At 70.6% G+C, this 228,836-nt stretch carries 196 protein-coding genes and 4 tRNA genes (2 of these 200 cut by a window edge); 72 read left to right on the top strand and 128 right to left on the bottom strand.

Annotation, left to right across the window (positions count from 1 at the left end; all coding sequences use genetic code 11):
- The 3 genes from treY to ACSQ18_RS01755 all read right to left on the bottom strand — a co-directional run.
- On the bottom strand, positions 1-808 hold the 5' portion of the coding sequence (gene treY / locus ACSQ18_RS01765) for a malto-oligosyltrehalose synthase (RefSeq protein WP_436035341.1). 1,709 nt of this gene lie to the left of the window's left edge; only the first 808 of its 2,517 coding nucleotides appear in the window; the start codon lies at positions 806-808; its stop codon lies off the left edge, out of view.
- A gap of 17 nt (positions 809-825) precedes the next feature.
- A complete protein-coding gene (gene glgX / locus ACSQ18_RS01760; RefSeq protein WP_436035340.1) occupies positions 826-3,036 on the bottom strand; it encodes a glycogen debranching protein GlgX in 2,211 nt (736 codons plus the stop codon).
- Positions 3,037-3,162: 126 nt separating this feature from the next.
- A complete protein-coding gene (locus ACSQ18_RS01755; protein ID WP_436035339.1) occupies positions 3,163-3,651 on the bottom strand; it encodes a glutaminase in 489 nt (162 codons plus the stop codon).
- A 498-nt stretch (positions 3,652-4,149) separates the two neighbouring features.
- Between ACSQ18_RS01755 and ACSQ18_RS01750 the strand changes: the two genes are divergently transcribed.
- Positions 4,150-5,133: a DUF998 domain-containing protein gene (locus ACSQ18_RS01750; RefSeq protein ID WP_436035338.1), complete on the top strand. Its 984-nt coding sequence runs from the start codon at positions 4,150-4,152 to the stop codon at positions 5,131-5,133.
- Here the strand turns inward: ACSQ18_RS01750 and ACSQ18_RS01745 are convergent.
- Together ACSQ18_RS01745 and ACSQ18_RS01740 are read right to left on the bottom strand one after the other, a co-directional pair.
- On the bottom strand, positions 5,103-6,653 hold the full coding sequence (locus ACSQ18_RS01745) for an APC family permease (RefSeq protein WP_436035337.1): 1,551 nt from the start codon (positions 6,651-6,653) through the stop codon (positions 5,103-5,105). The genes ACSQ18_RS01750 and ACSQ18_RS01745 overlap by 31 nt on opposite strands.
- 117 nt (positions 6,654-6,770) lie before the next feature.
- Positions 6,771-7,466 carry an SDR family oxidoreductase gene (locus ACSQ18_RS01740; RefSeq protein ID WP_436035336.1) on the bottom strand — a complete coding sequence of 232 codons (696 nt, stop codon included), beginning with the start codon at positions 7,464-7,466 and terminating at the stop codon, positions 6,771-6,773.
- Between the two features lie 131 nt (positions 7,467-7,597).
- Here ACSQ18_RS01740 and ACSQ18_RS01735 point away from each other — a divergent pair, with 131 nt between their 5' ends.
- Complete coding sequence (locus tag ACSQ18_RS01735; protein ID WP_436035335.1) at positions 7,598-8,983, top strand: aspartate aminotransferase family protein; 1,386 nt, start codon at positions 7,598-7,600, stop codon at positions 8,981-8,983.
- Between the two features lies 1 nt (position 8,984).
- Here the strand turns inward: ACSQ18_RS01735 and ACSQ18_RS01730 are convergent, their stop codons facing one another.
- The 3 genes from ACSQ18_RS01730 to ACSQ18_RS01720 all read right to left on the bottom strand — a co-directional run bounded on the left by ACSQ18_RS01730 (position 8,985) and on the right by ACSQ18_RS01720 (position 10,791).
- Positions 8,985-9,311 carry a hypothetical protein gene (locus tag ACSQ18_RS01730; protein ID WP_436035334.1) on the bottom strand — a complete coding sequence of 109 codons (327 nt, stop codon included), beginning with the start codon at positions 9,309-9,311 and terminating at the stop codon, positions 8,985-8,987.
- Between the two features lie 142 nt (positions 9,312-9,453).
- Positions 9,454-9,813, bottom strand: a complete 360-nt coding sequence (locus tag ACSQ18_RS01725; protein WP_436035333.1) for a hypothetical protein — start codon at positions 9,811-9,813, stop codon at positions 9,454-9,456.
- Between the two features lie 129 nt (positions 9,814-9,942).
- Positions 9,943-10,791: a transposase gene (locus tag ACSQ18_RS01720; protein ID WP_436035332.1), complete on the bottom strand. Its 849-nt coding sequence runs from the start codon at positions 10,789-10,791 to the stop codon at positions 9,943-9,945.
- A 155-nt stretch (positions 10,792-10,946) separates the two neighbouring features.
- Between ACSQ18_RS01720 and ACSQ18_RS01715 the strand changes: the two genes are divergently transcribed.
- Together ACSQ18_RS01715 and ACSQ18_RS01710 are read left to right on the top strand one after the other, a co-directional pair.
- The gene (locus ACSQ18_RS01715) at positions 10,947-12,434 is read left to right on the top strand and encodes a phytoene desaturase family protein (protein ID WP_436035331.1); all 1,488 of its coding nucleotides are present in this window, start codon (positions 10,947-10,949) and stop codon (positions 12,432-12,434) included.
- Between the two features lie 142 nt (positions 12,435-12,576).
- On the top strand, positions 12,577-12,840 hold the full coding sequence (locus ACSQ18_RS01710; RefSeq protein ID WP_436035330.1) for a hypothetical protein: 264 nt from the start codon (positions 12,577-12,579) through the stop codon (positions 12,838-12,840).
- A 144-nt stretch (positions 12,841-12,984) separates the two neighbouring features.
- On the opposite strand, the gene ACSQ18_RS01705 is transcribed toward ACSQ18_RS01710, so the two are convergent.
- The 18 genes from ACSQ18_RS01705 to ACSQ18_RS01620 all read right to left on the bottom strand — a co-directional run bounded on the left by ACSQ18_RS01705 (position 12,985) and on the right by ACSQ18_RS01620 (position 30,061).
- Entirely contained in the window at positions 12,985-14,016 is a 1,032-nt protein-coding gene (locus ACSQ18_RS01705) for a fatty acid desaturase family protein (protein ID WP_436035329.1), read from the bottom strand.
- A 290-nt stretch (positions 14,017-14,306) separates the two neighbouring features.
- On the bottom strand, positions 14,307-14,510 hold the full coding sequence (locus ACSQ18_RS01700) for a cold-shock protein (protein ID WP_301039184.1): 204 nt from the start codon (positions 14,508-14,510) through the stop codon (positions 14,307-14,309).
- Between the two features lie 432 nt (positions 14,511-14,942).
- The gene (locus ACSQ18_RS01695) at positions 14,943-15,527 is read right to left on the bottom strand and encodes a TetR/AcrR family transcriptional regulator (RefSeq protein WP_436035328.1); all 585 of its coding nucleotides are present in this window, start codon (positions 15,525-15,527) and stop codon (positions 14,943-14,945) included.
- A 20-nt stretch (positions 15,528-15,547) separates the two neighbouring features.
- Positions 15,548-16,693 (bottom strand): imidazolonepropionase, encoded by a 1,146-nt coding sequence (hutI, locus tag ACSQ18_RS01690; RefSeq protein WP_436035327.1) that lies wholly within the window; start codon positions 16,691-16,693, stop codon positions 15,548-15,550.
- The gene (locus ACSQ18_RS01685; protein WP_436035326.1) at positions 16,690-18,036 is read right to left on the bottom strand and encodes a formimidoylglutamate deiminase; all 1,347 of its coding nucleotides are present in this window, start codon (positions 18,034-18,036) and stop codon (positions 16,690-16,692) included. Before ACSQ18_RS01685 ends, hutI begins: the two co-directional genes overlap by 4 nt.
- Positions 18,033-19,226: an allantoate amidohydrolase gene (locus ACSQ18_RS01680; protein ID WP_436035325.1), complete on the bottom strand. Its 1,194-nt coding sequence runs from the start codon at positions 19,224-19,226 to the stop codon at positions 18,033-18,035. Before ACSQ18_RS01680 ends, ACSQ18_RS01685 begins: the two co-directional genes overlap by 4 nt.
- 69 nt (positions 19,227-19,295) lie before the next feature.
- Positions 19,296-20,498 (bottom strand): allantoate amidohydrolase, encoded by a 1,203-nt coding sequence (locus tag ACSQ18_RS01675; protein WP_436035324.1) that lies wholly within the window; start codon positions 20,496-20,498, stop codon positions 19,296-19,298.
- Positions 20,495-22,156: a urocanate hydratase gene (gene hutU, locus ACSQ18_RS01670; RefSeq protein WP_436035323.1), complete on the bottom strand. Its 1,662-nt coding sequence runs from the start codon at positions 22,154-22,156 to the stop codon at positions 20,495-20,497. The genes ACSQ18_RS01675 and hutU overlap by 4 nt, the downstream gene beginning before the upstream one ends.
- Entirely contained in the window at positions 22,153-23,751 is a 1,599-nt protein-coding gene (hutH, locus tag ACSQ18_RS01665) for a histidine ammonia-lyase (RefSeq protein ID WP_436035322.1), read from the bottom strand. The genes hutU and hutH overlap by 4 nt, the downstream gene beginning before the upstream one ends.
- 45 nt (positions 23,752-23,796) lie before the next feature.
- On the bottom strand, positions 23,797-24,222 hold the full coding sequence (locus ACSQ18_RS01660) for a hypothetical protein (RefSeq protein WP_144807014.1): 426 nt from the start codon (positions 24,220-24,222) through the stop codon (positions 23,797-23,799).
- Positions 24,223-24,254: 32 nt separating this feature from the next.
- Positions 24,255-24,731 (bottom strand): hypothetical protein, encoded by a 477-nt coding sequence (locus ACSQ18_RS01655; RefSeq protein ID WP_436035321.1) that lies wholly within the window; start codon positions 24,729-24,731, stop codon positions 24,255-24,257.
- A 117-nt stretch (positions 24,732-24,848) separates the two neighbouring features.
- Positions 24,849-25,292 (bottom strand): DUF3830 family protein, encoded by a 444-nt coding sequence (locus ACSQ18_RS01650; RefSeq protein WP_144807012.1) that lies wholly within the window; start codon positions 25,290-25,292, stop codon positions 24,849-24,851.
- 34 nt (positions 25,293-25,326) lie between these two features.
- Complete coding sequence (locus ACSQ18_RS01645) at positions 25,327-25,815, bottom strand: hypothetical protein (protein ID WP_144807011.1); 489 nt, start codon at positions 25,813-25,815, stop codon at positions 25,327-25,329.
- Between the two features lie 43 nt (positions 25,816-25,858).
- A complete protein-coding gene (locus tag ACSQ18_RS01640; protein ID WP_436035320.1) occupies positions 25,859-26,626 on the bottom strand; it encodes an SDR family NAD(P)-dependent oxidoreductase in 768 nt (255 codons plus the stop codon).
- The gene (locus ACSQ18_RS01635; protein WP_436035319.1) at positions 26,623-27,366 is read right to left on the bottom strand and encodes an SDR family NAD(P)-dependent oxidoreductase; all 744 of its coding nucleotides are present in this window, start codon (positions 27,364-27,366) and stop codon (positions 26,623-26,625) included. The genes ACSQ18_RS01640 and ACSQ18_RS01635 overlap by 4 nt, the downstream gene beginning before the upstream one ends.
- Positions 27,363-28,145, bottom strand: coding sequence for an amino acid ABC transporter ATP-binding protein (locus ACSQ18_RS01630; RefSeq protein WP_301039174.1), 783 nt, complete (start codon positions 28,143-28,145; stop codon positions 27,363-27,365). Before ACSQ18_RS01630 ends, ACSQ18_RS01635 begins: the two co-directional genes overlap by 4 nt.
- A gap of 5 nt (positions 28,146-28,150) precedes the next feature.
- Positions 28,151-29,077 (bottom strand): amino acid ABC transporter permease, encoded by a 927-nt coding sequence (locus tag ACSQ18_RS01625; RefSeq protein ID WP_436035318.1) that lies wholly within the window; start codon positions 29,075-29,077, stop codon positions 28,151-28,153.
- Between the two features lie 81 nt (positions 29,078-29,158).
- Positions 29,159-30,061, bottom strand: a complete 903-nt coding sequence (locus ACSQ18_RS01620) for an ABC transporter substrate-binding protein (RefSeq protein WP_160142584.1) — start codon at positions 30,059-30,061, stop codon at positions 29,159-29,161.
- Positions 30,062-30,351: 290 nt separating this feature from the next.
- Here ACSQ18_RS01620 and ACSQ18_RS01615 point away from each other — a divergent pair, with 290 nt between their 5' ends.
- Positions 30,352-31,119 (top strand): IclR family transcriptional regulator, encoded by a 768-nt coding sequence (locus ACSQ18_RS01615; RefSeq protein ID WP_436035317.1) that lies wholly within the window; start codon positions 30,352-30,354, stop codon positions 31,117-31,119.
- Positions 31,120-31,245: 126 nt separating this feature from the next.
- On the opposite strand, the gene dld is transcribed toward ACSQ18_RS01615, so the two are convergent.
- Genes dld through ACSQ18_RS01600 form a run of 3 tightly spaced genes read right to left on the bottom strand, consistent with a single transcriptional unit; the run spans position 31,246 to position 34,933 of the window.
- Positions 31,246-32,952 (bottom strand): D-lactate dehydrogenase, encoded by a 1,707-nt coding sequence (dld, locus tag ACSQ18_RS01610; protein WP_436035316.1) that lies wholly within the window; start codon positions 32,950-32,952, stop codon positions 31,246-31,248.
- The gene (locus ACSQ18_RS01605; RefSeq protein ID WP_436035315.1) at positions 32,949-34,100 is read right to left on the bottom strand and encodes a Gfo/Idh/MocA family protein; all 1,152 of its coding nucleotides are present in this window, start codon (positions 34,098-34,100) and stop codon (positions 32,949-32,951) included. Before ACSQ18_RS01605 ends, dld begins: the two co-directional genes overlap by 4 nt.
- Positions 34,097-34,933, bottom strand: coding sequence for a class I fructose-bisphosphate aldolase (locus ACSQ18_RS01600; protein ID WP_436035314.1), 837 nt, complete (start codon positions 34,931-34,933; stop codon positions 34,097-34,099). The genes ACSQ18_RS01605 and ACSQ18_RS01600 overlap by 4 nt, the downstream gene beginning before the upstream one ends.
- A gap of 131 nt (positions 34,934-35,064) precedes the next feature.
- Between ACSQ18_RS01600 and ACSQ18_RS01595 the strand changes: the two genes are divergently transcribed.
- Genes ACSQ18_RS01595 through ACSQ18_RS01585 form a run of 3 tightly spaced genes read left to right on the top strand, consistent with a single transcriptional unit; the run spans position 35,065 to position 38,134 of the window.
- Positions 35,065-36,057, top strand: a complete 993-nt coding sequence (locus tag ACSQ18_RS01595; RefSeq protein WP_436035313.1) for a carbohydrate kinase family protein — start codon at positions 35,065-35,067, stop codon at positions 36,055-36,057.
- Positions 36,058-36,098: 41 nt separating this feature from the next.
- Complete coding sequence (locus ACSQ18_RS01590; RefSeq protein WP_436035312.1) at positions 36,099-37,145, top strand: LacI family DNA-binding transcriptional regulator; 1,047 nt, start codon at positions 36,099-36,101, stop codon at positions 37,143-37,145.
- Positions 37,142-38,134 (top strand): class I mannose-6-phosphate isomerase, encoded by a 993-nt coding sequence (locus tag ACSQ18_RS01585; protein ID WP_436035311.1) that lies wholly within the window; start codon positions 37,142-37,144, stop codon positions 38,132-38,134. Before ACSQ18_RS01590 ends, ACSQ18_RS01585 begins: the two co-directional genes overlap by 4 nt.
- A gap of 31 nt (positions 38,135-38,165) precedes the next feature.
- Here the strand turns inward: ACSQ18_RS01585 and ACSQ18_RS01580 are convergent, their stop codons facing one another.
- The 6 genes from ACSQ18_RS01580 to ACSQ18_RS01555 form a co-directional block, all read right to left on the bottom strand.
- A complete protein-coding gene (locus ACSQ18_RS01580; RefSeq protein ID WP_436035310.1) occupies positions 38,166-39,779 on the bottom strand; it encodes a fucose isomerase in 1,614 nt (537 codons plus the stop codon).
- The gene (locus tag ACSQ18_RS01575) at positions 39,776-43,036 is read right to left on the bottom strand and encodes a glycoside hydrolase family 2 protein (RefSeq protein WP_436035309.1); all 3,261 of its coding nucleotides are present in this window, start codon (positions 43,034-43,036) and stop codon (positions 39,776-39,778) included. The genes ACSQ18_RS01580 and ACSQ18_RS01575 overlap by 4 nt, the downstream gene beginning before the upstream one ends.
- A 74-nt stretch (positions 43,037-43,110) precedes the next feature.
- Positions 43,111-44,013, bottom strand: a complete 903-nt coding sequence (locus tag ACSQ18_RS01570) for a carbohydrate ABC transporter permease (protein WP_436035308.1) — start codon at positions 44,011-44,013, stop codon at positions 43,111-43,113.
- Complete coding sequence (locus tag ACSQ18_RS01565; protein ID WP_436035307.1) at positions 44,013-44,942, bottom strand: carbohydrate ABC transporter permease; 930 nt, start codon at positions 44,940-44,942, stop codon at positions 44,013-44,015. The genes ACSQ18_RS01570 and ACSQ18_RS01565 overlap by 1 nt, the downstream gene beginning before the upstream one ends.
- Before the next feature lie 16 nt (positions 44,943-44,958).
- Positions 44,959-46,260: an ABC transporter substrate-binding protein gene (locus ACSQ18_RS01560; protein WP_436035306.1), complete on the bottom strand. Its 1,302-nt coding sequence runs from the start codon at positions 46,258-46,260 to the stop codon at positions 44,959-44,961.
- 67 nt (positions 46,261-46,327) lie between these two features.
- Positions 46,328-47,632 carry an alpha-L-fucosidase gene (locus ACSQ18_RS01555; protein ID WP_436035305.1) on the bottom strand — a complete coding sequence of 435 codons (1,305 nt, stop codon included), beginning with the start codon at positions 47,630-47,632 and terminating at the stop codon, positions 46,328-46,330.
- 187 nt (positions 47,633-47,819) lie between these two features.
- On the opposite strand from ACSQ18_RS01555, the gene ACSQ18_RS01550 reads away from it, so the two are divergent.
- From ACSQ18_RS01550 to ACSQ18_RS01540, 3 genes are read left to right on the top strand one after another with little or no spacing between them, the layout of a single operon-like run.
- Positions 47,820-48,692, top strand: a complete 873-nt coding sequence (locus tag ACSQ18_RS01550) for a sugar phosphate isomerase/epimerase family protein (RefSeq protein WP_436035304.1) — start codon at positions 47,820-47,822, stop codon at positions 48,690-48,692.
- A gap of 21 nt (positions 48,693-48,713) precedes the next feature.
- A complete protein-coding gene (locus ACSQ18_RS01545) occupies positions 48,714-49,583 on the top strand; it encodes a LysR family transcriptional regulator (protein WP_436035303.1) in 870 nt (289 codons plus the stop codon).
- 51 nt (positions 49,584-49,634) lie between these two features.
- Entirely contained in the window at positions 49,635-50,921 is a 1,287-nt protein-coding gene (locus ACSQ18_RS01540; protein WP_436035302.1) for a glycosyl hydrolase family 28-related protein, read from the top strand.
- 89 nt (positions 50,922-51,010) lie between these two features.
- Here ACSQ18_RS01540 and ACSQ18_RS01535 read toward each other — a convergent pair whose 3' ends face one another.
- Positions 51,011-51,646 carry a LuxR C-terminal-related transcriptional regulator gene (locus tag ACSQ18_RS01535; protein ID WP_436035301.1) on the bottom strand — a complete coding sequence of 212 codons (636 nt, stop codon included), beginning with the start codon at positions 51,644-51,646 and terminating at the stop codon, positions 51,011-51,013.
- A 187-nt stretch (positions 51,647-51,833) separates the two neighbouring features.
- Positions 51,834-53,264, bottom strand: a complete 1,431-nt coding sequence (locus ACSQ18_RS01530) for a hypothetical protein (protein ID WP_436035300.1) — start codon at positions 53,262-53,264, stop codon at positions 51,834-51,836.
- Positions 53,265-53,696: 432 nt separating this feature from the next.
- Here ACSQ18_RS01530 and ACSQ18_RS01525 point away from each other — a divergent pair, with 432 nt between their 5' ends.
- The 4 genes from ACSQ18_RS01525 to ACSQ18_RS01510 all read left to right on the top strand — a co-directional run bounded on the left by ACSQ18_RS01525 (position 53,697) and on the right by ACSQ18_RS01510 (position 56,867).
- Positions 53,697-54,134, top strand: coding sequence for a hypothetical protein (locus ACSQ18_RS01525; protein ID WP_436035299.1), 438 nt, complete (start codon positions 53,697-53,699; stop codon positions 54,132-54,134).
- Positions 54,131-54,406 carry an SHOCT domain-containing protein gene (locus ACSQ18_RS01520; protein ID WP_436035298.1) on the top strand — a complete coding sequence of 92 codons (276 nt, stop codon included), beginning with the start codon at positions 54,131-54,133 and terminating at the stop codon, positions 54,404-54,406. The genes ACSQ18_RS01525 and ACSQ18_RS01520 overlap by 4 nt, the downstream gene beginning before the upstream one ends.
- 158 nt (positions 54,407-54,564) lie before the next feature.
- Positions 54,565-55,836 carry a sensor histidine kinase gene (locus ACSQ18_RS01515; RefSeq protein WP_436035297.1) on the top strand — a complete coding sequence of 424 codons (1,272 nt, stop codon included), beginning with the start codon at positions 54,565-54,567 and terminating at the stop codon, positions 55,834-55,836.
- Positions 55,833-56,867: a hypothetical protein gene (locus tag ACSQ18_RS01510; RefSeq protein ID WP_436035296.1), complete on the top strand. Its 1,035-nt coding sequence runs from the start codon at positions 55,833-55,835 to the stop codon at positions 56,865-56,867. The genes ACSQ18_RS01515 and ACSQ18_RS01510 overlap by 4 nt, the downstream gene beginning before the upstream one ends.
- A gap of 13 nt (positions 56,868-56,880) precedes the next feature.
- Here ACSQ18_RS01510 and ACSQ18_RS01505 read toward each other — a convergent pair whose 3' ends face one another.
- The 7 genes from ACSQ18_RS01505 to ACSQ18_RS01475 form a co-directional block, all read right to left on the bottom strand.
- The gene (locus tag ACSQ18_RS01505; protein WP_436035295.1) at positions 56,881-57,843 is read right to left on the bottom strand and encodes a class C sortase; all 963 of its coding nucleotides are present in this window, start codon (positions 57,841-57,843) and stop codon (positions 56,881-56,883) included.
- A 101-nt stretch (positions 57,844-57,944) separates the two neighbouring features.
- The gene (locus ACSQ18_RS01500; protein ID WP_436035294.1) at positions 57,945-59,432 is read right to left on the bottom strand and encodes a SpaH/EbpB family LPXTG-anchored major pilin; all 1,488 of its coding nucleotides are present in this window, start codon (positions 59,430-59,432) and stop codon (positions 57,945-57,947) included.
- Between the two features lie 88 nt (positions 59,433-59,520).
- Entirely contained in the window at positions 59,521-62,154 is a 2,634-nt protein-coding gene (locus ACSQ18_RS01495; RefSeq protein ID WP_436035293.1) for an LPXTG cell wall anchor domain-containing protein, read from the bottom strand.
- Positions 62,155-62,359: 205 nt separating this feature from the next.
- Positions 62,360-62,725, bottom strand: coding sequence for a bleomycin resistance protein (locus ACSQ18_RS01490; protein ID WP_436035292.1), 366 nt, complete (start codon positions 62,723-62,725; stop codon positions 62,360-62,362).
- Positions 62,726-62,859: 134 nt separating this feature from the next.
- Positions 62,860-63,048, bottom strand: a complete 189-nt coding sequence (locus ACSQ18_RS01485; protein ID WP_436035291.1) for a PspC domain-containing protein — start codon at positions 63,046-63,048, stop codon at positions 62,860-62,862.
- A gap of 37 nt (positions 63,049-63,085) precedes the next feature.
- A complete protein-coding gene (locus ACSQ18_RS01480) occupies positions 63,086-63,346 on the bottom strand; it encodes a hypothetical protein (RefSeq protein ID WP_436035290.1) in 261 nt (86 codons plus the stop codon).
- A 213-nt stretch (positions 63,347-63,559) separates the two neighbouring features.
- Positions 63,560-63,650 (bottom strand) — tRNA-Ser (locus ACSQ18_RS01475).
- Positions 63,651-63,724: 74 nt separating this feature from the next.
- On the opposite strand from ACSQ18_RS01475, the gene ACSQ18_RS01470 reads away from it, so the two are divergent.
- The 4 genes from ACSQ18_RS01470 (at position 63,725) to radA (ending at position 68,225) form a co-directional block, all read left to right on the top strand.
- Positions 63,725-65,119 (top strand): MFS transporter, encoded by a 1,395-nt coding sequence (locus ACSQ18_RS01470; protein ID WP_436035289.1) that lies wholly within the window; start codon positions 63,725-63,727, stop codon positions 65,117-65,119.
- A gap of 53 nt (positions 65,120-65,172) precedes the next feature.
- The gene (locus tag ACSQ18_RS01465) at positions 65,173-65,793 is read left to right on the top strand and encodes a DUF4352 domain-containing protein (RefSeq protein ID WP_436035288.1); all 621 of its coding nucleotides are present in this window, start codon (positions 65,173-65,175) and stop codon (positions 65,791-65,793) included.
- Positions 65,794-65,851: 58 nt separating this feature from the next.
- Positions 65,852-66,805 carry an L-lactate dehydrogenase gene (locus ACSQ18_RS01460; protein WP_144806984.1) on the top strand — a complete coding sequence of 318 codons (954 nt, stop codon included), beginning with the start codon at positions 65,852-65,854 and terminating at the stop codon, positions 66,803-66,805.
- A gap of 61 nt (positions 66,806-66,866) precedes the next feature.
- Positions 66,867-68,225 carry a DNA repair protein RadA gene (radA, locus tag ACSQ18_RS01455; RefSeq protein WP_436035287.1) on the top strand — a complete coding sequence of 453 codons (1,359 nt, stop codon included), beginning with the start codon at positions 66,867-66,869 and terminating at the stop codon, positions 68,223-68,225.
- A 9-nt stretch (positions 68,226-68,234) separates the two neighbouring features.
- Here radA and ACSQ18_RS01450 read toward each other — a convergent pair whose 3' ends face one another.
- The 4 genes from ACSQ18_RS01450 to ACSQ18_RS01435 all read right to left on the bottom strand — a co-directional run bounded on the left by ACSQ18_RS01450 (position 68,235) and on the right by ACSQ18_RS01435 (position 70,670).
- Complete coding sequence (locus tag ACSQ18_RS01450; RefSeq protein WP_436035286.1) at positions 68,235-68,537, bottom strand: hypothetical protein; 303 nt, start codon at positions 68,535-68,537, stop codon at positions 68,235-68,237.
- A gap of 104 nt (positions 68,538-68,641) precedes the next feature.
- The gene (locus ACSQ18_RS01445; protein ID WP_436035285.1) at positions 68,642-69,049 is read right to left on the bottom strand and encodes a dehydrogenase; all 408 of its coding nucleotides are present in this window, start codon (positions 69,047-69,049) and stop codon (positions 68,642-68,644) included.
- A gap of 344 nt (positions 69,050-69,393) precedes the next feature.
- Positions 69,394-70,071 carry a hypothetical protein gene (locus ACSQ18_RS01440; RefSeq protein WP_436035284.1) on the bottom strand — a complete coding sequence of 226 codons (678 nt, stop codon included), beginning with the start codon at positions 70,069-70,071 and terminating at the stop codon, positions 69,394-69,396.
- Positions 70,072-70,130: 59 nt separating this feature from the next.
- The gene (locus ACSQ18_RS01435) at positions 70,131-70,670 is read right to left on the bottom strand and encodes an amino-acid N-acetyltransferase (protein WP_436035283.1); all 540 of its coding nucleotides are present in this window, start codon (positions 70,668-70,670) and stop codon (positions 70,131-70,133) included.
- A gap of 119 nt (positions 70,671-70,789) precedes the next feature.
- On the opposite strand from ACSQ18_RS01435, the gene ACSQ18_RS01430 reads away from it, so the two are divergent.
- Both ACSQ18_RS01430 and ACSQ18_RS01425 read left to right on the top strand, forming a co-directional pair.
- Positions 70,790-73,393 carry a circularly permuted type 2 ATP-grasp protein gene (locus ACSQ18_RS01430; RefSeq protein WP_436035282.1) on the top strand — a complete coding sequence of 868 codons (2,604 nt, stop codon included), beginning with the start codon at positions 70,790-70,792 and terminating at the stop codon, positions 73,391-73,393.
- Positions 73,390-74,274 (top strand): transglutaminase family protein, encoded by an 885-nt coding sequence (locus tag ACSQ18_RS01425; RefSeq protein WP_436035281.1) that lies wholly within the window; start codon positions 73,390-73,392, stop codon positions 74,272-74,274. Before ACSQ18_RS01430 ends, ACSQ18_RS01425 begins: the two co-directional genes overlap by 4 nt.
- Here the strand turns inward: ACSQ18_RS01425 and yicI are convergent.
- From yicI to ACSQ18_RS01395, 6 genes are all read right to left on the bottom strand, one after another.
- Positions 74,264-76,501: an alpha-xylosidase gene (yicI, locus tag ACSQ18_RS01420; protein WP_436035280.1), complete on the bottom strand. Its 2,238-nt coding sequence runs from the start codon at positions 76,499-76,501 to the stop codon at positions 74,264-74,266. The two genes, ACSQ18_RS01425 and yicI, sit on opposite strands and share 11 nt — an antisense overlap.
- A complete protein-coding gene (locus tag ACSQ18_RS01415) occupies positions 76,501-77,406 on the bottom strand; it encodes a carbohydrate ABC transporter permease (protein WP_436035279.1) in 906 nt (301 codons plus the stop codon). Before ACSQ18_RS01415 ends, yicI begins: the two co-directional genes overlap by 1 nt.
- Positions 77,406-78,368 (bottom strand): carbohydrate ABC transporter permease, encoded by a 963-nt coding sequence (locus ACSQ18_RS01410; protein ID WP_144806975.1) that lies wholly within the window; start codon positions 78,366-78,368, stop codon positions 77,406-77,408. The genes ACSQ18_RS01415 and ACSQ18_RS01410 overlap by 1 nt, the downstream gene beginning before the upstream one ends.
- 81 nt (positions 78,369-78,449) lie before the next feature.
- Positions 78,450-79,793, bottom strand: coding sequence for an ABC transporter substrate-binding protein (locus tag ACSQ18_RS01405; RefSeq protein ID WP_301039128.1), 1,344 nt, complete (start codon positions 79,791-79,793; stop codon positions 78,450-78,452).
- A gap of 127 nt (positions 79,794-79,920) precedes the next feature.
- Positions 79,921-80,934 (bottom strand): LacI family DNA-binding transcriptional regulator, encoded by a 1,014-nt coding sequence (locus tag ACSQ18_RS01400; RefSeq protein WP_436035278.1) that lies wholly within the window; start codon positions 80,932-80,934, stop codon positions 79,921-79,923.
- 186 nt (positions 80,935-81,120) lie between these two features.
- The gene (locus ACSQ18_RS01395; RefSeq protein WP_144809041.1) at positions 81,121-83,646 is read right to left on the bottom strand and encodes an ATP-dependent Clp protease ATP-binding subunit; all 2,526 of its coding nucleotides are present in this window, start codon (positions 83,644-83,646) and stop codon (positions 81,121-81,123) included.
- Between the two features lie 207 nt (positions 83,647-83,853).
- Between ACSQ18_RS01395 and ACSQ18_RS01390 the strand changes: the two genes are divergently transcribed.
- The gene (locus ACSQ18_RS01390; RefSeq protein WP_436035277.1) at positions 83,854-84,615 is read left to right on the top strand and encodes a hypothetical protein; all 762 of its coding nucleotides are present in this window, start codon (positions 83,854-83,856) and stop codon (positions 84,613-84,615) included.
- Positions 84,612-84,842, top strand: coding sequence for a helix-turn-helix domain-containing protein (locus tag ACSQ18_RS01385; RefSeq protein WP_144806971.1), 231 nt, complete (start codon positions 84,612-84,614; stop codon positions 84,840-84,842). The genes ACSQ18_RS01390 and ACSQ18_RS01385 overlap by 4 nt, the downstream gene beginning before the upstream one ends.
- Before the next feature lie 145 nt (positions 84,843-84,987).
- Here the strand turns inward: ACSQ18_RS01385 and ACSQ18_RS01380 are convergent, their stop codons facing one another.
- The 4 genes from ACSQ18_RS01380 to ACSQ18_RS01365 form a co-directional block, all read right to left on the bottom strand.
- Positions 84,988-85,929 carry an endonuclease domain-containing protein gene (locus ACSQ18_RS01380; protein ID WP_436035276.1) on the bottom strand — a complete coding sequence of 314 codons (942 nt, stop codon included), beginning with the start codon at positions 85,927-85,929 and terminating at the stop codon, positions 84,988-84,990.
- A gap of 295 nt (positions 85,930-86,224) precedes the next feature.
- Positions 86,225-86,926 (bottom strand): hypothetical protein, encoded by a 702-nt coding sequence (locus tag ACSQ18_RS01375; RefSeq protein WP_436035275.1) that lies wholly within the window; start codon positions 86,924-86,926, stop codon positions 86,225-86,227.
- Between the two features lie 67 nt (positions 86,927-86,993).
- Positions 86,994-88,463 carry a cardiolipin synthase gene (gene cls / locus ACSQ18_RS01370; protein ID WP_436035274.1) on the bottom strand — a complete coding sequence of 490 codons (1,470 nt, stop codon included), beginning with the start codon at positions 88,461-88,463 and terminating at the stop codon, positions 86,994-86,996.
- A gap of 48 nt (positions 88,464-88,511) precedes the next feature.
- Entirely contained in the window at positions 88,512-88,706 is a 195-nt protein-coding gene (locus tag ACSQ18_RS01365; protein WP_144806969.1) for a hypothetical protein, read from the bottom strand.
- A 108-nt stretch (positions 88,707-88,814) separates the two neighbouring features.
- On the opposite strand from ACSQ18_RS01365, the gene ACSQ18_RS01360 reads away from it, so the two are divergent.
- Entirely contained in the window at positions 88,815-89,930 is a 1,116-nt protein-coding gene (locus tag ACSQ18_RS01360; protein WP_436035273.1) for a DUF4192 family protein, read from the top strand.
- Between the two features lie 22 nt (positions 89,931-89,952).
- On the opposite strand, the gene lysS is transcribed toward ACSQ18_RS01360, so the two are convergent.
- From lysS to tilS, 13 genes are all read right to left on the bottom strand, one after another.
- Positions 89,953-91,473, bottom strand: a complete 1,521-nt coding sequence (gene lysS, locus ACSQ18_RS01355) for a lysine--tRNA ligase (RefSeq protein ID WP_436035272.1) — start codon at positions 91,471-91,473, stop codon at positions 89,953-89,955.
- A gap of 61 nt (positions 91,474-91,534) precedes the next feature.
- On the bottom strand, positions 91,535-92,215 hold the full coding sequence (locus tag ACSQ18_RS01350) for a DUF2520 domain-containing protein (protein WP_436035271.1): 681 nt from the start codon (positions 92,213-92,215) through the stop codon (positions 91,535-91,537).
- Complete coding sequence (locus ACSQ18_RS01345; RefSeq protein ID WP_436035270.1) at positions 92,212-93,876, bottom strand: PH domain-containing protein; 1,665 nt, start codon at positions 93,874-93,876, stop codon at positions 92,212-92,214. Before ACSQ18_RS01345 ends, ACSQ18_RS01350 begins: the two co-directional genes overlap by 4 nt.
- 2 nt (positions 93,877-93,878) lie before the next feature.
- Positions 93,879-94,505, bottom strand: a complete 627-nt coding sequence (locus ACSQ18_RS01340; RefSeq protein ID WP_436035269.1) for a PH domain-containing protein — start codon at positions 94,503-94,505, stop codon at positions 93,879-93,881.
- Positions 94,450-94,944, bottom strand: coding sequence for a DUF3180 family protein (locus ACSQ18_RS01335; RefSeq protein WP_436035268.1), 495 nt, complete (start codon positions 94,942-94,944; stop codon positions 94,450-94,452). The genes ACSQ18_RS01340 and ACSQ18_RS01335 overlap by 56 nt, the downstream gene beginning before the upstream one ends.
- Complete coding sequence (folK, locus tag ACSQ18_RS01330) at positions 94,941-95,492, bottom strand: 2-amino-4-hydroxy-6-hydroxymethyldihydropteridine diphosphokinase (protein ID WP_436035267.1); 552 nt, start codon at positions 95,490-95,492, stop codon at positions 94,941-94,943. The genes ACSQ18_RS01335 and folK overlap by 4 nt, the downstream gene beginning before the upstream one ends.
- A complete protein-coding gene (gene folB, locus ACSQ18_RS01325) occupies positions 95,489-95,860 on the bottom strand; it encodes a dihydroneopterin aldolase (protein ID WP_436035266.1) in 372 nt (123 codons plus the stop codon). The genes folK and folB overlap by 4 nt, the downstream gene beginning before the upstream one ends.
- A complete protein-coding gene (gene folP, locus ACSQ18_RS01320; protein ID WP_436035265.1) occupies positions 95,857-96,669 on the bottom strand; it encodes a dihydropteroate synthase in 813 nt (270 codons plus the stop codon). Before folP ends, folB begins: the two co-directional genes overlap by 4 nt.
- 10 nt (positions 96,670-96,679) lie before the next feature.
- Positions 96,680-97,270, bottom strand: a complete 591-nt coding sequence (gene folE / locus ACSQ18_RS01315) for a GTP cyclohydrolase I (RefSeq protein WP_144806960.1) — start codon at positions 97,268-97,270, stop codon at positions 96,680-96,682.
- Positions 97,271-97,279: 9 nt separating this feature from the next.
- Positions 97,280-99,289, bottom strand: a complete 2,010-nt coding sequence (gene ftsH, locus ACSQ18_RS01310; RefSeq protein ID WP_436035263.1) for an ATP-dependent zinc metalloprotease FtsH — start codon at positions 99,287-99,289, stop codon at positions 97,280-97,282.
- A 101-nt stretch (positions 99,290-99,390) separates the two neighbouring features.
- Positions 99,391-99,942 carry a hypoxanthine phosphoribosyltransferase gene (gene hpt, locus ACSQ18_RS01305; protein ID WP_436035262.1) on the bottom strand — a complete coding sequence of 184 codons (552 nt, stop codon included), beginning with the start codon at positions 99,940-99,942 and terminating at the stop codon, positions 99,391-99,393.
- 30 nt (positions 99,943-99,972) lie between these two features.
- A complete protein-coding gene (locus tag ACSQ18_RS01300; protein ID WP_436035261.1) occupies positions 99,973-101,244 on the bottom strand; it encodes a hypothetical protein in 1,272 nt (423 codons plus the stop codon).
- A 69-nt stretch (positions 101,245-101,313) separates the two neighbouring features.
- Positions 101,314-102,309 (bottom strand): tRNA lysidine(34) synthetase TilS, encoded by a 996-nt coding sequence (gene tilS, locus ACSQ18_RS01295; RefSeq protein ID WP_436035260.1) that lies wholly within the window; start codon positions 102,307-102,309, stop codon positions 101,314-101,316.
- A gap of 98 nt (positions 102,310-102,407) precedes the next feature.
- Here tilS and ppa point away from each other — a divergent pair, with 98 nt between their 5' ends.
- Positions 102,408-102,941: an inorganic diphosphatase gene (gene ppa, locus ACSQ18_RS01290; RefSeq protein WP_144806956.1), complete on the top strand. Its 534-nt coding sequence runs from the start codon at positions 102,408-102,410 to the stop codon at positions 102,939-102,941.
- 94 nt (positions 102,942-103,035) lie between these two features.
- Here ppa and ACSQ18_RS01285 read toward each other — a convergent pair whose 3' ends face one another.
- Complete coding sequence (locus ACSQ18_RS01285; protein ID WP_436035259.1) at positions 103,036-104,421, bottom strand: M23 family metallopeptidase; 1,386 nt, start codon at positions 104,419-104,421, stop codon at positions 103,036-103,038.
- Positions 104,422-104,639: 218 nt separating this feature from the next.
- Between ACSQ18_RS01285 and ACSQ18_RS01280 the strand changes: the two genes are divergently transcribed.
- The 3 genes from ACSQ18_RS01280 to ACSQ18_RS01270 all read left to right on the top strand — a co-directional run bounded on the left by ACSQ18_RS01280 (position 104,640) and on the right by ACSQ18_RS01270 (position 104,956).
- A tRNA-Glu gene (locus ACSQ18_RS01280) sits at positions 104,640-104,712 on the top strand.
- Positions 104,713-104,741: 29 nt separating this feature from the next.
- A tRNA-Asp gene (locus tag ACSQ18_RS01275) sits at positions 104,742-104,815 on the top strand.
- A 68-nt stretch (positions 104,816-104,883) separates the two neighbouring features.
- Positions 104,884-104,956 (top strand) — tRNA-Phe (locus ACSQ18_RS01270).
- 200 nt (positions 104,957-105,156) lie between these two features.
- On the opposite strand, the gene ACSQ18_RS01265 is transcribed toward ACSQ18_RS01270, so the two are convergent.
- Together ACSQ18_RS01265 and ACSQ18_RS01260 are read right to left on the bottom strand one after the other, a co-directional pair.
- Positions 105,157-105,939 carry a thioesterase family protein gene (locus ACSQ18_RS01265; protein ID WP_436035258.1) on the bottom strand — a complete coding sequence of 261 codons (783 nt, stop codon included), beginning with the start codon at positions 105,937-105,939 and terminating at the stop codon, positions 105,157-105,159.
- A gap of 17 nt (positions 105,940-105,956) precedes the next feature.
- The gene (locus ACSQ18_RS01260) at positions 105,957-106,577 is read right to left on the bottom strand and encodes a LysE family translocator (protein WP_436035257.1); all 621 of its coding nucleotides are present in this window, start codon (positions 106,575-106,577) and stop codon (positions 105,957-105,959) included.
- Positions 106,578-106,684: 107 nt separating this feature from the next.
- Here ACSQ18_RS01260 and ACSQ18_RS01255 point away from each other — a divergent pair, with 107 nt between their 5' ends.
- Positions 106,685-107,185 carry an Lrp/AsnC family transcriptional regulator gene (locus tag ACSQ18_RS01255; protein ID WP_436035256.1) on the top strand — a complete coding sequence of 167 codons (501 nt, stop codon included), beginning with the start codon at positions 106,685-106,687 and terminating at the stop codon, positions 107,183-107,185.
- Between the two features lie 261 nt (positions 107,186-107,446).
- On the opposite strand, the gene ACSQ18_RS01250 is transcribed toward ACSQ18_RS01255, so the two are convergent.
- The 5 genes from ACSQ18_RS01250 to ACSQ18_RS01230 all read right to left on the bottom strand — a co-directional run bounded on the left by ACSQ18_RS01250 (position 107,447) and on the right by ACSQ18_RS01230 (position 114,193).
- Positions 107,447-108,145 (bottom strand): potassium channel family protein, encoded by a 699-nt coding sequence (locus tag ACSQ18_RS01250; RefSeq protein WP_436035255.1) that lies wholly within the window; start codon positions 108,143-108,145, stop codon positions 107,447-107,449.
- Positions 108,138-109,475 (bottom strand): TrkH family potassium uptake protein, encoded by a 1,338-nt coding sequence (locus tag ACSQ18_RS01245; RefSeq protein WP_436035254.1) that lies wholly within the window; start codon positions 109,473-109,475, stop codon positions 108,138-108,140. The genes ACSQ18_RS01250 and ACSQ18_RS01245 overlap by 8 nt, the downstream gene beginning before the upstream one ends.
- Before the next feature lie 78 nt (positions 109,476-109,553).
- Entirely contained in the window at positions 109,554-110,327 is a 774-nt protein-coding gene (locus ACSQ18_RS01240; RefSeq protein WP_436035253.1) for a hypothetical protein, read from the bottom strand.
- Entirely contained in the window at positions 110,324-110,830 is a 507-nt protein-coding gene (locus tag ACSQ18_RS01235) for an RNA polymerase sigma factor (RefSeq protein ID WP_436035252.1), read from the bottom strand. Before ACSQ18_RS01235 ends, ACSQ18_RS01240 begins: the two co-directional genes overlap by 4 nt.
- Positions 110,831-111,256: 426 nt before the next feature.
- On the bottom strand, positions 111,257-114,193 hold the full coding sequence (locus ACSQ18_RS01230) for a glycosyl hydrolase 53 family protein (protein ID WP_436035251.1): 2,937 nt from the start codon (positions 114,191-114,193) through the stop codon (positions 111,257-111,259).
- 399 nt (positions 114,194-114,592) lie between these two features.
- Here ACSQ18_RS01230 and ACSQ18_RS01225 point away from each other — a divergent pair, with 399 nt between their 5' ends.
- Positions 114,593-118,348 carry a LamG-like jellyroll fold domain-containing protein gene (locus ACSQ18_RS01225; RefSeq protein WP_436035250.1) on the top strand — a complete coding sequence of 1,252 codons (3,756 nt, stop codon included), beginning with the start codon at positions 114,593-114,595 and terminating at the stop codon, positions 118,346-118,348.
- A gap of 156 nt (positions 118,349-118,504) precedes the next feature.
- On the opposite strand, the gene ACSQ18_RS01220 is transcribed toward ACSQ18_RS01225, so the two are convergent.
- Both ACSQ18_RS01220 and ACSQ18_RS01215 read right to left on the bottom strand, forming a co-directional pair.
- Entirely contained in the window at positions 118,505-119,632 is a 1,128-nt protein-coding gene (locus tag ACSQ18_RS01220; protein WP_436035249.1) for a Gfo/Idh/MocA family protein, read from the bottom strand.
- Entirely contained in the window at positions 119,629-120,453 is an 825-nt protein-coding gene (locus ACSQ18_RS01215; RefSeq protein WP_436035248.1) for a sugar phosphate isomerase/epimerase family protein, read from the bottom strand. The genes ACSQ18_RS01220 and ACSQ18_RS01215 overlap by 4 nt, the downstream gene beginning before the upstream one ends.
- Before the next feature lie 109 nt (positions 120,454-120,562).
- Between ACSQ18_RS01215 and ACSQ18_RS01210 the strand changes: the two genes are divergently transcribed.
- Together ACSQ18_RS01210 and ACSQ18_RS01205 are read left to right on the top strand one after the other, a co-directional pair.
- Positions 120,563-121,207, top strand: coding sequence for a TetR/AcrR family transcriptional regulator (locus ACSQ18_RS01210; RefSeq protein ID WP_436035247.1), 645 nt, complete (start codon positions 120,563-120,565; stop codon positions 121,205-121,207).
- Between the two features lie 56 nt (positions 121,208-121,263).
- Complete coding sequence (locus tag ACSQ18_RS01205) at positions 121,264-121,701, top strand: DUF1801 domain-containing protein (protein ID WP_436035246.1); 438 nt, start codon at positions 121,264-121,266, stop codon at positions 121,699-121,701.
- A gap of 44 nt (positions 121,702-121,745) precedes the next feature.
- Here ACSQ18_RS01205 and ACSQ18_RS01200 read toward each other — a convergent pair whose 3' ends face one another.
- Positions 121,746-122,819, bottom strand: coding sequence for a carboxylate-amine ligase (locus tag ACSQ18_RS01200; protein WP_436035245.1), 1,074 nt, complete (start codon positions 122,817-122,819; stop codon positions 121,746-121,748).
- A 25-nt stretch (positions 122,820-122,844) separates the two neighbouring features.
- Positions 122,845-123,135, bottom strand: coding sequence for a hypothetical protein (locus ACSQ18_RS01195; protein WP_436035244.1), 291 nt, complete (start codon positions 123,133-123,135; stop codon positions 122,845-122,847).
- Between the two features lie 243 nt (positions 123,136-123,378).
- On the opposite strand from ACSQ18_RS01195, the gene ACSQ18_RS01190 reads away from it, so the two are divergent.
- A complete protein-coding gene (locus ACSQ18_RS01190; protein ID WP_144806940.1) occupies positions 123,379-123,627 on the top strand; it encodes a hypothetical protein in 249 nt (82 codons plus the stop codon).
- Positions 123,628-123,632: 5 nt separating this feature from the next.
- On the opposite strand, the gene ACSQ18_RS01185 is transcribed toward ACSQ18_RS01190, so the two are convergent.
- Positions 123,633-123,932: a hypothetical protein gene (locus tag ACSQ18_RS01185; protein ID WP_436035243.1), complete on the bottom strand. Its 300-nt coding sequence runs from the start codon at positions 123,930-123,932 to the stop codon at positions 123,633-123,635.
- Between the two features lie 370 nt (positions 123,933-124,302).
- On the opposite strand from ACSQ18_RS01185, the gene ACSQ18_RS01180 reads away from it, so the two are divergent.
- Genes ACSQ18_RS01180 through ACSQ18_RS01170 form a run of 3 tightly spaced genes read left to right on the top strand, consistent with a single transcriptional unit; the run spans position 124,303 to position 128,037 of the window.
- The gene (locus tag ACSQ18_RS01180; RefSeq protein ID WP_436035242.1) at positions 124,303-125,832 is read left to right on the top strand and encodes a sugar transferase; all 1,530 of its coding nucleotides are present in this window, start codon (positions 124,303-124,305) and stop codon (positions 125,830-125,832) included.
- A gap of 4 nt (positions 125,833-125,836) precedes the next feature.
- Entirely contained in the window at positions 125,837-127,099 is a 1,263-nt protein-coding gene (locus ACSQ18_RS01175) for a glycosyltransferase family 4 protein (RefSeq protein ID WP_436035240.1), read from the top strand.
- Between the two features lie 35 nt (positions 127,100-127,134).
- Complete coding sequence (locus tag ACSQ18_RS01170; protein WP_436035239.1) at positions 127,135-128,037, top strand: PhzF family phenazine biosynthesis protein; 903 nt, start codon at positions 127,135-127,137, stop codon at positions 128,035-128,037.
- 165 nt (positions 128,038-128,202) lie between these two features.
- Here ACSQ18_RS01170 and ACSQ18_RS01165 read toward each other — a convergent pair whose 3' ends face one another.
- On the bottom strand, positions 128,203-133,812 hold the full coding sequence (locus ACSQ18_RS01165; protein WP_436035238.1) for a CBM96 family carbohydrate-binding protein: 5,610 nt from the start codon (positions 133,810-133,812) through the stop codon (positions 128,203-128,205).
- Positions 133,813-134,188: 376 nt separating this feature from the next.
- Here ACSQ18_RS01165 and ACSQ18_RS01160 point away from each other — a divergent pair, with 376 nt between their 5' ends.
- Entirely contained in the window at positions 134,189-136,408 is a 2,220-nt protein-coding gene (locus ACSQ18_RS01160) for an endo-1,3-alpha-glucanase family glycosylhydrolase (RefSeq protein WP_436035237.1), read from the top strand.
- Between the two features lie 13 nt (positions 136,409-136,421).
- On the opposite strand, the gene ACSQ18_RS01155 is transcribed toward ACSQ18_RS01160, so the two are convergent.
- Together ACSQ18_RS01155 and ACSQ18_RS01150 are read right to left on the bottom strand one after the other, a co-directional pair.
- Positions 136,422-136,976 (bottom strand): low molecular weight phosphatase family protein, encoded by a 555-nt coding sequence (locus tag ACSQ18_RS01155; RefSeq protein WP_436035235.1) that lies wholly within the window; start codon positions 136,974-136,976, stop codon positions 136,422-136,424.
- Between the two features lie 6 nt (positions 136,977-136,982).
- The gene (locus tag ACSQ18_RS01150; protein WP_436035233.1) at positions 136,983-138,323 is read right to left on the bottom strand and encodes a polysaccharide biosynthesis tyrosine autokinase; all 1,341 of its coding nucleotides are present in this window, start codon (positions 138,321-138,323) and stop codon (positions 136,983-136,985) included.
- Between the two features lie 111 nt (positions 138,324-138,434).
- On the opposite strand from ACSQ18_RS01150, the gene ACSQ18_RS01145 reads away from it, so the two are divergent.
- The 10 genes from ACSQ18_RS01145 to ACSQ18_RS01100 all read left to right on the top strand — a co-directional run bounded on the left by ACSQ18_RS01145 (position 138,435) and on the right by ACSQ18_RS01100 (position 147,499).
- A complete protein-coding gene (locus ACSQ18_RS01145) occupies positions 138,435-139,157 on the top strand; it encodes a hypothetical protein (RefSeq protein WP_436035232.1) in 723 nt (240 codons plus the stop codon).
- Between the two features lie 84 nt (positions 139,158-139,241).
- Positions 139,242-139,808 (top strand): acetyltransferase, encoded by a 567-nt coding sequence (locus ACSQ18_RS01140; RefSeq protein ID WP_144806931.1) that lies wholly within the window; start codon positions 139,242-139,244, stop codon positions 139,806-139,808.
- Positions 139,805-140,965, top strand: coding sequence for a glycosyltransferase (locus ACSQ18_RS01135; RefSeq protein WP_436035231.1), 1,161 nt, complete (start codon positions 139,805-139,807; stop codon positions 140,963-140,965). The genes ACSQ18_RS01140 and ACSQ18_RS01135 overlap by 4 nt, the downstream gene beginning before the upstream one ends.
- A gap of 30 nt (positions 140,966-140,995) precedes the next feature.
- Positions 140,996-141,739: a CDP-alcohol phosphatidyltransferase family protein gene (locus ACSQ18_RS01130; protein WP_436035230.1), complete on the top strand. Its 744-nt coding sequence runs from the start codon at positions 140,996-140,998 to the stop codon at positions 141,737-141,739.
- A gap of 13 nt (positions 141,740-141,752) precedes the next feature.
- Positions 141,753-143,006 carry a hypothetical protein gene (locus ACSQ18_RS01125; protein ID WP_436035229.1) on the top strand — a complete coding sequence of 418 codons (1,254 nt, stop codon included), beginning with the start codon at positions 141,753-141,755 and terminating at the stop codon, positions 143,004-143,006.
- Positions 143,003-144,421, top strand: a complete 1,419-nt coding sequence (locus ACSQ18_RS01120; RefSeq protein ID WP_436035228.1) for a hypothetical protein — start codon at positions 143,003-143,005, stop codon at positions 144,419-144,421. The genes ACSQ18_RS01125 and ACSQ18_RS01120 overlap by 4 nt, the downstream gene beginning before the upstream one ends.
- A gap of 93 nt (positions 144,422-144,514) precedes the next feature.
- On the top strand, positions 144,515-145,546 hold the full coding sequence (gene gmd / locus ACSQ18_RS01115; protein ID WP_144806926.1) for a GDP-mannose 4,6-dehydratase: 1,032 nt from the start codon (positions 144,515-144,517) through the stop codon (positions 145,544-145,546).
- Entirely contained in the window at positions 145,543-146,544 is a 1,002-nt protein-coding gene (locus ACSQ18_RS01110) for a GDP-L-fucose synthase family protein (RefSeq protein ID WP_436038374.1), read from the top strand. The genes gmd and ACSQ18_RS01110 overlap by 4 nt, the downstream gene beginning before the upstream one ends.
- A gap of 113 nt (positions 146,545-146,657) precedes the next feature.
- Positions 146,658-147,119 (top strand): adenylyltransferase/cytidyltransferase family protein, encoded by a 462-nt coding sequence (locus ACSQ18_RS01105; RefSeq protein ID WP_144806924.1) that lies wholly within the window; start codon positions 146,658-146,660, stop codon positions 147,117-147,119.
- Between the two features lie 26 nt (positions 147,120-147,145).
- Entirely contained in the window at positions 147,146-147,499 is a 354-nt protein-coding gene (locus ACSQ18_RS01100; protein WP_144806923.1) for a hypothetical protein, read from the top strand.
- On the opposite strand, the gene ACSQ18_RS01095 is transcribed toward ACSQ18_RS01100, so the two are convergent.
- The gene (locus ACSQ18_RS01095) at positions 147,500-148,639 is read right to left on the bottom strand and encodes a polyprenol monophosphomannose synthase (protein ID WP_436038373.1); all 1,140 of its coding nucleotides are present in this window, start codon (positions 148,637-148,639) and stop codon (positions 147,500-147,502) included. It lies immediately after the preceding gene.
- A gap of 143 nt (positions 148,640-148,782) precedes the next feature.
- On the opposite strand from ACSQ18_RS01095, the gene ACSQ18_RS01090 reads away from it, so the two are divergent.
- Complete coding sequence (locus ACSQ18_RS01090) at positions 148,783-149,043, top strand: glutaredoxin family protein (protein ID WP_144806922.1); 261 nt, start codon at positions 148,783-148,785, stop codon at positions 149,041-149,043.
- Between the two features lie 70 nt (positions 149,044-149,113).
- On the top strand, positions 149,114-150,400 hold the full coding sequence (locus tag ACSQ18_RS01085; RefSeq protein WP_436035227.1) for a kynureninase: 1,287 nt from the start codon (positions 149,114-149,116) through the stop codon (positions 150,398-150,400).
- 160 nt (positions 150,401-150,560) lie between these two features.
- Here the strand turns inward: ACSQ18_RS01085 and ACSQ18_RS01080 are convergent, their stop codons facing one another.
- Positions 150,561-150,980 carry a GNAT family N-acetyltransferase gene (locus tag ACSQ18_RS01080; protein ID WP_436035226.1) on the bottom strand — a complete coding sequence of 140 codons (420 nt, stop codon included), beginning with the start codon at positions 150,978-150,980 and terminating at the stop codon, positions 150,561-150,563.
- A gap of 181 nt (positions 150,981-151,161) precedes the next feature.
- Between ACSQ18_RS01080 and ACSQ18_RS01075 the strand changes: the two genes are divergently transcribed.
- Positions 151,162-152,622 (top strand): MFS transporter, encoded by a 1,461-nt coding sequence (locus tag ACSQ18_RS01075; RefSeq protein WP_436035225.1) that lies wholly within the window; start codon positions 151,162-151,164, stop codon positions 152,620-152,622.
- Between the two features lie 50 nt (positions 152,623-152,672).
- The gene (locus ACSQ18_RS01070; protein WP_436035224.1) at positions 152,673-154,412 is read left to right on the top strand and encodes an aldehyde dehydrogenase family protein; all 1,740 of its coding nucleotides are present in this window, start codon (positions 152,673-152,675) and stop codon (positions 154,410-154,412) included.
- 259 nt (positions 154,413-154,671) lie between these two features.
- On the opposite strand, the gene ACSQ18_RS01065 is transcribed toward ACSQ18_RS01070, so the two are convergent.
- The 3 genes from ACSQ18_RS01065 to ypfJ form a co-directional block, all read right to left on the bottom strand.
- Positions 154,672-156,240 carry a DEAD/DEAH box helicase gene (locus tag ACSQ18_RS01065; RefSeq protein WP_436035223.1) on the bottom strand — a complete coding sequence of 523 codons (1,569 nt, stop codon included), beginning with the start codon at positions 156,238-156,240 and terminating at the stop codon, positions 154,672-154,674.
- Between the two features lie 323 nt (positions 156,241-156,563).
- Positions 156,564-157,574 (bottom strand): prolyl aminopeptidase, encoded by a 1,011-nt coding sequence (pip, locus tag ACSQ18_RS01060; protein ID WP_436038372.1) that lies wholly within the window; start codon positions 157,572-157,574, stop codon positions 156,564-156,566.
- A gap of 8 nt (positions 157,575-157,582) precedes the next feature.
- A complete protein-coding gene (gene ypfJ / locus ACSQ18_RS01055) occupies positions 157,583-158,452 on the bottom strand; it encodes a KPN_02809 family neutral zinc metallopeptidase (protein ID WP_436035222.1) in 870 nt (289 codons plus the stop codon).
- Positions 158,453-158,501: 49 nt separating this feature from the next.
- On the opposite strand from ypfJ, the gene ACSQ18_RS01050 reads away from it, so the two are divergent.
- From ACSQ18_RS01050 to ACSQ18_RS01035, 4 genes are all read left to right on the top strand, one after another.
- Positions 158,502-159,542, top strand: coding sequence for a malate dehydrogenase (locus ACSQ18_RS01050; RefSeq protein WP_436035221.1), 1,041 nt, complete (start codon positions 158,502-158,504; stop codon positions 159,540-159,542).
- A gap of 23 nt (positions 159,543-159,565) precedes the next feature.
- Complete coding sequence (locus ACSQ18_RS01045; protein ID WP_436035220.1) at positions 159,566-161,338, top strand: cation:proton antiporter; 1,773 nt, start codon at positions 159,566-159,568, stop codon at positions 161,336-161,338.
- 68 nt (positions 161,339-161,406) lie between these two features.
- Positions 161,407-161,823 carry a recombinase family protein gene (locus tag ACSQ18_RS01040; protein WP_144806913.1) on the top strand — a complete coding sequence of 139 codons (417 nt, stop codon included), beginning with the start codon at positions 161,407-161,409 and terminating at the stop codon, positions 161,821-161,823.
- A gap of 1 nt (position 161,824) precedes the next feature.
- Entirely contained in the window at positions 161,825-163,165 is a 1,341-nt protein-coding gene (locus tag ACSQ18_RS01035) for a D-alanyl-D-alanine carboxypeptidase family protein (RefSeq protein ID WP_436035219.1), read from the top strand.
- Positions 163,166-163,678: 513 nt separating this feature from the next.
- Here ACSQ18_RS01035 and ACSQ18_RS01030 read toward each other — a convergent pair.
- The 9 genes from ACSQ18_RS01030 to ACSQ18_RS00990 all read right to left on the bottom strand — a co-directional run bounded on the left by ACSQ18_RS01030 (position 163,679) and on the right by ACSQ18_RS00990 (position 181,476).
- Positions 163,679-165,361 (bottom strand): serine/threonine-protein kinase, encoded by a 1,683-nt coding sequence (locus ACSQ18_RS01030; RefSeq protein ID WP_436035218.1) that lies wholly within the window; start codon positions 165,359-165,361, stop codon positions 163,679-163,681.
- Positions 165,358-166,785 carry an FHA domain-containing protein gene (locus ACSQ18_RS01025; protein WP_436035217.1) on the bottom strand — a complete coding sequence of 476 codons (1,428 nt, stop codon included), beginning with the start codon at positions 166,783-166,785 and terminating at the stop codon, positions 165,358-165,360. The genes ACSQ18_RS01030 and ACSQ18_RS01025 overlap by 4 nt, the downstream gene beginning before the upstream one ends.
- On the bottom strand, positions 166,778-167,620 hold the full coding sequence (locus tag ACSQ18_RS01020) for a PP2C family protein-serine/threonine phosphatase (RefSeq protein ID WP_436035216.1): 843 nt from the start codon (positions 167,618-167,620) through the stop codon (positions 166,778-166,780). The genes ACSQ18_RS01025 and ACSQ18_RS01020 overlap by 8 nt, the downstream gene beginning before the upstream one ends.
- Positions 167,621-167,622: 2 nt before the next feature.
- Entirely contained in the window at positions 167,623-168,057 is a 435-nt protein-coding gene (locus ACSQ18_RS01015; protein WP_436035215.1) for an FHA domain-containing protein, read from the bottom strand.
- A complete protein-coding gene (locus ACSQ18_RS01010; RefSeq protein ID WP_436035214.1) occupies positions 168,054-170,318 on the bottom strand; it encodes a transglutaminase-like domain-containing protein in 2,265 nt (754 codons plus the stop codon). Before ACSQ18_RS01010 ends, ACSQ18_RS01015 begins: the two co-directional genes overlap by 4 nt.
- Positions 170,315-171,700 (bottom strand): DUF58 domain-containing protein, encoded by a 1,386-nt coding sequence (locus ACSQ18_RS01005; RefSeq protein ID WP_436035213.1) that lies wholly within the window; start codon positions 171,698-171,700, stop codon positions 170,315-170,317. Before ACSQ18_RS01005 ends, ACSQ18_RS01010 begins: the two co-directional genes overlap by 4 nt.
- Positions 171,700-172,671: an AAA family ATPase gene (locus ACSQ18_RS01000; RefSeq protein WP_144806905.1), complete on the bottom strand. Its 972-nt coding sequence runs from the start codon at positions 172,669-172,671 to the stop codon at positions 171,700-171,702. Before ACSQ18_RS01000 ends, ACSQ18_RS01005 begins: the two co-directional genes overlap by 1 nt.
- Before the next feature lie 42 nt (positions 172,672-172,713).
- Positions 172,714-178,803: an Ig-like domain-containing protein gene (locus ACSQ18_RS00995; protein WP_436035212.1), complete on the bottom strand. Its 6,090-nt coding sequence runs from the start codon at positions 178,801-178,803 to the stop codon at positions 172,714-172,716.
- Positions 178,804-179,112: 309 nt separating this feature from the next.
- Complete coding sequence (locus tag ACSQ18_RS00990; RefSeq protein WP_436035211.1) at positions 179,113-181,476, bottom strand: ATP-binding cassette domain-containing protein; 2,364 nt, start codon at positions 181,474-181,476, stop codon at positions 179,113-179,115.
- 230 nt (positions 181,477-181,706) lie between these two features.
- Between ACSQ18_RS00990 and ACSQ18_RS00985 the strand changes: the two genes are divergently transcribed.
- From ACSQ18_RS00985 to ACSQ18_RS00970, 4 genes are read left to right on the top strand one after another with little or no spacing between them, the layout of a single operon-like run.
- Positions 181,707-182,204 carry a hypothetical protein gene (locus tag ACSQ18_RS00985; RefSeq protein ID WP_436035210.1) on the top strand — a complete coding sequence of 166 codons (498 nt, stop codon included), beginning with the start codon at positions 181,707-181,709 and terminating at the stop codon, positions 182,202-182,204.
- A complete protein-coding gene (locus tag ACSQ18_RS00980) occupies positions 182,201-183,319 on the top strand; it encodes a hypothetical protein (protein WP_436035209.1) in 1,119 nt (372 codons plus the stop codon). The genes ACSQ18_RS00985 and ACSQ18_RS00980 overlap by 4 nt, the downstream gene beginning before the upstream one ends.
- Positions 183,316-184,461, top strand: a complete 1,146-nt coding sequence (locus ACSQ18_RS00975; protein WP_436035208.1) for a hypothetical protein — start codon at positions 183,316-183,318, stop codon at positions 184,459-184,461. Before ACSQ18_RS00980 ends, ACSQ18_RS00975 begins: the two co-directional genes overlap by 4 nt.
- Positions 184,458-185,141: an ABC transporter ATP-binding protein gene (locus ACSQ18_RS00970; protein WP_436035207.1), complete on the top strand. Its 684-nt coding sequence runs from the start codon at positions 184,458-184,460 to the stop codon at positions 185,139-185,141. The genes ACSQ18_RS00975 and ACSQ18_RS00970 overlap by 4 nt, the downstream gene beginning before the upstream one ends.
- Positions 185,142-185,157: 16 nt before the next feature.
- On the opposite strand, the gene ACSQ18_RS00965 is transcribed toward ACSQ18_RS00970, so the two are convergent.
- The gene (locus ACSQ18_RS00965) at positions 185,158-185,730 is read right to left on the bottom strand and encodes a DNA-3-methyladenine glycosylase I (RefSeq protein WP_436035206.1); all 573 of its coding nucleotides are present in this window, start codon (positions 185,728-185,730) and stop codon (positions 185,158-185,160) included.
- Between the two features lie 185 nt (positions 185,731-185,915).
- Here ACSQ18_RS00965 and ACSQ18_RS00960 point away from each other — a divergent pair, with 185 nt between their 5' ends.
- Both ACSQ18_RS00960 and ACSQ18_RS00955 read left to right on the top strand, forming a co-directional pair.
- Positions 185,916-187,097, top strand: coding sequence for a sensor histidine kinase (locus ACSQ18_RS00960; protein ID WP_436035205.1), 1,182 nt, complete (start codon positions 185,916-185,918; stop codon positions 187,095-187,097).
- On the top strand, positions 187,085-188,119 hold the full coding sequence (locus tag ACSQ18_RS00955) for a hypothetical protein (protein WP_436035204.1): 1,035 nt from the start codon (positions 187,085-187,087) through the stop codon (positions 188,117-188,119). Before ACSQ18_RS00960 ends, ACSQ18_RS00955 begins: the two co-directional genes overlap by 13 nt.
- Positions 188,120-188,327: 208 nt before the next feature.
- Here ACSQ18_RS00955 and ACSQ18_RS00950 read toward each other — a convergent pair whose 3' ends face one another.
- From ACSQ18_RS00950 to ACSQ18_RS00930, 5 genes are all read right to left on the bottom strand, one after another.
- Positions 188,328-190,445: an acyl-CoA dehydrogenase family protein gene (locus ACSQ18_RS00950; RefSeq protein ID WP_436035203.1), complete on the bottom strand. Its 2,118-nt coding sequence runs from the start codon at positions 190,443-190,445 to the stop codon at positions 188,328-188,330.
- 200 nt (positions 190,446-190,645) lie between these two features.
- Positions 190,646-192,700: a DNA helicase RecQ gene (recQ, locus tag ACSQ18_RS00945; protein ID WP_436035202.1), complete on the bottom strand. Its 2,055-nt coding sequence runs from the start codon at positions 192,698-192,700 to the stop codon at positions 190,646-190,648.
- Positions 192,701-192,746: 46 nt separating this feature from the next.
- On the bottom strand, positions 192,747-193,283 hold the full coding sequence (locus ACSQ18_RS00940) for a DUF1697 domain-containing protein (protein ID WP_436035201.1): 537 nt from the start codon (positions 193,281-193,283) through the stop codon (positions 192,747-192,749).
- Between the two features lie 20 nt (positions 193,284-193,303).
- Complete coding sequence (locus ACSQ18_RS00935; protein ID WP_436035200.1) at positions 193,304-195,811, bottom strand: DEAD/DEAH box helicase; 2,508 nt, start codon at positions 195,809-195,811, stop codon at positions 193,304-193,306.
- A 163-nt stretch (positions 195,812-195,974) separates the two neighbouring features.
- Positions 195,975-197,195 carry a glycoside hydrolase family 3 N-terminal domain-containing protein gene (locus tag ACSQ18_RS00930; protein ID WP_436035199.1) on the bottom strand — a complete coding sequence of 407 codons (1,221 nt, stop codon included), beginning with the start codon at positions 197,193-197,195 and terminating at the stop codon, positions 195,975-195,977.
- 150 nt (positions 197,196-197,345) lie between these two features.
- On the opposite strand from ACSQ18_RS00930, the gene ACSQ18_RS00925 reads away from it, so the two are divergent.
- The 7 genes from ACSQ18_RS00925 (at position 197,346) to ACSQ18_RS00895 (ending at position 203,361) form a co-directional block, all read left to right on the top strand.
- A complete protein-coding gene (locus ACSQ18_RS00925) occupies positions 197,346-197,693 on the top strand; it encodes a GNAT family N-acetyltransferase (RefSeq protein ID WP_436035198.1) in 348 nt (115 codons plus the stop codon).
- Positions 197,690-198,670 carry a pirin family protein gene (locus ACSQ18_RS00920; RefSeq protein WP_436035197.1) on the top strand — a complete coding sequence of 327 codons (981 nt, stop codon included), beginning with the start codon at positions 197,690-197,692 and terminating at the stop codon, positions 198,668-198,670. Before ACSQ18_RS00925 ends, ACSQ18_RS00920 begins: the two co-directional genes overlap by 4 nt.
- Before the next feature lie 37 nt (positions 198,671-198,707).
- The gene (locus tag ACSQ18_RS00915) at positions 198,708-199,256 is read left to right on the top strand and encodes an ECF transporter S component (RefSeq protein ID WP_436035196.1); all 549 of its coding nucleotides are present in this window, start codon (positions 198,708-198,710) and stop codon (positions 199,254-199,256) included.
- A gap of 76 nt (positions 199,257-199,332) precedes the next feature.
- Positions 199,333-201,102 (top strand): ABC transporter ATP-binding protein, encoded by a 1,770-nt coding sequence (locus tag ACSQ18_RS00910; protein WP_436038371.1) that lies wholly within the window; start codon positions 199,333-199,335, stop codon positions 201,100-201,102.
- A complete protein-coding gene (locus ACSQ18_RS00905) occupies positions 201,099-201,908 on the top strand; it encodes an energy-coupling factor transporter transmembrane component T (RefSeq protein ID WP_436035194.1) in 810 nt (269 codons plus the stop codon). The genes ACSQ18_RS00910 and ACSQ18_RS00905 overlap by 4 nt, the downstream gene beginning before the upstream one ends.
- Before the next feature lie 29 nt (positions 201,909-201,937).
- Positions 201,938-202,816: a siderophore-interacting protein gene (locus ACSQ18_RS00900; RefSeq protein ID WP_436035193.1), complete on the top strand. Its 879-nt coding sequence runs from the start codon at positions 201,938-201,940 to the stop codon at positions 202,814-202,816.
- Positions 202,813-203,361, top strand: a complete 549-nt coding sequence (locus ACSQ18_RS00895; protein WP_436035192.1) for an ECF transporter S component — start codon at positions 202,813-202,815, stop codon at positions 203,359-203,361. The genes ACSQ18_RS00900 and ACSQ18_RS00895 overlap by 4 nt, the downstream gene beginning before the upstream one ends.
- A gap of 67 nt (positions 203,362-203,428) precedes the next feature.
- Here the strand turns inward: ACSQ18_RS00895 and ACSQ18_RS00890 are convergent, their stop codons facing one another.
- The 7 genes from ACSQ18_RS00890 to ACSQ18_RS00860 are packed head-to-tail and all read right to left on the bottom strand — an operon-like array spanning position 203,429 to position 210,980.
- Positions 203,429-204,055 (bottom strand): alkylhydroperoxidase domain protein, encoded by a 627-nt coding sequence (locus ACSQ18_RS00890; RefSeq protein WP_436035191.1) that lies wholly within the window; start codon positions 204,053-204,055, stop codon positions 203,429-203,431.
- Positions 204,052-204,645, bottom strand: coding sequence for a CMD domain protein (locus ACSQ18_RS00885; protein ID WP_436035190.1), 594 nt, complete (start codon positions 204,643-204,645; stop codon positions 204,052-204,054). Before ACSQ18_RS00885 ends, ACSQ18_RS00890 begins: the two co-directional genes overlap by 4 nt.
- On the bottom strand, positions 204,642-205,676 hold the full coding sequence (locus ACSQ18_RS00880) for a putative FMN-dependent luciferase-like monooxygenase (protein WP_436035188.1): 1,035 nt from the start codon (positions 205,674-205,676) through the stop codon (positions 204,642-204,644). Before ACSQ18_RS00880 ends, ACSQ18_RS00885 begins: the two co-directional genes overlap by 4 nt.
- The gene (locus ACSQ18_RS00875) at positions 205,673-207,382 is read right to left on the bottom strand and encodes a dipeptide ABC transporter ATP-binding protein (protein ID WP_436035187.1); all 1,710 of its coding nucleotides are present in this window, start codon (positions 207,380-207,382) and stop codon (positions 205,673-205,675) included. The genes ACSQ18_RS00880 and ACSQ18_RS00875 overlap by 4 nt, the downstream gene beginning before the upstream one ends.
- The gene (locus ACSQ18_RS00870) at positions 207,379-208,272 is read right to left on the bottom strand and encodes an ABC transporter permease (protein WP_436035186.1); all 894 of its coding nucleotides are present in this window, start codon (positions 208,270-208,272) and stop codon (positions 207,379-207,381) included. The genes ACSQ18_RS00875 and ACSQ18_RS00870 overlap by 4 nt, the downstream gene beginning before the upstream one ends.
- Entirely contained in the window at positions 208,269-209,315 is a 1,047-nt protein-coding gene (locus tag ACSQ18_RS00865) for an ABC transporter permease (RefSeq protein ID WP_436035185.1), read from the bottom strand. The genes ACSQ18_RS00870 and ACSQ18_RS00865 overlap by 4 nt, the downstream gene beginning before the upstream one ends.
- Positions 209,316-209,348: 33 nt before the next feature.
- A complete protein-coding gene (locus ACSQ18_RS00860; RefSeq protein WP_436035183.1) occupies positions 209,349-210,980 on the bottom strand; it encodes a TIGR04028 family ABC transporter substrate-binding protein in 1,632 nt (543 codons plus the stop codon).
- A 273-nt stretch (positions 210,981-211,253) separates the two neighbouring features.
- Between ACSQ18_RS00860 and ACSQ18_RS00855 the strand changes: the two genes are divergently transcribed.
- Positions 211,254-212,309 (top strand): hypothetical protein, encoded by a 1,056-nt coding sequence (locus ACSQ18_RS00855; RefSeq protein ID WP_436035182.1) that lies wholly within the window; start codon positions 211,254-211,256, stop codon positions 212,307-212,309.
- Positions 212,310-212,448: 139 nt separating this feature from the next.
- On the opposite strand, the gene ACSQ18_RS00850 is transcribed toward ACSQ18_RS00855, so the two are convergent.
- Both ACSQ18_RS00850 and ACSQ18_RS00845 read right to left on the bottom strand, forming a co-directional pair.
- Entirely contained in the window at positions 212,449-213,612 is a 1,164-nt protein-coding gene (locus ACSQ18_RS00850; RefSeq protein ID WP_436035181.1) for an acyl-CoA dehydrogenase family protein, read from the bottom strand.
- Between the two features lie 71 nt (positions 213,613-213,683).
- Positions 213,684-214,661 carry a D-alanyl-D-alanine carboxypeptidase family protein gene (locus ACSQ18_RS00845; protein ID WP_436035180.1) on the bottom strand — a complete coding sequence of 326 codons (978 nt, stop codon included), beginning with the start codon at positions 214,659-214,661 and terminating at the stop codon, positions 213,684-213,686.
- Positions 214,662-214,780: 119 nt separating this feature from the next.
- Here ACSQ18_RS00845 and ACSQ18_RS00840 point away from each other — a divergent pair, with 119 nt between their 5' ends.
- Entirely contained in the window at positions 214,781-215,836 is a 1,056-nt protein-coding gene (locus tag ACSQ18_RS00840) for an Rv2578c family radical SAM protein (RefSeq protein ID WP_436035179.1), read from the top strand.
- A gap of 60 nt (positions 215,837-215,896) precedes the next feature.
- Here the strand turns inward: ACSQ18_RS00840 and ACSQ18_RS00835 are convergent, their stop codons facing one another.
- The 6 genes from ACSQ18_RS00835 to ACSQ18_RS00810 form a co-directional block, all read right to left on the bottom strand.
- A complete protein-coding gene (locus tag ACSQ18_RS00835) occupies positions 215,897-216,613 on the bottom strand; it encodes a hypothetical protein (RefSeq protein ID WP_436035178.1) in 717 nt (238 codons plus the stop codon).
- Positions 216,614-216,642: 29 nt separating this feature from the next.
- Positions 216,643-217,314, bottom strand: coding sequence for a hypothetical protein (locus ACSQ18_RS00830; protein WP_436035177.1), 672 nt, complete (start codon positions 217,312-217,314; stop codon positions 216,643-216,645).
- Positions 217,315-217,380: 66 nt separating this feature from the next.
- The gene (locus ACSQ18_RS00825; protein WP_436035176.1) at positions 217,381-217,878 is read right to left on the bottom strand and encodes a hypothetical protein; all 498 of its coding nucleotides are present in this window, start codon (positions 217,876-217,878) and stop codon (positions 217,381-217,383) included.
- A 263-nt stretch (positions 217,879-218,141) separates the two neighbouring features.
- A complete protein-coding gene (locus ACSQ18_RS00820; protein ID WP_436035175.1) occupies positions 218,142-218,417 on the bottom strand; it encodes a hypothetical protein in 276 nt (91 codons plus the stop codon).
- Positions 218,418-218,544: 127 nt separating this feature from the next.
- The gene (locus ACSQ18_RS00815; protein WP_436035174.1) at positions 218,545-218,721 is read right to left on the bottom strand and encodes a hypothetical protein; all 177 of its coding nucleotides are present in this window, start codon (positions 218,719-218,721) and stop codon (positions 218,545-218,547) included.
- A gap of 148 nt (positions 218,722-218,869) precedes the next feature.
- Positions 218,870-221,131 (bottom strand): DEAD/DEAH box helicase, encoded by a 2,262-nt coding sequence (locus ACSQ18_RS00810; protein ID WP_436035173.1) that lies wholly within the window; start codon positions 221,129-221,131, stop codon positions 218,870-218,872.
- Positions 221,132-221,420: 289 nt separating this feature from the next.
- On the opposite strand from ACSQ18_RS00810, the gene ACSQ18_RS00805 reads away from it, so the two are divergent.
- Positions 221,421-222,494: a hypothetical protein gene (locus ACSQ18_RS00805; protein ID WP_436035172.1), complete on the top strand. Its 1,074-nt coding sequence runs from the start codon at positions 221,421-221,423 to the stop codon at positions 222,492-222,494.
- Positions 222,495-222,506: 12 nt separating this feature from the next.
- Here the strand turns inward: ACSQ18_RS00805 and ACSQ18_RS00800 are convergent, their stop codons facing one another.
- The 5 genes from ACSQ18_RS00800 to ACSQ18_RS00780 form a co-directional block, all read right to left on the bottom strand.
- Positions 222,507-225,662 (bottom strand): efflux RND transporter permease subunit, encoded by a 3,156-nt coding sequence (locus ACSQ18_RS00800; RefSeq protein ID WP_436035171.1) that lies wholly within the window; start codon positions 225,660-225,662, stop codon positions 222,507-222,509.
- 119 nt (positions 225,663-225,781) lie between these two features.
- Positions 225,782-226,171, bottom strand: a complete 390-nt coding sequence (crcB, locus tag ACSQ18_RS00795) for a fluoride efflux transporter CrcB (RefSeq protein WP_436035170.1) — start codon at positions 226,169-226,171, stop codon at positions 225,782-225,784.
- A complete protein-coding gene (locus tag ACSQ18_RS00790; protein WP_436035169.1) occupies positions 226,168-226,605 on the bottom strand; it encodes a fluoride efflux transporter FluC in 438 nt (145 codons plus the stop codon). The genes crcB and ACSQ18_RS00790 overlap by 4 nt, the downstream gene beginning before the upstream one ends.
- A gap of 20 nt (positions 226,606-226,625) precedes the next feature.
- Positions 226,626-227,588 carry a DNA topoisomerase IB gene (locus ACSQ18_RS00785; protein WP_436035168.1) on the bottom strand — a complete coding sequence of 321 codons (963 nt, stop codon included), beginning with the start codon at positions 227,586-227,588 and terminating at the stop codon, positions 226,626-226,628.
- Positions 227,589-227,627: 39 nt separating this feature from the next.
- Positions 227,628-227,897 (bottom strand): DUF7218 family protein, encoded by a 270-nt coding sequence (locus ACSQ18_RS00780; protein WP_436035166.1) that lies wholly within the window; start codon positions 227,895-227,897, stop codon positions 227,628-227,630.
- Positions 227,898-228,142: 245 nt separating this feature from the next.
- On the opposite strand from ACSQ18_RS00780, the gene ACSQ18_RS00775 reads away from it, so the two are divergent.
- A complete protein-coding gene (locus ACSQ18_RS00775) occupies positions 228,143-228,307 on the top strand; it encodes a hypothetical protein (RefSeq protein WP_174236275.1) in 165 nt (54 codons plus the stop codon).
- Between the two features lie 69 nt (positions 228,308-228,376).
- Here ACSQ18_RS00775 and ACSQ18_RS00770 read toward each other — a convergent pair whose 3' ends face one another.
- A protein-coding gene (locus tag ACSQ18_RS00770; RefSeq protein WP_436035165.1) for a MerR family transcriptional regulator crosses the window boundary here: on the bottom strand, positions 228,377-228,836 show its 3' portion. 305 nt of this gene lie beyond the right edge of the window; 460 of the gene's 765 nt are visible here — the last part of the coding sequence; the start codon falls outside the window, past its right edge; the stop codon is at positions 228,377-228,379.

The raw sequence follows: 228,836 nt of genomic DNA, 5'->3' as shown, positions 1-228,836 counted from the left end.
CGAAGACGTCGGGACGTTCGACCCGCACCCCGGCGAGGGTCGTGATGGTGAAGAACCGGCGGTAGTTGAGGGTGTCGGCTTCGGAGCGCCAGTGCACGAGCTCCCAATGCTGGCGGGCCAGCACGGCGGCGACCTCGTCGGCATCCGTCGTCTCGCGCTCGGGCGCCGTGCCGTCGGCCAACGGCAGGAACGTGTCGTAGTAGCGCGCGTATCCGGCCACGCCCTGCCAGCCGATCGGAGGAGATTCGCCGTTCGGAGGAGCGGATGCCGCGGGGTCGCCCTCCGCAGCGCCGATCCCCTCCGCAGCGCCGATGCCCTCCGGGGCACCGACCCCGTCAGGAGAGCCGGGTGCGACCGTGATCTCCCCGGCGCGGACCGCCTCGTCGAGGTCGGCTCCGAGCACGGGCAGGCGCACCCGGCCGTCACCATGGCCGCCGTCGACGTCGAACGCGACGGCGAACGGCGACGCCCAGCCGTGACGCAACAGGTCGGCCCACCACGGGTTGCGCCGGGAGTCGGCGACGCCCTGGTGGTTGGGGACGATGTCGATGAGGATGCCGAGGCCCGCTGCCCGCGCCGCGTCGGCGAACCGCTCGAGCGCCTCCGAGCCGCCGCGCGCGGGGTCGACGCGCGTCGGATCGACGACGTCGTAGCCGTGATCGGACCCGTCCGCGGCGTGCAGGATGGGCGACAGGTACACCCAGTCGACGCCGAGGTCGCGCAGGTACGGCACGAGGTCCGCCGCGTCGTCGAGTCCGAACGACGGCCGGATCTGCAGCCGGTAGGTGGAGACGGGGCGGCGGGTCATGGCGGACCTCCGGTCGGTCAGCGGGGCAGTTCGGCCTGGGGAGCCGGGGATGCCACGGTGTCGATCGCGCCCGTGCGCGCGGCCAGCGATGCCGCGACCGAGTGGTCGACCTCGGGCTCGGCCTCTTCGTGGTCGCACAGGACGATGAGCGTCTTCGCCTGGAGGCCGACGACCTCGCCCGCGGCGAGCGGTTCGGTGTCGGCGCGCTCACCGGACGTGTCGATGAGCACCTCCCACCGCGGACTGGACTCGACGTCGGGGAGGGTGAAGTCGACCGTCTCATCGCCCGCGTTGAAGAGCAGGAAGAAGTGCCGGTCGTGGATCTCCTCTCCGCGGCGATCACGCTCGCGAATACCGTCGCCGTTGAAGAACACTCCGACGGCCCGGCCGAACCCGGAGTCCCAGTCTTCCGGCTGCATCTGCGTGCCGTCGGGGCGCACCCAGGCGATGTCGGGGATCGGTGCCCCCTCCTCGCGGCGCACCGGGCGACCGTTGAAGAACCGGCTCCGGCGGAACGTCGGGTGCTCCCGGCGCAGCCGCGCGAGGGCGGCGGTGAACTCGATGAGCGGCTGGTCGACCGATGTCCAGTCGACCCATGTCACCTCGTTGTCCTGCGCGTACCCGTTGTTGTTGCCGCCCTGCGTGCGGCCGAGTTCGTCGCCGTGGCTGATCATCGGCACACCCTGGCTGAGCAGCAGCGTCGCGAGGAAGTTCCGCTGCTGCCGTGCGCGGCGCGTGAGGATCTCGGGGTCGTCGGTGGGACCTTCGGCGCCGTTGTTGGAGGACCGGTTGTGGGACTCGCCGTCGTTGCCGTTCTCGCCGTTGGCGTCGTTGTGCTTCTCGTTGTACGACACGAGGTCGCGCAGCGTGAAGCCGTCGTGGGCCGTGACGAAGTTGATGGATGCCACGGGCCGTCGGCCGGAGTGCTCGTAGAGGTCTGCCGAGCCCGTGAGACGGGAGGCGAACTCGCCCAGCGTCGAGGGCTCGCCGCGCCAGAAGTCGCGCACGGTGTCGCGGTACTTGCCGTTCCACTCGGTCCACTGCGGCGGGAAGTTGCCCACCTGGTAGCCGCCGGGGCCGATGTCCCACGGCTCGGCGATGAGCTTGACCTGCGACACCACCGGATCCTGCTGCACGAGCTCGAAGAAGGCGGCGAGGCGGTCGACCTCGTAGAACTCGCGCGCCAGCGTGGCGGCCAGGTCGAAGCGGAAGCCGTCGACGTGCATCTCGAGCACCCAGTACCGCAGCGAGTCCATGATGAGCTGCAGGGTGTGCGGGTTGCCGACGTTGAGGCTGTTGCCGGTGCCCGTGTAGTCGGTGTAGTACCGCTTGTCGTCGTCTTCGAGCCGGTAGTACGCGAGGTTGTCGATGCCCTTCATCGACAGCGTCGGACCCAGGTGGTTGCCCTCGGCGGTGTGGTTGTAGACGACGTCGAGGATGACCTCGATGCCGGCTGCGTGGAGCGCGCGCACCATGCCCTTGAACTCCTGCACCTGCTGACCGCGCTGGCCGAGTGCCGTGTAGGTGTTGTGCGGGGCGAAGAAGGCGATCGTGTTGTAGCCCCAGTAGTTCGAGAGGCCCTTCTCCTGCAGCGTCGAGTCGTTGACGAACTGGTGCACGGGCATGAGCTCGATCGCGGTGACCCCGAGCTTCTTGAGGTGCTCGATGACGACCGGGTGCCCGATCGCGCTGTAGGTGCCGCGGATCTCCTCGGGGATCTCCGGGTGCAGCTGCGTGAGGCCCTTGACGTGCGCTTCGTAGATGACCGACTCCGCGTACGGCGTCTTCGGCAGCCGGTCGCCCGCCCAGTCGAAGTACGGATTGACGACGACGCCCTTCATCATGTGCGGGGCGGAATCCTCGTCGTTGTGGGAGTCGGGGTCGCCGAAGGTGTAGCCGAAGACGGCCTGTCCCCACTCGATCTCGCCGTCGACGGCTTTCGCGTAGGGGTCGAGGAGAAGCTTGCTCGGGTTGAACCGGCATCCGTTCTCGGGGTCGTCGGGCCCGTGCACGCGATAGCCGTAGCGCTGCCCCGGCTGGATCGTGGGCAGGTACGCGTGCCACACGTACGCATCGACGTCGCGCAGCTCGACGCGCGTCTCGCTGCCGTCGTCGTCGAACAGGCAGAGCTCGACACGCTCTGCACCCTCGCTGAACAGTGCGAAGTTCGTTCCGTTACCGTCGAACGTCGCCCCGAGGGGATAGGGGGCTCCCGGCCATACCTGCATGTGAACCTCCTCGACGCAACATTACGCCGCCCGGCGGACAGCCAGGAACGAGGTCCCGACCGTTGACACGGCACGGTGGCCCGTGCATGAGGGAAGCGCCGGACGACCCGATATCCGACCCCGCTGTCACCGGCCCGCGAGCGTCAGCAGATCGTCGAGATAGTCCGCCAATGCGCGCGGAGCCGCGGCCGCGCTCCAGCGCACCGTGGGGATGCCGTCGGCACCGCACAGGGGTCCCGATCGGCCTCCCGCGTCGACCGCCGCGACGTCGAGCTCCGTCCAGCCGACGTGCACCGTCGCGCCGTCGGGAAATCCGCCGCGGAAGGCGGCGGCGGCACGTTCGGCGCGCTCGCGTTGCGACTGCGCCGTGAAGCCCCGGACGACGTCTTCTCGCGCGCGCAGCACCTCGCCGGTCGCGTAGACGGCGGATTCGCCGAGAAGGAGGACACCGAGGTGCCATACGTCACCCACGTGGACGATGCGGGGCGCGCGGCCGAAGCCGAGCAGCCGACGATTCGACGCCCAGTCGCCCAGTGCCTCTCGCGACGTGCCCGCCAGCCGCGTGCGCGCGGATGCCAGCAGAGCAGCGGCGGTAGGCCCGGACGAGGCGGTCATCGTCCCATCGTGCCGGTTGAGAGCGCTTCCGGGGTGTCGGAAGACGAAGAAGGGCGCCCCGGCGCGCTCAGACGATGAATTTCCCAGGTAGACAAGGTAGTCTGACTGCGGAACGCATGCGCGCCCGCAACGGATGCCCCCCAGCTCCACCTGCGGCCATTCCCCCAAATGGCTCTAGGCGCCGCGATCCAGGTTCCCCTCAGGAGCCATCGCTCTGATGACCACTCCTGAGGGGAACCTTTCTCGTCGTTTTTCCCAAACGGTGACGTTGTGACCCCAGTCCCCCCGAGATCCGTCTGGGGCGCCGAACCTCCCCCCGGTGGCCGGCGCTGATGACACAATACATGTCCCCCATTCGGGGGACAAACTCGAAACGAAAAATTGCGTAGATTCGAGTATGACTCACTCGAGCTCCCTCGGGAGGTCGAGTCCGACAACCGTCCGGACGGGATTGCAGCAGCTGGGGATCCCCTCTCGGAGCATGACGAAGAGGCCCCGATGTCCTCGAGCTTCGCCCTACCCGAACCGCACGTGACCGTGCGGCGATTCTCGATCCCTGCCCGTGCACCGCGCCCCTCTGCCATGTGGGGCGCCGCTGTTCTGTGCCTCGGCATCCTCATCGCCGCGCTCACCACGACCGACCCCGTGTGGTGGCATCTGCACTTCAGCCGCCTCGGAACCTTCGCCGACGCGTCAGGCTACACCTTCAACACCGGCGTCGTCATCAGCGGTCTCGTGATCGCCGCCGCCGGCATCCCGCTCGCGGTCAACCTCGCGACCGCGCTCTCCGAGGGTCGCGTCGCCGACGCCCGCGCTGCTCGTCTCCTGCCGCCGCTGCTGGTCACCCTGGGTCTCTGCCTCGCACTCATCGGCATGATCCCGCTGACCCTCAACGAGTTCGCCCACGACCGCGCCGCGAACGGGGTCATGCTCAGCTTCCTCGGACTGGTCATCGTCAGCCGCAAGACCCTGCCGGAACTGCCGCGTCTCCTGCCGCGTTACGCCCTCACCGCCGTCGTGGTGCTCGTGGTCGGCATCACGCTGATGTTCGTCGGCATCCTGAACCTCGCGGCCTTCGAGGTGCTCGCCTTCGGTGGCGTGCTCTCGTGGGTGCACCTGCTCGAGCGGGCCGTGCGCCGCCTCGGCGTGACGGCTCCGACGATCACCTCCCTCGACGTCGACGTCGACATCGAGGCGGAGGCGGTCCGCGCCGCCGCGCACGACAGCATCGCCCGGGGAAGCCGCCGCCGGCGCCCCGTCACCTCCGACGCGCGATCGCGCCGACGGATCGTCGCGACCCGCCGACCCGCCACGGCGCGATCAGCCGCATCGGGGCGCGGAGTCACCTCAGATCTGCGCGGCGCGGTGGTCGAGGAAGACCGCCGGGCCGACACCCCCCGGCCGGCTCGCACCGCCCGCGCGTCGGTGCGCGTGCGCCGCGTCGTCCGCGGTCACAGGCCGCCGTCGATCGACCGGGTGTAGACCTCGGGCTCGTCGGGCACCATGACCTCGGTGTCGCGGTTGAGGCTCTTCCCCTGGAAGAACGGCTTCGACCGCGGGAAGAGGAACCACACGAACATCAGGACGACGCCCACCAGGAGCGCGCCGATGCCGATGACGAACGTCCCGCCGATGCCGAAGAGCACGGTGTAGCCGTAGTCGACGTCCCACATGTCGATCGCCGACTGCACGAACGCGTAGGTCAGCATGAGGGCGCCGAGCAGCGGCAGCACCAGGCGGTACACGACGTTCCGCGCCGACGTGAAGAGGTCCTTCCGGAAGTACCAGACGCACGCGAAGCCGGTGATCGCGTAGTAGAACGCGATCGCGAGGCCCAGCGACAGGATCGAGTCCTGCAGGATGTTGTCGCTGATGAGCGACATCCCGAGGTAGTACAGGGATGCCACGACGCCCATCACGAGCGTGGAGAACGACGGCGTCTTGAACCGGGGGTGCACGTCCTTGAAGCGCGCCGGCAGGGCGCGGTAGACGCCCATCGCGAGGGTGCCGCGCGCCGTGGGGAGGATGGTCGTCTGGGTCGAGGACACCGCCGAGATCAGCACCGCCACCACCAGCAGCCAGCCCCACGGCCCGAGCAGGCCGTCTTTGATCGCGAGGAAGAAGTCATCCGCGTTCGCCTCGTTGCCGAGGCCGACGCCGTCTTCGCCGAGCCCCGCGTACATCATCGCGGCGATCGTCACCGCGACGTAGGTGAAGAGCAGGAGCACGCACGTGAGGAGCGCCGCCCGCCCGGGGATGCGCTTCGGGTCCTTCGTCTCCTCGTTGAGGGCGAGGCAGGTGTCCCAGCCCCAGTAGATGAACAGCGCCAGCAGGATCGCCTCGGTGAACCCGCCCCAGTCCGTGAAGCCGAACGGGTTGAGCCACCCCCACTCGAACGGGGTCGGGTTCGGGGCGGTGCCCGAGAAGAACTGCCAGAGCGCGGCGACCACGAAGACGCCGAGCGCGAGGTACTGGATGCCGAGGAGCACGTTCTGGATACGTTCGCCGATCTCCACCCCGCGCCAACTGACGTAGGTCATCGCCGCGATGAAGATCACGGCGACCAGCAGGACCCGCCAGTCGTTGTTCTCGAACTCCAGCCCGAACAGATCCCAGAAGTAGATCGACGCGATCTGTGCCAGGTTGGCGAGCACGACCATGCCCGCCACGGCCACGCCCCAGCCGCCCATCCAGCCGACCCACGGGCCGAAGGCCTTCGTACCCCACGTGAAGGTCGTGCCGCAGTCGGGGACGGCGTTGTTGAGCTCGCGATACGCGAAGGCGATGAAGAGCATCGGCACGAACGCGATGACGAAGGCGATCGGCGCCTGCGCCCCGACAGCGAGGACGACGAAGCCGAGCGTCGCCACGAGCGAGTACACCGGCGCGGTCGACGCGAGGCCGATGACGGTCGACCCCCACAGGCCCAGCGTGCCGGCGGCGAGCCCCTTGCCCTCGCTGCGCTCGAGGTGGATCGGTGTCGTGGAACCGAAATCGCTCATGGCATCCCCTCCGCGACAGCGCTCCGGTGCGCCGTCTGCATGTCCTGACGGGACACTAGTGCATGCCGCGCTCCGCGTGACGACGCGGAGCTGCCGTTTCAGCCCGGCGGCACCAGGTCAGCGGGGGCCGGGACGCACCGTGATGTCGGTCAGCGTCGCGTCGGGGGTGGCGTCGAGGGCGGCGAGCACGGCGGCCGCCACCGACTCGGCATCGATGAAGCGGGACGGGTCGTAAGCGGCGCCCTCCTGTTCGTGCACCTTCTCCTGCATCGGCGTCGCCGTCCGTCCGGGGTAGACGCTCGTGACCCGCACGCCGTGCGCAGCCTCCTCGCCGCGAAGGGCGTCGGCGAGCGCCCGCAGGCCGTGCTTGCTGGCCGCGTAGGCGCTCCACTCCGGATGGGCGGTGAGCCCCGCCCCGGAGTTGACGAAGAGCACCTGCCCGCGCGCCGCGCGCACGCGAGGGAGAAGCAGCCGCGTGAGCTCGGCGGGGGCGACGAGGTTCACGGCGAGCTGCGCCGTCCACGCCGACACCGGGAGCTGCTCGACCGTGCCGAGCTCGACGACCCCCGCCGCATGCACGATCCCGTCGACGGCATCCGGGAGGTCGGCCACGGCCACAGCGTCCGCGAGGGCGTCCGGATCGGCGAGATCTGCCACGATCATCGAGCTGCCGGGGAGCTCCGCCCGGAGGGCATCGCCGCGAGCGGCATCCCGCGCGATCAGGACGAGTCGGTCTCCGCGACCGAGGAGGCGGCGAGCGAGGACGGCGCCGATGCCCGACCCGGCTCCCGTGACGACGAATGTGCGGCTCATGCCTCCATCCTCCCCCGCCGGGCGGACCGAGATCGCACGAACTGTGCGCCGCGACCGTTCCCCCGCGCACTTCGTGTGATTTCGACGGTCCGAGCGTGAACGCGGCACGGTCGCGCGAGTAGGTTCGGGTCATGACGGGTGCGCAGCGGACCGAGGCCGAGCTCCAACAGATGGCGAAAGACCACCTGTGGATGCACTTCTCGCGGCAGTCCACGATGGAACGCGGCGTGCCGATCATCGAGCGCGGCGAAGGCCATCACATCTGGGATGCCGCGGGCAAGCGGTACATCGACGGGCTCTCCGGGCTGTTCGTCGTCAACGCCGGGCACGGGCGCCGGGTGCTCGCCGAGACCGCCGCCGCCCAGGCCGAGAAGCTCGCCTTCTTCCCCATCTGGTCGTATGCGCACCCCTCAGCGATCGAACTCGCCGACCGGCTCGCCGACCTCGCCCCCGGCGACCTCAACCACGTCTTCTTCTCCACCGGCGGCGGGGAGGCGGTGGAGACCGCGTTCAAGCTCGCGAAGCACTACTGGAAGCTGCAGGGCAAGCCGGGCAAGCACAAGGTCATCTCGCGGTTCATCGCCTACCACGGCACACCCCACGGGGCGCTCGCCATCACGGGGCTCCCCGGGATGAAGGCCATGTTCGAGCCGGTCGCGCCGGGCGGGTTCCGGGTGCCGAACACGAACTACTACCGCGCCGCAGAGCAGGGCTTCACCGGATCGACGCCGGAGGAGTTCGGCGTCTGGGCGGCCGACCGCATCGAGGAGATGATCCAGTTCGAGGGCCCCGACACCGTCGCCGCGGTGTTCCTCGAGCCCGTGCAGAACTCCGGGGGCTGCTTCCCCCCGCCGCCGGGGTACTTCCAGCGCGTGCGGGAGATCTGCGACCGCTACGACGTGCTCCTCGTCAGCGACGAGGTCATCTGCGCGTTCGGTCGTATCGGCGAGTACTTCGCCTGTGACGCGTACGGCTACGAGCCCGACATGATCACCTTCGCGAAGGCCGTCACGAGCGGCTACGTCCCCCTCGGCGGCACGATCGTCAGCGACCGCATCTACGAGCCGTTCACGAAGGGCGACGTCTCCTTCCCCCACGGGTACACCTTCGCGGGGCACCCCGTGGCATCCGCCGTCGCGCTGGCCAACCTCGACATCTTCGAGGAGGAGGGCCTGCTGCAGAACGTGCGCGAGAACTCCCCCGTGTTCCGCTCGACGCTCGAACGCCTCACCGACCTGCCGATCGTCGGCGACGTCCGCGGCGACGGGTACTTCTTCGGGATCGAACTCGTCAAGGACAAGGCGACGAAGGAGACCTTCGACGACGACGAGTCCGAGCGGCTGCTGCGCGGGTTCCTCTCCGGCGCCCTGTACGAAGCGGGGCTCTACTGCCGGGCCGACGACCGCGGCGACCCTGTCATCCAGCTCGCTCCGCCGCTCACCATCGGGCCCGCGGAGTTCACGGAGATCGAGCAGATCCTGCGTTCGGTGCTGACCGAGGCCGGCAACCGGCTCTGACTCAGCCGAACCAGAGGCTCGGCGGGAAGACGAGCATGAGCAGCACGATGGCCGTCGCCCCGATCAGCAGCAGGGACACCTTCGCGAGGTTGTTCGGCTTGGACACCACGAGCGAGATGAGTCCGACGACCACCGCGACGACGGCGATCGTGCCCACGGCATAGAGGCCGAGGATCGCGACGCCCAGCGCGCCCATCCCCGGAGTGACGCCCGCCCAGATCAGCGCGATGACCGCCGCGACGGGTGTCGCGATCGCGAGGACCAGCGACGCGATGCCGAGGCCGTGCCCGGTGGCGCGCGTCACCGTCGTCTGTTCTGTGGTGGTCATGACTCCGACGCTAACAAGTGACGCCACCCGCCGGCAGTCGGCTTTTCGGGGGACAAAGTCACCGTGCTTGTGGGTGTTGTCGTCTCGTGTGGAGGGTGTTGATTCGCGGAGAACCGAGGAGCCCGGAGTGAGTGTCCCGCGGTCAGGCCTCCGAAGCGGTCTCCTCGTGGGCGGATTCCTCGTGGCCGACCGACTTGGCCTCGAGGAAGGCGCACAGTTCCGCTGCAACCTGCAGCTCGACGGCCATGCCGTGCAGTTGATGGCTGCTGAGGATCGTCGTGTCGGGCTGCGGCTCGATCGTGATGCGCCAGCGGGCATCGCCGATATCGATGGGCTCCATGAAGACGGAGACGGTCGCGTTCTGGAGGGGCACGACCACGAGTCCGGTGTCCGCACCTTCGGTGCCGTCTTGCACGACCACTCGAATCAGGTCGCCCGCACCACGGGCGTCGTGGAACTCCGTGAGCCAGCGCTCGAGAGTCTCTCGACTGCGAAAAGGCATGGTCAGCACTCCTTTCGACTGCCTCCCTCAACGGTACCCGCGGATCCTGGATGCGAGGGATGGCCTTGCGTTTGCCGGATGCAGCGGTTACGCGTACCGGTCAGCGGACGGTGAGGCCGGAGGGGCGCCTCACGAGAGAGCGGCCCGCGCGGATGCCGCTCGGCGTGCCGCCGTCCGGGCCTCGCCGGCTGCCCGGGACGCGGCCTCGCCGAGCTCTTCGAGCTCGGCCTCCGCCTCGGCCGCATCGCGCTCGGCGCGCTCGAGGTCGGCGCGCAGGGCCTCCGCGCGCTGGCGGAGACGGTCGGCGCGTTCCTGCGCGCGCTCGCGCTGCTCGAGCGCCTTCGCGCTGTCGCGTTCGGCGCGCTCGAGGTCGCGCTCGGCCTGGCGCGCCGCCCGTTCCGCCTCACGCCGTGCGCGACGTTCCGCGAGCTCGTCGTCGGGAAGGTCGCGGGATGCCGGGTCGTCCTGCCCGGCGTCGGGAACGGAGCCGCTCACCGCGTCGGCGAGGTCGACGTCGCCCGATGGGTCGAGCGGTGCGGCCAGGCGCGCCGTGGCGACGGCCGCGGCGGCGTCGGCGTGGATCAGCGCGGCGTTCAGGGTCGCCTCGATGTCGGACTGCGCGGCGGCGCTGACGCTCACCCCTGCGGCAGCCGCGAGGTCGACGGCCGTGCGGGCGAGCGCCGCGACGAGCTGCCGTCGCTGCCGACCGAGACGCGCGAGCTCGGCCGCATCGAGCTCGCCCTGCGCCTCGCGCAAGGCGGCTCCGAGCTCCAACGCGTCGGCGAGGCGGCCCTCGCGGGCCAGGAGGTCGACGGCCCACGCCGACACGACGGGCTTGCGCACCTTCGCCACCTGCCGAGCGAGAGCGGGTTCGGACTCCTTCGCGCGGCGGGTGCGGGCGGCGACGAAGTCGGCAGGCACGACGGCGTACAGCTCGGCGATGATCGCGTCGAGCACGGCCGTCTCGTCGGTCGACATGGAGCCATTCTCCGTCACCGCGCGCACACCGTCACGACGAGCCGCGCTCGACGCGCGCTACGGCATCCACGCCCACCCGGCAATCCCTCCGTCTCGCCACCCTGCCGTCGTCTACCGTCGAGAGGACAGTGCACCCGATCGCCGGAGGGGCGGAGATGGCACGCAACGCGCGGCACCCGAACGCCGGGTCGACGGCGTACGACGCCGTGATCGTCGGCGCCGGACCCAACGGTCTCGCTGCCGCGGTCACGCTGGCCCGGGCGGGACTGCGGACGATCCTGTTCGAGAGGGCGCCCGTCGCCGGCGGCGGCGCGGCGACGGCCGAGCTCACGCTGCCCGGCTTCCGCCACGACGTGTGCTCGGCGGTCCACCCGCTCGCGGTCGAATCCGCCTTCTTCCGCGCGTTCGCGCTCGACCGCCGCATCTCGCTCATCACCACCGACGTCTCGTTCGCGCATCCGCTCGACGATTCCTCCGCCATCGCCTACCGCGACCTGGCGCGAACCGCCGACGCGCTCGGCCGCGACGGGCGCGCCTACGCCCGGCTTCTCGGCCCCCTCGCCCGCCGCTCCTCGGCGGTCGCCGCGACGACGGGCAGTCCGCTGCTCCGCGTGCCGCGGCATCCCGTGACCGCGGCGCGACTGGCCGCCCGCTCCTTCGAGCAAGGCACGCGCCTGTGGGGCGCGCGGTTCCGCGAGGATGCCGCTCCCGCCCTGCTCGCCGGGGCCAGCACGCACGCCATCCTCCCGCTGCCGAGCCTCGCCGCCGCGGGTGCCGGCCTGGCGCTCGCGGCCTACGCTCACGGGCGCGGATGGCCGCTTCCGGTAGGCGGCAGTCAGGCCATCGTCGACGCGCTCGTGCAGGACTTCCTCGCGCACGGCGGCGAACTGGTGACCGCGCACGACGTGAACGACCTGCGCGCCCTGCCGACGGCTCGGGTGCGCCTGCTCGACGTGACACCGCGGGCGCTGCGCACGATCGCGGGTGATGCCCTGCCCCGGGGTTACGCGCGCGCCCTCACCCGCTTCCGCTACGGAAACGCGGCGGCGAAGGTCGACTTCGCACTCTCCGAGCCCGTGCCGTGGCGAGACCCCGCTCTCCGCGACGCGCCGACGCTCCATCTCGGCGGCACCCGTGCCGAGATCGCCGCCGGCGAGCATGAGGTGGCCCGTGGCATCCATCCGGCGTCGCCGTACGTGCTGGTCTCGCAGCCGTCGCTGTTCGACCCCACGCGGGCGCCCGCCGGTCGCCACACCCTGTGGGCGTACACCCACGTGCCCGCGGGGTCGCGCGAGAATCGCACGGCGGCCGTCATCGCGCAGATCGAACGGTTCGCCCCCGGCTTCCGCGACACGATCCTCGCGACGGCGAGCCGGACCGCCGACGATCTCGCCCAGCACAACCCCAACTATCCCGGCGGCGACATCGCCGCGGGCTCCCCCGACCTCGCTCAGTTGTTCCGCCGCCCCGTCCTCCGGTCGTCCCCGTGGCGTACTCCGGTGCGCGGCCTGTACCTGTGCTCGTCGTCGACCGCGCCCGGCCCGGGCGTCCACGGGCTGTCGGGCTGGTACGCGGCGCTGACCGCGCTGCGCGACGAGTTCGGGGTGACCGCGCCGCCCGACCTGTCGCTCCGCACCGCGTGAGCGACCTCCGCGATGGAGGGCATCGTCGAAGCCCGGTACTTCGCACGAGGTCGGACGTCAACCCCGACGACCCGACCGCCGGGGCGTCTTATCGTCGAAGCGCGGGCCGCGACGAGGTCGGCCCCGACGACGGGAGGATGCCATGCACGATCGCCAGGAAGACCCCCTCCACCGAGCAGCGCCGACCGACGAGGGCCCCGAGAGCAAGGGGGCACCGGTCGCGGAGTCGCACTACCTGATCTCGGAGCACGACGGCGTCACCCGCATCGACATCGCCGCCGACGCACAGGCTCGACCGGGCCCCGGTCCCGGCCAGCCCGAAGCCGACGCCGGCGCTGCAGCCGAGGGCGACGCTGAAGCCGAGGGCGACGCTGAAGCCGACGCCGAGGCCGACGCCGATCGCTAAGAGCGACGCCGACCGCTGATCGCCCGGCGGAAAGATCTGCACAACGGAGGCGATCTGCACAACGGAGGGCGGGATGCCGTCAGCGCCACTCCGCAGCGAGGATCTCCTCCGTTACGCCGGCGAAGTCAGCCGCCGGCAATGCGATCAGGCCGGGCGGTAGGAGGCGACCATCGGGCAGTCGAACGGATCGCGCGCCGCGAGACCGACCCGGTTGAGGTAGGCGATGACGATGGCGTACGAACGCCACAGCGTCGTCTCGGTGTAGGGCACCCCGAGCGTGCGGCACTGGTCGCGGACGATCTCTCGCGCCCGCGCGAGGTGCGGCCGCGGCATGTTCGGGAAGAGGTGGTGCTCGATCTGGTAGTTCAGCCCGCCCATGAGCCACGTCGCCCACCAGCCGCCGCCGATGTTGCGCGAGGTGCGCACCTGCTTGCTGAAGAAGTCGAGCTTGGCGTCGGGGGCGATGACCGGCATGCCCTTGTGGTTGGGCGCGAACGACGCGCCCATGTACACGCCGAAGACCGCGAGCTGCACCCCGAGGAAGGCGAACGCCATGCCCAGCGGGAGGAAGACGAACACCGGCACGGTGAAGATCGAGAAGCGCAGGACGATCAGCCCGATCTCGGTCCACCGGCCCTTGACGGGCTCGCGGCTGAACAGGTGACGGATGCCGATGGCGTGGAGGTTGAGACCCTCCAGCGTCAGGAGCGGGAAGAACAGCCAGCCCTGCTTCTTCGTCAGGAGACGGCGCAGGCCGCGGGCCTGCGCGGCATCCTCGTCGAGGAAGGAGATCGTGTCGACTTCGATGTCGGGATCTTTGCCGACCCGGTTGGGGTTGGCGTGGTGGCGGGTGTGCTTGGTGGTCCACCAGGAGTAGCTCATGCCGACGACACCGTTGGCGAGCACGCGGGCGAGGCGGTCGTTGGCGGGACCGGAGGTGAGGATCTGACGGTGAGCGGCCTCATGCCCGAGGAAGGCGACCTGCGTGAACAGGATGCCGAGGGCACCGGCGATGAGCAGCTGGAACCAGCTGTGCCCGAACAGGATGAAGCCCGTGATGCAGCCGGCGAAGCCGAGGGCGATCACGGTGCCGACCAGCGTGTAGAACCACGGTGTGCGGCGCAGGAGACCGGTTTCCCGGACGACCTGGGACACGTCGGTGAAGGCGCGGGCCATCGGGGGGAACTCCGCGGTGCCGGCGTAGGTCTGGCGGACGGGGCCGAGCCGGGAGGGGGAGACGGTAGTGGAGGAGATGATGCGCCCTGACGATCGGGACCCGCAGGCCGGAGCGGCCCGAAGGCCCGAAGCCAAGGGCGGATGCCGTTCGCTACCCCCACGCTACGCGGGTCGACATGGCCGTAGCGGCATGAAAGGCGACCTCAGGGCGGATGGTCAGGTGAGACCAAGGGTCGGCGAGGTGAAGGTTCCGCCGACGCGCACGATGTCGCGTCGGCGGAACCCGCGGATCACAGGGCGCGGATGTTCGCCGCCTGCGGGCCCTTGGAGCCCGCCTCAGTGTCGAACTCGACCTTCTGGGCCTCTCGGAGTTCCTTGAAGCCGTCGCCGGCGATCGCGCTGAAGTGCGCGAAGACGTCGGCGGTGCCGTCGTCGGGGGCGATGAAGCCATAGCCCTTCTCGGAGTTGAACCATTTCACGGTGCCAGTGGCCATCGTGTCTCTCTTCTTGTTACGTGGGCCGTGAACTCGGCCCGCCGTGCCGCCCCGATGAAGCCGGTGCGGACGATAGGGGGTGCGGCGCGCCCGCGGAAGGGCGACCGATGCGGAGACGGCCGCGCGGGCCGCCTCGAGGGAGGGGAAGGCGCCGAGCGCCTCACCGCGGCTCCCCTGCGCTTCCCAGCCGGTGTGGGAGTGCGCGACGAAGCCGGCGTATTCGCCGGCGCTGTGCGCCACGTGGAGGTCGTGATCGGCCTGACGCCACGTGACGGACGGAAAGAAGGACAGAGAAGAGATGAGGGGACTTTCGAGAGGACGCGACCGCGTCGGGAGAACGGAGGGCCTCGGGAAAAACCATCATCAACCCACTCGCCGCTCTTCGATGAGCACGAAAGATCGGGGACGAACCAACACGAAACCTCGACCAGTCTACCCTGTCGTGACGGCTCGTGCGTCGAGCATGTCGGCGAACAGGTCGATGGAGCCCTCGAGCTCGTCACGGTCGCCCGTGAGGAGCAGGTCCTGGATGAGGCCACGGAACCCCGCGAGCGCAAGACGCCCGGCCGCGCGGGCCTCTCCTTTCGCGTACCCCTCGCGCTCGGCCACCTCGGTGAAGAACGCCTCCCACTCCGAGACCGCGGTGTCGGTGAAAGCGGTGAAGTCCGCGGGACTCTCGAACGCGCGCGCAGCGAGATGGTGGAACAGCTGCATGTGCGGCAACCGTGCGACGTAGTAGTCCCACGTGGCACGCACGGCGGCGGAGAGGGTGTCGAAGCGGCGAGCGCGCAGGTCGGCCGTCACCCGGTGGCGCAGTTCGCGCTGCACGCGGGCGAGCAGTTCGTCGCGCGATCCGAAGTGATAGATGAGCATGCGGCTCGACGTGCCGAGGGCGGCGGCCAGGCGGGCGAGCGTGAAGTCCTCGATGCCGACGCGCGTCAGGTGCTCGACGGCGCCGTCGAGCAGCGCCGCCGACCGTGCGGTGGCGACGTGGGTGCGGGGATCGTGTTCGGTCACGAGAATCTGCCGACGCAGGATCAGACGACGCGGAATCCGGCTCGCCACACACCGTCGGTGAGCGGAACTCCGGGTCGGTAGGCCAGGTGGGAGATCCCCGGAGCGGCGAGCGACTGCAGATCGGCGCGTGCGCCCACGCGGATCACGCCGATGTCGTCGCGACCGACTGATCGCGCCGGCACGATCGTTGCCGCGCGCACCGCTTCCTCGATCGTCAGCCGCATCTGGAGCACGGCGGTCGCGACGCAGAACTGCATCGACGTCGTGAACGAGGTGCCCGGATTGCAGTTGGTCGCGAGCGCCACCGCTCCTCCGGCATCCAGGAGTTCCCGGGCCGGCCCGAAGGGCTCGCGCGTGGACAGGTCGCAGGCGGGGAGGAAGGTGGCGACGGTCTCCGACGCGGCGAGGGCCGCGATGTCGGCGGCGTCGAGGTGGTTGCAGTGATCGACGCTGCGCGCGCCGAGTTCGACCGCGAGGGCGACGCCGCCCGACCGTCCCAGCTGGTTGCCGTGCACCCGCAGGGCGAGGCCGGCCTCTCGTCCCGCGTGCAGCACGGCCCGCGACTGCTCGACCGTGAACGCTCCCTCTTCGCAGAAGACGTCGATCGCGTCGACGTACTGGCGGACGGCACGCAGCATGTCGCCCGTGACGAGGGCGACGTAGTCGTCGGCATCGACCCCCGCCGGCACGACGTGCGCCCCGAGGAACGTCACGGTGTCGGCGACCTCGCGTGCCACCTGCGCCGAACGCACCTCGCTGTCGACGTCGAGGCCGTACCCGGTCTTCGTCTCGAGGAAGGTCGTGCCCCCGCGCAGCGCCTCTGCCCGCAGGGCGCCCGCCGTCTCTCGCAGGTCGTCGACGGATGCCGCCCGCGTCGCGGCGACGGTGTGCGCGATGCCGCCGGCGCGGTACCGCTCCCCTGCCATGCGCGCCTCGAACTCGGCGGAGCGGTCGCCGGCGAAGACGATGTGACTGTGGGTGTCGACCCACCCCGGCAGCACCGCCGCACCCTGGAGGTCGGTGCGCTCGTCGGCGGCCGGTGCTGCCGCCGCGTCGCCGACCCACGCGATGCGGCCGTCGTCGATCACGACGGCCGCATCGTGCCGTCGCCCGAGCTCGGGATCGTTCGTGGTGAGTTCACCGATGCCGGTGAGGAGCAGGCTCATGAGGCGACCTCCGCGAGTGCTGTGGCGAGAAGCTCGGCGGGGGAGGTCCCGTCGGCGAGGCGGCCCGCCTTCGCGACGACGCGACCGCCGACGACGACGCGGCGGACGTCGGATGCCGTGGCGCACAGGAGCAGCTGTGCCGGCTCGGCACCGACGGTGCGCACCGAGCCGGTGTCGATCTCGACGAAGTCGAGCGGCCCGCCGACAGCCCCGGCCGGGCGGTGGCCGAGCGAGCGGTATCCGCCCGCGCTCGCGGCGTCGGCGAGCTCCGGAAGAGCGAACCGGCCGCGCCGGAGGCTCCGCAGCCGGTCGTGCATCTCCAGGCCGCTCACCTCCCGCAGCGGATCGACGACGGCGTTCTGATCGGAGCCGAGCGCGAGGGTCGCTCCCGCGTCGAGGAGCTCACGGGCGGGACCGATGCCGTCGCCGAGGTCGGCCTCCGTCGTCGGGCACATGACTACCGACACCCCCGCCGCGCCCAGGAGGGCGATGTCGTCGGCGGTCGGGTGGGTCGCGTGGACCACGCTCAGCCGCGAGGTGAGCGCGCCCGCGTCGGCGAGGATGCCGGTGGGCGTGCGGCCGTAGGCGGCGAGCGCGTCGGCGTTCTCCTGGGGCTGCTCCGACAGGTGCACGTGGACGGGGATGCCGTCCGGCAGCCCCGCGACGATCGTGCGGATGTCGTCGGGCGCGACGCCGCGGACGGAGTGCAGCGCCGCGCCGATCGACACGAGACCGAGGGCGTCCGCCGGGACGACACCGGCGAGCGCGTGCCACCGTCGCAGGTAGGCCTCGGCATCCGCGTCGCCGAAGCGCGCCTGCTCGGGGGCGAGCGGACGGCCGACACCGCCGGCGAGGTAGGCCGTGTCGAGGAGGGTGAGCCGGATGCCGACCGCCTCGGCGGCCTCTGCGACCGCCCGCTCCATGGCGTGCGAGGGCTCGGCGCCGGCGTCGGGCCCGCTTCCGTAGGGCTGTCCGCCGAGTCGATGGTGGACGTAGTGGAACTCGCCGACCGCGGTGAAGCCGGCGGTGACCATCTCGGCGAAGACGGCACGCGCGAGGAGGGCGTAGCGCGCCGGGGTGAGCGCCGCGGCCGTGCGGTACATCTTCTCCCGCCACGACCAGAAGTCGCCGCCGTCGCCGTGCGTGCGGCCGCGCAGCGCGCGGTGGAAGGCGTGCGAGTGCGCATTCGCGAAACCGGGCACCGCCGTGTCGAGCACGAGGTCGCCGGTCGCGGCATCCGTGTCGGGCGTCACCGCGGTCACGCGACCGTCGGCGCCCGCCTCGAGTCGCACGCGCTCGTGCACCTGCCCGCTCACCACTAGTCGGCGACACCACACGGTCATGCGATCATGCTCCCCACGACGCTCTCCAGGGCGGCCACCCCGGCGAGGCAGTCGTCGAGCTCCGCGTACTCCTCGGGGGCGTGGGAGACGCCGGTGGGGTTCCGCACGAAGATCATGGCGGTCGGCACGGCCGGCGACAGCACGCCCGCATCGTGGCCGGCGCCGCTCGGCAGCACGGGCACGTCGCCGATGGCGTCGGTGAGGCGGGAAGCGAGCGCCTGATCGAAGTGCACCTCGGGGCTCCACGAGTTCTCGACGAACTCGCTCGCCGCCACCCGGTCGGCGATGGATGCCACGAGCGCGCGGGTCTCCTCGTCCGAGGCGGCGCGGGCGTCGAGGGTGAGCGAGACCGACGAGGCGATGACGTTCGAGCCGCCCGGCACGGCCAGGAGCCGCCCGACGGTCGCCCGCGAGCCGGGGATCGCAAGGGCGGCCTCTCGCACCTCCAGCACGGCGCGCGCCGCGGCGATCATCGGGTCGTCGCGGTCGGACATGAGCGTCGCACCGGCGTGGTTCCCCTGACCCCGAAAGGTGAGGGTCCAGCGGCCGTGCGCGAGGATGCGGGAGGCGATGGCGACCGGAGCGCCGAGGTCGATCAGCCCGCGCCCCTGTTCGACGTGCAGTTCGAGGAAGACGCCGATCCGGGCGAGGGCTTCGGGGTCGCGGCCGAGGTGCGCCGTGTCGAAGCCGACGCGGCGCGCGGCGTCGGCGAACGTCACACCGTCGGCGTCGCGGAGCGCGCGGACGCGCTCGGGAGAGATCGCACCCGTCATGAGCTGCGAGCCGAGGCAGGCCACCCCGAACCTCGACCCCTCCTCCTCCGCGAAGGCCACGACGGCGACGGGGCGCCGGGGCACGACGCCCCGCTGCCGCAGTCGCTCCACAGCCTGGAAGGCGGTCTCGATGCCGAGGGGTCCGTCGAAGGGGCCGCCGCCGGGCACGGAGTCGAGGTGACTGCCGGTGACGAGCGCGTCGTCGCCGGGCTCGCCCCACCAGGCCCACAGGTTGCCGTTGCGGTCGGTCTCGACGTCGAGGCCCAGCGCGGTTGCACGCTCGGCGAACCACTCGCGCAGCTCGAGGTCGGCGGACTGCCACAGGTGCCGGGAGTACCCGCCGCGCTGCGCGTCGCGGCCGACGTCGGCGATCTCGCGCAGCCCCACCAGGAGGCCGTCGTTCGCGGTGGAGCTCATGCGCGCATCCCCTCTCGGATGGTCGAGTGTAACAGGATTACATAGCCGGGATGCCGGTCTCGTCGACGCTCAGCCGGCACGGTGACGGATGACCGTGACGAGCGCGTCCACCCCGTGCTCGCAGTCGGCATCGTCGACCCATTCCTCCGGCGCGTGCGAGACCCCCGACGGGTTGCGCACGAGGATCATGGCGGCCGGAACCCCGGCCCGCGCGAAGACCCCGGCGTCGTGCCCCGCGCCCGACGGCAGGACGGGGACGTCGCCCAGCGCGGCGGCCAGGGATGCCGTCATCCTGCGGTCGAACGCCGTCTCGGCGCTCCACGACTCCTCCGTCGCGTGCGTCCCCGTGACGCGTCGAACGTGCGCGAGTACCCGGCGCACATCAGCCTCCTGATCGGCTCGCGCATCGATCCACAGCGAGGCGTTCCCCGCAACGGCGCTGATCGCCCCGGGAACCACGCGCACTTTGCCGACCGTCGCGAGCGCGCCCGCGGCGATCGCCCCCTCGCGCACCGCCAGGACGATGTGCGCCAACCGCACGAGCGGATCGCGCCGCGACGCCATCGCCGTCGTTCCCGCGTGGTTCTGCTGCCCCGGGAGCTCCACGCGCCACCGGCCGTGCGGCCAGATGCGGTCGGCGACACCGATCGGCGCCCCCGCGCCCGCGAGCCCCGCCGCGCCGTCGGCGGTCGTGAGATGCCCCTGCTCGATGTGGAGTTCGACGAACGCGCCGATCCGCGCGAGGCGCTCCGGCTCCGACCCGACGTGCGCGGGATCGACACCGGCATCCGACATCGCGTCCGCCATCGTCGTGCCGTCGTCGTCGCCGAGGCCCAGCACCCGCTCGGGGGACAGCTCCCCCGTCAGCAACCGCGAACCGACCCCGGCTGCCCCGAAGCGCGCCCCCTCGGCATCGGCCAGCGCGGCCACCGCCACCGGTCGCGACGGGACGAACCCGTCGCGCCGCAGCGACGCGATCGCGGCGAACGCCGACGCGACGCCCAGCGGCCCGTCGAACGCCCCGCCGCGGGGCACGCTGTCCAGGTGGGAGCCGAGCACGAGGGCCGTCCCCTCCCGCTCGGCGTGCCACCACGCCCACAGGTTGCCGTTGCGGTCGGTCTCGACCTCGAGGTCGAGCAGGTCGGCGCACTGCACGAACCACTGGCGGCTCTCCAGGTCGGCGCCCGTCCACGCGAGACGGTCATACCCTCCGGAGGGGGTGCGACCGACCTCGGCCAGCTCGCCGAGCAGACCACCGACGAGTGAGGTCATCCGCGCCCCATCGGAATGCGCACGCCGCGTTCGGCGGCGACCGCCTCGGCCTCGGGATACCCCGCGTCAACGTGCCGGATGACGCCCATGCCGGGGTCGTTCGTCAGCACGCGAGCGAGCTTCTCCGCCGCGAGCGCCGTGCCGTCGGCGACGGCGACCTGGCCCGCGTGCAGCGAACGTCCGATACCGACTCCGCCGCCGTGGTGCAGCGACACCCACGAGGCACCCGAGGCGGTGTTCAGCAGGGCGTTCAGCAGCGGCCAGTCGGCGATGGCATCCGAGCCGTCCTTCATCGCCTCGGTCTCGCGATACGGGCTCGCGACACTGCCGGAGTCGAGGTGGTCGCGTCCGATCGCGAGGGGCGCGGCCAACTCGCCGGATGCCACGAGATCGTTGAAGCGGAGGCCCGCCTTGTCGCGCTCGCCGTAGCCGAGCCAGCAGATGCGGGCGGGGAGCCCCTGGAAGTGCACGCGCTCGCCCGCGATCCGGATCCACTTCGCGAGCGACTCGTTCTCGGGGAACAGGTCGAGGATCGCCTTGTCGGTCACGGCGATGTCGCGGGGATCACCGCTGAGGGCGGCCCACCGGAACGGACCCTTGCCCTCGGCGAACAGCGGACGGATGTAGGCCGGGACGAAGCCGGGATAGGCGAAGGCATCCGCGTATCCGGCAGTCTTAGCCTCCGTGCGCAGGTTGTTGCCGTAGTCGAAGACCTCGGCCCCGGCTCGGGAGAAGCCCACCATGGCCGCCACCTGGACCGCCATCGACTGCCGGGATGCCTCGGCGAACCCCTGCGGGTCGCGCGTGCGCGCCTCGTGCCACTCGTCGAAAGAGTACTCCCGCGGCAGGTACGCGAGCGGGTCGTGCGCACTCGTCTGATCGGTCACGATGTCGATCGGCGCCCCCATCGCGAGCAGGCGCGGGAAGACGTCGGCCGCGTTCCCGAGGAGTCCGATGCTGAGCGGGCGACGCGCATCGCGAGCCGCGGCGGCGAGCTCGACGGCATGGGCGATCGAGTCGGCGCGCACGTCGAGGTAGCGGTGCTCGAGACGACGGCGGATGCGGGAGTCGTCGACGTCGACGCAGATCGCGACGCCGTCGTTCATCGTCACCGCGAGGGGCTGGGCGCCGCCCATGCCGCCGAGTCCGCCCGTCAGGGTGACGGTGCCGGCGAGCGTGCCGCCGAAGCGCTTGGCCGCGACGGCCGCGAACGTCTCGTAGGTGCCCTGCAGGATGCCCTGCGTACCGATGTAGATCCACGAGCCGGCCGTCATCTGGCCGTACATCGTGAGACCGAGGTGCTCCAGGCGGCGGAACTCGTCCCAGTTGGCCCAGTCGCCGACGAGGTTCGAGTTCGCCAGCAGCACGCGCGGCGCCCACTCGTGGGTCTGGAAGACACCGACGGGCTTTCCCGACTGCACGAGCAGCGTCTCGTCGCCGCGTAGCGTCTCGAGCGTGCGGGAGATGGCGACGAAGCTCCGCCAGTCGCGCGCCGCCTTGCCGGTGCCGCCGTAGACGATGAGCTCGTCGGGATGCTCGGCCACCTCGGGATCGAGGTTGTTCTGCAGCATCCGGAGGGCGGCCTCCTGGGGCCAGCCGCGCGTGTGCAGCTCGGTGCCGCGGTGGGCGCGCACGGGGCGCGGTCCAGAGGCCGTCATGCGAGGTCTCCTCCTGCCGCCCGGGCGGCGTCGAGCAGCGAGCCGTCGGTCACGAGGGCGTGCGCCGCCGCGATCTCGGGCGCGAGGTGGCGGTCGGTGCCGGGGCCTTCGACGCGGGTCCGCAGGCGGGCGATCACCGCGGCCGAGACGGGCGAGGGCTGGAGCGGCGCCCGCATGTCGATGGCGCGCGCGGCCGTCAGCACCTCGACGGCGATGACGCGCGACAGGCCGTCCACCGCGCGGCGGAGCTTCCGCGCCGCGGCCCACCCCATCGAGACGTGGTCCTCCTGCATCGCGCTCGACGGGATCGAGTCGACGGATGCCGGCACGGCGAGACGCTTCAGCTCGCTCACGATGCCCGCCTGCGTGTACTGCGCGATCATGTGCCCGGAGTCGACGCCGGGGTCGTCGGCGAGGAACGCGGGAAGACCGTGGTTGCGGGACGGGTCCAGGAAGCGGTCGGTGCGCCGTTCGCTCATGCTGGCGAGGTCGGCCACCACGATCGCGAGGAAGTCGAGCGCGTAGGCGACGGGCGCCCCGTGGAAGTTGCCGTTGGACTCGACGCGGCCGTCGAGGGTCACGGCCGGGTTGTCGACGGCGGAGGCGAGCTCCCGCTCGGCGACGTCGCGCGCGTGGGTCACCGTATCGCGGGCGCCGCCGTGCACCTGTGGTGCGCACCGGAGCGAGTAGGCGTCCTGCACGCGGGTGAAGCCCTCGGGGCGCGCCAGGAGGCCGGAGCCCGCGAGCACCGCGCGGATGTTGGCGGCCGAGACGCGCTGACCGGGGTGCGGACGCAGGTCCTGCAGGTCGGCGGCGAACACGCTGTCGGTGCCGAGCAGCCCTTCGACACTCATGGCGGCGGCGAGGTCGGCGAGGGAGAGCAGGTCGCGAAGGTCGGTGAGAGCGAGCACGAGCATGCCGAGCATGCCGTCGGTGCCGTTGATGAGGGAGAGTCCCTCCTTCTCGCGCAGCACGAGCGGCTCGATGCCGGCGGCGGCGAGCGCGGATGCCGCGGGCACGATCTCGCCGGACGCGTCGCGCACGTCGCCCTCGCCCAGCAGCGCCAGGGCGCAGTGGGCGAGCGGAGCGAGATCGCCCGAGCAGCCGAGACTGCCGTACTCGGAGACGATCGGCGTGATGCCCGCGTTGATGACAGCGGCGTAGGTCTCCGCGACGACCGGCCGCACGCCCGTGCGTCCCGTCGCGAGGGTCGACAGGCGCAGCAGCATGAGCGCGCGGACGACCTCGCGCTCCACCTCCGGTCCCGAACCGGCGGCGTGGCTGCGCACGAGCGAGCGCTGCAGCTGCGCGCGCAGCTCCAGCGGGATCTGCTTCGACGCGAGCGCGCCGAAGCCCGTGGAGACGCCGTAGTGGGGCTCGGTGTCCGAGGCGAGCGCGGCGATGACGTCGGCGCTGGATGCCATGGCGGCGATCGCGTCGTCGGAGAGTCGGACGGACGCGTCGTGCCGCGCGACGGCGACGACGTCTTCGAAGGTGAGCGCGCCGACGCCGACGGACACGTCGGTGATCGCGGTGCGGTGCAGGACTGCGGTGTTCACGGGTTCCTCACAGAGCGGGGGGAATGGCGGATGCATCCCCGACGACGCCGGTGTACGCACGGCGCCGTCGGGAACGGGGTGTCAGTTCGCGATCTCGAGCGAGACGACCTGGCCCTGCTGGAGCCAGTTCTTCATGCCGGCGAGGGCGAGTTCGAGCTCGCCCTCGACGACCTCGCCGATGTAGCTGATCTTCAGCGGCTCGTCGGCGAGGTCATCGCCGTAGACGACGCAGAACTGCTGACGCGGGTTGTACCAGCAGACCGAGCCGCGGGCGTAGCCCTTCTCGGCGCGACGCATCGCCCCGACCTCCTCGGTCAGGTAGACGTTCTCCCAGGGCGCGACGATCGGCATGGTCCAGAAGACCATCTCGCCGACGATCTTGCCGTGCTGCAGGATGCTCTTCTGCGGCAGGTTCTCCTTGAGCGCCGCGACGATGCCGGGCACGAGTTCCTCGAACACCTGGATCGTGCAGACCTGGGTGTCGTCGACGGACATGATGAGCTTCATGAGCGGGTTCTCCTTCGTGTTCTCGAGGTCGTTCAGGCGTCGACGCGCTTGAAGCCGTTGGTGACGCCCCAGGGGAAGACGGCGTCGACCCACATGTGGACCTTGTTGACGTAGCTGATCGCGGCGCCGGTGAGCTCCAGGAACTCGGCGAGCGTGGTAGCGGCCTCGGCCGCTTCGACGTAGCGGGCGACGAATCCGCCGGCCTCCGGCATCCCCACGAAGTCGAAGAACGCGGCCTTGTAGCCGACGATCTGCTTCGTGAGCACCTGCAGGGTCGCGAGGTCGAGCGCGTTCTCCTCGGCGGCCTCGATGATGCCCCAGAGGTACTCGTCGGACAGCGTGCGGGCCTCACTCTCGGCGAACATGAGGGTGGTCAGGTACTGCCCGTGCGTGCCCGTGCGGCGCGGGATGATCCCCTTGCCCATGTTGACGATCTCCTGGGGGCACTCCAGCCAGATCCGCTCGCGTTCCGCGGTGAGCTCCGCGATGACGTCGGTGACGATGCTCATTTCGTTCCTTCCTTCGGTAGGTTCTCGGTGCGGCCGGGGCCCTCGCGACCCGCGCGAGGGCGCACTCGGCCATCGGTCGGGACCTCAGGGCGGTCCCGACCGTGACGGTCGGCGGGATCAGGCCGCGGCGGCGGCCTCGTCCCGGATGCGCAGTTCGACGAACTTGTCCTGCTTGCGCCAGGTCTCCTCGCCGACGAGAGCGAGTTCGGTGAGGCCGTCGATGACCTCGCCGATGAAGCTGTTGCCGAGGGGCTCGATGGCGAGGTCGTCGCTGTAGGTCACACCGAACACCTGGCGGGGGCTGTAGAAGACGACGGTGCCGGCGACGGTGCCCTTCTCCTTGCGGCGCATGTCGCCGAGGTCCTGCGTGAGGATGTAGTTCTCCATGGGGATCACCAGCGGCAGCACGGCGAACAGCTGGTCGCCCACGAGGGTGGCGTGCTGCAGCTTCGTGCGCAGGGGGAGCTGACGGCGGAACTCGGCCGCGGTCTCGGGGACGAGGTCCTCGAAGATCCGGATGCCGCAGATGTACTTCTCGTCGACGATGAAATCGATGATCATGCTCGGGGTTCTTCCTTGTCGGTGTCGGGAGGTCTCAGGCGGTCTGCTTGGCGTCGGAGCGCGGGAAGGCACTCGCGATGCCCCACGGGAAGACGCTCTGGATCCACATGTGGACGCGGTTGGTGTACGAGAGGGCGGCACCGGTGACGGCGGCGAACTCCTCGAGGGTCTCGGCGGCGCGGGCGCCCTCGGCGTAGCGGTGGATCCACTTGCAGGTCAGCGGCAGCCCGACGAAGTCGAAGAAGTCGGCCTTGTAGTCGATGATCTGCGTCACGAGCTTCTTCATCGTCGCGAGGTCGGTCTCCGGGTCGCGGGCGACCTCGATGAAGCCCCACAGGATCTCGTCGGCGAGCGTGCGGGCCTCGCCTTCGGCGTACAGCAGCGACGTGAAGTACTGCTTCTTGGGTCCGGTCAGGCGCGGCAGCACGCCGTTGCCGAGGTCGCGGACGTCTTCGGGCAGCGTCAGCCAGATGCGCTCGCGTTCGGCGTCGAGTTCGGCGATGACGTCGTCGGTTACAGACATGGGAATCCTTTCGGTGGGTGAGGGGCGCGCCGGGACTCGACGCTCAGATGAGGGCGCGTCCTCCGTCCACGCGGATGGTCACGCCGTTCACCGCGGCGGGTGCCGAGGCGAGGAACAGGAGGACGTCGACGACGTCGGCGAGGGTCGTCTCGCGCACCGGCAGACCCTTGACGACGGTGAGCTCGGAGGCCGCCGGGTCCTCGCCGCGCGCGCGGCGGAGGTCGTCGTTCACCCCGTCGTCGGAGCGGTAGAACTGCGTCGGGGCGACGCTGTTGCACGGCACGAGCGGGCTGAGGGCCACTGCGAGCTGCTCCATGAGCCGGGCCAGGGCGCTCTTGGCGACGATGTGCGGCACGAGGTCGGGCCAGGACTCCTCGAGCGAGTTGCCGAGGATCGCGAGGATGCGGCCGCCGCCCTGCGCCGCCATCACGTCGCCGGCGGCCTGCGAGAGGAAGAAGGGGCCGCGCAGATTCACCCCGAACGACGAGTCGACGTCGTCGACGGTGAGCTCGGCGAAGGGCCGCGGGCGGAACGTGCTCGCGTTGTGCAGAAGGAGGTCGAGGCGGCCGGAGCGAGCGACGACCTCCGCGACCATCGCGCGGGCCGCAGCGGGGTCGGACACGTCGCCCTCGATCGCCCGCACCGTGCCCGGCATCCCGGTCGACCGGGCCCGCTCGATCACGGCGGCGGCCTGCTCGGCCTGCCCCCAGTGGTTGATGTGGACGTCGTACCCCTCCGCGGCGAATGCGAGGGCGATCTCGGCGCCGGCCCGTTCGGCCGCACCCGTGATGAGCATCGTCGGGGCGCTCATACGCGCTCACCCCCCGCGAGGGTGATGGTCTGCCCCGTCACGGCGACCGACTCGTCCGAGATGAGCCAGCGGACGGCGGATGCCACGTCGCGCGGCGTCGGCAGGGGCAGCACCCGGCGCAGGTCGCCGATGCGGTCGAGCGCGGCGAACACGGGGTCGGACTCGGCGAGGTCGTCGGCGGCGTCTACGCCGATGCGTCCGAGGCTGAGGACGTTCGCCCGCACCCCCGACGTCCCCTCCTCCAGCGCCAGAACGTGGGTCAGGGTCGCGGCGGCAGCCTTGACCGCCCCGAACTGTCCGAGCCCCGGATGCAGTCGCGTCGACAGCGCGCCCCCCAGGAAGACGACCGAGCCGCGGGTGCGTCGCAGGCTCGGCACGGCAGCGCGGCACAGGTGCGCGTGGGCACGGTAGCCCCGGAGGCCGGCGTCCATCGCAGCGTCGTCGGTCTCCGCGACGGGCGCGGCCGGGACGGTCGGCCAGGCGGCGTTGACGACGTGGTCGAGGTCGCCCCACGCCCGGGCGACAGCGCCGATCGCGGCATCCGCCTGACCTGCGTCGGCCAGATCGGCCTGGACCACGAGGTGTCCCGTGCCGGCCAACTCGTTCGCCAGGGCGCGGGCGGCCTCGGCACGACGATGCGCGTGCACGGCCACGCGATAGCCGGCACCGGCGAGATCATGGGCGATCGCGTGACCGAGCGCGCCCGTCGCCCCGGCCAGCAGCACCCCGCGCCCGGTCAATGCAGCCCCCGGGCGAGGAATCCGCGGATGCGCGGCGAGCGCTCGGGGTCGAGCACCTCGGACGGCGTGCCCGCCGCCTCCACGACGCCGTCGGCCATGAACACGACCTGATCGGAGACCTCTCGGGCGAACCCGATCTCGTGGGTGACGACGATCATGGTGGTCTCGGCGCCGTCGGCGAGGCGCCGCATGACATCGAGCACCTCGCCCACGAGTTCGGGGTCGAGCGCGCTCGTCGGCTCGTCGAAGAGGATGAGTTCGGGCTTCATGGCGAGCGCCCGGGCGATCGCGACGCGCTGCTGCTGACCGCCCGAGAGCTGGCCCGGGTACTGGTTCGCCTTCTCGGCGAGACCGACGGATGCCAGCAGCTCCCGCGCTTCGGCCTCCGTCTCGCGCTTGGGCCGGCGCAGCACCACCTGCGGCCCTTCGACGAGGTTGGCGAGCACCGTCTTGTGCGGGAAGAGGTTGAAGTTCTGGAAGACCATGCCGATCCGCTGCCGCTGCCGGCACATGTCGCGGTCGGACAGCGCGTGGTACGAGCCGCCCCGCTCCTCGTAGCCGATGACCTGATTGCCGACGCGGATGATGCCGGAGTCGATCGGGATGAGGCGGTTGATCGAGCGCAGGAGCGTCGACTTGCCGGAGCCGCTCGGCCCCAGGATCGAGGTCACCGTGTTGGCGGGGGCGTGGAGGGAGACGCCCTTCAGGACCTCGTGGTGGTGGTAGCTCTTGTGCACGTCGATGACGTCGACATTCGTGCTGCGAAGGGTCCCGGTCATGGCGGTCACGCTCCCTTTCCGGTGCGGCGGAACAAGGGGAAGAGTTCGTTGCGGGCGGCGATGTTGCCGACCTCCGACGCGGTCGCTCCCCGGCCGTAGTGCGCCTCGATCTTGCTCTGCCCGAAGCTCAGCACCGAGGTGAGCACGAGGTACCAGATGGAGACGGTCAGCAGCAGCGGGATGACCTCGAAGGTGCGGGAGTAGATGCTCTGCGCGCTGTACATGAGGTCGGACAGGGCGATGACCGAGACGAGCGACGTGGACTTCAGCATCCCGATGGTCTCGTTTCCCGTCGGCGGGATGATCACGCGCATCGCCTGCGGCAGGATGATCCGGCGGAACGACTGCGCCCGCGTCATCCCGATCGACGTGGCTGCTTCGCGCTGACCCACGGACACCGACAGGATGCCGGCGCGGATGATCTCGGCGAGGTAGGCGCCCTCGTTGAGCCCGAGCCCCAGGATCGCGGCCAGCAGCGGCGTGACGACGTCGTTGGTCGTCACCGACACCCACGGCTCGAGGAACGGGATGCCGAGGCTGAGCTCCGGGAAGAGATAGCCGAGGTTGTACCAGAACACGAGCTGGACGAGCACGGGCGTGCCGCGGAAGAACCAGACGTACAGTCCGCTCGACCAACGCAGGGTGCGGCTCTCGGACACCCGCATCACGGCGATCACGACGCCCAGCAGGAGGCCGATGACCATCGCGATGAACGTGAGGAAGATCGTCATCCACAGACCCGAGAGGATCTTCGGGTCGAACAGGTACGACACGACGGTCGGCCAGGCGAACCGCTCGTTGGTGATGACCGTCACCGCCGCGAACAGGGCGACGAGGAGGACGGCCACGATGCCCGCGATCCGCCAGGGGTGGCGTCGTGGCACGAAGTGCGGTGCCGTCGTGGGCGCGCCTTCTGCTGTCGTGAGGGTCATGGTGTCCTCCATCGGGTGGGATCGGGAAAGGGAGGGACGGGGGTGGCGGACGGCGGACCGGCCGCCACCCCCGGCGTCGACTCAGTCGAGCGGACGCGTGGTGGCGAGGTTGATGCCGGGCTCCTCGAGGGCGAGCGACTCCATGCCCCACTTCTCGAGGATGTCCATGTAGGTGCCGTCGGCGATCACGGCCTCGAGGCCGGCGAGCAGTGCGTCCTGCAGCTCGGTGTTGTCCTTGGCGATGACCATGCCGAGGTACTTCTGCGGGAACGACTCGATCGACGCGTAGTTGATCGGGGTCGGCGCCGTCTGGTTCAGATACGCAGCGGCCGACGTGCCGAGGATCATGAAGTCGACGCGTCCGGAGTTGAGCGCGTTGTAGGTGTCGGCGGCGTTCGGGTATTCCTGGATGACCACCGGGTCGAGTCCCGCCTCGGCGCAGGCCGGGTTGAGGATGTCGTTGACCTTGTCGATCGTGTCGAAGCCGGTCTGGGCACCCATCGTCTCGCCGCAGAGGCTGAGGTCGTCGCCCTCGGTGATCGGACCGTCGTACGACTCGATCGTGACGACATCGGTCTTGTCGAAGATGTAGTTCACGAACGACACCTCCTGCTCGCGCTCGGCGTTGTCGCTGATGCACTCCATGGCGATGTCGTACCGGCCGGACTGGACGCCCGGGATGAGGCTCGCGAACTGGGTGTTCTCGACCTCGAGGGTGACGCCGAGTTTGGCGGCGATGGCATCCCACAGGTCGACCTCGTAGCCGACCATGACGTCGGACCCCTCTTCGAAGAACTGGCACGGCGGGTAGTTGGCGTCGGTCGCCAGGGTGAGGGTCTCACCGGCGAACGGGGTGGACACCTCGGCGGCGGTCGTCGTGGTCTCGTCCGGCGACGGCGTCGCGGCGCTGCAGGCAGCGAGGGCGAGTGCCGCCGTCAGGACGATGCCTGCGGCGGCAGCGGTGCGAAGACGTGCAGTGTGCATGGTCTTACCTCTCTGTGGTGCGTCTTTGTCGGGTGATGCAGGATGCGCCGCGGCCGTTCGGCATGGGTTTCGGGACCCCCGTTCCCCGGGCTGAGCCGAGGAGTTGAGAGCCATGCTAGGAAGCCGAAATCGCGATCCGCAGGGGTGGAGGAGGTGCCCGAGTCCGGGATTTCAGACCTGCCCGGCGGTCGTTTCGACGGTGTTTCCCGGCGATTCCGCCCGCGTACCGGGTTTCTCTGAGGGCTCTCGGGAAACAGTCCGAGATCCCGGACTCGGCGTACCGTGTGGCCATGAGTGACATCCCCGCCGCCCGTCACGCGTTGCGCGTGCTCCGGTTCGTCGCCAGTCAGAGCGGTCCGGTCCGCGCCTCCACCGTGATGCGAGAAGTGGGGCTGCCGCGCTCGACGACCTTTCAGCTCATCAAGGTCATGCAGGAGGAGGGCTACCTCGTGCACTTCCCGGAGGATCGCGCCTACGGCCTCTCCCCCCTCATGGCGGAGCTCGGCAACGGCTACCTGCGCGCCGGCAAGGTGAGCCGACTCGCCGAGCCGCTCCTGGAGAAGCTCGTGCGGCGCACCGGACTGCCCGTGGTCGGTCACCTGGGGGTGCTGCACAACGACGACGTCGAGTACGTCGTCAAGCACGCGGCACCGCGCGCACCCTCTCTCGTCACCGACATCGGCGTGCACCTGCCCGCGCACCTCACCGCGACGGGGAGGGCGATCCTCGCCCTCCTCCCCCGCGAGCAGGTGCGCGCACTGTACCCGCATCCCGCGAGCCTCACGACGCGCAACGGCCGGGGCCCCGCGACCCTCCGCGAGTTCGAGGACATCCTCGCCGAGACGCGTGCCCGCGGCTACGCCGTCGAGACCGGGGAGGTTACGCCGGACTGCGCCTCCGTCGCCGTCGCGGCCCTCGACCACAACGGCTACCCGGCGGCGGCGATCGGCATCACCTTCCGCAAGATCGCCGTCGACGCCGGCATCTGGCCGCAGCTGGGCGCCGCCGCGCAGATCTCGGCGGGCGCATTGTCCATGCGACTGCGCGGGAAGATCTAGCGGGGCGCTACGGGCGCACGGCGCGGCCCGGACGCCCGGATACAGGCAGATTCGACCGCAGCGCGCGGCGGCGACGCCGACGCGGCCGGTTCTGCCTGTACCCGGTCCGCGGCGTGACGCGGCAGTTCAGCGCCAGTGCTTCCGCGGCGACGTTCCTCCCACGCCGGCGTTGAAGACGTTGCCGGGGTCGAGCTGTCGATAGTGCGCTTCCAGCGCCGCGGGGACCGCGTAGATGCGTCCGTAGTTGTGCTCCGCGGGGAGGGCGGCGCCGCGTTCTTCGAGGAGGGACACCATCCGCTTCTTCAGAGCGGCGCTGTCGACACCTTTCGCGACGATGTGGTCCTGATGCATCACGTGGCAGAAGAAGTGGCCGTAGTACGAGCTCACCACCAGCTGCGCCGAGATGTCGTCGGGGAGGACCTCGAGCCAGTCCTCGTCGTCCCGGCGAAGAGCGACGTCGAAGCTGAGCAGTCCGGAGACGTCGTTGCGGTGCAGGTTGGCGTAGCGGGTCATGGCGCTGGCCGCGCCGAAGCGCAGCAGCATGGCGCTGATGGCTTCGCTCGGGGAACAGCGGAAGTACGACCCCGACCGTGCGGATTCCGCGAAGAAGTCCGTCAGGAGCGTCTCGACGGCCGGCGACTCGGCCGCGCCCGTCACGAGGATGAGGTGGTGCGCGAAAGCGTCGCGGTAGCGGAGCAGTCGTGCGGGGATCTGCTGCGGGAAAAGGGCGAAGAGCGCCTGCGAGATCGAGTCGGCGAAGGTGGGACCCAGGAACGGGATCTTCGCGAACACCCCGTTGGCCCAGCTCTTCAGTGCGAACATCCGCACGAGCACTTTGCTGCCCGCGTACTTGAGCGCGACGAAGGTGTCCTTGCCGTAGCGGGCCGCCAGGTCGAACGCGGAGCGCCCGAGGTACTCGCCGGAGATCGGCAGCGGGTCGATCGAGCGGAGCACCGCCCGTCGCAGGTCTTCGAGTTCCCGCGCACTGTCGGTGCCGATGTAGAAGGTCGTGGTCTGCGTCTCACGGGGGAACGTCCGCGTCCGCACGGCGAAGATCATGAGCTTCCCCGCGCTGCCCGATGCCTCGTGCAGGAACGTGGGGTCCGCGTTGAACCGTGCGGGTGTCGGCACGATCTGCCGAACGTGGTCGGCGTATCCCGTCTGGGAGGCGTCCGGGGGCGCGGGCGTCACGTCGACGGCATCCCATTCGCCGCGTTCCACCCGTTCGAGCATCTCCTCCGGATCCTCGGGGAGACGGATGCCGAGGTGATTGACGAGCGTCAGCTCGCCAGCATCGTCGACCCGCGCGAAGAGCGCCTGCTCCGTGTAGGCCGGCCCCTTGCGCACCTGGCTTCCGCCGGAGTTGTTCGCGATGCCGCCGACCACCGACGCGCCGATCGCGCTCGATCCGATGACGGAGTGCGGCTCCCGGCCGTGCGGGGCCAGAACCTCCTCCAAGCCGTACAGCGTGGCACCGGCGAGGCAGACCGCCTCGCGCGCGCCGTGGAGGAGGTGGATGCCGTCGATCCTCAGCGTCGAGATGATGACGACGTCGCGGTCGTACTCTTCGTCGCCGGGGCCAGAGCCCCCGGTGAGTCCGGTGTTGGCGGCCTGCGGGATCACGATGAGGTCGTGCGCGACGCAGATGCGCAGGACGCGCCACATCTCGACGAGGCTGCCGGGCCGGAGCACGGCGAGCACGGCACCTCCGCCGAAGCGGCTCCCCTTCGTGTACGGGGCCGTCGACCGCGGCGACGTGAGCACGTGCGACCGCCCCACGACACCCTCGAACGCACCGATCGCCGCGGCCGAGGCGGCGCGCCTCGCGGTCATCCCGCCGACGGAAGGTCGACGCGGATGCCGTCGTCCTCCGACCGCCGTGCGGCATCGGCCAAGCGGTGAGCGGCCAGCGCCTCCTCGGGCGTCGCGCACCCGAACCGGTCGCCCAGCAGTCCCTCGCGCTCGGCGAGGAAGGCCGCCCACATCTGCAGGATGGCGTCGGAGAAGCCCGACTCGAAGATCGCGCCCGTCACGGTGGGCCACACCGATTGGCTGCCGACCTGCACGCTCTGCCACGACTGTTCGACTCCCACACCGGGGACGTCGATCCGGGAGAAGACCTCCACCGTCTTGGGTGAGGCGGTGGAGAACCGTGCACCACCGCTCATTCCCGTCACCTCCAGGTACCAGGTGTTCTTCTGCCCGGGCGCGACCCGCTCCACCCGCACGTCGAGCGGGAAGCTCTCGTCGGCGGGACCGGAGTCGGCGTGGATCGCCGCGTTCTCCCACGTGTCGACGCGCACGCGCGCGCCGTCGGGTCCGGGACGGGTCTGCACGAGGTCGGAGAGCTGCGCTGTGAGGCGCCGCGGAGCCCAGCCGAGGCGCAGCGGAACGTGCCAGGCGTGCATGCCGAGGTCGTTCATCACCCCCGCCTCGCCGCAGAACGCCGCCTGCCGCTTCCAGTTGATCGGCTTGTCGACGTCCAGGTCGCTGGAGTGCAGGAACCCGGATCGCACCGCCACGACTCGACCGACGGCGCCCGAGCGCACGTACTCGACGACCGCTTGGGCGCCGGGGAAGAAGGGCATCTCGCTCGAAACGCGCACGAAGGCGCCCGAACGCCCGGCCTCGGCGACGATGCGCTCGGCTGCCGCCGCGTCGATGCCGAAGGGCTTTTCGGCGAGGAGGTCCTTCCCGGCGCGCAGCGCCCGCGTGTACAGGTCTTCGTGCAGATCGTGTCGCACCGCGATGTAGACGACGTCGGCGTCTCCGGCGAAGACCTCGTCGGCATCCGTCGTCAGTGTCTCGACCGTCGAGATGTCGCGGAACCACTCGAGCGCGTCGGGATTGATGTCGCACACGGCGGTCAGGCGTGGGCGCACGGGGTGATCGACCAGCGCGGGCCACCGCTGGATCGCCGCCGCGATCTCGCGGCCCATGAGGCCGCCGCCGATGATGGCGATCTTCACGTCGACGCTCATCGGGCCGCCTCCTCGAGCTCGGCGAGCGCCTCGTCGGCGGTCGTGCCGTCGTGGAGCACGCTCAGCAGGGCGCGGGTGATGGCGGCCGGCCGCGGATGCTGGATGATGTTGCGGCCGTAGACGATGCCGCGCGCGCCCTGCTCGAGCACGGCCGCCGTGCGGGTGACGAGCGTGCGGTCGTCCACCCGGCCGCCGCCGCGGACGAGCACGGGCACGTCGCCGGCCACCTGGATGACCCGGTGGTATTCGTCGATCCGGTCGGCCGGGTCGGCCTTGATCAGGTCGGCGCCGAGTTCGACGGCCTGGCGAACGAGGGTGACGATCTTCTCGATGTCGCCGTCGACGCCGTACCCGTCGGCTTCGGCACCCTGCATCACGAGCGGTTCGATCATGAGCGGCATGCCGTAGCGCGTGGCTTCGCGGCGCAGCTCGACGATCGATCGGATGCAGGCCTCTCGGATCTCGGGCCTGCCGGGCAGCTGCATCAGGTTGACGCAGACGGCGACGGCATCCAGGCGCACGGCCTCCTCGATCGCGTGAGGGACGTGGTGGCTGAAGATGTGGCTGTCGAGGGGACGTCCGTAGACGTTGGCGACGTCGGTGCGCAGCACGAGCGCGGGCTTGTGCTTGCCCGGCACCGACTGCAGGTGGCGCGCCTGACCGAGGGTGAGCTGCACGGCGTCGGGCCCCGCCTCGACGAGGGTGGCGATGACCGAGCGCATGTCTTCGATGCCGTCGATGAACGATCGCTCCCCGAAGAAGCCGTGATCGACGGCGACGTCGAGAGCGCGTCCCGACCCGGCGTCGAAGAGTCTGTTGAGCCGAGGGAGCATCAGTGATCCGTCCTTGAAATGTCGTGGGAGTGGTGGAACGGCTGCAACAGTAGTACGGTGAGACAACGTTGTCTAGCCATCGACGCCGATGCGGGACACGCCCCTCCGCGCGATCAACACCGAGGAGCACAATGCGCGCCATCGTCGCCGGGCACATCTGCCTCGACTTCACCCCCCGCCTGCCCGCGGACGCCGAGATCGTCCCGGGAACGCTGCGGGAGGTCGGCCCCATGACCGTGTCTGCCGGAGGCTGCGTGTACAACACGGGCAGCGCGCTGGCCGAGTCGGGGATCGAGGTGGTCCTGGCCGCCGAGGTCGGCCGCGACGTGCTGGGCGACCTCCTCGCCGAGCAGCTCCGCGACGAGGGCTTCGCCGCGGAGCTCTCCCGCAGCCCGGAGCGCGCGACGTCGTTCTCCATCGTTCTCGAGCGCCCCGGCGACGACCGCTCGTTCTGGCATCACGTCGGAGCGTGCGCCGACTTCGACGGGAGCCGGGTGGGCCTGGCGGATGCCGATGCCCTCCACGTCGGCTATCCGTCGCTGCTGCCGGCCCTCGCCGCCGACGGCGGACGCGCCCTCCTCGCGCTGCTCGCCCGCGCGCGTTCGAACGGCCTGCTCACCTCGGTCGACCTGGCCGTGGTCGACGAGACCGCCGAAGCCGCCGCGATCGACTGGACCGATCTGCTCGCGCGGATGTGCGCCCTGACCGACGTGTTCACGCCGAGCATCGACGATCTGCGGTCCGCGCTGTCGTCGGACGCGACAGACGACGCGACCGACGTCGTCGCGCACGCCGAGTGGGCGATCGCCCACGGTGCCGCCGTGGTCGCCCTGTCGGCGGGAAGCCGGGGGAGCTTCCTCGCCGTCGCCGACGAGGACCGGTTGCGGCGCGTTCCGGGCGCGCTGTCACTGCACGCGCCCGCCTGGTCTGGATATCGCGGATGGGTGCCCGCCGCGCCCGTCGACGTGGTGCGCACGACCAACGGCGCGGGAGACGCACACAGCGCGGGTTTCCTCGCCGCCCTCCTGCGCGGCGCCGACCCCGGTACGGCGGCACGCTGCGCGGCGGAGGCGGCCCGGGCTAGAATCCAAGGACTTCCGATTCGCGAGTCGATTCCCCAGTGAGTCCCCGGTCGCGACTTCACCCGCGTGGACGAGAGGTGTCGATGGCAGACATCACGCGACGTCGCCCGACCATGACCGACGTGGCCGCTCGCGCCGGCGTCAGCCTCAAGACCGTCTCCCGGGTGATCAACGGCGTGACCACCGTCGACGAGGACATGGCCGAACGCGTGCGCGCGGCCGCCGGCGAGCTGGGCTTCCGCCCCAACCAGATGGCCGCGACGCTGAAGTCGGGAGCCGCGACGGCGATGATCGGCCTCGTGATCAAAGACATCGCCAACGAGTTCTACGCCTCGATCACGCAGGGAGCGGCGGAGGTCGCCGCGCAGCGCGGCGTGCAGCTCATCACGTCCAGCACGACCGACGAGGACGTCAGCGACGAGAGCGAGCTGGCGACGATCTTCGAGCTGTGCCGACGACGGGCCGACGGACTCATCATCGTGCCGCGCGGTCACGATCAGTCTCCGCTCGCGCGGGAGATCGAGATGGGCACCCCGATGGTCTTCGTCGACCGGGCACCCGTCGACCTCGACGCGGATGCCGTCGTCCTCGACAACGTCGGCGGCGCGACCGCGGTCGTCGAAGCGCTGATCGCTCAGGGCCATCGGCGGATCGGCATGGTGTTCGACTCCCTCGAGATCGCGACGATGCGCGAGCGCCGCGACGGCGCCGTCGCGGCGCTGCGCGCCCACGGCCTCGACGTCGGTGACGAGCTCCTCCGCGCTGAGACCCACGGTCCGGGAGCCTCGGCATCCGCTGTCGCCTCCCTCCTCGACTCGGCCGACCCGCCCACCGCCGTCTTCTGCGGCAACAACCGCGCCACGATCGGCGCGGTCGAAGAGATCTGGCGGCGGCGGACCGACGTCGCCATCGGGGGGATCGACGACTTCCACCTCGCCCACCTGATGCCGATCCCGTTGACGCTCGGCGCGTACGACGCCACCGAGCTCGGTCGACAGGCCGCCCGGCTGCTCTTCTCGCGCATCGACGGTCACCGCGGACCGGGCCGACGTGAGACGCTGCCGATCGTCGTGCGCTCGTCCGGCATCCCTGCGCAGGATCTCCCGCGCGGTGCCCGGGAGACCCGGTGACGGCACTCGCTCCCGTCGCCCTCCCCGCCAACCAGCCCCGCGACCGGTTCTATGCCGGCGGTGAGCGGATCGCCCGTCTCCGTGGCGCCGAGACGGCGACCCCGCACACCCCCGAGGACTGGGTGGCATCCACGACCCCTCTCTTCGGCGAAACCGACAAAGGGCTCTCCCCGCTCGGTCGGGGCACGCTGCGCGACGCCGTCGAGAGCGATCCCGTCGGATGGCTCGGCGCCGCTCACGCGGAGCGCTACGGCAGCGACACCCGCCTGCTCGTGAAGCTCCTCGACGCCGGGCAGCGACTGCCGGTGCACGCGCACCCCGACGACGCCTTCGCGCTTCGCCACCTCGGTCACGCGCACGGCAAGTCCGAGGCCTGGTACATCGTGGAGCCGGGGGTCGTGCATCTGGGACTTCGGCGTGACGTGGATGCCGAGGAGCTCCGCGGGCTCGTCGACGATCAGCGGGTCGACGAGTTGCACGCCCTCCTCCACACGCGCGAGGTGAACGCCGGCGACACCGTCTTCGTGCCGGCCGGGATGCTGCACGCGATCGGCGAAGGGGTGCTCCTGGTCGAGGTGCAACAGCCCGAAGACCTCTCGATCCTGCTCGAGTGGCGCGGCTTCGACATCGACGGGACCACCGCGGGCCATCTGGGCCTCGGCTTCGACGTCGCCCTCGGCGCGGTCGATCTTCACCGCACCGCCCCGGAGGCGGTCGACGCGCTGATCAGCACCGATCACACGCGGGCCTCGGCGCTGGTCGACGCCGCCGACGCCTTCTTCCGGATCGAGCGGCTCTCCGCACCCGCGACCGTGGCCCCCGGGTTCGGTGTGCTGGTCGTGCTCGACGGGTCCGGACGGCTTCGCGGTGCGCACGGCGTGCTGCCGCTCGAACGCGGAGCGACGGTCGTTCTACCGCACGCCGCCGGCGAACTCACGCTCGACGGCGACGCGACCGTCGTGGTCTGCCGCCCCCCGGCCGCCGGCTAGTCGGGCTTCTTCGGCGGCCGGGAGACGAACCTCACAGGGGCGTGTCTCCGCAGAGGAAGACCGGCACACCCAATTCGGCGAAGAGGGCTGCTTTCGCGATCAGCGCGCGGTCGGCGCCCTCGGCGTCGGGGGCGTACGCCACCTGCACATGATTGGCGGGATGCCGGCCCATCATCTGGTCGCGGGTGACCCCGTGCAGCACGGCGTGCATGATCGGCCACTGCGAGGTGGTCGCCGCCCACCTCCGCTCGGTCTCCTCGCGCGGCAGCTCCACGACCGTTGCGCGACCCAGATCGACGCGCACCTCCCCCGCCTCCACGTAGACGCGCGACCATACGATCTCGCCGGGCTTGGAGATGCCCTTGATCGTGCCGCCGCCGAGCGGGAAGTAGCTGGGACGCTGACGTTCACTCACCGCTCCCGCATACCCGTCGACGAGGTGGGCAGGCGGCACCGCACCCGAGATCTCGAACACCCAGACGAAGTCGTCGCCGTACTGCTCGCCCCACCGGATGTCGTGGAGCGTGTTCGCCGGATCGAAGCCCAGCTCGGTCCACACCCGTTCGGTCAGCAGCGCGTCGACCGCGACGCCCTCGTCCACCTCGTTGAAGTGCGGGAGCATCCGCCCCTCCCACAGCACCCGCGACCCGTCGCGGCTGCGCACGGGCGGCCGGTGCGGGTCGTTGAGCAGCCCCTCCGCGAGATCGCTCGCGGGTACGAGGTCTTTGAGACCCTGCTGGTATTGGATGCCGACGGCATCCAATCCGAAGTCGTCGGCGATCCGCAGAGCCGCGATGTACATCTTCAACTGCTGGTGGATCTGCGCGTCGGTGAGCTCCGTCGCCTCGTCGTCGCCGGTGAGGAAGCGCATGCCCGCGTCTTCGAGCCAGGCCCGCACCGCGTCGGCGTCGGCATCGGAGGTCTCCCGCATCTCCGCGTACAGCGCGCTCTGCGAGAGGCGCTCCTTGAAGATGCCGAGCGGATTGAGCAGCTCGTCGTCGATGATCGCGTTGTACATGCCCATGCAGCCCTCGTCGAACACCCCGACGATCGCCTTCCGGCGGCGGAGGTCGTCGGCGAGGCGGCGGCCCAGTTCGCGCTCGGGGCCCTCCGGGATCGCCGTCAGCGGGCGGACGTGCGACTCGTCCGGATGGACACGGCCGGTGCTCATCCACGTGCGCAGGCCGTCGAGGAACCACTCGTCGTCGAAGCCCTCGCTCCACAGCGTCGAGTAGGCGACTCCTGCCTTCCGCAGCCCGGCGTTGAGCCCGAGCATCCCCACCAGCCCCGGCCACTCCCCCGAGAAGTTCGCGACCGTGAGGATCGGACCGCGGTGGAAGCGGAGCCCGGGGAGGACGTGGTGGCTGTACTGCCAGATGGTCTCGGCCACCACGACGGGAGCGTCTTGCGGGATGCCGAGGAAGGCGTCCATTCCCCGACGCTGACTGTCGAGGAATCCGTGGCCCTTGACCGGGTCGAACTCGTGCGCCCGCACGAGCGACCAACCCTCGGCCTCGAAGGTGCGGGACAGCGCCGCCTCCATCGCCTGCTGCGTCGGCCAGCCTTCGCGGTTGGCCGATTCCCGCAGGTCGCCACTGGCGACCAGGTATGCCGTGCGGCCCTCGCGGGTGATCGTTGCGGTCATCGTCCGTCCTCCTCGTTCTGGTGCGCCCCGGTGATGACAGCGCGAGCGGGGGCGTTCCACGCGCGCACCTCCCAGCGGTCCGCGTCGGACACGCTCTGCGCGTCTCCCGCGATCACGATCGTGCGGCTCTCGCCCGGCGGGATCGACACGTGCGCTCCGCGGGTGAACACGCGCGGCCGGCTGCCGTCCGGTCCCGTGATCTCACAGAAGACGGCGAGCGCGTCGCTCGTGTTGCTCACCGTGACCGGCAGCGTGCGCACGCCTTCGGCATCCTGAACGGCACCCGCGCGAGCCTCGAGCGTCGCCTGCGCCAGCGCGGCACCGGGCTCCCGGTGATCGCGCACCACCAGAGCGGGCTCGGACACCCGGACGGCGGGGTCGGCGTACAGTTCCACCTCGTCGAAGGCGACGAACCTCTCGGTGTCGTCACGACCGGCGACGACGAAACGCCAGTAGGTCGCGGTCGTCTCCGGGAGGGAGAGGTCGAGGCTCCACTGCGCGCGGTACGCGGCACGGCGCCCCAGCTGCCCGCCGAGTCCCGGATTGCTCCGCTCCTCCGACGTGCGCGTGCGATCGCCCAGGAGCGGTGCGAGGCGATCGAAGTCGGCGACGCGACGCCACGACTCGAGGTCGTCGGAGACCTCGATGGTCAGGCGATCCAGGGTGCGGTCGCCGTGCGTGCCGCTGCGGTCGCGACCGAGCACGATCCGCGTGATCCCGCCGTCCCCGGCGGCGGGTTGAAGGATGAACCATCCCTCGCGCGTCGGCGACTGCCACACCGCCCCCGAGCCGAAACCGTCGCGCGGCGTGCAGTAGCGCCCGTCGATGAGGCCGGCGACCGGATCGTGGTCGCGCACCTCCGCACCCGAGACGGCGTGCACTCGTCCGCCGTTGCCGCTCCACGCCCGGTTGTGGGCATTGGCGGGATCGACTCCGGCGGCCTCGATCGCACCGGCGACCGGCCGGCGTCCGGCGGGAAGGAGCGGCGCGAACGGCGCGCGCACTCCGAGCGCACCGAACACGTGAAGGCGTTCGGCGACCGTCTGCCCGTCGACGACCGTCGCGAGCCGAACGAGAAGCGGCGACCGGTCGTCGGGCTGGGTGAGGGTGACGGTGTCGACGACGCGTGCTTCGCGCGGTTCGAGGTCGCCCGCGTCGCCCGTGTGCCGAGCGACCGATCGGCCGTCGACGCCGTACACCTCGAGCACCCACGTCACCGCGTACACGCGCGCGGGCTCGTCGCTGACGACGCGGATGTCGACGGGGAACTCCGCGCCGGGCTCGTGGAGGATCGTGTCGTAGCGCAGCGACGCCGCGACGGGCGCCATCGCCTGCGCGAAGAAGTCGAACGCCGGAACCGCCCGGCCGTCGTAGTCGATGAGGAAGCTTCCCGCCGCGTTGGACCACGGCTCGTTGAAGTCCCATGTCGTGAAGCCGCCCAGCGCGTCACCCCGCGCGCGCAGCGCGTCGACGGCGTAGCGGATGCCCTCGGCCCCGAGGAACTGTCCGGCTCGCAGCATGTCGGGCAGCGACCGCGACACACCGAACATCTCCTCGGTGAGCGGCAGGGTCAGCCAGAAGTCGTCGGAGAAGACGGCGTTCGTCGCGTTCTTGCGGACGAGGATCGGATCGTCGGCGGAGTCGATCGGCCAGCGCGATGCGGAGGGGATGTCCCGCTCCCACACGTCCAGAAGGGCGGGCGTCTGCGTGCCGAACTCGCCGTAGCGCATGAGCGGGTTCTCGCCGAGGTTGTCGGTCATCGTGGTGTCGTCGTAGTGCCCGTAGAACCACTCGTGGTCGTAGTGCCACGGCGAGTGACGCGAGCCCTCCATCGGGCACGTCGCGCGGAACAGACGCGTGTCTTCGGCGGCGACCGCGCGTCGCATGGTCTCCAAGGCCGGGTAGTCGTCGCGCTGGAGCCAGTGCAACTCGTTGCCGCCCGACCACTCGACGATCGACGGGTGGTGGCGCAACTGCCGGACGATGTCGGACACCGTCGCCTCGAGGTTCGCGAGGAACTCCGGGTCGTCCTCCATGAGGCAGTTCCCGACGGGGAACTCGTGGAGGATCAGCAGCCCCAGCTCGTCGGCGAGGTCGTACATCGACGGCGGAAGCGTCACCCCGCCCCCGTGCACCCGCACCGCGTTCATCCCGGCTTCCACGGCCGCACGGATGAACCAGTCCCCGCCGCGGTCGTTCCGTCCGAACAGGAGGTCCGGGGAGACGATGTTCGACCCCATGGTGCGCACCCGGCGGCCGTTGACGACGAGCATGAAGGGGTTGATGAAGTCGCGCTCCGCACCCTCCACCTGCTCCCAGCGGACGTCGCGCAACCCCACCCGGCGCTCGGCCGCGTCTGACGTCGCGCCTTCGGCATCCATCACCCGGGCCACGACCCGGTAGAGCGGCTGCGCGCCGTGGCCGACGGGCCACCACAGGGCCGGGGCGTCCACCGTGACGGCGAGTCGGACGGTGTCGCCGTGCACCGCGACGCGGGAGGTCAGGGGGGCGCCATCGGGCCCGACGATCTCCACCTCCACGTCGTGGGGAGTGTCACCGACGGCATCGAGGTCGAGCGTCACGATGACCTCGGCACGCTCGGGCGTGACGTTCGCGTCGACCCGCATCTCGGCGATGCGGACCGCGCCCGTCACGCGCTGCTCGACGTCGCGCCAGATGCCGAGCGCCCACGTGTTGGTGGCCCAGTCGTAGCTGCACGTCGCCGGGCTCTTGAGGTCGCGCAGGGTGCGTCGGATGCGGTTGTTGGCGAAGACGAAGAAGCCCGCCGTCTCCGCTCCCGACTGCGCACCGTCCGCCTCCTGCAGCACGGGAAGCAGCTCCGCCGGCATCGGGTCGATGTCCACGCGGAGCACGTACGCGTCGCGTCCTCGCACCTGGTCGGTGACCTCCACCGTGAAGCGGCGGAACATGCCCGAGTGCCGCGCGACCTCGGTGTCGTCGACGAGGACGGTGCAGGAGAAGTCCACACCGTCGAAAGTCACGAACACCCGATCGCCGGCCGCGGCATCCACGGCGACCGTGCGCTCGTACCGCCACCCGGTCAGCGCGACGTCGTGCCAGCGCGGGTCGCCGAGACCCACCGACAGCGGCGCGAGCAGCCCCGCCCTCTCGAGATCGTCCTGGACGTTCCCCGGCACCCGCGCGGCGACCGGTGCGGGCACGGCGAAGACCGCCGGGTCGAGAGGGCGGACGGCCCACTCCGAGCCGTTGAGGCGGTGGACGTGAGGCGAAGGCACGGCGGGGGTCTCCTGTCGGAACGGGGTGGAAGCTGCGAAGGGAAGGGAATCGGTGGTCGGATGCGGCACCGGGCTCACTCCTTCACGGCGCCGCCGAGACCGGCGGTCGTGAACCAGCGCTGACCGAGCACGAACAGCACGACGCTCGGCAGCATCAGCAGGGTCGCGTCGGCCATGATCGCGCCGGTGGGGTTGTCGAGCCGTTGGATGATGTTGGACTGGAACGAGATGAGCGAGACGGCCAGCGGCTGCATCTCCTGCGCCTTGGTGATGAGGAACGGCCACAGGAAGTCGTTCCAGGGCCCGACGAACGAGAGCACCACGCCCGTCACCAGCGCCGGCCGGGTCAGCGGCAGGATCACGTAGAGCAGCGTGCGCACGTGTCCGGCGCCGTCGAGCTTGGCCGCCTCGATCATCTCGACCGGGATCGTCAGGAAGAACTGCCGGTAGATGAACACGACACCCGCGTTGATCGCGAACGGCAGGATCATGCCCGCGTAGCTGTCCCCCAGTCCGTACGAGCGGGTCACGAGCACGTACAGCGGGATGAGGAGCACCTGGAAGGGCACGATCTGCAGGAGCAGCACCGTGCCGAAGACGAGTCGACTGCCGTGGAACCGGATGAAGGCGAGCGCGTACCCGCACAGCAGCGCGCCGATCTGCGTGAGCAGCACGACCCCACCTGCGAAGATCGCCGAGTTGATCATCGAACGGCCGACGTTCGTCGACTCGAACAGCTCCGCGTAGTTGTTGAGCGTCAACTGCCCCGGGACGAGCACCGACCAATCGGCCGTCCAGCTCGGGCTGAACGACACGATGAGCATGTAATAGAAGGGGAAGAGGAAGACGAGGGCACCGAGGGAGAGCGCGACGACCTGGATCGTGCGGCTCGCGGCCCTGCGCCGGCGGGCGCTCGCGCCGGGGCGCAGGCGATGCTGCGCACGACGTCCGGTGACGATGAGTTCGGTGGTGGTCATCAGCTGCTCCGGAAGAGTCGACGCTGCAGGAGCGAGATCACGAGGATGAAGATCCCGATCACGATGCCGAGGGCCGAGGCGTACCCCGCGTTGCCCTGCTGGAATCCCTGCTGGTAGATGAGCAGACCGGGGGTGGTCGAGGCGCCGTCGGGGCCGCCGCCCTGGGTCATGAGGTACGGCTCCGTGAAGATGTTGACGCACGTGATGGTGCACAGCACGATGACGAGCGTGGTCACGGGAGCCACCCCGGGGAGAGCGATGTGTAAGAAGCGACGCACCGCTCCCGCCCCGTCCATCTCGGCCGCCTCGAAGCGCTCGGCGGGAATGGACTGGAGCGCTCCGAGATAGAGGAGCACGAAGAACCCCAGCTGCTTCCACGACACGAAGAGCGAGATGATCGGCATCGCCCATACGGGGCTCATGAGGAAGCCATCCTCCGGCGCGAACGGCCCCAGGAGCGAGCTCAGGAGCCCGTCGGGCTGCAGCACGAGGATCGCGACCTGGATGAGGGCGACCGCCGCCGTGATGAAGGGGAGGTAGTACGCGGTGCGGAAGAACCCCCGCCCGCGGAGGGGCGAGTTCAGCGCGAGGGCCAGCAGGAGGCCGACGCCGATCGTCACCGGCACCGTGATGGCGATCGCCAGGAGCGCGTTGCCGAACGCCTGCTGCGTGCGCGGGTCGGTGAGGATCTTCGTGTAGTTGTCGATCCCGATGAACGGGAACTCGATCGAGGCGCCCGGAGCCGTGAAGCGGTAGGCGAAGAACGAGATGTAGACGGCCGTGCCGAGGGGGACGGCGAAGATGAGGATCGCGTAGAGCATGAACGGGGCGCTGAACAGCGCTCCCGCGACATGCTCTGCGCGCGTGCGCCGAGTCGCTTGGACTCCCCGGCGCACGCGCGCAGCGATCGAACGATCGATCGTGGTCATGTAGTGATTCTCCGGATCACTCCGCCAGCAGAGGCTTGACGGCCTCGTCGGCAGCGGTGAAGGCATCGGCGACGCTCACCGTCTGGTTGAACACCGCCTTGATGAAGTTGTCGCGGAAGGCCTGCCAGACCGCGACACCGTTCGGGGTCACCGGCACATCGGTGGTGCGGTCGGCCTGCTCGGCGAACTCCTTGACGACCGGCTGCTCCTGGAAGACGGCGTTGTCGAGCTCCGCCATGCCCTGGCGCAGCGGGATCTGCCACGCGGCCTCGAGCAGAGCGACGTCGTTCTCCTCCGACATCGAGTACTTCAGGAAGTCCCACGCGGTCGCCTTGTTCTCGCAGTTGCTGAACAGCGACACGACCTTCGCGTCGGCGAAAGTCCAGACATCGGATGCCGTGGAGCCGTCGGGAACCGGCACCGGGAATGCGCCGAGGTCGGTCACCTTGTCGGAGTTGCGCAGCGCCGAGACGGTGTACGAGCCGGTGATGAACATCGCGGCGTTGCCCTCGCCGAAGGGCCACGTGTTCGGCGGGATCTGCTTCGGGATGGCCCCGTCCTCGATGAGCCCGCGCAGCAGTTCGCCCGCGCCCACGCCCTCGGCCGAGCCGAACTTCGGCTGACCGTCGACGACGGCCTGCTGACCGCCGGACGCGGCGATGTAGAGCGGGTACCAGTCCCACCAGTTCCAGAAGTACTCGCCGCCCGTGCCGAGTGTCAGCGCGTAGTCGGCAGCACCGGAGTCGACGATCTTGTTGGCGGCATCCGCGAACTGCGAGTACGTCGTGATGCCGGGGTCCTCCGGGTCGAGTCCCGCCTTGGCGAACACGTCCTTGTTGTAGAGCACCATGTCGGGGTTGGACTTCCACGGCACGCTGTAGAACTGGTCGCCGAACGCGTAGCCGGTGGCGCGCTCGCCGCCGGTGCGCTCCTCGATGAACGAGTCGGCATCGTCGAAGGTCTCCGACAGGTTCACGACGCCGCCGGTGGCGACGAACTGTTGGATGCCGGCACCGTCCATGTTGTAGACGAGGCACGGCACGTTGCCGGCGACGATCGCAGCCTGCACGGCGGCGTTCGAGTCGGACGTCTGCGGCAGCGCCTCACCCGTCACCTGCTCGTCGGGGTGCTCGGCGTTCCAGGCCTTCATGACCTCTTCGGCCCAGACCTTCTCTTCGGGCACGTTGGAATACCACAGGGTGATGTCGCCGCGGGACTCGGTCGCGCTCGGCGACGGGCTCCCGCCTCCGGCGCACGATGTGAGCGCGAGCACGGCGACCGCGAGGGCCGCTCCTCCGCTCAGGATTCGCTTGTTCATGAGGCCTCTCTTCTCTCCTTTGAGTGATTGGTGTGGGACGGGCGCCGGCGGGTGTCCGGCGCGTGGTCTACGTCGCGGAAAGGTCGACGCGGACAGTGGTGACCGATCCGGTGCGGCGTTCGGCGGGCACCGTGATGCGCATGGTGTCGCCGTCGCCGCGGACCTCGACCGGTACGGGCTGGTGGTCGTGGAGCAGCGTCGCCTCCGCATGACCAGCGTGCACGCCGGCGGGCAGATCGACGAGGAACGACGTCGGCACGCCGCCGTCGAGCAGATGGATGTAGTGCTGGAGGTCGCCGCGCGACGTGGTCGCGAACGAAGCGGCGTGCGGCGCGGTGCCGTGGCTGTCGGCCACCACTAGGCGTCCGGCTCGGGTGCCGTACACGCTCTCGCCGTGGGTGCGCAGCCACTGGCCGAGGGCTCCGAGTCGCGCACGCGCCGGGAGCGGGATCTCTCCCTCGGGTGTGGGTCCGACGTTGAGGAGGAAGTTCGCGCCGGCGCCGGCCGCGCGCAGCAGCATCGTCAGCTGCTCCTCGGCGGGACGGTAGTGATGGTCGTCCTTGTGGAAGCCGTAGCTGTGGGTCATGACGGTCTGGCACGTTTCGCGCACGTCGAGCACGGGGGCGGTGCGGTTCATCCCGGCGTTGGTGTTCTCGCCGGGCACGTCGCCCTCGAATCCCTGCACGTCCTCTCCGGGGAGGGGCTCCAGGTGATGGTTGTTCATGACGACCGCGTCGGGCTGCAGCCGGTGGATGGTCTCGTAGAGTTCGCCGAAGCGGAAGTCGCCGCCCGGTGCGAACCAGTTCGGGAAGCGCGGGATGGGCCACTCGGCGGGCCAGTAGCCGTCGAGCCAGAACGATGCGACGTCGCCGTACTGCGTGCACAGTTCCTCCACCTGACCGTGGAGGAAGCCGACGTAGTCGTCCCAGGCGAGACCGCTGCGCTCCCGCAGCACGGCGCGGTAGGCCGGGTGGTGCCAGTCCAGCAGCGAGACGTAGAAGCCCAGACGCACGCCCGAGCGTCGGCACGCATCGGCGAGCTCGCCGATGGGGTCACGTCCGAACGGCGAGCGGGTGACCTTGTAGTCGGACAGCGCCGTGTCGTACATGGAGAAGCCGTCGTGGTGGCGGGAGGTGATCGTGAGGTACTTCTGCCCGGCCCCGGCCGCGGTCTCCGCCCAGGCGTTCGCGTCGAAGCGCGGCGCTTCGAAGCGGTCGGCGAGTCGCTCGTAGTCGGCGATCGACCAGCGGTCATGGAACATCGCCCACTCGTTGGCCCCGATCAGCGCGTACAGGCCCCAGTGGACGAACATGCCGAAACGGTCGTCCTGGTAACGGTTCAGTCCTGCCGTCGAGGCCTGCAGCGCGCTCACTTCCGATGACTCCCTTGTCGTGGTGGAGACGGCCACGGTCGGTGGCGTCTGTCGCCAGATTAGACAACGTTGTCTCAGACGTCAACCATCAAGTTCCACCACTCGCCGCACGGCAGGTCTTTTGCGCAGACAACGTTGTCTGTAGTGTGATCGTCAGCAATGTCGCCATCAGAGAGGATGCTTCGTCATGTCACAGTTCGGATGCCACGGTTCGGTCTGGTCGGGCTCGTTCGACACCGAGAGCTTCCGGGGTGCCGTTCACCGCACCGCCGAAGCCGGTTACGACCTCATCGAGATCCCCTTGCTCGACCCGTACGCCTTCGATGCGGCGCGCGGCCGCCAGGTGATGGACGAGTACGGGATCGGCATCAACGCCTCCCTCGGCCTCGGCGACGCCACCGACATCAGCAGTGAGGATGCCGACGCCGTCGCCGCCGGGGAGCACCTGCTCAACCGCGCCGTCGACGTGCTCGCCGAACTCGGCGCGCAGTGGCTCGTCGGCGTCGTCTACGGCGCCCTCAAGAAGCACATGGCACCGGCGACCGAGCGCGCACGCCATAACGGCATGGAGGTGATGCGCCGCGTCGCCGATCGCGCACAGGGGCATGGCATCAAGGTCGGTCTCGAGGTCGTCAACCGGTACGAGACCAACATCATGAACACGGCGCGCGAAGCGGTGGCGTACGTCACCGAGCTCAATCACCCCAACGCCTACATCCACCTCGACACGTACCACATGAACATCGAGGAATCGGACATGATGAATCCCTTCCTCGACGCCGGAGACCGCCTCGGCTACGTCCACATCGGCGAGAGCCACCGCGGGTACCTCGGCTCGGGGTCGGTCGACTTCGACACCGCCTTCCGCGCGCTGAACCGCATCGGCTACACGGGGCCCATCGTCTTCGAGTCGTTCTCGTCGGCCGTCGTCGACCCCGTGCTCAGCAACATGCTCGGCGTCTGGCGCAACCTGTGGGACGACAACGTCGATCTCGCCCGTCACGCCAACCAGTTCATGCGGAACAAGGCACGGGCCGTCGAGACCATCGCGATGCACTGAGGCCGGCCCCCGGCATCCCCCATGCCCTCCCCCGCTCCCGGCACGGCCTCCGCGGCCCGGTCGGTGCAGACCGACTGGGTCGACACGTTCCTCGCGATCGCCGATCACGCCGGCATCCGCTCGGCAGCGCACGCCCTGCATCTCAGCCAGTCGCGCGTGAGCGCGCACCTCGCCGCGCTCGAACGCGTCGTCGGCGTGCGTCTCGTCGAGCGCGGCCCCCGCGGTGCGCGCCTGACCCGCGCCGGCGAGGCGTTCCGCACGCACGCGCGGCTCGCCGTCGACGAGATCGACTCCGGAGTGGCCGCGGCCCGGCAGCGCGCACAGACCACGGCGCGCGTCGGCATCTGTACGCAGACGCCCACCGGGCTCCTCGCCGCGATCGCCTGGCCGTCGGGGGTACATCCGGCGTTCGCCGAGGTGCCCGCCGCCGCCGCGGCCGCTTCACTGCACGACGGCACGTTCGACGTGGTCGTGGGGCCCCTGTGCTGCGCCGACGACACCCTCCACCACCGCCTCGGCTGGACGGAGTCGGTGATCCGCCTGCGACCGGCATCCGGAGAGGTCGCGGATGCCGAGATCGTCGTGGCGGGCGAACTGGCGCTGCTCTCGGCAGCGGGGGTCGTCTTCGCGGCGCCCCCGATCGTCGTCGGCAGTGTCGCGCTCGCCCTCGCGATGGCCGCTGCCGGGCGGGGCGTCGCCGTGCTCGCGGAGGGCTCGGCGCCGCCGCCCTCCCTCGCGTATCGACGCGAGGACGACCCAGGGGCGCGCATCGGATACGGCGTGCTGTGGGCACCGCAGGCGCCGGACTGGGTGACGCGGTTGGGAGGCGTTCCGCATGTGGGAACGCCCGCCCTGCACCTCGCGGGCGCCGTCGCCGCCGCCGCGGTCTAGCTTCGGGTCGAGGCGTCGACGACGACGCCTTCACCTCGAAGGAGACCTGACATGACCAGAAGGAAATGGGCACTCGCGGCGAGCGCCGTCGCTGTCGCCGCCGCCGTGGCATTCGCGGGGGCGTTCGCCTCGCCCGCCACGGCCAGCCTGCCGACGCCCGGCGAGTTCAACGTGGTCGACGACTGCGGCGCGACGCCCGACGGCACGACCGACAACCTGTCTGCACTGACCGCCTGCATCGCCGACGCGGAAGACGAAGGCAAGACGCTCTACTTCCCGCCCGGGGAGTACGCCATCGACGGCACCCTCTCGGTGACCAAGGGCGGCTACACGTTCTACGGCAACAACCGGGCGACGGTGAAGATCATCCAGCAGGATGCCGCGGCCGACATCTTCGACATCGACTCCGGCACGGGAGCCGTCGTGAACCAGACGACGCTGCGCGGAATGGAGCTGTCGTACGAGTCCACCTCCGCCACCGGCACCGCGCTGGACTGCAAGAACTGCTGGCGCGTGTACGTGCAGAGCATGGGCTTCGGCGACAACGCCGACCCCGCCATCACCAAGATGGGCGGCTACGGCATCAAGGCCGACGGCGGCGGCCAGTTCAACATCATCGAGTCGGTCTTCAGCTACCCCGTCGACACCGCCATCTACGCCGTCGAGATCGGCGATCTCATGATGGCCGACCTCGAGGTGAATCTGTCGAGCAACCCCACCGACATCGGCATCCACCTCGACACGAACGTCGGCGGCGCGTACATGACGAACATCAACGTCAACGGCGGCGGCACCGGCCTGCTCACGACGAACTCGCGCAACGGCGTCCCGCCGAACTACCTGTACCTGACGAACTTCCTCGCCGACACGCAGGCCCAGATCGGCATGGACCTGCAGTCCGCGCAGTCCGTCGTGCTGACCAACGCCTGGGCGGCGAGCGCCGGTGAGACCGGCATCGTGGTGGGCGACGTCCTGGGCCTCACGGTATCCGCGAGCCGCATCTACAACAACGGCGGCATCGGCATCGACGTCACCAGCGGGGCCGAAGACGTCAGCATCCAAGACTCGCGCATCGCCGGCAACTCGCGCTCGTTCGGCGGCGGTTCGCGCAAGCCCGCGATCGTGCTGCGCGACGGTGCCGACGGCGTCATGATCCAGGGGAACCGGATCGGACCGATGGACTCGTTCGTCGCCTCCCAGTCGTACGCCATCCACATCGAGAACGGCTACGGCGATGTGCTGATGATCAGCGACAACAACCTGCTCGGCAACGTGACGGGCGAGATCGACAACGACGCGACCGTCGGCACCCACTGGGTCGTCGCCGACAACCTCTGAGTGACGTGGGTGAGGCCGCCCCCGATGGTGGCCTCACCCGCGCACGCGGTCTCCGGTTCCGCACCCACAGCGTCGCGGCAGGGTCGGGCTCAGGCGTCGGGAGAGACCAGCCCGTCCTCGACGGCGCGGCGATGCAGATCGACCTTCGTCGGCGCGTCTCGCCCGACCAACGAGTATCGCCGCCGGATGCGGCGGAGGTGGTCGAGGACGGTGTCGCGTGACACGAAGAGAGCAGCGGCCACCTGATCCGCGGTCTGACCCGATGCGTACCGGCCGAGCACTTCCGCCTCGCGTGATGTGAGCTGGGCGTCGACGAAACTTCGATCACCGCTGAGTGCAGCGGCCCAGTCGGGAGTGGCGACGGTCTCGCCCGCCAGCGCCACCTCGATCGCCCGCACGATCCGCGCCGGCGGCTCGGACTTCCGCAGCATTCCCGCCACCCCCGCCCGCGCGGCTTCGCGCACGAGGGCGGCGTTCTCACCACTCGTGAACGCGAGTACGACGGCCCCCGATGCCGCGAGGGCCAGGACGTTGTCGCGCGGAGACGAGTCGTCGGCGAGTTGGAGGTCGAGCAGCACGACATCGAAGCGGCTCCCGAACTGCAAGAGCGCCGTCACGCTGCCGGCGGCACCCGTCACGCGCATCCCGGGCTGCGCGTTGATGATCGCGGTGACGCCCAGCACGATCCAGGGGTGGTCGTCGACGAGACCGATGCGTGCACTCATGCGATCCTCCCGGGCTCTCCTGCGGTGACGGTATCGCGCCGACCCGCAGATGCGACAGCCACCCCGGCCGCTCGACCACTGGAAGCAGTGGCTACCGCGTGCGGAAGGGGGTGGGATGCCGGGGCGTCGACGAACGGAGGCCCCGGGAGGAGTCTCCCGGGGCCGCCGTCTCACGTCATCGCGAAGGTCAGGCCTTCTCCGCCTCGCGGCGGCGGGCAAGCAGCACGATCACGCCGAGCGCGATCGCCGCAGCGCCGACGAATGCGGTGCTCCAGCCGATGACCCCACCGGTCACCGCGAGGGTGCCGTCGGGTCCGTCCGACTCGTCGGACTCATCCCCGACGCCCCCGGGCGTCGTAGGCGCCGGTGTCGGCGCGGCGGTCTCCGAGGGAGCCGGAGTCGGAGATTCGCTGGGCTCCGGCGTCGCGGTCGGGCTGGGCTCCGGCGTCGGGGTCGGCGTCGGCGTCGGCGTCGGCGTCGGGGTCGGCGTCGGGGTCGGCTCGGTGGAGCCGGTCACCGGCACGTCGAGCGTGGCCGAGACCCCTGCCGGGGCGGTCGACGAGAAGGCCGAGTACACCTGGCACGGCACGCCGCCGACGATGCCCGGCGACTGCACCCAGTGGAGCTGATCGGCCGTCGCACCCACGCTCTCGGCGCCGACGGTGACCGTGTGGTCTCCGGCCGCGCTCCACGTGAGGCACAGGTCGACGCTCACGGTCGCGCCCGCCGCCGCGTCGATGAGCAGTTGCCCGCCGCTGTAGGTCGCGGCATCCGTCGACGTGGCGCACACGGCCACGGTCGCACCGGGTGCGTCGATCGTGATCGGCATGCCGGTGACGTTCGTCTCCAGCGTGATGCGCGCCTCCTCACCGACCGCGACCGCCGTCTGACCGCCGGCGAGCTCCAGGGTCGGGTTCAGCACCGGGTCGGCGGGGATCGCGTCGAGCATCGCCTGCTGCTGGGCAGCCGACAGGTTGGTCAGGCAGAATGGCCGGACATACGCCGGCAGGTCGGACAACTCGTCGGAGATGCACCATATGGCCCGCTGCCGCGTCTGGCGTTCCCGGAGCGTTCCATTCGCCGTAAGGTGCGCGCCGTCGCTGTCGATCATGCGGATCTCGGTCGTGAGGAGGTAGCGGATCAGACGCTCCTGATCTGCCGACAGTCGCGGGTTGGACTCGAGATCCTCCATCCCGGGCACGACGACGCCTTCCTCCGTCAGCCGTCCCGACGCGTCGGTGGTGGAACAGGTGTGCGAGGTGAAGTCCGTGCAGTACATCCACTCCGAGACCGCACCCACGCCCTCCACGTAACGAGTGCCGCAGACCGGGAGCGCCGTCCCGTTCTCCCCCAGTCCGTCGTAGAGCACGACCATCCGACCAGCGTTGTAGTCGGTCAGCCGCTGACCGAACACGCGCGAGAGGTCACTCACGGGACCGCTCGCCGCGCGTGGATTGGACGTGGTCGAACCTTCGCACAGCGGCGCGGAGAACGGTGCGGACACGGCGGGCTCAGGAACGGCGGCGGTCGCGGTCGTCGCGAACGCGACCGCGCCGGAGACGAGGGCCGCGACAGCGGCGAACGCCGCGAACCGGCGCAGGTTTCTATGGGACTTCACGGGTGACTCAGACTTCCTCGTGGGACAGATGCGGATGCCGGGCGAGGTTGCTCCGCCGCCCGGGCACGGGGAATGCCACGCCTCCGCCCGAAAGCGGGCAGGCAGAACGCTCCCCCGCGCCGACATTAAGCAGCCGATGGCGCCCCGGCATCCTCACGGGACGAGAACCACTGGATCCCGTGGGTGAAAGCGTGCGAGCGCCGCGAAACGGGGCGGACTGGGCATTGGGGGCTCCAGACCGCCCCGCGCCGGCGATGGGGGTCGCCGGAGTCATCCGGGGTGGTTCAGGGCGAGTGAATCTCGCTATGACGCGAGTCACAAGATCTGCTCGACGAAACCCCTCGAACCAGGGGAATCCCTCCCCCGGGCCTGAAGCGTCGACCCATCCGTTCCTAGGATCGAGCCACGCCCTCACTCCTGAAGGAGGCCCTCATGGCCACCAGCACATTCGCGGGCCCCGTCGACTACGCCGTCTTCGCCATCCCGCTCGGCGCACCGCTCAGCACCGGCCTGTCCGCGGTCGCGGCGGCGGTCGCCGCAGGAACCATCGAACTGCTCGACATCGCGGCCGTCGCGCTCGACCCGGCGGGACGACCGATCACCGTGCACCTCGATGACCTGCAGGAGCCGGGGGGCATCGACATGCAGCTCTTTCAGGCCGCGCGATCCGACCTGCTGGACGCCGAAGACCTCCACGACATCGCCGTCGAACTCGCGCGAGATCAGTTCGCCCTCGTGATCGTCTACGAGGATCGAAGCCTCGCCGTCGCCGCGCACGCGTTCGCCCGCATCGGGGGCGTCGAGATCTTCTCGGGCGGCGTCGACATCGCCGATCTCCACCGCGCCGTCGGCGGGGAGGAGGTCCCGTGAGCCTGCTCCGCACCGCCGCCCGCGCGAGTGTGGCCACACGGGTGATCGGCAGCACCCACCGCCGACAGCAGCAGCGGTGGGCGGCGCTCGACGCAGCCTCGGCATCCCCTGTCTGCTCCGTCTCACCTGGGACGACGGCCGACCCTGTCGCTCCCCCGTCGACGGCGGAGGTCATCCAGCAGCTCACGCAACTCACGCATCTCCGCGAGGCCGGGGCCCTCACCGACGAGGAGTTCGCATCCCAGAAGAAGCGGCTGCTCGGCGCGTCCTGACACCGGAACCGAGGGTCTCCACCTTCCCGCACCCCAGGGCCCACCCCCCGCATCGAGTAGTCGCACGGCCCAGAACCTCGTCGCGTGGGGCGCCCAGGTTCCATACTGGGGAGCGACACAGAGGCGAAGATGCTGGGGGCGCGCCGATGGACAGCAGGATGCCGGTCTCCACCGCGAGGCTCGCCGTCTTCGACCGCACGCTGAGCAGGCTCCTCGGTCTCGCCGGTGCGCTCATGGTGAGCTATTGGTGGCTCGTCGAACACTTCGAACGTTCGGGCGAGCGCGTGGATGCCTGGCTCTGGGGACATGCCTGCCTCGCGCTGCTCTTCGTCGTTCTCGCCGCCGCACCGTCTCGGCTCCTGACGCCGCGCGCGCTCGACACCCTGTGGCTGTCGATTCCCGTGGTCGGGGTGGGTCTGCAGGTCACCGCGTTCGTCGCCGCACCCGACACGGACTACCCCGTAGGGGCGGAGATTTGGGAGACGACGTGGATGCTGACGGCGGTCTACCTCTGCCTGCTGGCCTTGCGCTGTCCCAGCCCGGGTGCGGCGTCCCTGGAACGGCAACTGATTCGCGTGAACGTGTTTGCCGCGGTGCTGGCCTTGACCCCCGCCTTCGGGTTCTGGCTGGGCCACCACCGCGTGCCGCCCGTGATGCTGGTGCTCACCGTGGTGCAGTTCATGAACGTCACTTTCGTCATGATCTTCGTGCTCTTCCGCTCGCGCATGATTGCTCACTTCGCACTCCAGGAGAGGTGGGAGCGGCGTGCTCGGCGGGCGACGGCCGCGGAGGCCCGCATTCGTGAAGAGCGCGCACAGGCACGACGCGCGCACGATCACGTGCTCGGCGCCCTCAACGGAGTCGCGCTGTTCGGACGGGAGGATGCCGTCGCACTTCCGCCGGACATCGTCTCGATGGCGGAGCGGGCACTGCTTCTGCTCGACGCGCAGGCACTGGGCGAGGAGACCGGTCTCGTCGCCGTCGAGGCACGCCGATCGATCGTCGATGCGGCGTGCTCGCTCGGCGTAACCGATGTCGCGGTAGATGTCGAGAGCGACCCGACGGTCGGGGCGGCGAAGGAGTCCGTAGCCGCCGAGGCGGTTCAGGCCGCACGGGAAGCGATGGCCGAGGCGATCCGCAACAGCAATCGGCACGCGCCTGGTCACAGCGTCCGCGTTGCAGGGCGTATCGGAGCAGGAACGATCGAGATCCGAATCACCGATGACGGCCCCGGCTTCAGCATCGGGCGTGTGCCCGAGGATCGATTGGGCATCCGAGCGTCCATCCTGCGACGTATGCGCGACGTGCCCGGCGGCGATGCCCTCATCGACAGCGCGCCCGGCCGGGGAACGAGCGTGCTCCTGCGCTGGGAGGACCCCTCGCTTCGAGGCGGCGTTCGGTCAACGAGACACGGCGACGGAACGACATGAGCACGGCCGCACTCATCGGACGCAGAGCTCGCCTCCCTCTCCTCTGGGTGACGGCCGGACTCATCGCCGCGCCTCTCGCTGGTGCGCTGCTCAAGGGCACACTGCTGCAGCCGGAGAACTGGCCGCTCTGGATGGCATTCACAGGCGCGGTGATCGGTGCGGCGGGACTGCTCCTCCCGTGGGAGCGGCGCGTGCACAGGCAGCCCCGCGTTCGTGAACTCCTCATGCTGACCGGGGGCGCCATCACCTCCTCCGTCGCGCTGCTCGTCGGCACCCCGGCCTACGAGCCGTCACTGTTCACCACCGCCGTGTTCCTCTGCACGATGGTGATCCTGTTCGGGCACGGCGCACTCGGCACCTGCGTCGCCGGAATCCTCCTCGCGTTTCGCACCGTCACGGCGTCCGTGCGCGTCCCCGATGCGCCCGTCACCTTCCTCGTCGATCTCTATCCGCTCTTCATCGTCGTCCTGGCGCTGGCGTGGCTGCGCTACGCCCGACACCTCGCGCGACGGGAGGCCGGCTTCCGCGCGAACGCGCGCGCCGAGCTGCGCGCATTGCAGGAGCAGGAACGCCTGCTCGCCGATCTCCGGATGAGGAACTCGATCTCGGCATCCGGCGCCCACCATGTGCTCGAGCGCGTGGTGCAGACGCGGACCCTCACCCCCGAGCTCGAGCGCGAGGTGAGGATGGCGGAGGCTGCGCTCCGCGACCACCTCCGCTGCCCACGCCTCAGCGAGCCGGGACTCACCGCCGAGATCCGCGCCGCACGCCGCCGCGGCGTGGAGGTGCTGCTGCTCGGGGAGGGCGACACCGACCGTGAGACCATCGGACGCCCTCTCGCCAGTGCGCTCGAACAGCGCCTGCGCACGACCGACGCCGGGGACCGCGTGACGATCCGTCTCCTTCCCGAGGACGACGACGCGGAGGTATCCGTCGTGGTCGACTCCGACCGCGACGCCGCCTCACCGTTCGCGACGGAACCGCTCCGACTCGACCCCCACGGACGGGCGCTGACGACTCCGCCGGCCTGAGGTGCGCCGGCCCTCAGCGGCGTGACTCGCCGGGGCGATGCCTGTCGGCTGGCGTGAGCGCGCCTGCGCGCGCACGCCGCGGCCAGGCGACAGCCGTTCCCACCGCGAGCGCGGCCGCCGCGCCCAGCGCCCACCAGGGGAACCCGGGATCTGCGGCCTGCGGTGCGATGGCACGTGCGGTCGTGTCGCCCCTGGCATCCGCGACCCGCTCGCCGCGGACGAGGAGGCGGTGGGTGTTGACGCCGATCGGTGTGCAGGTCAGGAGCGTGACGTAGTCCCGCCCCGGCACTCGGCGGAGGGCGTCGCCGTCGCGAGGGTCGACCGTGAGGATCTGATCGATCCGGTAGGTGAGGGTCCGGCCTGCGACGTCGATCGCGAAGGTATCGCCCCTCTCGAGCTCGTTCAGGTGTGTGAAGAGCGTGGCTTCGGGGAGTCCGGAGTGGCCTGACAGCACGGTATGACTGCCGCGACCGCCGACCGGCAGCGAAGAACCGTAGAGGTGCCCGACGCCGCGCGCGAGGGTGTCGGCATCCGTCCCGTGCGCGATCGGGAGGTCGACGCCGATATCGGGGATGCGCAGCCGCGCCATCGTTGGGGAGTCGCCGAACTGCAGGAGCGACAGGTACTCGTCGCGACCTTCTTCGACCGACTCGGCCGTCCCGTCGGAGGTGAGGAGGAACGGGTCGCGCAACGGACCTTCCGGGAGACGGGCGTTGTAGTCCAGGGCGGCGTCGAGGGCGCGCGTCAGGGCGCTGTCGCCCGCGGCGTCGACGTCGCTCACATAGCCGGATACCTCCGTCGCGTGCGCCCGATCGCTGAACCAGGCGGCGGCGGACGGGTACAGCATCGTGCCGGCGCCGAGCACCAGCACGACGGCCGCCACGCCATGGGCCACGGAGAAGCGCCGACGGGCGCGCGCGGCGCGCGCGGCGGCGCGGGTTCGCGCGGGTGGAGGCGGCTGAGCGGTGAGAGTCATGCTGAGATCTTCCGCGTCGGAGGCGTGGGAGGAGGGGGTGGCCGGAGCCACCCCCTCCGGGCGATCGTTCTCAGTCGATCGCCTCGATCGCGGGGCGCGGGTCAGGGCCGCGTGCGCGATGCGTGGGTACGGCGACGCAGCACCAGGAGGAGCACGCCACCCGCGATCAGCGCGAAGCCGAACACGTACAGCAGGCCCGTGCCCGTGCCACCGGTCTGCGGCAGCTCGAACCCGGCGTTGTGCGCGACGTTGACGACCTCGAGATCGACGCCGATGGCTGAGGTCGCAGCCGTGACGGTGAACGGGATCGGCTCGGCCAGCAGCTCGAAGCCCGAGGGAGCCACAGTCTCGACGAGGTAGTAGCTGAGGTAGCCGGGGTCGCCCGGGGCGACGGTCGCGTCACCCGCGAAGTCGCTGTAGCGCAGCCCCGAGAGGGTCAGCGTGCCGTCGGCGGCGGTCACGGTGAACGTGGTCTGTCCGCCGAGGCTCACAGGGTTGGTCTGCGCGGCCGCGTCGGCGGCCGAGGTGAACACCTGGAAGCTCGCTCCCGTGAGAGCGCTCGTGCCGTCGGTCTTCTCCAGCGTGATGCCGCCCCAGCGGGTCTCCGGCACGTTGGTTTCGGCGGGGCCGCCCGGCTCGCCCGGGTCGATGTCGAAGCTGGCGGCGTTCGGGTAGACGAGGGCCTGGTTCTGGATCTCGCCGACGGTGTTCACCGTCGTGACGACGTCGACCACGACGTCGGCGGTGTTGTTCGCGGCGAGCACGGCGCGGCCGGCAGCGGTGAACTCGACGGTGACCGCGTTCGAGGCGTCGTGGGTGACGGTGTAGTGCGTACCCTCCGTGATCGTCGCGCCGTTGCTCAGGGTCACGAGCGTGTCGACATAGTCGAGGCTCGCATCGAGCGGGTCGACGATCTTGTAGCCGTCGATGACGGACTCGTTCGGGATGCCGGCCGTGATCGTCCACACGACCTCGTCGCCCAACTGGATGGCATCCAGGTCGTCGACGGTCTTCGCGGCTTCGGTCAGCGAGTTCTTCGGATAGACGTGGACGTCGTAGATCCAGGTGTCGGAGCCGGTGGGGTCGGTCAGCGGCACGGTGATCAGGAAAGGCGCCGCGGGCGTCACTCCCGACGGATATGCCGTCTCCTGCACGAGGTAAAGGCCGACCGGGAGGTCGCCGAAGACGGCCGTGCCGTCGGTCGCAGTCACCTCCGACGTCGCGGCGCCCAAGGTGTACCCGGCACCCGTCACGGAGCCTTCCGCGTCGGAGGCGTCGAACTCGGCTGCCAGGTCGGCGGCGTCTGCCCACCCCGCGTTCGTGGACAGGTCGATGGGGTTCACCGGACGGATCTCGAAGGTGACGCCGGCGAGCGGTGTCAGCCCGCTGGTGTCGACGACGGTTCCGTTGTTCGGGAGCCCCGTGGCCGCGGCGGGCTTCTCGAACTTGTGCACCGTGATCGAACCGGTCTGATCCGGGTCGACGAGCGGGGCCGCGTGGGCGGGGGCGGTGAGGCCGATCATCGCGACGGCCGCCAGGGCCGTGGCGGTGATCGTGGCGCGGACGGCGCGCCGGGTGAGGCTGTGCACGGACGTCTCCTTCTCAGGGGGTTCGGGTATTGCTGATTCGGGTACTGCGGGTTCGGGTACTGCGGGTTCGGGTACTGCCGGTGTCGGGTCAGGAGGAGCGTCGGATGCCGTGGGTGGCGGACCGTCGACGAGCGCTGGCGATCAGCAGCACGCACAGCGCTGCGAGGAGGAGGCCGCCGCCCACGAGGTAGAGCGGTGCGGTGCCGGTGCCGCCGGTCTCCGGAAGGTCGAGAGCAGGCACGTCTTCGACGCGGATGATGGGAGCGTCAGCGGAGCCGACGAGGGTGACGTTCGAGGAGGCGCCGGCGCCGAGCGTCACGGTGCCGTCCGTCGCGAGCGTGAATGCGACCCGCTCGGCGAGCAGCGAGAAACCGTCGAGCGCGCGCGTCTCCTCGAGCCAGTAGGTGCCCGGGGCGAGCGAAGCGGCGAACTCCCCCACGGATCCCGAGCCGCTCGCGGGGAGGTCGGCGATCACGGCCGTGCCGCCGACGCGCGCGGAGAAGATCGCCCAGCGGGAACCGTCCATCAGCACGAACTCGCCGGAGTCGTCCAGTCCGACCTTCTGCACACCGATGTCGAACACGCGCGTCTTCACGTTGTGCGTCGTCTCGCAGCGCACCTTCTGGATGCAGCCGTCGCTCATGACGATGTTCATCAGTTCCGCGTCGCCGTCGTCGGTGACCGTCACGGAGTAGGTCACCGTCGCCGTCTGGCCGACGGCGAGGTCGCCTGCCCACGACAGCGTCGACGTGGAGACGTCGAAGGATGCCGTGCCCGCCGAGGCGGTCACCGTGCCGTCCCACGTGGCCGCGTCGAGCACGCCGATCAGCTCGTCGTCGAACGACGCGCCGGTCACGGCCCCCGTGCCCACCTGGGTGACGGTCACCGTGTAGGTGACGGAGTCTCCGACGTACACATCGGTGGCGTGGGGCGGATCGGCGGTCTTCTCCACCGTGTAGGTACCCACCGGATGAGTCGTCGTGCACTGGGGTGCGGCGCGGCATCCCTCGCTCGTGACGACGTTGTCGAGACGGTAGTCACCGTCCGCCGCGAGACCGGCGCGGTCCTTGACGGTCGCGGTGTAGGTGACGGTCGCCGTTCCACCGACGGGGAGGGTGCCGCTCCAGGCGAGCGTCGATCCCGAGAGGGTCGCCGTGCCCGACGACGCGGCGACGGTACCGACCGTCGCGTCGTCGAGCACGTCGGAGAGGTCGTCGGTCAACGACGCGTTCGCCGGAGCGTTGCCCGTCTGCTGCACGGTCAGCGTGTAGGCGATGGTGTCGCCCGGCTTCACCGCCGTGCCGGATGCCGGAGTGGAGGTCTTCTGGACCCTGTAGTTGGCGACGGCAGCGATCACGGCGGTGGAGCTGATGTCGACGGGCTGGTACGTCCAGTCTTCGATCGACCGGTTGTTGCCCCACGTGTTCCCCGCAATTGAGACGCACGGCCAGCCGTGGACGCCCGACCCGCCCGCGGGGTTGCTGTTGTAACCGGCGGATCCGTTCATGACGGGCGGAAGGCAGGAGGCGTTGCGCCCCGCCGTACTCAAAGCGGAGTCGTTCCAGTAGAGCGTCGACGTGTTGGCGGCGGGTCCGTTCAGGGTGTCCACGCGAAGCCCGCCGCGGGCCTCCACATCGCTGGAGACGAAGTGGATCTCCCCCACGCGCGCCAGCGCGACCTTCGCGGTGAACCGTCGATCGTGCGGGATCGGGTTCCCTGCACCGTCGAGTCCGTCGAAAGCGACGGTGTGGGTGCCGTCGGCGCTGATGGCGACGGGGAGGCGGCGGTCGAGTGGGCCGCCGTAGCTGCCGTCGGCATCCGCGTCGACGAGGATCTCGACGCTTCCGATGTGGTTTGCAGAGTCGAAGGTGAACTGGCCCTCTCGCGTGAGCGGCCCGTCGGTCGTGAGCACCAGGTCGGTGAGCTCCACGGTGCGGATGACGGGAGAGACGAAGTGGGTCGTCCCCTGACCGTCGACGGCGGTCTCGGGCAGGTCAGTCGCGGGCAGTTCGAAGAACAGGTGGTACGGCGTGCCGCATTCCGTGCCCGATACGACGCGGGCAGTGTCGTTCTGTTCCTTGCTGCGGTACGCGGGAGTGCATGTCCCTGTCGCAACGATGCCGAACTGATTCGCGCGGAAGACGCTGTCGATACCGCGATAGGCGTAGTGGCGAGCGAAGTAGAGGAACCCGGTCGACGACCGGTACCAGAGGTTCACGTTCGTCGACGTGTCGTTGTACATCGCGTACGAGTCCGACCAGACCCGGCCCGGGATGGTCGTGTTACCGGCCTGCACGTTGATCGTCCAGCGGCTCTGATCCGCGGAACCGGCGATGGCGGGCTGCGTGTAGGTGACGGTCCAAATTCCCGCCACCGTCGACGTGAGGTTCGTGCGAGCACATGTCGAACCCACGGCACCGGCCGATAGGGTGCACGTGGTGACCGTGCCGTCGGGCGCGAGGATGCGGATCGGCTGATTCGACGTGACGCTGAGCGCTACCTTTACGAAGGTGACGTCGATGTTCTCGCTCGCGTTCGCGTAGGCGTAGAACGTGTTGGTGGCGCGGATCGTCGTATTGGGAGGGTTCACGGAGGCGGCCGCCGGTTCCGCGGGCACACCGACGACCCCGGCCACGAGCCCAACCGCGACGAGCCCAACGAGCAGGATGCCACGTCCGCGCCGCAACGGTGTGCGCCGGGAGAGTGGAACGGAGGTCGTCATCATGTCCCCTTCGATGACCAGTGCGTGCATGCCCCTGGAGCGACGGCGACGGCGTCGCGCTCCCCCAGAACAATGAGGGAACCGCCCGCTCAAGGCCCCGTTCCGCGACGAAATGGCAGGCAAAGCCACTGGTTCTTGCGGTCGCTGCGGCAGTGATGGGGGCGGCGCGCGCCGGAGGCACCGGGCTTGCGCCCGGCGCCTCCGGTCAGGAGGCGTTCTCGATCAGGGCGAGCTGCGTGCCATCGGGGTCGATGAGGAACCCTGCTCGCTGACCCCACGGCTGCAGCGCGACCGGCTGCAACCGTGGACGACCCACGGCCCCCTCGGGCACTCCTGCGTCGGCGATCTGCCGGTAGAGGCTGTCGACGTCATCGACGCGGACGCTGCACATGAAGGAGCTCGCCTCGGGCGCCAGGTCGGGGAACGGGAAGAACTCCAGACGAACGCTTCCGCGCTCGAGGATGAGCCAGGCGTCGTCGCGAAACGTCGTGCTGAAGCCGAACGCGCCGTAGAAGGCCGCCGTGACCTCGAAGTCGCGCGAGGGAAGATTCGGCACCGCGTGATCCATCATCGTCCGTCCTCGGTTGCGCAAGGGAGAGGGGCTCAATAGTAGGGGCCGAGGCAGTCCGCCGCCACGAGCCCGGGAGCTCCGGACACCACACTGGATGGAGACTGCGCCAGGGGGCGCCTCGGTCGATATGAGACTCAGCCGTCCGTCGGAACCGCGATCCAGAGGACGATGTACACGGGCACCGCGACGGAGGCGATGAGCACTGCCGCCACGCGCACCGCGAGCGGCGGCAATCCCAGCTGCCGCGCCAGCCCTCCGCAGACGCCGGCGATGTACCTGTCCTTGGACGTGCGCTGCATGCGGTCCTCCGGGTCCGTGCTCACTTCGTGGGGATCAGCGTGGCAACGGGACGTGGCGATGTCAACGAATCGGGAGCCCGCTGCCGGGCCATGATGTCGCCATTCCGGGGTTGATCCAGAGGACGATCAACGGACCGAGGATGGCGATGCCGATCATGAATGCTCCGACCAACCCGGCAGAACGCGGCGTGCTCATTCCCCTCCCGCTTGCGCCGATGGCCGATGCGTTGCGGGCGATGCGCCGACGGCAAACGACCGTCACCACACCGGCGGCGAGCACCACCGCGGAGATAGCGAGCGTCGCAGCGAACTCGAACGACATGACATGGACGCTAGGCCCGGAGTGCCCGAAGAGCAATGGACAGCCCGCGGCGCGTGACTCGATCGGAGCTGCCACGGAAGATACCTTGCCCGCAACTTCGCGCTCAGCCCCATCTCACTTCAGGGGTCACGCGACCACGGGCGAGCTCTTCACCGAATCTGCACCACGCGCACCTACACAAAGCGAAAACCCCTGCCTCAGCAGGGGTTCTCATGGCGGTGACGGTGGGATTTGAACCCACGGTAGGGGGTTACCCTACACAACTTTTCGAGAGTTGCACCTTCGGCCGCTCGGACACGTCACCGCCGAAGAGTTTACGTCATCGGAACGGATGCCGCGAATCGCCGCCGTGTCCCCCACCGGGCGTACGGTGATCCCATGGCGGAGCGGATGACGACGTCCCAGCGGATGGTGCTGACGGTGGCGGTGCTGGGGTCGTTCGTCGCGTTCCTCGACGGCACGGTGGTGAACGTCGCGCTGCCGGCGATCTCGCGTGAGCTCGGCGGCGGGCTGTCGACGCAGCAGTGGGCCGTCGACGCCTACCTCGTCACCCTCGGCGCGCTCATCCTCGTGGCGGGTGCGGTGAGCGACGCGTACGGGCGGGTGCTCGTGCTCCGCATCGGACTGATCGGCTTCGGGATCGCGTCGGTCGCGGTGGCGCTCGCTCCCGACACGACGCTCCTCATCGTGTTCCGTGCGCTCCAGGGCGCCGCGGGGGCGTTCCTCGTGCCCAGCTCCCTCGCCCTCATCACCGGCACGATGGACGATCCGCTGCGCTCGCGCGCGATCGGCATCTGGACGGCCCTCACGACGAGCGCGATGGTCGTCGGTCCCCTCGTCGGCGGCGTCATCGTCGACAACTTCTCGTGGCGGTGGGTGTTCCTCATCAACGTCCTGCCGATCGGCGTGTGCCTCTGGCTGGTGGGCCGCATGGGCGTCGCCGACGTGCGAGCGCCGGGCGCACGCGTCGACTGGCTCGGCGCCGCGCTCTGCACGCTCGGGCTCGGCGCGACAGTGTTCGCGCTCATCGAGCAGCCGCACGCGGGGTGGGGTGCGCCGTGGATCTGGATGCCGATGGCCATCGGCATCCTGCTGCTCGCCGCATTCGTCTGGCGCCAGCACGTCACCCACGCGCCGATCCTGCCGCTCGACCTGTTCCGCAGCCGCAACTTCTCCGCCGGCAATATCGCGACGCTGTTCGTCTACGCGGGCCTCTCGCTCAACGGCTTCGTCGTGGCGGTGTACCTGCAGCAGGGCGCAGGGCTCAGCGCAACGCTCGCGGGTCTCGCGAGCCTGCCGACGACGATCGTCGTGATCGCGCTGAGCTCACGGATCGGCGGGCTCGCGGGCCGGCTCGGGCCGCGGCTGTTCATGACGGTCGGGCCTCTGATCATGGCGGCCGGTGCGCTCCTGCTGCTGACCGTCTCCGACGACTTCGACTACTGGTGGCAGGTGCTCCCCGGCATGGTGCTGCTGGGCCTCGGCCTCGCCGTCACGGTGGCGCCTCTCACCTCCGCCATCCTCGGGTCGGCCGACCACGGCCGCTCCGGCATCGCATCGGCGGTCAACAACGCGGTCGCCCGCGTCGCCGGACTTCTCGTGATCGCGGCGCTCGCGGCGATCACCGGAGGCGCGCTCGACCTCGGCGGCTTCCACCGCGCCGCGATCGTCACGACGGTGCTCCTCGTGATCGGAGCGGCGGTGTCGTTCGTCGGCATCCGCAATGCGCTGCACCGCGGCGGTGCGGATGCGGCGATCCCGGCCACGCCGTAGCCATCGCACGCACGAACCTCGACGTCTGTCGCCCGGGGTGCGAGGATGAGGAGATGAAGAGCCAGCCGCTGCGGCGGTCGGCGCTGGCGGTGCTCGTGGGGATGGCACTGCTCACGACGGGATGCGCGGCCGAGACTGCGACGCAGCCGACGGAGTCGTCCTCACCACCGTCGGCGACGGCCCCGGCCACCCCCGCCCCCACGACATCCGCGAGCACCGACCCGCAGCCCGACGGCGACTGCGCTGCGGCCCCGGCCGACGCGCCCGCGGGAACCTCCGCCGACCCCTACGCGGTGGGCGACGAGATCGTCACCGGCTGCTTCTCGATCGTCGTCACCGAACTGGATGCCGACGCGACCCACGACGTGCAGTCCACCGACACCGACGCCACGCCCACCGAGGGGAACGTCTTCGCCGTCGTCAAGATCATGATCGCCCGCACCGGCGGCGACCCCGCCGACGTCGCGTCGATCGATATCCGCTACGCGCCGAGCGCCTCGACCTTCGTGACCGCCGATCCCGACCTGCGCCTGGAAGAGCAGTCCCCTCCGATGGGCACGCTGAGCGCGGGCCAGGCATCCGGGGGAACGCTCGTATTCGACGCCCCGGCCAGCTCGTCGCCCGCGGTGGTGCTCACGGTCGACGGCGGCGCCGAGATCTGGGTCACTCCATAAGTCGGGATGCCGTGGCGGAGGCTGGCCGCGGCGTCCGCTCCCCTGCCAGACTGGGCGCATGAGCGTGATCGAGAACTCGAAACTGACCGTTGTCGGCGCGGGTGCGGTGGGCTCCAGCGTCGCCTACGCCGCCCTCATCCGAGGTTCCGCGCGCCACGTCGCGCTGTACGACATCGCCGCCGAGAAGACCGAGGCCGAGGTGCTCGACCTCGCGCACGGCGCCCAGTTCACGGGCTCGAGCGACATCATCGGCGGCGCCGACATCTCGGTCGCGAAGGGTTCGCACGTCGTCGTGATCACGGCGGGCGCGAAGCAGCGCCCCGGTCAGACGCGGATCGAACTGGCGGGGGTGAACGCCGGCATCCTCAAGACGATGATGCCCCAGCTTCTCGACGTCGCTCCGGATGCCGTCTTCGTCATCGTCACGAACCCGTGCGACGTGCTGACCGTGCTGGCGCAGGAGTCCACGGGTCTCCCGCCCGAGCGCATCTTCGCGTCGGGCACCGTGCTCGACACGTCGCGTCTGCGGTGGAAGATCGCGCAGCGCGCGGGCGTCTCGATCGCGAGCGTGCACGCGTACATCGTCGGCGAGCACGGCGACACGGAGTTCCCGCTGTGGTCCCACACGACCATCGGCACCGTGCCGATCCTCGACTGGGTGCCCCTCGACGGCCAGCCGAAGTTCACGGTCGAAGAGCTCGACCAGATCGCCGTCGACGTGCGCGACGCCGCCTACAAGGTCATCCAGGGGAAGGGCGCCACGAACTACGCGATCGGCCTCTCGAGCGCGCGCATCGTCGAGGCGATCCTGCAGGACGAGCACGCGGTCATGCCGGTCTCCACTGTGCTCGACGACTTCCACGGAGTGTCCGGCGTCGCCCTGTCGGTGCCGTCGGTCGTGAGCAGCCGGGGCGCGGCGCCGATCCGGGAGACCTCGTTCGCCGCGAACGAGCTGGAGTTGCTGCAGCACTCGGCCGGGGCGCTGCGCGAGGTCGCCGACTCGCTGCGCTGACGCGCCGACGGGCCGCTCCCCGCGACGGAGGAGTGTCGGCCGCCCGACGTACGCTGAGGGGATGGCATCCCGACGACCCGCGCCGACGACCGCGTTCCGGTGCACCGAGTGCGGCTGGACGGCATCGAAGTGGGTCGGTCGCTGCGGCGAATGCCAGCAGTGGGGCACCGTCGTCGAGGCCACGACCCAGACGGGCATCGTGCACAGCGTCACCGCCACCACGCCCGCCCGCGCGGCGCTGCCCATCACGGCGATCGACACGAGCGAGACCCCGCGCCGCACGAGCGGCGTCGGCGAGTTCGACCGCGTGCTCGGCGGCGGCGTCGTGCCGGGAGCCGCCATCCTTCTGTCCGGCGAGCCGGGCGTCGGCAAATCGACGCTGCTGCTCGAAGTCGCCGCGCAGAGTGCACGCGCCGGGCGGCGGGTGCTCTACGCGAGCGCCGAGGAGTCGCTCGGGCAGGTGCGGCTGCGCGCGGAACGCACGGGAGCCCTCCACGACGAGTTGTTCCTCGCGAGCGAGACCGACCTGGCGACGATCCTCGGTCACATCGACGACGTGCGCCCCGAACTGCTCATCGTCGACTCCGTGCAGACGGTGTCGTCGGCGCTGAGCGACGGCGTCGCCGGGCACCCGAGCCAGGTGCGGGAAGTCGCCTCGACCCTCATCCGCATCGCCAAAGAACGCGACCTGCCGGTGATCATCGTCGGCCACGTCACGAAAGACGGCTCGATCGCCGGTCCCCGCATCCTCGAACACCTCGTCGACGTCGTGTGCCACTTCGAGGGCGACCGGCAGACGTCACTGCGATTCGTCCGCGCACTCAAGAACCGCTTCGGCGCCACCGACGAGGTGGGCTGCTTCGACATGGCGGGAGACGGAATCGCCGAAGTCCCCGACCCGAGCAGCCTCTTCCTCGGCCACGGCTCGCGGCAGCCGGGATCGTGCGTCACGATCGCGCTCGAGGGGCGTCGCGCCCTTCCCGTCGAGGTCCAGGCGCTCACGATCCAGACGCAGGCGCCGAACCCGCGGCGCATCGTCAGCGGCGTCGACTCTGCCCGCGTCGCGATGATCCTCGCCGTGCTCGAGAAGCGCGCGGGCATCGCCGTGTCGACGCACGACGTCTACGTGTCCACCGTCGGCGGTGTGCGCCTCACCGAGCCGGCCGCCGACCTGGCGATCGCGTTGGCCGTGGCATCCGCGGTCCGCGACCGCCCCAACCCGGAGCGGCTCGTCGCCGTCGGGGAGCTGAGCCTCTCCGGCGAAGTGCGCGCCGTCACGCAGCATGCGCAGCGTCGCGGCGAGGCCGAACGGCTGGGCTACCGGTCGATCGTCGACACGTCGTCGCGCGATCTCGCCGGCGCGCTTCGCGACCTCGCCGGCCTCCACCGCCCCGACGCCGGCGACGTCCCGGGGTTCTAGCCGCGCGCGTCACACCCTCGGAACACGCGGCGACACGACGTTCGGCACGGCGGCACGGATCGCCACGAACTCGTCGACCGCGTGCTGCCACGCTCCGAGCACTCCCTCACGGTCGGGATACAGCCACGCAGGCACCACCTCATCCCAGCGCAGCAGCCACCCGAAGCCGAACTCCGGTACAGCCTCGAGCGCCTCGACGCGTCGTGCAAGAAGGTGCTCCCACGCGGCGTCCAGGTGTGCGCCGAACCGCGCATCCGCTTCGTCGACCGCCGCAGGTGCGACACGCCCTTCTTCGTTCTTCGCCACACTCACGTCTCGTCCCCTCCGCATCGCCGTAGGGTCTCACGCTAACTCATATATGAATTCTCGCGAGGAGACTGTGCACAGTCGAGTTCGCGACGCGAGGCCGGAACTCGTCAGGCGTCGAGGGCGGCGATGATGTCGGCCGGGGAGGCCTGCATCGGATGAGGGCCGGCGAGGTCGAACATGACCGTCGTGATCTCGTCGCCGTGCACACCCAAGAAGGCGCGCAGCCACCCGGGCGACTGCAGGGCCACCGCGGACGGCAGGGCGGCCGGCTTGTGGGCGGCGTCGCTGAACAGCAGCAGGGCGACGTCGCCGGTGTTCGGATCGCGGTAGGTCCACACCTCGCCCGCGTCGAGCGGATTGTCGCGCTGCCCCGGCCGCAGGAGTGGAACCACCGTGGGCCCGTGCCGGAGCGCGAACGCGACCGCGGCCATGTCCTGCGTTTGCAGTGCGTCGGCGAGCTGCGGGTTCCGGAACTCCAGCGGTGGCTTGCCCTTCGCGCTCTTCTTGCCGGCCATGCGTCCAGCCTAAGCGCCGGTGTGGAACGTCGAACGCGCGCGACCTCGGAGCCACCTCGCCCAAGGCAAAGAGATGGGCCCTCTCGATCCCCCCATTGGGGACTGGGAAACTCGAGAGGGCCCTAGGCTCACCATGGTCAAGATCCGAGTTCGAGATCTCTGGGGTTGATCTCGATGACCGTCGCTGGGGACAACGGGGGCTGACCGAATGGGAGCTAGTACAAGAGTACGCACACCTCTGGGGCCCGGTGTCCACCTTTCGGGGGACAAATGATGAGAATGTCCTCAGAAGCTGTGAACGGTCCCAGCCAAGCGGAGACAGCGAAGCGCGTGCCGCCGAGTCATCAGCGCAGGCGGAACTGACGTTCCTCGGAATCGATCCCGCCGACGGTCACCACCAGGTTGTAGTACCCCGCGAGCGCCGCCGGGCGGTCGTCGTCGCACGACGTGACCGACGAGCGCGTGCGGTCCCACACGAGCGGCTCGGCGCTCGTGACCTTCTTGCCCGGCTGCAGCTGGACGATCTGATCGCTCGGCTCCGTCTGGCAGTCGGTGGACCGCCACCACACATCCGTTCCGCTGGAGATCGTGAACGACTGCGCGGCCGTGCCGACGTTCATCGCGCACGCGTTGTCGCCGACGTTCTCGAGCTCGATCGACAGTCGGGGCTTCTCCCCCGAGCCGTACGACGCCTGGTCGGTGACGGCGGCCACCACGACGTCCCCCGACGTGCACACCGGGATGGAGGTCGCGGACGGACTGGGCGACGCCTCCGGCGTGACCTCGGGCGTGACCTCGGGCGTGGCCTCCGGTGTGGCTTCGTCCGTCGGTGTGGGCGTCGGGCCGGAGGCCGCGGCATCCGGAGTGGAGGGACGCGGCGAAGGAGCAGCGGTCGCCTCCGGCACCTCCCACGGCCGCCACACCGCGAGCGTGACCGCGCCGCCGATCACGAGCAGGAGGACGAGGAGCACCGCAAGCCGCCGACGCCGGTAGACGGCGGGGGTGGGTCGGCGAGTGCTCACCCGTCCAGGCTAAGCGGCGGCGTCGCGCGCGTCGGGGGGACGCGCCTAGCCGGGTGCACCTACGCGCGGTCGAGCACCTTCAGCATGCGCGTGTTCCCCAGCGTGTTGGGCTTCACGTGCGCGAGGTCGAGGAACTCCGCGACGCCCTCGTCGGGGCTGCGCAGAAGCTGCGAGTACACGTCGGGGTCGACGACCTGCTCGCCGATGGGCTCGAACCCGCGGCGCGAGAAGAACTCGACCTCGAAGGTCAGGCAGAACAGGCGCGACAGCCCGAGCACACGCGCCTGGTGTTCCAGCTGGGAGACGATCGCGCCGCCGACGCCGTGGTGCAGCCAGTCCTCGGCGACGATGAGGGTGCGGATCTCGCCGAGGTCCTCCCACATGACGTGCAGCGCGCCGCAGCCGATCAGGCGTCCGTCGATCTCGGCGACGACGAACTCCTGCACCGCCTCGAAGAGGGTCACGAGTTCCTTGCCCAGCAGGATGCGGCGCTGCACCCACGGATCGAGCAGCTCGAGGATGCCACGCACATCGCCCGTGCGCGCGGGACGCACGACGTACGGACGGGCAGCCGGAGCGGCATCCTGCGGGGAAGTCACCGGACCACTGTATTGCCCGCCGCGGCTCGCTCGGTGCGACGGGACGGAGCGGGAGGATGCCGCGTGCGCGCTCCCGCCTGCCCCGCCCCCTACGCTGGGAGTCTGGAGGAGGGCCCGGCGTGAGTGTGCTGCGTGACTACGCCACGGCAGTGTCGCAGCCGACACTGCCGTTCGACGCGCCCGCCGCGGGATTCGGCGACGCGGGCTTCGGTGCGACCGGCCTCGGCGGCTCCGGCTTCGATGCGGCCCGCTACGACGAGGTCGTCGACGGCGACGGGGGACTCCGGGCGGGGTGGAAGAGCCTCGCGACGCACGCCCTCGCGCTGACCGGCGACGATCTGCGGCGCGTGGAGGGCGAGATCACCCGCTTCCTCGCCGACGACGGCGTCTCCTACATCCGGGCGGACTCGGGAGCCCAGCCGTGGCAGCTCGACCCGCTGCCGCACGTGATCGACGCCGCCGGATGGGCTCCGCTCGACGTGGGCCTCGCGCAGCGGGCGGAGCTTCTCAACGCCGTCCTCGTCGATCTGTACGGCCCGCAGACGCTGCTGCGCGAGCGCATCGTGCCGGCATCCGTCGTGGTCGGTCATGCCGGCTTCATCCGTCCGATGGGCCGCGCGAGCGCGTTCGACCCGCATCCGCTGCTCCTGTCGGCGACCGACCTCGGCCGTTCTGCCGACGGCGACTGGCACGTGCTCGCCGACCGGGTGCAGGCCCCGTCGGGGCTTGGGTACGCAGCCGAGAACCGTCGCGTGCTCTCGCAGGTGCTCCCCGACCTGCATCAGGAGGGCGACCTGCACCGGCTGGAGCCCTACTTCGCCGCCCTCCGGGCCGCGCTGCTCTCCCACACCGACGGCGCGGGCGACGTCACCGATCCGCGGATCGTGATCATGACCCCGGGCAGCCTCTCCGAGACGGCGTTCGATCAGGCGTTCCTGGCGGGTGCGCTGGGCTTCCCGCTCGTGCAGGGCAGTGACCTCGTCGTGCAGGACGGCTGGGTGTGGATGAAGCCCGCCAGGTGGCCCGCCACGAAACCCACCGAACGCATCGACGTGATCATCCGGCGAGTGGATGCCGCGTGGTGCGACCCCTTGGAGCTGCGCGCCGATTCCCGCCTGGGTGTCGCGGGGCTCGCCGAGGCGGTGCGTCGCGGCCGGGTGCGCCTGGTCAACGGCCTCGGCGCGGGCGTGCTGGAGAATCCGGGCCTCATGCCCTTCCTCCCCGCGGCGTGCGAGCACCTGCTCGGCGAGCAGCTGCGGCTGCCGTCGGTGCCGACGTGGTGGTGCGGCGATCCCGACGATCGCGCCTTCGTCCGCGCACGGCTCGTCGCGGGAGACCCGACCCTCATCGTGCGCGCGATCGACGAGCCCCGCAAGGCGCTCGCGGGCCGCTCGACCGCGGAGGTCCTCGCGCTTCTCGACGCGACACCGCACCGCTTCGTCGGCCAGGAGCTGCAGCCGCTCTCGCAGGCGCCCGTCTGGTCGTCGCGCGCGGCATCCTCCCGCGAGGGTGGCACCGAGACGGGCTCGGCGACGGCGCGCGCGATGAGCCTTCGCGCCTTCACCCTCCGCTACGGCTCGGCCTACCGCCCGCTCGTGGGCGGCCTCGCGACGGTGCGGGAGAGTCCCACGTCGGCTCCCGTGACGAAGGACGTCTGGGTGCTCAAGGCCACCGAATCGGATGCCGATCAGGGCCTCACCGAGATCACCCCGCTGCCGACGGCGCGCACGGTGCCGGCCCTCGCACCGCGCGCGCTCTCCGACATGTACTGGATCGGCCGCTACGCCGAGCGCACCGAAGACCTCCTGCGCCTGCTGCTGGCGACGCAGGCGGAGTTCGACCAGCCTGGCGCGCCCTCCGGTGACGAGCGCAGCGCCCGGGTGCTCCTGGCGGCGCTGAACCGTCTGGCCGGCACGCGGTGGGCCGATCCGGAGGCCGAGTTCCGTTCGCTGCTGCTCGACGTGCACCGCCCGGGATCCGCCGCGCACTCGATCGCCCGCCTCCGCGAAGCGATGGAGAGCGTCCGCGATCAGCTGTCCGGCGACACGTGGCGCGTGTTCTCCAACATCGACCGCGCGACGCGGGCGCTGCACGGCTCGGTCCACGCGCACCGCACGGCGGAGTCCGGCGGACGCATGCTCGCGGCGATGCTGTCGCTGTACGGCGTCACGGCGAACATGATCCGCGACAGCGGCTGGCACATGATCGAGGCCGGTCGTCACCTCGAGCGCGGACTCCAGCTGTGTCAGCTGCTGAGCGTCGGCGCGACGCAGCGTCGCGACCTGCGCGGCGACCGCGAGGTGCTGGAGGCGTTGCTGCTGGCATCCGAGAGCGTCGTCACGTATCGCCGCCGCTACCGCGGGTCCACGCGCACCGCCGACGTGCTCGACCTGCTGCTGCTCGATGGCGACAACCCGCGGTCGCTGCTGTTCTCGCTCGACGAGCTCGGCAGGCACCTCGCGGCCATGCCCGCGTCGACGGGCTCGACCCGCGCCGAGCGCCTCCTCGAGCACCTCGTGTCGCAGTTGCGACAGCTCGACGTCGCGGAGCTGTCGGCGGTCACGGCGGGACGCCGCCCGCACCTCGCCGCGTACCTCGACGATGTCGTCGCCCAGTTGGAACGACTGTCGGATGCCATCAGCCGGCTGCATTTCGAGAGCGGCCCTCCGGCGGTGTCGCTGTCGGAGCTGGCGCTCGTCGAGCTCATGGAGACGCGGGCATGAGGCGCTATCGCGTGTGGCATCGCACGGCGTACACGTACGCCAAGCCCGTGCAGGACAGCGTCGGGCAGTTCCATCTCGTGCCGCGCGATCTTCCGTGGCAGCGCGTCTCGGACGCCGACGTCACGGTCGACCCGCTGCCGGGCGACCTCGCCCCCGACGTCGACTACTTCGGCAACGCGTCGACCTACTTCCACGTCACCGAGCCGCACGCGGCGCTGACCATCGTGGCCTCGAGCGTCGTCGAGGTCGACAAGCCCGAGTACGACCCCGACGCACTCGCCCTGCCGTGGGAACGGGCACGGCCGCTGGAGCACCCCGAGACGCCGGAGGCGTGGCGTGCGGCGGAGTACGCGCTGGAGTCGCCTCGCGCCCGCCACGATGCGGACGCCGCCGCTTATGGAGCGGTCTCGCTCACTCCCGGGCGTCCGCTGGGCGAGGCGGTCACCGACCTCATGCAGCGGATCTTCCGCGACTTCGACTACGACGCGACCGCCACGACCGTCACGAGCACGGTCGCCGACGCGATGCGCGCCCGCGCCGGGGTGTGCCAGGACTTCGCGCACGTCGCGCTGGCGTGCCTTCGCTCGCACGGCGTCGCCGCGCGGTACGTGTCGGGCTATCTCGCGACGCAGCCCCCGCCGGGCAAGGAGCGCGTCTTCGGGGCCGACGCGTCGCACGCGTGGCTCGCGGTCTGGCTCCCGGGCCGTGACGAGTGGCTCGCGATCGACCCGACGAACGACCAGTGGGCCGACGACCGCTACGTCACGGTCGCGTGGGGCCGCGACTATGGCGACGTATCGCCCGTGAAGGGCATCATCTACACGAAGGCCAAGACCTCGACCCTCCGCGTCTCGGTCGACGTCGCCCCGCTCACCGCGTGACGTCCGCCCGGTCGACCTCGTAGGTGCGGGCGGCGCCGTCGGGGGTGGTGACGACGACGGATGCCGCGCCCTCCCCACCCGGGAACACCCGCAGCTGCAGTCCGTCGGTGTAGTCGTAGTCGGGCCTGTCCACGCGCGCGCCCCAGGGGAGGACGGCGCCGGGCCGGACGTACAGCGGCAGCGAGTCGAACCCGTGCCGCTCGCGCAGCCAGCGGCCACCCTCGACCGTCTCCCCCGTCAGCAGGCTCGTCCACGCTCCCGCCGGGAGATAGAACTCGACGTCGCCCTCGGCGGAGAACACGGGAGCCACGAGCAGGCTCGGGCCGAGCATGTACTGCCGGTCGAGATAGGCGACGGCCGGGTCGTCCGGGAACTCGAGCACCAGGGGACGCATGAGAGGGATGCCGGTCTCGGCGGCATCCAGCCCCAGCTGGTACAGGTACGGCATGAGCCGCATCTTCAGGTGCGAGAACCGGCGCGTCACTTCCACCGCCTCCTCGTCGAACGCCCACGGCACGCGGTACGAGTCGGACCCGTGGAAGCGGCTGTGGCTCGACAGGAGACCGAAGGCGGTCCACCGCTTGAAGACCGCCGGGTCGGGTGTGCCCTCGAAGCCGCCGATGTCGTGGCTCCAGTGCGCGAAGCCGCTCATCGCGAGGGAGAGGCCGCCACGCAGGCTCTCGGCCATGGAGACGAAGGTCGACGTGTTGTCGCCGCCCCAGTGCACGGGCATCGTCTGCCCGCCCGCGGTGGCCGACCGCGCGAACAGCACCGCCTCGCCCGCCCCGCGCTCCTGGACGAGCACGTCGTGGACCGCGCGGTTGTAGAGCTGGGTGTAGAGGTTGTGCATCCGGCCGGGGTCGGCGCCGTCGTGCCAGACCACTTCGGTCGGGATGCGCTCGCCGAAGTCCGTCTTGAAGCAGTCCACGCCCTGCGCGAGGAGCCGCCGGAGGTGGCCCTGGTACCAGGCGGTGGCGTCGGGGTTGGTGAAGTCGACGAGGCCCATGCCCGCCTGCCACAGGTCCCACTGCCAGACCGAACCGTCGGCGCGGCGCACGAGGAAGCCTCGGCTCGACGCCTCCTCGAACAGCGGCGAGCGCTGGCCGATGTAGGGGTTGATCCACGCCGAGACACGCAGCCCCCGCTCGTGCAGGCGCGCGAGCATGCCCTCCGGGTCGGGGAAGACCCGCGGGTCCCACTCGAAGTCGCACCAGTTGAACTCGCGCATCCAGAAGCAGTCGAAGTGGAACACCGACAGCGGGAGCTCGCGCTCGGCCATGCCCTCGATGAACGACGTGACGGTCGCCTCGTCGTAGTCGGTCGTGAAGGACGTCGACAGCCAGGGTCCGTACGACCACGCCGGCACGACGGGGGCGCGCCCGGTCAGCGCCGTGTAGCGGTGGAGCACGTCGGCGGCGGTGGGTCCGGCGAACACGAAGTACTCGAGCACCTCGCCCGGCACGGCGAACTGCACCCGTTCGACGGCCTCCGACCCGACCTCGAACGAGACGTGACCGGGGTCGTTGACGAGGAGGCCGTATCCGGCCGACGAGACGTAGAACGGCACGTTCTTGTACGCCTGCTCGCTGGACGTTCCGCCGTCGGCGTTCCAGATGTCGACGGACTGGCCGTTCTTCACGAGCGGACCGAACCGCTCCCCCAGGCCGTAGATCGTCTCTCCCACGCCGAGGTCGAGCTGCTCGTGCACGAACACGCGCTCATCGGGCACGCCGGTCTCGGCGCGCGCGTTGCCGACGATGCCGTGGTCGACGGCCGCGTCCGCCGCGAGCCGCACGTAGCCCTGCGCCTTGTTGCCGCTGCCGGTGACGCGGCGACCGTCGACCTCGAAGGCCAGTGACCAGGGAGCGCCGGGCGCGATCCGGGCCGCGAGCGTGCCGGTGCGCAGCACACCGCCGTCGGCACCGATCTCGACGTCGCCGACACCGCCCGCCGCGGCGCCGGGGGTCTCGAAGCCCCCCTGCCGGCGACCGCCCTCGTGATGCGAGACGCGCACACGGATCACGCCCTCGAGCGGCGAGGACAGCGTGACGGTGAGCACAGGGCGGTTGAGGGTCGCGCCGCGACCGGTGATGACGCCGGTGGGGGCGGTGATCCGGATGCCGGGGCCGTCGGCCGTGGCATCCGTCGGTTCGATGTCGTACGCCTCCTGGGCGTACAGCGCGGTGACTCCGGGGCGCAGCTGCCAGAACCCGTCGGTGAACTTCATTACTTGACTGCTCCTGCCGTGATGCCGCGCGTGAGGGTGCGCTGGAAGATGAGGAAGAAGATGAGCGTGGGGATGATGCCGAGCAGCGCGGAGGCGCTCGTCGTCGTCACGTCCATCAGGCGATCGCCCTGCAGCACGCTGATGGCGACCGGCACCGTCTGGTTCGCGTTGGAGGCGAGGAAGGTCAGCGGGATGAGGAACTCGTTCCACGTCCAGATGAAGAAGAAGATGAGCAGCACCGACAGGGTGGGGCGGCTGATGGGGAAGACGACCCGCCAGAGGATCTGCCAGCGGGTGGCACCGTCGAGCGATGCCGCCTCCAGCACCTCCTTCGGGAACGTGCCGTAGACCGCCGAGAGCAGGTAGGTGCCGAACGCCGCCTGCACGACGGTGAAGACGATGATCACCGCCCAGACGCTGTCGTAGAGGCCGACCTCTTTGAACATGTAGTACAGCGGGTAGAGCAGCGCCTCCTGGGGCAGCAGGTTGGCGAGGAGGAACAGCAGCACGATCCACGTGCGTCCGCGCACGCGGCCGATGCCGATCGCGAAGGCGTTGAGCATCGACAGCAGCACCGCGAGCACGGCGACGATCCCCGAGATGAAGATCGAGTTCCAGACCTTCTGGGGGAAGTTGACGCGCTCCCAGAACTTCTGGATGCCGGTGAAGTCCAGCGCTTCGGGGAAGGCGAGCGGTCCGGAGTTCGCATAGTCGATGGGCGACTTGAACGAGTTGACCAGCACGAGGTAGAAGGGCGCCAGCACGAGCAGGGCGCCGAGGGAGACGAGCACCAGCATGAGCCAGTCGATGCCGCGCTTGCGGGTCATGCCGCCGCGGGGGCGGCGCTGCGGCTTCGCGGCGCGGGGGGTCGTGGCATCCGCGATGAGGACGGTGGTGGCAGCCATCACAGACCTGCCCTTTCCTTGCGCTCGAGCGACGACTGCACCCGGATGAAGATGACGGACACGATCACGACGACGATCGTGAGGACGGTGGCGATCGTCGCGCCGTAGCCGACGTTCCGCTTCGTGAAGAACTCCTGGTACGCGTAGTACGCGGGCACGAGGGTCGCGCCGGCGGGGCCGCCGCCGGTGATGACGTACACCGGGCCGAAGACCTTGAGCGCAGCGATCGTGCAGGTGAGGGTGACGACGAAGATCTCGGGACGGATGATGCTCATCGTGATCGCGGTGAAGCGCTGCAGCCAGTTCGCGCCGTCGAGCTCGGCCGCTTCGTAGAGCTCGGGGTCGACGCGCTGGAGGGCGGCCATGAACACGACCACCGGGTAGCCGATCTGCACCCACACGAGCACGACCATCAGCACGATGAGCGCGGAGGGCATCTGCCCCAGCCAGTCGACCGGTCCGATGCCGACGAGGGCGAGGATCTGGTTGAGCGCGCCTTCGCCGCCGGGCCGCACGATCCAGCCGATGACGATGCCGGCGACGGCGACCGGGAGGATCTGCGGGAGATAGTAGGTGGCGCGGAGGAAGCTGCCGAGCTTGCCGCCGAACTTGCGGCCGATGACGTCGAACAGCAGCGCCGCGACGATGAGGCCCACGATCGTCGGGACGACCACCATCGCCAGGACCATCCAGACGGAGTTGCCGAACGAGGTCCAGAAGTCCGCGTCGGTGAGCAGCTTCGTCCAGTTGTCGAGCCCGATGAACTCGGGTTCGCGCACGCCGCGCCACTTCGTGAACGTGAGGTACACGTTCCACACGAGCGGCACGAGCACGATGACGACGAGAAGCACGAGACCGGGCAGGAGGTAGGGCCAGTAGGCGGCGGTCCCTCCCGAACGCTGCGGGATCGACGGCTCCTCGGGCGGCAGCTTCTGCCGCCGCGGGCGCGTGGCGGTGGTCATGGTTCTCCTCGATTGCGGGACGGACGGGCGACGGGTGCGGCGCGGTGAGGGCCGCACCCGTCGCCTCGGTCGGACGTCGACTCAGCGGAAGTCGGCGGTTCCTTCGTCGTACTGGGCACCGAGGTTCGTGTTCGTCGTGGCGACGTCCTGCGAACCGGTGACGAGGCCCTGCAACTGCTGCACGATCACGTCGTAGAAGCCGGGCGCGGGCCAGTCCGGGTAGAAGGACAGTCCGTCGGCGTCGAGGATGCCGTTGAACACCGTGATGAGCTCCTGGCTCTTCTCGTCGGTGATGTCGGCGGGGTCGGCTGCGACGGGCACACCGCCGTTGTTGCCGATGATCGCCTGGATCTCAGGACGCATGGTGATGTCGATGAACTCGTAGGCGAGCTCCTTGTTGGCGGCGTTCTCGGGCACGACCCACAGGTTGCCCGACGAGCCGAGCGACAGCGTCGCCTCGGGGAAGGCCGTCATCGTCCAGTCGAAGCCGGTCGCCTCGCTCACGAAGCGGCCGTACCACCACGAGCCGGACACGAAGATCGGCGCGGTGCCGTTGATGAAGGACACACCGGCATCCTCCGCCTTCACCGAGGAGACGTCGGAGGCGATGTAGCCCTTCTCGACGTAGTCGGCGAGGGTCTGGCTCGCGTAGGTGATCTCCGGCCCCTGCCAGTCGACGGGGTTCTCGTACAGCTGGTAGTCGTTCACGAACTGACGGTCGCCCTGGCTGAGCGCGAGCTGGTACCAGAGCTGCCCGAGGGGGTACTCCGCGCCGGCTTCGGCGAGCGGCGTGATGCCCTTCGCGACGAAGGCGTCGAGCACGGCCACGAACTCGTCGTAGGTCGTGGGAACCTCCAGGCCCGCGTCGGCGAACGCGTCGAGGTTGTAGTACACGCCGACGAACTCGCCGTAGTTGGGGATGCCGTACCAGGTGTCGCCGCCCATGACCCCGTCGTCGGTGTACTTCGCGGTGGTCTGGAGCGACGGGGCGAGCTTGTCGGCCCAGCCGTACTCGTCGACGGCGTCGCTGATGTCGCTGATGAGGCCCGTGCTGGCGAGGAAGCCGGCGGTGGCGTTGCCCTTGTTGAACTCCATGAGGTCGGGCGCAGCGTCGGTGTCGAGCACCTGGCTCGCCGTGGACTGGATCTGCTCGAACGACTTCTCTTCGAACTCGACCGTCGCCCCCGTCTCCTCCTCGAAGACGGAGATGGCCTCGGCCCACGCCTTGCCCATGGCGCTGTCGGCTCCCTCGTAGTGCCAGAGCTTGAGCGTGCCGCCCTCGGTGGTGCCGGGGTCTTCGGTGCTCGTCGTGCAGGCCGAGAGGGCGAGCGCGCCGACGGTGACGACGGCGAGTCCGGCCGCGGCGCGGCGCAGCGCGGGTCCAGGGATTCCGAACCGTGCTGTGTGGTGAGTATTGCGTGCCATCGGTGGCACTCCTTTCTCAGTGACCTTCGTTGGTCGTTCGGGATGCGGATGCTTCGACGAAGGGTGTCGAAGCGCTTCGATGATGCAGATGCAGAAACGCGGTGTTCAGTTGGGCGGACGGTGCGGATCAGCGCCGCGGCGGCGCGATCGACCCGCGATCGAGGTAGGTGGGTGCGATGAGGTGGAGGCCTGCCGAGGGCGGCTCGGGTGTCAGGCTCTGCAGCGCCAGTTCGACCGCGAGGTCGCAGGACGCTTCGGGGATCAGCGGGATGACATCCACCGGCAGGGGAAGCTGCTCGGTGTCGAACGATGCGGCGACGGAGAGGAGCGACACGTCACCGGGGACGCTCAACCCCCGCTCGGCGAGCTCTGCGAGCACGGCGTGGTGCACGTCGTCGGCCGCGTGCACGGCGAGAGCGGTGACGCCCGCGTCGAGCATCTCGCCCACCGCCGCGCGCGTGGCGGGGATGCTCGTCGCGCGGTCACCCGACGTACGGAAAGCGACCCGTGCACCGCGCTCGACGGCGCGCGCCTCGAACGAGCGACGCAGGCGCGGCGGGAAGTTGGACTTCTCGTAGGCGACGGCGGGCTGCCCGATGAGACCGAGGTTCGCGTGGCCGGCGTCGACGAGTCGGTCGACCGCGAGGGCTGCAGCGGCTTCGAAGTCGAGGTCGACGCAGACGAGGCCGTCGCGGTCGTCGGGCACGCCGATGAAGATCGTGGGCGTGTCGATGGATCGAGCGAGGGGCACGCGCTCGTCGTCCGGGCCGACGTCGAGCACGAGGATGGCGTCGACGAGACCGCTCGAGGCGACCCGCCCCATCCCGGCCGAGGCCTGCTCGTCGGTGAGGAGGAGGATGTCGTAGTCGTGGCGGCGGGCGGCGACGGTCGTCGCGAGCACGAACGACATGTGGGTCGGGGCGTGCGAGTCGGCCCGCAGCGGCTCGGTGAGGGCGAAGATCTGCGTGCGACGGCCCGCGAGCATCCGGGCGCCCGCGTTCGGGCTGTAACCGAGGTCACGCACGGCCGCTTCGATCCGACGTCGCGTATCCGGCGCGACGGGCCGCTTGCCGCTGAGCGCGTACGACACGGTGGAGATCGACACACCGGCGGCCTCAGCCACCTGGGTGATGTTCGCCATGTCGACTCCGTCGTCCGTGCTGGTAATGATCGAAACGCTTCGCGGAAACGCTTCGTCAGCACTCTAGACAGACACTCCCGCCGAGCGCAAGCACTTTGTGGAATCTGGCAACATATCGATATCCGGCGGCAGGAACGACGAAGAGCGGATGCCGCGTGGCATCCGCTCTTCGTGTCGTGCGTCAGATCAGGCGCTGGCCGCGATGTCGGGTGTCGCGGAGATCTCCCCCGCCGCGCCGACACCGATCGCGACCTTCTCGCCGCGCGGGCCGTGCTCGAACGTGAACTGTCCGTTCTCCGCGCCCACCTTCACGTGGTCGCCGCTGTTGAGCTCGCCGTGGAGGATCTTCTCGCTGAGCTTGTCCTCGACCTCGCGCTGCATGGCACGACGCAGCGGCCGTGCACCCAGCGTCGGGTCGAACCCGATCTCGATGAGACGGTCCTTCGCGGCATCCGACAGCTCCACCGTCATGTCACGGTCGAGCAGGCGCTCGCTCAGCCGCTTCGTGAACAGGCCCACGATCTGACGGAGCTCGTCCTTGCTCAGCTGCGGGAACACGATGATGTCGTCGAGGCGGTTGAGGAACTCGGGCTTGAAGTGGCGCTTGAGCTCCTCGTCGACCTTGCCCTTCATCCGCTCGTAGCTCGTCTGCGCGTTGCCCTCGACCTGGAACCCGACGGGTCCGCCGGCGATGGCCGAGGAACCGAGGTTGGTCGTCATGATGATGACCGTGTTCTTGAAGTCGACGACGCGCCCCTGGCCGTCGGTGAGACGACCTTCCTCGAGGATCTGGAGGAGCGAGTTGAAGATGTCCGGGTGGGCCTTCTCGATCTCGTCGAACAGGACGACCGAGAACGGCTTGCGGCGCACCTTCTCGGTGAGCTGACCGCCCTCTTCGAAGCCGACGAATCCCGGAGGAGCACCGAACAGGCGAGACACGGTGTGCTTCTCGCCGTACTCGCTCATGTCGAGCGAGATCAGCGCACCCTCGTCATCGAACAGGAACTCCGCGAGCGCCTTGGCGAGCTCGGTCTTTCCGACACCCGTGGGGCCGGCGAAGATGAACGAGCCCGACGGACGCTTCGGGTCCTTGAGGCCGGCACGCTGACGACGGATCGTCTTGGACAGCGCCGCGATCGCCTCTTCCTGGCCGATGACGCGCTGGTGCAGCGCCTTCTCCATGAACATGAGACGGCTGGTCTCTTCCTCGGTGAGCTTGAACACCGGGATGCCGGTCGCCTGGGCGAGCACCTCCGCGATCAGACCCTCGTCGACCACCGCGTGCGAGGCGACGTCACCCGAGCGCCACTGCTTCTCGAGACGCAGGCGCTCGGCGAGGAGGCTCTTCTCCTCGTCGCGCAGCGATGCGGCCTTCTCGAAGTCCTGGTCTTCGCTCGCGCGCTCCTTGTCCTCGCGGACCTTGGCGATCTTCTCGTCGAACTCGCGCAGCTCCGGCGGGCTCGAGAGGATCGACAGCCGCAGGCGTGCGCCGGCCTCGTCGATCAGATCGATCGCCTTGTCGGGCAGGAAGCGGTCGGAGATGTAGCGGTCGGCGAGGTTGGCCGCCGCGACGATCGCGCCGTCGGTGATCTGCACCTTGTGGTGCGCCTCGTAGCGGTCGCGCAGCCCCTTCAGGATGTTGATCGCGTGCGGGAGCGACGGCTCGGCCACCTGGATGGGCTGGAAGCGGCGCTCGAGCGCGGCGTCCTTCTCGAAGTGCTTGCGGTACTCGTCGAGGGTCGTGGCGCCGATCGTCTGGAGTTCACCACGGGCCAGCAGCGGCTTGAGGATCGACGCGGCGTCGATCGCACCCTCCGCGGCGCCGGCACCCACGAGCGTGTGGATCTCGTCGATGAAGACGATGATGTCGCCGCGGGTGCGGATCTCCTTCGTGACCTTCTTCAGGCGCTCCTCGAAGTCACCGCGGTAACGGGAACCGGCGATGAGCGAGCCGAGGTCGAGCGAATAGACCTGCTTGTCCTTGAGCGTCTCGGGCACATCGCCCTTGACGATCGCCTGCGCGAGACCCTCCACGACGGCGGTCTTGCCGACGCCGGGCTCGCCGATCAGGACGGGGTTGTTCTTCGAGCGGCGCGACAGGATCTGCATCACGCGCTCGATCTCCTTCTCGCGCCCGATGACGGGGTCGAGCTTGTTGTCGCGCGCGGCCTGCGTGAGGTTGCGGCCGAACTGGTCGAGAACGGCCGAACCGCCCTGGGCGGCCGGCTGGTTCTGCTCACCGGCACCGGCGGACACCCCGGCGGGCTCCTTGCCCTGGTAGCCGCTGAGGAGCTGGATGACCTGCTGCCGCACCTTGTTGAGGTCGGCGCCGAGCTTCACCAGCACCTGGGCGGCGACGCCCTCGCCCTCGCGGATCAGGCCCAGCAGGATGTGCTCCGTGCCGATGTAGTTGTGGCCGAGCTGCAGCGCTTCGCGCAGGGACAGCTCGAGCACCTTCTTGGCACGCGGGGTGAAGGGGATGTGGCCGGTCGGCTGCTGCTGACCCTGGCCGATGATGTCCTGCACCTGCTCGCGCACGGCATCCAGCGAGATCCCGAGGCTCTCGAGCGCCTTCGCTGCGACGCCCTCTCCCTCATGGATCAGGCCCAGCAGGATGTGCTCGGTGCCGATGTAGTTGTGGTTGAGCATCTTCGCCTCTTCCTGGGCGAGCACAACCACACGACGGGCACGGTCCGTGAATCTCTCGAACATCGTCCACTCCTTCACGCGCCGAGTCTTCTGGCGCTTACGAATGACGATAACCACCGCGGGATGCCGGTATGCCCGTGTTCGCTGGGGGCGCACCGCCGATTGACACCGCCGTACGGGCAGACATATCGTTTCTCGTTAACAACGTTTTTCGTTATGGTCATCGCGGAGGATGCCGAAGCACCCGCGACAGGGAAGGACTGAGCTGAGATGTCGAACATGTGGGTCGTGGGACCGATCGTCTGGATCGGGCTCGCGGTGATCGTGGGCCTCGCGGTCGCCTTCGTGATCGCCTCCCGGCGAGCGCGGCGCACCGGAGATCCCTCGCCGCTCGTCAGCGTCACCCTGTCGGTCTCGGCGCTGTGGGCGGCGATCTGCGTCATCGCGGCGGTCGTCGTGGTGCTCACCACACTGCTGCAGGACGACATCCGGGTCGCGGTCCCCGTGCGCGAGTTCTGGCCCGAGCTCCCGGCCGGCACCGTCGTCGAGGGGCCCACCGCCATGCGAGTCGGCGGCGGCTTCGTCACCGCCGAGATCGTCGCGACGGGCCTCAGCACCGGGGTGCGGGTGTGCTGGGCGATCGGGCAGGGCCTCGGCATCCTCATTCCGGGGGTGATCGCGACTCTCCTCGCCGTCGCGTGCTTCCAGCTGATCGCCGGGCGTGCGTTCGCTCCGGTCATCGCGCGCATGGCGACGGTGACGGCCGTGGTGGTCGCGGCGGGCGGCGTCGCGGCGCAGCTGCTCAGCGACATCGCCGGCAGCATGGCGGCGGCCGAGCTGCTGACGTGGGAGTCGGGCCGATACGAGGAGGTCGCCGGCATCGAAGACGTCTTCCAGGCGTGGCTGCCGCAGCCCGGCTTCGAGCTCACGTTCCCGTTCTGGCCGCTGGCGGCCGGACTCGCGTTCGCCGCCCTGGCCGTCATCTTCCGGCACGGTGCACGCCTGCAGCGAGACTCCGAGGGGCTCGTGTGAGCCCGGCCGACGACGACGAGCTCACCGGCATCCACTGTCGCCTCGACGAGCTGCTCGCCGCGCGTGGGATGACCCTCACACGGCTGTCGGAGATCGTGGGCGTCTCGGTCGTGAACCTCTCGATCCTCAAAAACGACCGCGCCCGCGCCATCCGCTACTCGACCCTCTCGGCCATCTGCCGCGCTCTCGACTGCGAAGTCGGCGACCTCCTGGTGCGCGCCGACTGACGGCGCCCCGCGGGGTGGTGCGCCGTCTCGCGGGTGCGTGGCGCAGCTTCGCCCGCGCCGAATCGTGGGTGCCGCACGTTCGCCCGCACCGAATCGTGGGTGCCGCACCGCGCGACCCGCAGGATGCCGCGGGCGAACGACCCCGTCATCGGGCGGCCTGCCCGAGAGCGCGACGCACGCGCTCGACCAGGTCGTCGCTTCGCCCGAAGACCTCCGCCTTGGTGACTCGGATGACTCTCCACCCCGCTTCGGCGAGCCGGTCGTAGCGGGCGATGTCGGCGGCCCACTGCCGCGGGTCGGTGAGGTGGTGCTCTCCCTCGTACTCGAGGGCGACGCGCAGCGCGGGGTAGGCGAGATCGACCTGGCCGAGCCACACGCCGGCCTCGACCACATCGACGTTGGCCTCGGGCCCCGCAAGCCCCGCGTCGACGAGGATGAGCCGCAGCCACGTCTCCGAGCGCGACCGCGATCGCGGAATGGCCCGAGGCAGCACCCTCCGCAGGCGCGCGGCACCCACTCGCCGCCCGGCGGCGACGGCCGCCCCCAACTGGGCACGGGTCGCGAGCGGCGCCGGGTCGCTTCGATGCATCGGCGTGCGGATGACGGCATCCGCCACGGCCACCAGATCGCGATCGTCTTGCAGGACGACCGCGAGCATCGCCCAGGTGGATGCCGGTGTCGACAGCGCGATGCCGTGCACCGGGTGCCGAACGACATGGGCGAGCGCGGGAACCACGGCGTGCCCGACCACACCACGCCCGGCCGGTGCCCGTCGTGGCGCGTGCACGCACACGTCGAGTGCGCGCCCGGCGACGACCTCGAGCGGCAGCGGGAGACCCCAGAGGACCGCGGCGGCGACGTGGCTGAAGAAGTGACCCACCGGCATCCGCTGGGCGTAGGCATGTGCGGCGTCCACGAGCGCGTCCTCGGCGCTCGATGCGGCGCGCGCGTCGGCACGCACCCGCACGCCGTGGAAGGGTGCGCGAAGGTCGGCGGAGCGCAAGCGGGAGGACGTGACCCCTGCCGCCCGGGCGGATGCCACCGAGAACGACGTCGGGAGATGGGCGGGGAGGGGTTGTCGGCGCATGAGCCCATCGTCGGCCGCGCAAGGCCTGGCGCTCCGCCGTCCGCGGCAATCGGTGTTCTCACCCCGCGCTACCTCGCCTGGGGAGGAACCCTCGCCCACGCCGAACCGTGGGCGAGCGTGGGCGGCGCCATTCGCCGGCGTCGAATCGCGGTTGCGGCACTGTTCGCCCGCGCCGAACCGTGGGTGCGCCGCTGCACGACCTGCAGGATGCCGCGGGCGAACTGGTGGCGCGCCGCCCGACCCGCAGGATGCCGCGGGCGAACCCAACCGCCGCGGGCGAGCCCCGCCGCGAGGGTCAGTCGATCGGGATGCTGCCACCGGGGAGCGCGCCGCCGCCGGCGACGCTGATCGTCGCGTCGGGGCTCACATCTCCCTCGATGGTGACCACCGCGACCTGCGGCGCCATGTCCATGGTGCACACCTGGTCGGCCGGCGCCTGCGCGAAGGCCACCTCGATCGAGTCGGGCGTCTTCGCCGTCGCCGACTCGACCTGCGGCGCGCACGACGACGAGCCCCACGTCAGCAGGGCGAACGTTTCGGCGTCGACCCATCCCGCCGAGGGAGTGTACTCATCGACGGCTCGACCCGTGTAGTCCGGCAGCGAGGTCTCGCCGAAGCTCGTCTCGCCCGCGGCCCCATCGAGCGTCACCTGGATGTCGATGCCCGTGCCCGGCGTGATCCCGTCGGGCACGCCGACGATCGTGCCGCGCTGCACGAGATCGTCGGTGCAGACCCCCTCTTCGCCGGTCGACTCCTTCAGCGTCACGACGAGCACCCCGTCGTCCACGACGGCGCCGTCGACGAAGGGGCGGCAACTCGAGCTCCCGTCGGTCACGAGCGCGATGAGCGTGCCGCCGGCGAGCCAAGCCGCCCCCACCTCGAGCCCGTCGTCAGCGCTTCCGCCCGGCGCGTCCGGCCCGTCGTTGGTGGAGCACGCCGTCAGAGCGAGGGCGGCGAGCGCGAGAGCCGTGAAGGCGGCTACGGATCGACGACGCATCAGAGTCCTTTCGGTGGCCGGATGCCGTGGCATCCACTCTTCGAGTGTCGAGACGCCGGGATCCGTCTCACTGGAGCGCGGACGTCAGCCGCGCCAGGTTGTCGAGCACCGTGGACCGGAGCGGCTGCTGTCGCCACTCCTCGAGCGTGAGCTCCCGGGAGTCGTCGCGGTACTGGTCCTCGACGGCGCGCAACTGTTGCACGAACTCCTCGCCGCGCACGAGGAGGGACATCTCGAGGTTCAGACCGAACGAACGCATGTCCATGTTGCTGGAGCCGACGACGGCCACCTCGTCGTCGATCGACATCGACTTCGAGTGCAGGATGTACGGGCGCTTGTACATCCAGATCTTCACCCCGGCCCGCAGGAGCGCCTCGTAATAGCTGCGCTGCGCGTGGTAGACCATCGCCTGATCGCCCTCTTCGGAGACGAACAGCTCGACGTGGATGCCACGCTGGCACGCCGTCTGGATGGCCAGCAGCAGACCTTCGTCGGGCACGAAGTAGGGGCTGACGATGATGATCTTCCGCTGCGCCGCGAACAGCAGCCCCATGAACAGCTTGAGGTTGTTCTGGAACTCGAACCCGGGACCGGACGGGATGACCTGGCAGTCGAGGTCGCCGGTGCCGCGGCGCACGTCGAACAGTTCGATCCCCTCGACGATCTCGTCGGTCTCGCTGTACCAGTCACTCAGGAACACCGCGTTGACGGATGCCACGACCGGCCCGTCGATGCGCGCCATCATGTCGACCCAGTGCAGTCCGCGCTTGATGTTCTTGCGCAGGTTGTACGTCGAGTCGGTGACGTTCTGGGAGCCCATGAACGCCACGGCGCCGTCGACGACGAGGAGCTTGCGGTGGTTGCGGAGATCAGGCCGCTGGTACTTGCCACGCAGCGGCTGGACGGGAAGCATGAGCCGCCAGTGCGCGCCCATCGCGTCGAGACGGCGGAGCGTCTCCTTGTAGAAGGGCTTGCTGCGGTTGGCCCAGTGGTCCATGAGCACGCGCACGACGACGCCCCGGCCGGCCGCCTCCTCCATCGCCCGGAAGAAGCCGTCGGTCGCGGCGTCGGCCTGCAGGATGTAGAACTCGACGTGCACGTAGTGCTCGGCTTCGCCGATCGCGGCGGCCATCGCGTCGAGGCTCTCCTGGTACCCGGCGATGAGGGTCGCCCCGTTGTCGCCCGCGATCGGCAGGGCGCCGAGGTTGCGGTTGAGGGTGACGAGAGAGCGGAACCACTCGGGCGCGTTGGGCCGGAGCGTGCCGAAGTCGAGCCCCTTGCTCGTCTCACGGATGTAGTCGTTGATCTGCCGCTGCTTCTTGCGCCGCACGCGGGGCAGACGCGGGTTGCCGATCAGGAGGAAGAGCAGGATGCCGATGATCGGAATGAAGTAGATCGCGAGCAGCCAGGCCATCGCGGCCGTCGGGCGCCGGTTGCGGGGGATCACGATGATCGCCAGGACGCGCACGGTGATGTCGAAGGCGAGCACGACGAAGACCCACCAGGTCCAGTTCCAGTCGAAAGTGATGCTCAGCAACGGCGCGCTCCTGCGATACGGATGCGCCCAGCGTATCGGGCGCCTCCGTCAGCGGGCGGGACGATCGTCGGCGACCGGCGGGAGACCGCGCTTGGCGCGCTCCTCCGCCTCGATGCGGGTGTACATCCGGCGCTCGTTGCGGTCCATGCGGAGGATGGAGCGCAGCACGAAGATGAACAGCCCGAGCACGACCACGGTGGGCGCGAGCGACCAGACGACGGCTGCCCAGTAGTCGGTGTCCATGGCATCCATCGTACCGTCGGCTTCTCCACAAGCCGCCCGTCTCCGGCGTCCGCGATCGCGGCTGTGGAAGGGGGCCTTCCGCGCGTCCGCACGGGGGACCCTCGGGACATGACCACCATCGTGAAGGCCGCCGACGCGGCACAGTTCCTCGCCCTCGTCCCCCGCATGCTCGGCTACACGCCCACGCGCAGCGTCGTCGTCGTGCCGATGGCCCGCGGTCGCAGCCTCGGGGCGATGCGACTCGATCTCCCGAGCGACGACGCGCTCGTCGACGACGGCTTCGCCGCGACGGTCGTCGGCATGGTGTGCCGGGTCGAGGTCGCCGATGCGCTCGTCGTGGTCGTCTACTCCGACCGCGGCACCGCCGACGGCCTCCCGCACGCGGGGCTGGTCGACGGACTCGCTCGCACCGCGGATGCCAGTGGCCTCCACCTCGTCGACGCGCTCGTGGTCGCCGCCGACGGGTGGGGAGCGCCGCGAGCACAGCCTCCGCGGGTGCGTCCGCTGTCGGAGCTCGTGACCGCTCCGACGCCCGGGACACCCGAGCCGGCGGGCGATCAGCGGTCCGGCAGCACCCTGCCCCGGCGCACGTCGGCCGAACGCCGTCAGGTCGGCGCGGCCCATCGGTCGCTCAGCGCCGCGCTGTCGATCGTGTGCGGCCTTCCCCCCGAGCCCGACCGTGCCGCGCGCATCGACCCGGCCGCCCTCGAGGCCGCGTGCGAGCTGGACGATCTGCCCGCACTGTTCGAGAAGTCGCTCGACGACGACGCTGAGGCCCTTCCGCCGATGCGGGCCGCGCTGCTGGGGTGGTGTCTCTCGCGGCCCGCCCTCCGCGACGTCGCGCTCGTGCAGTGGGCCAGCGACGCTGCGGGCGGGGAGGCGGCGATGACGGCTCAACGGCGGTGGGAGGACGGCGAGGAGTACCCGGCCGACCTCGCGGCTGTCATGTGGGGAGAGGGCGTGAGGCCGCAGCTCGATCGCATCGAGCGCGCACTGACGCTCACGCGTCACGTGGCCGCACTCACCGCCACCCGTCGACGCGCCGGGGCGCTCGCCGTGTGCGCGTGGCTGTCGTGGGCGCTCGGGCGCTCGACGCACGCGGGTGCGTACGCCGAGGCCGCTCTCGCCAGCGACCCGGATCACGGCCTCGCTGACATCGTGCGCTCGTTCGTCGCCGCTGCGCACCTGCCGGAGTGGGCTTTCACCCGTGACGACGACCGCTGACGGTGGCGAGCCGCCAGTCGGGCTACTTGACGAGGGGGAAGAGGATCGTCTCGCGGATGCCGAGGCCCGTGATCGCCATCATGAGGCGGTCGATGCCCATGCCCATCCCGCCCGTCGGCGGCATCCCGTGTTCGAGCGCGCGCAAGAACTCCTCGTCCACGCGCATCGCCTCGTCGTCGCCGCGTGCCGCCAGCTTGGCCTGCTCCACGAAGCGCTCGCGCTGGATGACGGGGTCGACGAGCTCGGAGTAGCCGGTGGCCAGCTCGAAGCCCCGAACGTAGAGGTCCCACTTCTCCACCACTCCGGCGATCGAGCGGTGCTCGCGCACGAGCGGACTGGTGTCAAGGGGGAAGTCCATGACGAACGTGGGGCGCTCGAGGCCGCCCTTCACGAAGTGCTCCCACAGCTCCTCGACGAGCTTGCCGTGCGTGGCGATCTTCTCGGGAACCTCGACCCCCACCTCGGCGGCGAGCGCCTGGAGCTCGGCGAGAGGCGTAGCGGGGGTGATGTCGCGTCCGGCGGCTGCCGAGAGCGAGTCGTACATGGAGATGCGATCCCACTGACCGCCGAGGTCGAACTCGGTGCCGTCGGCCCACGTGACGGTGGTCGAACCGGCCACGGCGATCGCGGCGTTCTGCACGAGCTCCTGTGTGAGGTCGGCGATGCCGTTGTAATCGCTGTAGGCCTCGTACGCCTCGAGCATCGCGAACTCGGGGCTGTGGGTGGAGTCAGCGCCCTCATTGCGGAAGTTGCGGTTGATCTCGAACACGCGGTCGATGCCACCGACCACGGCCCGCTTGAGGAAAAGCTCCGGGGCGATGCGCAGGAACAGGTCGGCGTCGAACGCGTTGGACCGCGTGACGAAGGGCCGCGCGGCCGCGCCGCCGTGCTGCACCTGCAGCATCGGCGTCTCCACCTCGATGTAGCCGTGCGACGCGAAGGTCTGGCGCAGGCTCGCGTTAACGGTCGCGCGTGCCACGACGGTCTCGCGTGCGAGGTCGCGCACGATGAGGTCGAGGAAGCGCGAACGCACCCGGCTCTCCTCGCTGAGCTCGGTGTAAAGATTCGGCAGCGGCAGCAGCGCCTTGGCCGCGACGGCCCACTCGGTGACCATGATCGACAGCTCGCCGCGGCGGCTGGAGATCACCTGACCGGTGACCGAGACGTGGTCGCCGAGGTCGACGAGTTCCTTCCACGCCTGCAGCGACTCCTCGCCCACCTCCGCGAGCGACACCATGGCCTGGATACGGCTGCCGTCACCCGACTGCAGCGAGGCGAAGCAGAGCTTGCCGGTGTTGCGACTGAACACGACACGACCGGCGACGGATGCCACGACTCCGGTCTCAGCGCCCGCCTCGAGGTCGGCGTAGCGCTCGCGGAGCGCGGGAATGGTGTCGGTGACGGCGACGGCGACGGGGTAGGCGCCGCCCGCGGCATCCTTTCGCTCGGCGATCAGCCGCTCGCGCTTGGCCAGCCGGACGGCCTTCTGCTCGAAGACGTCGTCGTCGGGGATGGCCTCGGCGGATGCGGGCGCGTCGGTCATTTCAGGCTCCTCAGAAGTCGACCCTCGATTCTCTCACGGGCGCCGGCGGCCGCCTTCGCCCTCACGCCGTCTCGAGCCCCTGCAGTGCGCGGTCGACCGTGGAGTGGACGAGGGCGGACAGGAAGCGGCCCGGCTCGTCGACACCGGCCGCGACCAGCAGCTCCGACGACTGGCGCAGCAGCGCCGCGGAGAACTCGGTCGCCGTTGCGACGGCCTCGCCGTAGGCCGCGCGGGCCTCCTCCGACACGACGATCGGCTCGCAGCCGAGCTCGACGGCCAGCGCCTGAGCGATCGGGAGCACGGCGGCGGGTGCTGTGACGGCGGCGTACGACTCGCGCAGCTGACGGAGATCGATCGAGGTGCCGGTGAAGGCGACTGCAGGGTGCACGGCGAGCGGGATGGCCCCGCGCGCGGCGGCGGGTGAGAGCACGTCGATGCCGTACGCCGGGTCGGTGTGGAGGACGAGCTGGCCGACCTGCCACGCCCCGATCTCGGACAGTCCGGCTACGAGCGCGGGAAGCTCTGCGTGCGGCACGGCGATGACGACGAGCTCGCTGCGACGGACGACCTCGTCGGCCGCGAGCACGGGCACCCCCGGCAAGACGGCGTCGACGCGATCGGGGTCGGAGCCCGCCGTGATCCCGGTCACGGCATGGCCCGCTCCGGCCAGTGCGGCACCGATGACCGGGCCGACGCGTCCCGCGCCGATGATGCCGACGCCCAGGCGTCCGCTGCGGGTCATGCGCCCGGCACCGTTCGGTCGGCGTCGACCCGCCCGTCCGTCGCCACGGTCGAAGGGTCGCGCGAACCAGCGGAATCGGGCTCGACGGCGGGGTCCACTCCTTCGTCGGCTCCCCAGCGGTGGGAGCGATCGCGCGAGAGCGCGGAGACGACGGCGGCCGCGGCATCCGTCCACAGGGCGACGGCAGCGGCACGGTCGAGGATGCCGAGGCTCCCCGAGACCTGGCCGAGCACGGTGTGACCGGTGATGTTGGCGACGTCCATCGCCCGATCGATCGGGCCCTGCGCCAGTCGTAGGGACTGGAGCCGCGCGAGCGGCAGCACGACCAGTGCCCGACGGAGCGCGCCGCTGCGCAGCAGCAGGGCGTCGGGGAGGAGGAGGAAGCCGTTGCGCCGCCACGAGAGCGGGCGCAGCCAGCGCGCACGTCGAGGCGTGTTCGTGTACGGGTCGCCGTCTATCGGTCCGCGCACGCCGCGCTCCAGCATGAGCGGCCACGACTCGTCGGGAAGACCCGGGAGGATCAACCTCAGTACGCGTTCCACGTCGTCTCGCGTGCCCACCGGCAGCACGTCGCTGAACTGCTGTGACGACGTGTCCGACGCCGACCGTCCCGAGAGCCTGTTCACGCGGATGCGGTACCAGCCGAGGCGCCGCCACAGCAGCGGCTGAGCGATCTCGACCGCGTGGATGCGACCGGGCGGCAGCGTCTCGGTGACGGTCGTGAAGAGCCCAAAGGTGATCCGCACGCCCGCCGGAGTGGGCGCGATCGAGTAACGGAGCGACCTGGTGATCTGCCGGAACCAGTACGCGCCGAAACCGATGAGCGCCGGAACGATGGAGAAGAGCAGCCACGGTGTGCCGACGATCGACCCCACCACGACACCGGCGACCAGCACGATCAGCCAGATCGTCGACCCCGACATGATGTGGGCGCCGATCAGCCGGCCGGGCGGGATGTGTACGACGGATGCCGGTTGCTCCGCCGGCCCCTCGGCACCCTCGATGAGCCCCGTGATGCCGGCGCTGACGGCAGCCGCCGCGCGTCCCCGCACCGACGCATCGCCCGCCGCGGCGCCGCGCTCGGCGAGTTGGCGCCCCGATGCCAGCCGCAGGATGTCGCCGCGCACCGCCTCGGCGTTCGCCGTGGACAGGTACTCCAGCTTGACGTTCGCGTCGAGGCCGGCGCCGACGACCTCGAGCTTCGCCATGCCGAGGATGCGGGCGATCATCGGACGCGTGAGGTTCACGCCCTGCACCCTGTCGAGCGGCGCACGCCGATGTGTCCGGAAGAGCACGCCGCTGCGCACCTCGACGTCGTCGCCGGTGATGCGGAAGGTATGGAAGCGCCACGACAACCAGAACAGCCCCAGCAGCACGACGAGCACACCGAGCACCACGAGCGCCGCGATGATGATCAGGTCGTTCGCGACGATGTAGTCGATCGGGTCGCCCGCGTACTCGTACTCCTCCGACATCCCCGGGAGGAAGATCGCGATCAGCCGGTCACGGAGGTTAGTGACGACGATGCCGATCACGACGACGAGGAACAGGCCGCCCTTCATGAGCGGGGTCAGCGGGTGCAGTCGATGCCACTCGCCGTCGCTCAGCGGGGACCGCACCTCCGCGACGGCCCCCGACGGGGCGACGGGCGGGCCGGGCACCGTCACAGCCCGGTCCGGCGGGTCTCGGCGACATCGATGAGCGTGTCGCGCAACTGCTCCGCCGCCGTCTGCGCCAGCCCCGGAATCGTGACGCCCGTGGCGGCCGCGGCCGTCACGAGCTTGAGCTGCGCGATGCCGAAGCCGCGGTCGAGCGGCCCGTGCGTGATGTCGACGAGCTGCATGCGCCCGTACGGCACGGCCACCATGCGCTGCCACAGGATGCCGCGGCGGAAGACGAGATCGTCGGCGCGGAGCTGGTATCCGATCGACCGGGCCTGACGGGGCAGCACGATGAGCGTCACGACCGTGATCACGGCGACGATGCCGGCGGGAATCCACACCCACCCCTGCTCGAGCACGAGGCCCAGCACGGCCGCGGCCGCGACGATCAACGCCAGGAAGGCGACATGCGAGATGACTTGGACGGCGATGTACTTCCGGGAGACCTGATGCCACCGGCCGTCGCCCAGCGGCAGGCGGTGCACACTGCGGGGCTCGACGATCGCGGAGAACGTCCCGGCATCCAGGGCCCCGTCCGCGGGCGCAGCGCCGCCGGAAGCCGAGGAGAGCGGCTCAGTCGTGGTGGGAGAGTCCGAAGCCGGGATCGGCTGGTCCGGGCTGTTCGTCATCGTCGTCCTTCCGAATGGTGCACAGGTACTCGGCGACCAGCCCCGCGATCACGAGGACCAGCCCCGCGACCGCCGCGGCGACCACGGTACCCGTCGAGCCTAACGAGGGAGCCACCGGGCGGGTGAGGAGGAAGACCAGCAACCCTGCCCCGACGCCGACGACGACGGCCCCCACGATGCTCGACGCGCGCGCGAGCATCGCGATGCGCACGGCGTGGAACGGGTCGACGCGTTGTCCGCTGGCACCGGTCGTCGCGCGCCGGATCGGCACGGCCAGCGCCACCGTCACGGCGGCGAGGAGCACCAGGAGCACCGGCAGCATGAGCGAGGGCGTGAACGTCGGCTGCCCGGCGGCGGTGAGCGCCTGATCGATGAGGTAGCCGATGACGAGCCCGATCACGGCCGAGACGATGAGCGGCGCGGCTCCCGTACGCTTCATGAGGCGTCCTCCTCGTCGAGGGCGCGCAGCAGGTCGGCGACGCGTCCGCGGCCGGGCAGCTCGGCGTCGGGATCGAGACTGGCCCAGGGACGCAGCACGAAGTCGCGCTCGGCCGCGCGCGGATGCGGAAGGGTGAGCGCGGGGTCGTCGGAACGCACTTCGCCGTACGCGATCAGATCGAGATCGAGCGTTCGATCCTGCCAACGAGGCTGGTCGGCGGTGCGGCGGGGGCGACCGTGGCGCTCCTCGACGGCGTGCAGGTAGGCCAGCAGCACGCTCGGTGCGAGGCGCGTCGACAGCAGGGCGACCGTGTTGAGGTACCCGGGGGCGGCGGCATCGGGACCCGACGGCGTGAGCGCGATCGACTCGATGGGCGCGGCGGCAGCCGTCACCGACGTCAGCGGCAGCCGTGCGAGGTCATCCAGCGCCGCGGCGATCGTCTCGGCGCGGTCGCCGAGGTTCGCGCCGAGGGCGACGACCGCCGGCACGGCCGGTCGCGCCGCGCGGGGAGCCTCGTCATCGAGACCCTGGGCGAGTCGGCGGCTCATCCGGCATCCTCTCGTCGGCGTCGCACCGTCACCGCGACATCGGTGAACGGCACCGGGATCGGTGCCTGGGGCTTGTGCACGGTGACGGTCACGGCATCCACGAGCGCGAACGTCAGCGCCGCGTCGGCGATCCGCCGCGCGAGCGTCTCCAGCAGGTTGACGGGTTCGCCGGAAAGGATCGCCGCGACCTGCTCGGCGAGTTCGCCGTAGTGCACGGTGTCCGCCACGTCGTCGCTGCGCGAGGCAGCGTCGAGCGACAGGCTCAGCACGACGTCGGCGACGAACTCCTGCCCGTCGCGACGTTCGTGGTCGTAGACGCCGTGATATCCCACAGCACGGATGCCGGAGATCGAGATCTCATCGGTCATGATCGGCCCTCCCCCGTCGTCGCGCGCTCCCAGACCGCGAGGGCGTCGCGAGTCGCGGCGACGTCGTGCACGCGCACCGCCCACACCCCGGCGACCGCGGCGCGCACGCTCGTGACCGCCGTCGCGAGGTCTCGGCGCTCCTGCGTGGGCTCACCGTGCTCCTCGAGCGTGGCGGCGAGGAAGCCCTTGCGGCTCGTCCCGACGAGCACGCGCGACTCCATCGCGACCACACGCTCGAGCCCGCACAGCAGCTCCCAGTTCTGGTCGCCGCGCTTACCGAACCCGAACCCCGGATCGAGGATGAGACGGGCCGGAGGGATGCCGGCGGCGAGCGCCTCGTGGCGACGCTCCTCGAGCTCGGCGATCACCTCGTCCACGACGTCGTCGTAGTGCGCGCGGGCGTACATCCGGTCGGAGGGGCCGCGCCAGTGTCCGATCGCGAAGTGCACCTCGGAGTCGGCGACCACCTCGATGATCTCGGGGTCGGACTGTCCCCCCGAGACGTCGTTCACGATGAGCGCGCCGGCGTCGATCGCGGCCGCCGCGGTGGCGGCGTTCATGGTGTCGATGCTGATCATCGTGCCGTCGGCGGCGAGCGCCTCGATCACCGGGAGGACGCGGGCCAGCTCCACCTCGGGCGGCACGCGCTCGGCGCCCGGGCGGGTCGACTCGCCCCCGATGTCGAGGATGTCGGCTCCGGCGGCGGCGAGGGCGCGACCGTGGGCGATCGCGTCGTCCACGCCGACGTACCGGCCACCGTCGCTGAACGAGTCGGGCGTCACGTTGACGATGCCCATGAGGAGGGTCATCGCGGCATCCTCATGTCGCCCGTCCCGTGAGGAGCAGCATGATCTCGGCACGCGCCGCCGGCTCGGAGAGCTCCCCGCGGGCCGCCACCGTGACGGTCGACGCGTCGGGCTGACGGCCGCCGCGCATCGTGACGCATTCGTGGGTGGCGTCGAGCACGACGAGCACCCCGCGGGTGTCCAGGGAGCCGGCGATGACATCGGCGATCTGCTCGCCGAGGCGCTCCTGCACCTGCGGCCGCGCCGCGAGCACGTCGACGACGCGCGGGAGCGCCCCGAGACCCACGACCTGCTCGCCCGGCAGATACGCGATGTGGGCGTGGCCCGCGAACGGCAGGAGGTGGTGCTCGCACACGGAGCGGAACCGGATGTCGCGCAGCATGACGGCGCCCGACGGCAGCGTGTCGGGGGCTGGGCCCCGCGTCACGGAGATCGTGTGCGCGAGCGGCGCCGCGGCATCCTCTCCCACGCCCGAGAAGAACTCGGCGTACGCATCGGCGACGCGGTGCGGCGTAGCCCGCAGGCCGGGACGATCGGGGTCTTCACCGATCGCCTCGAGGAGGTCGCGCACCAGAGCGGCGACGCGGTCACGGTCGACGGCCACGACCCGAGCCTATGCGGTCGCGGGACGCGCCTGCCCGCTCGCACGACGCGCGGGGGCCTTCTGCGCGACCGTCTCGCCCTCGGCGGCCACCTGTGCGGCGAGGCCCGCCTCGTCCTGGGTGCGCGGCACCTCGACGGGGGGAAGCGTCGACACGGGGCGCTCCGTGCTCGACAGCCACTGCGGGCGCGGCGGGAGCTTGCGGATGTCGGTGAAGATCTCGGCGATCTCGAGGTGGTCGAGCGTCTCCTTCTCGAGGAGCGCCGTGGCCAGCCGGTCGAGGATGTCGCGGTTCGCGTTGAGCACCTCGTAGGCCTCGTTGTGGGCCTGCTCGATGAGGTCGCGCACCTGCTGGTCGACGCGCTCGGCGATCCGCTCGCTGAAGTCGCGGCCGTGGCCCATGTCGCGGCCCATGAAGACCTCGCCCGAGGACTGCCCGAGCTTGACGGGTCCGACCTCGGTCGTCATGCCGTACTCCGTGACCATCTTCCGGGCGATGTTGGTCGCCTTCTCGATGTCGTTGCTCGCACCGGTGGTGGGGTCGTGGAAGACGACCTCCTCCGCGACACGACCGCCCATGGCCCACGCGAGCTGATCCTGCAGCTCGTTGCGGGTGACGGAGTACTTGTCTTCCAGGGGCATGACCATCGTGTAGCCGAGGGCCTTGCCGCGCGGGAGGATCGTGATCTTGGTGACCGGGTCGGAGTGGTTCATCGCCGCCGCCACGAGCGCGTGACCGCCCTCGTGGTAGGCCGTGATGAGCTTCTCCTTGTCCCGCATGACGCGCGTGCGTCGCTGCGGACCGGCGATCACGCGATCGATGGCCTCGTCGAGTGCCCGCATGTCAATCAGCTGCGCGTTGGAGCGCGCCGTGAGCAGCGCGGCCTCGTTGAGGACATTGGCGAGGTCGGCACCGGTGAAGCCGGGCGTCTTCCGCGCGATGACCGAGAGGTCGACCGAGGGCGACAGCGGCTTGCCGCGACCGTGCACCTCGAGGATCTTCTGACGGCCCTTCAGGTCGGGCGCGTCGACGCCGATCTGCCGGTCGAAGCGGCCGGGGCGCAGCAGCGCGGGGTCGAGGATGTCGGGACGGTTGGTGGCCGCGATGACGAGCACCGACACCTTGGGGTCGAAGCCGTCCATCTCCACGAGCATCTGGTTGAGCGTCTGCTCGCGCTCGTCGTGACCGCCGCCCATGCCGGCGCCGCGGTGGCGACCGACGGCGTCGATCTCGTCGATGAAGATGATGGCCGGAGCGTTCTCCTTGGCCTGGTTGAAGAGGTCGCGCACGCGGCTCGCGCCGACGCCCACGAACATCTCCACGAAGTCCGAACCCGAGATGGAGTAGAACGGCACTCCCGCTTCGCCGGCGACCGCCCGTGCGAGGAGGGTCTTTCCGGTGCCGGGAGGGCCGTAGAGGAGCACGCCCTTCGGGATGCGGGCGCCGACGGCCTGGAACTTCGCGGGGTCTTTCAGGAAGTCCTTGATCTCCTGCATCTCCTCGATGGCCTCTTCGGCACCGGCGACGTCGCCGAAGGTGACCGTGGGGGTCTCCTTCGTCACGAGCTTCGCGCGGGACTTGCCGAACTGCATCACCTTGCTGCCGCCGCCCTGGGCGCTGGACAGCAGGAACCAGAAGAGGAGACCCAGCAGCAGGAGCGGGATCACGAGGGACAGGATGCCGCCCCAGAAGCTCGGCTGCGGGACGACGTCGTCGAAGCCGTCCTTCGGCGATGCGGAGTCGATGGCCGTGACGACCTCGTCGGCGCGCGCCGTCGTGTAGTAGAACTGCACGTTCGTCGAGTCCTTGAAGGCCTTCGACAGCGTCAGGTCGACGCGCTGGTCGCCGTCGGTCATGACGACCTTGCTGACCGTGTCGCCGCCGAGCAGCTGCAGCCCCTCCTGCGTCGTGATGCGCTTGGCCCCCGTGAGGCCGGAGATGAGCGACATTCCGATGAGCAGGAGCACACCGATGAGCAACACGTACATGAACGGGTTGCGGGTCAGCTTCTTGAAATCCATGGTCCGCTCAGGCTACAACGCAGCGACTATGCGGGGACTGTGCATTCGCCCACGGCGTACCCCGAGACGGATGCCGTCAGGCTGACGGCATCCGCGGCCCGTCAGCTGTAGACGTGGGGAGCGAGCACGGCGACGTCGCGGAGGTTGCGGTAGCCCTCCGCGTAGTCGAGGCCGTACCCGACGACGAAGTCGTTCGGGATGTCGAAGCCGACGTAGCGGCAGTCGATCTCGACCTTCGCGGCGGCCGGCTTGCGCAGGAGCGCGAGCACCTCGATGGAGGCGGCACCGCGGGAGGCGAAGTTCTCGAGCAGCCAGCTGAGCGTCAGACCCGAGTCGATGATGTCCTCGACGATCAGCACGTGCTTGCCGGTGAGATCGGTGTCGAGGTCTTTGCGGATCTGGACGACGCCGCTGGACTTCGTGCCGGCCCCGTAGGAGGACACGGCCATCCAGTCCATCGCGATCGCGCGAGGAAGGGCCCGGGCGAGATCGGCCATGACCATGACAGCACCCTTGAGCACGCCGACCAGCAGCAGCTCCTTGCCCTCGTAGTCGGCGACGACCCGCGCCGCGAGTTCCTCGAGCTTCGCCTGGATCTCCTCCTCGGTGACGAGGACGGTGGTCAGCTGGTCTGCGATGTCGGCCGCGCGCATGATTCGAGTGTAGGCAATCCGCGGGCAGCCTCAGTCCCGGGCGACCCGCCGCTGCCGTGCCACGAGGCCCAGTCCGATCGCGATCGCGACGGCGCCGGCCCACAGCAGCCCGAACGGCGGCTCGCCGCCGGTGACCGCCAGCTCGCCCGTGGGAACGGTCGGCGTCGGCGACTGGGTGAACTCGGAGTCCACACCCTTCGTCGGCGTGGGCGTGGGCGTGGCGGTCGGCGTCGGAGTGGCCGTAATCGTCGGCGTCGGCGTGGGGGTCGGGGTGGCCGTCGGGGTCGGCGTCGGGGTGGCCGTCGGGGTCGGCGTCGGGGTGCCGCTGCCGGTGCCGGAGCCGCCCTGGCGTCGCACGGTCGCCGTCACCGACGTCGCCGCCTCCGAGGCGATCGTGATGTCGGCGTCGTTCGAGTACGTCGCGAGCGTGCGGTCGACGACGCGCGAGTCGGCGACGACGGCGTAGAACCACCCCTCCTCGGCCGTGAAGGCCACCGTCACGTCGGCCGCCGTCTCGGTGAGCGTGGTGCCGACGCGCGCGTCGACGTTGCGCCACCCCGTCGGCGACCCGTCGGGGTTGCGATCGACGGCCCCGAGCACCCGGATCGCCGGGAGACCGCCGGCGCCCCGCACCCACTCCTGTCCCGCGCCGAGGCGCTCGACCACCGTGACGTCCTGTCCGGCGGTCATGCCGGCGGCCGGGGCCTTGATCGCGATCGTCCACTGGATCGTGTCGTTCTCGCGGTCGTAGACGCCGTGCTTGTTGTTCGGTCGGCCGGTGAAGGTGCAGTCCGGGGGGCAGGTGCCGTCGGGGGGCGTCACGGTGACGGTGTCCTCGACATCACCGAAGTCGTAGGTGGTCGTCGTGTCCTGCGTGACCGTTGTCGTCACCGTCGCCCAGAAATCGAACGTGCCCCGCAGCGAGCGCGGATGCGCGGCGATGTAGTCGGCGTCGATGTCGCAGACGATCTGCGTGGCGGTGACCACGCAGCTGCCCATCGGCTCACCGTCGGGATCGAGCAGGTCGAACGCGTCGCTGAGGCCCTGCAAACCTTCCGGCAGGTCGACCGTGAAGCCGGCCGGCGTCGCGGGGTCGTCGGGGAGCGCCCACTCGCCGGACAGCTGGGTGGAGCGCCCGCTCTCGACGAGGTCGTCGACGAACGTGAGCGAGGTGATCGCCGCCTCCGTCGCGTACGGTGGCGCCGCCGCAGCGGCAACCGCGACCCCCGCGGCCAGGGCCGCCCCCACGATGATCGCCACGATGATGCCGGCCCCGTGCCGAACGCGTGCGAAGAAACCCATGTCCCGTACCTCCCCCAAGGTGCGACGGGCGCAGGCACCCGTCGGGAAGAAGACGCGCGAGCGGGCCGTTTATGACGCGGATGCGGAGAATTCGATCAACTGACCGTTGCGGAGGGCACGGCATCCGGGCAGGTCCACGGGTCCCTGACCCCTCCAGTGCGTCACCAACCGGGCGACCTCGAGCGTCTGCGCGCGGGTGAGCGACACCCCGAACTCGCTCGCGACGACGTGGCGGATGATGCGGTGGCGCAGCGCCGGCGGATTGGCAGCGAGCGCGGGAACCGACACCGCGATGCCCGCCTCGGCATGCTCGACGATGTCTTCGATGGTCTCGTCGATCATCTCGGCGAAGGCGTCGGCATCCTCCCGCAGCTGATCGGCGGTGCGGGCGAGAGCCTCCGCCACGCCCGGGCCGATCGAGGTCTCCAGGAGGGGCAGCACGTCCTGGCGCACCCGCACGCGCAGGAAGCGACGGTCGAGGTTGTGCGGGTCGTCCCACGGCGGCAGGTCTTGAGCCACGCACGCGGCGCGCGTCGTCGTCCGCCGCACTCCCAGCAGCGGACGCACCCAGCGGATGCCGTCGTCCTCGCGATCGGGCGACATGCCGCCGAGGCTCGTCGCGCCCGAGCCCCGCGCGAGTCCGATCAGCACGGTCTCCGCCTGATCGTCGAGCGTGTGTGCCAACAGGATCGCGGACGCTCCGGCATCCCGAGCCGCCGCGCGCAGCGCCGCCCGACGCGCGTCGCGGGCAGCCGCCTCGAGCCCGCCCTCGCGACCCACCTCCACGCGCACGGTGCGAGCGGGGAGGCCGAGCTCCTCCGCGACGCGGGCGGCGCGCGCGGCGACGACGTCGGACCCCTCCTGGAGTCCGTGGTCGATGACGACCGCCGACGCTGCGACGCCCGCCTTCGGCGCCTCGAACGCGACCGCTGCCGCGAGCGCGAGCGAGTCGGCACCGCCGGAGAGACCCACCACGACGGGGCCGTCCACGTCGGCGAGGGCTGCGCGCACGGCGCGGCGCACATCGGCCACGGCGGGGTCCAGGCCCGGTCGACGCTCGTCCATACCGCCACGGTATCCGGTCTGGTCCCCCACAACTCAGGACGGCGGCCTCCCGGCTAGGCTTGACGCGGCATCCACAGCACTTCCGAAGGAGCACCAGCATGGGCGCGTACGACGCCGTCATCGAGATCCCGCGTAACAGCAAGATCAAGTACGAGGTAGACCACGGCACGGGCCGCGTCTTCCTCGACCGCATCCTGTTCACGCCCATGGGCTACCCCGCCAACTACGGCTTCTTCGAGAACACGCTCGGCGAAGACGGCGACCCGCTCGACGTGCTCGTGCTGCTCGACCACGACCTCGCCCCCGGCATCCTCGCGAAGGTGCGCCCCGTCGGCGTGCTCAAGATGACCGACGAGGCCGGAGGCGACGACAAGGTCGTCGCGGTGCTCGCGAAAGACCCGCGCTGGGCGCACATCCAGGACGTCACCGACGTCGACGAGTGGACCAAGAACGAGATCAACCACTTCTTCGAGCACTACAAGGACCTCGAGCCCGGCAAGTGGGTCAAGGTCGACGAGTGGGCCAACGCCGCCGAGGCGGAGCGGCTCGTGACCGAGGCGTTCGAGCGTTTCGAGGAGCACGAGGGCCAGACGAAGACGCAGGGTGAGGGCGAAGCGCCCAACACGCTCTGACCGAGAGGTCACTGACGGGTCGGATGCCACGGCATCCGGCCCGTCGTCGTTTCCGCGGGCGGGGCTTCCGCGGGCGAGGTCGCCGCGGGCGGGGTCAGACGGAGACGCCGCGGGCGCGCAGGAACGGCGCCGGGTTGATGCGGACGCCGCCGCTGTAGACCTCGAAGTGGAGGTGGCATCCGGTGGAGACGCCCGTGTTGCCGACGTACGCGATGGTCTGCCCCGCGCGCACCGAGTCGCCCCAGCTCACGTTGTAGCCGCCCGGCTTGATGTGGGCGTAGCCGGTGACGATGCCGCCGCCGTGGTCGACCTTGATGTAGTTGCCCCAGGCGCCGCTGTATCCGGCGAAGATGACGCGACCGGATGCCGCGGCGAAGATCGGCGAGCTGCAGCCGCCCGCGAAGTCGATGCCACGGTGACCCGATGTGCAGTAGCCGTTGGAGCAGATGGTGCCGCGGTTGCCGAACCACGCACTGATGTAGCCGTAGCCGGGGCGCACCCAGCCCGACGGCTGCACTTCGCCGGCGCTCCCGCCGCCGCCACCGGAACCGCCGCCGTTGTTCGCCGCTGCTTCCGCTTCTTCGCGGGCGCGGCGCTCGGCCTCCTCGCGTTCGCGGCGGAGCCTGGCCTCACGGGCCTTGCGGCGCGCGATGACGCCGTCGCGGTAGCCCGACACGGTCTTGGAGGTCGTGTCCTTGAGGGCGGCCAGCTGCGCCTCGAGCACGTCGAGGTGTTCGGCCTGGGCGTCGAGGGCGGCCTGGGCGGCGGTCGCGGCATCCTGGGCCTGGATCATCTTGGCTTCGGCGGCCTGCTGGAGGCGGTCGCGCTCCGTGCGGGCGACGTCGGCCTGGTTCGACAGGTTCTGCGCATTGTCGCGGGCGCTGACGGCATCCGCGTAGATGGCGCGGTTGGCTTCGAGGAGCTTGTCCATCGTGCCGAGGCGTGCGAGGAGGTCGTCGGCGCTGGCGGCCGAGCCCGAGAAGAACAGTTCGAGCGACGTGTCGTCGCCGCCCATGCGGTACTGCTGGGATGCCAGGCGCCCCAGCTTGTCGGCGGCTTCGGCGGCGCGGGCCCGTTCGGCATCCGCCTGTTCCTGCAGGGAGTTGGCGCGGTCCGCGGCCTCTTCGAAGGCCTCCTGCGCGGCGATGTACTCGGCGCCGAGGCGCTCGGCTTCGGCCTGCTTCGCGGCGACGTCGTTCTGGAGCGAGGAGATGAGGCCTTCGATGCGGGTGACCTCGCGCGCCTTCGCGGACTGGTTGGCCTTGGCCTTCTCGACGTCGTCCCACGACGGGTAGGAGGCGGCGAAGGCGGGGGCGCTCGAGAGGAAGCCCGCGGCGGCGATACCGGCGACACCGAGCCCGAGCGCGGTGCGGCGAGTGAGGATGCGGCCGTGCTCGACGGTGCGACCGAGCGCGCTGAGCTCCTGCGCGGTGGGCGCGCAGCCGCAGTCGTCGGGTGCTGCGGACAGCTCAGAAGGCACGTCTCACTCCTCAGTCACATCAGTAACAAGTGCCACAATAACAACACTGGTCACATCTGCCGATGATGGGATGCGTCGTTGGGGGGCGCGACGCACGCGCTCACGCCATCATCACCCCCCGGAACGCCGGTTCACCAGAGGCCACGCCCTCGATTTCCGATTCCGTGGGGAATTGCGTATGCTTGAGCGTCGGTAAGCGTGAGCCTCCGGGTTCGCTCGGCCCCATCGTTTAGCGGCCTAGGACGCCGCCCTTTCACGGCGGTAGCACGGGTTCGAATCCCGTTGGGGTCACACTCCGCACCACACAATTGAATAAGCATGGCCCTGTAGCGCAGTTGGTTAGCGTGCCGCCCTGTCACGGCGGAGGTCGCGGGTTCAAGTCCCGTCAGGGTCGCTCCAAGCGACGGGCCCTTTGATTTCAGAGGGCCTTTCGTCTAGGACATGGCTCCTCGGATGCCATGCGGCTCTGTAGCTCAGTTGGTAGAGCGCACGACTGAAAATCGTGAGGTCACGGGATCGACGCCCGTCGGAGCCACACGGACCGTCGTTACAACGGTCCTAGAAACCCTCGCCTAGCTTCTACATGGCGGGGGTTTTGCCTTTGCCCGGTGAGAGGTGGTTTTCGGATCCCCCCTGGGCCATCCAGGCCGGTCACTGAGCAAGCGAAGCGCCCATCCATTGAGCGAGCGAGGCGCGACGCGACGCCTCAGGAATGGACCTTGGGCCGGTCTGGGCCTACGTGGTCGAGCGCGGCCGCACAGTGAGAGCCTGAAGCAGTGCGCCGATCGGACCGCGATCGTCGTGTAACAGACTGTGAGTGAGGCCGTGTCCACCTGGTCCAAAGCTGACGGTGGTGTCGAATCCGATCCAGGCGCTCTGAGGTGCGCGAAAAAGGTGAACATCGAGGTCGAGGTTGGGAAAATAGGCCTCCGCAGGTGCAACGCGTGGAGTGATTCCGTTGGCGATGTCGACAACCCCGAGCAGCCGCGCGATTGGACTGATCGTCTCCCCCTCGATCAGAGGTATGCGCGGCCGCATCCAGAACTGCGCTCGACCGGGTACGAACTCCTTACGACGCACGTCGACCGTAGTCACGAATCGCCCGGGCCAGATGTTCGACGACGACCAGGTGGGCATGGTGTCGGCGGCCGGAAGGACGGCGAGGTCGGTTCCGGCGATTGCTGTGGTGTCGTGGTCCTGGGCGAACCAGGCTCGGGCGATCACGGCAGCGCGGTCCGCGTGATACAGGGTGGCCTCGGCGAGCTCGATAGTACGTCCCGCGCGGACGACGCGCGTGCTCGTTTCAATCGTGTCGATCGGCAGGGTACCGAGGATGTCGAAAGAGATCCGCGTCATGGTGAGGGCGGGGTCGTGCCGGTCGCGGTGGCCGAGCTCGAGGACATGGGTCAGGAGCCCGAGCGCGGGAGCGATGTGCTGTTCGTCGATGTTCCACGCACCCTGCACAGCGTCGGTCGCCGCGAATCTGTTGGCGTCGAGGCGGCGGAAACAGGCAGGCATGGTGGGATCGTACGAGTTCACGCGAGATGCAGCATCCGCTCGACCACCAGGAACACGCCGATACCGATCATCGCGATTCCAGAGATTCGGCTGACTGCCCGTGCGGCGATGGGCCGCGACCGCAACAGTGCGTGGGCGCTGTAGCCGACCGCTACGTAGACGATCGCGCAGCTGGCGACATGGACCAGGCCGAGCACGCTGATCTGGACAGCCAGCGGCCAGGGGGCATCGGGGTCAGTAAACGGTGGGAGCACTGCGAGGAAGAGGAGAAACACCTTCGGATTGAGGCCACTGACGCCGAAACCCTTCAGCCACCAACGCCAGGCCGGGCCGGCTGCCGCATCCGTGCTGGCATGCACGACGGAGGGGTGTCGGAGTGTGCCGATGCCGAGCCAGGTGAGGTAGAGCGAGCCGGCGACCGTAAGCACGGTCAGCGCCCCAGGGATGCCCATCACCAGGGCGCCGACACCCGCGGCGACAATGAGCGTCGCGACCAGATGCCCAGTCAGCATCCCTGCCACCGCGGAGGGCACCCGGCGATGCAGACCCGCGGTGATCGCGTACGCCCAGTCCGCGCCCGGTGTGATCACAAACAGCACGGACACACCCCAGAACGCGAGGATGGCCCCGCCGTTCACGCAGCGGCCTCTACGATTTCCATCACACGGCAAGACTAGGCATCCGTAGGGCGAAGGTGCTTCCAATCATTCGTGGCAGGTGCCGCCGCAGTGAAATAATCATCTACATGGATGCGATTGATCGGAAGATTCTTGCGGAGCTACAGCGTGACGGCCGTCAGACCCTCACCGAGCTCGCCGAAAGCGTCCAGCTCACGTTGTCGCCCTGCCACCGCCGAGTACGCGAACTCGAACGCAACGGCGTGATCACCGGATACCGTGCCAGCATCGACCCGAACGCGGTGGGCCTCGGCTTCCAAACGCTCGTCTTCGTCACCATGCGCGAAGCGACCAGAGACGCGATCAGCGCGTTCGAGAGCACCGTGTCAGCGATCCCGAATGTCGTCGACGCGCAACGGCTCTTCGGAGAGCCGGACTACCTGCTGAGGGTCGTCGCGGCCGATCTCGACGACTTCCAACGGATCTACGACGACCAACTCAGCGCCCTGCCTGGCGTGCAACGCCTCAACACGACTCTCGTTATGCGCACCGTCGTCGACGACCGCGACCTGCCGCTCTCGTCGTGCGCTGTACTCCAACGGTCGTTGTCTGCGTTTCGTTCGGGTTGAACATCGGGGCAGTCGGCGAGGCAGCAGCCGCAGACCGGGTGCTCGATCGCCCCCGCGTCCGCTTCGTGCTTGCACACACATTCCGTGCAAAAGCAATGAGTTCTGCGTAGCGGAAGACCCACGTCGAGGCGCACGTCCGAACGGCCGCACCCGGCAAAGAAAAAGCCCCGACTGTTACCACACAGCCGGGGCGAGACGAATGAGAAGTTCGCCTATCCCCATCAGCGTACCGCGTTCACCTGGGAGGCGGCTCCGCACCCGCTAGCTGAGCGCCGCGAACCGCTCTGTTCGATCCACGGGGCCGATGACGATCAGGAGATCGCCGGCTGAGACGACGGACGACGCCCCCGCCGCGTGCCATTCGCCGTCGGCGCCTCTCACCTTGACGATGGTGACGCCGTGCTTGCGACGTACCGCCGCCTGCTCGAGCGTCTGGCCCACGATCTCCGACGGCGCCACCGTCTTCGCCACAACAAGGTCGCGATCGAACTCGACGTAGTCCAGCATCGCGCCCCGCACGAGGTGGGCGACCCGGCGGCCCATGTCCGCCTCGGGGAAGATGACGTGCTCGATGCCGATCTGCTCGAGGATCAGACCGTGCTGCTCGCTGATGGCTTTCGCCCAGATCGACCGCGCGCCCATCCGCTTGAGCAGCGACGTCGTGAGGATGCTTGCCTGGATGTCCGATCCGATGCCCACGACGACGCGATCGAACTGCGCGACGCCGAGCTGCTCGAGCGCGACCTGTTTCGTGGAGTCGGCGCGCACGACGTGCGTCAGCACACCGTTCAGCGACTGGACGATGTCCTCATCGGTGTCGATGCCGAGCACCTCCGTGCCCGAGCGCGCGAGTTCGGTGGCGAGAGCTCCACCGAAGCGACCGAGTCCGATCACGGCGACGCTCGTGGCGGAGGCATCCTTGGCGCGGCGGCGGGAGAAGAAGGTGTTGTAGTTATCCAATGATCGGACGCTCCTTCGGGAGTTCGTACATGCGCTTCTGGGTGGTGAGTGCGAGAGCAGACCCGAGGAGGACCGGGCCGAGTCGTCCGATGAACATCAGGACGATGAGAACGAGCTGTGCCAGCGCGGGAAGGTCGGCGGTGATACCCGTCGACAGGCCCACGGTAGCGAAGGCCGAGATCACTTCGAACAGCACGCGGTCGAAGCCGAACGGGCTCATCAACATGATCGCGAGGGTCGACCCGACCACGAGTGCGACCGCGAGGAGCGCCACCGTCAGCGCTTCGCGATGGGTGGACCGGGGCAGGCGCTTCCCGAACATGTTGACTGCGACGTCGCCTCGCAGCTCGGCCACGATGATGAAGAAGAGCACGGCGAAGGTCGTGATCTTCAACCCGCCGGCCGTGCCCGCGGGTCCGCCGCCGATGAACATGAGGATGTCGGTGACGAACCAGCTCTCGCCGTACATCTGGGACACATCGATCGTGTTGAAGCCCGCCGTTCTCGGCATGACGGACATCGTGAACCCGGCAAGGATGCGGCCGGCGGGATCGAGGGGGCCCAGGGTGCCCGGGTTCGACCACTCCAAGACCGTCAGGGTGATCGCGCCGCCGACCAGGAGGACGACGGAGCCGACCACCACGGTCCGCGTGTTGAGTGTCCAGCGCCGCGGAAAGACGATCCTCCTGCGGAGCTCCATGATCACGGGGAACCCGAGTCCGCCGAGGATGACCGCCGCGCAGATCGGCAGACAGACCCACGCATCGGTGACGAACGACATCAGGTTGTCGCTGAACAGCGCGAAGCCCGCGTTGTTGAAGGAGGAGACGGCGTGGAAGACACCGAGCCACACGGCGCGACCCGGCTCCTCCGCGTACCCGAGCCAGAACCGCAGAAACAGGATGAAGGCGACGATGGCCTCGGTCGTGATCGTGATGATCGCGACGCCGAGGAGCACCCGGCGGACGTCGCCGACAGCGACCGTGTGCGTCTCGCTCACGGCCGTCAGTCGCGTGCGCAGCCCCAGTCGGCGCGCGACGAGCAACCCGAGGAGGGTGGCGAGCGACATCACACCGAACCCGCCGATCTGGATCAGCGCGAGGATCACGACCTGCCCGAACGGCGACCAGAAGACGGGCGTGTCGACGACGATGTGTCCCGTGACGCACAGTGCGCTCGTCGCCGTGAACAGAGCCTCCATCAAGGTCGCCGAACGACCCTGTACAGCGATGGGGAGACTGAGCAGCACCGTCCCGAGGGCGAGGACGAGACCGAAGGCTGCCGTGATGGCCCGGCCGGGCGTGAGGAGAGGCGTTCGGCTCGACGGCACCTCGATACGATCTCACACCGGAGAGGGCACCGCCTCATCTGTCGGGATGCCGTCGGGCGGACGCGACGGGGTTGTGACCTACCCGCCTGGTGTCGCGACGCACTGCGCCGCGTCAGGGTCATCCATCATGCGACGAACGAAGTCGGGATCGGCGTCGTCGGCCGCATACTGCGTGCCCGAGTACGGCGCCTCGACGAAACCAACGGCGACCAAGCAGCGCGCGACCAGATCGACCCAGTCCGCCTTGTCGGGATTCTGGACGAGCCGCGCGTAAAGATCCTCGATGATGCTGATCGTTCCGGTGCTGCAGTCGCCGGCGATCCGATTCACGAGGTCGGTATCCCACGATCCGCCGATCGCGTAGGACCGGATGCCGGCGCGGTCCGCGCTCACCGTCACGGCCAGTCCGGCGCCGCGCACGCACTCGACGTAGAGTGCGACGGCCTCCTCGTACTCGTCGGCGGTGATCACGTTGTCACCGAGCACTCGGACCTCGAACGCAGAGGTGGCGCGATCCCGCGCGACCTCGAAGTCGGACCAGTACAGCGGATTCGCGACCTCTGGCGTCGGGTCGCTGGCGATGGGAGCCCTCCTGGCATCCAGCACCGCTGCTCCGACCGCGAACGCGACCGCCACGACCGCGGCCGTGGCCGCCAGAGCTGTGAGCGGCGTCGCCCAGCGGAGCGTCGGCCGCCACCGTCGCACGCGCGGCACACGAGTGCGTTCACTCTCCGCCACGATCCGGTTGCGGAGCGCGAGGTGAGTCGAGGTGAGCTCGTCGCGTTCCGCGGGATACGGGTCAGCCGCGTGCAACAACACCGCGACGTGGTCCGTACGGTCTGTCGTGGTCATCGACCGCCTCCTGTCAGCTCGGGTTCGGTCATGGCGTGGAGCAGCTTCGACCGCGCTCTCGACATCAGCGCCCACACTGCCGACGTTCTGCACCCCAGCACTTCGCCGATCTCGGCGGCGGACAGCCCTTCCCAATAGGTGAGCCGGAGAGCCTCCTGCTCCCTCGGGGAAAGCGCTCGCACCGCGTCGATCAGCGCGAGCCGGTCCTCCACGGGCAGCGCGGGTGAGGCCTCCTCGATCCGGCGCGCCAAGGCGACCTCGAGGTCGGCGCGGCGGCCCTGCCGTCGATAGAGATCGGTCAACAGATCCGCAGCCACCTTGAACAGCCACGCACGCGTGAGCGGTTCACGCGGGTCCTGCTTCTCCCAGGCGATACGGAACACGTCTCCGGCGAGGTCCTCCGCATCGGATGCCGAGGAGAGCCGACGCCTGAGGAATCGCAGCACGCCGAGAAAGTGGGCGTGGAACAACGCGTCGAACGCCGCCCTCCGCTGGTCTCTCACGTGTGCTCCTCCGCGCGTCGATACCTTCTGCCATGTCTACCGACGTTCGCGGGAAATCCTGACAATCGATTCGAACGTCGAGGGCGCCGTGCCACCCTTGTAGTGACATGAGCACCTCGATAAGCCGCGACAGTCTGATGGCTGCCTTCGGCGAGAGCCCGATGGTGCTCCCGGGTGGCATCGTGCACGGAACGGATGCTGCGGACTGGCCGGTGGTGCTCGACGCCCTCTCCCGTGCCGGCTGGCCCGCGAGGTGGAACTCCCCCGGCACCGATACCGACACCGACGGCGGACGGCCCGCCACGTCACTACGAAGAGATGCGTCGATTTTCCGCGACGACGCTGCCTGGGACTTCCCTATGCAAAAGAAGGGAGTGGCTGCCCGTTCGGGTCGGGCAGCCACTCCAGGGGTGAATCTCGCGGGCGCTACTTGGCGATCTTCTTGGGAGCGGAGACCTTGCTGACGCTCTGGTAGCCGCTCTTGCTGACGGTGACCTTGACGGCCACCTTCTTGCCGGCATCCGCCTTGCGCACCGTGTAGCTCGCGCTCTTCGCGCCCGACACGGCCTTGCCGTTGACGTACCACTGGTACGTCTTGGCGGCAGCGGGGCTGACGGAGATCGACGCGGTGAGCTTCTTGCCCACCTTCGCCGTGCCGCTGATCTTCGGCGTCGACACCTTCGCGAACAGCTTCGCGACGGTGACGGAGGCCGACGTCTTCGCGACGGTCTCGTACCCGCTGCGCGTCAGCGTGATCCGCACGGTGAGCTTCTTGCCCGCGTCGGCGCGCTTCACCGTGTAGGTCGCGCTCTTCGCGCCCGAGACGGCCTTGCCGTCGGCGTACCACTGGTAGGCCTTCGTGGCGGTGGGGCTAACCGACACGGATGCCGTCAGCTTCCCGCCGACGACGGCGCTTCCGGTGATCTTCGGGGTGCCGACCGTGAGAGCACGGGGCACCGCGACGGCGGCCGAGGTGGCCGTGGCGGAGGTGAAGCCGGCGCGGGATGCCGTGACGGCGACCGTCAGCGACGTACCGCGGTCGGCGGCGACGACCGTGTAGGTCGAGGCCGTGGCACCGTCGATCGCGACGCCGTCGCGAAGCCACTGGTAGTCGACGTGGTCGACGGCGGGGGTGAACTCACCGGCGGATGCCGTCAGCGTCTGGCCGACGCGTGCGGTGCCGCTGATGACCGGCGCGGCGACGACCTCCAGCGCGGGGACCACGATCTCCTCGAGCCCCTCCAGCGCGTCGCCGACGAGGCCTGCCGCCGTGTCGCGCTGCTCCGCCGTGGGCGCCGAGGCGGCCAGCACGATGCGGGCCTTCTCGAGGGCTGCGTCGAGCGTCGCCAGCGTCGCGTCGGTGTAGAGCGACCGGTCGAGGCCGTCGGCCTGCGCGACGAGCGCCGCCAGGTCGGTGGTGTCGACCGCCGACGGGTCGAAGGCGACCAGGGAGAAGTCGTCGAACGTGCCCCAGGTGCCTCCCACCGCGTCGACGAGGGATGCCGAGACGACCGCCTCGCCGCTCTCACCGACCTGCACGACCACGCTGGAGCTGTTGTGCTCACCCCACGCGGTGATCGACAGCGGCGTCTCGAAGGTGCCCTCCGACGTCACGGCGCGGAGCGTCGCGCTCCCCGACGTGAACGCGCCGCCGTGGGCGACGGCCGACAGCTGGTACGTGCCCGGCTCGAGCCCGGCGACGGTCTGCGAGACCGCCGTGGAGTACGTGCTGCCCGAGTAGAACTTGAACGCGCGGGTGCCGGAGCTGGCATCCGTCGTGGCGGTGATGGCACCGCCCGTGCCGGTGACCGTCCAGGGCGCGGTCGCCGTCTCGAAGCCGGGGTTGGCGACGTGGTTGGTGGTGGATGCCGTCACGGTGACGCTCGCGCTCACGCGCAGGCCCGCGGCGGTGACGCCGGAGACGGTGTAGCTGCCGGGGCTCGTGATCCACGACACGGCATCCGACCACTCGACCGCGGCCGTGCCGGTCGAGCCGTCGTTGTAGACGACGGTGACGGTGGCCGGGAGGGCGACCGCCGACGCGTTCGCGAAGGTCAGCGACACCGGCTCGTACGAGACGACCTCGAGAGGTGCGGTCGTGCCGGTGTAGACCCACTCGAACGTCGACAGCGACGACAGCGGCGTGCCCTCGGCGGCGAAGAGCGCCTGGTTGTCCCAGGCCGATCCGCCGAAGTACACGCCGGCGTCGGCGGGGTCGTACTCGCTCGCTGCGGAACTCGCCCAGCCGGAGCCGTCGCGCTCCCACAGCACCTTGTTGGCCTCGAGCGCGCTGGGCGGTCCGACCGGCAGCCACGCGGGCTCCCAGTAGTAGACGCCGAGACCGGCGCCCTGGTCGACCTCGCTCACCGTGGCGATGACGTCGCGCAGGGCGCGGGACTGACCCTGCACGGAGACGGGGTACTGGGTCGCGGCGGCCGCCGTGCGGATGACGTTGGGGTGGCCGTCGGCATCGTCGAGGGTGTACGCCCACGACGTCTCGGCGACGATGACCTTCTTGCCGTACTGGTTGACGATCTTGTTGAGCTCGCTCTTGAGGTTGGCGAGCGTGCCGTGCCAGAACGCGTAGTACGACGACGCGAAGACGTCGTAGTCGACGCCGTAGGTCTGCAGGTACCCGGCGAAGGTCGTGTAGTTCGCGCGGTTCGGGTTGGTGAAGTGCACGGCGACGAGCGCGTCGGGGAACACCTGGCGCACGCCCTCCGAACCGGCCTGGAAGATCTGGGCGATGTTCGCCCACGAGGTCTCCCCGGCGACGCCGTTCGTGGTCTCGTTGCCGACCTGCACCATCGTGACGTCGACGCCCTCGGTCTTCATGAGCTCGAGCGACTCGATCGTGTACGCCTTGGTGGCCGCGGCCTTCTGCGCGATCGTGTAGCCGGCCCATGCCTTCGGGGCCTTCTGCTTGCCGGGGTCGGCCCAGAAGTCTGAGTAGTGGAAGTCGACGAGCACGCCGAGTCCGGCGTCGGTGGCGAGCTTGCCCATCTCGGCGGCGCGCTCGGCGTCGACGGTGCCGCCGCCGTACCCGGCCCCGGTGGTCGAGTTGTACGGGTCGTTCCACACGCGCAGGCGCACGTCGGTGACGCCGTGGTCGGCGAGCACCTCGAAGAAGTTCGCGGGCTGACCCGCGGAGTCGCGGAAGACGACGCCCGAGTCGATGAGCGAGAGGTACGACGAGATGTCCACACCCATCGTGAAGTCGGGGTCGAGGCCGTCGACCTTCTGGACGAAGATGTCGGCGTCGACCGGGCCTTCATCGGCGGCGAGGGCGGGGGTGGCGGTCACCCCCAGGGTCAATGTGGCGGCCGCGGCGACCGCGGCCAGGCGCACCAGATGCTGTCTCATCCTGCTGTCTTCCCATCTTCTTTGAGGGGTCGGTGCACCTGCGTGCGACGTCGCTGAAACGCCCGGGGGAGCATAGTCTGTTACCGGTCATAGTCTGTGACCGGTAACAGACTATGGGCGGTACGCTTTCCCGTGAAGGTTCGGCGAGAGGCCGTGATGCAACCGTTACCACCGGGTGGCCCCCGGGCCGCTCCGAACAGCCGCTCTGCGGTACATGCGGCGACATGAACACTTCCCCTGGAGGTTGCCGCGGTACTACACTCCGTCCAGATCAAGTTCGACGTGGTTACTGGGGGGTAGACCACGCGCCGCGCTCCGACGCACGAGGATGGGGATCCTCGTCGGGGCACCACGACGCGGGGTACGTCCGCTCTGTAGCGCAACGGAGCGGGGGACATCATGCGTTCACGTCTTGTCATCGGTGCGGCGATCGTCGCCGTCATCGCCGGAGGGCTCAGCGCCGTTGGCGCGCCCGATAATGCGTCGGCACTCACGGCAGGACTGCCGGTCAGCGCCGACGACCTGCCCACGTGGCAGACCAACGCGCAGGTCTTCGGCCTCGCCTCCTCGAACGGCCGCGTGGTCGCCGGCGGTGCGTTCACCGAACTGCGGCCCGGCGCGGGACAGAGCGGCGCAGTGCGGAGTCTCACCGGCGTTGCGATCCTGGATGCCGCGACCGGCCAGCCCGACGCCTGCCAACTTCCCGCGACGCTCGCGAGCGGCACGGCCACCGTCTACGCGGTCGCTGCCGCGCCCGACGGCAACACGGTATTCGTGGGCGGCAATTTCTCGAAGATCGGCGGCGTCTCGCGGTCGCGTCTCGCCGAGATCGACCTGCGCACCTGCCGGGTGACGTCGTTCAACCCGGCCGCGATCTCCAGCACCGTGCTGTCGCTGGCCGTCACGAACGACAACGTGTACATCGGTGGCGCGTTCCAGACGGTGGGTGGTCAGTCCCACCGCAGCTTCGCCAAGCTCACGCGCACCGGCGCCGTCGACAACACCTGGACGGCCAACGCCTACGGGGCGACCTCGACGTCGTACAGCCAGACCGTCGTGCCCGACAAGAACGCGCGCGGCACCGCGATCACCCTCTCGCCCACGGGTGACCGCGTGGTGATCGGCGGAGACTTCTTCACCGTCAACGGACAGACCAGCCACAGCTTCGCGGTCGTCTCGGCATCCACCGGCGCCGTCGTGCGCGCCTGGCCGGCATCCACCGTCGGCAACACGTCGCGCACGAAGGCGCTCGTCTCCGACGGCACCCGCTTCTACGTCGGCAACGAAGGATTCAACGGATTCGACGGCAGCCTCGCCTACAACTGGAGCGACTACTCGCAGTACTGGCGCGACAGCTGCGCGGGGGCGACGCAGGCGATGCTGCTCCACGAGGGCCTCCTCTACGAAGCCCACCACCACCACGACTGCAGCGGCCAGGGCATGTTCCCCGACGGGCGCCGCACGTACCTCAGCGTCTCGCGCGCCGACGACACGATGCAGCAGCACCTGGGGTGGCTGCCCGAACTCAACGACGGCACCGGCGAGTCCCTCGGCCCGCGGGCGTTCGCCATGGCGCCGAGCGCCAGCGGCGACAAGTACCTGTGGGTGGGTGGCGAGTTCACCCGCGTGAACGGCGAGGCCCAGCAGGGTCTCACTCGGTTCGGCAGCACCGACACGGGCAACCCGCCGACCCCGACGATCGCGGTGCGGGCGCTGACGCCGGGCACCGTCCAGGTGAACATCCGAGGCGTCGTCGACCCCGACGACTCCGACCTCACCTACGCCGTCTACAAGGGCACGAACACCACGACGCCGATCTGGACGGGCGTCGCGAAGTCGCAGCATTGGTACCGCAACCAGGTGACCTTCGTCGACACCGACGTCACGCCCGGCCAGACGTACTCGTACCGCGCCCGCGTCATCGACGCCGCCGGCAACCGCAGCGGCATCACCGCGAGCGCGAGCGTGACGGCATCCGGTGCGGGTTCCGCGTACGCCTCGACCGTGCTCGCCGACGCGCCCCGCCTGTACTGGCGCTACGACGACACCGCCAACGCGCAGTGGGTCGTGGATTCCGCCGGACAGACGGTGCAGGGCCTCAACGGCCTCGCGCAGAACGGCGTGCTGCGCGAGGCGGCGGGCGCCCTCGCCGGCGACTCCAGCCTGAGCGCCACCTTCAACGAGAGCAGCCCTGCGCCGCAGTACATCTGGAACGACGTCATCGCGACCGGTCCGACCACGTACTCGATCGAGACGTGGCTGCGGACGACCTCGACGACCGGCGGGGCCCTCGTGAACTACGGCTCCTCCAACGGCCGCCCGCGCAGCGACGACGGCACCGACCGCGTCAGCTCGACGGTCGACCGCGTGCTCTACATGGAGAGCGGCTCCGGCTTCGTGCGCTTCGGCATCCGCAACTCCAACAACAGCACGACCACCCTGCGCTCGTCTCGTCAGCTCAACGACGGCCAGTGGCATCACGTCGTGGCGACCCAGTCGTCCGCCGGCATGCGGCTCTACATCGACGGCGTGCTGCAGGCGCAGAACTCGACCACCGCCAACGGCACCTATTACGGCACGTGGCACGCGGGCGGCGACAACCTCATCGGCTACCAGAACACGTCGAGCACGCAGGCCGGTCGCTACTTCAACGGCCAGCTCGACGAGACGGCCGTGTACTACTCGGCGCTGGCGGCCGGTCGCGTCACCGCGCACTACGCCGCCGGCACCGGCACGGGCGGCGACACGACGCCGCCGTCGGTGCCGGGCTCCGTGACGGCCGCCGTGTCGGGCAGCACGGTCGACGTCGCGTGGGCGGCCGCGGTCGACAACGTCGCCGTCTCCGGCTACGAGGTGCACCGCGGCACGACGGCGACCTTCACGCCGTCGCCGGCCACGCTCCGCGGCCCCGCCACGGGCACGACGTTCGCCGACACCTCGGTGCCGGTCGGCACCTGGTTCTACCGCGTCGTGGCTCGCGACGCGGCCGGCAACACGTCGACCCCGTCGACGGCGGCCACCGCCACCGTGGTGCCTCCGGACACGACCGCCCCGACCGCCCCGACGGGCGTCACGGCGACCGTGGAGAACGGCGACGACGTCGCGGTGTCGTGGACGGCAGCGACGGATGCCATCGGCGTCACCGCGTATGCCGTGCACCGCGGCACGACGGCGGACTTCACGCCGTCGGCGTCGACCCTGCTCGCCGACGACGTGACCGGCACACAGTACACGCAGGCCGACGCGGGAGTGGGCACGTGGTTCTACCGCGTGCTGGCCCGTGACGCCGCCGGCAACTGGTCCGACGCGTCCGACGCCGCCTCGGCGACGATCGACCCCGACACGACGGCACCCACCGTGCCGACCGGCCTCACGGCGGTCGTGCAGGGCGGGAACGACGTCGCACTCTCGTGGGACGCGTCGACCGACGCGGGGGGCGTCGCCGGCTATGACGTGCACCGGGGAACGACGCCGGACTTCAGCGTCGACGCGTCGTCGCTCGTCACGACGGTCACGACCCGGAGCTACATCGACACGTCGCGTCCGGTGGGCACGTGGTACTACCGCGTGACCGCGACGGACACGGTCGGCAACACGAGCGCACCGTCGGGCGCGGCGAACGCGACGATCGCCCCGGCGGTCACGACCCAGACGGTGGTCGCGGATGCCGACACGATGGTGGCGGCGGTGAACCCGACGGGACTGTACGGCACCTCCACGCAGATCTCGTCGCGGTTCGACACGGCGATCGAGTCGTACCTCCGGTTCCCGCTCCCCGCGGCGCCGGCGGGCACGGTGCTGACGGGGGTCACGCTGTCGGTGCGCACGTCGAGCGACCCGACGGCCGGGTCGGCCGCGGCCCACGAGCTGCGCCTGCTCGACGCGACGTGGGATGAGGCCACCGTCACGTGGAACACCCGCCCGACCACCGGGATCGGCTCCACCGTGCTGGGCCAGCTGACGGGCGCGACCGCCGTCAACACCGCCTACACGGTCTCCCTCGACCCTGCGGAACTGGCATCCCGTGCCGGCAGCGCGGTCACGCTGCGCCTGTCGGGCGTGGCCGGTACCGACAACGTCCGACTGTGGTCGCGGGAGGCGACCACCGCGTCCTACCGACCGAGCCTCACCCTGACGTACACGGCCGTCCCCTAGATCACCGCCCGGCCGTGGCGGCGTGGCCACCACGGGCCGGACCGATTCCAGCCGGCGCGGGGGGCGCCGTGCGGTCGGACCGGCCGAGTCACGCAGAAAGACCGTGGGCCCCGCTTCTCCAGCGGGGCCCACGGTGCGTGCGGGTGCGGATCGAGCTCAGGCGAGCTCGGCCGCGAACGGGTCGAAGCCGGCCGGCAGCAGCGGCACCGGCGCGACGGTGCTCTCGATCTCGAGGTACTGACCGGTCGATGCCGACTCCTCCGCCGACAGCATGACGTCGAGCACGTGGTAGCCGAGTTCGCCCGTCGCGACGTGCGGGCGACCGGCGGCCAGGGCGCGGGCCATGTCGAGCACGCCGAGGCCGCGTCCGACGACGGTGCCCTCCTGCTCGATCTCGATCCACTCCTGCTCGGTCTTCATGCCGTCGCGGAACACGCCCAGCGGCTTCACGTAGGCGATGCGTCCCTCGAACCGGTTCGGGTCGGGGAGCACCATCGTGCCCTCGCTGCCGTGGATCTCGATGATGCCGTGGCGCTCCAGCGCGGAGTCGAAGCTCAGCAGGTGGGTGCCGTGCTGGCCGCCCTCGAAGGTCGAGAGCACCTGCACGGTCGACGGCACCTCGACGGGGAAGGTCTCCCCCGCGCGCGGACCCGTGTGGATGCTGCGCTCGGTGCGCGGCCGGGAGCCGCGGGCGGCGACCCCGGCGATCGGGCCGAGCAGGCTCACGAGCGCCGAGAAGTAGTAGGGGCCCATGTCCAGCAGCGGGCCTGCTCCCTGCGCGAACAGGAAGGCCGGCTCGGGATGCCACAGGTCGGGGCCCTGCGTCTGGAAGGCGGTCTGCACGAACAGCGGGGTGCCGATGACGCCCTCGGCGATGGCGCGCTTGGCGGTCTGGAAGCCCGGTCCGAGGATCGTGTCGGGCGCCGAGCCGATGCGCACGCCCGCGGCATCCGCGGCGGCGAGCAGGGCCCGCGTGCTCTCTCGGTCGAGGCCGAGCGGCTTCTCGGTCCAGACGTGCTTGCCCGCGGCGACGGCCGCCCGGGACACCTCGACGTGCACCTGCGGGATCGTGAGGTTCACGACGAGATCGACGTTCGGGTCGTCGAGCACGGCATCTGCCGTTCCCCACGATCCGACCCCGTGCTCCTCCGCCTTGGCGCGAGCACGCTCGGGGATCATGTCGCCGACGGCGACGACCTCGACGTCGGGGAACGACGTCAGGTTCTCGAGGTAGGTCTGGCTGATGACTCCGGCGCCGATGACGCCGACTCCGAGGCGGCTCATGCGACGAAGCCTCCCTCGCGGAGGAAGCCGAGGCTGGCCTCGATGTCGGCGAAGACGTCGCCGGGTGCGCGGTCATACTCGATGACGGCGTACTGGATCGCCGAGCCGGCGCGCAGTGCCGCGGCGAGAGGAACCTCGCCGGTGCCCGCGTGACGCTGGTCGAGGCTGTCGGAGCCGAAGGCCTCGGCGCCGGGCGCCCACGGGTTGGACGCGGGGACGATGCCGTCCTTCACGTGCACGGCGGTGAGACGGTCGCCCAATCGCGACACGAGCGCCGGCACGTCCTGGCCGCCGGTGAGCGCCCAGAACAGGTCGAGCTCGAGCTGCACGCGCTCGTCGGTGAGCGACACGAACCGCTCGTAGGCGGTGTGGTCGCCGAAGGATGCCACGAACTCCTGCGCGTGGTTGTGGTATCCGACGTTCAGGCCGAAGGTCGCGGCCTTCTCGGCGGCGCTGTTGAGGCGCTCGGCGATGTCGGCGACGCCCTCTTCGGTGAGCCAGCGCTCGGGGGCGACGAAGGGGTCGATGACCGTCTGGATGCCGATCGCCGCGGCGGCTTCGAAGACCACCTCGGGGGCGGGCGTCGGGATCGAGCCGTCGGGCGTCCACAGCTCGTCGGTCAGCAGCGGCGCGTGGCCGGTGGGCGAGACGAGTCCGCTCGCGTCGAGGGCGGAACGGATCTCGGCGGGACGGCGGACGAAGTCGAACGCCTCGACGTTCTTCAGTCCGATCGCCGCGAGACGGTCGAGCGACCCCTGCGGGTCGGCGGTGAACTCCTTCGCGAGCGAATAGAGCTGCACGGATGCGGCGGGCAGTGCCATGGGTCTTCCTTCGTACGTCGTTGTCGGTGCGCCGCGAGGGCGTTGCGCCGACGATATCACAAAACCTCCATGTGGAGGTTTTTCTTCTCGGGTGGGTTACATTGAGTCCATGACTGCGTCGCCGGAGCCGGCATCCCCCGCCGTGACCGGCGCGCCCGTCGACGTCGACCACCTGCTCGGACGCCAGGGGCTGCAGCCGAAGGGGATCGCCCGACGGCGCGAGATCCTCGACCGCGCGATCGACGTGTTCCGCGAGCGCGGAGCCGACGGCACCTCGCTGCGGCGCATCGCGGAGTCGCTCGGCGTCTCCCACGCGGCACTGCTCCACTACTTCGACTCCCGCGAACAACTGCTCGTCGCCGTGTACGCGCACGCCGAGGAGCAGCGCTCCGCCGCCGACCCCACCCCCCGCACCGGCGTGGACGGCATGGTCCACGCCGCGATGGCGAACGTGGAGGTGCCCGGACTCGTCAAGCTCTACTCGACGCTCGTGGCAGCCTCGCTCGAAAGCGACAGTGAAGTGGGCACGGCCTTCTTCTCGGAGAGATTCGACCGCATCCGCGCGCGACTCACGGCCGAGTTCGCCGCCGACCAGGAGGCCGGCCTCATCCGCGACGACGTGCCCGCCGCCCACCTCGCGGCGCTGCTGATCGCGGCCTCCGACGGCCTGCAGATCCAGTGGCTCCTGGAACCGTCGCTCGAGCTTCAAGAGACGCTGCGCACCTTCGCCACGCTGCTGCAACCGCCGCGCTGAGCCGCCGCGCTGAGGAACTCCTGCGCACGACCCGACCGCGGGAGGAGGATGGCGGTATGAGCGAAGCGAAGACCCAGCCGACGGATGCCGACGTGACCGCGTTTCTGGAAGCCGCGACCCCGGCGCGCCGACGGGCCGACGGCGTCGCCCTGGCCGAACTCTTCACGGACGTCACCGGAGCGCACCCCGTGATGTGGGGACCGAGCATGGTGGGTTACGGCTCCTACCGCTTCATCTCCCCGTCCGACCCCCGACGACGCGGGGACTGGCCGAAGGTCGCGTTCTCGCCGCGCAAGGCGCAGCTCTCGCTCTACGGTCTGAAAGACCTTGCGGAGGGCGCCGCCCTCCTTCCGCAGCTCGGCACGTTCACGGAGGGCGCGGGCTGCGTCTACGTGAAGAAGCTCGACGACATCGACCTCGACGTGCTCCGCCGCCTCGTCGCGATCGCGTGGAGCCGGGAAGACGACCCGGAACCCCCGGCCTCGGGTCGCTGACGCGCGAGACCGGCGCCGCGCGAGCCGTCCGGCGCCGGCATCCCTCAGCGCGCGACGAGACGATCGCGATAGAGGGCCACGAGGCGCCCCTTACGGTGCGCCTGCCGCTGCCGCGCCGCGCCTCCCCCGCCCTGCGCGATGTCGGCGAGTAAGCCGGTGATCACCCGGTCGTCGTCACCGTCCAGGCGTGCGCGGACGAGGTCGTGCAGCGCGTCGATCGCGAGCGCTGCGGGAACCAGCTGCCCCGAACGGGGATCGACGAGCGTCGTCGCGGTCGCGTGCCGCGCGGCGTGCCACAACGCGGCATCCCACCCCTCGTAGCGGGTCGGCCTCGGCACGTCGCTGTCGAACCCGACCACCACGAGCGCCCGGATGAGGGCGGCGAGCGCGACGGAAGAATGCGGGTCGAGTTGCGCGTCGCACACGCGCACTTCGAGCGTCGGATGCGCGGCGGACAGTCGGGTGTGCCAGTTGATGGTGCCGGCATCCGACGTGGCACCCACCCCCACGAGCCGGGCGCGCGCCTCGTCGTGCTCGGCGGCGTCGGCGAAGTAGGGCGGGATGCCGTGCGTGGTCCAGCGGCGGCTGTGGATCGCCCGCCAGCTCGCGAATCCGGTGTCCTGACCGTGCCAGAACGGTGAGTTGGCGGCGAGCGCGAGCAGCACCGGCAGCCACGGTCGCAGGAAGTTCGAGGCGCGGATGCCGGCGTCACGGTCGGGGATGCCGACGTGCACGTGGAGGCCGTTGAGCTGGTGCTCCGTCGTGAGACCCGCGATGTCGTGGGCGATCGTCGCGTAGCGGCCATGGAGTTCGGGGGGCCTCTCGCTGGCGGCGAAGGGCGAGCCCGTCGAGGCGACGACGACCCCCGCGGCATCCGCCCATTCGGCGAGCCGCCTGCGGAACCCGGCCACCTCGGCGAGTGCTTCGCCCACCGTGCGGCAGACGGGGGTGGCGTACTCGATCTGCGACGGGAAGAACTCCCGCACCACGAGGCCGGGCCCGACGCCGCGGAGCTGCTCGACGGCCTGGAGGCCCACGTCGCGCGTCGTGAGCGTGCGCGGGTCGAGGAGGACGAACTCCTCCTCGAGCCCGAAGGTGACGCCGGTCGCGTGGCCCATGCCGACTCCCCGCTGCAGCGTGCCGCTAGACGGCGTTGAGCGGTGGTCGGTGGGCGATGGGGATCGGCTTGCGCGCGGGCTCGCGGGACGGTGCGTGCAGCATCGCCACCGCACTGTCGAGCACGTCGCCGAGCGAGCCGAAGGTGGCGACGCCGATGCCGCGTGCGATCCAGGTGACCTCGTAGCGACCGTCCGGACGCACCTCGATGTAGGCGACGATGCTGTCGGCGTCGCAGGCGGCGAAGGAGCTGTCGCAGAGCCGCCAGGTGGTGTCGGACAGTGGGTCCAGCGTCAGTCGTTGCGGGGAGGGGGTCATGTCGGTGCTTCCCGGACGTTCTCGAAACCGTCCTCCCTGCACCATGCGCCCCGCCGCCGGGATCGCCGAGGGGATTGACAGTCCCCCCGCCTCCGGATACGCGGAGCTCTTCAATGCCGTGCATTCTCGCGCGGAGTATCACCGCACAGGCAGGCCCGCAAGGGTGGTGCCTCGTCGGACGCCGCCCCGTAGCGTCGGTAGCTGCACGGGCGAGCCCAGTCGCCCAGGAGAGGGGCCGGACCTGTGAGCAACGCGTACCACGTCATCATCGGCACCGAGGAGATCCGAGTGCCTCCCGCCGAGATCGAGCGGTTCCGCGGCGACCTGCTGCACGCCGCACGAGACGGTGCGAGGTGGGTGCCGCTGCGGATGTCGGAGAACCGGACCCTCGAGTTCCTCATCACGCCGTTCTCCACCGTCCGCATCGAGGCGGTCGCCATCGACGACGAAGACGAGGAAGTGGGCGACGACGACGCCCCGCACGAAGGCTGACGCGCTCAGCGGCGAGGCGGACGCGACGCGTCGACCGTGCGGACGAGGGATGCCACGGCCGCCTCGAACACGAGGCTCTGGGCGATCTCGACCGCCCGGTCGTAGCGCGCGCCGCCGAGGGCGACGAACACGCGACCGACGACGTCGACGAATCCGACGGTGTGGCCGCCGAACGACACCGCATACGCATCCGTGTCGATGCGCTCCCAGACGATTCGCGGCAGCGGTTCGGTGGAGGCGGGCGGGTGTGCGAGCACGCGGCGCTCGCGCGCGGACGGCATCCGCACCGGCAGTATGTCGGTCATCTCTCCCCGCCCTCCGTGTGCTGTTGTCCGTGTTCATCGACGGTAAGCGGGTCGGACGACCGTGAAGAGGGGGTTGACCGCGGCGAACGAGGCGGCTACTCGCGCGCTCGTCTGCCGGTGGAACGGTGCGGGATGACGCCCGGCTGAACGGCGGTTTACACGGAGTTTACGTTCGGGCCTCGCGCCGACCCCCTGCGTAGGGCTAGAGTGAGGGAGAACGCAGCGCGAAACGAGTGGGGTCGTCGCGCGTATCCGGGGGGATTTGAGCGTTCTGGGGGAATGGACCTTCGCCGATTCGGGTCGGTGGCGGTCGACGCATGTTGCTGGGGGGCACAATGCGCAAGTTCGGTAACGGCATGGGAGTCGCGCGATGAGCGCGATCGACGACGTCGCACCTTTCTTTCAGCTGCCGACTATCGGTTCGCTGTCGGTGCGACGGGAAGCCTCGGTGGCGCCACGCGCGTCCGCTGCGGTGGTCAGCCGGTTGCAGTGGGAGCGCCGCTATCGCTGGCGCCTCCGCGTGATCGACGCGATCGTCATCTCCGTGGCATGCATCGTCGCGACGGTGGCTCCGCTGCTGCTCGCGACGCCGGACGTCCTGGCCGGAGATTCGTGGCACATCGCCCAGATCTCGGCCGGCACCGCGGTGTTCTGGATGCTGACGCTCAGCCTCTTCAACACCCGCGCATCCGCGATCCTGGGCAGTGGCGCGACGGAGTACGCTCGCGTCGCCCACGCCACAGGACTCGCATTCGGCACGCTGGCGATCGTCTTCGTGCTGTTCGAATGGGACGGTCTGCGCGAACAGCTCTATTTCGCGCTGCCCGTCGGGCTCGTCGCCCTGATCCTGTGCCGCTGGCGCACGCGCCGCTGGCTCATGCGCCAGCGCGCACAGGGTCACTACGCGTCGCGCACGCTGATCGTCGGCGCGCGTGATGACGTCGAGTACACGATCCGGGCGCTGGGCCCGGACGGAAAGCTCGGGTACCGCGTCGTGGGGACGGCCGTACTCGACGACGACATCGACCACCTCACGGTGGGCGACACGTCGTATTCCGTCACGCGTGGGCCCGACGCCGTCACGCGCGCCGCATCGGCCCTCTACGCCGACACGATCGTCGTCGCCAGCCAGCCGGTCGGCGACCCGACCTACGTGAAGCGACTCGCCTGGGAGCTGGAGGGAACGGCCGCGGAGCTCGTGCTGGCCAGCCAGATCGCCGACGTCGCGGGACCGCGCATGTCGCTGAGCCCCGTCGAGGGCCTGCCCATGCTCCACGTGACGATCCCGACCTTCCAGGGCGGCGCCTACGTGATCAAGCGTGCGCTCGACATGGTCACCTCCTTCGTCGCGCTCGCGATGTTCGCCCCGTTCGCAGCGATCATCGCCGTGGCGATCAAGCTCGACTCGCCCGGTCCGGTGTTCTTCCGGCAGGCGCGGGTGGGGCGCGACGGCCGCGAGTTCAAGATGGTGAAGTTCCGCTCGATGCGCACGACGGCCGAGGCGGAACTCGCCGCCCTCGTCGCCGACAACGAGGGTGCCGGTCCGCTCTTCAAGCTTCGCTCCGACCCGCGCGTCACGCGCGTCGGCGCCATCCTGCGCAAGTACTCGCTCGACGAGGTGCCGCAGTTCCTCAACGTGCTCCTGGGCGACATGAGCGTCGTCGGGCCGCGCCCGCCGCTGCCGTCCGAGGTCACCGCCTACGACGGCACCGTGTTCCGTCGCCTGTACATCAAGCCGGGCATCACCGGCCCCTGGCAGGTGGGCGGCCGCAGTGACCTGTCCTGGGAGCAGAGCGTGCGCCTCGACCTGCGCTACGTCGAGAACTGGTCGGTCATGACCGACCTGGTGATCATGTGGCGCACCGTCAAGGTCATGATCCGCCCCGATGGCGCATACTGAGGCGATGCCTGCCGATACGACGCGACGCTCCGTCCTGTTCGTCGGGGTGAACTACGCCCCCGAACCGACCGGGATCGGTCCGTACACGACCGGCATGGCGACCGGTCTCGGAGCCCGTGACTGGAACGTCTCGGTGATCACGGGGCACCCGCACTACCCGTGGTGGCGCATCCCCGAAGAGCACCGTGGCCTGCCGGCCCGCGACACCGTCGACGGCGTCGACGTGCGCCGCGTCCGCCACTTCGTCCCGAAGCGCCACAACGCGATCACGCGCGCGCTCCACGAGGTGACGTTCGGTCTTCGTGCTGCCTTCAGCTCGTGGCGGCGCCCCGACGGCGCGCGTCCCGACGTCGTCGTTCTCGTCAGCCCCGCCCTGCTGTCGTCGCGTATCGTGGCGGTCCGCGCACGGGCGCTCCGGATACCGGTCGTCATGTGGGTGCAGGACATCTACACCCTCGGCGTCAAAGAGGCCGGCGGCGGGCTCGGCTCGGGCCTCATCGAACGCTTCGAGCGGGGCCTCGCGAACCTGTCGTCGCGCGTCGTCGTCATCCACGACCGCTTCCGTCGCATGTTCGCCGAAGACCTCGGCACCACGCGGCCGATCGATGTCGTGCGCAACTGGTCGCACGTCCCCGATCTCCACGACCGCCGCGACCCCGCCGTGCGACGCCGCCACGGCTGGGAAGACGACGACATCGTCGTGCTCCACGCCGGCAACATGGGCGCGAAGCAGGGTCTCGAATCGGTCGTCGCCGCGGGCCGCGTGGCCGCTGAGCGCGACTCCGCCGTGCGCTTCGTCCTCCTGGGCGACGGCAACCAGCGCGCGACTCTCGAGGAACTCGCGAAGACGCACGAGCAGGATGCCGGTCGGCCGCTGCGCCTGCAGTTCATCGACCCGCTCGACGACGAGGCGTTCTTCGCGCTCCTGGGCTCGGCCGACGCCCTGCTGGTCAACGAGCGTCCGGGCCTCACCGAGATGTCGGTCCCGAGCAAGATGACGACCTACTTCTCCACCGGCCTTCCCGTCGTCGCGGCGGTCGACACGTCGAGCACGACCCACGACGAGATGCAGGCGGCCCAGGCAGGGCCGTGCGTCGCCGCCGCCGACCCGGAGGCGCTGGTCACCGCCGCGGAGGCCGTGGCATCCGACCCCGCCGCCGCGCGCACCTACGGCGAGAACGGGCGCGCCTACCGGCAGCGCCTGCTCACCGAGCGCGCCGCGATCGCGCGTTTCGCCGACGTGCTCGACATGGCGGTCGCCGGCTGACACCCGAACGGCGGCCGGTGCGGCATCCTGAACGGATGACGTCCGACGACCCGCAGATCCTCCGCCTCGCTGCCTTCGCCGCCCGACCCGGCGGCGGCAACCCCGCCGGCGTGGTGCTCGAGGCGGGCCGACTCGACGACGCGGAGATGCAGCGAATCGCCGCCGAGGTCGACTACGCAGAGACCGCCTTCGTGACGGGGCGGGATGCCGAGGACATCGACATCCGCTACTTCTCCCCCGTCGCCGAAGTGCCCTTCTGCGGCCACGCCACGGTCGCCACGGCGGTCGCTCTCGCGCAGACCGGCGAGTCCGCTCTCGCGAGGGGAGAGACGGCGGAGCTCGCCTTCCGCACCCCGGTCGGACCGGTGCTCCTCCGCGTGAGCCGGGACGACGACGGCGTGACGGCCGCGTTCACGAGCGTCGACCCGTCGGTGTCGGAACTCCCCGCCACCGTGCTGAACCGCCTGCTGGCCGAACTCGGCCTCACCGACGACGACCTCGACCCGCGGATGCCGCCGGCCGTCTCGTTCGCCGGCAACCGGCATCCGATCATCGCGCTCCGCGACCGGGACGTGTTCGACACCTTCCGCTTCGACCCCGCCCGTGTCCGCGCGCTGATGGACGAACAGGAGTGGCGCGGCACCGTCACCGTGATCCACGTCGCACCCGGCGACGGCCCCGTCCGCGAGCTGGAGGCGAGGAACCTCTTCCCTGTCGGTCGGATCACGGAAGATCCCGCCACCGGCTCCGCCGCGGCGTCCGTGGGTGCCTATCTGCGGGCCCGAGGGCTCGTAGCGCCCCCGGCATCCGTCTCCATCCATCAGGGCGCACACGTGGGCCGTCCGAGCCTGCTGAGGGTGGAGATTCCCGCAACCGGCGGCATCGTCGTGAGCGGTCGCGCCGTGCCGATCGCAGACCGCGCCGGCCGCGCATCCTGAAGCTCGGAGATCCGAGGCGGACGCGCGGCCGGCAAGGGAGGCGAGCACCCCCTTCTGCAGCCGGGGGTGCTCGCGCGGACGGCGTGGGGCCGTCCGGATCTCACCGATGAGGGGGGGAGCCCGGGGCGGCTCAGCCTTCATCGGTGAGGGGTCAGGTACTCAACCTCACGGAGCGGCCGTGTAGGTGAGGACGAGAGTCGGTCGGTTGGCGGCCGTACCGGCATCCTTCGACCAGAACCGCAGGTTGTCGGTGCCGTTGTCCGTGACGAGGAAACCGACCGTCGTCCCGCTCAGCGGCGCCAGCGTCGACGCGGTGAGCTCACGCTCGTACGTCGTGCTGAGAGCCGTCAGTCCCGAGAGGGTGCCGACAGTGGCCCCGACGTCCGTCGGACGGGTGGCCCACGTGAGGGTCGACTCGTTCCAGCCCGAGCCCACCAGACGCACGTCGTGCGTGTCCGTGGACCCCGACGTGGAGTCCGTCGTCGTGCGCACCCGCAGCACGGCCGAGGTCAGCACGCGTCCTTCGGGCGCGGCCGGCAGCTCGAACGCGAGGTAGCTCTGCAGCGCCCCCGACGTGCCACCGCGGGTGGAGAGGTAGGTCGCCGCCCCGTAGTTGGTGGACGTGGAGGACTGCGCCACAAGCGCGTCCTTGAGTGCCACGACCTCGGTCACGACGGGCTCCACGGGCTCCTCGGGAGCCTCCGGCACCTCGACGGCCACGGCCGCAGAGGCGGCGCTCACGTTGCCGGCGGCGTCGACCGCGGCGACCCGGTAGTACCAGGTGCCCACGGCGACGTCGGACTGCGAGAACGACGTGCCCGAGGGCGTGCCGACCTGGCTCGACGAGTCGGCCGTGAAGCCGGCCGTCGTGCCGCGGTAGACGCGGTAACCGGTGACGCCCACGTTGTCGGTGGATGCCGTCCAGTCCAGCGAGACGTTCCCCGCCGCCGTGCCGGTGCCCTCCAGGCCCGCCGGCACGCTCGGTGCCGCCGTGTCGGGCTCGGGCTCCGGCGTGGTGCCCGGCGTGAACTCGAGGATCAGGGCGGGACGGCGCGTGGTGCCGGTGCCCTCCTTCGAGACGAGGCGCACGTTGTCGGTCGACGTCGTCCGCAGGGCGAACGAGACGTCGGAGCCGGTGAGCGAGGCCAGGGCCGAGGCGTCCAGCGTGACCGTGTAGGTCGTGTTGAGCGCGGTCGCGCCGGTCAGCTGACCGATGCTGGAACCGAATCCGGTGGTCGGACGGTTGTTCCACGTCGTCGTCGCCTCGGACCACGATCCGGTGAGGATCGAGATCTGGTGCGTGCCGGTGGAGTTCGCCGTCGAGTCGGTCGACGTCGTCACCCGGAGGGTGGCACCGGTGAGCGTCGTGCCCGCCGGCGCCTCCGGGATCGCGAAGCGCAGGTACGACTCGATCTGACTCGTGCTGCCGCCGCGAGCGGAGATCTGGTTGCTCGCGCCGTAGACCGTGTTCGCGGCGCCCTGGGCGACCATCGTGTCAGCCTGGGCGTCGGCGGTCACCGTGACGGGCTCGACGGGCTCGGACGTGTCGATCGTGACACCCTGCGACCCGGTCGCCGCGCTGCGGTTGTCCGCACCGTCGATGGCGACCACGCGGTAGAAGTACTGACCGTCGGCCAGATCCTCGTCCGTGTAGGAGGTGCCGGTCGGCTGCGCGATCGGGGTCAGACCCGTGATCGAGAAGCCGGCCGTGGTGCCCCGGTAGACCGCGTAGCGATCGACGGAGATGTTGTCGGTGCTCGCCGTCCAGCTGAGCTCGGCGTCCGAACCGGATGCCGTGGCCGTCAGACCCGTCGGAGTCGTCGGGTTCTCGGTGTCAGCGACGGTCGCCGAGGCGGCGTCGCTGGCATCGCTGGCGTTGCCCGCGAGGTCGTACGCGGCGACCTTGTAGTAGCGCGTGCCGATCGTCGTGGCGGGGTCGGTCCACGTGGTGGCCGTGACCCCGTCGGCGACGAGCGAGTCGGCGTCGGCGGTGAAGCCGGCCGAGGTGCCGCGGTAGACGCGGTAGCCCACGACGCCCACGTCGTCGGTCGATGCCGACCAGGCGACGTCGACGGTGCCGTCGGCGGCTGCCGTGGCCTCGACACCGGTCGGCACGCTCGGCGCGTCGGTGTCGATGTCGACGACCGCGGTGGCCTGCGCGCTGGCGGTGCCCACGTTGCCCACGGCGTCGACGGCGACCACGCGGTAGTACCACGTGCCCTCTCCGACGTTGACGTCGGTGTAGGAGGCGGTGGCCGGCTGCGCGATGCGGGTGCCGTCTGCGATGGCGAAGCCGGGCGTGACCGAGCGGTACACGTCGTAGTGGTCGACGGCGACGTCGTCGGTGGCGGCGTTCCAGGTGAGTGCCACATCGGTGCCGGCGACGGAGGTCGCCAGACCCGACACGGTACTCGGAGCCGTCACGTCGGCGAGCACGACCTCGTGGGCGGAGCCCGACGTGCTCTCGTTGCCGGCGACGTCATACGCCGTCACCTTGTAGTAGCGCGTGCCCGGCGTGGCGTTCGGGTCGGACCAGGACGTGGTCGTGACGTCACCGACGAGGGCGCTCGGCTCGATGTCGAACCCGGCGCTCGTACCGCGGTAGATCCGGTACCCGGCGACGCCGTTGGCGTCCGCCGAGGCCGACCAGGTGAGGTCGACCGACGTGGTGCCGGTGTGCGCGACGTTCGTCGGCACGGTCGGTGCGGTCGAGTCCTGCAGCCCGATCGCGTAGTGGTTCGTGACAGCCGGGCCGGTGAGGGCGGTCGGGTAGATCGCGACCTCGTCGAGCTTGCCGTTGAAGTAGTGGCTGCTCGAGGAATCGGGCCATCCGCCCAGGTTGCCGCCGCCGACGCGCCAGTAACCGTCTCCGGTCTCGGAGTTGGTGACCGCGTTGGCGCCCTGTTCCACGCCGTCGACGTAGATGCGCATGCCCGCCGAGCCCTGCGTGGCGACCACGTGGTGCCACTGCCCGTTGTTGAGCGCGCTCGTGGTGGTCACCGACTGGACGGCACCGTTGTAGATGCCGAACCGCAGGCGCCCGTCGTTGAGCATGTACACCTGCTTGTCGTAGCTGTTCCCGCTGTCGGTGGGGCTGTTCTCGAAGCCGATGATCTTGCCGCCGGAGGTCGTGGTGGTGTTCACCCAGAACTCGAGCGAGTACTCGGACGGAGCGGCCACGAGACCGGTGCGGACGATGCCGCTGCCGTTGCTGTTGGTGCCGGGCGTCGTGATCGCACCGCCGGGGATCTTCGTTCCCTCGGTGAAGCGGGTCACGGCCGAACCGATCACGCCGTCACGGGCGCCCAGGAACGAGGAGTCCTCGGCCACCGAGCCGCTGGCCTCGTCGAAGCGCCAGTACGACGTCGGGTTGTCGCCGAACACGGCCGCGCCGTAGGCGTCGGCGGGAGCCTCGTTGAGGTCCATCTCCCCGCCACCGGCGAGGAAGTGGTCGATGGCCTTGTTCTGGCTGAGCACGGATCCGTAGACGGCGGTCTCGTCGAGCTGGCCGTCGAAGAAGCGGGAGGCGGTGTTGTTGTTGCCGCCGTTCTCGGGCCACGAGTTCAGGTTGTCGCCGCCGACGCGCCACGTACCGAAGTACTGCTGCGCGTTGGTGACGTTGTTGCGGCCGACCTCGGCACCGTCGATGTACAGACGCATGCCGTTGCTGCCCTGCGTCGCCACGACGTGGTGCCACTGGTCGTCGTTGTAGGCGAGGTCGGAGCGGAGCGTGCGGACCTGGCCGTTGTAGATGCCGAACCGGATGCGGCCGGTGGCGTTCTCCATGTACACGATGCGGTCGTAGCTGCCGCTCATGGTGTCGTTACCGTTGTCGGTGCGCGGACGCCCGTTGCCGTAGCTGACCATCGAGCCACCCGTCGTCGACGAGGTCTTGAACCACGTCTCGATCGTGTAGGTGGAGGGTCCGGTCGCGATCTGGTCGTTCCAGATGTACTGGCTGGCTCCGTCGAAGACGGCGCTGCTGCTGCTGTCGCCGGGGATCGCGCCGGCGGCGTAGGTCACGCCGTTCTGCGCGATGCCGTTCTTGGCGGATCCGACCTTGCCGGAGCGGTCGATGACCCAGGCACCGGCGTCGTCGTAGCGCCAGTAGAGGTCGGGCTGGTCGGCGACGACGGTGGCCGCGTAGCTGGATGCCGTCGCGGATGCCACGCCGTTCTGCGCCGCCGAGAGCGCGCTCTGGTTGCCCGCGGCATCCACCGCGCGGACGCGGTAGGAGTAGCTCACACCGGGCGTCGCCGTCGAATCGACGAACGTCACCTGCGGACGGGTCCACCAGGAAGTCTCCACGCTGACGGGGTCACCGAGCTGCACGTTGTTGCGGTACAGGATGTACTGCAGCGGCGAGTCGTCGGGGTCGTAGACGGAGCGCGCGACGATCTGCAGGGCTCCCGGAGTGACCGCGCGGACGTTGATCGACGGCGTCGGCGGGTTGCCGGTGTCGGTCGTGCCGAAGCGCGTAAGACCCTGCTGGGCGCCGCCGTTGACGGCGGTGAACTCGCCGCCGACCCAGAGGTACTTCTGGCCGTTCTTGGTCGCCACGGTGAGGCCGCGGCCGCCGATGCCTTCACCGGTGCCGTCGTTGAGCGTCGGCCACCAGCCGAGCTGCTTCTGCATCGGGTCCTGCGTGTCGGTGACGCTCAGGTAGATGCGACGTCCGTCCGGGAACTGCCCGGTCGAGGAGCAGTCGTGGTGGTGGTGGGCCTGGTAGAGCTTGCCGTTCTCGATCTGGAGGGCCTGGATGGCCCCGAGGCAGGTGTCGCGCCAGTTCTGGTTTCCGGTCGACCAGCTGAGGCCGGCGGTGCCGTCGAAGACGCCGCCGCCGCTGCCCTCGTTGCCGATGTAGAAGGACGAGCCGTCGCTGACGATGGCCTTCGTGATCGAGCACGGGTGGATGAAGTTGCTGCCGTCGCCCCAGTTGAGCGGGTTGGACGGGTACGCGCGGGTGACGGCGCCGGTGCCGGCGTCGACGAGCGCGATGCTGTGGGTGTTGGTGCCGTTGACGGTGTAGAACGACCCTCCGAGGGCGATCTTCGACCCGTCGGGCGACGCGGCGATCGCGAGGCCGCGCGAGTTGGCGTCGGCCGTCGTGCGGCACTCGATGCCCGGCTCGGGACGCGTCTCCATGTTGCCCACGGCATCGGCGATCCAGGTCTCGTCGAGCACGCCGGCGCGGTTCACCTTGGCGAAGCTGCGACGCGGCTGGCCGGCGACGGTCTGGAAGAGACCTCCGAAGTAGACGGCATCCGCCGTGACCTCGAGGGAGTAGACGAACGACGAGACGCCGGAGACGTTGAAGCTCGTCACGGTGCAGGTCTCGACATTGATCTCGGCGATGCGGGTGCGCGAGACGCCACCGATGCTGTTGAAGTTTCCGCCGACGACGACGGTCGAGCCGTCGGGCGAAGCCTCGGCGGCGTACAGGCGGGCGGTGCCGCCCGACAGCGTCGCGGGCAGCTGACACGTCGACGGTGCGCCCGTGTCGGCCTCGAAGATGGCCACGCCCGTCACGTTGCGCGCCGAGCCGCTCATGCCGGCGCCGGGCCGGATCTGCGTGAACTCGCCGACCGCGACGACCTTCCCCTGGGAAGCGGCGACGGCGCGAACGACACCGTTGGTCTGCCACGTGCCCAGATTGTCGGCACTGAAACTGACACCCGCCGAGATGGCTTGTGCCGGTGCGGCCGGCGTGGCGACGACAACGCCGACCACGAGTGCGAAGACAGCGACAGCGCTGGCAAAGATGCGAGTACGCATCGGTTCCCCGATTCCCCAGATTCCCCCCGCTCGTCCCGGTTACCCCTAACCGTGTGCGGACGAACGTGCACCGTATCCGCCGTCCCCATGATCGGCGTAGGTCGAATGACCAAACGGTACGTCGCAGACCGTAGCACACCGAGAGCCGCTGCGCATACCACCGAATCTGATGTTCACGAGACCGAAACGCGTGAGAGGACTCTCATATAGGAACTTGACCAGTCGAAAAGCGCGGGCCACACTGATCGGAAACCATCGTGAGATGCACTATGCTCCAACCCCCCGGAGCGATGGCAACAGCAACCCGAACCTGCCCACCTCCGACAATGCGTGGCGATGCCGCGCACGGTCGAGACGCTCGAAGCGGACACCTTAAATGGCCCCCAGCCACACCCCCACCACCCCGACCGACCCCACGACAAGCCTCCGAGACCGCACCCGCCGCACCGCGGCCCGCGATCGCCGTCGTCGGCGTGCCGCCCGCGCCCTCGCGGTGCTCTCCGCTGCCGCGCTCCTCGCGCCCGCGATCGTCAACGGCATCACGTCGCCGGCCCCGGCGGCCGCGGCCACCGAGACGCGCACGGTCGAGTTCACGGCCACTGCCGGCGGCTGGTCCACCACGCGCGCCCCGCGCACGGCCAAGAGCAACGCCTACTGGCTCAGCACGACCTACGCCGCGGATGCCGGTTACCTGACGTTCCCGACCTCGGCGCTGCCCAATGCCGCGAAGATCATGTCGGTGTCGCTGTCGCTGAACGTGCGCTCGACGAAGTCGACCAAGGGCGGCATCGTCGTCTACCCGACGGCGAACTCGTGGTCGCCCGCGAGCCTCACGAACGCCAACCGCCCCGAGCGGCTCGGCGGCGCGGTCAACACCGCGACGGTGAAGGCGATCGCCGGCACGACCATCACAATCCCGCTCTCCGCCTCCGGCGCCGTCGCGACGACCCGCGCCTCCTCGTTCGAGCTGCGGCACTCGCAGCCGGGCGTCGGGACGCTCATCAACCTCCGTTCGGCGATGCCGACCCTGCGCGTGACCTACTCGACGACCACCACGGGCCAGACCCCCACACCCGCCCCCACTCCGACGCCGACGGCGACGCAGACGGCGACGCCGACCGCCACCGCGAGCCCGCGCCCGACGGCCACGCCGACGCCCACGCCGACCGCGACGCCCACGCCGACCGCGACGCCCACGCCGAAGCCCACGCCGACCCCCACGGAGACCACCCCGCCGACTGTCGGCGACGATGACCTGCCGTTCACGGTCCCCGGTGTGAAGGCGAGCGCAAAGCGGATCTTCGCCCACTACTTCCCGCCGTACCCGGTCTCGTTCGACAACCTCTCGCCGGACAGCGACTACTACGCGCGCAACTACCTCACCGTCGGCGGCGAGAACGGCAAGCACGCCTCCTACAGCGGCCTGCTGCGCGACCGTCCCGAGAAGCGCGCCCCGCTGAGCGGCGACTGGAAGACGAAGGACTTCAACGCCGAGATCGACGACGCGGTGGCTGCCGGAGTCGACGGCTTCATGGTCGACGTCCTGAGCCTCTCCGGCGGCAACTGGGACCGCACCGTCGGCCTGACCAACGCGGCCGCGACCCGGTCCGACGGCTTCAGCGTCATCCCGAACATCGATGCCACCAGCAGCGTCGCGAACGCGTCGCCCGCAACGATCGCCGCCGCCATCGCGCCGCTGATGAAGTCGAAGGCCGCCTACAAGCTCTCCGACGGGCGCGTGCTGCTGTCCTCGTTCAAAGCCGAGGGCAAGTCGGCATCCTGGTGGAAGGAGCTGATCGCGGCGCTCAAGAACAACCACGGCGTCTCCGCCGCCTTCGTCGCCGTCTTCCTCGACTCCTCCGAGGCCAACCTCCGCGCCTTCGCCCCGTTCACGTACGCGGCGAGCAACTGGGGCAAGCGCTCCCCCGATTCGGTGGAGAAGGCGACCGACCGCACGGGTCTGGCCCACGACCTCGGCATGAAGTGGATCGAGCCGATCGCGGTGCAGGACGTGCGCCACAAGTCGGGCGTCTACGCCGAGGCCGCCAACACCGAGACCCTGCGCACCACGTGGCAGCGGGCGATCGACAACGACGCGGACTTCGCGCAGCTGATCACCTGGAACGACTACAGCGAGGCGACGAGCTTCGCGGCATCCGAGATGCACGGCTCGGCGTTCCTCGACCTGAGCGCCTACTACGCCTCGTGGTTCAAGACGGGCAAGGCTCCCGCCATCCGCGGCGACGAGATCATCGTCACGCACCGCACGCAGTCGTACAAGGCCGCCGCCCTCCTCCCGCCCGTGACGCTGTCGGCCACCCTCGGCGGCAACCTCACGGCGCCGCGCGACACCGTCGAGGTCGTGACGATCCTGAAGGCACCGGCGACGGTCACCCTGCGGGTCGGCGCCTCCACCACGACGATCGATGCCCCGGCCGGTGTCAGCGCCCACACGGTGCCGCTGAAGACCGGCAAGGTGTCGGCGTCGGCCGCCCGCGGCGGCACGGTGTTCGCGACGGCGACCACCGACGAGCCGGTCGTCTCGTCGCCGGAGATCGTCAACCTGCTCTACGCCGCGGCGACCAGCCGCGACTGAGCCTTCCCGCCCGTCAGGATCGCCGCAGCGCGCCGGCCACGGCCCGCGTCGCGGCGGCGATCCGGTCGGCGGCGCGCTCGTAGTCGGCCATCGTCCCGCCGGCCGGGTCGTCGATGTCGTCGTCGACGCTCTGCGGAAGGATGCCGCGGGCCGCGGCGAGCGCTTCGGCGAGCGCCGGCACGGAGTCGGCTCCGCGGTCGGGCAGCTCGGCCACCGACAGGAGCCGCGCGGCCTGCGCCAGCGTAAACGTCTTGCGGTGCGCGCGTGGCAGGAGGCGCACGACGTCGCCGCGGTGGGCGCGCTCGGCGCAGAGCACGAGATCGGCCCACGCGACGAGCTCGGCGGTGAGCGGCCTCGATCGGAAGGACGCCGCGTCGAAGCCACGGGCCTCCAGCACCTGGAGCGCCTGGCGGGTCACCGGCTCGCCCTCGTGGGCACGCGTGCCGGCCGAACGCAGACGGATGCCTTCGGGTGCGGCGGGAAGCAGCCGCGCGAGCATGAGCTGCGCCATGGGCGAGCGTGCACGGTTGGCCGTGCACACCAGCAGGATGCCGCCCCCCGCCGACATGATCGGCTACTCCTCGGTCTCCGCAGCGCGCGGCTCGGGCAGCGTGCCGTAGCCGTAGACGTTGGTCGCCGCGACGGGCGCGAAGTTCGTCACGACGCCGAGGAGAGGCGTGTGCGCGACCGCGAGCGCCTCCACGGTGCCGGCGAGCTCGCGCTCGCGCACCTTGCCCAAACCCACGACGAGGATGACGCCGCCCACGAGGTTGCCGAGGATCGCGGCATCCGTCACGGGAAGGATCGGGGGCGAGTCGACGATCACGACCTCGAAGCGCTCGTGCAGTTCGGCGATGATCTCCATCGCCGCCTCGGAGCTCAACAGCTCGCTCGGGTTCGGGGGCAGCTCGCCCGAGAGGAGCACCTGCAGTCCCGACGTTCCCCACGGCTGGAGGGCGTCGTCGAGGGTGGCCTCACCGGCGAGCACCGTGGTGAAGCCGACGCTCCCCTCGAGGTCGAGCACCCCCGCGAGCGAGGGCTTGCGGAGGTCGGCCTCAACGAGGCACACCGAGCGGCCCATCGACGCGAGACTGGCGGCGAGGTTCGACGAGACGGTGCTCTTGCCTTCGCCGGGCACCGACGAGGTCACGACGAACGCCTTGTGCGCGCTGCCCGCCTGCAGGAAGTTGATGTTCGTCCGGATCTGCCGGAACTCCTCGGCGCGCACCGAGCGACTCGTGGAGTCGGTGATGACGCCGCGCACGCGCGGGTCGTCTTCGCGGACGGTGCCGATGACGGGCGCGTGGGCCAGGCGACGCACCTCGGAGGCCGTGCGGACGCGCGAGGAGACGCGACGGGCGATGATGACGTACGCGACACCGGCGACGAGGCCGAGCAGGGCGCCCGCGCCGAGAGCGATGGTCGCGTTGGGCGACGACGGCCGCGAGGGCACCGTCGCGCGGTGCACGATCTCGGTCTTGACGGGTGCCCTGCCGTCGGCGTCGGCGGGCACGAGGCTGCCGACGGCGTTGGCGAGGCTCGTCGTGACGGAGTTCGCGATCGTCGCGGCACGCACGGGGCTCGAGTCGGTGACCTCGATCGAGATGATCGACGTCTGGAGCGGAATGGTGGCCGACACCTTGCGGCCGAGCGCGGCGACCGTCATGTCGAGGTCGAGCGCGTTGACGACGGGCTCCAGCACCAGATCGCTCGTCGCGATGTTGGCGTAGTTGCGCGCCTGCTGCTGAGCGAACGTGCCGCCCTGGGCGAGATCGGAGCCGTTGCTGCTGGTGGAGGCGCTCACGACGAGGCGGGTGCTCGCGCTGTACTCGCGAGGGCTGAAGTACACGTATGCCGCCGCCGCGATGATCGCGACGAGGACGAAGACGACGATCGTCAGCCAGCGTGAACGCAACAGTGCGAGTGTCTCCGCTCGGATCACCCCGCACCCCCTCCCTCGTGTCCGGCTCGGTCTCGTCGATCCCCGTCGAGGAGGCCGCAGGCGGGCTATGTCAGGATAGTGCCCATGGCGGGGTTCTCAACTCGGGGCCGCACCCGGCTCTGGGCATACGGCGGGGTGGCGGTACTGGCGATCGTCGCGCTCGGCGCGGCGTATGTCGCCGTGCAGTCCGTATCGGCTCAAGGCGCCGGGAGCGGGGTCACGCCGCCCAGCGTCGTGAACCCCGATCCAGCGACCACCACGATCGCCTTCCTCGGCGACGACCCGTCGGCGAAGGCTCAGGACGACGCCGAGCAGACCTGGCCCGAGCTCGTCGCCGACGATCTCGACGCGACGCTGCTCGACCTGTCCGCCGAGGGTTCCGGCTTCGCGACCGGGTCGGACACGACGCCGTGCGAGCAGGACTTCTGCCCCGCGATCCTCGACGCCGTGCCGGATGCCGTGGCCGCCGACGCCGACATCGTCATCGTGTCCGCCGACATCGCCGACGCGTCGGTGTCGCGCAGCGAACTGCGCACGCGCGCCGTCGCTGTCTTCACCGCGCTGCAGGTGGGACTCCCCGGCGCGCAGGTCGTCGTGGTGGGCCCGGCCGCCGTGAATCCGGCGCCGCCGGAGGTCACGACCATCGAGGGCATCCTGAAGGCGGCCGCGACGCAGTCCGGCGTCCGCTACGTGAGCCTGCTTTCGCCGGCGGCGATCACGGACGACGATGTCAACGGCGAAGGCCTCATCGGCACGGACGGCCAAGAGGCGATCGCCGGACGCGTCCTGCGCAGCATCGGCGGCTGAGCGGCACCTGCCCGCGCATCGCATCGCGGCTGCCCGGCATCCGCTCGGCTGGCGCCGATGCGAGCCCGTCTGTACAAAGGATGCATGTCTCCTACGCGCGTCATCGACCTCTCGCTGGCGCCGGGTGCGCCCGAACCGCTGCGCAGATCGAAGTGGGTGACCTTCAGCTGGTCGCTCGTGGAGCTTCTGCTCGTGTCCAACCGACTGCAGATCAGCTCGTCCTTGCGCGCCTGGGCGCTGCGCAAGTACGGCGCGAAGATCGGCACGGGCGTCGTCATGCGCCCCCGCCTGCGCGTGAAGTCGCCGTGGAACCTCGAGATCGGCGACCGCTGCTGGATCGGCGACGGCGTGTGGTTCCACAACCGTGACCGGATCACGGTCGGCAGCGACGTCTCGATCTCGCAGGAGACCTACCTGACGACCGGAGCGCACGCGTTCCGCACCGACATGGGGCTCATCACCAACCCCATCGTGATCGAAGACGGCGTGTGGCTCACGTCGCGCTGCGTCGTGCTCGGCGGCGCCCACATCGGGCGCTCCGCCGTGATCTCGCCGCTCACTGTCGTGCGGGGCACGATCCCCGAGAACAGCATCGTCTCCGCTCCCGCGCCGGTCATCGTCGGCACGCGCTTCGAGACCGGCGACGAATGAGGATCGCGCACGTCCTCACCTACATCAGCGCCGACGGCGCGTTCGGCGGCCCGCTGGCGGTGCTCAGCGAGCAGACGTCGGAACTCGCGCGCCGCGGACACCGCGTCGAGGTGTTCGCGGGCTGGGACGGCGTCGCCGCTTTCGCACCCGAGGGCGTCGTCGCGCACCTCTTCCCGGCACGCCAGGCCGTTCCCGGCGCGGGTTTCAGCGGGCTGATCGCTCCCGGCCTGCGACGCGCGCTGCGGCGGCGACGCAACGACTTCGACGTCATCCACGTGCACCTCGCACGCGACCTGGTGACGCTGCCGGTGGCTCACGCGTTCCGGCGCGGTCGCGGGCCTCGCCTGTTCCTACAGCCCCACGGCATGGTCAAGCCCGACTCCCGCCTGCGGGCGCGCGTGTTCGACCGGTGGGTGCGGCCCGTGCTGCGCGGCGCAACGGGCACGTTCGCGCTGACCGACACGGATGCCGGACGGCTCCGCGCCGTCGAGCCGCAGGTGCGCATCCTCGATCTCCCCAACGGCGTGTCGGTGCCGCCCGCCGTGGAGCGTGCCGGCGACGGGCGCCCCGAAGTCCTGTTCCTCGCGCGCCTCCAGCCGCGCAAGCGCGTGCTCCTGTTCGCCGATGCGGCTCACCGGCTGCTGCGGGCGGGCGTCGATGCCGACTTCGTGATCGTCGGCCCCGACGAGGGCGACCTGCCCGCGCTCCAGGAGCGGATCGCGGCGGCGGCTTCGGGCGACCGGGTGCGCTACGAGGGATCGGTGCCGCCGGGCGCCGGGCGCGACCGCATGGCGCGTGCCGACGTCTACGTTCTGCCGAGCTTCAGCGAACCGTTCCCGATGTCGGTGCTGGAGGCCCTTTCGGTGGGCACGCCGACGGTGATCTCCGAGACCTGCCACATCGCCGACCGCCTCGGCGACGCCGTGGCCGTGTTCGCCGAGCCGGCCACCGGCGACGACCCCGAACAGGCCGCAGCCGCACTGGCGGATGCCATCGGCCGCCTGCTCGCCGATCCGTCTGCACGCCGCGCTCTCGGCGCGCGCGGCCGGCGCGCGATCGAGGACGGCTTCTCCATCGCGCGCATCGGCGATCTGCTCGACGGCTACTATGCCGGTGGGGCGTCCGCCGGGGAGCGACGTCCCGCCGATTCGGACTGACGGGTCCGAGTGCTGAGGGGAAAGCACGAGATGACCGACACCGCTGCGTCCACGTTCCGCGACAGATTCACGCTGCTGCGAGAGGCTCAGAAGCGCCGCACCGGCGTGCCGCTGTACACGCTGGCGGTCAACCGACCGGTCGGACGGGTCATCGCGGCCGCATCTCCCCGCGGGATCACCCCGAACCACCTCACCGGCATCGGGGCCCTCTTCACGTTCGCCGGCATCCTCTCCCTGCTCGTCTGGGCCGACGGCTCACCGTGGAGCGCACTCGTGGGCGTCGCGCTCGTCGTGGGGTTCTTCTTCGACTCCGCCGACGGTCAGCTCGCGCGGTTGCGCGGCGGCGGGTCGGCGTCGGGCGAGTGGCTCGACCACGTGATCGACGGGGTGCGGATCGTGCTGCTGCACATCGCGACGCTCGCCTTCCTGCTGCGCACCGAGGCCGTCCCGACGCCGGTGGCCTTCGCGCTGTGCACCGTGTTCGTGGTCGCCGCGTCGGCGACGTTCTTCTCGGGCAGCCTCTTCGAGAAGCTCACCACGAGCGCCCCGAGCACGCGCGTCACGTCGGGTTCCCGGCTGCGGTCGGCGCTCATGCTGCCCGTCGACTACGGCGTCACGTGCTGGATCTTCCTGCTCACCGCGTGGGTGCCGGTGTTCGTCGTGGTCTATGCCCTGGCGGCGCTCGCGAAGGTCGGCACGACGACGATGCTGCTCTCGAAGTGGTACCGGACGCTGCGGCGGGAGGACCGGGAACGCCGCGCCGCCGCCGCGTGATGCGGCACCGCTGATGCGACGGTTCGCCCACTCGCGCTATGTGACGATCCTCGATCAGATCGTCTCGAGCCTCTCCAACTTCGCGCTGGTCGCCCTCGTCGCCGGTGTCGCGACGACGGCGGAGTTCGGCCGCTTCAGCCTCGGCTACGTGCTGCTGCTCTTCTTCCTCGGCTTCCAGCGCGCCCTCGTGGGTGAGGTTCTGCTCGTCCGCTTCTCCCACGTCGGCGAGCGCCCCCGCGAGGTCGACGGCGCGGCGGCGGGCGTCTCGGCATCCGTCGGGGTCGTCTCGGCGATCGCGCTCGCGGTGTGCGGCCTGCTGTCCGGGGGCGACCCGCTGCTGTGGGTCGTGCTGGCGGTCGCCGGTCCGCTCGTGTTCGTGCAGGACATCGTGCGCTACATCCTCATCGCGCGCGCCCGGTCGGGGCACGCCCTGGTGTCGGATGCCGTGTGGGCGATCGTCGCCCTGCCGGCGATGGTGTGGCTCGTGGCGGTGTCGGCGCCCGCCTGGGCAGTCGCCGCCGCGTGGACGGGCGGCGGAGTGATCGCTCTCGTGGTCGCCATCGCCTACGCCCGCGTGACGCCGCGCCCGATCGCCGGCGCACGCTGGCTCGTCGAGAACCGCGACATCGCGGTGCGCTTCTCGGGCGAGTACGCGAGCCTCAATCTGTCGAACACGGTGGTGTGGTTCGGGCTGGCGGCGCCGCTGGGGCTGGCGGGGGTCGCCGCGCTGCGCGGCGCGTCGCTCCTGTTCTCACCGCTGAACACCGCCTTCAACGCCGTGCGCATCGCCGTCGTCCCCGATCTCGTGCGCAACCGGGGCACGCGCCGCTACCGGGCGCGACTGCGCGAGACGGCGCTCATCCTCTTCGGCATCTGCGCCGTGTGGAGCGCCGTCGTCCTCCTCCTCCCCGCCGAAGCCGGTCGCCTCGTGCTCGGTGAGACGTGGGATGCCGCGGCCGACCTCCGCTGGCCGTACGCGGTGCAAGGACTCGCGATGGTCGTCTACACGGCGCTCCTCGCCCACTTCCGCGCCGCCGCCCGGCACACGTCCTCGACCGCGATGCGCGGGGTGCTCGCGGCGGCGACCCTCGTCCTCCCGATGGCGCTGGCCGTGGCGGCCGCGGCATCCGGAGCAGCCTGGGGCTTCGCCGCCGCCGTGGCCGTGAGCGTCGTCGTGGGCCTCGTGTGGGAGACTCGGGCGCGACGGCGCGACGCGCGCCGTGACGCCGATTCCCCTCCTCAGCCACCGGAGACCGACGACACGTGACGACCACCGAGACGCGCACGGCGGAGCAGCGCGAGGGCACCCTCGTGCTCGCGCTGGGCTTCCTCACGTTCGTCGCGCTGGGGATCGTGGTCCCCGTCCTCGTGCTCTCGAGCCCCGACAGCGGGCGCAGCAGCGCGTGGATCGTCACGTTCGGGGTGCTCGGGGTGGCGGCCATCCGCCTGTCGGTGTTGGTCGCGCGCGGCGAGCGCCGCATGTTCGAGTTCATCTTCTGGCTCTTCGCCTACGTCTTCTTCGGACTCGCCCCCACGGTGCAGCTGCGCGCCGACGCCATGGCGACGACGACGGCCGGGCTCGACCCGCAGCTGGACATGGTGACCGCCGCCACGGGCGTCCTGGGCATCGTGTCGTTCGGCGTGGGCTTCGCGCTGGCCCACCAGCGCCGCGCCGCTCGGGTCGCCGACGCCGCGGCCTCGGCGCCACGCGATCGCTTCGGGATCAGTCGTGCGCGGCTGAGCATCCTCACCGTCGTCGCCCTGGCATGCTCGGCCTACTACGTGGGGACCCTGGGCGTCAGCGTCCTGTTCTCCAGCCGCGCGGAGTTCTCGCTGGTCGAGAACGCACGGTGGGCCGACCCCACCACCAACGCGATGATCTCGGCGGCATCGAGCTTCCCGATCCTCATCGCGGCCCACGGCTGGTGGTACTTCTCCCGCGGCGCCGAGGGGAAGCGCAACCGCTGGATCGCCTGGTCGACGACGCTGGCGGCCATGCTGATCACCAACCCGATCTCGAGCGCCCGTTACCACTTCGGGGTCGTGTGGGGCAGTTTCCTCGGTCCGCTCGGCGCCTACCGCACCCGCGTGCGCACGTCGGTCATGATGCTCGGCATCGTTTTCGGGCTGCTCTTCGTCTTCCCGATCGCCGACCTCTTCCGCCGCATGAACGTCGTCAACACGGAGCGCTCGGGGTTCCTCGCGGAGTACGAGGGCAACGGCGATTACGACGCCTTCGGCCAGCTGTCGAACGCGATCCTCTACGACGCGACCATGCCGTTCCGCTTCGCGCGGCAGTTCCTCGGCATCCTGTTCTTCTGGGTTCCGCGGTCGATCTGGCGCGACAAGCCCACCGGTTCGGGCGTGCTGCTGGCGGAGTTCCGCGAGTACGGCTTCACGAATCTCTCCGCTCCCATCTGGGCGGAACTGCTGCTGAGCTTCGGGTTCATCGGGGTGGCGGTGGGCTCGATCGTCCTCGCGTACCTGCTGGGCCGCCTCGACGTCCGCTTCCGCGAGGGCAACCCTTCGCCCATCGTCGAGATCGCCGGCGCGGTGTTCCCGTTCTACCTGCTGATCCTGCTCCGCGGGTCGCTGCTGCAGGCCACCGGCATCCTCGTCATGCTCATCGCATCCCTGCTGTTCATCGCCTCGCGAGAACGGGCACCCTCGCAAAGTCGCTAGTATCGCCTGCAAGGGGGGCTTCGGGGACGGCCCGCGCTAGGGGATGCGCATGCGGCCGACCGTGGCACGATCGAATCCAGGGGAGGGTCACACGTGACCAAACGCGCTTTCATCACGGGCATCACGGGGCAGGACGGGTCGTATCTGGCCGAGTTGCTGCTGGGCAAGGGGTACGAGGTCCACGGCCTCATCCGGCGGGCGTCGACGTTCAACACGTCGCGCATCGACCACCTGTACGTCGACCCGCACGACCCGTCGGCCAAGCTGTTCCTGCACTACGGCGACCTGAGCGACGGTGCGCGACTGACGACACTGCTGGCCAGCATCAATCCCGACGAGGTCTACAACCTCGCGGCCCAGTCGCACGTGCGCGTCTCGTTCGACGAGCCCGAGCACACCGCCGACACCACCGGCACCGGCTCCATCCGCGTGCTCGAGGCCGTCCGCATGTCGGGCATCGACACGCGGTTCTACCAGGCGTCGTCGTCGGAGCTCTACGGGGCGACCCCGCCGCCGCAGAGCGAGACGACGCCGTTCTACCCGCGCTCGCCCTACGCGGCGGCCAAGCTGTACAGCTTCTGGATCACGAAGAACTACCGCGAGGCGTACGGCATGTTCGCCACCAACGGCATCCTCTTCAACCACGAGTCGCCGCGCCGCGGTGAGACGTTCGTGACGCGCAAGATCACCCGCGCCGTCGCCGCGATCAAGGCGGGCCGTCAGGACCACGTCTACATGGGAAACCTCGACGCGATCCGCGACTGGGGCTACGCGGCGGAGTACGTCGAGGGCATGTGGCGCATGCTGCAGGTCGACGAGCCCGACGACTTCGTGCTCGCGACGGGCGTCGGCATCACGGTGCGCGAGTTCCTCGAGACCGCGTTCTCGCACGCCGGCCTCAACTGGGAGGACCACGTCCGGTTCGACGAGCGCTACCTGCGCCCCACCGAGGTCGACGCCCTCATCGGCGACCCGTCGAAGGCGGAGGAGAAGCTCGGCTGGAAGGCCACCGTCGGGCCGCTCGACCTGGCACGTCTCATGGTCGACGCCGACATCAAGGCGCTCGAGCACGCGGGTACGCCGTGGATCGACCGCGTTCCGCTCGCGGGCTGGCCGCTCTCATGAGCGAGGCGGCCGGCGCGGCGACGACCGGCGACGGCGTGGCCTTCACGCCGGGACCGCTCGACCGCGACGCCACGTTCTACGTCGCCGGGCACTCCGGCCTCGCCGGGAGCGCCGTGTGGCGCGCGCTCGAGGGTGCGGGCTTCACCGACCTCGTCGGTCGTCGATCGGCGGAGCTCGACCTCAAGGACCGCGACGCGGTGTTCTCGTTCTTCCGGGAGACCTCGCCGCGGTACGTGGTGCTGGCCGCGGCGAAGGTCGGCGGCATCCTCGCGAACAGCACGTATCCCGTCGACTTCCTGAGCGACAACCTGCGCATCCAGACGAACGTGATGGATGCCGCACGCGAGGCGGGCGTCGAACGGCTGCTGTTCCTCGGGTCGTCGTGCATCTACCCGAAGTTCGCGCCCCAGCCGATCCGCGAGGACGCGCTCCTCACCGGTCACCTGGAGCCCACGAACGACGCGTACGCGATCGCGAAGATCGCCGGCATCCTGCACGTCCAGTCGGTGCGCCGTCAGGACGGGCTCCCGTGGATCTCGGCCATGCCGACGAACCTGTACGGACCCAACGACAACTTCTCGCCGCTGGGCTCGCACGTGCTGCCGGCGCTCATCCGCCGCTACGACGAGGCCGCCGCGGCGGGGGCGTCGTCGGTGACGAACTGGGGCACCGGCACGCCGCGCCGCGAGTTCCTGCACTCCGACGACCTCGCTTCCGCCCTGCTGCACCTCATGGAGCACTACGACGGTCCCGAGCACGTCAATGTGGGAACGGGCAGCGACGTCACGATCCGCGAGATCGCGGAGACGATCGCCGACGTCGTCGGGTACGAGGGCGAGACGCAGTGGGACACGTCGAAGCCCGACGGCACGCCGCAGAAGCTTCTCGACGTCTCGCGACTGGCGGATGCCGGTTGGCGGTCGCAGATCAACCTCCGCGAGGGGCTCGAGCGCACCGTCGCCTGGTTCCGCGAGCACCACGCGAGCATCCGCGGCTGAGGCCGTCGGGAATCCGCTCTCCCACGCGAGCGGGATTTGTGGATACACTGAGCGCGGGGTAGTGCAGGCTGGGGGGCTTGCACGTTGATACCGCTGAGACTTTGGGGGAAGTCATGGCTACACGCATTGGTTATGCCGCTGGGGCGTTCGACCTGTTCCACGTCGGGCACCTCAACATCCTTCGCCACGCGAAGGAGCAGTGCGATCTTCTGATCGCGGGGGTCGTCAGCGACGAGATGCTGCGCGAGGTGAAGGGCGTCCAGCCGTTCATCCCGACGGCGGAACGCGCCGAGATCGTCCGCTCGGTCCGCTACGTCGATCACGTGCACGTGGAAACCGTGCCCGACAAGCTCGACGTGTGGCGCCAGGTCGGCTTCACGCACTTCTTCAAGGGTGACGACTGGCGCGGCACCGAGAAGGGCTTGCGGCTGGAACGCGAGTTCGCCGAGGTGGGGGTGGAGGTCGTGTACTTCCCGTACACCGCCCACACGTCCAGTTCACAGCTGCGTCGAGCGCTCGAGGTCGTCACGGCCGAGACGCTGCACGGCTACGACGAACGCGCCGCCTCGGCCTGATCGGGCCGAGTGAACGAGCGGCCAGCATGATGGCCACAGACCTGCCCGGTGAAGAACTCTTCATCGGGCAGGTCATCGCCCTCCTTCCGGTGAGTCGGCGCGCCGCCGACGCCGTCGGCGACGACGCGGCACTGCGCGCGGCGCTCGCGGGCGCCGGCGACACCGATCCGCGCCGAGGCCGTGCGCGCACCTACTCGGTCGTGACGTTCGAGCCGCACCGCGGGATCTTCCTGCTCGACGGCAAGGAGATCGAGGTCTCGATCCATCCGCTCGACGTCGACACTCCGCTGGAGGCCGCGGTCTTCCGCGTCACCTCGATCTCCGGACGGTCGCTGCGGGTCAAGCGTGCGGTCGCCGCGACCGACGCCACGGCATCCTGATCAGAGCTCTCCGGGCTGCATGGCCTGCTCGTCGAGCTGCTCCATCGCTGCGCGCATCGGTGTGCGCTCGCTCTTGCGCGGCGCGTAGACGACGAGCGAGTGGAAGACGAAGCGCACCACGAAGGCGACGACGAGGGTGACTGCCGTGGCGACGACCACGGAGACGTGCCCGGTCTCGACCATCAACGCGACGATGGGGATGCGGATGACCGCTTCGGCGTTGTTGAACGCGAACGACTTCGCGAACCGCGACCACACCCCCGAGGCCTGCCCGCGCATGTCGGAGAACACGAACCGCTCGATCAGCAGGAAGTTGCCGATGATGGTTGCCTCTGCCGCGATGATCGCGGCCACGATGTAGTCGACGCCGAGCTGCGTGAGCGCCCACACGATGGCGACGTTGGCGACCGCGCCCAGTCCGCCGATCACGGCGAAGAGCGACATCTTGCCGAACCGCAGCGCCGCGAGCTGGGTGAGGAAGTGCACGCCCTGCCGGACGGATGCCTTCGACTCGCCCGCGTGACGGTCGGCGAAATCGAAGGGCACCTCGGCGATGCGGAACGAACGTCGCACGAGGATCTCGAGCAGGATCTTGAAGCCGCGCGGGCGCAGACCATCGAGGTCGACAGTGCGGCGATCGACGAGGAAGAAGCCGGTCATCGGATCGGTGACGTCGCGCAGCCGCACGGGGAACATCGACTTCGTGATCGCCGTGGAGACCTTCGAGACCATCACACGGGTGCGGTCGGCGAGGCCGTGCGACGTGCCACCGCCGGCGTAACGCGAGGCGACGACGACATCGACGTCACCTTCGGCGTGGCGTGCGAGCATTTCGGGGATCTTCTCGGGCGGGTGCTGCAGGTCGCCGTCCATCACGAGGCACAGGTCGGACGCGGCGATGCGCATCCCCTCGATCACGGCGCCCCCGAGGCCGCCCGCGCGCGCCGTGCGATGCAGCAGCCGCACGGGAAGAGCGGATGCCGCGGCCACCTCCCGGATCACGTCGGGGGTGTCGTCGGTGCTGTCGTCGACGAACACGATCTCCGCGTCGACGCCGGAGACCGCGGCGCTGACGCGACGGACGAGCTCTGCAACGTTCGGTGCTTCGTTGTAGGTCGGCACGATGATCGACAGGTCGATGACGTTCCCCCGTGGTCGTGCTGGTGTATCGGGCAGGGCGGATGCCACCGGCGAGATGCCGGAGCGGTGCCGTCTATCGTCGCATGTCCGCCTGAACGTTCGCGCACGCGTCCACCGCGCCGGAGAGCGGCGAGAATGGACTCATGACGACGTCCCCCTCGACCATCACGATGTTCGGCGCCGACTGGTGCCGCGATTGCCGTCGCACGAAGGCGCAACTCGACGAGCTCGGTGTTCCGTACACCTACGTCGACCTGGAGGCGGAGCCCGACGCCGCCGACGTGGCGCGGGAGATCTCCGGCCGCACCAACATCCCCGTCGTGGTCTACCCCGACGCGACGCACCACGTCGAGCCGTCCAACGACGACGTCGCCGCCAAACTCCGCGAGCTCGCGCTCATCTGACGGCGGGTGCTGCGGCCCCGGGTGCTGGAGCGCGCGGTGCGCGAGGGACTCTTCGCCCTAGGCTGGCGCCGTGACCGCTCCCGCGACCGAATCGACCGCTGATGCCTTCTTCGACGAGGCGGCGCGTCGCGATGCCGTCGACCCGCTGCGGGGGCTCCGCGAGCGGTTCGTGGCATCCGAGTCTTCGCTCGTCTACTTCGACGGCAACTCGCTCGGTCGCCCTCCGCGCGCGACGGTCGACCGGCTGACGTCGTTCGTGACCGACGAGTGGGGCGGGCGCCTCATCCGCGGATGGGACGAGTCGTGGATGGCGCTGCCGTTCGACGTCGGCGACGAGATCGGCACGGTCACACTGGGTGCGGCGGCGGGTCAGACGGTCGTGGCCGACTCGACGACCGTGCTGCTCTACAAGCTGGTGCGCGCGGCCTTCGACGCCCAGCGCGCGGCGGACCCGGCCCGGGTCGAGCTCGTCGTCGACCGCGACAACTTCCCCACCGATCGGTACATCGTCGAGGGGATCGCGAAGGAGTGCGGCGGTACCGTGCGGTGGATCGACGTCGACCTCCGCTCGGGTGTGACCGTCGACCTCCTGCGGGATGCCGTCGGCCCGCGCACCGCCGTCGTCGTGCTCTCGCACGTCGCCTACCGGTCGGGCCATCTCGCCGATGCGGCCGCGCTCACCGAGGTCGCGCACGCCGCGGGGGCGCTCGTCGTCTGGGACCTCTGCCACTCCGCGGGCTCGGTGCCGATCGCGCTCGACGCCTGGGACGTCGACCTCGCCGTCGGATGCACCTACAAATACCTCAACGGCGGGCCCGGCTCACCGGCATTCGCGTACGTCGCCCGTCGGCATCAGGCGTCGCTCGTACCTCCGATCAGCGGATGGATGGGCGCGGCCGACGTGTTCACCATGGGGCCGACCTTCCGGCCGGCCGAGGGCATGCGCCGGTTCCTCTCGGGCACGCCGCCCATCCTCGGCATGCTCGCGATGCGCGACACGCTCGACATGATCCGCGACGCGGGCATCGACGCGGTGAGGGAGAAGTCGATCGCACTCACCGACTTCACCGTCCGCCTCGGCGACGCCCTCCTCGCCCCGCGCGGCGTGACCCTCGCCTCCCCGCGGGATGCCGCAGCCCGCGGCGGCCATGTGACGTTCTCGCATCCGGCCATGCGGGAGGTGACCGCGCGGCTGTGGCAGCAGGACGTACTCCCGGACTACCGCGATCCCGGCGGTCTCCGCGTGGGCCTGTCACCGCTGTCGACGTCGTTCGCCGAGGTCACGGCCGGCATGGCCGCCGTGGCCGCCGCGCTGGATGACGTGGCCGCGTCCGCCGGCGGCCCCTCCGCCCACTGAGGCCGAGCCCGGCCCGGCGGGGTTTCGTCGCTCGCCCGGGTTGGTCCTTCGCAGCTTCGCGCGTGCCGCATACAGGGGAAATCAGGCCCCAGCGCCCCGCGGGCGATCGATCGGGTCGATTCAGCCTGTACGCGGTACGCCGCGGCGACGCGACCCCGTTTCACCCGACGCCCAGCGCGCGCGACCACGCGACCTCGCGCGCCAGCTGCCCGGTTCGGCGGAACAGCCGCACCTGGTGCGTTCCGGCCAGAGCCGCCGCCAGGGCGTCGCGGTCGGCGGGCTCGAAGCCGAGGCTCTGCCAGAACGGGCCGGACCGGCGGCTGAACAGCCATGCCCGCTGCGCGCCCTCGTCCACGGCCCTGTCCAACGCACACCGAGCGAGGGCGCTCCCCCGGCCCTGCGAACGCTGCGACGGGCCCACGGCGACACTGCGGATGAGCGCGTGCCGGCCATCGGCGCTCAGCTCGTACCCGGTGGTGCCGACGATGTCGGACGCCTCGTCGCGCTCGATCCACAGGCGCACGTGCGGGTCGTCCAGTCCGCTCAGCGTGAGGTCGGCTTGGCGGAGGAATGCCGTCACCGCGTCGACATCCTCCGGCTGACATCTCTCGAGGCCCACACGGCCAGTCAACCACCCCTCCCGGCCTGACGCGTGCCGCGTACAGGGGAAATCAGGCCCCAGCGGCCCGCGGGCGAGCGATCGGGTCGATTCAGCCTGTACGCGGCACGCCGCGACGGCGCTGCCCCCTAGGCTGAGCCGCATGAGCGACGCGGCTCCCCCGGCATCCCCCGTCCTGACGCGCGGCACGATCGCGCGGTACGCCATCGGATCGATCGGCACGGGCGGCTTCGCGACGCTCCCGGGCCTCGTGCTGACCTACTACCTCACCGACAGCCTCGGGGTCACGGCGCTGCTGGCGGGCGTCATCGTCACGGTCGCCAAAGTGTGGGACGTCCTCATCGACCCGGTCGTCGGCGCGTGGAGCGACCGCGACCTCGCGCGGCACGGAAGCCGCCGCCGGCTCATGCTGCTCGGCGCGGTCGCGATCCCGGTGCTGTTCGCGCTCACTTTCGCCGTCCCCCCGGGGATGCCGGCCGCCGTCGGCGCGGTGTGGGTGCTGATCGCGTTCGTCGCGACCGCGACCGCCTTCAGCCTCTTCCAAGTGCCCTACATCGCCCTCCCCGCCGAGCTGACCGACGGGTACGACGCCCGCACCCGCCTCCTCACCTGGCGGGTGGTCGTGCTGACGATCGCGATCCTCCTGTTCGGAGCCGGGGGTCCCGTGCTTCGGCGCGTCACGGGCGACCCGACGAGCGGCTACCTCGTGATGGGCATCGTGGCGGGCGTCGTGATCGGGGCCGGGATGCTCGTCGCGACGACGGTGGTCTCCCGCTCGGCCCGCTCCCGTTCGGCGATGGCCGCCGCCGGAACGAGCGCCGCCGAAGCCGCGGAGCTCCTCGCCGTCAGCGTCGGCGAAGAACCGCACCGACCGGTGGGCGCCGACGCCTCCACGCCGGGCGGCGGGGTGCGCGACAACTTCCGGGCTGCGGCCGAGACGCTGCGGCGGAGTCGTCCCTTCCGCGCGCTGCTCGCCACGTTCGTCCTGCAGGCCCTCGCGACGGGCCTCATGCTCGCCGGGGCGCAGTACCTGGCGACCTGGGTGTTGAGGTCTGAGGATGCCGTCACGCTGCTGTTCGTCGCGCTCATCGCCCCGGCGCTGCTGGCGGCCCCCGCGTGGGGCGTCGCCGCGCGGCGTATCGGCAAGGAGCGGGCCTTCGCCTGCGCGAGCGCCGTCTTCGCGATCGCGGCGCTGTCGACGGCGGGGGCGCTGTGGGCTCCTGGCGAGTGGCTCTATGCGTCGGTCGCGGTCGCCGGGATCGCCTACGCAGGGATGCAGTCGCTGCCGATGGCGATGCTCCCCGACGTGATCGCTCACGATGCGGCTCGTCACGGACCCGGGCGAGCGGGCGCGTTCGGCGGTGTCTGGACGGCGGGCGAGACGACGGGGTTCGCCCTGGGGGCGACGGCGCTGGCGGTGGTCCTGGCATCCACCGGCTACCTGGAGCGCACGGCGGGCGTCGAGGTCACCCAGCCGGCGAGCGCTGTCGCCGGGATCGTGCTGAGCTTCAGCGTCGCGCCGGCCGCCCTCGTGATCGCGAGCCTCCTGACACTCGGGCGGTACGGCCTGCGTCGCGGCGACATCGAGGGTCGGCATTCCTGAGACGCGGTGTCGCGGACGTATGCTGGGGATCCGGCCCGAAGGAGAGCGCTGTGACCACGCCCCCGAAGAAGTCACCCGCCCGCAGAGCCGCCGCGGATGCCGGTCCGTCATCGGACGTCCGCGCCGAGCTCGACAGTGCGATCGACGCCGTGACGTCGGGGGCGCGCACCTGGTCTCTGCTGACGCTGGGCCAGCGCCGCACCGTCATCCAGCGTGTCCGCGCCGCGGTCGCCGCGGTCGCCGAGGAGTGGGCCGACGTGGCATCCACCTCGAAGGGCCTCGCCGCGTCGCATCCTCTCCGCGGTGAGGAGTGGCTGTCGGGGCCGTACGCCGCACTCGTCGCCCTCGACGCCTACGCCGACACCCTCGGCGCCCTCGCCCGCGGAGACAGCCCGCTGTCGACCACGACCCTCGGACGGGCTCCCGGCGACCGCGTCGTCGTGCACACGTCACCGCTCACGGCGATCGACCGTCTGCTGCTGTCGGGCTACTCCACGGAGGTGTGGCTCGAGCCGGGCGTCACGGCGAGCGAGGCGCGGCGGACGGCAGGGCTCGCCCAGCTCGACCCGACGCACTCCGGCGGGGTCGGGCTCGTGCTCGGTGCCGGCAACGTCAGCTCGATCCCTTTCCTCGACGTGCTGTACGAACTGATGTCGTCGAACCGCGCGGTCGTGCTGAAGGTGAACCCGACGCAGGATGCTCTCGTGCCCGTCTTCGAGCGTGCGCTCGCCCCGCTCATCGAGCCCGGGTTCCTGCGGATCGTGCGCGGCGGCGGCGATGTCGGGGCGTATCTCACCCGGCATCCGTCGATCGACCACGTGCACGTCACGGGCTCCGACGCGACCTTCCGCGCCATCGTGCCGGGACTGAGCGTGCCGATCACGGCGGAGCTCGGCGGGGTGTCGCCGATCATCGTGGTCCCCGGCGAGTGGTCGGATGCCGACCTGCGCTTCCAGGCGGAGCACGTCGTGACCATGCGGCTGCACAACTCCGGACACAACTGCATCGCGGGCCAGGTCGTGCTCCTGAGCGCTGACTGGCCGCAGCGCGACGCGTTCCTTCAGGAGTTGCGCACGGCCTACGACCGCGCACCTCGCCGTCCCGTCTGGTACCCGCACAGCGACGGCAAGCTCGATGCCGCGCGGGAGGCGTACCCGGATGCCGCGTGGTGCGGCGACGGCACGCGCGCGCTGATAGAGACCAGCGGCGACGACGCGACGGCACTGGAGTCCACCGAGTACTTCGCGCCCGTGCTGGGCGTCGTCTCGCTGCCGGGCATGGGGCAGCGCTTCGTCGACGCGGCCGTCGCGTACGCGAACGACCGGCTCGTGGGGACGCTCGGCGCGAACGTCGTCATCGCCCCCGAGACGCAGCGCGCCCTCGCCGGCGGATTCGAACGGGCGATGGCCGCGCTGCGCTACGGCACCGTCGCGATCAACGCGTGGACCGCGTTCGGGTTCCTCACCCCGACGGCCACGTGGGGCGCGTTCCCGGGCGGCACGCTCGACGACGCCCCGAGCGGCATCGGCATCGTCCACAACGCGTTCCTGCTCGACCGTGTGGAACGGACGGTCGTCCGCGGGCCGTTCCGCCCGTTTCCCCGCTCGGTGTCGTCGGCGTGGTCGCTGCGAGGCCGCGGGCGCGGTGCGGGACTGTCGGTGCTGCCGAAGCCGCCGTGGTTCGTGACCTCGCGCACCGGCGCGGCCGTCAGCGAAGGATTCACGCGGTTCCGCATCGACGGCAACCTCGCCAAGCTCGCCCTCGTGCTCCTGCAGGCGTTCCGCGCCTGAGCCGGCGGGCGACGCCGTTTCGTCTCCTCGCTGCGCTCGTCGCTCAACGACCGGGGACTTCACCGCGGCGACGGTTCACCGGCGGCGACCTGCGGGTGTTGCGCGGGCGCACCCGCACATCGGCGCGGGCGAACGCCGCGCCCCGCCCCCGCACCGGACGTTGAGCGAGCGCAGCGCCCCACCGGACGTTGAGCGAGCGCAGCGCCCCGCCGGACGTTGAGCGAGCGCAGCGAGACGAAACGCCGCGCCCGCGAGGCGGTCAGCGACCGCTGCGGCGGCCGGCACCGTTCTGACGCACGACCGAGCCGACCGTCAGCTTGCTGCCCTGCTGGCTCGCGCGACGGCCCGTCGTGCGGGCGTTGCCGGATGCCGCGGGCTGCGCGCCCGGGCGGGCCGCGCCGTGGCTGCGCTCGCCCTGGCGCGCCGAGCGGTCGGTGTGCGCCGCGCGGTCGGAGGTCTGCGCCGGACGGCCGGAGCGATCCCGGCGGGTGCGACCCTGACCGGCACCGCGCTCCTGGCCGCCGCGGGACTGGCCCTCGCCGCGCCCCGCACCGGGCTGACCCTCGCGCGCGGCGCGCTTGCGCTGCGCGTTCGCGCCCTGGCTGCGGCCACCGCCGCGCTGCTGCTCGGCCTTCGGAGCGGGCGCGACGTACGCCGCGACCTCGCCCACGAGCGCGGTGACCTCGGCCGACTCGGCCGTCACGCGCACGGGTGTCGCGGTGATCGCGGCCTTGCGGAGGAGGTCCTTGACGTCCTTCTCCTGGCCCGGGAGGACGAGCGTCACGACGGAGCCCTCGGCACCGGCACGCGCCGTGCGACCGGAGCGGTGCAGGTACGCCTTGTGCTCCATGGGCGGGTCGACGTGGATCACGAGCTCGACGTCGTCGACGTGCACACCGCGGGCGGCGACGTCGGTCGCGACGAGCACCTTCGCGGCACCCGACGAGAACGCCGCGAGGTTGCGGTCGCGCTGCGGCTGCGAGAGATTGCCGTGCAGGTCGACTGCGGGGATGCCCTGCGCCGTCAGCTGCTGAGCGAGCTTCTTCGCGTGGTGCTTCGTGCGCATGAAGAGGATGCGGCGGCCCGTGCCCGACGCGAGGGTGCGGACGAGCTCCTTCTTGGCATCCGTGCCCTCCACGTGGAAGACGTGGTGGGTCATGGCGGCCACCGGCGAGTGGGCCTCGTCGACGGAGTGGAGCACCTCGTTCTGGAGGAAGCGCTTGACGAGCTTGTCCACGCCGTTGTCGAGCGTGGCGCTGAACAGCAGACGCTGACCGTCGCGCGGCGTCTTGTCGAGGATGCGGGTGACCGACGGCAGGAAGCCGAGGTCGGCCATGTGGTCGGCCTCGTCGATGACGGTGATCTCGACGGCGTCGAGCGTCAGGTGGCGCTGCTGCAGGAGGTCTTCGAGACGGCCCGGGCACGCCACGACGATATCGACACCGGCCTGCAGCGCGGCGACCTGCCGGCTCTGGTTGACGCCGCCGAAGATGGTGGTCGTCTTGAGGCCGTAGGCGCGGGCCAGCGGCTCGAGCGTCGCGTTGATCTGGGTGGCGAGCTCGCGGGTCGGCGCGAGCACGAGGCCGAGGATGCGGCCCTGGCGTCGAGCGCCGCCGGCCAGCGCACCGCCGAGGCGGGCGACCATCGGGATGGAGAAGGCGAGGGTCTTGCCCGAGCCGGTCTTGCCGCGGCCGAGCACGTCGCGGCCGGCGAGCGTGTCGGGGAGCGTGTCGACCTGGATGGGGAACGCCTCGGTCTTGCCGTCGGCGGCGAGAACATCGAGCAGGGGGGCGGGCACGCCGAGCGTGCGGAAAGAAGTGTCAGTCATGAGGCTTTTCTGGGCGCGCGTGTCGAGTGGACAGCGGAGGCCCGGTCGGTGGCCCGTCTGCGGATGCGGTGACGGGTTCGCCGTACGAAGAATGTCAGCCGACTTCGGTCGAGGACCGGCGGCGAGGGAAGCGTTCTACGACGCGAGAAGCGCCACGATCGGCGCTGCAAGTAGGTCCAGTCTAGCGGATGCCAACCCGCCCACCGGCCGTTGAGCGAGGAGCGCAGCGACGAGACGAAACGCCGCACCCCCTGCGGAACGCCGTTTCGTCTCGCTCCGCTCGCTCAACGACCGAGGCTGCGCTCGCTCAACGACCGAGGGGGTCAGTCGACGGGGGCGGCGGCGAAGCGGTCGGTCGCGGCGCGGAGGGCGGCGGCGATGCCCGGTTCGGATGCCGAATGCGACGCGTCCGGCACGATCACCAGGTCCGCCTCCGGCCATGCGCGGTGCAGGTCCCACGCCGTCATGACGGGCGTGCAGACGTCGTAGCGGCCCTGCACGATGACCGCCGGGATGTGGCGGAGGCGCCCGGCATCCTCGATCAGCTGTCCCTCGCGGAACCACCCGGCGTGCACGAAGTAGTGGTTCTCGATGCGGGCGAAGGCGACCGCCGCATCGGGCGCCGCCATCGACGCCACGAGGTCGGGATCGGGATGCAGGGTCAGCGTCGAGGCCTCCCACGTCGTCCACGCGACACCGGCGGGCCGGTGGACGGCCGGATCGGGGTCGGTGAGCCGGCGGTGGTACGCCTCGATCATGCGCGAGCGCTCCAGCACCGGGATCGGCGCGAGGAACGCCTCCCACAGGTCGGGGAACAGCGCGGAGGCACCGCCCTCGTAGAACCACTCGAGCTCGTGACGGCGCAACGTGAAGATCCCGCGCAGCACGAGTTCGCTGACGGCATCCGGGTACGACTCCGCGTACGCGAGCGCGAGCGCGCTCCCCCACGAACCGCCGAAGACCTGCCACTTGTCGATGCCGAGGTTGCGGCGCAGGAGCTCGATGTCGGCGACGAGGTGCCACGTCGTGTTGAAGCGCAGGTCGGCGTCGGGGGCGCTGGCGTGCGGGGTGCTGCGACCGCAGCCACGCTGATCGAACAGGATGATGCGGTAGCGCTCCGGGTCGAAGAAGCGGCGGTGCCAGGGCGAGGTGCCCGCGCCCGGTCCGCCGTGGAGGAACACGACCGGCTTGCCGTCGGGGTTGCCGGACTGCTCCCAGTACACGCGCTGCCCGTCGCCGACGAGCAGCTCCCCCGTCTCGAAGGGCTCGATCGGAGGGTACAGGATGCCGTCGAGGTGCGCGGGGCCGGAGTGGCCCGCCGACTGCTCCGCCAGCGGCGTGCTCACAGGTCGTTCCCCGAGAACGTGTCGCACTGCTCGGGGCCCTCCTGGTAGCCGCGCGTGAACCAGCGCTGGCGCTGCTCGCTCGACCCGTGGGTCCAGCTCTCGGGGTTCACGCGCCCCGTGGACTGCTCCTGGATGTGGTCGTCGCCGACCGTGGCGGCGGCGTTCAGGGCGTCGCGGAGCTCCGCGTCGGTCGGGGGCTTCAGGTAGGGGACGCCGTTGGCATCCTTCTGCTTCGACATGGCGTCGACCCAGGCGCCGGCGAAGCAGTCGGCCTGCAGTTCGGTGCGCACGCCGTTGCTCGTCGGTCCCGAGCCGTTGGCGGGGTACTGGTCGAAGACGCCGATGAGCTGCTGGATGTGGTGACCGTACTCGTGGGCGAGCACGTACAGCTGCGCGAGGCTCCCCGCCTGAGCGCCGTACTGGTCGCGCAGGATGCCGAAGAACGTCGGATCGATGTAGATCGTCTGCTCCGGCGGGCAGTAGAAGGGGCCGGTCGCGTTCGACGCCGTGCCGCACGCGGTGGAGGTCTGCTGGTCGACGATGATGAGCTGCGGAGCGCGGTAGCCCTCGACCTGCCCCTCCCAGTACGAGTCGAGCGCCTGCTGCCCGAGCACGAGGCGACAGTCGTCGTTCTCGTTGGCATCCGCACCGGTGTCGCAGTCCTCGATGACCGTCTCGCTGCCGGGCTGGGCGGAACCGTCCGGACCGCCGAGCAGTCCCGTCAGGTCGTTGCCCGTGAACAGGCTCAGCAGCAGGAGGGCGAGCCCGCCCAGCCCCGCCACGCCGGCCCCGCCGGCCACCACGGCGCCCCGACCCCGTCGTCGAGCGGTCGTCTGACCGACCTGGGCGTTGCTGTTGAAGGTCATGCCGTTCACCGTACCCCGCGCCCCGCCGCCGCGGGCATAGGCTCGGGGCATGGAGCCCTCGACGAATCCAGGGAACATCGCGGCCACCGGAGACGCAGTGACGACGGTGGCCGTCACCGGAGCGGGCGGGCAGATCGGCTACGCCCTGCTCTTCCGCATCGCGTCGGGCGCGATGCTCGGCCCCGACCGGCCCGTGCGGCTGAAGCTGCTGGAGATCCCGCAGGGGATCGCGGCGGCCGAGGGCACGGCGCTCGAGCTGCAGGACGGCGCCTTCCCCCTGCTGCACGGCGTCGACATCACCGACGATCCCCGCACGGCCTTCGACGGCGCGAATGTGGCCCTCCTCGTCGGCGCCCGCCCGCGGACGGCCGGCATGGAGCGCGGCGACCTCCTCGCCGCGAACGCCGGCATCTTCGGACCCCAGGGGGCGGCGCTGAACGCCGTCGCCGCCGACGACGTGCAGGTGCTCGTCGTCGGGAACCCCGCGAACACCAACGCCCTCATCGCCGCGGCCTCCGCCCCCGACATCCCCTCCGAGCGCTTCGCCGCCCTCACGCGCCTCGACCACGACCGGGCCGTGGGCCAGCTGGCGGCGACGCTGTCGGCATCCGTCGCGGACATCCACGGCGTCACGATCTGGGGCAACCACTCCGCGACGCAGTTCCCCGACGTCGCCCACGCTACCGTCGGAGGGCGGCCCGTCATCGACGCGCTCGCCGAGCGGTTCGGGGGGCTCGACGCTGCCACCGCCTGGCTCGACGGCGAGTTCATCCCCCGCGTCGCGAAGCGCGGGGCCGAGATCATCGCGGTGCGTGGCTCGTCGTCGGCGGCTTCGGCGGCCAACGCCGCGATCTCCCACGTGAGGGATGCCGTACACGGCACCGCCTGGACGTCGGCGGCGCTCGTCTCCCACGGCGAATACGGCGTTCCGGAAGGGCTCGTGTCGTCGTTTCCCGTCACGAGCGACGGCTCGGGCTACCGCATCGTCGAAGGCCTCGAGCTCGACGCGCGCGGACGGCGCCTCCTCGACGCGTCGGTCGCGGAGCTCGCCGCCGAGCGGGATGCCGTGCGGGGGCTCGGCCTGCTCTGACCCCCGACGGTAGTCTCACGATCGTGGAGTTGCTGCTCGTCGTCCTCATCGGCGTGGTCGCCGTCGCCGTCGTGACCGCCCTCGCGCAGAAGCTGGGTGTCGCCGGCGCGCTGCTCCTCGTCGCGCTGGGCCTCGCGGTGGGGCTTCTGCCGTTCGTCGACGTGCCCGAGATCGACCCCGAGTGGATCCTCGTGGGCGTGCTTCCGCCCCTCCTCTACGCCTCGGCGGTGCGGCTTCCCGCGATCGAGTTCCGCCGCGACTTCACCCCCATCGCGGGGCTCGCGATCGTGCTCGTCGTCGTCACGGCCCTCGTGCTCGGCTGGTTCTTCTCGATGGTGCTCCCCGGCGTCGGCTTCGCCCTCGGCGTCGCGCTCGGCGCGATCCTCAGCCCCACGGATGCCGTGGCCACCGGCATCGCGAAGCGCCTCGGCATCTCGCCGCGGGTGACGACGATGCTCGAGGGCGAGAGCCTCCTCAACGACGCGACGGCGCTCGTGCTGCTGCGCACGGCGCTGCTCGCGGTGGCCGCCGGCTCGTTCTCGGTCGGGTCGGCCGTCGGCAGCTTCGCATGGGGCGTCGTCGTCGCCGTCGTCGTCGGCGGCCTCATCGGGGTGCTCGCGATGCGGCTGCGGTCGTGGGTGGGCACGTCGGCGGCCAGCACCGCGATCGGATTCACCGTGCCGTTCCTGGCATACCTGCCGACGGAGCACCTCGGTGGGTCGGGGCTCGTGGCATCCGTCGTCGCGGGGATCGTCGCCGGGCAGGGTGCGCAGAAGTGGTTCACCCCCGAGCAGCGGCTCTCCGACGAGGTGAACTGGCGCACCGTGGAACTCGTGCTCGAGGGCGGGATCTTCCTCATCATGGGCCTCGAGCTGAAGCAGATCGTCACCGACGTGATCAACCGCCACGAAGGCATCGCCCTGCCCACCGTGGTCGCCCTGGCGGCGCTGCTGATCGTGCTCCTCGTGCGTACCGCGTACGTGTCGTTCCTGCTGTGGGCCGGACGAGGGCGCGCGCGACGCATGAACCGGTCGCAGTTCGAGGCGATGGACGCCCGACTCGACCAGATCGAGGCGTCCGGGTGGCCGGACACGCCCGCCTCCGCCGGAAGGGGGCGCGGTCGCCCGCGCGGGCGGGCGGCTCGACGACTCGCGACGCCCGAGGCGCGGCAGCGGCGGCTCACCTCGATGCGCGAGCGGGTCTCGCGCGCCCTCGCCGACTTCGACTACTACCAGGCGTCACCGCTCGGGTGGAAGCACGGCACCATCATCGTGTGGGCGGGGATGCGGGGCGTCGTCACCCTCGCCGCCGCCCAGACGATCCCGCAGAGCGTCGAGACCCGGCCCGAGCTCGTCTACATCGCGTTCGTGGTCGCGCTCGTCAGCCTCATGCTGCAGGGCTTCACCCTGCCGTGGGTCGTCCGGCTCGTGAAGCTGGAGAAGACCGGCGACGGCAGCGTGGATGCCGGGGAGCAGGCGCGCATCGACGAAGAGCTGCGGGACGCCGCCGCCGACGCGCTCCAGAGCCACGAGCTGCGCCGGCGCGACGGCTCCCCCTTCGACTCCGACCTCCTCGACAAGATCGGCATCCGGTACACGCAGACACCGTCGGAAGAGACGAGCGCCGTGATGACCGACGTGCTCGAACTGCGGCTCGCGATGATCGACGCCATGCGCGAGCGCCTGACGGCCCTCAGCTCCGGCGGCGCGTTCAGCACCCGTACCCTCCGCCACGCGCTCGCGCAGCTCGACGCCGACCAGCTCAGCATCGAACTCCGGTTGCGCGAGGGGGACTGACCCGCGCCGACCGCAGCCGCCGCGACCGCCTGTCTGCGAGGATGGAGCATCCGCCGAAAGGAGCGACGATGACGACCGCCGACCGCGCCCCCGCCGACTACGCCGAATCGGTGTCGCTCCCCGCGACCACCGAAGCAGTACCCGTCATCATCTCCGGCGCCGACTGGTGGGCCGCCCGCCCCGCGGGTTCGCGACTGGTCGGTCTCGTCGTCGCCCGCGACGACCTCCCGAGCGTCATCGCGCAGCGCGACGCCCTCGCGCAGTTCGGTGTGCCCATCGAAGGCTTCCGGCATCCTGCGCCCGAGACCGGCGAAAGCTGGTCGGAGCGCCTCACCCGCCTGTTCGGGCGGCTGGAGTCCGGCGACGTCGTCGTGGTGGCCGACAAGCACGCCCTCGGTCGCGACGTCGACGAAGAGACCCGCACCGTGACGGAGCTGCGGCGGCGCGGCGTCATCGTGAAGGTGCTGGGCCACGGCCGGCAGTGACATGCGCGACGGACTCGACGACTTCGCGGAGCTGCTGAACGAGCCCGCCGCCGAGGCCGACGGTGGCGGCGCGCGCCCCGAGCGTCGACGCCGACGCCGGCATGGCTGGATCGCCGCGGGAGTGGCCGCGCTCGTGATCGTCGCGATGGTAGGCGGCTACACGGTGTGGGCGCTGTCGACCCCGATCGCGCTGCCCTTGGCATCCACTCGGGTGCCGTCGGTCGACGTGCCCGACGCGGCCGAACTGGAACTCCCGTGGTCCGGTGGCTGGGCGGTGAGCGTCGCGGGCGGTGAGGAGTTCCTCCCCGCCGAGGCGAGCGGGATCTGGGAGGCGACCGATCTCGACGAGCCTCGACCGATGGCGAGCATCACCAAGCTGGTGACGGCGCTCGTCGTGCTCGACGCCCGCCCGCTCGAAGACGCCGACGACCCTGGCCCCACACTGACGTTCCACGGCGTGCAGAAGCTCTACGACAAGTACTACGTGCAGAACGCGACCGTGGCCCGCATGCGTCCCGGCAGCACGATGTCGCAGCGCGACGTGCTGCAGATGATGCTCATCGTCTCGGCGAGCAACTACGCCGAAGCCGCCGCCGTGTGGGCGCACGGCTCGCTGTGGTCGTTCGCGGAGGCGACCGAGCGGTGGCTCGAACGGCACGGACTCGACGACACGCGCGTGGTCGAACCGTCGGGCATCGACCCGCGCAATACGAGCACTCCCCGCGACCTCATGGCGCTCGCCGAGATCGCGATGGCGGAGCCCGCGATCGCCGAAATCGTCGGCCAGCGGTCCCTCGACGTCCCGGGGTTCACAGGGTCCAACACCAACACGCTCGTCGGGGGCGACTCCGTGGCGGGCGTCTCGTTCGTGGGTGTGAAGACCGGCACGCTCGACGAGTCCGGCGCCAACCTGTTGTTCACCGCGCGGGTCGGGATCGGTCGCGATCGCCCCCTGACGGTGACGGGCGTCCTGCTGGGCACCAGATCGCAGGCGCACAACGCGAGCACTGCGGAGGCGCTGGTGTCCTCGCTCTCGTCGGGTTTCCACGACATCGATGTCGCGCGCGAGGGCACCCCCGTCGGGGAGTACGCGACCGCGTGGGGAGCGTCGGCGCAGATGCTGATGGCATCCGACGCGGCCGTCTTCACCTGGTCGGACACCCCGATCGAGGTCGACATGGTGACGCGGCCGCTGTCGACCGGTCGGGCCGGCGAGGTGGTCGGCAGCCTCACATGGACGGCGGGAACCGAGACGGCGACGACCGATCTGGTGCTCTCCGACGACATCGCGCTCCCCGACGCCTGGTGGCGCCTGACGCACCCGTTCGAGCTCCTCGGCTGACCGTCGCGCGCTGCGCCACCGCGGCGCGGCCGCCGCCGGTTCGCCCCTCCGCGCGGCCGCCGCCGCTTCCGCTTACCTGCTCCGCGCGTTCCGCGTACAGGCAAAACCGCACCTCAGCGGCCCGGCGACGGTCGATCCGGCCGAAATCCCCTGTATGCGGAACACAGACGGGACCCGACCCCACGCGACGCCTGCGCGGCGCGGCCGCCGCCGGTTCGCCCCTCCGCGCGTTCCGCGTACAGGCAAAACCGGACCTCAGCGCCCCGACGATGGTCGATCCGGCCGAAATCCCCTGTATGCGGAACACAGACGGGACCCGACCCCACGCGACGCCTGCGCGGCGCGGCCGCCGCCGGTTCGCCCCTCCGCGCGTTCCGCGTACAGGCAAAACCGCACCTCAGCGCCCCGACGACGGTCGATCCGGCCGAAATCCCCTGTATGCGGAACACAGACGGGGCCCGACCCCGCCTTCCGCCTGCGCGACTGGCCGCCGCAGCCACCGGAAGGAGCGGCTCAGGGGGTGCAGTGGCGCTGCTCGGCACCGGTGGCGCCGTCGGCGCGCCGCAGCGTCACGGCGATGCACGTCCGCCCCGACTCGTCGACCGGCACCGTCACGGTCTCCGTGTCGATGAGGCCCTGAGCACCTTCGCCGTCGAGCGTGTACGGGTACCAGACATACGTGTCGCCGTCGGCCGGGTCGGGGTTGCTCCACGTGAAGACGACCTCCGACCCCTTGGCCGTGCCGGCGAGATCGGCGACGGGCGGTACGAATCCGTCGACCGGATCCTGCGGATCGACCTCGACCGGCGCGGTCGGTGACGGCGTCGGCTGAGGCGCGAGCAGGCTGGCGCCCGCGACGGCACCCACCACCACGACGGCCGTCACTCCCGCGGCGAGCCCGATCCACAGTCCCGCGCGCGAGCGAGGACGCGACGGACCCCCGGATGCCACGGCATCCGACCCGGCGGGGAAGCCGGCCGCGGGTGCACCGCCGGGGGCGGGCGGACCGGTGACGATCGACGGGCCACCGGGAGGGGCGGAGATCGGTGTGCCGGAGAGGACCGACGGTCGCTGGATCGTCGGCGCCGCGTCCGACTCGACCGAGCGGGGCTCGACGTAGCGAGGTTCGACGTAGCGGGGCACGGCGACGCGGGCGACGGTCTCGTCGGCGGCCGACGACGTGGTCGTGCTCGGGAGCGGCGCCCCGTCGACGAGGCGTTCCCTCGTGCGGCCGGCGGCCGGGGAGGTCTGCGGGTCGATGCTGACGATGCCGCGGACCCGCGTGAGTTCGCCCTCGTCGTCGTCTTCCTCGTCGGCATCCGGTGCATCGTCGAGGATGTCGATCGGCGTCACGGCGTGCGCGAGCTCGATCTGCACGCGCTGCAGCGCCCGCGCGAATGCCACGGCCGTGTCGTAGCGATCGACGGGACGCTTCGACATCGCCCGCTCGAGCACGAGCTGCAACGACTCGGGCGCGTCGGCCCGGTCGAGCCGGGACAGCGGGTCGCGTTCGATCCGCTGGATGAGTTCGGCGCCGCCGTTGCGGGCTCCGGGCACCTCGAACGGCGAGCGTCCCGCGAGGAGCGTGAACACCGTGGCCCCGAGCGCCCAGACGTCGGACCGCACGCCGAACTCGGGCACGTCGGCGAACGACTCGGGAGGTGACCACGGAATCGACATGCCCGACGAGGGGTCGGCGCTGCCGGCTGTCGTCGCAATGCCGAAGTCGGTGAGCGCCGGCCGGTTGTATTCCGTGACGAGGATGTTCGCGGGCTTGATGTCGCGGTGCAGGATGCCGGCCCGGTGCGCGGTCTCGACGGCCGCCGCGACCTGGATGCCGATGCGCAGCGCCTCGGCCACCGACAGCGCCGACGCCCGGGAGCGCACCTGCAGGTTCGGCTTGGGGCAGTACTCCATCGCGAGGTAGGGGCGGCGGTCGTCCGACACCCCGGCCTGGTAGATCGTGACGATCGCCGGATGCGTCGACAGGAGCGCCATGACGTTCGCCTCGGCGGTGAACTGCTCGGTGGACGCGCCGGCCATCTTCTCCGGCAGCAGGACCTTGACGGCGACCTTCCGGCGCGGAAGGTGCTGCTCGAACAGGTACACGTCGGCGAAGCCGCCGGAGCCGAGCACGTCGAGGAAGGTGAAGCCCGGCAGCTGCGGCGGCGGCGCGGGGGTGCGCTTGGAGCTCACGGGAGGTCCTCGAAGGTCACGGTGACGCCGTCGCCGAGGTCGAGCACGTCGCCGGTGACGACCATCGTGGGCTCGCTCGGGTGCAGGCGCACAGGGTCTTGGCCGACGCGGCGGAGCACGGTGCCGTTGGTGGTGGCGAGGTCGGTCACGAGCACGTGCTCTCCCTCGGCACGGATCTCCACGTGGCTGCGGGAGATGTCGCCCTCGGGACTCTCGACCGCGATGAGCGTCGGCAGCTCCGCCCCGGAGGCGCGCGGCGACCGCGGGCGACGACCGATGACGACGGGGCGCTCGAGCTCCACGACCTGGCCCGACGACAGTCGCACGCGCCCGGTCGCGGGCCGGCGCGAGGGCACGTCGGCGACCGGCTCGAACGGGGATGCCGTTCCACCCTGGCTCCCCGTTCCGCCCTGGCTCCCTGCGCTCTGCCCGCGCATCGCCCGGGCTTCCGCCACGGAGATCGTGGCGCCGTCGTGGTCTCCGGCCGTCGCGGCGCTCGTGTCGGGCACCGCTCCGCGGACGACCGTGGCCGCCCATGCGCCGCCCGCGTCGGGCGCCGCGGCAGCGGCCGCCGCCGTGCGGGGAGTGGCGATCGTGCTGTCGTCGGCCGGCGCGGGATCAGCAGGTGCGGAATCGGCCGGTGTGGAGTCGGCCGGTGCGGAAGGAGCGTCGGTGCGGGGCACCCCGTCGAGCGGCGCCCTGTCGAGCGGCACCTCGTCGAGCGGCACCTGCGTGAGCGCGGGGATCCAGGTGTCGCCCGCCGCGGCTTCGATGGACCCCGTCGTATCGGGGCCGTGCGTCGTCGCGGACTCCGGGGTGGCGGGCTCCGGCGTCGCGGGCTCGGCATCCGTCTTCGCCTGCCCCGACGCGCGAGTCGCAGCCGTGGGCTCTTCCGCCGCGGCAGCCGCGACGGGCAGGACCGTCGCCGCCGCGGGAGCGGGCACAGCCGCCACCGCAACGCCGACACCGCGGGGCATGAGCACGATCCCCGACACGGGGACGACACCCGAGGCGAGCGGAAGAGCCTCGGCCTCGTCGATCGACCCCGGCTCACCGTCGGGCACGACCGTGACCCGGGCCGGCCGCGACACGAGCCGCTCCGCCCACGTCGCGACACCGCGCCCCGACACCTCGACCGCTCCCGCTTCGCCCTCCACGACGACATCCAGCGGACCGCGCACGGCGATCCGCACGTCTTCGTCCTCCACGACGACGAGCGCGAACGGCGGGATGGCCGTCAGCGACGTGCCGAAGGCACCGGTCAGAGCCTCGACGAGAGCACCGATGCCTCCCCCGTCGAGTCGGCGCCACACGGCCTCCGCGGTCTGCGGGGTGACCGCCGGCGAGAGGACGGCGAGCGCCCGCGGCGATACCGCCGCCCGCCAACCGTCGCGCGCCGCCGGCACGTACCTGACCTCAGTCATGAGCGGTTCCTCCCGCGCTGTGCGCCCGTCCCCGCGTGGGACGTGTGTCGCTGTCGACCTCGTCGCGCCCGCCCGCCTGAGCGGTGTCGACGGGGACGTCGTCGTGGCCGCGGACGCCGACGGCATCCACGATCACGACCGTGATGTTGTCTCGTCCGCCGCGGACCATCGCCTCGTGGACGAGCCGGGTCGCCGCCTCTTGCGGGTCGGGCGTCTCGGCCAGCACCCGCCGGAGGCGTTCGCTGTCGAGTTCGCCCGACAGACCGTCGGAGCAGATGAGCATGCGATCGCCCGGTTCGGCCGGGACGAGCCAGAAGTCGGGTTCGCCGTCGCTGCCGGCACCGATGGCCCGCGTGATCTCGTTGCGGCGCCGGTCGCTCGCCGCGGCGACGGCGTCGAGCTCGCCCGCGTCGATGAGTTCCTGCACGACGGAGTGGTCGACGCTGATCTGCTCGAGCACGCCGCCCGAGAAGCGGTAGGTGCGGGAGTCGCCGACGTTCACCGTGAGCCAGTAGCCCGCGCCGCCCACGTCGGAGATCGCGACGCCGCTGAGGGTCGTGCCGGCAGCACGGTGCCCCACGACGAGGGCGTGCACCCGGCGGCGGGCGCGGTCGAGCGCGTCACGGACGTCCTGGATGCCGAGGCTCGGCGCCCCGGCCAGGCGCGAGAACTCGTCGACGACGATGGCACTCGCCGCCGCTCCCGCGTCGTGACCGCCCATGCCGTCGGCGACGAGGAAGAGCGGCGCGGATGCCAGGTGGGAATCCTCGTTGACCGGCCGTCGCAGCCCCGCATGGGTGGCGGCGCCGACGGCCACCGTGATGGGAGACTCCACGCTCACACCCCCTCGATGCTCACCCGACGATCGCCGACCTCCAGGATGTCACCTGCACGCAGCATCCACCGCTCACCGGGTGCCACGCGATGCCGTTCGCCGTCACGGACGATGTCCGTGCCGTTCATCGAACCCGTGTCGGCGAGCCACACGGCTCCCAGGACCCCGCCGATCGCGATGTGCGTCCGCGACAGCGAGAGCGTCTCGTCGCGCACCGCGACCGCCGCCCATCCCGGAACGGCGCCCGGGTTGCGACCGAACACGGTCTGCGTGCGGACCACGTGACGGATGCCGTCGTCCCACACGAGTGTGGCGAGCGGCCGCGGTCCGAACGGCGGCACACCGCCGATCACGTCGACCGCGGCGCGCAGCTCACGCAGTACCTCGGCCCGCGGACGGGTGTCGGGACCGGTGTCGGAGTCGAGCACGGCGGTCATGTGGACCGTCCCCGGCGGAGGGAACGCAGACTCAGCCGCGCGCCCAGGCGCTGCCACCACGACGTCTTCTGCCGCATGCCGCCCACGAGCGCGTCCACCTCTCGCCAGAACGCCTCGACGTCCTCCGGCGACGGATCGCCGGGCCCGTACACGTCGGCGTCGGCCCACGTCGCCAACGTGGTCACGCGGGGCTCCTCGAAGCGAGAGCCCACGATCGTCGCGCTCTCGGCGCGCGTCGCCCCGGGCACGACCGGCGTGCGGAGGTCGACGGCGGTGTCGACGATCTCGTCCCACCCGCCCGAGATGCGGTCGGCGGTGCGCTCCGCGTTGCGGCGGCGCGCGCGACGGGCACCCTTGATCAGCCCGAGCACGATGAACGGCGCGAGGAGCAGGGCCACGGTGCCGAGCCCGATCCCGCCCCACAGCAGCACGGTCCCGAGCCAGTCGACGCCGGGTTCGGTGTCGTCGTCCTGCTCACGATCGTCGGCGATCGTCGGCGGGAGGTCGGCGGGCTCCTGCGCCGGCGGCGGGGGCTGCAGCACCTGCGGCTTCGGATTCGCCTGCGGCTTGGTGTTCTGGTCGTTGGGCTCGTTGTCCTCGTCGGGGGTCGGATCGAACGGCACCCAGCCGAAGCCGTCGAAGGCGACCTCCACCCACGCGTGCAGGTTGTCGCCCGTGGCGGTGAACACCCCGGCATCCGTCTCGTCCTCGCCGGGGTACCAGCCCATGACGACGCGCGCCGGCATGCCCAACTGCCGCGCCAGGAGCGCCATCGCGACGGCGTACTGCTCGTCGTCGCCGATCATCTGGTCGTTCGAGAACAGCATCGTGATGCGCGCGGCACCGTGCCCCGAGGGCGAGAAGACGTCGTCGGCGAGACCGTGGCTGAAGTAGCCGTCGGTGCTCAGCCAGTCCTGCAGGGCGCGGACGCGCTCGATGGGGGTCTCGGCCTCGCCGAGGTTCTCGGCGGCGAGCTTCGACAGCGATTCGGGCACACCCTCCTGCTTGGGCATGGAGAGGGGAGCGAACGCGGCGTCGGCGAGTGCGGCATCGCTGGGCACCTCGGAGACGAGCGTCTGCAGCGTGTAGGCGTCGCCCGACCGCAGACCGGCCGTCACGACGGCCGTGCCCGTCGCGTCGTTGAAGTGCGCGGAACGTCGAAGCTCCCCGGCACGGTCGCCGTCGAACGCGATGTCCCGCACGGCTCCTACATCGGGAAGCCACACGCCCGCATAGTCCCCGATGTCGATCCGCACGGTCGTGGGCGTGCCCGTCGCCGTCGGCGACATGTTGGACCGCACGGGAGTGAACGCGCTCGAGGAGCCCGCACCGTCGTCCGAGACGTTGTAGACGATGCCGTTGTAGGCATCCATCGTCGCGAGGCGCACGCGCGCGTCTTCGGGAAGCCCGGCCGCCGTGAACAGGGTCGCGTCGGCATCGTCACGGATGTAGCCGCGCCACGCCTGCAGCGGGCTCGGGTACTGGTGCACGTCGAACGGCGGCACGACGAAGTCGCGCAGGATGTAGCGCTGCGTCGGGGTGGAGCCGAACGCGGCGGTCGCGACGCCGACCCCGGCGGCCAGTGCCAGCACCGCACCCCCGGCGATGAGCCGGCGCGCGCGCAGGGGACGCGAGGGCGTCGCCGCCGCGTTCTCGAGGCGCTGGGCCGCGGAGTCGCCGTCCCAGGTCTGACGCAGCGCGAGCCACACGACCGCGACTGCGGCGAAGACGATGCCCTGCACGAGCGGCGCGGCCGGCTGCGCGGCGCCGAGGAGGATCTGGAGCCCGGTGAGCGCGAGGGCCGGGAGCAGCGCCCACGCGGCAGGCCGCACCCGCAGCGCGAGGGAGCCGGCGATGACGGCCGCGACGAGGGTGAGCAGGAACGGCACGACGAGGTGCCCGTCGGATGCCGCGACCGGCGGCACCGTGGTCAGCAGCGCCTTGAAGGAGGTCACCGTGCCGACCGCCAGCTGCCGCCAGGTCTCGAGCGTCGGGATCACCCCGAGCAGCGCCGTGTGCGGCAGGGCCAACGCGCCGCCCAGCGGGAAGTAGACGGCGACGGTGACCCCGGCCACGGAGAGGATTCCCCACCGCAGCCACTGACCGAACCACGCCACCGCGAGCCCGACGATGATCGCGCCGAACCCGGCGACGAGGTACTGGGGTCCGTCGAAGGTGGGGCCGAATCCGATGACGGCGACCGACAGCAGCAGCGCGACGGCCCCGAGATCGATCGCGGTCCGCACGACGGGCCGGTTCACGACAGCACCTTCCGCACGGCCCGACCCAGCTGATCGAGCGCGCCGACGGTCACCACGTCGGCCTCACCGACGCGCCGCAGCGAGGGTGCGTCGGCGCGCACGTCGGCGACGACCGCCAGCACCCGCACGCCGTAGGGGAGGCGCGAGCACGCGAGCCGCAGCTCCGCGGCATCCACCGTCGAGCCGCACACCAGGACGGCGACGGCCGCCTGCGGCGCACCCACGGCCATCGCGCCGGCGAGCGCGACGACACCGCCGTCGCGCGGGCGGGTCGGTTCGAGCGCGGCCAGCGCGTCGAGGAAGCGGCGTCCACTGTCGGCGCGGAGGGCGCCGTGCTGCGTGCGCGCGTCGAGCACCCGGGAGTCGCGGAGCGCCCGCAGTCCAACCGATCCGGCGATCGAGATCGCGAGCTCGAACTCGTCCGCAGTGCGGTAGTCGTCGGGGTGTCCCGACAGGCCGACGACGAAGTGCGACCGGCGGGTCTGCTCGTACTGACGCACCATGACATCGCCCGTGCGCGCCGTCGACTTCCAGTGCACGTGGCGCAGGTCGTCGCCCGGCTGGTACTCGCGCAGCGCGTGGAACGACACGTCATCGCGCTCCAGCTGCTGCACAGGAAGACCCTCGAGGTCGCGCATCTGCCCGAGCGACAGTCCGTCGAGCGCCGTCGTGCGCGGGTGCACGAACAGCTCGACGGCCTGACGGCGGTCGTGGGTGCGCTCGAACAGGCCCAGCGGGTCGCCGCGCAGCACGCTCACGGGGCCCACTGCGAGCACACCGCGCGCCGTGGTCGGGATCGCGAAGAGCTCCTCGTGCGACTCCCCCGCCGCCAGGCGCGGCACGTCGAAGACGCCGCGGCCTGCACCCACCGGCAGCACGACCTCCGACGGGAGGAGCGCCCGGCCGGTGCCGTTGGTGAGCGTCAGCGCACCCACCGCGCGCTCGCCCACGACCACGCGGGTGCGGGTGAGGTCCAGGTCGACGCCGTACGCGGTGCGCCCGAACAGGAACGGGATGCTGAGGGCGAGGGCGGCCGTGACGACCGCCGCCGCGACCATCGCCTCCGACCAGCCGTAGGCGACGGCGGCGAACCAGAGCACGGCCGCGAGCGCCAGGGCGACCCAGCCGAGCGGACGGACCACGGCGGCGACGCGTGCGATGTGACGCCAGGCGACGGCGAGCACCGCGGCGGCCGACTCCCGCGCGTGCTCCCAGCGAGAGGGAGCGGATGCCGAGAGGCCCGGCCGAGGCGTCTCGGCGCTCTCGAACGTCGGGGACTCGGATGCCGTCGGCGCGGCGTCTGCGGCCGTGGCGGTTCCGGGCGCGCCGACCCGCCGAGGCGCGGCGCGCGTCGGCTCGACCGGTTCCCGGGTGGTGGTCATCAGGCGGTGGCCCTCGCGAGAGGAGCCTCCACGGCGCCGAGCGCGTTCTGGACGATGCGCTCGGCCGTCACTCCCGAGAACTCCGCCTCGGCGTCGAGCACCAGACGGTGCGCCCAGACCGGCACGGCGAGCGCCTTGATGTCGTCGGGGACGACGTAGTGGCGGCCCTGCGCGGCGGCGTACACCTTCGCGATGCGCATCATCGAGATCGCCCCGCGCACCGAGACGCCGAGGCGGGCACCTTCGTCGGCGCGCGTGGCCTCGACCAGCTGCGCCGAGAACCTCGCGACGGCGGGATCGATGTGCACGGTGGCGGCGAGGTCTGCCATGTCGGCGACCGCCTTCGTCGTGATGACGGGGCGGAGGTTCGCCGACGGGTTGCGGTCGACCGCTCCGGCGAGGATGCGCTCGGCGACCGCGAGCGACGGGTAGCCGATCGAGGTCTTCACCATGAAGCGGTCGAGCTGCGCCTCGGGGAGCTTGTACGTGCCGGCCTGCTCGATGGGGTTCTGGGTCGCGATGACGAGGAAGGGACGCCCCACCTCGTGCGCGACGCCGTCGACGGTCACCCGCGACTCCTCCATGACCTCGAGGAGCGCCGACTGCGTCTTGGGCGACGCGCGGTTGATCTCGTCGGCGAGCACGATCGAGGAGAACACCGGGCCGCGGTGGAACTCGAACTTGTGGTTCTGCTGGTCGTAGATCGTCACGCCGGTGACGTCGGAGGGCAGCAGGTCGGGGGTGAACTGGATGCGATTCGACGTGCCCTGCACGCTCGCGGCGAGCGCCTTCGCGAGGCTCGTCTTGCCCGTGCCCGGGGCGTCCTCCAGCAGCACGTGGCCCTCGGCCAGCATTGCCGACAGGACGAGGCCGACGACCTCGCGCTTGCCCATGAGGGCCTGATCGACGTTGTCCACCAGGCGCGCGAACGTGTCGCGGAACCAGGCCGCCTGCTCGGGGGTCATGCTCATCAGTTCTCGTCCTTCTCGATGGTCTCTGCGGTGGCGGGCGCGTCAGCCGCGCGGCCACCATCTCTTCTCGGTGTCCACGGCGCCGCCCCAGCCCTTGATGTCGACCCACACGTCGTAGCCATCGGCGCCCAGGAAGCACTCGATCTGACGCGAGCCGTTGCCGCTGAAGTTCACGGTGTGGATGGTGCCGCTCACGGCGCCGCCGCTGTACATGCACTGCATGCCGGCGCTGCCGATCGACATGTTCTCCCAGTTCACGACGAACTTGTAGCAGCCGTTGACGCATCCGCTCACGCGGTCGCCTCGGGTGACCCACACCTTCGGCTGCGGCGGCGGCGGCGCGTCCTGGGTGCGGGCGGAGTCGGATGCCGTCGTCGTCTGACCTGCGGCCGTGGTGCGCACGTCGATGGTGCGCGTCGTGCTGTAGCCGACGTCGGCGGTGCGGCTGCCGCTGGCGCCCACGGTCTCCCAGCCGCCGCCGTTGATGCGGATCTGGGTTGTGATGTCGCGACCGTTGCGCGCCGGCGACGACCACGACACGGTGATGCTCGTGCCGCTCGCGGTCGCGTTGGCGGTGGGATTGCCGATCGGCCCGTACGGCGCCACCTGGTTCGAGGCGGCCGACGGATCGCCTTCGTTCGTGACGCCCTCGACCGACGACACCGCGCGGACGCGGACCGTGTACGTGCCGTTGTTGTTGACCTGGCCGTTGCCGATCGTGCCCGAGCCGCCGCTGCCGCCCGCGACCCAGTCGCCGCGCCAGCCGCCGTTGTTGACGGAGTACTGGTAGCTGACCTGGCTGGCGCTGGCTCCGTTGAGCGAGCCCGCCGTCCAGGTGACGCTGACCCGGTTGTCGCCGGCGGAAGCCGCGCCCATGGTCGGCGCCGACGGGGTACCGGCCGCCTGCCGAGGCGCGGACGCGGCGCTCCACTCGCCCCAGCCGGCCTTGTTCAGCGCGCGGACACTGAAGGTGTACGAGCTGGTCGAGTTGTCCACCGTCACGGCCTGGCTCGTCTGTCCCGCCGCGACATCGATGGTGCGGACCACCGACGACCCCTGCAGGACACGCAGCTGGTAGCTGTCGATGTCATCGCCGTTGCTGGCCGGCTGGTTCCACGACACGCGCATCTGACTCTGCGTGCCGACCGAGTCGATCCGCTCGGTGGTGGGCGCGTTGGGGGCGTCGGGCTGGCGTGCGGGGATCTCCGTCGCCGACCAGGCGCTGAACTCCGAGGGCTCGGGGGCGCGGTTGTGGGCGCGGACCCGCACCTGGTAGGCGACACCGTTCTCGAGGCCGTCCCACGTGATGCTCGTCTGGGTCACGTTGGTCTTCTGCGCGACGCCGGACGGCGGCGCGGGCGAGATCTCCAGCGTGTAGCTCTCGACGGGCGAGCCTTCTGTGCGCGGCACCGTCCACGAGACGGCCAGACTGCGGTCGCCGAACGCGAGCGTCGGCGGGTTGGGCTGGTCGGGGCGCTGGTCGGGTCGCGCGGTCTCGGACGGCACCGACGGGTCGGACGTGCCCACGCTGTTGGTCGCCGTAACCACGAAGTTGTACTCGACGTTGTTGGTGAGACCGTCGAGAGTGCACGTCGTCGAGGGGCACTCCTTCGAGTACCCGCCCGCGAGGGAGGTGACCGTGTACCCCGTGATGGGCCGGCCGTTGTCGATCGGCGGCGTCCACGACAGCACGACGGTGCGGCTCTCGACGGCGGTGACCGTGGGCTTGCCGGGCGCATCGGGGCGTCCCTGCACCGTGACGCGCACGCGTCCTTCCACCTGTCGGTCGGCGTCGCCGGTCTTGTCCTGCACCGTGTAGCGCACCACCATCGTTCCGACGAAGTCGGGGGCGCTGGTCACGTCGACGTTCGATCCCGAGATCCGCACGCGTGCAACATCGCCCGCCTCCGGTTCGACGCGCACGATCTCCAGCGGCGTGTCAGGGAACGGGTTGACGTCGTTCTTCAGCACCGGGACCGAGACCGTCGCTCCCTGATCGGCCTGATCGATCACGTCGTCGTTGGCGCTGGGGAGCTCGCGGGTCGACGCCGTCACGGTCACGGCGATGGCAGCCTGTACCGGCTCGGTCTGCTGGTCGGTGGCCTGCACCTGCAGCGAGAACGTCGTGCCCTTCGCGACGTCGGCATCGGCCTGGACGAGCAGCGCGCCGCCGTCGACGGACGCGCGGACACCCGCGGGCGCGTCGGATGCCAGCGAGAACACGATGTTCTCCAGGTCGCCCGGGTCGGGGTCGGTCACCAGGTCGCGCAGCCCCAGGCGGGTCGCGTCCTCGCCGGGAGCGACGGACATCGACGCACCGACGAACGTCGGCGGCTGGTTCTCGGGCGGAAGCACGGTGATCGGGATGGTGAGCGTCGCCTTGCGACCGTCAGGGTCGTCGGGCCCGGAGCCGTCGGTCACCTCGAACGTCAGCGCGTCGGAACCGAAGTAGCGGTCCTTCGACGTGTAGACGAGCGTCGTCTGGTCCTTCACGAGCGAGGCGCCGTCCGAGTGCGCGGCGGTCGCCTTGGCGGCCTCCGTGATGACGACCTTCTTGCCGCCGGCGGCGCGGACGTACTCGGCGAGCGGCAGTTCGACGGTCTCGCCGCTGTCGACGACGAGCGCCTCGGTCGACAGCAGGCTCGGCGGCAGCGAGTCGAGCGAGGGGACGCGGAGGAACGCGGATGCCGTCTGGTCGTCGACGTCGGTGACGGTGTAGGTGATGAGCTGCGGCTCGTCGGTCAGCGTCACGCGGACGATGCCGTCGGCGAGCACCTGCGCACCGGAGCCTCCCGTGCCCAGCGACACCTTCAGGGCCGACCGGGTGCCGTCGGGATCGTCGTCGTTTTCGAGCACGGCGATGTCGGCGGTGCCCTCCTCCGTCACGTCCTCCGCGACGACGCGGTCGTCACGCGCGATCGGCGGGATCAGCGGCACGTCCTCGTCGACCGTGATCTGCACGGAGGTCGTCGCTTCGAGACCGCGCTCGTCGGCGATCGTGTAGTTGACGCTCGTCTGCATCTCCTCGGCGGGAGACGTGATGAGGAGGTAGCGGCCCGACACCTCCGCGTCGAGACCCGCGACGCCGTCGGGCAGTTCGACGGCGTTTTCGGCGAATCCGAACTGGTCGCCGTCGGGGTCGGAGTCGTTGTCGAGGACGGGCACCGCCACTTGGCGGCCCGGACGCATGATGACCGAGTCCCGCACGGCGTAGGGCGCCTGGTTGTCGGCGGCCACGGGCGCGATGCCCAGCTGCACCGTCGCCGTCGCCTCCTTGCCGAGGCGGTCGCGCACCCGGTAGGTGAACGCGTCGACGCCGACCGACTCCTCGAAGGCCTCGTAGACGAACGAGGCGACCTTCGTCTCGACGATGCGTCCCTTGGCGGGAGCGGAGGCGAGGCCGACGAGGTCGACGGAGTCGCCGTCCTCGTCGATCCCGTCCAGCGGCACGGGGATCTCCACCTTCGAGCCGCCCAGCACGCGCGCCGTCAGGTCGCGTGGACGGGGTGCCGCGTTGGCCTCGTCGTTGAGAGGAAGGATCTGGATGCGCACGAACCCGGCATCCCGCTGTCCTGTCGAATCGACGACGTCGTACGTGAGGTTGACGGTCTTGGCCTCGTCGCCCGCACGGAAGCGCACGGTGTCTTCGGCGACGAAGGCCTCGCCGTCCTCGGGGTCGACCGTTTCCACGAGCTCCTCGGCGACGTGCATCGTGTCGCCGTTGGGGTGGAAGTCGTTCTCGAGCACGGGGATCGTCACGATGTCACCCGCGCGGACGACCGCCTGATCGGACTCGGCGACCGGCGGACGCAGGCGAGAGGGCGCAGGCACCGGGATGACGACGATCTCGCCCGTGGCTGACGCGGCCCCATTGGAGATCGTGTATGACACCCGCACCTGACCGTCGAGGCCACTCTGGTCGGTGATGCGAACGGTCTCGTGCCCGAGCACCGCCGCGGCGACGCCCGTGCCCGGCTCGACGCTCACGGACTGCACGACGAGGATGCCGCCGCCGGGGTCGGAGTCGTTGCCGAGGACGTTGACCAGCACGTCGCCGCCCTTCGGGAGCAACGCGATATCGCGCACCGCGACGGGAGGGAGGTCGTTCTCCTCGTCGGGGAGCACGTCGACGCGAACGAGCCCCGGAACCGAGTTGGGGCCGGCCGAGACGAGGTACTGCACGTAGTGGGTGCCGACCTTGTTCGAGGTGAAGGTGAACGTCTTCTCGCGGAAGTCCGCGACGATCTTCGCGTCTTCGAGCTCGTCGACGCGCGTGAGGCGCAGGAGCTCGCTGCCCGAGCTCGTGTCGTTCGCGAGGGGGGTGACCGTCACCGGCTGGCCCGCGCGCGTGACGACGTGGTCGGCGTTCGTGATCGGCTGCGTGCTGCCGAGCGGGCGGATGTCGTAGACGGCGACGCCGCCGCCCGGGTCGGTGCCGTCGGACACCGTGATCGGCACTTCCTTCCGCCCCTGCACGCCGCCGATCGCACGGTAGGTGATCTGACCGTCGGACGTGAAGTTGGCCTCGTCGCCCCCGTCGGGCACGACGTCGAGGAGGAAGATGTCGTCGCCGTCGGGGTCGATCCAGTCGGCGAGCACGTTGTACGACGCGGTCCCGCCCGTCTCGACCGGCACGGACGTCTTCCGGCGCTGGACGGGGGGCGAGTTCTGGTCGAGGGGGCGCACGGTGACGGTGACGCGGGCGGTGTCCTCGCCGCCGCGACCGTCGTCGACCTTGTAGGTGAAGGTCGTGGAACCGGCGGCGTCGTCGTCGACGGTGATCTGGAGCGCGGCGCCGTTGTGGATCGGCTCGATCGTGCCGAACGAGGGGTCGCGCTCGACCGACGCGACGAGCACGTCGCCATCGGCATCCGTGTCGTTCTCGAGCACGGGGAGCACGGTGGTGCGGCCCGGCCGGACACCGTACTGGTCGTCGTTGGCGATCGGGTCGGTGTTCTTGTCGGTGCGCTCGGGAAGGGTGGTCTGGACCGACTCCTCGGTGGTCTCCTCCTCTTCCTCGCCTTCACCTTCCGGCGGCGTGATGTCCTGCCAGTTGTCGACGCGCTGCATGCTGTCGCTGGCCATCCACGCCGCGCCGCCGAAGACGTCGTTCAGCACGACGACGTCGCGGTTCACGCGGAACTGCAGCACGCTCGTCTCTTCGACGCCCTTGATCGCCTCCGCCCGGTCGTTGCCGTCTCCCGGGCAGTCGCGAACGAACTGGCCCGTCCCCGACCATGCACCGTACGCACAGCCCGCGACGAACACGGGCTGCGCGGCCGTGCCGGCAGCCCCGCCCTCGACCTCGACCGTGGTCGGCTCGCCGCCGCCCAGCGGCACCCGCACGAGCGACGTGGGGGTGGCGAGGGTGACTGCATCCGTCGCGTCGGAGGGCTGCTGCAGCACGGCGTCGGCGGGCACCTCGACCCGCGTGCCGTCGCTGCCGTACAGCGTGCTCGTGTCGGCGTCGAGCGCGAACGCGACGTGGCCGACGGCCGTCAGTTGGAGGCGGTGGCCCTTCTCGACGCCCTCGAGGTCACGCGCGCCCGACTCGGTGATGGAGCCGTCGGAGGCGCGCCCGTAGGCGACGAGGCGGGCATCCTCGGTGGATGCCGCGTACACCGTGCCGTCGGTCGCGACGGCCGTGACCGCTCCCTCGCCGAGCTCGGCGATCGGGTCGACCGTCTCGGGGGCGAACGACGAGACCGCCGAGAAGTCGGTGGTCCACAGCTGGCCCGACGGGGCGAGCACCGCGACCGATCCCGCGCCGAGCGCGAGCGTCGCTCCCGGCGGCAGGTCGGTGCTGCCGCTGAGGGTGACCCGGGCGGGATCGACGGCGGTGACGGTCTTGTCGTCGACGACGAGGACGCGCGATCCGGCCTGGAGAACGTCGTAAGCGGCCGTCGCCGTGCGCAGACCGCCGTCGAGCACCTGCGACTCGTGGTTGAAGTGGCCGACGAGCATGCTCGACTGCTTCGTGACCCAGACGCCGCCGTCGTGGAGATCGACCTCGGTCGTCGGGTTGCCCTCGTAGACGAAGGCGAGCGTACCCAGGGTCACGGCGACAGCACCGACGACACCGACGGATGCCAGTGTGCGCGGGCGTGCGCGAAGCCACGCGAAGGACTTCATTGGGCTCGGCTCCCCCCGGGCTAACTCTTCTGCGTGGCGTCGGGCACTGACTGCTGAATCAGTCGCTCACTCTGTCGGAAACCCTGCCAGCCTACGTCAGCCCGCGCCGAGGACCGAGCGCGGGGGTAGGGGAGAACTCCCCGGTTCGTTTGCGGGGCGGTGGGGGGGCGGTGGGGGGGCGGCGGTGGGGGGCGGCGGTGGGGAGGAGATCGGCGCATCGGAGGGCCGCTGAGGCACCCGGCATCCTCCCTTGTGCGGATCGCCTCCGAACTGCCGCCGTCGAACGACGTCCGGGCCGACGGATGCCGGTCAGCGTCCGACGTAGGCGGCGAGATGCTGAGCGGTGAGCGTCGATCCGTCGGCGACGAGATCCGCGGGAGTGCCCTGGAAGACGACCGTGCCGCCGTCGTGTCCCGCGCCCGGGCCGATGTCGAGGATCCAGTCGGCGTGGGCCATGACCGCCTGATGGTGCTCGATGACGATGACCGAGTTTCCGGCATCCACGAGTCGATCGAGGAGTCCCAGGAGGTTGTCGACATCGGCGAGATGCAGACCCGTCGTGGGCTCGTCGAGCACGTAGATCGCGCCCTTCTTCGCCATCGAGATCGCGAGCTTGAGGCGCTGCCGCTCCCCGCCCGACAGCGTGTTGAGCGCCTGCCCGAGCGTGATGTACCCGAGGCCGACGTCGACCATGCGCGCGAGCGTCGCGTTGGCTGGCCCCTTCGGGAGGAACTCCGCCGCCTCCGACGCCGACATCGCGAGCACCTCGGCGATGTTCTTGCCGTCGAGCGTGTACTCGAGCACATCGTCACTGAATCCCGAGCCCTCGCACAGCTCGCACCGCGTCTCGACGCTCTGCGTGAACCCGAGGTTCGTGATGATGACGCCGAGGCCCTTGCACGCGGGGCACGCCCCTTCGGAGTTCGCGCTGAACAACCCGGGCTTGACGCCGTTGGCCTTCGCGAAGGCGGTGCGCACGGCATCCAGGATGCCGGTGTACGTCGCGGGACTGCTGCGGCGCGACCCCTTGATGGGCGCCTGATCGACGACGACCACATCGTCGAACGCGGGCACGTTGCCGTGGATGAGCGAGGACTTGCCCGAGCCCGCGACGCCCGTCACGACCGTCAGGATGCCGAGGGGGATGTCGACGTCGACGTTCTTCAGGTTGTGCTGCGTCGCACCGCGGATCTCGAGGTGCGAGGTCGCCGTGCGGGTGGTCGGTTTGAGCGCGGCACGATGGTCGAGATGGCGGCCCGTGAGGGTGTCGGAGGCGCGGAGTCCCGCGACGTCGCCTTCGAACATGATGCGCCCGCCGTGGCGGCCTGCACCGGGACCGAGGTCGACCACGTGGTCGGCGATCGCGATCACTTCCGGCTTGTGCTCGACGACGAGCACCGTATTGCCCTTGTCGCGGAGGTGACCGAGGAGGGCGTTCATCCGCTGGATGTCGTGGGGGTGGAGGCCCGCGGTGGGTTCGTCGAAGACGTACGTGACATCGGTGAGACTCGACCCGAGGTGGCGGATCATCTTGGTGCGCTGCGCCTCGCCGCCCGAGAGCGTGCCGCTGGACCGGTCGAGCGAGAGGTACCCGAGACCGATGTCGATGAACGACGCGATCGTCTGGCGCAGCCCCGCCATGAGCGGTGCCACCTCCGGTTCGTCGATCGTCGAGAGCCACTCGGCGAGGTCGGTGATCTGCATCGCCGCGACCTCGGCGATGTTGCGTCCGCGGATTCTCGAGGAGCGCGCACCCTCGTTGAGCCGCGTGCCGCCGCACTCGGGGCAGGGCAGGAACTTCACGGCGCGATCGACGAAGGCACGGACGTGAGGCTGGAGCGACTCCCGATCCTTCTGCAGCATGGACTTCGTGATCTTGGGGATGAGCCCCTCGTAGGTCATGTTGGTGTTCGCGACGCGGACCTTCGTCTGGTCGCGGTAGAGGAAGTCGTGGAGCTCCTGCTCCGAGTAGTCGGCGATCGGCTTGTCGCCGTCGAGGAAGCCGGACTCCGCGTAGATGCGCACCATCCATCCGTCGGCACTGTAGCCCGGCACCCGGATCGCGCCGCCGTTGAGGGAGAGGGCGCGATCGACGACCTCATCGACGTCGACATCGCTCGTCTCGCCGAGGCCTTCGCACCGCGGACACATGCCGCCCGTGATCTCGAAAGATCGCCGCTCCTTCTTCCCCTTGTCCTTGCCGACCGCGATCGTCACGGCTCCCGCGCCGGACACCGAGGGCACATTGAAGGAGAACGCCTGCGGCGAGCCGACGTGCGGTTGACCGAGGCGGCTGAACAGGAGGCGGAGCATGGCGTGCACGTCGGTGGCGGTGCCGACCGTGGACCGCGCATTCGCGCCCATGCGCTCCTGATCGACGATGATCGCGGGGCTCACGTTCTCCAGCGCGTCGACCTCGGGGCGGCTGAGCTGCCCCATGAACTGCTGGACGAACGTGGGGTACGTCTCGTTGATGAGGCGCTGGGACTCGTTGGCGATCGTGCCGAACACGAGCGACGACTTGCCCGACCCGCTCACGCCGGTGAAGACGGTGAGCCGCCGCTTGGGGATCTCGACATCGATCCCCTGGAGGTTGTTCTCCCGAGCTCCGACGACGCGGATGCGGTCGTGTCCGTCGGCGGGATGGGATGCCGTGTGCGTGTTGTCGACCATGAGAGCCCCCTCTTCGATGTGATGCGACGCTACATGCTGCCGCCGACGCCCGCCGCACACCCTCCACCAGTGAATGCCCCCCGACGGAGCCGCGCAGGCGAGTTATCCACAGCACCCCGATTTCCCCGCAGCGGCACCCGAGTCGTGTCTACGCTGGCATGAAACAACACGCTTCTATGCGTGCCTCTAAAGGAGACACCGTGACTGCTCGTCATCGAAACCGCGGCCGCATGGCCACCTACTCCGCCCTAGCGGGCCTCGCTCTCGCCGTCGGCGTCGCTGTGCCCGCGCACGCGGCGACGTCTGTGCAGATCGCCGGTGACTCGGCCTTCCAGATCACCGCGGTCGCAAGAACCAGCGACACGAGTGTGAAGAAGAGGGAACGGTTGCACGCGCGCGCCATCCTCAAGTACGAGGCCAGTCTTCTCGGCATCCCTCTGCCCGCCACCGCGCGCTACATGAACTCGATTCCGCTGACGTTCGACACACCTCGTCTGGATGAATGGAACGCGTCGCTGTCATCGAAGATCTACTCCTCCCGCTATGACAAGTGGCTGGGCACACGCCAGTGGATCGTCTCGGGGAGCGAGAACTTCCGCGGTTCCAAGCGTGTCAGCATCAAGGGAAGTGCCATCGCCGAGGCCCGTGGTGCGCGCTACTTCCACGGCGGCTCCGGAGTCGACCACTGGATGGACGCGAACGCCGCCCTCCGCATTACTGTCAGGTGACTCGTCTCCTCCCGGATGCCGTGCGCGTCGTCCGCGCCGAGCTGCTGAGGCTGGCGGTCGTCCTCGCGGCGGCGGCCGGTCTCAGCCTCACCCTCGGGATGATGTTCCCCGTCCAGTTCGCCCTCGACACAGGCGGCTACCGCGAGACGGCCGCGCGCTCACACGCACCTATCGAAGCCGTGGCCGACGCGGAGGATCACCTGGCGACGCAGCTCCCCGGCGAAAGCTCGATGATGATCTCCGAGTTCGCGACCGACGCCGCGGCACACGGCAACCGCTTCGGACCCGTCTCCCTCTGGGTGCTCCTCGGCACTCAGCCGGATCCCGAGTTGACGCTGATGCCCGATGCGACGCGCGTCGCGGGATCGGCGCGCGAGCCCGACGATGTCGGTGACTGGGCGGACATCTCCGCCGACCTGGCCGCCGCGCTGGCGGTGGGTCCGGGCGACGAGATCTCGATCGGCCTCACCCCGACGACCGATGTCACGCTGCGCGTGAGGGGAATCTACGCCGTGCGCGAGGCGGGTTACGCCGGCGCCGCCGTCCTTCCCGTGGATGCCATCGCCCGACACACGCCGCACGTCGAGACCGAGCCGACGTCGCTCGTCACCACCGCCTCACCCGACAGGGTGCGCGAGATGCTCACCGGGCCACCGTGGCGGGAGGCGCTCTTGGACATCGGATACCCCGAGCCGTTCGCCGTGTCCGACGTCGGCGAACTGCTGACGACACGGGAGGGCGAGTCGTTCATCGACCTCTCGCTCGTGCTCACGTTGAGCGGCATCGCGGTCGCCGCGCTGTTGGCGATCGTCGTCGGCGAGACCGTCGCGTTCGTCCGCACGTTCCGCGACCGGGCGGAGATCCTCGTCGAACTGGGCGCGCCGTCGACGGGTATCTACCGAACCCTGCTCCTGGCGCTCGCCGCGACCACCGTCGTGGGAGTCGGCGTCGGTGCGGCCGTCGGAACACTCGCCTACGCTCCGGGATTCGCCGGGCCGGCGCTCCCTCCCTCGGTGTCCACCGTGTGGTGGCTCACCGCGGCGGCGTGTGTCGCCACCGGTACCGGGGCAGCGGCCCTGGCGACGCGGGCGCAACGAAAGAAGGTCCTCGAATGACTCTGCGCTTCACCACCGAGCGCGTGCAGGTGCGCCACCTCAACGCCGCGCCGCTTCTCACAGACGTAGTCACGATGGTCGCCGTCGGGATGCTGACGATGTTCGTGTTGCTGCTCGCCAGCTTTCAGATCTTCGATGCCCTGCACTTCGAGAGCGGGCTGCGCTATGAGACGCGCGACGAGGTCCGCGAGCGCCCCGACAGTGACGACGGGCTGTCGGTGACCGTGACCCAGGGTGTGCAACTCATGTCAGCCGCATGGTTCGACGACCCGGCGCGTGCACCCGGGGACTTCACGGATGCCGTCGAACCGACCGTGTGGAGCCACGCGGACACCTCACCCCCGCGGTGGAGCGCTCTTCTCGCCGGGGGCATGGTGGCCGGGTCACCTCAGGCGGGAAGGGTGCTGATCGACGAGGCGACCGCCGTCGCACTCGACGTCGCCCCTGGCGAGTCGGTCGTGCTCACCACCTGGGACGGGGATCGGTGCCGCCTCTCCGTGAGCGGAGTAACGCGCACGTTCCGCGAGATCGGCGGTTCGGTGCACGGCGGCCTCCTGATCGCGCCCCTCAACGCGTGCGCCGGCGGCGCGGTGACGTGGTCGGAGGAACCTGCGCGCTTCCTGCACTTCGACGCGGTGTCGCCGTCGGCATCCGCTCAGACATGGTTCGAGCGGCTGCGAGACGTCATCGTGAGCGCGACGAGCGTACAGGTGTCCGGTCTGCTGCCGGCGGTCCTCGTGATCGGCCTGGGGCTGTGGGCGCTCGTCAGCCTCCGTGCGGTCCGTCGAGTGCGCACCGTGCTCGCCATCCCCGGCGACCTCCTGATGGACCTCGGCTCCAGAGCCGCGCGGGTGCGCGCCACCCCTCTCGCGATCGGGAGCGCGCTCGTCACGGTCGCCGCGTTCGTCGCCGCGTGGGCCGCCGGCGCCGCCCTGTGGCGAGTCGCGGGGTTCTTCACCCAGTGGGCCCACGGCGCGGCCGTCGCCTCGCTGTTCGCCGCCGCGACGGTGCTCGTGCTGCTCCTCGCCGAAGGGCGGGCTCGTCGGGCCGATGCACGCCGTCCCGCTGCAGTGGCGCCCGGCCGAACTCCCGTCGCCACCCCTCCCGCGCCCTCGCCCTCGCCCCAGAAGGAAGACACATGACCTCGCCCTCCGATCCGACCGCGCACACCACCCCGGTCCTGAGCTTCGACGACGTCCACTACTCCTACCCGAAACGCAGGAAGGAGATCGTCCGGGTGCTGCGCGGACTGAGCGTCGACGTCGCTGCGGGAGAGCGCGTCGCACTCATCGGCCGCTCCGGGTCGGGGAAGTCGACCGTCCTGAGCCTGGCATCCGGTCGACTGGTGACGCCCGTCGGCACCGTCACCGTCGTCGGTCACGACCTCGCGACTCTCACGGCAGACGAACGCGCCGGCCTCCGGCTGCAGCACGTCGCGCACGTCCACCAGGACTTCCGCCTGATGCCGCGATACTCCGCCCTCGAGAACGTCGAACTCCCCCTCCGCCTGCAAGGGGTCGCGCCCGCCGTCGCGCGCGAACGCGCCCGCGAGGCGCTCGAACGCGTCGGCCTGGGTCACCGGGTCGGACACCGGCCGAAGCACCTCTCCGGCGGGGAGCAGCAGCGCGTCGCGATCGCCAGAGCCGTCGTCCGTCAGCCGACCCTTCTCCTCGCCGACGAACCGACCGGCGCGCTCGACGTGGAACTCCGCGACGAGATCCTCCAGTTGATGTTCACCCTCTGCGCCGCATCGGCCATCTTGCTCGTCACGCACGATCCCGCTGTCGCGGATGCCGCCGACCGCACCGTCCGGCTCAGCTGAGCCGCTGTACCACGGCTCAGACGGCCCGGTGACAACCCACGACGTGATCGTCGACCATTCCCGCCGACTGCATGAGGGCGTACATCGTCGTCGAGCCGACGAAACGGAAGCCCGCCTTCCGCAGCGCCTTCGACAGGGCATCGGATGCCGGTGTCGTCGCCGGCACCTCCGCAAAACTCGTCGGCCGCACGTGAGAGTCGGGGGCGAACGACCACATCAGCGCGTCGAGGTCACCCGGTGCCATCGCGAGCGCGAGTCGCGCGTTGGAGATGGTCGCCTCGATCTTGGCGCGGTTGCGGATGATGCCGGCATCCTGCATGAGACGCTCCACATCGTCCGCCGTGAACGCGGCGATCGCGGCGGGATCGAACCCGGCGAACACCTCGCGGAACCGCGGCCGCTTGCGGAGGATCGTGATCCAGCTGAGGCCCGCCTGGAACCCCTCGAGGCTCATCTTCTCGAACAGTGCGCGATCGCCGTGGAGAGGCCGACCCCACTCCTCGTCGTGGTAGCGCCGATACTCGGCGTCGTCACCCACCCACGCGCAGCGGTCGATGCCATCGGGGCCGGTCCGGATGTCGAGCGTCACCCGGTCAGAGTAGCGACCTGCTCCGACAGCGCGACCGCCCCGCCCGACAGCACGCCCACCCCGCCCCCTCGACGGCCCGCGAGGGCTCCGCTCGGTGGGGCCCTATCGGGCGAGGCCGGACAGGTTTAGCCTGGCCGCATGCACCCGCTGTCCCGTTGTTCGCGGGACTGACATCGGCATCGTCGATGAAGACGAACACGCCGTCCAGCCCCGAAGTCGACCGTCGCCTCGGAATGATGGTCGCCGCCGGCACGCCGTTCATCATCCTCGGACTCGTCGGGCCCAGCGCCGCGGCGCAGGTCGGCTACTTCGACACGTGGTGGGAGGTTCTCGCGCGCGTACCCGTCGTCGCCACGGTCGCCCTGGCCGTCTTCGGATGGTTCCTGCCGGTCAAGGCTGCCCGCCCGTTCTGGATCGGCATTCCCGCGGCGACGGTCCTCGCGCAGCTCCTCTCGTTCGCCGCCTACGCGGGCCCGACTCCGCCCGCATCCCCCTGGATCTGGACCCTCGAACCGGCCACCGCGGCCTACCTCGCCGTCGCTTTGCGTCCGGTGGCGGCCATGGGTGCGACGGTCTTCTCCGCGGTCTGCGTCTCGCTGTCGGCGTGGGTGTTCCTCGGCTACGTGCCCACCGACGTCGCCGCCGACACCCCCCTGCAATTGGCGAACGTCCTCTTCTGCGCATTGTTCATCGCGATGCGCGGGCGCTTGCGTCAACTCCACGACAGCGAGCTCTCCGCCCGGATGGCCGAGGAGCGGAACGCGCGGGCCGCTGCGCTGTCGCGCGAGCGCGCCACGTTCACCGAACTGGTGCACGACGAGGTGCTGTCGGTGCTGAGTGCGGCGCTGCTGTTCCGCGGCGAGACTCCGGCAGAGCTGCGCAGCGAAGCGCGCCACGCCCTGACAGCGATCGGCGTCGCGCCCGACGGCGCTCCGGATGCCGGCGCCCGCACTGTCGGGGGCGGAGGGCTCGTCACGTCCCGCGATGCCGCCCACCTCATCACCGAGCGCCTGCTCCGCGCGATGCCCGACCTGTCGCTCCACGCCAGCGTCGCCGGCACCGACACATCGCCCACGTTCCCTGAAACCGTGATCGCGGCGATCTCGGACGCCGGCGCCGAAGCGGTGCGCAACGCGAAACGGCACTCCGGCAGCGAGCACATCCGCGCGGCCGTGTGGATCGCGGCGTCGACCCTGACCCTGACGATCGCGGACGACGGGCGAGGGTTCGACCCGAGCGTCGCCGCGCAGGGCAGGTTCGGGCTCGCTCAGAGCATCACGGGGCGGATGCTCCGAGTGGGCGGCACCGCGGCCATCCGGTCTGCGCCGGGCGAGGGTACGGCGGTGGTCCTGACGTGGACACCGTAGCCACCGCGCGCGGCACCGGCACCGCCGGGCTGTCCACCCCCGCAGGCCGGGCGGTCATGATCTTCGTGTGGCTCTGCGGGGTGGCCAACGGCATCCTGCTGGGCTACCTGCCCGCTGAGCCGCTCCTCGCCCTCGGCTACGCGCTCGCCCTGCCGGGGGCGCTCGCCTTGACCACGCAGCACGACCGACCGCTGCGCCCGCTCGGCGCCGGCTTCGTCCTCGCCTGCGGGTTGACGATGACCGCCGTCTCACTCGCGACAGTCGACGAGGCGCAGCGACTGTGGCTCGTCGACTTCGCCGCCTACCTGATGGCGTTGCTCTTCCCCCGGGCCAATTCGGTCTTCGCGGCGATCGGTTGGGTGCTGCAGTTCGGCGGAGTCCTCCTGTGGATCGCGCTGACCGGACAGTCATTCGCGGGTGCCGTGCTCCTCCTCGGGATGCCGCTGGCCGCCTACCTGGCCGCCGGAATGTGGCGGGTGCTGCTGGCGCGGTTCGTCTCGCTCGAGCTCCAGCACCGGTCCGAGGAGGCCGAGAGCCGACGCCAAGCCGTCGCCTCGGAGGACGCGATCCGTGAATACCAAGCGCAGCTGGAGATCGTGAAGGAGGAGACGACCGGCATCCTCACCCGCATCGCCGCGGCCGCACCCATCGACGATGCGCTGCGCAGCGACGTGGTCGCCGTCGAGGGGCGGATACGCGACCGCCTCCGATCGCCCGAACTGCAGCATCCGGAACTGGTCCGCGTCGTCGAGGCGGCCCGTCGACGGGGCATACGAGGCGCGGTGCTGGCCGAGCCATCGGCGCAGATGCAGCGTGCGCTCACCGACGCCGCTGCACGTCAGCTGGCCGAGGCGGTCGACCGTCTCGACGCGGGCAGCTTCGTCATCGCCGTCGGGGCGGGCGATGCCGCGGCAGGCACGTCGCAAGGTGTCTCGATCGTCACCCACACGCCGTCAGGGTCGACACGACTCGACGTGCCCGGCGGCATCGTCGTGCGCGACATCCCCGCCGAAACGACCTGAATCGACCGGACGCGGGAAGAGAGCCGGGGAAGAAGGTGGGGGGCCGCCCACCCGAGACGGCCCCCCTGAAGGCGGCCGCCGACGCCTCGAAGCCGAAACGGGCGTGGCAGTGCACTGCCTTCAGGAGGGAAGAGTTCGGGTCACCGTCGCCACGGACATGCACCCGGCCATCGTTACCGCTTCGTGATGAAATCGCCCGGAGCGCGCGTCAGGACGACGTCTCCTTCTTCTTGAGCGACTTCTCCGAGACCGGAGCCTCCCCGGATGCCGCGAGGTCGGCGTAGTACATCCGCGCCTCGTCCTGACGCTCCTGTTCGGCGCCCGAGGCGATGGGAGCGCGCACGTGCTCGGGGGCAAAGCCGAAGGCATCCACGAGGTCCTGCGCGTGCGGCCGGAGCCGCAGGCAGAGCCGATCGATGTAGCGCGTCACCGCAGCCGCACGCTGCGTGGAGAGACGTCCGTTGATGAGGTGCCAGGCGAGGTGCTTCTCGATGAGGCTCAGGCCGAAGAGGTCGCGCAGCCACGTGAGCACCTGACGGGTGCCTTCGTCCTCGATCCGGTTGACGCCGTCGCTGAACGCCTCCCACTGCAAAAGCTCGCCGTGCGCACGGGCGGCCTCGATGAGCTCCGCCTGATTCGCGTTGAACATGGCGGCGGCCTCGGCCGGTGTGGCCTTGGATGCCGGACGCAGACGCGCCGCGATGTCCGAGATCATCTGCTCCACCCGGCCGGCAAGCAGCTCGTGCTGCTGATCGGCGCGGAGGCCCAGTTCCACCGAGCGGGCCGTGGACCCGAAGTCGGCGACCGCCTGACCCAGCTGCCGGAGCCCGGCGCCGTGGAACACCTTCCCGGCCGCCTGGCGTGCCGCGAACCCCGCCAGCTTCGCGGCATCCGCGCCCCGGAACTGCCGGGCGTAGTCGGAGAGGAGACGCTTGCCGACCAGTTGGAGGAGCACGTTGTTGTCGCCCTCGAACGTCACGTAGACGTCGAGGTCGTGGTGCAGCCCGACGAGACGGTTCTCGGCGAGGAAGCCCGCGCCGCCGCTGGCCTCGCGGCACTCCTGGATGGTGTCGAGCGCGTTCCACGTGGAGAGGGGCTTCAGGGCCGCGGCGAGCGTCTCGAGGTCCTCGCGCTCCTCCGGAGTGTCGGACGTGCCGCCGAAGACTCCGTCGAACTTGCGCAGCAGCTCGTCGTTGGCGAAGAACTGCGCGTACACCTGCGCGAGGCGCGGGATCAAGCGACGCTGGTGCTTGCCGTAGTCCAGGAGCACCACCTCGTCCGACCCGGAGCCGGAGTCGAACTGGCGGCGCTGGTTGGCGTAGGTCAGGGCGATGTGGAGGGCCAGCGCCGTTCCGGTGGTGGCGGCCCCATCGAGGGACACCCGCCCCTGCACGAGCGCGCCGAGCATGGTGAAGAAGCGACGGCCGGGAGTGGCGATGTCGCTGGAGTACGTGCCGTCGGGGGCGACGTCGCCGTAGCGGTTGAGGAGGTTCTCCCGCGGAACCCGGACGTGATCGAAGTGCAGTCGACCGTTGTCGATGCCGTTCAGGCCGCCCTTGACGCCGTCGTCCTCACCGTCGACGCCGGGCAGGAAGGCGCCCGACTCGTCGCGCAGCGGCACGAAGAAGCAGTGCACGCCGTAGTTGACCCCGCCGGTGATGAGCTGCGCGAACACCGTCGCGGCCTTGCCGTGGAGCGCCGCGTTGCCCAGGTAGTCCTTCCATGCACCGCGGAACGGCGTGTGGATGACGAACTCCTCGGCATCCGGGTCGTACGTCGCCGTCGTGCCGATGGCGGCGACGTCGGAGCCGTGCCCCGTCTCGGTCATCGCGAACGCACCCGGAAGGTCGAGCGTGATGACATCGCGGAGCCAGCGGTCGTGATGCGTCTTCGTGCCGAGCTGGTAGATGGCAGACCCGAACAGCCCCCACTGCACGCCGGACTTGATCTGCAGGCTCGGGTCGGCCAGGACGAGCTCCATGAAGCCGGCGAGGTTGGCGCCGTTGTCGTTCAGCCCGCCGTACTCCTCGGGGAAGGCGCGGCGAGAGCCGTCGTTCTCGACCAGCAGGTGCAGCTGGGACAGCACGCGCTCCCGGTGATCGGCCATCGGCTGGCCCTCGATCTTCCAGAACACGGGATCCTTGATCATCTCGCGGGCGCTGCGGCGCGTGTCCGCCCAGGTTCCGAGGAGCGCGTCGGTGACGGCGGCGACGTCGATGCGGGGTTCGTGCGCCTCCTCCGCGGAGTGGGCGGCCGTGGGCGCACCCCCGGCGGGCGTGCGCCGGCTGGTGGCGGGCTTGGTGGGACGGACGGCGGCGTCGGTCATCGCGTACCTCTCGGGCGTCGACGGACAGAAAAGGTCACTATCGACGGTAGGAGTGCCACAACGGCACGCCAAGACGATTGAATGTCTCCCACAAGCGAGCCCCGGTGGTCGCCATCCCCGCCTGTGTGAAACCCACACCCGTCACACGTGACACTCAGTTTCATGGCCCGAGTTTCCGGGGCCGACTCGGCGGGCGCGCGTCAGGAGGTCGCGGCGATGACGGCGAGCACGGCGTCGCCGTAGGCCTCGCGCTTCTTCGCGCCGATGCCGGTGATGCCGGAGAGGTCGTCGCTCGTGCGCGGCCGCTTGTCGGCGAGGGCGCGCAGGGTCGCATCGCCGAACACGATGTACGCGGGCACGCCCTGCTCCCGCGCCTGCTCCGCACGCCACGCGCGCAGCGCCTCGAACAGGTCGCGATCGCCCGCCGCGACGCCCTCGGGAGCGCTCGACTTCCGTGCGCGCGACGGCGCCGCGCGCCCGAGCACGTCGCGTCGCAACGGCACCGACTGTTCGCCGCGCAGCACGCCCGCGGCATCCGGACCGGGCGCGAGCGTGCCGTACTCGCCCTGGGCGGCGAGGATGCCACGGGCCAGCAGTTGACGGACGACCGAACGCCAGTCCTGGTCGGAGAGGTCGGACCCGATGCCGTAGGTCGCCAGCCGGTCGTGGCCCTGCTGCACGATGCGCTCGGTGGACGCGCCGCGCAGGATGTCGATCAGGTGGCCCGCACCGAACGCCTGGCCGCGCTCGCGCTGCAGCCGGACGATGGTCGACAGCAGCTTCTGGGCCGGCACGAGGCCCTCCCACGTGTCGGGCGCGTCGAGGCAGGTGTCGCAGTTGCCGCAGGGGCCGGACTCCTGTCCGAAGTAGCCGAGCAGGTTCTGCCGCCGGCACGACACGGTCTCGCAGAGGGCCAGCATCGCGTCGAGGTGCTGACCGAGCCGCATCTTGAACGCGCGGTCTCCGGGCGACTGATCGATAAGCCGCCGCTGCTGCACGACGTCGCCCAGGCCGTACGCCATCCACGCGATCGCCGGTTCGCCGTCTCGACCGGCACGCCCCGTCTCCTGGTAATACCCCTCGACCGACTTCGGCAGGTCGATGTGCGCGACGAACCGCACGTCGGGTTTGTCGATGCCCATGCCGAACGCGATCGTCGCCACCATCACGACGCCGTCGTCGCGGAGGAAACGCGACTGGTTCGCAGCCCGCACCTCGGCGGGAAGACCCGCGTGGTACGGAAGGGCATCGACCCCCTGCCCGCGCAGGTATTCGGCGGTCTGCTCGACCGACTTGCGGCTGAGCGCGTAGACGATGCCGGCTCCGGCGCTGCCGTCGCCGTCGAACCGACGGATGAACTGCACCAGCTGTCGACGCGGATCGACCTTCGGCTCGATGCGGTACTGGATGTTCGGGCGGTCGAAGCTCGCCACGAAGTGCTGCGCGGTCGGAAGCGACAGCCGCTCGGTGAGCTCGGCGTGCGTCGCCTTGGTCGCCGTGGCCGTGAGCGCCATGCGCGGCACGCCGGGGAAGCGCTCCCCGAGGTCGCCGAGCGCCAGGTAGTCGGGACGGAAATCATGACCCCACTGACTCACACAGTGCGCCTCGTCGATCGCGATCACGCTCAGCCGACCGCGCTGCAGGAGCGCGGTGGTGGCGGGCACGCTGAGCCGCTCGGGGGCGACGTAGAGCAGGTCGAGTTCGCCGTCGAGGAAGGCCCGCTCGACACCCGCGCGCTCCCCCGCGGACTGCGTGGAGTTGAGGTAGGCGGCCCGCACGCCGTTCGCGATGAGGGCGTCGACCTGGTCGTGCATGAGCGCGATGAGGGGACTCACGACGAGCCCCGTGCCCGGACGCACGAGCGCGGGCACCTGATAGGTGACGGACTTGCCGCCGCCCGTCGGCATGAGGACGACGGCATCCCCTCCGCCGATCACCTGCGCGACGATCGCCGCCTGATCGCCGCGGAACTCGTCGTAGCCGAAGACCTCCTTGAGCACGGCACGCGGGTCGGCGCCGGTGTGATCGCGACGCTCCAGGGAGAGCACGGATGCCGGTTCCGGCGCGACCGCCGGACGCGACGACGCGACGGCGACAGCGGGGCGGCCCCCCGACCGCGTCGCACGCGCGAGAGCGCCCGCATAGCCGTCGAACTCAGGCGGCGGCGGAGCGTCGGGATCGGGCGGCGGGGCGTAGTCGTCGGGGTCCCACACGAGGTCGGCGTAGGGGTCGATGTTCCCGCCGGCGTCACTCACCCGATCCACGATAGCCGCGGCATCCGACAGCCGGCGCCCGCTCTCCTCAGCACCACTTCTCGGCGAGCGTGCGCACGACCGTGGCCGCGCGGTTCGTCGCGACCCCGAGATGCACGGCGGCGCGGAGCGGATCGACCGTGCCGTCCTGGTAGCCGGGCCGCAGGAGCGCATGCGCGGCCCGCCCCCGGACCACCATCTCCCCCTTGTCGGAGGCGGTCGCCGCGACGGCCGCGAGCGCATCGGCGTCGAGCTCCTCCTTCAGGAGGTAGACGTAGTGCCGCGCGAGGCCGGCGTGGGCGGCATCGAGGTCCGCGGCGTCGCGCGCGATCGCCGTGAACTCCGCGGCGGAAAAGACGACCGTCGGCACCTCGAACCCGCGGTCGGCGGCGAAGGCGCGCTCCAGCATGCCCTCGATCTTCGCCCGTGAGCGCATGCGCGACTCCAGCCGCACGTTGCCGGTGTTGATGTGCGTCTCGACGCCCTCGAACCCCGCCTCGCCGACCACCCGCTGGATGTCGCCCTTGGGGAACACCCGCTTCGATCCGAGATTGATCGCGCGCAGGAAGGCGAGGTAGGTGGTCATCGCCCCATTGTGGCGGGCGGTCAGCCCAGGCGCAGCACCTCCACGACCCGCACGACCGCCGTCCCTTCCTCGACGGATGCCGCGAGATCGACCTCCGCCCGGATACGCCAGTCGTGGTGCCCCTCGGGATCGTCGATCGTCTGCTCGACCCGCCAGACGTCGGGCGCCTCCTCGATCGTGAGCAGCGCGGGCGACCGCGCGGGACCGCCGGTGAGGATCTCGTCGTGCTCGTCGTAGTACCGGTCGAGCACCGCGGGCCACCCGGCATCCGGATCGAGCGCGGTGAGCGCATCGTCGTCCTGCAGGGCCGCCAGCTGCACCCGCCGGAACAGCTCGTTGCGCACGAGCACCGTGAACGCCCGCCGGTTCGTGAGCACCGACGGGGGCGCCGGCGGCACGACCGGTTCGTCGCCCGCGGCATCCGTCGGGTGGACGAGGCTGTTCCACTCGTCGACGAGGCTCGAATCGACCTGGCGCACGAGTTCGCCGAGCCACTCGATGATGTCGAGCAGCTCGTCGGTGCGCGCCTCCGCGGGCACCGTCTGTCGGATCGCGCGGAACGCATCGCTGAGGTACCGCAGCACCAGGCCCTCGCTGCGGCCGAGCTGATAGAACGAGACATATTCCCCGAACGACATGGCCCGCTCGAACATGTCCCGCACGACGGACTTCGGGCTCAACGCGAAGTCCTGCACCCACGGCTGGCTCGCCGCGAAGGTGTCGAACGCCTGCGCGAGGAGATCGGCCAGGGGCTTCGGCCAGGTCACCTCCTCGAGCAGCGCCATGCGCTCCTCGTATTCGACGCCGTCGCGCTTCATCGCGGCCACCGCCTCGCCCCGCGCGCGGTACTCCTGCTGACCGAGAATCGCCCGCGGGTCGTCCAGGGTCGCCTCGATGACGCTCACGACGTCGAGCGCGTAGTGCCCCGTCCCGATCCCCTCCGCCTCCGCCGTCGGATCGAGCAGCTCGATCGCGGCGAGCGCGAACGGCGACAACGGCTGGTTCAGGGCGAAGTTCGGCTGCAGGTCGACGGTGAGCCGGATGCCGTCGTCGTCGGCGACCACGATGCCGGCGACGACGAGCGTGCGGAAGATCGCGATCGCCCGGCGAGCGAGCTCGTACCGGCGCGCTCGCGACTGGTGGTTGTCGAACACGAGGGCGCGGACATTCGCGAACACGTCGCCGCCGCGACCGATGACGTTGATGAGCATCGCCGCCGTGAGCTGGAGCTGCGGCTCGAGCGGTTCCGGCTGCGCGTCGACGAGGCGCTCGAACGACCCCTCACCCCACGTGACGACACCCGTCGGCGCCTTCTTCCGCACGATCTTCTTCCGCTTGGCGGCGTCGTCACCCGCCTTCGCGAGCGCCACCGCGTTCTCGATCTCCCACTCGGGCGCCATCGCGATCACGTTGCCGTACGGGTCGTACCCCGCGCGCCCGGCCCGGCCCGAGACCTGGTGAAACTCGCGCGCCGTCAGCTGCCGCATCTTCGTACCGTCGAACTTCGACAGCGCCGTGAGCACGACCGTGCGGATCGGCACGTTGATCCCGACTCCGAGCGTGTCGGTGCCGCAGATGACCCGCAGCAGACCTTTCTGGGCGAGCGTCTCCACGAGGCGGCGATACCGGGGGAGCATGCCGGCGTGATGGATGCCGATGCCCGCCCGGACCAGTCGCGACAGCGTCTTGCCGAACCCCGTCGTGAAGCGGAATCCGCCGATCTCGGCGGCGATGGCATCCCGCTGCGAACGCGTCGTGATCTGCGCGCTCGTGAGCGCCTGCGCCCGCTCCAGAGCCGCGGCCTGCGAGAAGTGGACGATGTAGACGGGTGCCTCGCCGTTCTCCAGCAGCCCCTCCAGCACGTCGTGCACGGGACGCCGCTCGTAGGAGAAGTGGAGCGGCACGGGACGTTCCACCCCGGTCACGACGGCGGTCTCCCGGCCCGTGCGACGGGCGAGGTCGTCGGCGATCGGCGTGACGTCGCCGAGCGTCGCCGACATGAGCAGGAACTGCGCACGGGGAAGCATCAGCAGCGGAACCTGCCACGCCCACCCCCGGTCGGGGTCGCCGTAGAAGTGGAACTCGTCCATGACGACCTGATCGACGGGAGCGTCGGCCCCCAGCCGCAGCGCGATGTTGGCGAGGATCTCGGCGGTGCAGCAGACGATCGGCGCCTCGGGATTGACGGCGGAGTCGCCCGTGACCATGCCGACGTTCTCCGCGCCGAAGATCTCGACGAGCGCGAAGAACTTCTCGCTCACGAGCGCCTTGATCGGCGCCGTGTAATAGGTGCGTCCGCCGGCGGCGAGACAGGCGGCATGCGCCGCGACCGCGACGAGCGACTTCCCCGTGCCGGTGGGAGTGGCGAGGATCACGTTCGCGCCGGAGACGAGCTCGATGATCGCCTCGTCCTGCGCCGGGTAGAGGGCGAGGCCGCGGCTCTCCGACCAGGCGACGAACGCGTCGTACACGGCATCCGTCGGCGCTCCGGCCGGGATGCGGTCCATCAGCCGCGTCGCGTCGTCCATCCGTCGAGTCTGCCGGAGATCTGCGGCGGAATCGTCCGGTACCTCGACCCCGCCGTCGGCAACTCCTTCGAATCGGAGGCTGAACGCGCACAAAAGGCCCCGGCATCCCTCGCGCGCACCGGATCGAAGGAGTTAGCGACACGGGGGCCTCGACCCCGCCGCGTCAGTCGCCGGTCTTGGCCGCCACGATGCGGCTCGCGGCCTCGTCGACGCGCGCCGCGAACGCCGGATCCTCCTCAGCGCGCGCGAGCACCGCGTCGTACATCTCGGGCAGCACCGTCGGGTCGGCCGACACCAGCACGAGGTCCACCCCCGCCGAGATCGCCCGGACTGCCCGCGTGCCGGGAGCGATCCCGGCGACCGCGCGGGCGGCGGACACGTCGTCGGTCATCACGACGCCGTCGAAGCCGACCTCGTCCCGCAGCACCTTCTCGATGACGACCTTCGAGAACATCGCCGGCCGCTTCGGATCGATGCGCTCGTAGATCGCACTGCTGACCATGACCACTGACGGTCCCGCGGCGGTCAGGTCGCGGTAGATCCGCACGTCGGGCGACGCGGCCCGCACGACGTCGTCTTCCACGTGCCGCGTGGTGTCGGTGTTGTCGGTCACGCGGCCGAGGCCCGGGAAGTGCTTGAACGTCGGCAGGATGCCGGCCGCGCGCATCCCCCGCGCGAACGCGCCCGCCTTCTCCTCCACCGTCCGGCCGTCGTACCCGTACTGTCGACCGAACGCTCCGATAGGGGCGTTGTCGAAGCGCGTCTTCGGGCTCGTCACGATGTCGGCGACGGGTGCGAGATTCATCGTCACTCCGGCGCGACGCAGCTGCGCGCCCCATCGGCGTGCGTCCTTCTCGAGGGTGCGGTCGCCGGCGTCGGCCTGCCGGATCGCGAACGGGATGTCGGAGAACCCCTTCCCCCGCAGCACCTGCACCTGGCCGCCCTCCTGGTCGGTCGCGACCCACAGCGGCAGGCCGCCCGTCGTCTTCGGGCCGGCGAGGGCGGTGAACCGGTCGACGACGGATGCCACGGCATCCGCGCCCTTCGACGACCGACCCGCGAGGAACACGTTGCCGACGTGACGGTCGCGGACGGCCCGCAGCGTCGCCGTGGCGGCCCGGTCGACAGGAGTGCCCACCATGAACAGCTGGCCGACCCGCTGCTCGAGAGTGAGCGACGCGAGCGGATCGGGTTCGGGCGTGGGCGACGGAGCGGGCGTCGGAGTCAGCAGCGGGTACGGGGACGCGGGGGCGGGGCCGGACGGCCGCGGTGTCGCCGTCGCAGTGGTGGCGGGTGCCGACGGTGGGGTCGCCGACGGGGGCGCCGCGCACGCGCTCAGCATCGCGGCGAGCACGAGGGCGACTCCGACGAACGCCCGTCTCATCGAATCAACTCCCGACGTTCATTGTCCCAGACCGCACGCGGCCGACCGGCGTGGATGCCGAGACGAACGGCGCCGGAGGCTCGCGGAACAGGTCGGCCGCGGCTTACGTTGGGGTAAGCGACGACGAGCACCGAGAGGACCGAGGCATCCATGAGCGATGACGGCCAGATCACCGTAGAGCGCAACGACGCGAAGGGGCGCTACGAGATCAGACAGGGCGACACGGTCGCGGGGTTCACGCTGTTCCGCGCCGACGACCACGGACGCCTGGTGTTCCCGCACACCGAGATCGATCCGGCCTTCGGCGGTCGCGGCCTGGGTTCCGCGCTGGTGGGGCAGGCTCTCGCCGACGTCGCCGCCCGCGGCGAGACCGTCGTCCCGGTGTGCCCCTTCGTCGTGAAGTACGTGCAGACGCATGACGTGGAAGGTCTCGACGTGCGCTGGCGTCCGACAGCGGATGCCGCGGGCAGCGACGACGTCGACGCCGCGGACGCATGACCCGCCTCGACGCCCCCGGCGACCCGGCCCGTGAGGCGCCGGTCGGCGGCGACGCTCCGCGGTCGCTGCTGCTGGAGGCGCGTGAGGTGCCGCTCGGCGGCGTGCGCGGGATGTCGGTGCATCGGAGCCTCCCGCAGCGGGAACTCCCGATGGTGGGGGCGTGGTGCTTCCTCGACCGGTTCGGTCCGCAGCGCACGCGCATGCGCGTCGAGCCCCATCCCCACATCGGTCTGCAGACGGTGACGTGGCCGTTCGTCGGCGAGGTGCGGCACCGCGACACGATCGGCAGCGACGTCGTCGTGCGCCGCGGCGTGCTCAACATCATGACGAGCGGCGCGGGGATCGCCCACTCGGAGTACTCGGTCGGTGACGACCCGGTACCCCTCGACGCGCTGCAGCTGTGGGTGGCTCTTCCGGAGTCGCGGCGACACGGCGCACGCGACTTCGAGCGCATCGAGGACCTGCCCGTCGTCGACCTCGGCGGCGGGGCCACGGCCCATGTCGTCGTCGGCTCGTTCGCCGATGCCACCTCGCCCGCGCGCATGTACACCCCGATCGTCGGCGCCGAGGTGGTGCTCCCCGCGGGGACGCGCACCCGCCTTCCGCTGAACCCCCACTGGGAGTACGCGATCGTCGGCATCTCGGGCGACCCGGTCGTGCACGTCGACGAACCGATGGCGCTGCCCGACCTGGGGCTGCTGTACCTCGGCATCCGTCGCGACTCGATCGAGGTGACGGCGACCGTGGATGCCACGGTGTTCGTGCTGGGCGGGGAGCCGTTCGAGGACGACATCGTCATGTGGTGGAACTTCGTCGGCCGTTCGCACGACGAGATCGTCGAGGCGCGCGAGGCCTGGGAGGTGGGCACCGACCGGTTCGGCCACGTCGTCGGCCACGGCGACGAGCGCATCCCGGCGCCGCCGCTGCCGGGGGTGCGGCTCACACCCCGCCGGAGACCGGCTTCTCCCGGCCGCTGAGCGCCGGTCGCGTCGCGCGCGCGACTACGCTGGAAGAGTGGCCCGAACCCCGCTCCTGTCGACGCGCGTGCTGCTCGTGTGCGCTGCGATCGGTGTCGCCACCGGCATCGTCGGGGGCATCGCCGGTTCGCTGAGCCTCGTGGTGATCGCGACGGCACCGTTCCTCTACGGACTGCTGCTCGGAGCGCACGTGCTGCCGGGCATCGTCGCACAGGAGGTGCTCCGCCTTCCGCTCGTGGCCCTCATCACGCACGTGCTCGCCGCTCTCGTCGCGAGCGCGTTCGCGCCCATGTGGATCGGTCGGTTCCTCGGCACGGCGCTGCTGTTCGGCGCGATCCAGGAGGGCGTCGCGGCGCTCACCCGGTACCGGTCCTGGGGCCCGTGGCGGTTCTTCGTCTCGGCGGTCATCATCGGCGTGATCGTCGCGGTGGTCGTCTTCTTCGCGGCCGATCTGTCCAAGCTCGACCCGTGGGCGCAGATCGCCTACCTCGCCCTGTCGGTGCTGTCTCCGGTGGCGTGGACGGCGGGCGGGTTGGCCGTCGGGCGAGGTCTGCGCCGCGCCGGCGTCGCCCGCGCCCGCGTCTGACGGCGTCCCCCACCCGGCACACAGCCGCGAAGTTAGGGTGGGCTAAGTTGGTGGGGTGGGGAACCGAAACGAGACGGTGACCGGGCGGGCACCGACCGGCTCCCGCGGCGACGGCGGCGGCACCGCGTTCGTCGAGGTGCGGGACGTCACCATCACCCACGACGGCGAGAGCACGGCGACCCCCGACGGCACGTCCTTCGAGGTGCGGCGCGGCGAAGTCGTGCTCCTGCTCGGACCCAGCGGTTCGGGCAAGTCGACCCTCGCCCTGGCGCTCAACGGCCTCATCCCCCACTCGATCCCCGCCGCGGTCACCGGCCGGGTGCGCATCGACGGGCTGGATGCCGGGACGACCCCCGTCTCCACTCTGAGCACCCGCGTGGGCATGGTCTTTCAGGACCCCGACGCCCAACTGGTCACCGGCACCCTGCTCGACGAGGTCGCCTTCGGGCCGGAGAACCTGCGCCTGCCGGTCGAGGAGGTTCTCGCTCGAGCCGAAGACGCCCTGCGCCGCGTCGGTCTGTGGGATCGGCGGGCGGACAACCCCGACCGTCTGTCGGGCGGTGGCCGCCAACGACTCGCGATCGCGTGCGCACTGGCGATGGGGTCGCCGTTGCTGGTGCTCGACGAACCCACCGCCAATCTCGACCCGGCGGGCATTGAGGAGGTTTATGCGACGCTGGCCGAGGTGTCGGCCGCGGGCGACCGCGCGATCGTCCTCATCGAGCACAACCTCGATGCCGCCGTGTCGATCACCGATCGGGTGGTCGCCCTCGATGCACGCGGCCGCACCGTCGCCGACGGACCGACCGATGCCGTGCTGCGGGGCCACGCGGCAGAGCTCCACGCCCTGGGCGTCTGGCTTCCCGTCTCGACCCTCGCCGCCCTCGCCCTGCGCGACGCCGGGTGGCCGCTGGAGCCCCTCCCCCTCACCCCCGACGAACTGGCGGCGGCGGTCGACGGCATCCCCGCACCACCGGCGCCACCCGGCACAGCGGCTACGGAACGGGCGGGGTCTCCGGCCGCGGAACGGGCGGCATCCCCGACGGTCATCGAGGTGCGCGGGCTCGACGTGTCCCGGGGGCGCACGCCGATCCTCCACGACATCGACCTCACCGTGCGCGCGGGCGAGTTCGTCGCGATCGTCGGCGCGAACGGCGCCGGGAAGACCACGCTGCTGCAGGCGATCTCCGGCGTGATCCCCGTGCCCCGCGGACACGTGTCGATCAGCGGTGCCGACCCGGCCCGCACCGATCTGCGCACCCTCGCGCGGCGGATCGGCTTCGTCTTCCAGAACCCCGAGCACCAGTTCATCGCTCACACCGTCACGGAAGAGCTCGCCCACGGGCTCCGGCTGCAACGGCTTCCCGAGGCCGACGTCCAGGGCCGGGTGCGCGACGTCCTGGAGCGGTTCGGACTCGTCGACAAGGCTGACGTCCACCCGTTCCTGCTCTCGGGCGGGCAGAAGCGCCGACTCTCGGTGGGCACGGCGCTGGTCGCCGGCGCGCCGATCCTCGCGCTGGACGAGCCGACCTTCGGACAGGACCGCGCCCGGGCCGACGAGCTCCTCGGTCTCCTGAGCGCGCTGCGCGATGCGGGCACGACGATCCTCGTCGTCACCCACGACATGCAGCTCGTCACCGACTACGCCGACCGCACCATCGTCATCGAAGGCGGACGCGTGACGGCGGATGCCGCGACCTCCGACGTCTTCGCCGACGACGCCCTCCTCCGACGTGCGGGCCTGCGCCTGCCGCCGCTACGTCGCGCCCTGCAGGGGTCACGGCATCCTGCACTGGCGCGCGCCACGCGTCTGGCCGACCTCGCCCCTCGGGAGAACCTCCCGTGAGCGCCCTCACCGCCGACCCGTACGCCGAGGTCGCCCCGCGCGGACGATTCCTGCTCGGCCTGAATCCGCTCGCCAAGCTCGCCGCTCCCGTCCCGGCGATGGTGATGCTCATCTTCGTGCGTGACCTCGTCACACCCGTGGCGCTCATCGCGCTGTCCTACGCGGTGATCGCCGTGGGTGCACGGCTCACCGCGCGCCTGGCGCTGCTACTGGCCCTCGCCCTTCCCGCCGGGGTGGTCGTGGTCGCCTTCGGCATGTCGGTGTGGACGGATGCCGCCCGCGTCGACCAGTCCGTCACGGTGCTCTCGCTCGGCTCCTGGACCCTGTACGGCGGTGCGGTGGCCATCGGCCTGGCCACCGCGCTGCGGCTCGGCGCGATCATCGCGCTCGCCCTGATCGCAGGGCTCACGACGACCGGTCCCGACCTCGTGCGTGCGACCGTGCAGCAGCTGCGCGTGCCGTACCGCATCGGCTACACGGCCCTCGCCGCGTTCCGTTTCGTCCCGCGCTTCGGCCACGAGCTCGACGTGATCCGTCAGGCCCACCGCGTGCGGGGCTCCCATGGCGGGCGCGGGCCCTTCGCCGCGCTGGCCCGCTGGTGGGGATACATCGTGCCGTTGCTGGCCGGCGCCATCCGTCACGCCGAGCGGGTCGCCCTGGCCATGGACTCCCGAGCCTTCGGCGCCTACCCCGACCGCACCGAACGGCACCTCGTGCCCTGGCGCGCGCGCGACACCGTGTTCACCGCGGCGTTCTGGGCGGCGTCGCTCGGCATCCTGCTCGTGCTCTTCCCCTGGCAGCTCTGACACCCCCCTCCCCCCGAAAGGACGGCGCCGTGGCGCGATACAGCAGTCTCGTGAAGCCCGCCTCGCAGGACCTCCTGCGCCTGACCGTGCTGCGTACCGAGCGGCTGAGTGCGCACTGGATGCGCATCACCCTCGGCGGCGGCGACATCGACCGGTTCACCCCGCTCGGGTTCGACCAGTGGTTCCGCATCTTTCTGCCGCACACCGGCGGCTCCGGCGACGAAGGGCTGGAGCGGATCCCGGCGAAGGCGAACAAGATCTTCGGCTACCTCAAGTACCTGCGGATCCCCGACGGCATGCGCCCCGTGATGCGCAACTACACGGTGCGCGCCTACCGCCCGGCAACCGCCGGTCGAGGCGCCGAACTCGACGTCGACTTCGTGCTCCACGGGTCGGGTCCGAGCGCCGGACCCGCATCGCGCTGGGCGGATGCCGCGCAGCCCGGCGAGTCGGTCGTCATCATCGACGAGGGCCTCGGGTTCAACCCCGAGCGGGGAGTGGAGAAGGTGGCGCTGGTCGCCGACGAGACCGGCGCACCCGCGCTGGCCGGGGTGTGCGCGTCGTTGCCGGCGACGGCGACCGGCTTCGCGATCATCGAGACGCCGTCGGCCGACGACATCCTCGCCTTCGACGCGCCGGCCGGGGTCGAGGTGCAGTGGATCGTCCGAGAGGACGGCGTCAAGCCCGGAACGCTCGCCCTCGCCGCGCTTCAGGACCGCGCGGTCGACCCCGGTGTGCATGCCTTCATCGTCGGCGAGCAGGCGCTTCCTACCGCAGCCCGCCGCCACCTCGTGGGTGAGCGCGGGGTCGACAAGAATGCGGTCAGCTTCGTCGGCTACTGGCGCGTCGGAGCCGCCTCGCCGGCCCCGAAGTCGCAGGTCGCGACCGCCGAGGGGAGCCCCTCGTGAGCCGCGTCTCCACCGTCTATCTGCTCACCTGCGCGGCCATCGGTGTCGCCGGAGGGGTGCTCCTGTGGGGGTCGTCGGCGCTCGGCATCGTGGTGTCGGCGACCGTGCCGTGGCTGCAGGTCGGGTTCACCGGATTCTGGATGCTTCCCGGTGTCGTCGCCCTGCGGCTGTTGCAGCGCCCCTTCGCCGGATTGGTGACGGGGCTGATCGCCGGCCTCGTCATCCTGCCGTACATCGGCGCCAGCCTGTGGTGGGTCTTCTTCGCGGAGCTCCCCTTCCTGCTGCTCCTGTACAAGCGCTGGTGGACGGGGCTGCACTACGTCGGGGGGCTGCTGGCGGCGATCCCGTATCCGATCCTCGCCGCCGAGTACTTCGGCGTGTGGTCGATGCCCGTGTGGACGCAGATCGCGATGTTCTCGATCACGATCGTCAGCTGCGTGGCCGCGGCGGCACTCGGCATCCTCATCGCCGACCGCCTGACGCGCGCGGGCGTCGCCCGGCTCGCGCGGCGGCGACCGACGGAGGCGACCGCCGCCGCGGCCTGAGCCCATCGGTGCCACCCGGTCCGGTGCGAGCAGCCGCCCGCATACAGGCAGGGGCGCGGTCCGTCGGCTAGGCGGGCGCGACGGCCCTCCCGATCGTCAGCATGAGCCGGTTGGCCCAGTTGAAGAAGGCCGCGCCGTGCACGACGTCCGAGATCTCCAGGTCGTCGAGACCGGCGGCGCGGAGGCGTGCGACGTGCGCGGGCCCGAACGCGATCGGCGTCTGCGTGAGCGCGGTGGCCGCCGCGACGATCGCGTTCCACCGCTCGCCCAGGTCGGCGTCGACGCCCTCCGCGAGCAGACGGTCCACGGCGTCACCCCGGCCGGAGAAGTGCGCGGCGAACCGCGCGTGCACCGACGCGCAGAAGACGCAGCCGTTGACCCGGGATGCCGCGGCCGCCGCGAGCTCCCGGTCGGCGCGCGGCAGGCCCTCGGCGACGTTGTAGAAGATGTCCTTGTCGGTGAGGGTGCGCGCCCGCAGGATCTCGGGGTCGCGCGCGAGGAGCCGGAAGTAGTCGGAGCTCGCGCGGCCGCGGTCGACGAGTCCGGCGTGGTGCCGCTCGGTCAGCTGGTCGACGGGCAGCGGCTCGAGCCACGGCAGCCAGCCGACGCTGTCGCGCGTGAACGCGTCGGGGTGCGGGGCGTCGTGGCGGAGGGCGCGGATGCCGTCGGCGGTCTCGACGATCGTGTCGCTCATGCGGCCACCTCCGTCGCCGAGAGCACTCGGAGTCCCGCAGCGACGCGCTGCTGGAAGGCGAGGAAGGCGATGAGCTGCGACAGGGTCACGATGCCGTCGGTGCTCCACCCGGCATCCAGGAGCGCGTCGTGCGCGGCGCCGTCGGTTTCACGCAGCCGGTAGGTGACCAGGTGCGCGTGGGCGAGGGCGGCGGCGAGCTTGTCGCCGACGGCGGCGCGGACGTCGACCGTCGGCACGTAGCGCGGTCCGACGATGTTCTCGCGCTGCAGGCCGGGTTCGGCGTACACGCCGTACGGCCCGGCGGCGGTCTGCGCGTCGGCTTCGGCGAGCACGTGCGCGGCGAGGTCGGGAGCGGCCTCGCGCGCGCGGTGGGCGTAGAAGCCGGCGGTGGCGTCGGCGGCGGTGAGGCGCGTGACGAACGCCGCGAGCAGCCAGCGGTCGTCGAGGGCGAACTCGCTGTCGTCGAGGGGCGCGAACAGGGCGTCGAAGCTGGCCTGCGACTGCTCGCGGGTGACGGGTCTGCGTCGCGCCGAGACGGCCGGCGAGGCGCCGGAGATCTCGTCGATGACGTCGGGGATGGCGGTGGTCATGCGTGTCCTCCTGTGGTGATGGGGTGGGATGCCGGCGAAGCCGACGGGGAGCGCCACCCCAGGGCGGGGGCGACCTCCGTGGCGAACAGCTCGATGGAGCGCAGGATGTGCGCGTGCGGCGCGTCGACCGAGTGCACCTGGAAGGCGACCTCGTCGGCGCGGGCGAGGGTGGGGTCGGCGGCGAGCGACGCGGCGACCTCGTCGGGGGTGCCGACGTGGGTGTCGCTTGCGGCGATGAGGGTGTCGAGGTCGACGCCCTCCGAGAGCCGGCCGCCGCGGAAGGTGCGGATCGCCCGCCGCAGCCCGGCGTCGGCGAAGGCGCGCGCCTCGGTGCGGTCGTCGGCGACGAACACCGTGCGGGATGCCGTGACGAACGGCCGCGCGCCCGACGGCAGGGCGTCGAGGTACGCGTCGACGATCGGCTCCTGGAGCTCCGCGAGGGTCGCGTCGGGGCGGTCGTCGGGGCGCGGCTGGGTGCGGGAGAGGAGGAGGCCGTGGCCGTGGCGTCCGGCGCGCGCCCCGCCGGACGGGGAGAAGGTCGCCTGCCAGACGCGGTCGCCGAGGGTGCCCGCGTCGGGGTAGAGGGTGTTGCCGCCGCCGACGTCGCCGCCGCGCAGCGCCGTCAGCAGGGTGTCGAGCTTCGCCTCGTAGACCGCGGTCTTGTCGGCCAGTTCCAGCCCGAACGGGGCGAACGAGGTCGGGGTGCCGCCGCTACCGAGTCCGAGGTCGAACCGTCCGCCCGACAGCAGGTCGAGCACGACGGCATCCTCGGCGACCCGCACGGGGTCTTCGAGAGTGAGGGTCACGACGCCGGTGCCGAGACGGATGCCGTGCGTCGCGGCGGCCGCGTGGGCGAGGAAGACGAACGGCGACGGCAGTCCGCCCTCGGCGGCGCGGAAGTGGTGCTGAGCGACCCAGGCGCGGTCGAGTCCGAGACGCTCCGCCTGCTGGAGCTGGGCGAGGGCGAGGGCGTAGCGCTCGCCGGGCGAGGCGTCGTCGAGGAGGCGGGTGAACAGGGCGAGCTGGGTCATGGTGTTCCTCGGTGGGGGCGGGACGGGCCGGTCACGGCGAAGGCGGGGGTGGGGATGGCATCCAGCAGGGCGACGGTGTAGTCGCTGCGGGGCCGCTCGAACACGTCCCGCGTGGAGCCCGTCTCCTCGACCCGGCCGCGGGAGAGCACGGTGACGGTGTCGGCGATCTGGCGGACGACGGCGAGGTCGTGGGAGATGAACAGGTAGGTGAGGGCGCGCTCGCGCTGCAGCTCGTCGAGCAGGCGGAGGATCTGCGCCTGCACCGTGACGTCGAGCGCCGACACGGGCTCATCAAGCACCAGGACGTCGGGCTTGGGGGCGAGCGCGCGGGCGATCGCGACCCGCTGGCGCTGCCCGCCGGACAGCTCACGGGGCCGCCGGTCGTGGAGCGCCGCGCCGAGGGCCACTCGGTCGAGCAGGTCGGCCGCTTCCCGCCGCGCCGCGGCCCGGGACAGCCCTTCGAAGCGGCGGAGCGGCTCGGCGACCGTGTCGAGGATGCGCATCGTCGGGTTCAGCGACGCGTACGGGCTCTGGTACACCAGCTGCACCCGTCGGCGGAACGCGCGCAGGGCGGTGCCGGTGAGGCCGCGCCCGTCCGGTCCGACGAGGTCGGTGCCGGCCACCCGTACGGCGCCCGAGGTCGGAGCGGTGAGACCGAGGGCGATGCGCGCGACCGTCGACTTCCCCGACCCCGATTCCCCGACGATCGCGTGGGTCGTGGCGGGCGGCACGGTGAACGACACTCCGTCGAGCGCGTGCACGTCGGAGCGGCCTCGGTGCCCCGGGAACACCTTGCGGAGATCGGCGACCTCGATCGCCGGTGCCCCCGCGCCGTCCGCCGAGCGGCGCGGTGCGGGGTCGCGGAACCGTGCCGGCTGCAGCGCGGGGGCGTTTGCGACGAGGCGGCGCGTGTAGGCGGCGACGGGAGGCGCTACGGCCTCGTCCGGCGCCGCGGTGTCGCCGAAGACGGCGGCGCCGAGGACGGTGCGGACGTCACCGGCATCCTGCACGATCCCGCCCTCCAACACGATGATGCGGTCGGCACGCTCCGCGGCGACCGCGAGATCGTGCGTGACGAACAGGAGGCCGGAGCGGTCTTCGCGGCGCAGGTCGTCGAGGAGGTCGAGCACCGTCCGCTGCACCGTGACGTCGAGGGCGCTCGTCGACTCGTCGGCGACGATGAGTCCGGGCCGCAGCGCGATCGCGCCGGCGATCAGCACCCGCTGCCGCTGCCCCCCCGACAGCTCGTGCGGGAAGGAGCGCGCGATGCGGCCCGTGTCGGCGAGCCCGACGCGTTCGAGGAGACCCTCGACCTCGCGGGCGACGACGGCGCGATCGCGTTCCCCGTGGATGCGGAGCACCTCGCCGATCTGCCAGCCGACCGTCTTCAGCGGGTCGAGGGATGCCGTCGGGTCTTGCGGGACGAGACCCACATCGCGTCCCAGGATGCGTTCGAGCCGTCGCGGCGACCAGCCGGTGATGTCCTGGCCGCCGAGCGCGACCGTGCCGCGCAGGCGGACGGCCCCGCGAGGAAGGAGGCCGATGGATGCCAGGGCCGCCGTCGTTTTCCCCGACCCGGTCTCGCCCACGAGGGCGACCGCCTCGCCCGGCTCGATGCGGATGTCGATGCCGTCGACGGCCACGACCCGACCGCGTCGCGACTCGTACGCGACGGCGAGGTCGCGGACGTCGAGGACCGCGCTCATCGTGCCGCCCCGATCGCCTGGCTGATGCGGTTCGTCGCGAGCACGACGAGAAGCAGCACGACTCCCGGCAGAGCCGTCACCCACCACGCTGCGCCGAGGAGGTTGCGCCCCTGCGCGATGATCATGCCCCACTCGGGGTCGGGCGGCGTCACCCCGTACCCGAGGAACCCGAGGGTCGACAGGGCGAGGATCGCTCCCCCGAACTGCAGCGCCAGCAGCGCCAGCACCGGACGCAGCGAGTTGGGCAGGATGTGTCCGAAGAGGACCGTCAGGAACGTGCCGCCACTGCCGTAGGCCGCCTCGACGTACTCGGTGCCGCGCACCTGGACGACCTCCGATCTCGTCAGCCGCGCGAAGCCGGCGATCGACCCGACCCCGACGGCGAGCGCCGCGTTGGCGGTGCCCGTGCCCAGCAGCACGACGACCGTGAGGGCGAGCAGGAGGCCCGGGATGGCAAGGAGCACGTCGACGACACGCATGACGACGGCATCCGCGGCCCCTCCGATGCTCGCGGCGACGGCGCCGAGCAGCACGCCGACGACGAGACCCACCGTGACGGCGAGCGCGGCGCCCAGCAGCGACTCCCGCGCACCGAAGACGACGCGGGACAGCTGGTCGCGCCCGACCGCGTCGGTGCCGAACGGATGCGCGAGCGACGGCGCCTGCAGCGCCGCGGCCACCTGCGTGTACGGCGAGAACGGGGCGAAGAGGGCCGGGGCCACCGCCCAGGCGAGCACGACGGCGAGCACCGCCGCCGACACGACGAGCGTCGGCGAGGGGCGCCGGCGGCGCCGGATTGCGGGGCGCGGGGATGCCGCGGGCGCGGGTGCGGGCGCGTCCTCGTGGAGCACCGGCTCGTCGAGGAGGGGCGGCGAGATGATCGCGGTCATGCGGCGGCTCCGATCGGCGAGGGGACAGAGGGGGACTCGGCAGCGAGGGATTCGGGCGGGGAGGACTCGGCCGGTTGCCGGCCGGCAGGGGAGGTGCTCCACGAGCGGCGGCGGCCCCCGGGGCGGCGCAGGCGCGGATCGAGCACCGGGAAGAGAAGATCGACGACGAGGTTGACGGTGACGAAGACGAGGGCCGACAGCAGCACCACCGCCTGGATGACCGGGAGGTCCTGACCGGCCACCGCCTCGTTCACGAGACGCCCCACGCCGTTGCGACCGAAGACGGTCTCGGTCACCACCGACCCGGCGATCAGCTCGCCGAAGATCAGCCCGCTGATCGTCAGCGTCGGCAGGAGCGCGTTCTTCGCCGTGTGCCGCAGGAGGATCCACGACCGGCTCGCGCCCTTCGCCGTCACCACCTGCACGAACGGACGGGCCTCCACCTCGTCGAGACTCCGGCAGAACACTTGCGCGAGCGGTGCGGAGATCGGCACCGCCAACGTGATCACCGGCAGGACCAGCGCCTCCACCGGCGACGCGCCGATCATCGGCACCCACCCCAGTTGGAACGAGAACACCTGGATCAGCACGAGACCGAGCCAGAACGCGGGGATCGAGATGAACAGCGACGGCACGGCATCCAAGGCCCGCCGCACCCACGTGAACGGCGCGAAGACGGATGCCGCGGCGATCGCCGCCGCGATCACCAGCGCGAGCACGAACGCCGCCGACGCCAACTGCGTCGTCTGCGGCAGCGCCGCGGCGAGGCGGTCGGCCACGGGCACCGCGTTGGTGATCGAGTAGCCCAAGTCGCCCTGCACGGTGCCGATGACGGCGTGGACGTACTGCAGGAGCACCGGGTCGTCGACGCGGTAGTACTCCCGGATGGCGGCGATCTGCTCCGCCGAGAGCCCCATCTCGGGGTTCTCGAATTTGACCATGATCCCGTCGCCCGGGAGCACCGAGAGCAGGAAGAAGGTCGCCGTGTACGCGGCCCACAGCACAAGTGCCGCCTGGCCGATACGTCCGATGAGGTAGCGCATGATGTCCTTCCCCTGCTCCCGGTGATCCGCGTCCTACTGCTGCAGCCAGGTGTCGTAGAGCACCACCCGGCCGACCGGCTCCCACGTGAGGCCGTGCGTCTGGGCCGACGTCGCATACGTCTGCGGCAGCTCGTACAGCGGGATCGTGTAGGCGTTGTCGATGAGGTACTCCTGCACCTCCGCCGCCTTCGCGTATCGCTCCTCGGTCGAGGAGAGGGTCGAAATCTCGTCGAGGAGCCCGTCGAGCACGTCGTCGTCCGACACCAGGGCGTTCCGGTTGGAGGCGCTGTGGAAGTTGCTCTTCAGCACGTCCGGGTCGACGCGACCGACGTGGGTGATCGCCACCGGCAGCTGCTGCGGGTCCTTCTGACCGGCCGTGGCGGTCGCGGCATCCGGGGTGTCGATGTTCAACTTCACGCCGACCTTCTCCCACTGCTCGGCCACGAGCTCGTCGAGCTGCTGGTTCAGCGGGAAGACCGCACCGACCCAGGTCTCGAGCTCGAGGCGCTGGCCGTCCTTCTCGCGGATGCCGTCGGCGCCGGGCACCCAGCCCGCCTCGTCGAGCAGCGCCGCCGCCGCCTCCGGGTCGTAGCCGAGCTTGTCGGACAGGTCGACGTACCCCGTCGCGCCGCGGCTCAGCACCGACGTCGCCTGCGCGAACTTGCCCTGGTAGATCGTGTCGACGATCGCCGCGGTGTCGGTCGCCTTCTGCAGCGCCTGCCGCACCCGGAGGTCGGCGAGGAGCGGGTTCGTCCAGCGGAGTGCGAACTGCGGGTTCACCCCGTTGGTCGGCGCGTAGTGCACCTCGTTGCCGGCCGCCGTCAGCGCATCCGCGTCGTACACCTGCACCGCGCGGATCGCATCGGCCTGACCCGCCGTCAGCGCGCCGGTGCGGACGTTGTCCTCCGGCGTGACGATGATCTCGATCGCATCGAGGTAGGCGCGGCCCTGGTGCTCCGACACCTCGGGCGCCCAGTCGTAGTCCTCGCGCACGGCGAGGGAGTACTGCTGCTCGGGCACCACGTCGCCCACGGTGAAGGGGCCCGTCGCGACGAGGTTCTCCAGCTGGCACTGCTCCTCGTAGGGCAGCTCGGCCGTCGCCTTCGCGACGATCGCCGAACCCACCACCGACGTGGCCTGCAGGAAGCCGGGGGTCGGCGCGGAGAAGGTGAACTTCACCGTGTGCTCGTCGACGACCGCGGAGGCCTCGTAGTTCGCGACGAACTCCTGGGCGGCGAGCCCCAGCGCCTCGTCGCCCAGACCGAAGTGGTCGAAGTTCAAAGCGACGGTCTCGGCATCCAACGGCGTGCCGTCGGAGAAGGTGACGTCGTCGCGCAGGTGGAATACGTACTCGGTCGCGTCGTCGTTGATCTCCCAGTCCGTCGCGAGCCACGGCGAGATCTCACGGGTCTCGGGGTCCTGGTAGGTGAGCTTGTCGGCGACCTGGTTGAGGATCGTCGCGACCGGGTAGAAGCCGCCGCCGCCGGCGTAGAAGCACGTCGGCGCCTGCGACTCGAGGAACGTGAGGGTGCCGCCGGTGACGGGCTCACCCGCCGCCGCGGCGGAGTTCTGCGGGGAGGCGGACGGGGTGCTGCAGGCGGCAAGCGCGAGCGCCGCGGCAACGGCGACGAGGCCGGCGCCGGCGCGGCGGGCGTGAGGGTTCATGGATGCTGCTCCTTGGTGGGTGGGAGTCCCCCACGGTAGGAGCGGGTGCGGCGCCGGCCCGACGGCATCCGTTACGCGGCTTCATCCGCCGTCATCCGGCGTCATGTGCTGCGCCCGGCAGGCCGGGTGGGGGCGTTGGTCGGATTCCCGTGTCTGACGCGGTCGTCTCGTGCGACACGAGATAATGCGGGAGTGACGCTGAGAGACGAGCCGGGGCCCTCCATCGAGACAGGACCCCGCTCATCGAGCGGCAGGAGGCCACGGTGGGTCGCCGTGACGGTCGCGACGGCAGCCGCGCTCGGCGTCGTCGCCGTGATCGTCGCCGTGCTCGTGTTGACGCGCCCGGGGACCCCTGCGGCCGTCGAGAGCGAGACGCCGAGCCCGACGCCCACGCACATCGCCACGCCGACACCGACACCGACCTCCCCGCCGCCGGCCCGGACACCCGTCACGGTGGCAGACGGCTCCTGCGACCAGGTCATCGCCGCCGATGACCTGCCCGCCGCGATCGGCGCGGGCACCCTCCAAGACGTCACCCGCACATCCGTGCACACACTCGGTGGATTGAGCTGCCGGTGGAGCGGTACGTGGTACGTCGCGGTCGACCTCTTCCCCGCCTCCGTCGTGCCGGGCTCGTTCACGGACCGATACGCGGACGAGCAGTGCGAGAGCATCGGCTACGACGGCTACGGCTGCCGCACGGCTCGAGCGACCGACGAGGTGTGGGCGCTGGTGACCGTCTTGCCCGGCGAGACGACCTATGGCGACGACATCCCCCGGGGGCTCGTCGATGAGGTTGCGGACGTCATCGCCGCACGCCTTCCGGTCCTCGCGCCGGGAGCCGCCGCCGAACGCGCGGGGTGGGCGGGGTTCACGGATTGCGACGATGTGAGATCCGCGATCGATCTCGCATCCGCACTGGGCGATACACCTGTGGAGGGCGGAACCGGCACCGACGGATCGAGCCCCGACCCGGTACACGAGATCGCGAGTGAGGCGGGATCGGTCATCGGAACGTGCGTCTGGAGCACCGCCACCGACGAGACCACGACGCGCTTCCCCGCGCTCTGGGTGACCGTCTACCCGGGCGGGGCGGACGGGTGGGAGCGCCTCGTCGAAGGGGACGCATCGACGGCTGTGGACACCACGGTCGCCGGCGCGGAGACTGCTCTCATCATCGATCGGGGGGGCGAAGCCGATCAGACCGGCACCGGAGATCCGCTGACCCGCTTGTGGGTGACCGACGGCGACAGCATCGTCGTTCTCGAGTCGCGGGAACTCGACCGCGACGTGCGGGACGTCGCGGCGGAACTCCTCGCAGCTCGCTGAGCCACGACGCCGTCAGTCGCGAGTCCGCATCACGCGACGGGTCAGGCGTGGCGAAAGCAGGCTGAAGCGGGCGCGGTGGCATCCGGCGTGGCGGTCGCACCCCGCCCAGCCTGCTTTCGCCCCCGCCGGCGGGCGGGCCTCAGCGCTTGCCGGCGAGCTGGCGGCCGACGATCTCCCGCATGATCTCGTTCGTGCCGCCGTAGATGCGGTGCACGCGGGCGTCGAGGAAGGCGCGCGCGATCGGGTACTCGGTGATGTAGCCGTAGCCGCCGTGCAACTGCACGCACGTGTCGAGCACGTCCCACTCCCGCTCGGTGGCCCAGAACTTCACCTTCGCGGCCTCTTCGGCCGTGAGCTTGCCTTCGGCGTACGCCTTGAGCGCGCGGTCGATGTAGGCCCACAGGGCATCGACAGTCGTGGCGACGTCGGCCATCTGAAAGCGGCTGTTCTGGAAGTCGATGATCCGCTCACCGAACGCCTCGCGGTCCTTCGTGTACGCGAGGGTCCACTCCAGGGCAGCGGCCGCGGCGGCTGCGCCGGCGACGCCGATCGACAGGCGCTCCAGCGGAAGGTTCATCATGAGCTGCACGAAGCCCTGGCCCTCGGTGCCGCTGATGAGGTTCTCCTCGGGAACGAACACGTCGCTGAACGAGAGCTCGGCGGTGTCGTGTCCCTGGAAGCCCATCTTGTGGAGCTTCTTGCCGTGGTCGAAGCCCTCCATGCCGTTCTCGATGATCAGCAGCGAGAACGCGTCGGGACGGTTGCCCTCGCCGGTCTTCACGAACGTCACGATCATGCCGGCGGTCTTGCCCGAGGAGATGAACGTCTTCGCGCCGTTGACGAGGTAGCCGCCGTCGACCTTCTTCGCCGTCGTCTTGATGCCGCGGAGGTCGGAGCCGGCGCCGGGTTCGGTCATCGCGAGGGCGCCGAGGATCTCGCCGGTCGCCATCCCGGGCAGCCACTTCTCCTTCTGCGCCTGCGTGCCCATGTGCACGAGGTACGGGATGGCGAGGTCGTCCTGGATGCCGAAGGCACCGGCGAGCGATCCGGCACCGGCGCGGATGACCTCTTCGTTGACGACCGCGCGGAAGCGGTAGTCCTGCAGCATCCCGGCGCCGCCGAACTCCTCCGGCACGCTGAGTCCGATGATCCCGGCGTCACCGGCGGCGCGCATCGTCGCCCGGTCGACTTCGCCGTCGGCATCCCACTTCTCGCGCGCCTCGTTGGTGACGTAGCGCTTGCAGAACTCCTTCACGACGTCGCGGAACGCCTCGTGGTCCTCGTCGTAGATGTCGCGCTCCATGGTGCGCCCGTCCTCTCATCCTCGAGTGTCGCAGGTGTGGGATTCCATCCCGGCATCCATGGTACTGGGTTTCAGGAATCGTAGTCGGGCGCGGCGGGCAGCCCGAAGAAACCTTCCAGGGTGCGGTATCCGCCGTCGTGGTAGGCGGCGGCGAGTTCCGGGCCGAGGTAGCGCAGGTGCCACGGCTCCCACGAGTATCCGGTGACGTCGGTTTGACCGTCTTCGTAGCGCACCACGAACCCGAAGCGCCATGCGTTGTCGACGAGCCATTGCGCGTGCGCAGTGCCCTTGAACCCGTCGTGCGAGCCGCAGCCGTTGTCGCACGCGACGACGTCGACGGCGAGCCCGGTCTGGTGCTCGCTGTGACCGGGGCGTGCACTGCGGAGGTCGGCCGCGGCCTGTCCGCGGGAGGCGACGTAGCCGTTATAGAGGTCGACCTGGAACGCGTACGGGCGGAACGCGCTGTCGACCCCGAGAGTGCCCACCCCGTCCGCGACGATCGCCGCCGCGAGCTCGTCCAGCGCGGCCGCCGCGTCGGCACGCAGCCACCCGCCGCCCGACACGACACGGATGCCGCTGGGCTGCGCCTGCGGCGTCGGCCAGTAGTCGATGGGGTCGAGCGCGTTGCGCTTGTTGACCACGACCCAGGTGCGCGTCGCGTCGGTCAGGTCGATGCAGGGGGCGGCACCGGATGCCACGGCCTCACGGAACGCGTCACCACCGCCGATGGCGGCGATGACGTCGGCATCCGACCCGTTGTCGAGGGCGTCGATGAGAGCGGGGTCGTCGCACACCGCCGGCTCTGCCGTGGGCGTCGGCGAGGGGGTCGCCGAGGGCTGCTCGGGCTCGGGGGTCGCCACGGGGCTGCTGGGTGCGGAGGGCGGATCTCCGGCGCCATCCGCCTCGGCAACGCCGGGCCGCGTGAGCAGGTACGCGGAGACCCCGGCGACGACGAGCACCAGCACGATCGCGAGGGCCCGGCGGCGGGCCAGCCGCACCCGACGTGAGACGCGGCGCTCCCGACGCGAGGAGGTGGGAGCGGGGGGCACGGTCCCATTCTCCCCCGGCTCGACGCCGACTCCCGGCATCCTTGTGTGTTCGACTGTCGCGATGCATGCCTTGACTCACTCTCGTAGATATGTTCCCCTGTATAGCCGGGGGTGACGACATGAGGTGGCAGGGTCAGGAGATCGGCGCCGTCGACGCGAACGCGCTCCCGGGGCTCGAGTCGGTGGGCGGACTCGTCCGCAGCGTGACCACTCCCGAGTTCGCCGGCATGACCTTCCACGAGGTGCTCGCCAAGTCCGCCCTCAACAACGTTCCGGGTCCGTCGGCGATGCCGTTCGACTGGACGGTGAACCCCTACCGGGGCTGCAGCCATGCCTGCGTCTACTGCTTCGCCCGCCGTACGCACGAGTACCTCGACTTCGATTCCGGCGCCGACTTCGACCGCGAGATCGTCGTGAAGACCAACGTGGTGGAGGTGCTGCGCCGCGAACTCGCGCGACCCGGGTGGGCGCGCGAGCACGTCGCCCTCGGCACCAACACCGACCCGTACCAGCGCGCCGAGGGCCGCTACCGGCTGATGCCGGGCATCGTCGCCGCCCTCGCCGAGAGCGGCACGCCCTTCTCGGTGCTGACGAAAGGCACCCTCCTGCGCCGGGACCTCCCCGCCCTGGCCGAGGCGGCGACGGCCGTCGATGTGCACCTGTCGATGTCGATCGCGATCAGCCACGACGCGCTGCGCGAGTCGCTCGAGCCCGGCGCACCGACCTTCCGCGCTCGGGTCGATACAGTGCGGGCGGCGAGCGACGCGGGCTTCCGGCCCACCGTGTTCCTCATGCCGCTGCTGCCGCATCTGACCGACGACGCCGCGACGATCGACGACGCGCTGCGCCAGCTGAAGGATGCCGGTGCCCGCCGGGTCGTGTTCGGGGCGCTGCACCTCCGCCCCGGTGCGAAGGAGTGGTTCTGGGCGTGGCTGGAGCGGGAGCGCCCCGATCTGCTGCCGCGGTACCGGGGTCTCTACCCCGGCGCATCGGTGTCTGCGCCGGTCGGGTATCGCAAGCTGCTGTCGGCGCGGGTGCGGCCGCTTCTGCGGCGGCACGGCCTCACCGGCGGCGCAGAAGACGACGACGCACCCCGACCGTCACGGATGATGCCGGTGCGGTCGACGGCATCCGGATCGGGGGTTGCTCTGCCCGCGCCCGCGATGCTGTTCTGAACGGGGCGCCGTGCGCGCGGCCGTTCGCGCGGCTTCGCGGGCGGCCGAAGAAGCGCCCGCTCAGGGGTTGGCGGCGCGGACGGCGTCGAGCGCCGACGCGGCGAACTCGCGGCCGGTGTCAATCGTGAGCGTGCCCGTCACCGTGATCCACACGCGGCCCTCGAAGACGTAGACGACACCGATCGTCCCGAATTCGCTCTCCTCCGAGTGCGTGAACGCGGTCGCGCCGTCGACGCGCGTCGCCCGGTACGACGACGCACCGCGCAGCGACGCCAGCAGCGAGTCCCGCGACGCCGTCGAGAGTTCCGCCGCGACGAGGCTGAACCCGCCGTCGGAGAACGGGATACCCCACGAGCACACGACCGTCTGCCGCGCGCTCCGAGCCGCTTCGGCGGCCCGCGGTCCCGGCATCCGATCGGCAGCAGAACCTCCGGCATCCAGCGGTTCGGCCGCGTCGCCGAAGAGGGCGTGCACGGTCGACAGGGGCAGCAGATTCGCGCAGGCGGGCAGCACCACGCGCGACGGCGTACCCGGATCGGTGGATGCCGTCGGCGTCGGCGTAGGGGTCGCGGGGGCGGTCGACGTCGGAGACGGGGATGCCGTCGGCATCGGCGACCCGGACGGCACCGAGCCGGTCGGCGACGCGGTCCCCGGCGACGTGGCGGTCGGTGCGGGGCTCGTCGGGTCTGTCGTCGGAGGCTCCGGGACGCATGCCGTCAGCACGAGCGCGAGAGAAGCCGCGAGCGCGGTGAGCGACACGAAGGACCGGGGGGCCATGCGCCGATCCTACGTCCGGTGCCGTCGAGTCAGCGGGAGGCGTTCCGCGCTCCGTCGAGAGCCGCGCTCGCGAGGTCGCCGGCGAGGGAGTCGCTCTCGAAGTGATCGATCGCGACGATCCAGACGTCGCCGTCGATCAGATGCACGACGTTCGACCACGGATGCAGGCGCTCATCGCCGTCGTCGAACGTCTTGGCGTATTCGACGACGCCGTCCCGAGCGACCTCGTCGTAGTCGTGGCTACGGAGGTCGGCGATCACCCGCGCCCGGGCCTCGTCGTCGACCTGCACGGCCGCGGCACCGATGGTGTTGTCGGTGCGGGGCTGTCCCCACCCGCACACCAGCATGTCGCCGGCGGTGAGAGCGATGTCGAGAATCTCGGACTCTCTGATGAAGGCGTCGATCGACGCGGTTTCCGAACTGATCACCGCGTCGGCGAGGCGGGGCACGTACAGGTCCTCGATGCGGCCGATCGGGACGAAGCTCTCGCAATCGTCGGGCACCGCGGCATCCGTTCGTATCGGCGAGGACGCGGGCGTCGGGGTCAGCGTCGCCGTCGCGCGAGGTGTCGGGGAAGCCGAGGTCGGTGCGGGTGCGGTGGCGACCGGGCTGGCCGAACCCGCGTTCGCATGTGTGGTGCATCCCGCGACGGTGAGCAGCAGCACAAGCGAGGCGGGGATGGCGACGGCGCGTCGAGACATGGCCAGAACGTATCCGGCGGGAGGGCCCGAACGAGCCGTGTTCAGCGGGATTTCACACGTCCGTCGTCAGTCGGATGCCGCCCGGACGTTCGCCACCGCCTCCTCAGCGAACACCGAGAGCACGATCGGTGTCGCCGGCGCGATCAACACGATCCAGACATCGCCGACGAACGCGTACAACGTGTTCCGCGCGACCTCGCCGCGAGGCCCCGCGGCCGAGAACGCCGCGTCGGCACCTTCGATCTCGACGTCGGAGTAACTCGCGGCACGTTCGAGGTCGCGAACGAGCGTCGCGCGCGTTCCGGCATCCAACTCGAAGGCGTAGCCGAGCAGATAGTTCTCCGTCGCGCGTTCCGGCCACCACCGGCACGCCAGCGCCTTGTCGGCCACAGCCGCGGCTTCCCGCGCACTCGGTCCAGGGAGGGAGGAGACCGCATCGACCGGTTGTGCGGAGTCGTACCAGGCCTCCCCCTCGGTCTCGCTCACGAGTGCGATCGGCAGCAGCGCCTCGCAGGACGGGGGCGTCGTCGCCGTGACCGGGGTGGGCGTGGGTGTCGGCGACACCGATGGCGACGGCGATGGCGATGGCGATGGCGATGGCGAAGGGTCGACGACGGCCGGCGACGACGCCATACTCGTGGGGGGTGCCGAACTCGCCGGATCGCTCACCGCGGTGCATCCCCCCAGAGCCGCAGTGGCCACGGCCAGCAGCGCGAGGCTGCGTGCGCGGAAGCCCATGCGCGCCAGCCTAGGGGCTTGCGCCGACAGGCGCACCCGCCGCCCACGCGGTCGCGACGGGCTCCCACGCCCCGGCGAGGTCGATCGGCTCAGGCGGCGACGCCTGCGATCGCTTCCTCCGCGAAGTTCACGAGCTTCTCCTCGAACAACGGACCGACCAGCGCGATCCAGACGTCCCCGACGAAGGCGTAGACCGAGCTGTGGCGCAGGTCGCCGCGCACCTCGGAGGTGAAGAAGCCGGCGTCGGCGCCCTGGATCGTGATCGCCTCGTACGTCGACGCGGACCCGAGAGCATCGATCAAGCCGTCGCGCGTCGAGTCGTCGAGCGAGAAGGCGTAACCGAGCAGGTACCCCTCGGTGGCCATCTCGGGCCACCAGCGACAGGAGAGTGTCGCCGTTGCCTTCTCCGCCGCCGCGCGCGCTGAAGGGCCGGGGAGCTCCGTCGCGGGATCGACCGGCTCCCCGCTGTCGGACCACGTCTCGTCGAGAGCATCAGAGATCGATGCGGCGGAGAGAAGTTCCTCGCAGGTCTCCGGCACCGCCGCCGCGGGGACCGCCGCCGACGGCGAAGGAGTTCCTGTCGAGGATGCCGTAGGTGTCGGTGCGGATTCCGCCGGAGCGGTGGCCGTCGGCGGTGGCGATGACGCGCCCGGCTCCGGGGAGGTGCATCCGGCGAGGATGAGCGACAAAGCTCCGATCGATACCAGCGCCCGTGCTCGACGACTCGCGGCCATGACCCGAGTATAGCTATCGCGGTTGCGGCGGACAGCGAAGGCCCCGAGGCGTGAGCTCCCGGGGCCTTCGCGTGTACGGCGGATCAGGCGTCGACGTCGGCCAGCTGACGACCGGCCAGCTCCTCGAGCACATCGTCGCCGGGGCGCACCTCGTCGAACGGCGCTTCGATCTCGGCGCGATCGAGCATCTCGGTCATCTTGCGACGACGCTGACGCGTGATGAGCGTCACGACCGTGCCGCTGCGGCCCGCGCGGCCGGTGCGGCCGGAGCGGTGCAGGTACGTCTTGTACTCGTCCGGCGCGTCGGCCTGCACGACGAGGTCGATGTCGTCGACGTGGATGCCGCGGGCGGCGACATCGGTCGCGACGAGCACCTCGACGCGGCCCGAGGTCAGACGCTCCAGGTTGCGCGTTCGCTTGGCCTGGTTCAGGTCGCCGTGGAGGGCGACGGCACGGATGCCGGAGTCCTCGAACTGCTCGGCCAGCATCTCCGCGTAGGCGCGGGTGCGGGCGAAGACGAGCGTCTTGGCATCCCGGTCGACGAGCGACGTGAGGATTTCGGCCTTGTCGCGGTGGTCGATGACGAGCACGCGGTGATCGATGGTGCCCGAGTCCTGGTCCTCACCGGCGACCTCGTAGACGGCGGGGTTCACGAGGAACTCGTCGACGAGGGCTGCGACCTCGCGGTCGAGCGTCGCGGAGAAGAGGAGCTTCTGGGCGCCCTCCTTCACGAGGCGGAGGATGCGCTGCATCGGCTCGAGGAAGCCGAGCTCGCTCATGTGGTCGGCCTCGTCGAGGACGACGACGCTGATCTCCGAGAGGTCGAGCTTGCCCTGCTCCTGGAGGTCTTCGATGCGACCCGGGGTGCCGACGATGATGTCGACGCCCTTCTTGAGCGCACCGACCTGACGCGCCTGCGGCACACCGCCGTAGATCTGCGTCGTGAAGAGGCCCACGCTGCGGGCGATCGGCTGGATCGTGCGGTCAATCTGGAGCGCCAGCTCGCGCGTCGGGGCGAGAACGAGCGCGCGCGGCTTGCGACCGAACTCGCGGCGTCCGCCCGCCTGGCTGCGGAGGATGGTCTCGACCAGCGGCGCGCCGAACGCGATGGTCTTGCCCGAGCCGGTGCGGCCGCGGGCGAGGACGTCGCGGCCCTCGAGGATCGGCGCGATGGTGGCCGCCTGGATCGGGAACGGTGTCGGGGCGCCGAGGTCGGCGAGAGCGCGGACGATGTTGTCGCCGAGGCCGAGGCTTCCGAAGGTCACATCGGCGACCTCTTCGGCCTGCACGGCCTCCGCCTGCAGCTTCTCGTGCACCACGTCGACGTGCTCCTCGAAGGCCTTCGCCTTCTTGTCGGCATCCCAGTCGGAACGGTTGGCCGCGAAGCCGCGGTCATCGCGACGCGGGCGGTCGCCGAAGTCGCGACGCGGGCGGTCGTCGAACGAACGAGCCGGACGGTCGGAGCGGTCGTAACTCCTTCGATCCGTGCGCTCACGGCCCGAATCGGCCCGATCCGAGCGGTTCCGGTCGAAATCAGAGGAGTTACGCGCGGGGCGGTCGCCGAAGTCGCGACGGGGACGGTCGTCGAACGAGCGCGCGGGGCGGTCACCGAAGTCGCGACGGGGACGGTCGTCCCGGTACGACGGACGGGCGTCACCGAAGGTGCGACGGTCGTCGCGGGGCTGACCCTCGCGGCGCGGACGGTCGTCGAACGAACGAGCCGGACGGTCGGAGCGGTCGTAACTCCTTCGATCCGTGCGCTCACGGCCCGAATCGGCCCGATCCGAGCGGTTCCGGTCGAAATCAGAGGAGTTACGCGCGGGACGGTCGTCGAACGAACGCGCCGGGCGGTCGCCGAAGTCGCGACGCGGACGATCGTCGAACGAACGAGCCGGGCGATCGGAGCGGTCGTAACTCCTTCGATCCGTACGCTCACGGCCCGAATCGGCCCGATCCGAACGGTTCCGATCGAAATCAGAGGAGTTACGCGCGGGACGGTCGGCGAACGTACGCGCGGGACGGTCGTCGAACGAACGCGCCGGACGGTCCGCGTGGTCGCGACGCGGACGGTCGTCGAACGAGCGGGTGGGACGGTCGCTGTGGTGCGTGCGGATGCCGCGGGCCTCGTCGCGGCCGGCGCGCTCCTGCGCGGTCCAGCGCTGCTTCTTGGCCGGAGCGTCTTCTTCGGCGGGACGGTAGCCGCGGTGGCCGACGCTCTTGCTGCCGGGCTTGCCGGCGGACGACTGTCCGGGGCGACGCTTCGCGTCTTGGAACGAGGTCTTCTTGCCGTAGCGCGGCTCGAAGTTCTGGGCTCGGCCGCCGGCCGGCTTCTTGTTCTTGGGCATGGTGGTGTCCTTCTGGGTTGTCTCGCGCGAGAACAGCACTCCTCAGACACGCACTCCGACAGGGAGTGGACGCGGCCGCACACGCGGCGTGGAGTAACCCGGACATTCGTCGGCCGGGGGCCATTCACAGTGATGGTCGTCGGAGCGGATTCGCTCCCACCATCGGCCCCTTGGACTCACAAACCCATCCGCGTATCACGCGCGGTGTCCAGAGCCGACCGCCCTACTGTAGCGGACGACCCTGGGAGAGTGCCGACCCGGATGCCGCGACGGCTCTACGCTGTGGTGCATGACACCGGATGCCGGCTCCCGCTCGCCCGCCCACGCGACCCCCCGCACCCCCGCTGCGCCCACCCTGCGGGCGGAGTCGGAGGCGCTCCTCACCGCGTTCATCGCGGGTGGTGCCGGCGCGGTCGTGGGCATCATCCTCACCTTCGTGGCACGCAGTCTCGCGCTGTGGTCGCCGTGGGGCCTGGGCTCCTGGGCGGCGATCTGCGGGGCGGTGGCGGCGGGGGTGAGCTCTGCGCTCGGGTTCTGGCGGTCGCGGACGACGGACGGGCAGGAGTGGCGGCAGGATATCTCCGACTGGCGGTACGTCATCTCGACCGTGTCGGTGATGATCGCGCACGTCGCGCTCACCGCGATCGGCATCCTGTCGCTGTTCGCGTTGCTGGCACGCGCCTTCATCGGGGTGGAGGCGAACGGCTTCTGGACGGTGACGCTGCTCGCCGTGCTGACCGGGCTGTCGGGGTATCTGTCGTACCTGTCGGCGTCGCGCATGACGACGCAGCGGTTGACGTCGCTCCTCGTGTCGTTCATCGGGATCGGGTCGCTCGCGGCGATGGTGACGACGTCGGACCCGCAGTGGTGGGAGCTGCACTTCAGCCAGCTGGGCACGTTCGGCGATCTGTCGAGCTTCCTCTTCAACGGCACCCTCGTCGCGGGTGGCCTGCTCGTGACGACGTTCACCCTCTTCGTCGATCGCGACCTCCGGGCCGTGGGCGACGGCGGGTCGGTGCCGGCGCGACGGGCGGTCACGACGGCGCTCGTCGTGATGGGCGTCATGCTCGCGTGCGTGGGGATCTTCCCCGTCGACGTGAACCTGCTGCTTCACAACCTGTCGGCGTCGGGCATGGCGCTCATGTATCTCGTGCTGCTGGCGGGCGGCCCGTGGCTGCTGCGTGGGATGCCGCGCACGTACTTCCTCGCGTCGTGGGCGTTCCTGGCGGCGCTCGTGGCGTCGATCGTGCTGTTCGCGGTGGGCTACTTCGGACTGACGGCGTTCGAGATCGTCGTCTTCGCGCTGATCTTCGGCTGGCTGGCGGTGTTCATCCGCTTCCTCAGCGCCGCACGCACGGCATAGCCCCGAGCCTGCTCACCCGCGGGAGCGCGCGCGCCGCGTCGTCGGGGCGGGGTCGGATGCCGCGGCCGTCGGCTCGGCTGCCGCGTCGCCGCGTCGCAGCGCCCGCCGCTCGCGCGCACCCTCGACGAGGTTGTAGAGCGTCGGGAGCACGAGCAGCGTCAGCACCGTCGAGGAGACGAGCCCGCCGATCACGACGATCGCGAGCGGCTGCGAGATGAACCCGCCGTGGCCGGTGATGCCGAGCGCCATCGGCGTCAGCGCGAAGATCGTCGCGAGAGCCGTCATGAGGATCGGTCGCAGGCGTCGGGCCCCTCCGGCCAGGGTGGCGTCGTGGGTCGTGAGTCCCTTCTCGCGGTACTGGTTCACGAGGTCGACGAGCACGATCGCGTTGGTGACGACGATGCCGATCAGCATGAGCACGCCGATGAGGGATGCCACGCCCAGCGGCACGCCGGTCGCGATCTGCAGCAGGATCGCGCCCGTGGCCGCGAACGGCACCGACACGAGGAGCAGCAGCGGCTGACGGAGCGACTTGAACGTCGCCACCATGACGATGTAGACGATGAGGATCGCGGCGAGCATCGCGAGTCCGAGCTGACCGAAGGCATCCTGCTGCTGGGACACGACACCGCCGACCTCGGCGTCGGCCGCCGCCGGCAGCTCCACGTCGAGAAGCGCGGTCCGCACGGTCGCCGACGCCGTGTTGAGGTCGTCGGTCGAGGGCGTGACCGTGACCGTCGCCGTGCGCTGACCGCGCTGGGTCGTGATCGACGTGGGGCCTTCGCTCTCCTTCACGGTCGCCACCTCGTCGAGGCGAACGAGGCCGGCGGCCGTCGCGATCTCGAGGCGCTTGAGCTGGGCGATCGTCTGGGGGATGTCCTCGGCCTGCAGGTACACCGTGAGGGCGGTGCCGTCGATCTCGACGCTGCCGATGCCGCGCGGCTGCATCGTGTTGGACACGAGGGCTCCGACGGCGACCTCGGACAGTCCGAGCGAGGCCGCTTCGTCGCGGTCGACGGCGACGGCGACGTACGGCAACGACGCGGAGAGGTTCGAGGTGACCTGGCCGATGCCGTCCTCGCCTTCGAGCGCGGCGACGACCGCGTCGGTCGCGTCCGACAGCGTGTCCGCGTCGGGCGCGGTGACGTCGACCTCGATGTCGCTCGAGCCGAATCCGCCCTGACCGGCGGAGACCGTGACGGTGCCGACGTCCTCGAGGTCGGCGACGGCCGCCTGCACGTCTTCGCGCACCTCCACCTGGTCGGCGTCGGTGTCGGTGGTCACCGAGTAGGTGATGCCCGCGCTGCCCCCGGCGAACGCGTCGCGCACGGCGGAGCCGCTCGAGCCGATCGAGGTCTGCACGGTCTCGATGCCGTCGACGCCGAGGATGGCCTGCTCGACGGTGGCGGCCGCGGCATCCTCGGCATCCAGGCTGGGGGCCTGTCCGAGCTCCTGCGTGACGGTGAACGTGTTCTGCCCCGAGTCGCCGAGGAAGTTCGTCTTCATGAGGGGCGCGGCGGCGACCGTGCCGCCGAGCACGAGCACGGCCAGCAGGAGCGTGACCCACGAGTGCTTCAGCGTCCAGCGGAGCACGGGGAGGTAGGCCCGCTGCAGTCGCGACGGCGGCGCATCGGGGTGCTCGGGGTCGATGACCTCGCCGTCGGCGCCGCGCAGCGCCTTGCCCGGCCGCAGGAACCAGTAGGCGAGTACGGGGACGATCGTGAGGGCCACGAAGAGGGATGCCGTCATGGCGATCGTGACGGTCAGCGCGAACGGCCGGAACAGCTCGCCGGTCACGTCGCCCACGAAGGCGATCGGGAGGAAGACGGCGACGGTGGTGATGGTGGAGGCGGTGATCGCGGCGGCCACCTCGCGCACCGCGAGGAGGATCGCGCGGAGCTTGTCGGCGTCGCCGACGTAGTGCCGTTTGATGTTCTCGATCACGACGATGGAGTCGTCGACGACGCGGCCGATCGCGATCGTGAGGGCGCCGAGGGTGAGGATGTTGAGCGAGTAGCCGAACGCCTGGATGCCGACGAAGGTGATGAGCACGCTCGTCGGGATCGAGATCGCCGTGACGAGGGTGGAGCGCACCGACAGCAGGAAGATGAGGATCACGAGCACCGCGAAGACGAGGCCGAGAAGACCTTCCTGCGCGAGCGCTTCGATCGACTGCTCGATGTAGGGCGCCTGGTCGAAGACGACGGTGAACTCGGCATCCGCGCCGATCGCGTCCTGCAGGTCGGGGATCACGGCAGCGACGCCCCGCGAGACGTCGACCGTGTTGGCGGCGGGGAGCTTCGTGATGGAGAGGGTGAGCGCGGGTTCGCCGTTGACGCGCGAGATGGAGGTCACCGGGTCGGTGTCGAGCGACACGTCGGCGACGTCGGCGATCGTGACGGCGCCCCCGGCGAGCTGCTCGGCGTCGCCGGGCACGAGCGGGAGGTCGGAGATCTCGTCGACGGATGCCAGTTTGGTGCCGGTCTGCACCGTGAGGGTCTGCTCGCCCTCGGTCACCGACCCGCCGGGGAAGAGCACGCCGTTCTGGTCGAGCGCGTCGGTGATGGCTGTCTGGGTGTAGCCGGCGGCGGCGAGCTTCGCCTGGTCGGGGACGATCGTGACCCGCTGCCCCTGCCCGCCGATGATGGCCACGGCGCTGACGCCGTCGACGTCTTCGAGGTCGGGGACGACGCTGGCCTCCAGCTGCTCCTCGATCGTCCGCTCGTCGTCGAAGCCGGTGACGGCGAGGGCGATGACGGGCAGGTCGTCGATCGAGAAGGAGACGACGTTCGGCTCGACCGACTCGGGCAGGTCGCTCTTGATGCGGTTGATCGCCTGGAGGATCTTCTGCTCAGCGGTGGCCAGATCGGTGCCGTAGGTGAAGGACGCCTGGATGATCGACGCGTTGGTCGTGCTGGTCGCGGTCGTGGACTCCAGTCCCGGGATGCCCTGGATCGCCGTCTCGATGGGGGTCGACACGTCGTTGTTGACGACGTCGGGAGAGGCACCCGGGTAGGTCGTCAGCACCGACAGCTGCGGGAACTCGATCGAGGGGATGAGCTCCTGCTTGAGGCTCGTCAGCGCGAGGCCGCCGAAGACGGCGGCGACGATCGTGATGAGGGCGATGAGCGCACGGTTCTTGAGGCTCAGGACGGCGAGGTTCGACACGGGTGGCCTTTGCATGCAGGAGCGAGCCGATACAGAACTGTATCGATGTCATTCTCCCATGCGACACCGCATCCGCCCTCCCCCTCAGGGATGACGGCGGGCGGTACCGCGGTGGGATCTCACCCGGGGAGCAGTCCGTCGATCCAACCGCCGATCAGCACGCCCAGCGCGGCGGCGACGACGCTGAGGACGAGCGTGCCGAGCAGGTTGAGCCACGCCCAGTCGCGACGTCCGCGCTGCGCCAGGAGCACCGTCTCGACCGACACCGTGCTGAAGGTCGTGTACCCGCCGAGCACCCCCACGCCCGCGATCGCCAGCCACACCGGGCCCACCGCCCCCGCCAGTGCGGTGAGGAGCCCGAGCAGGAAGGCGCCCGACACGTTCACGACCAGGATGCCGAGGGGGAACACGCCGCGGCGTCCCCGCATGACGAAGCCGTCGACGAGGTAGCGCGCGCCCGCGCCGAGCCCGCCGCCGACGACCAGGGCGATGACATCGAGGGCGGTCATTCGGCATCCTCCGGATCTTCCGACGCGTTCGGCGCGCCCGCGACCCGTCGGCCCACGAGCAGCCCGGCGGTGGCGGCCACGACGCCGACGATCACCGATACGGCGGCGAGCGCGAGACCGACGACGGGCGCGTCGCGCGAGGTCGTGACCACCTGGACGGCGAACGCGCTGTAGGTCGTGAATCCTCCCAGGGCGCCCGTGCCGAGGAACAGTCGGAGGAGCGGTCGGCGGTCGTCGAGCACCCCGACGACGGCGCCGAGCAGGAACGAGCCGAGGACGTTGACGGCGAGCGTGACTCCCGGCACGAGGAGGGGGTGACCCCCGTCGAGCGGCAGCACGAGGGCCGCACGCAGGGCGACGCCGAGGGCGCCGCCGGCGATCACGAGTCCGAGGGCCGCCGGCGAGAACCAGTGTGAAGCCCGTGCAGAAGCCATGCCCTCACGGTAGGGCCGAGTCAGCCCAGGATGAGCGCACGGATCGCCGATTCGGGCGACACCGCGAGGTCGAGCACGCGTCCCTTCCCGTAGGCGGCGAAGACCCGCGGGTCGATGTACGAGCTGCGCGCGACGGCGGGGGTGTTGCCGAGCATCTCCGCCGTCGCGCGGACGGCGAGCACTTCGGCGCGCTTGCGTTCGGTCTTCGTGTCGACCAGTCCGATGCGCGCGAGGGCGTCGGCGGCGTGGATCGTGCCTCGCAGCGTGCGGAAGTCCTTTGCGGTGAACGCGCCGCCCGTCATCGCCCGCACGTACGCGTTCACCTCCTTCGGGGTGAGGGCGACCCTCCGCCTGCTGCGCTGATAGGCCAGGAGCGGGGATGCCGGGCGCCCGGCGGCCATGATCGTCACGACGAGGGCCAGGTCCTCGTCGTCGATCTGCAGGTTCTGCCGCTTGCCGCTCTTGCCCGGGAACCGGAGGCTCGTCACGGTGCCGTCGATCGCGGCATCCCGTCTCTTGAGCGTCGTGAGGCCGCGACTCCCGTGGCGTTCGAGATACCGTTCCGACCCGACGCGGGGCGCGGCCTGGTCGAGCAGCCGGAACGCGGCGGCCAGCACGCGTTCCCGGTCGAGGTCGTCGCGGCGGAGGGAGGTCGTCACGCGGGCGCGGGCGCGCGGCAACGACTCCGCCAACTGCAGGGCGCGCGCGAACTTCCCCTTGTCGCGCCCGGCGGTCCACTGCGGGTGATACATGTACTGGAGCCGGCCGGCGTCGTCGATGCCCGTCGCCTGGATGTGACCGTGGGGCGACGCGCAGATCCACACCTCCTGCCACGCCGGCGGAATCACGAGGGCGGTCACCCGCTCGCGCTCCGCGGCGGGCAGGGCGGCACCGTCGGCGTCGACATAGCGGAAGCCGCTGCCGGAGCGCAGGCGCCGGTAACCGAGGTCTATTCCGGGGCGGACGCGGGCGAGTCTCGGCATGTCACCAATCTCTCACGCGCGCCGACCCCACTGGGGTGCTCAATGCTCGCGCAGCAGCGAGATCAACTCGCTCTTGCGCTTGCCCGAGTAGCCGGAGAGGCCGAGCTCCTTCGCGCGGGCGCGGAGGTCTGCGACGGTCCAGTCCTCGTAGTCGCCCGACGCCCCACCACGTCGGCCCACGGCGGATCGGCCGTCACGGGCGGCGGCGTTGGAGATGCGCGCGGCCTTCTCCTTCGAGGCGCCGTCTTTGCGAAGCTCCTCGTAGAGCTCGGGGTCTTTCAGGCTGTTCGAGCCGCGGCCAGCGGGCATGGCATCCTCCCTCGACGACTCGACGCTAGGCCTCCCGCTTCGCCCGGGTGAGGGGCTTGACCGCGGCTCTCCGGCGGCGCTAGGCGCCCTTCCGTCTCGTGCCGGGCACGTCGCCGTCGGTGGTCTTAGCACCGCCGCGCTCGCAGCGTCAAGGGTCTGTGGCGCGGCCGTCCTGTGGCCTACCGTCGAGGCGAACGCACCCCGCTCACCCGATCGGTAGTGGGCCTGCAGAACGGAGCACAGTTATGAACATCGCACTTATCATCGTCATCGTCGTCGCCATCGTGCTGGCCATCGTGAGCGGGCTGAACGCCTCGCTCCAGTGGCTGCTGTGGGTCGCGCTGATCGTGGGCGTCATCGCCCTGATCGCCTTCCTGCTGCGGGTCGTGCGCGGCGGCAGCCGAACCTGACCTCATGACCAGAAGGCCCCCGCGGAACACCGTGGGGGCCTTCTTCATGGGCTCTGACCGCCTCGCGGGTCAGAGCCGCGTGTGCGCGTAGTGGTGAAGAGCGTCACGCACGAACTCGGCGCCCGGCTGGCCGCCGTAGTTCTTCGCGAAGCGGGGGTCTGCGACGTACATGTCGGCGAGTCCCGTCACGTATGCCTTCACATCGCCGCCGGGGTCGGCGGCGGGAGTCCCGGGGATGCCGGTGAGCCACGCGACGTGACGCTCCGCCAGAGCCTGCGCGTCGGCGCCCTCGGGGTCGGTGCCCCGGGAAGCCGCGTCGGCCCAGGCCTGGGCGAGCGCGGACGTGCGCTCCTGCCATGAGCGCTTCTCCGCGGGGTCCATGCCGCGCCACCAGGCGTCGCCCGCCGCATAGGCGTCGGCGCCCCAGCGCTCTTCGACCTCGTCGCGGTAGTGCGTGTGGTCGAAACCGTCGAACATCTTCTCTGCCATCAATCGTTCACCTCCTCTCATCGCGTGAATGGTCGACTCG

It is taken from the genome of Microbacterium sp. LjRoot45, assembly GCF_964253325.1.
In the GTDB taxonomy this organism is placed as follows: domain Bacteria; phylum Actinomycetota; class Actinomycetes; order Actinomycetales; family Microbacteriaceae; genus Microbacterium.
The sequence above is the reverse complement of the archived record's forward strand: the minus strand, read 5'-3'. Positions and strand labels throughout refer to the sequence as shown.

Excerpts from the sequence above, each read along its gene's own strand:
- ACSQ18_RS01480 (WP_436035290.1), bottom strand. The coding sequence starts at position 63,346 with ATGTCGTTCGAGTTCGCTGCGACGCTCGCTATCTCCGCGGTGGTGCTC.
- ACSQ18_RS01065 (WP_436035223.1), bottom strand. The coding sequence starts at position 156,240 with ATGACTGACACTTCTTTCCGCACGCTCGGCGTGCCCGCCCCCCTGCTC.
- ACSQ18_RS00790 (WP_436035169.1), bottom strand. The coding sequence starts at position 226,605 with ATGGCTTCTGCACGGGCTTCACACTGGTTCTCGCCGGCGGCCCTCGGA.
- ACSQ18_RS01265 (WP_436035258.1), bottom strand. The coding sequence starts at position 105,939 with ATGCCTGCCTGTTTCCGCCGCCTCGACGCCAACAGATTCGCGGCGACC.
- ACSQ18_RS01340 (WP_436035269.1), bottom strand. The coding sequence starts at position 94,505 with ATGACGAACAGCCCGGACCAGCCGATCCCGGCTTCGGACTCTCCCACC.
- ACSQ18_RS01740 (WP_436035336.1), bottom strand. The coding sequence starts at position 7,466 with ATGAGCCGCACATTCGTCGTCACGGGAGCCGGGTCGGGCATCGGCGCC.
- ACSQ18_RS01165 (WP_436035238.1), bottom strand. The coding sequence starts at position 133,812 with ATGCGTACTCGCATCTTTGCCAGCGCTGTCGCTGTCTTCGCACTCGTG.
- ACSQ18_RS01230 (WP_436035251.1), bottom strand. The coding sequence starts at position 114,193 with ATGAGACAGCATCTGGTGCGCCTGGCCGCGGTCGCCGCGGCCGCCACA.
- ACSQ18_RS00835 (WP_436035178.1), bottom strand. The coding sequence starts at position 216,613 with ATGGCCCCCCGGTCCTTCGTGTCGCTCACCGCGCTCGCGGCTTCTCTC.
- ACSQ18_RS01615 (WP_436035317.1), top strand. The coding sequence starts at position 30,352 with ATGAGTGACATCCCCGCCGCCCGTCACGCGTTGCGCGTGCTCCGGTTC.
- ACSQ18_RS01490 (WP_436035292.1), bottom strand. The coding sequence starts at position 62,725 with ATGATGGATCACGCGGTGCCGAATCTTCCCTCGCGCGACTTCGAGGTC.
- ACSQ18_RS01685 (WP_436035326.1), bottom strand. The coding sequence starts at position 18,036 with ATGACCGTGTGGTGTCGCCGACTAGTGGTGAGCGGGCAGGTGCACGAG.
- ACSQ18_RS00995 (WP_436035212.1), bottom strand. The coding sequence starts at position 178,803 with ATGAAGTCCTTCGCGTGGCTTCGCGCACGCCCGCGCACACTGGCATCC.
- folB (WP_436035266.1), bottom strand. The coding sequence starts at position 95,860 with ATGACCGATGAGATCTCGATCTCCGGCATCCGTGCTGTGGGATATCAC.
- ACSQ18_RS00820 (WP_436035175.1), bottom strand. The coding sequence starts at position 218,417 with ATGGCCACCGAGGGGTACCTGCTCGGTTACGCCTTCTCGCTCGACGAC.
- ftsH (WP_436035263.1), bottom strand. The coding sequence starts at position 99,289 with ATGGATTTCAAGAAGCTGACCCGCAACCCGTTCATGTACGTGTTGCTC.
- ACSQ18_RS00885 (WP_436035190.1), bottom strand. The coding sequence starts at position 204,645 with ATGACCACCGCCATCCCCGACGTCATCGACGAGATCTCCGGCGCCTCG.
- ACSQ18_RS01515 (WP_436035297.1), top strand. The coding sequence starts at position 54,565 with ATGCCGGTCTCCACCGCGAGGCTCGCCGTCTTCGACCGCACGCTGAGC.
- ACSQ18_RS01570 (WP_436035308.1), bottom strand. The coding sequence starts at position 44,013 with ATGACCACCACCGAACTCATCGTCACCGGACGTCGTGCGCAGCATCGC.
- ACSQ18_RS01715 (WP_436035331.1), top strand. The coding sequence starts at position 10,947 with ATGGCACGCAACGCGCGGCACCCGAACGCCGGGTCGACGGCGTACGAC.
- tilS (WP_436035260.1), bottom strand. The coding sequence starts at position 102,309 with ATGGACGAGCGTCGACCGGGCCTGGACCCCGCCGTGGCCGATGTGCGC.
- ACSQ18_RS00920 (WP_436035197.1), top strand. The coding sequence starts at position 197,690 with ATGACCCGCCTCGACGCCCCCGGCGACCCGGCCCGTGAGGCGCCGGTC.
- ACSQ18_RS01625 (WP_436035318.1), bottom strand. The coding sequence starts at position 29,077 with ATGACCCTCACGACAGCAGAAGGCGCGCCCACGACGGCACCGCACTTC.
- ACSQ18_RS01560 (WP_436035306.1), bottom strand. The coding sequence starts at position 46,260 with ATGAACAAGCGAATCCTGAGCGGAGGAGCGGCCCTCGCGGTCGCCGTG.
- ACSQ18_RS01405 (WP_301039128.1), bottom strand. The coding sequence starts at position 79,793 with ATGGCACGCAATACTCACCACACAGCACGGTTCGGAATCCCTGGACCC.
- ACSQ18_RS01215 (WP_436035248.1), bottom strand. The coding sequence starts at position 120,453 with ATGGCACTGCCCGCCGCATCCGTGCAGCTCTATTCGCTCGCGAAGGAG.
- ACSQ18_RS01395 (WP_144809041.1), bottom strand. The coding sequence starts at position 83,646 with ATGTTCGAGAGATTCACGGACCGTGCCCGTCGTGTGGTTGTGCTCGCC.
- ACSQ18_RS01195 (WP_436035244.1), bottom strand. The coding sequence starts at position 123,135 with ATGACCCCCTCCCCGCAACGACTGACGCTGGACCCACTGTCCGACACC.
- ACSQ18_RS01510 (WP_436035296.1), top strand. The coding sequence starts at position 55,833 with ATGAGCACGGCCGCACTCATCGGACGCAGAGCTCGCCTCCCTCTCCTC.
- ACSQ18_RS01605 (WP_436035315.1), bottom strand. The coding sequence starts at position 34,100 with ATGAGCGTCGACGTGAAGATCGCCATCATCGGCGGCGGCCTCATGGGC.
- ACSQ18_RS00850 (WP_436035181.1), bottom strand. The coding sequence starts at position 213,612 with ATGGAGCGCGACATCTACGACGAGGACCACGAGGCGTTCCGCGACGTC.
- hutH (WP_436035322.1), bottom strand. The coding sequence starts at position 23,751 with ATGCATCCGCCATTCCCCCCGCTCTGTGAGGAACCCGTGAACACCGCA.
- ACSQ18_RS01415 (WP_436035279.1), bottom strand. The coding sequence starts at position 77,406 with ATGGCTGCCACCACCGTCCTCATCGCGGATGCCACGACCCCCCGCGCC.
- ACSQ18_RS01725 (WP_436035333.1), bottom strand. The coding sequence starts at position 9,813 with ATGCCTTTTCGCAGTCGAGAGACTCTCGAGCGCTGGCTCACGGAGTTC.
- ACSQ18_RS01360 (WP_436035273.1), top strand. The coding sequence starts at position 88,815 with ATGACCACCATCGTGAAGGCCGCCGACGCGGCACAGTTCCTCGCCCTC.
- ACSQ18_RS01750 (WP_436035338.1), top strand. The coding sequence starts at position 4,150 with ATGTCCTCGAGCTTCGCCCTACCCGAACCGCACGTGACCGTGCGGCGA.
- ACSQ18_RS00840 (WP_436035179.1), top strand. The coding sequence starts at position 214,781 with ATGAGGTGGCAGGGTCAGGAGATCGGCGCCGTCGACGCGAACGCGCTC.
- ACSQ18_RS00865 (WP_436035185.1), bottom strand. The coding sequence starts at position 209,315 with ATGCGCTACCTCATCGGACGTATCGGCCAGGCGGCACTTGTGCTGTGG.
- ACSQ18_RS01300 (WP_436035261.1), bottom strand. The coding sequence starts at position 101,244 with ATGGGTTTCTTCGCACGCGTTCGGCACGGGGCCGGCATCATCGTGGCG.
- ACSQ18_RS01705 (WP_436035329.1), bottom strand. The coding sequence starts at position 14,016 with ATGGCCCGCGCCTTCACCGACGTGTCCCAGGTCGTCCGGGAAACCGGT.
- ACSQ18_RS01255 (WP_436035256.1), top strand. The coding sequence starts at position 106,685 with ATGGATGCGATTGATCGGAAGATTCTTGCGGAGCTACAGCGTGACGGC.
- ACSQ18_RS01035 (WP_436035219.1), top strand. The coding sequence starts at position 161,825 with ATGCGCGACGGACTCGACGACTTCGCGGAGCTGCTGAACGAGCCCGCC.
- ACSQ18_RS00810 (WP_436035173.1), bottom strand. The coding sequence starts at position 221,131 with ATGCCCAAGAACAAGAAGCCGGCCGGCGGCCGAGCCCAGAACTTCGAG.
- ACSQ18_RS01365 (WP_144806969.1), bottom strand. The coding sequence starts at position 88,706 with ATGGACACCGACTACTGGGCAGCCGTCGTCTGGTCGCTCGCGCCCACC.
- ACSQ18_RS00875 (WP_436035187.1), bottom strand. The coding sequence starts at position 207,382 with ATGAGCGCGGTCCTCGACGTCCGCGACCTCGCCGTCGCGTACGAGTCG.
- ACSQ18_RS01550 (WP_436035304.1), top strand. The coding sequence starts at position 47,820 with ATGTCACAGTTCGGATGCCACGGTTCGGTCTGGTCGGGCTCGTTCGAC.
- ACSQ18_RS00940 (WP_436035201.1), bottom strand. The coding sequence starts at position 193,283 with ATGACCACCTACCTCGCCTTCCTGCGCGCGATCAATCTCGGATCGAAG.
- ACSQ18_RS00815 (WP_436035174.1), bottom strand. The coding sequence starts at position 218,721 with ATGCACCTCCCCGGAGCCGGGCGCGTCATCGCCACCGCCGACGGCCAC.
- ACSQ18_RS01040 (WP_144806913.1), top strand. The coding sequence starts at position 161,407 with ATGACGACCGCCGACCGCGCCCCCGCCGACTACGCCGAATCGGTGTCG.
- ACSQ18_RS01710 (WP_436035330.1), top strand. The coding sequence starts at position 12,577 with ATGCACGATCGCCAGGAAGACCCCCTCCACCGAGCAGCGCCGACCGAC.
- ACSQ18_RS00830 (WP_436035177.1), bottom strand. The coding sequence starts at position 217,314 with ATGTCTCGACGCGCCGTCGCCATCCCCGCCTCGCTTGTGCTGCTGCTC.
- ACSQ18_RS01680 (WP_436035325.1), bottom strand. The coding sequence starts at position 19,226 with ATGAGCTCCACCGCGAACGACGGCCTCCTGGTGGGGCTGCGCGAGATC.
- lysS (WP_436035272.1), bottom strand. The coding sequence starts at position 91,473 with ATGACCGACGCGCCCGCATCCGCCGAGGCCATCCCCGACGACGACGTC.
- hpt (WP_436035262.1), bottom strand. The coding sequence starts at position 99,942 with ATGCGCGCGGCCGACATCGCAGACCAGCTGACCACCGTCCTCGTCACC.
- ACSQ18_RS00990 (WP_436035211.1), bottom strand. The coding sequence starts at position 181,476 with ATGGTCGACAACACGCACACGGCATCCCATCCCGCCGACGGACACGAC.
- ACSQ18_RS01495 (WP_436035293.1), bottom strand. The coding sequence starts at position 62,154 with ATGACGACCTCCGTTCCACTCTCCCGGCGCACACCGTTGCGGCGCGGA.
- ACSQ18_RS00890 (WP_436035191.1), bottom strand. The coding sequence starts at position 204,055 with ATGAGCGACACGATCGTCGAGACCGCCGACGGCATCCGCGCCCTCCGC.
- ACSQ18_RS01185 (WP_436035243.1), bottom strand. The coding sequence starts at position 123,932 with ATGACCGACATACTGCCGGTGCGGATGCCGTCCGCGCGCGAGCGCCGC.
- ACSQ18_RS01545 (WP_436035303.1), top strand. The coding sequence starts at position 48,714 with ATGCCCTCCCCCGCTCCCGGCACGGCCTCCGCGGCCCGGTCGGTGCAG.
- ACSQ18_RS01075 (WP_436035225.1), top strand. The coding sequence starts at position 151,162 with ATGAGCGACGCGGCTCCCCCGGCATCCCCCGTCCTGACGCGCGGCACG.
- ACSQ18_RS01240 (WP_436035253.1), bottom strand. The coding sequence starts at position 110,327 with ATGACCACGACAGACCGTACGGACCACGTCGCGGTGTTGTTGCACGCG.
- ACSQ18_RS00935 (WP_436035200.1), bottom strand. The coding sequence starts at position 195,811 with ATGGACGACGCGACGCGGCTGATGGACCGCATCCCGGCCGGAGCGCCG.
- ACSQ18_RS00775 (WP_174236275.1), top strand. The coding sequence starts at position 228,143 with ATGAACATCGCACTTATCATCGTCATCGTCGTCGCCATCGTGCTGGCC.
- ACSQ18_RS01675 (WP_436035324.1), bottom strand. The coding sequence starts at position 20,498 with ATGACCTCACTCGTCGGTGGTCTGCTCGGCGAGCTGGCCGAGGTCGGT.
- ACSQ18_RS00925 (WP_436035198.1), top strand. The coding sequence starts at position 197,346 with ATGAGCGATGACGGCCAGATCACCGTAGAGCGCAACGACGCGAAGGGG.
- ACSQ18_RS01160 (WP_436035237.1), top strand. The coding sequence starts at position 134,189 with ATGGCCCCCAGCCACACCCCCACCACCCCGACCGACCCCACGACAAGC.
- ACSQ18_RS01050 (WP_436035221.1), top strand. The coding sequence starts at position 158,502 with ATGGAGCCCTCGACGAATCCAGGGAACATCGCGGCCACCGGAGACGCA.
- ACSQ18_RS01180 (WP_436035242.1), top strand. The coding sequence starts at position 124,303 with ATGAGCGCGATCGACGACGTCGCACCTTTCTTTCAGCTGCCGACTATC.
- ACSQ18_RS01590 (WP_436035312.1), top strand. The coding sequence starts at position 36,099 with ATGGCAGACATCACGCGACGTCGCCCGACCATGACCGACGTGGCCGCT.
- ACSQ18_RS01390 (WP_436035277.1), top strand. The coding sequence starts at position 83,854 with ATGTCGAACATGTGGGTCGTGGGACCGATCGTCTGGATCGGGCTCGCG.
- ACSQ18_RS00860 (WP_436035183.1), bottom strand. The coding sequence starts at position 210,980 with ATGAACCCTCACGCCCGCCGCGCCGGCGCCGGCCTCGTCGCCGTTGCC.
- ACSQ18_RS01655 (WP_436035321.1), bottom strand. The coding sequence starts at position 24,731 with ATGAGCATCGTCACCGACGTCATCGCGGAGCTCACCGCGGAACGCGAG.
- folP (WP_436035265.1), bottom strand. The coding sequence starts at position 96,669 with ATGACCCTCCTCATGGGCATCGTCAACGTGACGCCCGACTCGTTCAGC.
- ACSQ18_RS01735 (WP_436035335.1), top strand. The coding sequence starts at position 7,598 with ATGACGGGTGCGCAGCGGACCGAGGCCGAGCTCCAACAGATGGCGAAA.
- ACSQ18_RS01540 (WP_436035302.1), top strand. The coding sequence starts at position 49,635 with ATGACCAGAAGGAAATGGGCACTCGCGGCGAGCGCCGTCGCTGTCGCC.
- ACSQ18_RS01140 (WP_144806931.1), top strand. The coding sequence starts at position 139,242 with ATGTCTCCTACGCGCGTCATCGACCTCTCGCTGGCGCCGGGTGCGCCC.
- ACSQ18_RS01565 (WP_436035307.1), bottom strand. The coding sequence starts at position 44,942 with ATGACCACGATCGATCGTTCGATCGCTGCGCGCGTGCGCCGGGGAGTC.
- ACSQ18_RS01700 (WP_301039184.1), bottom strand. The coding sequence starts at position 14,510 with ATGGCCACTGGCACCGTGAAATGGTTCAACTCCGAGAAGGGCTATGGC.
- ACSQ18_RS01630 (WP_301039174.1), bottom strand. The coding sequence starts at position 28,145 with ATGACCGGGACCCTTCGCAGCACGAATGTCGACGTCATCGACGTGCAC.
- ACSQ18_RS00785 (WP_436035168.1), bottom strand. The coding sequence starts at position 227,588 with ATGCCGAGACTCGCCCGCGTCCGCCCCGGAATAGACCTCGGTTACCGG.
- ACSQ18_RS00805 (WP_436035172.1), top strand. The coding sequence starts at position 221,421 with ATGACACCGGATGCCGGCTCCCGCTCGCCCGCCCACGCGACCCCCCGC.
- ACSQ18_RS01745 (WP_436035337.1), bottom strand. The coding sequence starts at position 6,653 with ATGAGCGATTTCGGTTCCACGACACCGATCCACCTCGAGCGCAGCGAG.
- ACSQ18_RS01650 (WP_144807012.1), bottom strand. The coding sequence starts at position 25,292 with ATGATCATCGATTTCATCGTCGACGAGAAGTACATCTGCGGCATCCGG.
- ppa (WP_144806956.1), top strand. The coding sequence starts at position 102,408 with ATGGGCGCGTACGACGCCGTCATCGAGATCCCGCGTAACAGCAAGATC.
- ACSQ18_RS01720 (WP_436035332.1), bottom strand. The coding sequence starts at position 10,791 with ATGTCGACCGACGAGACGGCCGTGCTCGACGCGATCATCGCCGAGCTG.
- ACSQ18_RS01580 (WP_436035310.1), bottom strand. The coding sequence starts at position 39,779 with ATGACCGCAACGATCACCCGCGAGGGCCGCACGGCATACCTGGTCGCC.
- folK (WP_436035267.1), bottom strand. The coding sequence starts at position 95,492 with ATGAGCCGCCGACTCGCCCAGGGTCTCGATGACGAGGCTCCCCGCGCG.
- ACSQ18_RS01425 (WP_436035281.1), top strand. The coding sequence starts at position 73,390 with ATGAGGCGCTATCGCGTGTGGCATCGCACGGCGTACACGTACGCCAAG.
- ACSQ18_RS01620 (WP_160142584.1), bottom strand. The coding sequence starts at position 30,061 with ATGCACACTGCACGTCTTCGCACCGCTGCCGCCGCAGGCATCGTCCTG.
- ACSQ18_RS01660 (WP_144807014.1), bottom strand. The coding sequence starts at position 24,222 with ATGAAGCTCATCATGTCCGTCGACGACACCCAGGTCTGCACGATCCAG.
- ACSQ18_RS00930 (WP_436035199.1), bottom strand. The coding sequence starts at position 197,195 with ATGAGACGGGCGTTCGTCGGAGTCGCCCTCGTGCTCGCCGCGATGCTG.
- ACSQ18_RS01100 (WP_144806923.1), top strand. The coding sequence starts at position 147,146 with ATGATGGCCACAGACCTGCCCGGTGAAGAACTCTTCATCGGGCAGGTC.
- ACSQ18_RS01730 (WP_436035334.1), bottom strand. The coding sequence starts at position 9,311 with ATGACCACCACAGAACAGACGACGGTGACGCGCGCCACCGGGCACGGC.
- ACSQ18_RS01335 (WP_436035268.1), bottom strand. The coding sequence starts at position 94,944 with ATGAAGCGTACGGGAGCCGCGCCGCTCATCGTCTCGGCCGTGATCGGG.
- ACSQ18_RS01465 (WP_436035288.1), top strand. The coding sequence starts at position 65,173 with ATGAAGAGCCAGCCGCTGCGGCGGTCGGCGCTGGCGGTGCTCGTGGGG.
- ACSQ18_RS01225 (WP_436035250.1), top strand. The coding sequence starts at position 114,593 with ATGCGTTCACGTCTTGTCATCGGTGCGGCGATCGTCGCCGTCATCGCC.
- ACSQ18_RS01130 (WP_436035230.1), top strand. The coding sequence starts at position 140,996 with ATGACCGACACCGCTGCGTCCACGTTCCGCGACAGATTCACGCTGCTG.
- ACSQ18_RS00985 (WP_436035210.1), top strand. The coding sequence starts at position 181,707 with ATGGCCACCTACTCCGCCCTAGCGGGCCTCGCTCTCGCCGTCGGCGTC.
- ACSQ18_RS01350 (WP_436035271.1), bottom strand. The coding sequence starts at position 92,215 with ATGACCCGCAGCGGACGCCTGGGCGTCGGCATCATCGGCGCGGGACGC.
- ACSQ18_RS01025 (WP_436035217.1), bottom strand. The coding sequence starts at position 166,785 with ATGACTGAGGTCAGGTACGTGCCGGCGGCGCGCGACGGTTGGCGGGCG.
- ACSQ18_RS01210 (WP_436035247.1), top strand. The coding sequence starts at position 120,563 with ATGACTGCGTCGCCGGAGCCGGCATCCCCCGCCGTGACCGGCGCGCCC.
- ACSQ18_RS01110 (WP_436038374.1), top strand. The coding sequence starts at position 145,543 with ATGAGCGAGGCGGCCGGCGCGGCGACGACCGGCGACGGCGTGGCCTTC.
- ACSQ18_RS01000 (WP_144806905.1), bottom strand. The coding sequence starts at position 172,671 with ATGAGCATGACCCCCGAGCAGGCGGCCTGGTTCCGCGACACGTTCGCG.
- ACSQ18_RS01755 (WP_436035339.1), bottom strand. The coding sequence starts at position 3,651 with ATGACCGCCTCGTCCGGGCCTACCGCCGCTGCTCTGCTGGCATCCGCG.
- ACSQ18_RS00780 (WP_436035166.1), bottom strand. The coding sequence starts at position 227,897 with ATGCCCGCTGGCCGCGGCTCGAACAGCCTGAAAGACCCCGAGCTCTAC.
- ACSQ18_RS01375 (WP_436035275.1), bottom strand. The coding sequence starts at position 86,926 with ATGCGTCGTCGATCCGTAGCCGCCTTCACGGCTCTCGCGCTCGCCGCC.
- ACSQ18_RS01105 (WP_144806924.1), top strand. The coding sequence starts at position 146,658 with ATGGCTACACGCATTGGTTATGCCGCTGGGGCGTTCGACCTGTTCCAC.
- ACSQ18_RS01505 (WP_436035295.1), bottom strand. The coding sequence starts at position 57,843 with ATGACTCTCACCGCTCAGCCGCCTCCACCCGCGCGAACCCGCGCCGCC.
- ACSQ18_RS01155 (WP_436035235.1), bottom strand. The coding sequence starts at position 136,976 with ATGTCGGCGGGGGGCGGCATCCTGCTGGTGTGCACGGCCAACCGTGCA.
- ACSQ18_RS00870 (WP_436035186.1), bottom strand. The coding sequence starts at position 208,272 with ATGACCGCGATCATCTCGCCGCCCCTCCTCGACGAGCCGGTGCTCCAC.
- ACSQ18_RS01410 (WP_144806975.1), bottom strand. The coding sequence starts at position 78,368 with ATGACCACCGCCACGCGCCCGCGGCGGCAGAAGCTGCCGCCCGAGGAG.
- hutU (WP_436035323.1), bottom strand. The coding sequence starts at position 22,156 with ATGACGGCCTCTGGACCGCGCCCCGTGCGCGCCCACCGCGGCACCGAG.
- ACSQ18_RS01460 (WP_144806984.1), top strand. The coding sequence starts at position 65,852 with ATGAGCGTGATCGAGAACTCGAAACTGACCGTTGTCGGCGCGGGTGCG.
- ACSQ18_RS01200 (WP_436035245.1), bottom strand. The coding sequence starts at position 122,819 with ATGGGCCACGCGACCGGCGTCACCTTCGGGCTCGAGGAGGAGTTCGTC.
- glgX (WP_436035340.1), bottom strand. The coding sequence starts at position 3,036 with ATGCAGGTATGGCCGGGAGCCCCCTATCCCCTCGGGGCGACGTTCGAC.
- ACSQ18_RS01645 (WP_144807011.1), bottom strand. The coding sequence starts at position 25,815 with ATGTCTGTAACCGACGACGTCATCGCCGAACTCGACGCCGAACGCGAG.
- ACSQ18_RS01135 (WP_436035231.1), top strand. The coding sequence starts at position 139,805 with ATGAGGATCGCGCACGTCCTCACCTACATCAGCGCCGACGGCGCGTTC.
- crcB (WP_436035170.1), bottom strand. The coding sequence starts at position 226,171 with ATGACCGCCCTCGATGTCATCGCCCTGGTCGTCGGCGGCGGGCTCGGC.
- ACSQ18_RS01445 (WP_436035285.1), bottom strand. The coding sequence starts at position 69,049 with ATGGCCGGCAAGAAGAGCGCGAAGGGCAAGCCACCGCTGGAGTTCCGG.
- ACSQ18_RS01535 (WP_436035301.1), bottom strand. The coding sequence starts at position 51,646 with ATGAGTGCACGCATCGGTCTCGTCGACGACCACCCCTGGATCGTGCTG.
- ACSQ18_RS01015 (WP_436035215.1), bottom strand. The coding sequence starts at position 168,057 with ATGACCGCCGTGCTCGACTCCGACACCGGTCCCGACACCCGTCCGCGG.
- ypfJ (WP_436035222.1), bottom strand. The coding sequence starts at position 158,452 with ATGACCTTCAACAGCAACGCCCAGGTCGGTCAGACGACCGCTCGACGA.
- ACSQ18_RS01170 (WP_436035239.1), top strand. The coding sequence starts at position 127,135 with ATGACGTCCGACGACCCGCAGATCCTCCGCCTCGCTGCCTTCGCCGCC.
- ACSQ18_RS01400 (WP_436035278.1), bottom strand. The coding sequence starts at position 80,934 with ATGGCGAACATCACCCAGGTGGCTGAGGCCGCCGGTGTGTCGATCTCC.
- ACSQ18_RS01595 (WP_436035313.1), top strand. The coding sequence starts at position 35,065 with ATGCGCGCCATCGTCGCCGGGCACATCTGCCTCGACTTCACCCCCCGC.
- ACSQ18_RS01525 (WP_436035299.1), top strand. The coding sequence starts at position 53,697 with ATGGCCACCAGCACATTCGCGGGCCCCGTCGACTACGCCGTCTTCGCC.
- ACSQ18_RS00960 (WP_436035205.1), top strand. The coding sequence starts at position 185,916 with ATGAAGACGAACACGCCGTCCAGCCCCGAAGTCGACCGTCGCCTCGGA.
- ACSQ18_RS00880 (WP_436035188.1), bottom strand. The coding sequence starts at position 205,676 with ATGACCCAGCTCGCCCTGTTCACCCGCCTCCTCGACGACGCCTCGCCC.
- ACSQ18_RS00950 (WP_436035203.1), bottom strand. The coding sequence starts at position 190,445 with ATGACCGACGCCGCCGTCCGTCCCACCAAGCCCGCCACCAGCCGGCGC.
- ACSQ18_RS00975 (WP_436035208.1), top strand. The coding sequence starts at position 183,316 with ATGACTCTGCGCTTCACCACCGAGCGCGTGCAGGTGCGCCACCTCAAC.
- ACSQ18_RS01125 (WP_436035229.1), top strand. The coding sequence starts at position 141,753 with ATGCGACGGTTCGCCCACTCGCGCTATGTGACGATCCTCGATCAGATC.
- ACSQ18_RS01005 (WP_436035213.1), bottom strand. The coding sequence starts at position 171,700 with ATGACCACCACCCGGGAACCGGTCGAGCCGACGCGCGCCGCGCCTCGG.
- dld (WP_436035316.1), bottom strand. The coding sequence starts at position 32,952 with ATGACCGCGAGGCGCGCCGCCTCGGCCGCGGCGATCGGTGCGTTCGAG.
- ACSQ18_RS01145 (WP_436035232.1), top strand. The coding sequence starts at position 138,435 with ATGGCGGGGTTCTCAACTCGGGGCCGCACCCGGCTCTGGGCATACGGC.
- ACSQ18_RS01600 (WP_436035314.1), bottom strand. The coding sequence starts at position 34,933 with ATGCTCCCTCGGCTCAACAGACTCTTCGACGCCGGGTCGGGACGCGCT.
- ACSQ18_RS01090 (WP_144806922.1), top strand. The coding sequence starts at position 148,783 with ATGACGACGTCCCCCTCGACCATCACGATGTTCGGCGCCGACTGGTGC.
- ACSQ18_RS00970 (WP_436035207.1), top strand. The coding sequence starts at position 184,458 with ATGACCTCGCCCTCCGATCCGACCGCGCACACCACCCCGGTCCTGAGC.
- ACSQ18_RS01640 (WP_436035320.1), bottom strand. The coding sequence starts at position 26,626 with ATGAGCGCCCCGACGATGCTCATCACGGGTGCGGCCGAACGGGCCGGC.
- ACSQ18_RS01175 (WP_436035240.1), top strand. The coding sequence starts at position 125,837 with ATGCCTGCCGATACGACGCGACGCTCCGTCCTGTTCGTCGGGGTGAAC.
- yicI (WP_436035280.1), bottom strand. The coding sequence starts at position 76,501 with ATGAAGTTCACCGACGGGTTCTGGCAGCTGCGCCCCGGAGTCACCGCG.
- ACSQ18_RS01220 (WP_436035249.1), bottom strand. The coding sequence starts at position 119,632 with ATGAGCCGCCTCGGAGTCGGCGTCATCGGCGCCGGAGTCATCAGCCAG.
- radA (WP_436035287.1), top strand. The coding sequence starts at position 66,867 with ATGGCATCCCGACGACCCGCGCCGACGACCGCGTTCCGGTGCACCGAG.
- ACSQ18_RS01205 (WP_436035246.1), top strand. The coding sequence starts at position 121,264 with ATGAGCGAAGCGAAGACCCAGCCGACGGATGCCGACGTGACCGCGTTT.
- hutI (WP_436035327.1), bottom strand. The coding sequence starts at position 16,693 with ATGAGCCTGCTCCTCACCGGCATCGGTGAACTCACCACGAACGATCCC.
- ACSQ18_RS01380 (WP_436035276.1), bottom strand. The coding sequence starts at position 85,929 with ATGCGCCGACAACCCCTCCCCGCCCATCTCCCGACGTCGTTCTCGGTG.
- ACSQ18_RS01470 (WP_436035289.1), top strand. The coding sequence starts at position 63,725 with ATGGCGGAGCGGATGACGACGTCCCAGCGGATGGTGCTGACGGTGGCG.